Source organism: Formosa haliotis, from assembly GCF_001685485.1.
Lineage (GTDB): Bacteria > Bacteroidota > Bacteroidia > Flavobacteriales > Flavobacteriaceae > Formosa > Formosa haliotis.
Genome location: NZ_BDEL01000001.1, coordinates 2,657,640 through 2,888,325 on the forward strand (window position 1 = coordinate 2,657,640; position 230,686 = coordinate 2,888,325).

A 230,686-nucleotide genomic window follows, 5' to 3' on the forward strand; every position below is an offset into this window, starting at 1 on the left:
ACGCTGTAACGATGCCTGTTGCTCCTGTTTGACGGATATCGGACAAGCTAATGGCATCTTTGTCACCAAACCATCTGAGTGTTTTTATAAGCTTCATCTTTTATTTTTTAAACACCTGAAAACGAACTAAACCCACCATCTACAGGAATGATAGTCCCTGTTATAAAACTTGCAGCATCTGAACATAAAAACTGAACAATTCCGTTAAGCTCTGTAATATCTCCAAATCTCCCCATGGTAGTTCTAGCAATTACTTTTTTACTTCTTTCAGTATAAGAACCATCATCATTAATCAATACTTTACGGTTTTGATCACCAATAAAAAAACCTGGAGCGATAGCATTAACTCGAACTTTTTCTCCAAACTTTGTTCCCAATTCCATAGACATCCATTTGGTAAAAATATCAATACCACTTTTTGCTACAGAATAACCTGGCACTCGTGAAATAGCTGAGAGTGTTGCCATAGAAGATACATTTACAATACTACCACTCCCTTGTTTTGCCATAGCTTCACCAAAAACCAAACACGGATATACCGTACCATTCATATTTAATTGGGTTACTTTTTCAAAATCTTCAATTTTCATATCAAAAACCGTTTGTTCTTCTGTTAGCGTAGCTCCCGGTAAATTACCGCCTGCCGCATTGATCAAAATATTAATGCTTCCCCATTTGTCCAGAATTTTATCCCTAGTAAGCTTCATTTCTTCTACATCTAAAACATTAGATACAAAACCAATAGCTTCACCTCCCATTTTTTTAAGTTCTTCAACTCTATTCATGACATTCTCTTTACGAATATCTAAAACAACTACTTTTGAACCTGCTTCAATTAAACTTTTGGCAATACTTCCTCCGAGTACACCCCCTCCTCCTGTAACTACAGATACTTTTTCTGAAATGTCAAATACAGATTTTTTCATATACTTTAATTTATTAGATGCGTTTCCGCTTTTATATTCTTTTATTTATTAATCACAATAAGAGCTACTGAACTTCGCTCCAATTTCAAAGGAATTTGCATAAAAGAAGCTTTTTTCTTACTCAGTTCAAAGCTAGTTTCTAAACTAGTTTGACTTTTATTGATATAATAATTATTATTTTTAGAATCTATCATATATACTTTTGCATTTAAGTTTTCTCCAAATTGAGACACAGGGATATTTTTGATAGTAACAGTCACATCTTGATCTGCTTTCTGATAACGCCAATTATAATTCCAAACCAAAACAGTCATACCTTTATCCATTTTCTTTGCTGCTAAAACATGAACACCTAAGCCTTTATCATTGATTAAATCAGACTCCGCCTTAATTCTAGTGCCATAATCAGCAAACATTTTAGAAAGTACCAACATATTGCCATAAGGAGATGCCGTGGCATTTTCTAAATCTAATAGTTGAGACTTTTGCACCAAACTAGAATGGCTTATAACCCAATTGAACATAGCGTCAATACCACCTTCATAAAAATAATACGCCTTGGTTAATTGCGATGCCGGCCATAAGGTAACGGTTTCTGCCAAAGTCAATCCACTAGGCAAAGAAGACCCGCCAACAGCTCCAAACTCACTAATAAAAACAGGGATTTTAGGCAAACCTTTAGACTGCATTAAATTATCAATACGTTCTTTAGCCGTTAATACTTCTTTAGGGCGATCTGCCTCTGCATAATTATTAAAAGAGAAAAAATCTAGTCTTTTGGTAATATCGCTATCTGCTACGTAAGCATCCAAGAAAGTCTCTGCATAGTCTAACATATTTGGAACATTACTTGTAAAAGCACCGTTACTGATCAAAATAGGGCTATAGTTTTTCCCTGCATCTTCAGCCTCTTTTTTCAAAATAGCATTTGCAGAATTAAGCCCCTTATAATAATATTTATAAACGGGATAATACGTTACCATGGTTTCTTTATTCAAATCTGGCTCATTGCTTACTTGGATGTATTTAATTTTTGGAAACTTTCTTTTATAATGAAGCACTGTTTCTTTCACTAAATTAACATAATCATCACCCTCTGGCATGTTATATGAAGAAGAACTGGTATGACCACTTAATGCCACCAAAAGTGAATCGGAAGTTTTTGAATAAAATGCCAACGCTTCTTCAACTGGCACATTACTACCACTATATTTATAATTATAATTTATATTTCCGTTATTATAAACAAAACGCAATTGAACCCAAACCCTAGTGGTTTTTGTATCAAATTGCTTAAGCCATGTCTCTGATGCTACAGCAGGAATAGCACTCGTTGTTGAACTACCGTTGTATGCAGATAAATTCATTATCTCACCCAAGTTTGTATCAAAATCAACTTGTATTTCACTTGAAGGAACTTCGCCATCGGGAGTTTCCGTATCGGGTATTTCTTCTTCTGTCACTTCCGTTTCAGATTCGATGACAGAATCTGAATCACTACAGCTATACGCTAAAAATAATGTGATTACGAACAGGTATTTGATATATTTAGTCATTTGGTATTAAATATGAATTATGGGTGTATTATCGTTAAAATACTTTTATTTTCTAAATGATTAAGCACTGTATGCAGCTCATTTTAAAAATCCGGATGTACTTTTTCCTTTTTTACTTTATAAAAGCCCTTCTACAAATGGGCCTTACTCATTTACTTAATTACTCTATCACTAATTTAGACACTGCCGAACCATTAGATTGAGATGTTAATTTCACCATGTAAATACCACTTCCCATCTTAAAATCTTGCACATTAAGTTCCTTATTCCAAACCCCTGGCTGTACAATTTCTTTAAAACTTGAAACTCTAACTCCCAAAATATTAAATATAGACACATCCAACATATCTGCTGACTTAAATGTTCTGTTTAAAATAAATGATGATTTTGTTGGGTTAGGATATATAACCAATGGCAATTCAGTCTTTTTAATATCATCCACTCCCAATATATAATTAATTGTAATGGTAGCCGCCACCGCACCACCAGCCTCCTTGGTTGCCAATCGCACTAACTTTTCATTACCGCCCTCATCTATATTTTTTGCTTTAATGGCAAAGGAAATATCGGTACCACTAGCTGCTAAAACCTGATTAAAATAAGCCGTAACATCAACCATATATGAATTGGAATAATCATTCGGAGAAGTAACTGGAACAGAATTTATTGTCAATTCTGAAATAAAAGCACCGGTATCTGGTTTTGTATCATAAGTAACTACGCTTTCACTCCAAGCATTTGTTAACTTATGTATTTGCAGAATTTCTGTAGTTCCTGTGCTTGAAGGCAAATAGGTATGAAACTTTAAGGTCGCGCTTGTAACCGAACTTGGCAAACCTGAAATTACAGGAAATTTATAATAGGTTATCCTCGGAGCACTGGTTGCAGTATCTCTCACCCTAGCCTCAACATCAGCACCGTAATTGGTGCCAACAGAAGAGCCTTGGACATAGGTGTCCTCAGAAATATTGATAGTGGCCATGGTTTGAGCCATAACACGCTGATGTAACCCCACTAAAACAAGTAATGCTAAAGCCGTTTTCAATTTTAAAATGTATTTTTTTTTCATAATAAAGTGTTATAAAAGTTAATAGTTGGATTAAAAAGTAGTGATACCAATAAGTTTATAGCTCTAGCTATATTTTAATTTAATTTTATAAGCTCTAGTCCGCTTAAAGTGGTTTTTCCTGAAAGCGATACAAACTCAATTAGTATTTCATTATCGTTTACATCAATATCAAATGTTTTGTCTATTCCATAACAAAAACCCGCCTCTTCTACCAAATCTAGAGCCGCTATTATTTTCTTACCGTTTACAATTACATCAAAAACTCTATCACCGGCTTTTAGTTCTTCAGATTCCATAAAATGTAAGGTCAACCTATACGCACCATTTTTTGTTTTTATTTTATAGGATTTCAAACCTTCAAGCAATGAATAGAACAACGGATCATGTCTACCGCTTCGTAGGATATTTTTTCTATTAAGCAAAGTTTCTTTGCCTCCAATATACCCATACAATCCATTAAAGGGACTGTCTTCTAACCAAGCAATATTGGAAACATCATCATAATATTGCGCATTTGAACCTACATTGATAAACATATCTGGTTTTTGTTGATCTCCCTGCTTTTGCATTTCAATAGATACTGTATCTTCAATAATTTCCCCTTTTGCAGAACCGACTGCTTTTAAATAGTTTTGATCTTTATGTAAAACCACATTAAATTCCACTTTATGCAGGCTGCCTACATTTTTGCTACCTATCTTCTTTCCATTAGCATAAAGCGTAACTTTAGGCAAATTGGAGTAAATTGTAATTGTATATTCTTTAAAATCTGATGTTATGGCACGTACTGCCCAGTTCTTCTCTGCTATGTGTAGCATTGGCTTTGCTGACCAATTAGCTTGAAATAGATAATAAACGTCTTTTGGTTTACGGTCCCATGTTGCCATCCCTTTTTGATTTAGATGCGGCATTGAACCCCCAACATGGGGTTGTGAAAAATCAAATTGGTTCCAAATTGCTGATCCTGATATATAATCTCTATCTTCAATCTGTTCCAAATAAGATTCACAAAACATACGTTGGTATTGCCCAGTAAAATCAAATCGTTCCGGACGATCTGAATTTAAACGACTATCAGATCCGGCTCCGTACTCACTTATAAAAATAACTTGATCCGGTTTGCCCTCATGTTTCCTATCCATCGCGTTTCCAAAATCTGCAAACTTGCCGCCATACCAACCACTGTAAACATTATAGGAAGCAACTTGTGGAACATCCTCGATACCTACTTCATCATAATCGCTACCCATATGCATGGCAAGCGTCGTATATCTTGCCGGATCTTCTTCACGAATAGTAGCATCTAACATTTTGGCATATTCAGCAACCTTGTTGGTATAGATTGGATCATCTTGTTTAGAAATCCGAGCTTCATTATTACCCCAAAGAAATATTTCGTTCATGGAACCCCAAACCACTACCGATGGATGGTTATAATGCTGACGAATCATTTCTTTTAACATATGCTTCGAATTCTCCAAAAATTCAGGATGAATGGTCATGTAATTAACTAAAGGGACTTCTTCCCAAGCTAAAAGACCTAATTCATCTGCCGCTTTTAAGATTTCAGGGTCTTGTGGATAATGAGCAATTCTAATAAAGTTACAGCCCATATCTTTAATTAATTGCATATCTCTTCGATGCTCTGCATTTGAAAGCGCAGATCCTTTCCCTCTTTTGTCTTGATGCCTATTAGTTCCACGTAATTTCATGTGCTTCCCATTAAGAAAAAAACCTTTGTTTGGCTCAAAAGAAAACCACCTTAATCCTAAAGGATTTTCTATTTCATCTACTATTATTCCTTGTTCAGAAACGACGGATTTAACCGAATATAAATACGGTGAATCTGGACTCCATAAATTTGGATTATCAACTAAAATCTCATGCTTATAAGTAGATTTTTGTCCCGGCTCTAACTCAACCGTAGTCGAAACTTTTTTGACTTCTTTGTTGGCTGCATCATAGATAATAGATTTAACTTCTATATTTTGTGAGGTTATTTCTTCATTTACAACAGTACCATTAACAATAACTTTAGCGTACGCCGTTCCTACTTCTGGAGTTGTAATAAAAACACCTTTAGACCCATAGTTATCCATATCGAAATGCACTTCTCCCGTCTCAATTAGCCACACATCTCTATAAATCCCTCCGTAAAGCGCAAACCCTACGGATAATGGAGCTATATAAGAATCGTGCGCATTATTTACCATAATGGCTACCAATTGCTCTTCACTGGAGTTCAAGGCTTTAGTTATATCGAATGTAAAAGCTGTATAGCCACCTTTATGCTTTCCTACATGAATCCCATTTACAAAAACATCAGCGACTTGATTTACACCTTCAAAGTGAAGATATATTTTTTTAGAATCCCTGTTTTTTATACTGACATTAATTATTTTCCTATACCAAGAGACACCTCTTCTATAACTTTTTTTGGCATCGAAAGGGTCTTCGGCGTTCCACGTATGTGGCACATTTACTTTCTCCCAACTTTCGTCCTCCACTAATAATTCATTTTGTCCAAACGCAATCCCTTCATTCAAAAAAGACCACCCTTCGTTGATAGTTTGACTAGTTCTTACCACCTGCCCTTGAACTTTAATAGTGATTAAACAAATCAGAAGACTACTTAATAATATCTTGGATAATGTATTCATTAAAACTCTAAATTATATCAATTAATATGTGGCAAATTCATGCCTCCTAAAATAAAGAATGCTTCATTTTAATATCCCCTAGTTGATTTGTTTTAACCAAGGGAAATTTTATTTTTAGTAAAATTAGTTACCAACCTGGATTCTGCTCAGTGGGTCCTTCATTGGAATCAATAAAGTTTTGCGGTAATGGATAAAGAATATTTTTATCTTCAATTTCTGAGAACTTATTATACTTCTTCGTTCTACTTACCAATAAGCCAAATCTATTTAATGTATATCTTCTATGTTCTTCCGAAAATAATTCTCTAGCCCTTTCATCTAAAATATATTCTATAGTAACATCCGTCCCTGCAATTGGTGTTGCATGTGAACGTACTCTAACCGCATTAATATGTTGTGCTGCTTCATCTAATTTACCCAAATTAAACTCAGCTTCTGCTAGTAAAAGATAAGTTTCTGCTAATCTTAAATATGGCATATTATTATATTGACCAGAATTATCAACTCTCTCCAGATCAGGATAAGAATCCCATTTTTTTGTTCCAGGCCAGTATCGATCGTTACCTTCCCATTTTTCGTAAGTTGGAACTTTTGTATAAACCGTGTCTCCTCCTTCTTCTTTCAAATAATATTTACTGTACGCATACTCACTATATCGATCATCTTGATCTTCATACAGGTTTTCTACATATAATGTATGCATAGCTCTACCTAACCCTCGACCTCCATATTGACTAAAAGCCCATTTATCGTCTGTAGTAAGGTTATAAAACCTATTTACCCATGTTCTACGCATTGCAATTTCTGCTGTTCCGGTTAAATCGGCTGCATTTAAGAATGTCCATAGTGTTTCTGTATTCCCTTCTGAAGGTAAAGCATTTTTTTCACCAAATTGGTCCATAAAAGGAACACCTGGCTCCTTAATATTTTCACCATATCTTTCTGTAATTAATCTAAAATTAGGATTATTAATTACTGCTTCTGCTTTTTGTTCGGCCTTAATATTGTTATCTAGACCTCCCATTGTTAAGTACAATTCTGCTAAATAATGCTGAGCAACTGCACTACTCAGTATCAACGGATTACTATAATCATCTGGCAAATATTCTTCTGCGAAAAGCAAATCCGCTTCCATTGTAATTCTAATTTCATCAACAGGTGTTCTTTCCCAATATGTCCTGAATGTATCACCATCTATTTCTTCTAAACTTAATGGAACGTCTCCCCAAGTATTTGTAAGATGTCTATAAGCCCAAGCTCTTAACAATCGTGCTTGTGCTATAATTAAGTTTTTGTTTTCTAAATCCTCAATTTCATCACTTCCTTGCCAATCTATATCTCCTGAATTTGCTCTAGAAATCAAAGTATTGGCCCCGTTAACAACATCATACAACCAATTAAAAATAGAATTCATTGTAACATCCGCTGCATTTAAATTTGCACCATAAATATCAATTGCTCTTAAACTAGAATACGAATAATTCCCCCAGGCTACATCCGTCCCTGTTTTCCACATTAAGGAAGCCTCATGAGAATCTGATCCTCTTTGTGTTCGTTCTTGCCTTACCAAGTTATAAACAGCATTTAGACCTTGTTGCATACCATCTCTATTTACAAACAAAGTGTTTCCAAATAAAGTATCTTTAGGATCTTCCTCTAAAAAATTATCACTACAACCCGCAAACAATGTTACAAGTCCTAAAAAAAGTACAATTATTATTTTTATATTTTTCATAATTCAAATTTTATTTTATTAAAGACCTAATCTTATTCCAAAAAGGTATGTTCTAGCAAAAGGTCTATCTGTTTGACTATCTGACTCCGGATCAAGACCATTCCATTTAGTAACAGTAAAAAGGTTTTTTCCGTTTAAGAAAAATTCAAGATTATTTATTCCCATTTTACCTATAACATCTTGTGGTAATTTATATCCAAATGTTATATCTCTTAACCTTAAGAAACTAGCATCTTCATACCAACCTCCAGAAAGCGGGTTGGTAGAACGATCTGCATTTTCAGGAAAATCATTAGTTGGATTTGTAGGTGACCAATAATTAACATCATATACTTTTCTTCTAAGGTTAAAATCGTTTGTCGTTATTAAACTATTACGCTTTGTAACCCCCTTTACCCAATAAATAAAGAAGTCTAATGAAAAGTTTTTATAAGATAAATTGTTAGTAAGACCAATATTGAAATCTGGCTGAAGACTTCCAATAATAGTTCTATCTAACTCATTAATCTTTCCATCTCCATTTATATCTTTGTATTTCACATCTCCCGCTTGACCAGCTGCCCAATCACCTAAATCAACATCATCTACTTCATCCAATTGCCACACACCATCAACAACATATCCGTAATTAACATCGATTGGCTGACCGATAAACCATTTACTACCTATATCATCAATATAATCACCTTCATCGTTTTGCAGTCCAACATTTACAATTTCATTTAAATTTCTAGTAAATGCCATACGTGTCGTCCAATTAAAATTTTCGTTAGTAATGTTATTCGTTATCAAAGAAATCTCAAGTCCACTACCTTTTGTTTCTCCTATATTTTGAATAATTGATGTAGAACCATTAATTCCAGGGATACTTTTTGATAATAACAAATCTGTTGTTCTTGAGGCATAAGCATCTACAGAACCACTAATTCTTGAATTGAAAAGTCCAAAATCTAAACCGATATTTAATGAAGTTGTTGTTTCCCAACCTAAATCATTATTACCTAACCCCCCTGGACGGTATCCAATTAAATTGTTTCCATTGCCATCAATATAATCAGCTTTTATTAAACCCGCTAAAGTTCTATATGGACTAATTGCTTGATTTCCATTTTCTCCATAAGAAAGTCTTAGTTTAAGTTGATTTAAAACTATACTATTTCTCAAAAATGATTCTTTTGAAATATTCCAACCTAATGCTACGGATGGAAAAACACCATACTTATCATCTTCACCAAAAGCAGAATAACCGTCTCTTCTTATTGTTGCTGTAAATAAATACTTACTATCATAATTATAATTTAAACGCAACATTTGCGAAACGTTATTACGTTTACCATAACCTGCACTTGACACCAAGATTTCGGCATCATTAAACTGGTAATATGTTCTAATATCATTTGGAAATCCAGTACCTCTCACATATATGCTTTCATCCGTTCTTTCTTGAGCACTATATAATGCCGTTAGAAAAATACCATGCTTATCAAATGTCCTTTTGTAACTTAACACATTTTCAACCAACCAATCTTTCGTTTCTCCAACATCTTCACTTGCATAGCCATCAACCTCATAACCCGATTGCGTATTTATTCCTCTATATGTTTGTTCTTTTGTATTTCTTAAAGTATAACCTGTATTTAATTTATATGATAATCCTTCAATAAAAGGAAAATCAACTAACACAAAATTATTTGTTACTATTGAATTAGACTTATCAGCATTTTGATACAATGTATTCTCCATAGGATTCGAAAATCCAGTATCTTCTGGCCAAGGTAATTTAGAATAATTACCTTCTTCATCAAATGCTTTTGTTAATGGATTCATTTGAAACGCTTCAGAAAAACTTGCTGAAATACCACTTTTATCAGAGAATCCAACTAAAGTATTGGTCCCCACTTGCAGCCAGTCATTAACTTCTACTTGTAAATTTGCTCTAAAATTAACCCTAGAAAAATCATCATTTACAGCTACACCTTTCACGTCTTGAAAATTACCCGAAATAAAATAACTCATTTTCCCCGTTCCTCCAGATATAGACAAATTATGTTCTGCCCTAGAGCCGCTTCTTAGTGCCAAATCAATATAATCAACAGCCTCTCCACTAGCATAAACCTCTCTTTCCGTTTCTGTTAAATAATCTTCTCCAAAACGTTCAACTTTTCTTCTGTAAAATGTTTCCGCATCCATCATATTAGGTAAATCATAATGAATATCTGTACCATAATAAGTTGAATAATTCAATTGAGCTTTACCATCCTTATCCCCTTTTTTAGTGGTCAAAAGAATAACACCATTTGCACCCCTAGCACCATAAATAGCCGCAGAAGAAGCATCCTTTAAAACCTCAATGTTCGAAATATCATTTATATTAACTTCTGACAAGGTTCCATTAAATATCACCCCATCTAAAACTATTAATGGATCTGAACCTCCAGATATAGATCGTTTCCCTCTTATAGTAACATTATTACTAGCACCAGAAGCTGTATTTGAATTAATCGACACATTTACACCCGGCATAGCCCCTTGTATAGCCTGCTGAATATTAACCTGCGGACGCTCCTCTAATGTCTTAGCACTCAATGATGCAGTTGCTCCAGTTACATCCGATTTTTTCTGTGTTCCATAACCAACAACAACAACCTCGTCCAGGGTATTTGAATCAACCTCCAAAAGAACATCTACTTTAACTTGATTACCCACTGTAACTTTTTTAGGAATATATCCCACATAACTAAAGTTCAGCTCCGATTTATTCGAATCCACTGAAATCTCATAATTACCATCAAAATCCGCTACTGCTCCTCTATTTTCACCCACAACAACAACTGTAGCACCAGCTAGAGGAATACCATCGGTATCACTAACAATACCTGAAATAGTTTTTTGCGCCATTAATATCTGCCCGGTTAAGACAAAAAAGACGATCAATACATTTAGTTTTTTCATTTTTATAGTTTTAAACAATCGTTTGCGTTAACAAACATATAAAAAAATATTATATAAACAAATAAACGATACTAACAAAATAATATCAAAGACCTTATTAAAATCAATCGATTGTTTTATTTGAAATAAAACTTATTAAAAAATAACATAAAAAAGTAATCAAAATTCAACCAATGAATAAAAGATACCTATCTCTCATTACAACCAAAAAATTGAGTGATTTTTAAATAAGTTTAATATTTTAACTCAAACCAATGGCTAAAAGGAATATATATTGCTTTTTTTACTTAAACAAGCTTTAATAATCCTTCATATGTAAACCATCAACTTACAACATTAATTCATCAAAACTCAGAATTATTGCTAACTAAAAGCTTAAAGCGAATCTGAAACCAAATCTATAGTAAACCCCTATTAAACGACAGTCTATTAAGTACATTTACACTAAGTAAGTATTAATTTAATCCAAAAGTAGATTCCAATATTCCATGCTTTATATAAAGAAAATTATTATGGTGTAGTTGGTTATTTCAGTGTGACCATGCAACGCACTTCGGTCAAACAGTGCCATTTTAAGAGATCATTCAATAATATTTAAATTCAATAGGAATAGTCTTTTAGTTTTCATTTTCTCAAGGATTCTCGGGTAAGGTTTATTCTTTGCAATGAGTTCACGTTGCGATCTATTAAAGCATCGGCAATGGTACTTTCTCCAATACTATAATACCAAGTAAATAAGGTTTTTGTTAATTTTTGAAAGAGCCGATAGCAATGTCTATTTTCACCAAAAAGATCTTTAAAATCCATTTTCCCCCAAATCACCATAACTTAACGGCGCGTGGACTCTGTGCTGTTTTTATAGTGTTCAGATAGATAAACGTAAAATAAAAACAGCATAGGGCGCAACTAAGAATTTGATTTGAAACGTTTATAAGTGTAATTAATCTACCACAGCTAATCTTCTTATTCTGGTTAATTAAAGCTCCTTATTATTTTCCTTTGCTTTTTTAGCATCTCTATATTTTCGTTCTATAATTCTAGGTTTTTTCTTTGGAATTGCTTGTTCAAAAAGTGCTTCTAACATTGCTGCAGTTGGTTTTGTTTGATGTTTTTCTATATCCTTTATGATGGCAATAACACTATTAAAACGTTTCTTCATTACAGCTTCTAATGTTTGTATTCTAGGTCCTAAGTTTGCTTCTGGCGAAATGTTATTGTTTTCAAAAAACTCAAGCATACTTAGAAGTGTTTTAGATTGAGATTTTCCCTGGTGTTTACTAAATTTCACAAATTGTTTTGCTACAGATACTTTAATGCTCAGGCTTGCAAATTTTTCGTCTTTTAAATCTTTATCCATCTTTTTCCGTGAATTAATTAGCGTTCTTATTGGCCTGAGCTCATGTTTTCGTGAAAAACAAATCCGTTCTTGTTTAAATGTTTACTTTCGAAAGATATAAAGAACTGATTATTAGTATTTTGTGTTAAGTTGGGATTATATAACTCCGCGCCAGCGGGTTACCCTCTTGCTTCTCTATTTAGTTTTACAAAATATTAATATCTTTCACCTTGAATTAAATTAAGATTTCATTTTTAATCGGTCTATAGAAGCTTTTCTATTAAGAATAATTCAAATCCATTTTTACATTATATTTAATTAATTTCTAGTTTTATTTCATATTTAACAGCTAAAAAACTGAAAAGTTTTCTGTGTCGAAAAAACTAAAACTGGAAGAGAATCAAGCGAACTTAATGTGAATGCTGTAGGTTGAAATGGAGTTTGATCGCTTCCCGAGTTTTCTCGGGAATAAGCGGCCAAGTGAAATGGAAATCGGAAGCCTTGACATTGTGTTCAAGATTTTTAAAATGAAGCGCTTTTTCCGAAATGAAGCTTTTCACGAAATGCAGTGAGAATGTGCTGAAGGGTTATAAACCTGCCTTATTCAGTCTGCAAGAAATCACTTTTCTATCTCAATCTTATTTCCGTCCTCATCACATAACTCAAAGACATTTATTAGGGTTATTAAACTTTCATTCTTCGTACAAAGTTTATTTACTAACTCAGCTTGTGTAGAAAATATTCTAATTGGTTTAGAATCCAGTGATGTTATAAAATAATCGGCTATATCTAGGCCTTTTAATCTTTGATTGGCTGTTGCGTTGGCTTCCAGTAAATCTGATGTTTGAACATCGAAACCTAATAATCTTAACTCCTTTGCTTTATTTGTCCATTGGGTAAAAGGCGAACCATTTGGTCCTTCTCGGCCTAAATCGGGATATAAAATAATAGGCCGTTCTTTAAGTGGTTTAAGCTTTATAGCATTCAATCCCTTTAAGCTGCCAGTTGCCATCCAAAGGTATTTATCAAAAATTAAACTCATTATACAAGCTGTTTTTTCAGATTCTACAATAGCTATTATTTTATTTGAATTATTCAGCAAATGCAATCCAAATAAGCACTGATTTAAATTAAAGTGTTTTATAGTCTTTTGTTTTAATTCAATGGCATGCACCCAATTGATATACTTAGTTCTATGACCTTGTTTATCATAATTTATAATCTTACCGGCATGAATTTTCTGGAGATTATCTATCTGCCAAAATACGGTTCCAAAGTAGTTGTTTTGCGCCGTTCCAATGCAATATGTTTTGAGCATGTTAAATACCTTATGTTGTTCAAAATTTGAATATAAAAATTGAACAAAATTATTCTTATCAAAGTGATTTTGAGATTTTAAAATTGCTTCCTGATTATGAAAACTAGGTATAATATTGAACTTAATTTCAGGTTTTATAGTTGGTGTTTTTACATAAGAAACCGCGTCAATTTTCTTATCTGAAAAATATTGTTTTGGCGGATAATGGTATGCGCAATTTTGTTCACGATCACATCTTCCAACCTCTGAAGACAAATAATCTCCTGTGTCGTTATCTATATATTTCACAAATCTTTTCTTTCCACAATTGGGGCAAATGTGCTTAATCGACTTTTTATGTAAGGTATATTTGTACATCTCAACATTGCATTAACTTCATTTACTTCACAAACCATGTATAGCGTGGGGTTCCAAAACGTTTTCGTTTCATTAACGGTTCATTTTCACTTCATCTATAATAAATAACTAAGAGTCTGATTTACATTAACTTCATTAAAACTGCATATGGGGAAAGTTCTAAAGCCTTGAATAATAAGTCGTTGATTCTATTAATGAAGTAAATGAAGTTATTGTAGTTTATATAACTTTTTCATAATGGCCTCTAGTGTATTTCTTAAATAATTTCTGGTCTTTTAGATAGGTTTGAAACTGCCTTGAACTAACTCTTGGTTTACCGTTTATCTCTTTGCAGGCAATTTGTATGCCTTGAAGCGTAGTGAACTTTTCTGGAAGTTCTTCTAATATATCTTTTTGGAGCTGCGTTAAAGATTCGTAATAATTCTTTCTAGATGTTTCTTGCCTGACTTGGATAGCATTATGGTAGAAATAATCAAATAATTTTATGCTGTCTTGAACCGCTTTAAGTTCTACTTGTGTATTAGTACAACCTTCAATAACATGATGAATCAATTGTAAAATAAGAGCAAACCGAATAACGTATTGTTGTAATTTAATGTCTATGCTACGTTCGTAATCGAATAAATAATTTTCTGGTCTGTTGTTCTGCCAATTAAACAAATACGTTTTGGCCTTTGTTTCTATAGGAATGACTTCAGATTTAAATTCATCAATACACTTAAAGTCCAATAAACTTGAAATTATAGTGTGGTAATTATCAATATAAACGGCATCTACTTTATTTATATTCCATTTCAGGGTTATTTGCTTACTAGGATAAACAAACAAAAATCGATCTAAAAAACCATTGGTATGTCTCCCTCCTTTGGCGAATTCTTTAAGCACCGATATTTGAGTACTGCCTATAACACCAATAAAAGGATCGCTAATTCGTAAACTTTTCCCAGATGCACGATCTGTAGATATTTGTGTTCCGCTCCAAAGACTTAAATACGTCTCAACTTCTCCAGAATTATTGTAACGATTAAAATTTTTAATCCAACCGTGAAGTTCATCAACATACACATACATACCTTTTTTATTATTAGCATGACAGGTTATTAATGCCTCTGGAGTAAAATCACTAATTAATATTTTTTTTAAAATTGGTTTTTTAAGATGCTCTCTGTTCTCCACTTGCTCTAAACCATTTTGAATATATGCGTTTAATTCAGTTTCATAGGTTTTAAATGCTTCGTTCTCGTGTTTATGAATGGGTCTAAAACAAAAATTTAAGGCATGTGTTTTAGAATCTCCAGGTCGGCCAACAATTACAGTGAATAAATTAGCTTTTTCTTCCCAACCTTTTTTAACTTCAACTTTATATGTGTTCCCAATTGCTGCTGAAGCTGCAGATAAAATACCGGCTCCTAAATAATCCAGACAGAACTGATATTTGTTATGAGCTTCAAAAATAATTTCTTGTAAGGGCTTGGGAAATACGTCAACTGGAAACGGATTAGGATTGTGTCTATCATGTTTTAAATAGTCATTCTCAAGATCTATTAAATCGATAACTCTTGGAGTTTTCTTTATTAAATTTTTTCCGACATAAACACTTTGCTGTTCTTCCTTTACCATATCAAAAAATCATTTTCTATTTTTCAATAGTTCTTCATTAAATTTTTCCTCTAAAAACTCATCTGTTATATCAGGGGCACCTAACAACCAAGTGTCAATTTCTTCCTTATCAAAAAACTTTTGACGTATGTGAGGATTATTCCCCATAGGAATAAGCTTTAAATGTGTGAGCTTGTAAATCTTACTTTTAGATAAGCCCGTATAAACAGACAAATCATTGACATTTAGTACTTTTTTGTCGTGGGTAAGAATGTTTCTAATCGATTCTAATAATTCGATAACTTGTGATTCTGTTTCCATAAGTTTTCTTTTTAAATTCTAAATCAAATTAGAGGGAATACATATAATCAAATCAAACACAATGAAACTTTAACATATTTATTCTCATAATTATAGAGAATAATTAATAAAAAAGAGATTTTGCTAAGAATACAGAAATTAAAAAAGATGTGATTTTACATAACAACCTATCAAGTAATTATTTAACTTCAATAGTTCTCTAACGAGAGAATTAAAAAAGTTTGAAAAACTTAGGAGAAAAGAAAGACTACAATTTGTTGTACCTATGTTGTACCCACCGAAAACAAAAAAGCCTCTCGATTTCTCGAAAGGCTTGCCAGTATTGAAGTGGTCCCACCTGGGCTCGAACCAGGGACCACCTGATTATGAGTCAGGTGCTCTAACCAACTGAGCTATAGGACCTCAAAATTGGAGTGCAATATTACTATTATTTTTAATGTTCTGCAAACCTTTTTTTAATTACTTTATTTATTTTGTTAAGCTAGCATCTGTATCCCTGAGCTACTACTCTGTTTCTTAATTATTTTATAGTTTTACAATAAGAAGTAAATTTTATACCCAAAACTAAGATTATCTTTAAATATCCACTATTTTTGCAGTATGGAAAGTAACAGACAGAAAAAAATAGGCTCAGTTTTACAACGCGATTTAGTAGATGTATTACAAAATGCAGCAACCCAAGGTGGAATGCAAGGCATACTTATATCCGTTTCTAAAGTAAATGTTACTGTAGATTTGTCTATTGCTAAAGTTTATCTTAGTATTTTCCCAAACAACAAGGCCAAAGAATTATTAGAAGGTATTCGCTCGAACACTCCTTTAATTCGCCATGAATTAGCGCAACGTACTAAACACCAATTACGTCGTATGCCTAATTTAGAATTCTTTGTAGATGACTCTTTAGAGTATATAGACCAAATTGAGCAATCTTTAAAAGGAAAAGATAATCCTATTAAAAATCCAGACCTTTTAGGGAAACATAAAAAATCGTAAGTGAATTTTCCGCTGTACATTGCCAAACGGTATTTGCGCTCTAAAAGCAGCAACAATGCAATTAATTTTATAACTATAATTGCTGCCATTGGGGTTATTCTTGGGGCAGCTTCTTTATTTATTGTTCTTTCTGGTTTTGCTGGTTTAAAAGATTTTACTCTAAAATTTTCAACCATTATAGATCCCGATTTAAAAGCTATACCAGCTACGGGAAAATCGTTCGTACTCTCTGATAATCAATTAGAACAACTCAATGCTTTAGAGGGTGTTGCCTCCTACTCTAAAATTATTGAAGAGCGTGTTATTCTTGCTTTCGATGGTAAAAACTACCCTGCCTTTATTAAAGGAGTCGATGAGGCATACAGCCAGGTAAACGTTATCGATTCTGTGATAGTACAAGGAAGTTGGCTAGCTCAAAACACCAACCAAATGGTTGCGGGTTGGGGCGTATCTAATCATTTATCGCTTGGTGTTTTAGATTACGGAAAATCTGTTACCATATATGTTCCAAAACCTGGAACCGGACAAATTACCTCAACAAAAAATGCATTTAATGCCATACACTGTATTAATGTAGGTTTGTTTGACGTAAACGAAAATTTAAACGAGACTTATGTATATACGGCCTTTAATATGGCACAACAGCTTTTAAACTATAAAGACGATCAAATATCGGCAATTGAGTTTAAGCTAAACCCGAATGTTACTGAAGCTACAGTAAAACCACAACTGGAATCTATTTTAGGAGAACAGGTCCAAATAAAAAACCGGATTCAACTTAATGATACACTTTACAAAATGCTAAATACCGAAAATTTAGCCGTGTATCTCATTTTTACTTTAGTATTAATTATTGCTCTTTTTAATGTGATAGGTTCTATAGTCATGATGATTTTAGACAAGAAGAAAACCCTAAGCACACTTTATAAACTAGGAGCTTCGGTAAAGGACATTAGACGTATCTTTTTCTATCAAGGTAGCTTAATGTCTATTTTTGGAGGTATTATTGGTTTGGTAATTGGACTTTTGGTGGTCGCACTTCAAAAAACATTTTCATTAGTTATGATTACCCCTAGCCTACCATATCCGGTAGCCATAAACATTCCGAATATTATTGTGGTGCTAATCACCATTTCGGTATTAGGAGTTATCGCTTCAAAAATTGCTTCTGTTAGAATTTCAAAATCCTTAATAGAAACCATTTAAGATTATTTATTCTGAAAACTGATAATCAGAAAAATCTTTTAAAACCAAATCAAAAGCCTCAAAAACATCCTTGGATGCATCACTAGTCACCATTTTCTGGCGATACTCTTTAAAATGTGGAATGCCTTTAAAGTAATTGGTATAATGACGTCGGGTTTCAAAAACTCCTAAAATCTCCCCTTTCCAGTCGATAGCCATTTGCAGATGACGCCTAGCAGCATCTACACGCTCTTCTATAGTAATTGGACTAAGATGTTCTCCGGTTTCAAAAAAGTGTTTTACCTGTTTAAAAAACCACGGATTTCCAATACTTGCACGACCAATCATACACCCATCTAAACCAAACTCATCTCGCATTTTCATGGCGCGTTCTGGTGTATCAACATCGCCATTACCAAAAACAGGAATATGCATGCGAGGGTTATTTTTAACTTCGGCAATTGGCGCCCAATTGGCATCGCCCTTGTACATTTGTGCACGGGTACGCCCATGAATAGAAATAGCCTTACAACCTACATCTTGTAAACGTTCGGCAACTTCTAAAATACGAATAGAATCATGATCCCACCCTAAACGGGTTTTTACAGTAATTGGTAAATGTGTACGTTTTACCATAGCTTCGGTAAGACTTACCATTAAATCGATATCTTTTAAAATTCCGGCACCAGCGCCTTTAGACACCACTTTTTTAACCGGACATCCAAAATTAATATCGATAATATCGGGTTTAGACTCAGACACAATATCTACCGTTTGAAGCATACTATCTAAATTAGCTCCGAAAATTTGAATCCCTACAGGACGTTCCTTTTCGTAAATATCTAATTTCATGGTACTTTTAGCAGCATCGCGAATTAAACCTTCACTAGAAATAAATTCGGTATACACCACATCGGCGCCTTGTTCTTTACATAATGCACGAAATGGCGGATCGCTTACATCTTCCATTGGAGCTAACAGCAACGGAAAATCTGGAAGTTCTATAGTATCTATTTTAACCAAAGTCTATTTTTTTAAGAGTGCAAAAATACTGAAATTGATAGAACTTTATACTATTTGATTAATGTTTTGTATTTGAAGGGATTAAAAGGAAACCATTTAGTAACGTATAGAACAATGAATACGTTTGTAGTGATAATGTTCTAAAAACAACTAAACTGTTACGATGATTTTTTAGTCTTGTTATCATCTATAGTAATCTCAATTACTTTTAAGTCTTTCTCAGATATTTCGTTTAAAATAACAGGTTTTAAAGACATCACTTTATCTATAAACAACTCGGTGTTATACTCGGTGTATCCTACAAAACCAATCTCTAAATTATAAGTTCCAACTTCTAAATTATCTACGATAAAATTACCTTCGGAATCTGTTATGGTTCCAAAAATTTTTGATTTATCTTCCTTATCTTCTAAAATCACATTGGCGTAAGAAATTGGTGATTTATGATCGTCTAGAATCTTACCAGAAATTTTAATTTCTTGGGCTAAACAACAATAAGAACAAAATAAAAATAGAAAAGTTAGTTTTAAAGACATAAATAAATGAATAATGGTTCCTCAAAAATAACATAAATAATTTAAAGTCAATTCCTTTTTAAATCAAGTAATAGGATCTTTAATTATTTGCACCTTCAGAAGTTAATCGATCTCGTTCATTTAATTCCTTTTCTTCCTTCTCGTTAGTAGTAAGTTTGGTATTACCAAAATTGAAACGTAACCCAACACGTATCCACTGATTGTCGAAACGGCTGTAGTATTTATTATCCTGATTTAAATACTTGTTTTTTACTGTAAAATCGGTGGTTCTAAAAATATCGCTTGCTTTTAAGGATGCCACCCACTTGCCATTATTAAAACTTTTTTTAACACCTAAATCAACTTGTGTTCGCGATGAAATATCTGCAGAACCATTTATCATAGGAGACATATATAATACCGAAATTTCTGCATTCAAACTTTGGTCTTCTAAAAAGGTAAAAAAGTTCATGAAATTAGTATACAAGGCCCAAGTTTCGTTAGTTTCTGTTGTATTTCCACTCTCAATCGCTTTAAAGTATGAAGTTTCATGAAAAATAGAATTAATAAAATACACCGACCAAAAATCGGTTATGGGTTTATACGTCATAAAATCGAAACCATAGTCTATCGATTTTTCCAAATTAGTAGGTAAATATACAAGCTGGTTACTATTATTTTCTTGAATTACTAATTCTGATGTAGGATCACTTTCATAACGATAATACAACTCGAAAGTATAGGTGCCTTTTAAAGTATAAGACAAGGTGGTTAAGTGAGATATTGTAGGTTGTAAATTAGGGTTTCCTTGTAAATAGCTATAATCGTTAAAATAGTATTTAAACGGATTTAACGAAGCATACGTTGGGCGTTCTATTCGCTTTCCATAAGATAAGCCTAAACTGTGATTTTCGTTAAAATCGTGACCTATATTTACAGTAGGAAATAATTTAAAATAGTCGAATTTATTTTTCTGATTGGTGGTAGATATATCGCCCTCTGCATCTGTATACTCGCCTCGTAATCCTGCCGACAAACTCCATGTATCCCAAGATTTAGACAAATTTACATAAGCCGCATAATTCATTTCATTATAATTGAAAATACCACTATTGGTATCATCCTCAACAAAATCAAAATCTTCTTGGTAAAACTGCTCAACATCGCTATTGGAATCTATAACCGATATTTTTACTCCAGTTTCCAAAGCAATATCTTCGGCAATCGTCATATTATAGTCGGCCTGACCCGAGTAAATTAAGGTCCGTTGAAGCGATGTAGAATTAAACAGATTTTCTCTAGTAAATTCATTATTGCTATCAAAATATGTTGAATTTATATCCTGATATCTATCGTAATCATAATTGGTATGATGCAAGTTTACAGAAAAAGTATTCCCGGTTTCAGACGTATTTACATAATCTACATTAAACGCTAAATTAGTAGTCGTATCGTCGGTGTTATTTACAGACGTAAAAGACGAATCTATCGCTTCTGTTTTCATATTAGCCTCACGCTTCCAATATGGTGTCATGTTAGCATTTACCGACAACGATACCACATTGGCATCATTTATAGCATAATCTAAATTGGCAATGGCATTATGCGATTTCGATTTGGTATTTCTATCTATTTCATCTTCCCAACGCCCAACAATAGCATCGTTTTCAATAAAATTAACAGCTCCAGAATTATATCGATTTACTTTACTTTCTCCATACGAATAATTGGCAAAAACATTTAATTTATCAGTCTTATAAAAATGACTCATGCCAGCATTAAATCTCGGGTAAATACCTTGCGTATAATTTGCATAAACACTCCCATTATAGCCCGTAATTAAATTTTTACTCATTTTTATATTGATCACTGCAGCACCTTCGGCATCGTATTTTGCAGGCGGATTTGTAATCACTTCTACAGATTGTACATACGTGGCATTTGTACCCGATAACAATTGTTGTAAATCTTCGCCAGTTAAATACACCCGTTTATCATTTATTAAATAAATAATATTCGAACTGTTTTTAACACTAATTTCATCGTTCATAATTAAAATACCTGGTGTACTTTTTAGCACATCCATAACACTTCCTTCGGTTAAGGAGGTCTGTTCGATATTAAAAACTAACCGATCTGATTGTTTTTTTAAGGTTGGACGCTTTGCTGTAATATTAACCGCGTCTAAAGTTTCTAGTGCTTCCTGTAAAACAATAGGTTTTAAATTGGTATTATCCTGTAGTTGAATCGTTTCAGAATAACTCGCATACCCCATAAAACTAACTTGTAAATGGTAAGTTCCGGCATCTAAATGATTAAAAGTAAAATAGCCGTTTTCGTTAGAGGTTGTTCCTTTTATTTTAGAAGCATCTTCTGTATTTGTTATGAGGATATTAGCATAAGCCACAGGTAGATGTTGAATATCTTGAACATAGCCAGACACTTGCTTTTCTTGAGAAAAGCAAACTAAAGTGCATAGAAAAATAAGCCATGATAATTTGATATTCATAAGTAGACCTTAGGATTTACAAACATATAATATTTGAAATTAATACAATTGCGGTAAACCCACACACAGATCGAGAGATTTAACTTACAAAAACTACTGTTTAAAAAGTGAAATTGCTCACGTAAATCAACTATATTTGCAGATTAAAGCAAGGTATAGTTTTCTTTATGAAGAACATCAGAAATTTTTGCATTATTGCACACATCGATCACGGTAAAAGTACTTTAGCCGATCGTTTATTAGATTTTACAGGTTCGGTAACCGAACGTGAAAAACAAAATCAGTTATTAGATAACATGGATTTGGAGCGCGAACGTGGTATTACCATTAAATCGCACGCCATCCAAATGGATTATATATACAAAGGTGAGCCATTTGTTTTAAACCTTATTGACACTCCTGGCCACGTCGATTTCTCGTACGAGGTATCTCGATCTATTGCTGCTTGCGAAGGGGCGCTACTTATTGTAGATGCCGCTCAAAGTATACAGGCACAAACCATTTCTAATCTATATTTAGCTTTAGAAAATGACTTGGAGATTATTCCGGTGTTAAATAAAGTCGATTTGCCAAGTGCAAACCCTGAAGAAGTTACAGATGATATTGTTGAACTTTTAGGTTGCGACCCATCGGATGTTATCCATGCCAGCGGAAAAACAGGTTTTGGAGTTGAAGATATTTTAGCAGCTGTTATAGAACGTATCCCAGCGCCTAAAGGCGATCCAGATGCCCCATTACAAGCCTTAATTTTCGACTCGGTTTATAACACATTTAGAGGTATTGAGACCTATTTTAGAGTTTTTAACGGTGAAATTAAAAAGGGACAAAAAATTAAATTTGTCGCGACAGATAAAGAATATTACGCCGACGAAGTTGGAACTTTAAAACTCACACAAATTGCGAAGAAAAGCGTAAAAACGGGTGATGTTGGATACTTAATTACGGGGATTAAAACCGCTAAAGAAGTAAAAGTTGGAGATACCATTACCGATTTTGAAAAACCTACTACCAACATCGTTGAAGGTTTTGAAGATGTTAAACCTATGGTATTTGCCGGTATTTATCCTGTAGACACCGAAGATTACGAAGAGTTAAGAAACTCTATGGAGAAACTTCAACTTAACGATGCGTCTCTAGTATTTCAACCAGAAAGTTCGGCCGCTTTAGGTTTCGGATTTCGTTGTGGTTTCTTAGGTATGCTTCACATGGAAATTATTCAGGAACGTTTAGAACGTGAGTTTGATATGACGGTGATTACCACGGTACCAAACGTATCATATCATGCGTATACTAATAAAAATCCTAATGATGCTTTTATAGTAAATAACCCGTCAGATTTACCAGAACCGTCTACCGTAAACAGGGTTGAAGAACCTTATATTAAGGCTACAATTATTACAAAATCAGATTTTGTTGGAAACGTCATGTCGCTGTGTATCGAAAAACGAGGAATGATTATTAATCAATCCTATTTAACACCAGAACGTGTAGAATTAACCTTCGAAATGCCACTTGCCGAAATTGTATTCGATTTTTACGATCGTTTAAAAACCGTATCTAAAGGGTATGCCTCTTTCGATTATCATCCAATAGGCATGAAAACGTCGAAATTAGTACGCTTAGATATTTTATTAAATGCACAACCTGTCGACGCGCTTTCAGCTTTAATTCATGCCGACAACGCACAAACTATTGGTAAAAAAATGTGCGAAAAATTAAAAGAGTTAATTCCGCGTCAGCAATTCGATATTCCAATTCAAGCAGCTATTGGTGCTAAAATTATATCTAGAGAAACTATTAAAGCACTTCGTAAAGACGTAACAGCAAAGTGTTATGGAGGAGATATTTCTCGTAAACGTAAACTACTTGAAAAACAGAAAAAAGGTAAAAAACGTATGCGTCAAGTTGGGAATGTAGAAATACCTCAACAAGCATTTATGGCCGTTTTAAAATTAAACGACTAAAGCGATATCATTTTTTAAAAGAATACAAAAGACTGTCTGACAAGATGGTCTTTTTTTGTGGTCTAAAAATGAAATGCCTAGAAACAGGTTACAACATGGAAAATGCTAAATAAAATAGTTAATCCTTTTCGTTTTAAAGATTAATATCAAGTTAAAGCATTACAATAAATACAATGTAAATTATAAAACTTATCAAATTCGCTTAAAATTAAGCTAACATTTAGGGAATAATTATTCCAAATAACGATTTTTTTCATAATAGTTATATAATATTAATAGTGGTTTCAAATAATATTTTTAAGTTTATACTGAAATGCTATTTATTCATCATGACTATCACACACATAAGTGCCGAATGTTATCCAATTGCGAAAGTTGGAGGACTTGCCGATGTATTAGGCGCGCTACCTAAATATCAAAATGAACTAGGTGTTACAGCCCAGGTTGTTATGCCTTTTTATAATAATAAATTTACAAAATCGCATAATTTTAAACCCATTTACAACGATACGATTCAGTTAGATGAAACAGATTATGACTTCAGAATTTTAACACTAAAGGATAACACCTTAGGATTCGAAGTATTTTTTGTAGACGTACCCGAATTATTATACACCGATTTTGTTTATACCTCTGATGATACAGAGCGATTTTTAGCCTTCCAAATTGCGGCTTTAGATTGGATTGCACAAGACGATACTGTGCCCGATATAATCCATTGCCACGATCATCATACAGGATTAATTCCGTTTATGGTTCAGGAATCGTTTAAATACAACCGATTACGTAGAATTCCTGTAGCATTTACTATACATAATGCGCAATATCAAGGTTGGTTTTCGCACGATTTAGTGGGACTTATACCTGATTTTAAATTTAAACATGTTGGTTTATTAGATTGGAATCATGTTATAAACCCTTTAGCAGCAGCTATTAAATGTTCTTGGATTGTAACCACGGTTTCTCCTAGTTATATGGACGAATTAAAGCAAGATGCCAATGGTTTAGAATCTCTATTAAGCGACGAACATGCTAAATGTATTGGTATTTTAAATGGTATAGATACCGAAGTTTGGAATCCAGAAACCGATCCGTTAATTATAGATAATTACAATCAAGAAACTGTAGAATTTGGTAAACAGGCAAATAAAGCCTTTTTATGTAAGGAGTTTAATTTAGATATTAATAAACCCTTATTTGCTTTTATAGGACGATTAGTAGGACAAAAAGGAGCCGATTTATTTCCTGCAATTTTTACAGATGCCCTAATAAACAATGACATTTCGATACTGCTATTAGGTTCTGGTGAAAAACACACCGAAAACGAACTTAATATCCTTAAACATAAATTTAATACTAACAATTATAACGCCTTCATTGGTTACGACGAAAAACTGTCGCACATCATTTATGCAGGCGCAGATTTCCTTTTAATGCCATCGCGAGTAGAACCTTGTGGCTTAAACCAAATGTACGCTTTAAAATATGGTACAGTTCCTATAGTAAATAGTGTTGGTGGCTTAAAAGATACTGTAGAAGATATAGATTATGGCGGATTTGGAATTTGCCATAACGAAGTAAGCGTTGCAGAAGTTAGCCACGCCATAACGCGTGCTTCTGAATTTTATAATTCAGAAAAATTCAAACAAACTAGAACTGAAATCATGTCTATAGATCACTCTTGGCATGCTTCAGCACAATCCTATTTAAACGTCTATAATTCATTAAATCCTTTTCTATGATTAACAACAAAGTACTATCCATAATTTTAGGTGGTGGCCAAGGCTCAAGACTTTATCCTTTAACCGAAGACAGATCAAAACCAGCTGTCCCAATTGCAGGAAAATACAGATTAGTTGATATCCCAATTTCTAATTGTATTAACTCAGACATTAAACGCATGTATGTGTTAACACAATTTAATTCGGCATCGCTAAACCGACATATTAAAGATACCTATCACTTTAGTTTTTTTAGTTCTGCCTTTGTAAACGTATTAGCTGCAGAACAAACTATTTCTAACAGCAATTGGTTTCAAGGAACTGCAGATGCCGTTAGACAAAGTATGCATCACTTTTTAAGAAACGATTTTGAATATGCTTTAATTCTATCGGGAGATCAATTATACCAAATGGATTATAATGATTTAATTGAAAAGCACATTAAAAGTGAAGCTGATATTACCATCATGACCCTGCCTGTAAATGCTAAAGATGGTACATCGTTCGGGATTTTAAAAACCGATGAAAACAGTATGATTACCTCATTTATAGAAAAACCAAATTCTGAGTTAATTAAAGGTTGGGAATCTGAAGTTAGTGATGACATGAAACAAGAAGGCCGTCATTATTTAGCTTCTATGGGTATTTACGTATTTAACAAACAACTGTTAATCGATTTAATGAACGACCCGACTACCAACGATTTTGGAAAAGAAATTATACCACAATCTATTGGTAAACACAAAGTACTAAGTTATCCTTACGAAGGTTACTGGACAGATATAGGAAATATAGATTCATTCTTTGAAGCCAACTTAGGCTTGACAGACGATATTCCTCAATTCAATTTATACGATACCGAAAAACGTATTTATACCCGTGCCAGAATGCTACCAACATCTAAAATTGCTGGTACACAATTAGACAAGGCTGTAATTGCAGAAGGTTGTATTATTCATGCTTCGAAAATCGAACATTCGGTGATTGGTATTCGTGCACGTATAGGAAAAGATACTGTAATTACAAACAGTTACATTATGGGGTCTGATTATTATGAAACCTTAGAAGAAATAGACAAAAATCACATACAAATTCTAGTTGGTATTGGTGAACGCTGCCATATCAATAATGCGATAATCGATAAAAACTGTAAAATCGGAGACGATGTAACCATTAATGGTGGTACACATTTAGAAGATACAGAAACCGATCTTTACGTTATTAAAGATGGTATTGTAGTTGTTAAAAAAGGTGCTGTTATTCCTAGCGGATTTGTACTTTAATTCAACATATTAAAAATTTAGTGTCGCATGAGATAAATTTAGAGCGATTTACAACATATAACTATGACAAAAGTTAAACCTTTTAGCTTATTTACAGATTTTGATATTAATTTATTTAAATCCGGTAAACACTATAATTTATTCGAAAAATTTGGCTCGCATATAGTAACCTTCGAAGGCGAAGAAGGTACCTACTTTGCCGTTTGGGCTCCTAGTGCTAAATCGGTTTCTGTAATTGGAGATTTTAACTATTGGAATGCCGACGAACATCAGTTGTACGTACGTTGGGATTCAAGTGGTATTTGGGAAGGATTTATTCCTAATATTGGTAAAGGCTCTTTATACAAATATGCAATAACAAGTAATAATAACAATATTAAAACGGAGAAAGCCGATCCTTATGGGGTGTCTTGCGAGCATCCTCCAAAAACAGCTTCTATTGTTTGGGACGACTCAAATTATGAGTGGAAAGACAAGAACTGGATGTCCTACCGTAAAGATAAAAACGGATTAGACCGTCCGTATGCCGTTTACGAAGTCCATTTAGGTTCATGGATGCGAAATGTAGAAGAAGATCGCTTTTTAACCTATAAAGAGCTTTCTAAAACCTTAGTAGACTATGTAAAAGACTTAAATTTTACACATGTAGAATTTATGCCTATTATGGAATATCCTTACGATCCGTCGTGGGGATATCAAATTACAGGTTACTTTGCACCAACGTCTCGATTTGGTACACCTCAAGACTTTATGGGGCTTATCGATGCATTTCATGCCGCAGACATAGGCGTTATTTTAGATTGGGTTCCCTCCCATTTCCCTTCAGATGCTCATGGATTAGGAAATTTTGATGGCTCTAATTTATACGAACATCCAGACCCTAGAAAAGGTTATCACCAAGATTGGAAGAGTTTAATATTTAATTATGAACGTCCAGAAGTTCGTTCCTTTTTAATTAGTAATGCGGTTTACTGGCTAAAATATTATCATATAGATGCCCTGCGTGTCGATGCAGTCGCCTCTATTATTTATTTAGATTATTCTAGAGAAGATGGTGAGTGGGAACCAAATATATATGGTGGGAATGAAAATTTAGCAGCAATTTCATTTTTAAAAGAATGTAACGAAGCCATTTACACAATGTTCGACGGTGTGCAAACCATAGCCGAAGAATCTACTGCCTTTACTGGAGTAACTAATACTGTAGAACACGGCGGATTAGGTTTTGGAATGAAATGGATGATGGGTTGGATGCACGATACCTTAGATTATTTTAAGAAGGATCCTATTTACAGAAGTTATCACCAAAACGGTATAACCTTTAGTTTGGCCTATGCGTTTTCCGAGCATTTTATGCTTCCGCTATCTCATGACGAAGTAGTGTACGGTAAAAACTCAATTCTAGGAAGAATGCCTGGAGATGAATGGCAACGTTTTGCAAATTTAAGATTGCTTCTGGGCTATATGTACACACATCCTGGTACTAAATTACTGTTTATGGGTACCGAATTTGGACAATATAACGAATGGAATTTTCTAACCAGTTTAGATTGGAATTTGTTAGAGTTTCAACCTCATATTAACACCAAAAATTACTTAAAAACTTTAAATACCTTATACCAAAATACGCCTGCTTTATACGAAAAAGGGTTTAGCCAAGACGGGTTTGAATGGATAAATTACGACGATCATCAAAATGCTGTAATATCGTATATTAGAAAAGGACACGATGTAGAAAACGATCTTATTGTTGTATGTAATTTTACCCCCTTAAGTCATAAAAAATACGATATTGGTGTTCCAAGAGCTGGAAGTTTAATTGAAGTTTTTAACAGCGATAGTACAGAATTTGGTGGTAGTGGTGTGTTAAACTCTAAAGCCATAAAAACTAAAAAGAAAGCGTATAATAATAAACCTTATACAGCAACCGTTAAGGTTTCTCCACTAGCTATCTCTATTTTTAAATACAAATAACTAATTAATTCATAACTATTCAACCGTTTTAAAACTTAAAAAGTTCTCCCAATTTTTAATTTAAAGAAAAGCCTATCAACAGGAAACATTAAGAAGTTTATATGCTTTTCTAATTTTATAGGATATGATTACAAATACCGAATTAGAAAAAAAGGGTAATCAATACCCAGACAATATTGTTTCTTTCGAGAAAAAAATAGACACCCTACATTTTAAAACAGCTAATGGCGTAGGGTTACAGCTAACCGTAGTGCGAGATAGTGTTTTACGATTTAGATATGCTTCAGATTCTAATTTCGAAAATGACTTTTCGTATGCCATAACAAAGTTTGCGAGTACCGGATACAATCATTTAGACATTCAAGAAACGAGAGATAAATTCATTATTACAACATCAAAACTGATTTGTAAAATTTGTAAATCTAACCTAAAAGTTTCCATATATGATGCAGCAGACGAGACCTTAATAAGTCAAGATGAATTAGGTTATCACTGGGAAGAAAGTTATGAATATGGTGGTAACATCGTTAAAATGAGTAAAACCTCTAACGACGGCGAAAGTTATTATGGCCTTGGAGATAAATCTGAACATTTAAATTTAAAAGGGAAACGTTTTGAAAATTGGGTAACCGATTCTTACGCCTACGGCAAAAATACCGATCCTATATATAAAGCGATTCCGTTTTATACCGGACTTCATCACGGGAAATCTTATGGTATTTTCTTCGATAATACCTTTAGGTCGTATTTCGATTTCGCACATGAACGAAAAAATGTAACTAGTTTTTGGGCTCAAGGGGGAGAAATGAATTACTATTTTATTTACGGCCCAAAAATGACCGATGTCGTTGCCAATTACACCGATTTAACCGGAAAACCACATCAGCTTCCCGCGCTTTGGTCTTTAGGCTACCATCAGTGTAAATGGAGTTACTATCCAGAATCAAAAGTTAAAGAAGTCACTTCTAAATTTAGAGAATTAAATATTCCTTGCGATGCCATTTATTTAGATATCGATTATATGGAAGGCTTTCGCTGTTTTACGTGGAACAAAGAATACTTCCCCGATCCTAAAAGAATGGTGAAAGAACTAGCCGACGATGGGTTTAAAACTATCGTTATTATAGATCCGGGAATTAAAATAGACACCAATTACCATGTTTTTAATGAAGGTATAGAAAATGATTATTTCTGTAAACGTGCCGATGGTCCTTACATGAAAGGAAAAGTTTGGCCTGGAGAATGTTATTTCCCCGACTTTACCAATAAAGAAGTTAGAGAATGGTGGTCTGATTTATTTAAAGAATTGGTTGAAGACATAGGTGTAAAAGGCGTTTGGAACGATATGAACGAGCCTGCCGTTATGGAAGTGCCTAATAAAACCTTCCCAGACGATGTACGCCACGATTACGACGGTAACCGTTGTAGCCACAGAAAAGCGCATAATATTTACGGCATGCAAATGGCTAGAGCCACCTATCAAGGACTCAAAAAATTTGCGTATCCAAAACGTCCATTTGTAATTACACGTGCCGCCTATTCGGGCACACAACGATATACTTCTACATGGACAGGAGATAATGTGGCCACTTGGGAACATTTATGGATTGCCAATGTACAAGCACAACGTATGGCGCTTTCCGGATTTTCGTTTGTAGGCAGTGATATAGGAGGCTTTGCAGAACAACCCAATGGCGAATTATTTGCCCGTTGGATTCAGCTTGGCGTATTCCATCCCTTTTGTAGAACTCATTCTTCTGGCGATCATGGCGAGCAAGAACCTTGGATGTTTGGAGACGAAGTTACCGACATTGTAAGATCCTTTATAAATTTAAGATACGAGCTTCTGCCCTATTTATATACCGCGTTTTGGCAATATTTAGATGAAGGTACTCCCATATTAAAATCACTTTTTCTTTTCGATCAAGACGATATACAAACCCATTACAGAACAGACGAATTTATTTACGGAAACAACATTTTAGTGTGTCCTATTTTAGAACCCAATTCTAGAGGCCGACGTATGTACGTTCCAAGAGGAGATTGGTATAACTATTGGACAGAAGAATTGATTGAAGGTGGAAGAGAAATTTGGATAGATGCCGATTTACATACCATGCCAATATTTATTAAAGCAGGTACCTTAATCCCTAAATATCCTGTACAGCAATATGTGGGAGAAAAAAAATTCGATGAAATTACCTTAGAAGTGCGTTACAAATTAGGACAAGAACAATCGTTATTGTTTGACGATGCGCACGATGGTTACGATTACACCAAAGGGCGTTACAGTTTAAGTAAATTTAAGCTTACTGGTAAGGCCAACGAATTAATTATACAACAACATACCTCAGGCAAGTTTGTAACCCCTTATACGGGCTTTAAATTGAAATTAATAGGATTGCCTTTCGAGATTACTAAAATTGAAGTTGACAACGTTGAAATCGATTTTGAAGCCTTACACTTAACAGTAAGTAATAACGAATTGATAGTCGATAAAACGTTTACGGAGATTCATATTATGTAAATACATATAATTCAAAATAAACACATAAAAAACGCTCGTGAATAATCTTTACGAGCGTTTATATTCTTTTTAAAAGTAAAAAATTACATTTTCTCGACATCAATTGGTTTTCCTAAATACACCAATTTGTAACCAGCTTCAATAATATGTTTTTCTTTATTTAAGGAGGAGATAATTTCTAAAACGCCTTTATCATTCTTTATAAAAATTGGAATAATATCTGGGTCGTTAGCACTAATATTAATAAGATTTGTAAAATGTGCTTTATTTTTTATTTCAATTTCGTGAATTGCTGGATAATTACGTGTTACATCACTTAACGAGTTAAAATCATCGGTTTGCGAAAACAGGCCTTCTCTAGGAATCGTGTCTACATTACTCATCTCATCGGCAGTTAATAATCTAAACGATCCATTTTCTCCAAATTGTTTTCCAAACTTGTTAATGGCGTATTTATTAATGTCTGAACTGCCTGTTAAAGCCATAAGATACCCAACATCGTTTAATTCTATATTATCCATCAATGTATCAGAATAGATGTTTGTATTAATCGCTTCTAGACCCAATTCTTCACTCTTTTTAATATTAACTTGGTTACTATCAATTAAAACCACGTGGCGACCATTTTGTTCTAAATAATGTCCAATTAAGCGCGATAGCTTGGATGCTCCTACAATTAAAATACCTTCCGATTTCTTTAAAAATACACCTAGTAATTTCGCTATATAACGCGCCGTAGTAGCATTTAAAAGTACGGTGCCAAGAACAATCATAAATACTAAAGGAGTAATATATTCGGCATCTGCAACACCACTTTTCGCTAACTTTAATCCGAATAAAGACGCAATACCTGCAGCTACAATACCACGAGGTCCTACCCAACTTATAAATAATTTTTCGTTAAGTTTTAAAGACGAATTATAGGTACTTAAAAACACCGCTAACGGACGAATAACAAATACAACTATGGCAAATAAAACGGCTGTATTCCAATTGTAAATAAGCAATAAATCGCTCATGTTAATATTAGCAGCAAGTAAAATAAACAGTATCGAAATTAACAACACACTTAAAGATTCTTTAAAGTAAAGCAGTTCTTTTAAATATGGCGATTTAGAGTTTCCTAGCACCATCCCCATAACCACAACTGCTAAAAGTCCAGATTCGTGAGCAAACTGATCGGATAATACAAACACAGCTAATACAGATGCCAAAGCAAAGACATTTAATAAATAATGTGGTATCCATTTTTTGTTAATTATCGTGTTTAACGCATGGGCAAAGGTAAACCCGAAAGTAAATCCGAATAAAACAATTTTACCAAATTCTATAAAGGCACGTTTAGTAAATTCGCCACCAGCATCTACACTAATAAATTCGAAAACTAATACGGCTATTAAAGCCCCAATAGGATCTATTAAAATACCTTCCCATTTTAATACAGCCGAAACATCTTTAGGCAACGGAATATTTCTTAAAATTGGTGTAATTACAGTTGGCCCTGTAACAATAATTAAGGCAGAAAATAAAAACGAAATTTCCCAACTTAGGTAAAACGTGTAATGTGCTGCAATAGCTGCTCCAAAAAAGGTAACCGCAGAACCTAAAGTAATAAGTTTGGTTATAGAAGGTGCGACATTTTTAATTTCGCTTAATTTTAAGGTTAACCCTCCTTCAAATAAAATAATACTAATGGCTAGCGAGACAAAATAAAACAGACTTTCTCCTGGAAATAAGCCCTCTCTCCCATTCCAAATGGGTTCTATCCATTTAGAACCATCTTCCGAAAAGAATTCGGCGGCTATAGGACCAACTAATAATCCGATAAGGATTAAAGGTAATATGGCAGGTATTTTAAATTTCCAAGCCACCCATTGTGCTAATATTCCTAATATAATTATCCCGGCGAGTTCTAACATGCATTATTTATTTCAAAGGTGAATATATAAAAGTTTTGCATTATATGAAGCCGTACACCACGTTTTTATGTTAAAAAAGACCCAATAAAAAATAAGATTTCCAGAAAACTCTATTACTATTTTTAACTTTGTTCAGAAAAAATTTATAATCATGAATTTATATCCTATCGAAACTGGGAATTTTAAGTTAGATGGTGGTGCTATGTTTGGCGTTGTTCCTAAAACCATTTGGCAAAAAACAAACCCAGCAGATGCTAACAATTTAATAGATATTGCGGCGCGATCCCTTTTAATTGAAGACGGTAATAGGCTTATTTTAATAGATACAGGGATGGGAGATAAACAGTCTGATAAATTTTTTGGGTACTATTCGCTTTGGGGAAACCATTCTATAGACGCCTCACTTAAAAAATATGGCTTTCATCGCGACGATATTACCGATATCTTTTTAACGCATTTACATTTCGATCATTGTGGCGGAAGTATTCAGTGGAATAAAGATAGAACAGGTTATGAACCAGCTTTTAAAAATGCCCATTTTTGGAGCAATAAAGACCATTGGCAATGGGCTACTCAACCTAACAGAAGGGAAAAACCTTCCTTTTTAAAGGAAAATATACTCCCAATGGAGGAAAGTGGTCAGTTAAAATTTACAGATCTTCCTAAAGGGAATTTATTAGAAAATAGCGCTTTAGATTTCGATATTTTATTTGTAGACGGGCATACCGACAAACAAATGATTCCGCAAATTCAATATAAAGATAAAACCATAGTTTTTATGGCCGATTTATTACCCACCGTTGGGCACATTCCTTTGCCTTATGTGGTTGGTTACGATACCCGTCCATTAATAACACTTACCGAAAAAGAAAAGTTTTTAAATCAAGCAGCCGACAATAATTATTATTTATTTTTGGAGCACGATGCTCACAACGAAATAATTACCGTTCAACATACCGAAAAGAGTGTACGCTTAAAAGATATTTACACCTGCAAAGACATTTTTAATTAACACAAAATAACACATGAATTTTATTAAACCTATTTTATGCTCTGCCCTGTTGGCAACAGTACTAACTAGCTGCGGTGGAGGAGCTAAAGTACTTTCTACACCTATCGAAAACATAGATAGTTCACCGTTGAAAGTTTCTGAATTAACAGAAACACAACAACACACTTGGGGACACTTAGACCTAGTTTCTGATACCATTCCTGGAATGAGTGTAGAAAAAGCATACAATGAAATTATTATGAATAAACCAGGAAAAACAGTTATAGTAGCTGTAATAGATTCTGGTATAGATATAGAACATGAAGATTTAAATGGTGTTATTTGGACTAACGAAAAGGAAATTCCTAATAACGGAATAGATGACGATAAAAATGGATATGTAGACGATATTCACGGTTGGAATTTTTTAGGTGACACTTACCAAGAACAATTAGAATATGTTCGTTTATTAGCAAGCGGAGATACTTCTAATCCGGATTATGCTAGAGCAGAAAAAGAATACAATGAAGAATATACCAAGTATACCAATCTAAAAACACAATACGATAGAATTCTTCAACAATTAACTTATGCTGATAATCTAATCTCTAAAAAGTTAAACAAAACAAATTATACCTTAGCTGATTTAGAAACTATTAAGCCTGGTACAGACGAAGAGTTAACTACTGCAGTTACCGTTGGTAAATATATTTTAAGCCTTGGTTTTGATGATGTTGATGCCGCTAAGGCAGATTTAAAAGGAAGTGCAGAAAGTATCATTGAACGCTTAAACTACAACCTTAATAAAGACTTTAAAGGAAGAAAAACAGGAGATAACCCAGACGATTTAACAGACGTAGGTTACGGTAACGGAAACGTTTTACCTGTTGTAAAAGATGAGAGTCACGGTACCCACGTAGCTGGAATTATAGCAGCAGAACGTAACAATGGTATAGGTGTAAACGGAGTAGCGAACAACGTTCAAATCATGAGTTTAAGAGTTGTATCGAATGGCGATGAATATGATAAAGATGTTGCCTTAGGAATTCGTTATGCTGTAGATAATGGTGCGAAAATTATTAACGGTAGTTTTGGAAAATACTATTCGCCACACAGCGACTGGGTAAGAGATGCTATTGCCTATGCAAGCAAACACGATGTTTTAATTGTAATGGCTGCAGGAAATGAAGGATTAGATTTAGATAAAGATGACCATCATTATCCAACCGATAATATAGATAATGGAGAAGAACTAGTTGATAATTTCATATCTGTAGGTGCCTTAGCACCAGAATATGGACCAACAATGGTTGCCGATTATTCTAATTACGGAAAAATAAATGTTGATGTATTTGCTCCTGGATCTAAAATTTATTCAACAACTCCAGAAAACGAATACAAATCTTATGGTGGTACTTCTATGGCATCTCCTGCTGTAGCTGGTGTTGCTGCCTTAATTCGTTCTTATTATCCAAAATTAAGCGCTGCACAAGTAAAACAAGTTATTTTAGACTCTGGTTTACCGCTTAAAACTAAAGTTATTGTTGGTGGCGATCCATCAAACGAAAAGGATTTTAGTGAATTATCAAAATCAGGTAAAATAGTGAATGCTTATAATGCTTTAATTTTGGCATCACAAGTAAAATAAATTTATTCATTTTTAAAAAACCTCATCAACCACAATTTGATGAGGTTTTTTATTTAAATACACCAATACCCTATGAAACATATCTTTTACGCAATATTCGCACTATTATTAGTCTTTACATCTTGTAAATCTTCAGGAACAGTTACGACTAAAGGGCATTCAAAATCGCATGCTAGCACAGACCCTACCTATTGGCAACAACATGTAGATTACACCATGACTATAGATATGGATGTGGAATCTTATCAATATAAAGGGGTTCAAAAATTGGTATATACTAACAATTCTCCCGATGTATTAACCAGTGTTTACTACCATCTATTTTTAAATGCTTTTCAACCAGGAAGCGAAATGGATGCACGTTTACAAAGTATTGATGATCCGGATGGCAGAATGATGGCTAACGGAAAAAGTAGAATTTCAACCTTAAAACCAGACGAAATTGGTTATATAAAAGTGAATTCGCTTAAACAAAACGGAAAAACAATTCCTTACGAAACGGTAGGAACTATTTTAGAAGTAAAATTACAAAACCCTATTCAACCAGGAGAAAAAGTAACTTTCGATATGGATTACGACGCACAAATTCCGCTTCAAATTCGTCGCTCTGGTAGAAATAATAAAGAAGGTGTTGCCTTATCTATGACACAATGGTACCCAAAATTAGCAGAATACGATTTCGAAGGTTGGCATGCAGACCCTTACATAGGAAGAGAATTTCATGGTGTTTGGGGGAATTTTGATGTCACTATTAATATTGATAAAAGCTACACTGTTGGAGGAACAGGTTACCTACAAAATCCTAACGATATTGGTCATGGTTACGAAACAGGAACGGTTAAAGAACCTAAAGGCGACAAACTTTCTTGGCATTTTGTAGCACCAGAGGTACACGATTTTACCTGGGCTGCAGATCCAGATTATCTTCACGATACTATGCAAGTTCCTAATGGTCCGTTACTTCATTTTTTCTATAAAAACAATCCAAATATTATAGAAAACTGGAAAAAGTTTCAACCTAAAGCAGTGGAATTAATGCAATATTTTAGCTCAGAAATAGGGCAGTATCCATATAAACAATATTCAATAATTCAAGGTGGCGATGGTGGTATGGAATATGCCATGTGTACTTTAATTACTGGCGAACGTAAGTTTGGTAGTTTAGTAGGCGTAACAGCTCACGAGATGGCACATACTTGGTTTCAGTTTTTATTAGCTTCAAACGAATCTAAACATGAGTGGATGGACGAAGGGTTTACAAGTTATATTAGCGACCAAGCCATGAATGTTATTATGAACGAAAAGAGAGAAAATCCATCCGAAAATGCCTATAACGGGTACTATTATCTCGTAAAATCTGGTAAAGAGCAACCACAAACTACCCATTCAGATCGCTATGCTCATAACTTCTCATATAGCGTTGCAGCTTACAATAAAGGAGAAGTGTTTTTAGCACAATTAGGCTATATTATTGGACAGGAAAATTTAAAGAAAACCCTTAAAAAATACTTTGTAGATTTTTCATTTAAACATCCAAGACCTATAGATATCATTCGCTCGGCAGAAAAAGTATCTGGGCTGGAATTAGATTGGTATTTAACCGATTGGACGCAAACAACAAACACCATAGATTACGGCATAAAATCTGTTACTGCAGATGCGAACACTACAAAAGTAACTTTAGAACGTATAGGATTAATGCCAATGCCTTTAGATATTGAAGTAACTTATGCTAATGGTAGCAAAGAGCAATTCTATATTCCGTTACAAATGATGCGTGGCGAAAAGCCTGAAACAGCGCCAAGAACACTATTAAAAGATTGGGCTTGGGCGTATCCTACCTATACATTTACGATTAATAAATCTAAGAGTGAGATTAAAGAAATTATCATCGATCCTAAAGAATTAATGGCCGATATCGATAAAAACAATAACAGTTTTAATCAAAATTAAATTCAGCCTTTTTATAATTAATAACGCATGTTTATACATTTGTAAAAAACATGCGTTATTTTTATATAAATTAATAGATAAACTGTTTTTTGTTATCAGTCATAAATGTTTCTCTAAATTGAATCGAGAACTCAATAAATAAGCATATTTATGTGATTCTAGATAATGATTCGAAATAATAACTATATCACCTTACAAAAAACAGCTACAAATAAAACCAGTTCAATATGAATTTAAATTCTGCTTTATATACCGATTTATATCAACTTGCCATGGGGCAATCCTATTATTTAAAAGGGAAACACGAAGTAACAGCCACCTTCGATTACTTTTTTAGAAAAACACCTTTTGAAGGCGGTTACGTGTTGTTTTGCGGTTTAGAAGAAGCTTTAGATTGGTTAGAAAATATTGCCTTTTCCGATGAAGATATTGCGTATTTAGAAGCTCAAAATTTTGATTCAAATTATTTAAACTATTTAAAAAACTTTAAGTTTACCGGCCATATTCAGAGTATGGAAGAGGGCGAAATTATTTTTCCTTTTAGTCCAATTTTAACCGTTACAGGATCTATTATAGAATGCCAAATCATTGAAACTTTTATATTAAATTGTCTTAACTTTCAATCCTTAATAGCCACAAAAGCAAGTCGAATTCGGTTTATTTCTGGACAAGAAAAAAGTTTAGCAGAATTTGGTTTACGTCGGGCACAAGGATTTGCTGGTCTTCAAGCATCGCGTTCTGCATACATAGGCGGGTTTAATTATACATCGAATGTATTGGCTGGAAAATTATACGATATTCCGGTGTCTGGAACTATGGCACATGCTTTTATACAAAGTTACGACGACGAGCTTACAGCATTTAGAGATTTTGCCGAAACACGCCCTGTAAATTGTGTATTATTAGTAGATACTTACGATACCTTAAAAAGTGGTGTCCCAAATGCCATTACAGTGGCAAAAGAAATGGAATCTCGAGGCGAAAAATTGCTTGGTATTCGTTTAGATAGTGGCGATTTAGCGTACCTATCTAAAGCGGCAAGAAAACAATTAGATCATGCCGGATTACAATATGTAAAAATTGCAGCTTCCAATCAGTTAGACGAACATGTTATTAGAAGTTTAAAAGAGCAACAGGCCCAAATAGATATTTATGGTGTAGGAACAAATTTGGTTGTAGGTAAAGAAAATGCTGCCTTAGACGGTGTTTATAAACTGTGTAGTTTTAACGATACTCCGCGAATTAAAATCTCAGAAAATTTAAAAAAGATGAATTTTCCGGGTAAAAAGCAAGTGTATCGTTATATGAATGAAGATGGGCAGTATGTTGCAGATGCTATTACTTTAGATCATTTAGAGGCTCCAATATCAATGGCCAATCCGTTTGAAACCCATAAACGTATGCCTTTAGACTTTAAGTCTGTGCGTCCGCTTTTACATGATGTTATGATTGATGGCAAACGTGTACATACAAAAAAATCTACTGCCGAGTTGGTTAAAATTGCAGCAGAAAATCTTTCAAAATTACCTGCCGAACATAAGCGTTTTGCAAATCCGCATGTGTATAAGGTAGGATTAAGTCCTGAGTTAGAACAGTTAAGAGATCAATTAAAAAAAGATAAATTAAAGTCGTAATGAGAGCATTAATTCTTGTCGATATCCAAAACGATTTTTTACCGGGAGGCTCTCTAGCAGTAGAGCAGGGAGACGAAATTATTACGTTGGTAAATAGTATACAATCTAAATTCGATCTTGTTGTAGCATCGCAAGATTGGCATCCCGAAAATCATTCTAGTTTTGCTAGTAATCATAAAAATAAAGAAGTTTTCGAAGTGATTAAATTAAACGGTCAAGATCAAGTATTATGGCCAAATCACTGTGTTCAAGGCACAGATGGTGCAGCGTTTTCTTCAGCTTTAAACACCGATAATGTTGCTGCTATTTTTAGAAAAGGGATGCATAAAAAAGTAGATAGTTACAGTGCTTTTTTCGATAATAATAAAACCCAACACACGGGCCTAGAAGCCTATTTAAAAAGTATGCAGGTAACCGATGTTTATGTGTGTGGTTTAGCTGCCGACTATTGTGTATATTTCACCGCAAAAGATGCACAAAATTTAGGATTTAAAACCTATTATATTACAGATGCAACACGTTATATTTCTGAAGTAGTGTATAACACTGCGCTTTTAGATTTAAAACAATTAGGTGTTACAATATTAAACAGTGCAGACATTTAATTTATGAAGCAAACTTACGGTAAAACTGAAAAATTAAAGAGTAAAATACTTATTGAAAAACTCTTTACAGAAGGAAAATCAGTATCTGCATACCCCTTGCGTTTGGTGTACTTAAAAACCGAATTAAACACAGATGTTTCGCTACAAACAGGTGTGTCTGTAAGTAAACGAAATTTTAAGTTGGCTGTAGACAGAATCCGTATAAAACGCCTATTACGAGAAGCTTACCGACTAAATAAAAACACGTATTTTAACAACATATCATCGCAATATGCGTTTATGATTTTGTATTTTGGTAAAGACATACCAAACTATGAATTTGTAGACAAGAAAGTAAAAAGCTTATTCGAAAAATTTACTAAAATTGAAAATTTATAGATTTTTTCTATTTTAAATAGAGGTTAAAAAGTCCATTTATATATGAAGACATTACTAAAAAAGAAAATTCTTATTCCTGCTTTGGCTGCTGTTGTGTTTGTTTCTACCACAGCCTTTCAAAATGATTTTTTCGAAATTGCCAAGCAAATAGAAATTTTTACGACGCTTTATAAAGAACTAAACATGAATTATGTCGACGAAACAAATCCGGCAGATTTAATGGATACGGCCATAAAAAGCATGTTAAAAGATTTGGATCCGTATACCACCTTTATGAACGAACAAGATGTAGAAGCCGCTAGAATTAATAATACTGGCGATTATATAGGTATTGGAGCACGTGTAAAGACGCTTAAAGATAAGTTGGTTATTGTAGAACCTTATAAAGATTATCCTGCCGATAAAGCAGGTTTAAAAGCCGGAGACGAAATTATAAAAATAGGTACGGTAGATTTAAGTACGTTTAAAGATGAAAAAGGCGATTTACTTAAAGGCTCGCCAGGAACGCAAGTAGAGGTTACTTATATGCGTCAAGGCAAAACCCAAACAGCCACTATAAATAGGGCAGAAGTAGAGATCAATGCCGTTCCATATTTTTCTATGATTAATGATGAAACCGGGTATATTGTGTTAACTCAATTTAATAGTAAAGCCTCTTCGCAAACCGCGTATGCTGTTAAAGATTTAAAGGCACAAGGTGCAAAAAATATAATTTTAGATTTAAGAGATAATCCAGGTGGATTATTAAGCGAAGCGGTTAATACGGTTAATATTTTTGTTCCGAAAGGGCAATTGGTAGTAACTACAAAATCGAAAGTAGAAAAATACAATAAAACCTATTACACCCAAAAAGATGCTTTAGATGTAGAAATTCCGGTTGTAGTTTTAATAAATGGTAGAAGTGCTTCGGCTAGTGAAATTGTTGCAGGAACCTTACAAGATTTAGATCGAGCCGTAGTTATTGGTTCTAGAAGTTTTGGAAAAGGTTTAGTACAAAGACCAAAACAACTTACCTACGGTACGCAATTAAAATTAACGATTTCTAGATATTACACACCGTCTGGTCGCTGTATTCAAGCCCTAGATTATTGGCATCGCGATGAAAAAGGAGAAGCCGTAAGACTCACCAAAAAAGATTATCACGAATTTAAAACCAAAAATGGTAGACCTGTATTTGATGGGGGTGGTGTTTTACCAGATGAAACGCTAGAAATCACAAAAAATTCAGCCATTACAGATGCTATTCTAAAAAACGATTTTATTTTCGATTATGCTACAACGTATTACTACAAACACCAAAATATAAAAGACGTAGATAAATTTAAACTCACAGATACCGATTTTCAGGATTTCAAAAAATACTTAAAAAGTAAAGATTTTAAATTTGAAACCGAAACCGAAAAAGCCTTAACTAAAGCCTTAGAATTTGCTAAAAAAGAAGGTTTAGATGATAATATAGAAAAAGATTATAACACACTTATTAACAACCTAAACACCTCAAAAATAAAGGGTATAGACGAAAATAAAGCTGAATTATCGAGTTTATTAACAGACGAAATTGTAAAACGTTACGCCTACAGAGAAGGCTTATACGATTTTTATAAAACACATAATCCAGAAATAAAACGCGCTACAGAAATTTTAAGTAATTCTACAACCTATAGCGGTTTTTTAAACTAAAATAAAGTAGTAAAACTTATTGTGTTCTAAGCATGGCAATATGCGGAATGCCGTCTTCTAAATAAGGTTCAGAATTTTTTATAAACCCTAAGTTATTATAAAAGGGTTCTAAATGCTTTTGTGCCGAAATTTTAATAACATCTTCGTTAAACTGGTCGCTTACAGCTTGTATAGAAGCATTCATAATATCGTAGCCGTATTTATGTGTACGTTCGGTTTCCTTAACAATTACGCGACCAATACTGGCTTTCTCAAAATAATCACCTGCCCTAAAAATGCGGGTGTAAGCCACTAATTGATTGTTTTTAAATCCTAACACATGAAGTGCTTTATTATCTTTGCCATCAATATCTTGATAAATACAGTCTTGTTCTACAACAAAAACTTCACTTCTCAATTGTAATAAGGCGTATAGTTCGTGAATATTAAGTTCGCTAAAATATTTTATGGTAATGCTTATCATTTTTAATCTTGAACTATAGTTTCTTTAGGATCTTCTTTATTAAATTCAGGTTGAATATTAACATGATTTATATTGAATTTATCATGTAAAACCGTTTCAATCTGAAACAAAATATCATTAAACTGGGTTAAGGTAATATTCTCTTTAAAATCTAAATGTGCTTCTAAATGCAATTCATCATCATTTAAATTCCAAATGTGTACATGGTGTAATTTATTTACTTTAGGAATATTATGAACCGCTCTTACTACATCTCTTACATTAATATGAGAAGGTGTAAACAGCATTATCATTTTTGTAGAGGTTTTTAATAAATCGTAACCTACCCAAATTAAGTACAATCCAATTAAAAAAGTAAGCACACTGTCTACCCAAAATACCTGAAAATATTTCATAAGCAAACCGCCTATTAATACGGCTACACTGGCCATCATATCTGTAAATAAATGGAGGTATGCACTGCGCATATTCAAGTTAGAGTTAGAATCTTTTTTTAATAAAAGCACACTAAATCCGTTAGCTAAAATACCTAAAATAGACAACCAAATAACAAGGCTAGATTCTATAACCTGCGGATGACTAAAGCGTTTAAAGGCTTCAATCATTAATAGAATGGCTATTATAATTAGGGTAGAAGCATTTACAAATGCAGCAAGAATTTCTGCTCTTTTATACCCAAATGTTTTATCTATAGATGCTTTTTGTCGGGATAAACGATTTGCAATATAACTGACTATTAATGAAATAACATCGGTAAAATTATGTAACGCATCGCTTAATAAAGATAAACTTCCCGAAACCAAACCACCAATAGCCTGTGCTAAAGTTATTAGTATGTTTAACAAAATAGAAATAATTAAATTTCTACCTTTTAACTGATGGTGGTTATGGTTATGGGCATCTGTAGCTGACATTTAGCAGGAAACAGGAATTTTATTTATACGATTTTGGTGACGACCACCTTGAAATGCTGTGCTTAAAAACGCATCAACCATTTCTATAACTTGTTCTACAGCCGTAAAACGTGCAGGAATACTTAATATGTTAGCATCGTTATGTTCTCTTGCTAAAACCGTAATTTCTTTAGTCCAACATAAAGCAGAACGCACAGCTTGATGTTTATTTGCTGTCATATTAGCACCATTACCGCTTCCGCAGATAATAATACCAAAATCTACTACCTTATTTGTAACATCTGTTGCAACGGGATGTACAAAATCTGGGTAATCTACACTATCTGAAGAATCTGTACCATAGTTATTAACAATGTATCCCTTTGCTTCTAAATGTTTTACAACAGCAAATTTGTATTGCGTCCCTGCGTGATCATTTCCGATTGAAATTTTCATAATATGCTTTAGCTATTTTTAATTAAATAATAATGAGAATTGAGTTCGATTTTTAACCGATGTAAAGGTACAAAATGATGGTTAATAAACTACCTAAACTCCTAATAATTACATGGTTTAACTAAAGCATTAAATTGCGAATAATTACGTTAAATACACGATTTATAAACGTTTACGTAATAATTGTTTATAAAAACAGAATTAGTATTAATTAATTGTTAATATCTATTAGTTACTTTTTGAAAGATAAATTTTTAAATCTCGGATATTTTTACAACCAAACTTTAAAGCATTCCATCCAAATATTTAATTCCTTTTTTTTAGAAAAGTTTTTAGACCAAATTCAACGACTGTAAACACGAATTTTTAAATTAATTATTAAATATTTTCTGTAAATTTTAGTTATTAACAATTGTTAATAGCGTATTTAAAGCAGTTCAAAATAAAGCGTTTAAACCCCTAATAAGATGTTTACTTCATAACAATAGAATGTAAACTACGTAGAATCAAAATAAAATCTAAAAAAGTTATACCGCTATTAACAGACTATAATAACAACCATTTATTTTTTTAAATTTTAAAAGAAAACTATTTATATATGTATATATGTGGATAACTGTTTTTGTAAACTAAATTGAAATTGTACTTTTAAAAGGAAATAGTTAAACTTCTTAATAAAGAAACATTGGTTTAGTTTTTAAAATGTAGCTTTGTTACTATACAAATGAAGATTATGACAAGAAAGCGAAAAAAGAAAGCTTCAAAAGGAATTTCTAATCTCTCCAAAACGATTTTAAATATTCTAAGAAAGGAACGTAATAAAACCTTTAATTACAAACAAATAGCTGCAATACTGGATGTAAACGATGCCAGTAGCAGAAACCAAATTATAAAAACACTTCAAAAATTATTAGCTAATAAAGAAATTGAAGAAGTAGAACGCGGTAAATTTAAAGCGGTTGTTAACACCGAATACCATACCGGAATTTTAGATTTAACCTCTAAAGGAGCGGGTTATGTAATTTCTGATGATTTTGATGATGATATTTATATTGCTTCAAATAATATAAATAAAGCTCTTAACGGCGACGAAGTAGAACTCTACGTATACAAACGTCGTAAACAGGGTAAATTAGAAGGCGAAATTACAAGTATTATTAAACGTGCTAAAACAGAGTATGTTGGTGTTATTCAGGTGAGTAAAAATTATGCCTTTGTAGTGGTAGATGGCAATAAAATGTATAAAGATATTTTTGTGCCTTCTAATAAAATTGGTGATGCAGAAGATGGTGATAAAGTATTAGTAAGTCTTGAAGATTGGCCAGATAAAGCCGATTCGCCTAACGGAAAAGTACTTAAGGTTTTAGGAAAACCAGGCGAACACAATACAGAAATTCATTCTATTTTAGCCGAATATGGCTTGCCTTACGAGTTTCCGCACGAAGTAGAAGAGTTTGCAAATAATATAGATACTTCGATTACAGAAGATGAAATAAAAAAGCGTCGCGACATGCGAAAGGTGTTAACCTTTACTATCGATCCTAAAGATGCAAAGGATTTTGATGATGCTTTATCTTTTGAAGTTTTAGAAAATGGAAATTTCGAAATCGGAATTCATATTGCCGATGTGTCGCATTACGTACAACCCGGAACCGTTTTAGATGATGAAGCTTACGAACGTGCAACTTCGGTGTATTTAGTAGATAGGGTAGTACCTATGCTTCCAGAAATTTTATCGAATAATGCCTGTTCTTTACGCCCAAATGAGGAAAAATATACGTTCTCGGCAGTTTTCGAATTAAATAATAAATCCCAAGTTATTAACCAATGGTTTGGTAGAACCGTAACGTATAGCGATGCACGTTTTGCTTACGAAGAAGCTCAGGCTATTATAGAAAATAATGCTGGAGGTGATAAATCCGAAATTAATACTTTAATTCCGCAAGAGGTTTCTCTTTCTGGAAGTGCTTACAATACCACTCCAGAAATTGCCCAAGCTGTTTTAAAATTAGACGAATTGGCTAAAATTATGCGTTCTAAACGTATGCGTTCGGGTGCTATTTCTTTTGATAAAGTAGAAGTTAAATTCGAATTAGATAAAGATAGTAATCCAGTAGGTGTATTTTTTAAAACATCTAAAGATGCCAATAAATTAATTGAAGAATTTATGTTACTAGCAAACAAAAAAGTAGCAGAATTTGTTGGTAAAATGAAACCTGAAAAAACGTTTATTTATCGTGTTCATGACGAGCCAGACGAAAGTAAATTATACGCGCTTCAAAATATAGTTTCTAAATTTGGTTATAAATTAAATTTTAAAGATCGAAAAACAACTTCGGCTTCTTTAAATAGTTTATTAACCGATGTGGTTGGAAAAAAAGAACAAAATTTAGTCGATACTTTAGCGATTAGAACCATGAGTAAGGCCGAGTATACCACAGATAATATTGGTCACTATGGTTTGGCTTTCGACTATTATAGTCATTTTACTTCACCAATTCGTCGCTATCCAGATGTCATGGCACATCGTTTGTTACAAATGTATTTAGATGGCGAAAAATCTGCTAATGAAGCGATTTACGAAGAAAAATGTAAACATTCCAGTAATATGGAATATTTAGCCACCAAGGCCGAACGCGATTCTATAAAATACATGCAGATTCGTTTCATGCAAGATCATGAAGATGAAGAATTTGTGGGTGTAATTTCTGGAGTAACCGACTGGGGAATTTATGTAGAAATCATTTCTAATAAATGCGAAGGTATGGTTAGAACTCGCGATATTAAAGGCGATTATTACGAGTTCGATGAGAGTCAGTATGCCATAATTGGTCGCGAAACCAAAACCATGTATCAACTTGGAGATGAAGTGGTTGTTAAAGTAAAAGAAACCGATTTGGTTAAAAAACATCTCGATTTTAATTTAATTGGAAAATATAACGGATAAATTTTAAATAGTAAATTAAATAATGAAGTACCTAGTAGTGCTGTTTGTAATGCTAACTGCGTTAGGAATACAAGCTCAAAATGTAATAGAAAAACGGTTGGAGATTTTAAAGAACTTAAAGTTTACGATTTAATTCAGGTAGAATTAATAAAATCCGATCACGCTAAAGTCGAAATTTCTGGTAATAATGCAGATCAAGTAGAAACCATTAATAAAAATGGAACTTTAAAAATACGCATGGCCTTAAATAATATTTTTAACGGCGACCAAACAAAAGTAAAAGTATATTACAATACTATTGAAATTATCGACGTAAATGAAGGTTCTTCGGTAAGCTCAGACGATGTGATTGAACAATTCGAAATTCAATTAAAAGCTCAGGAAGGTGCCAAAATAAATGTTCCAGTAAAGGTATCTTTTGCAGTAATAAAATCTGTTACAGGAGGAGCTATTACCACTACAGGTACCGCTAAACACGAACAAATTACTATTTATACCGGTGGGATTTATAATGGTGAAAATTTAGAATCAGAAAATTCTAAAGTTACCATTCATGCAGCGGGAGAAGCACATATTCGATCTACTAAAGTTTTAGACATAACCATACGTGCCGGAGGCGATGTTTATGTATACGGAAATCCAGAAACTGTTAACGAAAATAAAGTATTAGGCGGAAGAATTTTAAGAGTGGAATAATTTCGCTTAAGTTTTACTAAATTTGCGTTAGAGTTCGCTTTATATGTTAGAAGATGTTTTAAGGGCAATCCCATTCGGAATATTGTTATCCTTTACTATTGGTCCAGTGTTTTTTGTTTTACTGGAAACTAGTGCTACAAAGGGTTTTAAAAGCGCTCTTATTTTTGATTTAGGCGTTATTCTTGCCGATGCTTTATTTATTATCATCGCCTTTTATAGTACCAGTAGGTTATTAGACAAAATAAAGGACGACCCTAATTTCTTTATTTTCGGTGGAGTTTTACTAGTTGTTTACGGCTTAATTTCATTTTTAAAAACTCAAAAATCTTTTAGAGATATTGTTCGCGAATATCATAGAGTAGAAATTCAAAAGAATTATGGAAAGTTATTTGTTAAAGGTTTTTTACTGAATTTTATAAATATAGGTGTGCTTTTAGGCTGGCTAAGTTTTATCGTTATTGGTAATTCTATGACGGAAAATGAGTTTGGAGTTCATGTATTTTTAGCCACAATTTTAGCCGTATATTTTATAGTAGATATTTTTAAAATTCTAGCTGCTAAAGCATTAAGGAATAAATTGACTCCGCGTATTATTTTTAAAACCAAAAAAATAGTAGCATTAGTAATTTTAGGTTTTGGTGTTTTATTATTGGTTCAAGGTTTTTTTCCGAAAGAAAAAGAGCTTATAAAGGATAAATTAGAACAATATAATCCGTTAGATTAAAGATTACATTCTCATCAACCTAAACCAAATTTTGGTTCTCACAAAGATCCTTTTCAGATGAATTTTTAAAACTCAGATTTGTAATTCGAGTTATCGAAGCACATACTACACTTGAGTTTTTAAGCCTGCACAACTGCGTTTCAAATTCTTTAATACAAGTTTATTGTCAATGCGAGTTATCGTATTCCTAATCTATTTATTTGAAGATTTTAGATTACAATACATGCACTGCAGCAGCTATTGTCTAATTCCTAATAACTTATTAAAACAAAAAAACCTCCAAGTAAACTTGAAGGTTTTGAAGAGGCGTCGAGCGGATTCGAACCGCTGTACAAGGTTTTGCAGACCTCTGCCTAGCCACTCGGCCACGACGCCGTTATTAACGGAATGCAAATGTAAAAAAAATTAAGTTTTTACACTACATACTTTTACTTTTTCTTTTCTCGGTCATTTTAATGGTAACCATCTCTACATCGCCACCTATTGGAGGGTTCAATTTACTCACACTTACCGTCGCTTTTTCTATGTGTAAATTCTCTTTTAATATCCTAACTAATATACGTTTAGCTACCGTTTCTAACAGGTACGACGGAATTTTCATCTCCTCTCTTACAATCCTATTTAGAAAAACATAATCCACTGTATCTTTAAGCTCATCAGACACTGCCGATGCTTGTAAATTGGCTTTAATTACTAAATCTACGCGGTAATCGCTTCCTATTTTAGTTTCTTCAGTTAAACAACCATGATTGGCGAAGATTCTAATGTTTTCTACTTTTATGGTTCCCATAAGCTTATAAATATTTGAATTTTGAGGGATTAAAACTTTCGATAAAATTAATCATTATCTCGTAGAATAATAGTAAGCAAGCGGATATTTCATTAATTTTGCACTTTATTTTTAATAGGTAGTTATAGCACTTATGTCTGAAGAAACAAAATCACTCAATTTTATTGAACATATTATAGAAAACGATTTAAAAAATGAAGTTACTCAAGATGAACTTCGTTTTCGTTTTCCACCAGAACCTAACGGATATTTACATATTGGTCATACCAAAGCTATTGGGATTAGTTTTGGATTAGGAGAGCGTTATAATGCGCCTGTTAATTTAAGATTCGATGATACTAATCCGGCTAAAGAAGAGCAGGAGTATGTAGATGCCATTAAAGAAGATGTATCTTGGTTAGGTTATACTTGGGATAAGGAAGTGTATTCTTCAGATTATTTTCAGCAATTACACGATTGGGCCGTACAACTTATAAAAGATGGAAAAGCGTATGTGGATTCGCAATCTTCTGAAGCTATGGCCGAACAAAAAGGAACTCCTACTCAACCTGGTATTGATGGACCTTATAGAAACAGAACGGTTGAAGAGAATTTAGATTTATTCAGCCGCATGAAAGCTGGAGAATTTAATGAAGGCGAACATGTTTTACGTGCTAAAATAGATATGGCACATGTAAATATGCTGATGCGCGATCCTATTATGTATCGTATTTTAAAGAAATCGCATCACCGTACAGGAGACGATTGGTGTATTTACCCTATGTACGATTGGACTCATGGCGAGAGCGATTATTTAGAGCAAGTATCACATTCTTTATGCTCGTTAGAATTTAAACCGCATAGAGAGCTTTACGATTGGTTTTTAGATCAACTGGTAGAAGCCGATAAAATCCGTCCAAAACAACGCGAATTTGCCCGTTTAAACCTAAGCTATACCATAATGAGTAAACGTAAGTTACTTAAATTGGTAGAAGATGGTGTGGTTTCCGGTTGGGACGATCCGCGTATGCCTACCATTTCTGGCTTACGTCGTCGTGGTTACACACCAGCAGCAATTAGAAAATTTGTTGAAACCGTTGGTGTTGCTAAACGTGATAACATGATAGATGTATCGCTTTTAGAATTTTGTATTCGCGAAGATTTAAATAAAACGGCGCCTCGAGTTATGGCTGTTTTAGATCCTATTAAACTAGTTATTTCTAATTATCCAGAAGATAAAGAAGAATGGTTAGAAGCCGAAAATAATCAGGAAGATGACAGTGCTGGATTTAGACAAGTACCTTTTTCGCGTGAATTATATATAGAACGCGATGATTTTAAGGAACAAGCAAATAGTAAATATTTCCGATTAAGTTTAGGAAAAGAAGTGCGTTTAAAAAATGCATATATCATAAAAGGGGAAAGTGTTGTAAAAGACGAAAACGGGAATATTACAGAAATTCATGCAACTTACGATCCCGATACTTTAAGTGGAAGCGGAACAGAAGCCAGCTTACGAAAAGTTAAAGGAACCTTACATTGGGTGTCTATTAAACATGCTGTAAAGGCAGAAGTTAGAGAATACGATAGGTTGTTTATGGATGAAACTCCAGATAGCCATCCGGATAAAGATTTTATGGAATTTATAAATCCTGATTCTTTAAAAATTATTACTGCTTTTGTTGAGCCAAGTTTAAAGGAAGCTAAAGTAGGAGAGCGTTTTCAGTTTCAACGTTTAGGCTATTTTAATGTAGATAAAGAATCGACTCCAGAGGCCTTAATTTTTAATAAAACGGTAGGACTACGCGATTCTTGGGTTAAAGAAAAGCCTAAAACAGAAGCAAATACAAATCAGAATAAACAAAAACAAAATCAGCCACAACGAAAAGCTATAGATGTTATTCAGCAATTAGGTAAAAAATATACCAATTTACCAGAAGCTAAACAAGAAAAAGTAAAGGCCGAAATTTTAGATTTAGCCAAGCAAGTGTCTTACGACGAATTAGAGCCTTTATTTGGCACTGCAGCTAAAAAAGTAGGAACACGTATCGCCGCGATGTTAACCTTGCGTGTATTGCTTGAAAATGGCTTAGAGCGTAATACAGCTATAAATGATTTTATAGAAAAAGGTTTAGAAGATGCAAATGCCTTATTAGTAGAGACTGCAAATACGATTTAAAGATTACTATTTTTATAATTTATAAACCCTTTTAACGCTGTTTTAAGGGTTTATTTTTTTTATAATGACTACATTTAAAGTAACTTATGAAAAATTAAAGATTATGAAGACACAAGCACAATTACTTAAAGAAATTTCGGAAGTGGTTTGGACGATGGAAAGTGATTACCCAGAAGTGTACCAGTATCTTGATGAAAACCCAATAACAATTCCAAATTTTGAAAACCCTAAAATTTCGACTAAAGAACTTGAAAATTATCTGGAAACTTTACATAATATCATAAATAAATATAAAGAAGAGAAGGGATTAACATAAAGGGGTATTCACAACATTACATCCTAAAATCATGTTCTACATTTTAAAAATATACAACTCGAAATCTCCTGCTATTCTATAAGAAAGCATAGAAAAAGTGTTTTAATCGTCTCCTTTTTTTAGATGAGCTTAAGTTCCAATACTCCGATTAAACTTCAATCTTAAACTTTATAACCTCTTCATATTAAATTTAGAGGTTATTTTTTCACTAATATTTTGCGTTGTTTTAGTTTTTACTACCTTGTTAGTACGAAATTGTTTTACTCATTTAAACGTATTCATGCATTTAAGAACGCTGATATTAATTATTATAAATAGCCTTATTTTTTTGGTTATTCTAATGCTTTCCATCACTTTTTACAATCAGTTTTCAAAGGTTCTAGACGATAGAATATTACTGCAATTGAATTCTATTAAAACCTTAAAACAGATTCAGGTTGAAAACTTAATTAATACCGAGTGGCAGTATTTTTTAAATGATGAAAGTCAAGAATCTCATCCAGATCTTTCACAATTTGATCTTCCCGAAGCTCTACTTCAAACTACAGGTATTTACGATTTTACTAGCTATAATAAAAATAAGCGTAGTGCCATTGGATTTGTTTTGCATCGCGATGGAAAAACAAGAGTAGCGCTAATGAATCATCAAAAGATTAAAAATATTTTATTAGAGCGTGCCGGAATGGGGGAGAGTGGAGAATCGTATTTGGTTGGCGAAGATTTTACAATGCGATCGCAATCTCGCTTTTATCCAGAAAAAATACCTGCTACTATTACGGTTAAAACAGAAGGTGTTTTAGACGGCTTTTTAGGACAAGATGGACGCGGTGTTTTTCAGGATTATCGTGGTGTAGAAGTTTTTAGTGTGTATAGTCTTATAAGCATTTCTAAATTAAAACTCGTTATTCTATCAGAAATAGATATTAGCGAGGTTATGGCACCCTTAAAACAATTAAAAATAAGGTTATTGGGACTCATTATTTTAATAATGATTATTGCTATTATATTATCTATTTTTCTCACAAACATTATTACCAAACCAATAAATAATATGCGTAGAAGCCTTAACGTTATGGCGGCAGGCGATTATAGTCAAATAAATAAAATAGATAAAAGTTCTTATGAAATAAATGAAATGTTTGAAGCTTTAGATTTATTAAAAAAATCGTTACAAGGGGCTGTAACATATTCTAAAGAACTAGGTAAAATGAATTTAAACACGCACTATACACCTAAAGGAGAAAATGATGTTTTAGGTAAAAGTCTTATAAAAATGCGTGATAAACTGATTGAGTTTAGAAACAAAGAAAATGTAAATAGAATACACACCAAACGGCAATTGGTAGATGGTCTGGAAAACGAAAGGCACCGGTTATCGCGGGAATTACACGATGGTATTGGGCCGTTATTAACATCGTTAAAGTTTTATGTAGAAAATAAAGTTGAAGATAAAACGAAGAAGCAGGACATGATTAAAATTATAGATGGAACGATTTCCGAAATTCGTTTAATGTCTAATGCCTTAATGCCTTCAACTTTAGAAGATTTCGGAATAGGTGTGGCTTTAACCACCTTTGTTAACAATATAAAAAACACCTCTGGAATTTCTATAGTTTTTGAAGATTTAACTTCCGAAAATGAAAGTAAAATCACTAAAAATCAAGCCATAAATCTATTCAGAATTGGTCAAGAATTGGTAAATAATGCTTTAAAACATGCCCAAGCTGAAACGATTAGAATTTCCTTATCGGAATTTGACGATTTTATTTCTTTATTTTATTTTGATGATGGCGTAGGATTCGATTTAAAACACGTAAAACTAGGCTCCGGAATTATTAATATTAAAGAGCGCGTAGAGATGTGTAATGGGCACATACAAATACACTCTAAACCAAGAAATACCACAGTAGAAATTGAATTACCTATAGAACATGAATAAAATAAAAGTTATTATAGCAGACGACCACGAATTGTTTAGAAACGGTTTAAAGGAACTACTAATAAAACACGACGATATAGAAGTTGCTGCCATGGTAGGAGATGGGGTTCAGTTTATGGAAACTATAGAAGCTATTACAGATGCCAATATTGTTTTACTGGATCTTACCATGCCAAATATGGATGGTTTTGAAGTTTTAAAACGATTAAAAGATAAGCATGCTTCTATAAAACCAATTGTAATATCTATGCATAATGATGGCAATTATATTGCAAAAAGTGCTAAAGCTGGGGCGTATGGATATTTATTAAAAAATACAGATGAGGAGGAGTTAATTCAGGTAATTAGAACAGTAAGTAGGGACAAAAAATACTTTAGTCCGAGTATTTCAGAAAAGATGATTAATTTTATGTCTGAACACAATGTAAGTGAAAACATTTTATCTAATAAGGAAAAGGAAGTTTTAGAGCTTATTTCTCAAGGACTTACCACCAAAGATATTGCGGCAAAATTGTTTGTGAGTACTCGTACAATTGAAACCCATCGCGCTAATATTTTAAAGAAACTTGAAGTAAAAAATACAGCCGAATTAATTAAAAAAGCAACCCAAATAAATTTAATTTAGTAAGAGCATCCGTATTTATACGGATAGAGATTACGTGGTTTTTGTGAACTGCAAACACATGATATCGAATGTAACTTTGTATAGAACAATTAAACATAGATATTATGAAACATATAACCTTAATTTTAGCTTTAGTACTAGCATCTACTACAGCAGCTTTTGCTCAAGACAGAAGTGAATTAAAAGGACCAGAATATAAAAATTACAAACCTTGGCAACATGAAACGACGCCGAAGTTAATTTATAATGTAACAGAAAAGGAACAGTTAAAAAGTCCTGATTATAAAAATCAGAAACCTTGGCAAGACACTACAGAAACTGCAGTTGTAGAAATTACTGTAGGATCTGAACGTTCTAAACTGAGAGGACCAGCTTATAAAAATTATAAGCCTTGGAACAATAAAAATCAGTAGTCTGTTATAATCTTACTATTTTTTTTTAAATACTTTATTAGTTAGAAAAGCCTTAAAACATTGTTTTAAGGCTTTTTTTTATGTAGTCAAGTATATCATGTAATTGTTATAATGACACAGCAGTGCCAGACGCTGTAACCATAAGCATGCCGCCATTTGGGCCAACAGTTTCGTAATCTAAATCGACGCCAACTATGGCATCTGCCCCTAAATGTTTGGCACGTTCTTCCATTTCTTTTAAAGCAGAATCTTTTGCTTCGCGTAAAACCGCTTCGTAAGAACTAGACCTTCCGCCAACAACATCACGAATTCCGGCGAAAAAGTCTTTTATAAAATTAGCCCCAATAATGGTTTCTCCAGTTACTAATCCTAAATAACCTGTTATTTTTTGAGTTTCTAATGTGGGTGTTGTTGAAATTATCATGCTGTATTTTTTTAATTTATTCTAATTCTTTATTCTTCTTTTTAGATTCTTTCATGGCTTCACCAATTTGATTACTAGCTACAAAACTAGCGACCATATCGTTTAACATATTACTTCCCGCTTGAGGAGAATTAGGTAATAATATTAAATTACTATTGGTTTCTTCTCCTAAAGATTGTAGCGTATCGTAGTGTTGTGTAACCACAATTAAAGCAGAAGCTTCTTGCGAATTAATACCAACACGATTTAAAACTTCTACAGATTCTTCTAAACCGCGAGCAATTTCACGACGTTGGTCGGCAATACCTTGTCCTTGTAAGCGCTTGCTTTCTGCTTCGGCTTTTGCTTTTTCAACAATAAGTATACGTTGTGCATCACCTTCAAACTGCGCGGCAATCTTTTCACGTTCGGAAGCATTAATACGGTTCATGGCCGCTTTAACCTGTGCGTCTGGATCAATATCTGTTACAAGAGTTTTAATAATGTCGTATCCATAATCTAACATAGCATCGTTAAGCTCTGTTTTTACGGCAATAGCAATATCATCTTTTTTAACAAATACATCGTCTAATTTCATTTTAGGAACTTCGGCACGAACCACATCAAAAACGTAAGATGTAATTTGATCGTGAGCGTAATCTAGTTTATAAAAGGCATCGTATACTTTTTCTTGAATTACTTTAAACTGTACAGAAATTTTTAATCGAACAAATACGTCGTCTAAGGTTTTTGTTTCAACAATAACATCTAATTGCTGAATTTTTAAACTCATGCGTCCTGCTACGCGATCAATAATAGGAATTTTAAATTGTAAACCAGAATGGCGAATACTTTGAAATTTTCCGAAGCGTTCTATAATGGCGGCAGACTGTTGTTTTACGGTAAAAAAGGATAGTATTAAAACTACTATCGCAAGAAAGATAAAAGGAAATAAAATGGGCATAGCGATGATTTTAAACAGTTAGTAAAATTTGTTATTAAATTTAATGTATTATTTTGATTCTGATAGCAATTCAACTCCAAAACTGAAATAAACTCCAAAATAGACTTTTAATTTTTGATTTAAATTGTCGGTTTAAAACAGGTTGTAAAATGACTTATTAAGATACGGAAAGTCTACATAAAAATTAAGAGAATTTTTAGGTCAATTTCAACTGTTTTTTTTCATAAAAACCGTGTTTAACAGCGTATTTCCTACGTTCGTAATAAATTCTAAATGCACATTTCTTGGATTAACTGCGTTAAAATTTTCATTCACCCTATAAAATTTTCAATTCAACGTTTTAAAGCCCGGTATCTCTGTGTTTAGCAACGATTTAAATATATTTGATTAGCTATTAATCAAATCTACAGTTATGATTCACAGAATTTTACATCTGCTGGGTTTTGTAATTTTATCGACTCAAATTACCTACTCTCAAACACCAAATGAAGTGATTGCTTCAGAATGGTTATATTCAAATTTTCAAAATTTACAATCGCAAAGAACCTACGAACTTCGAAAAGATTTTAATCAAAAAGGGTCTGCTGGAGAAACCATTCGTTATGGTCAATATGTTAATAATGTGCCAGTTTATAATGTAAGTGTTGCAGTTCATGTTTCTCCAAATAGCGAAGTTACTTATCATTCAGGATCGTTTAATAATACCATTTCTAAAATTAATACAGAACCTAATATAACATCAGATGAAGCCATTAATTTGGCCGCAAAAGCTTTAGGTATAGAAAAAACAATTACTCAAAAGGAATCGAAACTTTTTGTACACGAAATTGATGGAGCTACTAAATTGGTGTACCGCGTAACAACAAATTCTAAAACTTTAAATGGGTTTTGGGAAACCATTATAGATGCCAAAACATCGGAAATACTTAGTAAAAAAGATATTGCTCACTATCACCACGACCATGATTCTGGAGACGATTCAGATTTAAATGGAATGGATTTAATAGAGGCTAAAGGGAAAATTTTTAACCCGGATCCTTTATCATCTACAGGAGAAATTTATGGAGGTGCTTTTGTAGATAATAACGATAGTACCAATGAATATTTAGATAATGCCAGAACCGATGTGTCTTTTAAAATTTTAAATAGTGAGAATGGAATATTTAAATTAAAAGGAAAGTATTTAGAAATAAAAGAGATTCAGAACCCAGAAACGGGTTTGTTTGAGCAAGATTCACCAGATTTTTCTTTTACACGCGATCAAGATGGTTTTGAAGCTGTAAATGCTTATTATCATATCGATAGAAGCATGAGATATATTAATGAAACTTTAGGTATCCCATTAAAATCTATGTATCATGATGGTCTTATTTATTATGATCCGCATGCGTTTAACGGTTCTGATAATTCATCATATGGTGGAGGTATTTTAAAATTCGGAACAGGTGGGGTAGATGATGGTGAAGATGCCGATGTTATTATACACGAATTAGGTCATGGTATTCACGAATGGTTAATTAAAGGAGGAATCTCTCAAACCGAAGGACTAAGTGAAGGCTTTGGCGATTATTGGGCACAATCGTACAGCAGAGGTATAGAAGGTTCTAATAGTTCGCGATCTAGTAGTGCTTACCATAATATTTTTAAATGGGATGGACATAACGAATTTTGGGGTGGTCGTGTAACCAATTACGATGCGAAATACCCTGAAGGTTTAACTGGTAAAATTCATAAAGACGGACAAATTTTTGCAAGTACTTTAATGGAAGTTTGGGATTATTTAGGAAAAGTAACCACCGATAAAATTGTGTTAGAAGGTTTAGCAATGACAACCAATAGTTCTACGCAAGCAGATGCCATCGCAGCCATTAGGCAAGCAGCTATAGATATGAATTTAGGCTGTACAGATATAGAATTTATTACTACCGTTTTTAATGATAGAGGATACGGTTTAGATGCTTACGAGTGTAATAAATTAAGTGTAGATGAAAATGTTATTGCAAGAATACAATTGTACCCAAATCCAGCACAAACCACTATTGCGTTTAAAAATATTATAGATGAACATCGCATAACTATTTACAATATGATGGGGCAGAAAATATTAAGCAAAACCATTACACGCGCTAATAATGCGGTAAATGTTTCAACTTTATCTAAAGGGATGTATGTAGTGTCTTTCGAAAATTATACAAGTAATTTTAAATTTATTAAGCAATAAGATATTCAAATATATAGCACAAAAAAGAGACCGACTAAAAAGTTAAGTTTTCGTCAACCTGAACTTAATTCAGAATGAACGATTTTATACTTTTTAAACAGCCTCTTTTGGATTGTATTGGCTTGGAATCTAGGCTTTTATTTGAAAGGATTAAATACCAGTAGCCAGTTGTTCTATACGATTAATGGACTCTTGTTTACCAATCATATACATAATATCGAAAACATCTGGCCCTTGCAAAGCACCAACTAAAGCTAATCGTAGTGGCATCATTACTTTTCCAAAACCTATGTCTTTAGAAGTAATCCAAGCTTTAACCGTATTTTGAAGCGTTTCTGCAGTGAAATCTTCTATAGTGTTAATAAGAGTCGCTAATTCGCTTAAAAGCTCTCTAGTGTCGTCTTTTACAGCTTTTTTGTATGCTTTTTCATCGTAAGCCTTTGGCGCTTCAAAAAAGTAGCTGCTTAAATCCCATAAATCAGAAATAAACGTAGCGCGTTCTTTAATTAAATTCACGGCCATAGCTATGTAATTTACATCGATATCTTTTAATTCGTCGTGTTGCGCTTTAAAGGTTTCTGCAAGCTCGTCGTTATTTTGTTCTTGCATATAATGGTGATTAAACCATTTTATTTTATCGGGATCAAAACGTGCTCCAGCTTTATGTACGCGTTCTATATCGAAAGCTTCAACCAATTCGTCTAAACTAAATAATTCTTGTTCTGTTCCAGGATTCCATCCTAAAAAAGCTAGAAAATTAATTACAGCTTCTGCAAAATAGCCGTCTTCTTTATAACCACGAGAAACATCGTTAGTTTTTGGGTCAATCCATTCTAAAGGAAACACAGGAAATCCTAATTTATCGCCATCACGTTTGCTTAATTTTCCTTTTCCAGTAGGTTTTAAAATTAGTGGTAAATGTGCAAATTCAGGAGCATCCCATCCAAAAGCTTTATATAACTGATAGTGTAATGCTAAAGATGGCAACCATTCTTCACCACGAATAACATGCGAGATTTCCATTAAATGGTCGTCTACAATATTCGCTAAATGGTAAGTTGGCATCCCATCACTTTTAAATAATACCTTGTCATCTAAAATGTTGGTATCTATTTTTATATCGCCACGAACCATATCCTTTAAATGTAAGGTTTCGTCTTGAGGCGATTTAAATCGAACCACATAATCATCGCCTGCATCTAATTTTTGTTGTACTTCTTCTGCAGAAAGCGATAACGAATTGTTTAATTTTAAACGGTTATGCCAGTTGTAAATAAAGGTTTTTCCTTTTTCTTCATGATCTTTTCTGTGTGCGTCTAGAGCTTCGGCAGTATCAAAAGCATAATAAGCATTTCCAGAAGCAATTAAATCTTCGGCGTAGGCTTTATATAAATCTTTACGTTCGCTTTGTCTGTACGGACCAAATTTTTCATTTTTTCCTGGACCTTCATCAAACGGAATATGACACCAATTTAAGGCATCTATAATATAGTTTTCGGCACCTTCTACATATCTATTTTGATCGGTATCTTCAATACGTAGAACAAAAGTTCCGTTATGTTTTTTAGCAAATAAATAATTGAATAAAGCTGTACGAACACCACCTATATGAAGGGGTCCTGTTGGGCTTGGTGCAAATCGCACACGAACATTTTTAGTCATGTTTTTTTATTTAAGACCGCAAAGATACTGTGATATGTGTAAAGATGAAAGATTTAACCCTAGCAATAATTATTTTATAATTTTCATTTTAACATTAACTTACATTTTTACGCTATTACAGCTAAAATTATTATTGTAGATTAGTGGGTTAAATACACGATAGATTGGACAATTATAAAATTATTATTGAAAAATTAGAGGGCTTTATAAGGCGTTATTATACAAACGAACTTATTAAAGGTGCTATTTTGTTTTTTTCTATCGGACTTTTATATTTTTTGGTCACGCTTTTGGTGGAACATTTTTTATGGCTTAACCAAACAGCAAGAGCCATTTTATTTTGGCTTTTTATTGTAGTTGAAGCATTACTTTTTATAAAATTTATAGTCGTTCCGTTAAGTAAGTTGTTTAAACTTCAAAAAGGTATAGATTACGAAACGGCTTCAAAACTTATTGGAAATCATTTCTCTGAAGTAAACGATAAATTACTTAATGTACTTCAATTACATAACGATACTTCTAAATCGGAATTACTGCTAGCGAGTATCAATCAAAAGGCAGCAACTATTAGTCCGGTTCCTTTTAAATTAGCTATTAATTTTAAGCAAAATATCAAATATTTAAAATATGCTATAGTTCCAGTGGCTTTAATTTTATTTTTTGTATTATTAGGTAAAATAAACTGGTTTACAGATAGTTATAAGCGAGTTGTAGATTATAAAACAGCTTACGAACCGCCTGCACCTTTTCAGTTTTTTGTAGTTAATGAAACTTTGAATGGTGTAGAAAATAAGGATTTTAAGCTATTGGTAAATACGGCAGGTACTGTTATACCAGAACAAGCACAAATAACATTTAATAACGAGACTTATATTTTACAGGACAAGGGTTCTGGTGCATTTGAATATGTATTTAATAGTCCGAAATCTAATATTACATTTCAGTTGCATGCTAATGGAGTAACCTCTAAACCTTACGAATTAACTATTGTTGAGGTACCTACTTTATTAGGTTTCGATATGGTTTTAGAATATCCTAAATATATTCAAAAGAAAGATGAGGTTTTAAAAAGTACGGGAAATGCCATGGTTCCAGAAGGGACTAAAGTGACCTGGAAATTAAAAACCAAAGCTACTAATCGTGTACAGTTATTTTCAAAAGATACAATTAACTTCGAGAAGAAGGAGGGAGGTTTTGAAACTACGAAACAAATGCATTCCAATTTTGTTTATAGTTTAAGTACAAGTAATGATAAACTTGAAAATTACGAAAATTTAAGTTTTTCTATAGATGTTATAAAAGATGAATTTCCAGAATTGGTTGTGGATATGGTTCGAGACACAGTCGATTTGAAAACTATGTATTTTAAAGGAAAAATTAGCGACGATTACGGTTTGAATGGTTTAAACTTAGTGTATTTTGAAACGGATAATGAACAAGCTGTTCATAAAATTAGAATACCAATCGCTAAAACTAATGTCGATCAGTTTTTAACGGCCTTCCCTAATCAATTAGAGCTTCAAGAGGGAGTGTCCTACAGTTTATATTTTGAGGTTTTTGATAATGATGCTTTACATCATTTTAAACGGACTAAAAGTGAAATTTTTAATTATCGTGAACAAACGACTTCCGAAAAGCAAAACAATCAATTACAACAACAACAAAATACCATTCAAGATTTAAATAATTCTCTTGAAAAATTTGATGAGAATGAAAAGATTTTAGAAGATATTTCAAAAACTCAAAAATCTAAAAAGAGTTTAAATTTTAACGATAAAAAGAAATTAGATGATGCTTTAAAACGTCAATTGCAACAAGAAAAATTGATGAAAAATTTCAATAAATCGTTTCAAGAAAATCTAAAAGAATTTAATAAGGATCAAGATCAAATAGACCCACAACAAGAACAACTTCAAAAAAGGTTATCAGAAAATGAAGAACAACTTAAGGAAGATGAAAAGCTTTTAGAAGAATTAAAAAAGTTACAGGATAAAATTAGCAACGAGGATTTATCTAAAAAATTAGATGAGATTAGTAAGAAGAATAAAAATCAGAAACGTAGTTTAGAGCAATTAGTTGAGTTAACTAAACGGTTTTATGTGGCAAAAAAAATGGAAAAACTTCAGGAGGATTTAGATGTTTTGGGTGAAGAACAATTAAAACAACCCGAGAAATCTAAAGAAGAAAATACATCAGATAAGCAAGCCGAATTGAATAAAAAATTCAACGATATACAAAAAGAATTAGATGCTTTACAAAAGGATAACAAGGCATTAAAAAAACCTATGGATTTGCCTCGTAATGAAAAGTCTGAATCTGATGTAGATCAACTTCAAAAAGATGCAGAATCAGATTTAAGAGAACGTGAATCTGGTGAAAAAAGTCCTAGCGAACAACAGCAAAAGGTAATGGAAGCGAAACAAAATCAGAAACGTGCTGGTCAAAAAATGAAGGAAATGAGTAAAGCCATGCAGCAGTCTATGCAAATGCAAAGTGGTGAACAAATGGAGGAAGATGCAGAAATGCTTCGTCAGGTTTTAGATAACCTTTTGGTGTTTTCATTCGATGAAGAAGGACTCATGAATAATTTTAAAAGTATAGAGGTTAACCATAATAATTATGCTAATTATTTGCGTAAGCAACATGTGTTAAGGGAATATTTTGAACATGTTGATGATAGTTTATTTGCCTTGTCTTTACGTCAGCCTATGCTTTCGGAACAAGTGAATAAAGAAATTGGTAACATTTATTTTAATGTAGATAAATCTTTGGAAGAATTTTCTGAAAACCGATTATTTCAAGGAATTGCAGCACAGCAATATGCCTTTACTTCGGCTAATGTGCTTGCAGATTTATTAAGTAATATTCTAGATAATATGCAAGATCAATTGAATTCATCTTCTTCCGGTCAGGGTAGTGAAGGACAAAAATCTGGTGAAGGTGAGGGTCAACTTCAGGATATTATTATGAGTCAAGAAGAGTTAAATAAACAAATGCAGGAGCAGATGGGTGGCAAAGATTCTAAGCAAGGTAAAGATGGAAATTCCGTCAAACCCGGTGAATCTGGTTCTGACGGTGACAGTGGAGAAGGAGACAAAGGTTCTAAACAAGGCCCTAAAGGAAATAATAATGATGGACAGGATTCTCAGGAAGGATTAAATGGTGAGTTGTTTAGTATTTATCAAAAACAACAAGAACTGCGTAATCAATTAGAAGAGCGTCTTGCTAAGGAAGGACTTACCCCACAAGGCCAGAAATTATTACGGGATATGGAGCAGGTAGAAATGGACTTGCTAAATGATGGTTTTACGCAAAAAACTTTGGTAAAAATGTTGAATTTTGAACAGCAACTTTTAAAATTAAAAGATGCTACGTTTCAACAAGAACAGGAAAATAAACGGGAATCAAAATCTAATAACAGGGCATTTACAAACGATTCTAACGATAAGTTGCCAAATGCTAAACAATATTTTAATACTACTGAAATATTAAATAGACAAATCCTACCTTTGCAAAATAGTTTTAAACATAAAGTGCAACAGTATTTTAAGAATGAGTAATGGTATATTTTAATTACGAAACAGATTTTGAATTGGCTAATGAAACTAGTTTAGCTAATTGGATACATGCTACAATTCTTGAAGAGGGTTGTAAGGAAGGTGAAATTAATTATATTTTTTGTGATGATGATTATCTTCATAAATTGAATGTAGAGTTCTTAGATCATGATACTTTAACAGATGTGATTAGTTTTGATTACTCAGTCGGAAAAGAGCTACATGGAGATATTTACATATCTGTTGAGCGTGTTAAAGACAATGCTTCCGATTTTGGAACTGATTTTGTAGATGAATTAAATCGGGTTATTATTCATGGAGTTTTGCACTATTGTGGCTATAAAGATAAGTCGGATGAAGATGCTAAACAGATGAGAAGTAAGGAGGATTTTTATCTTTCTAAACTTAATTAGCACATTACTTATTTAAATTGTTCCACGTGGAACATTAATCAAATTAATTTAAAATTGAATTCAAATGTTCGATAAAGTTTACGATGTAATTGTTGTTGGAGCTGGTCATGCAGGAAGTGAAGCCGCTGCTGCTGCCGCAAATATGGGGAGTAGTACATTGTTAATTACAATGAATTTACAAAACATAGCTCAGATGTCTTGTAACCCTGCTATGGGAGGTATTGCTAAAGGGCAAATAGTTCGTGAAATTGACGCTTTAGGAGGATATAGTGGAATTGTTAGTGATACATCAGCGATCCAATTTAAGATGCTAAATAAATCTAAGGGACCTGCTATGTGGAGTCCGAGGGTGCAAAGTGATCGTATGCGTTTTGCGGAAGATTGGCGTATGATGTTAGAAGGTACTCCTAATTTAGATTTCTATCAAGATATGGTATCTGGTTTAATAATGGATGGGGATCAGGTTGCAGGGGTTAAAACTTCCCTTGGTATTGCTGTTCGAGGGAAATCTGTTGTATTAACTAATGGTACATTTTTAAATGGTTTAATTCATATTGGCGATAAGAATTTTGGTGGTGGTAGAGCAGGGGAAAGAGCTGCTACGGGTATAACAGAACAATTGGTAGATTTAGGATTTACTTCTGGAAGAATGAAGACAGGAACACCTCCTCGTGTTGACGGGCGATCTTTAGATTATTCTAAAATGGTAGAACAGCCTGGGGATGAAAAACCAGAAAAGTTTTCTTATTCTCCAATCACAAAACCATTAACAAATCAGCGGTCTTGTTATATGACATATACGAGTACGTTGGTGCATGATTTATTACGAGAAGGTTTTGATAGGAGTCCAATGTTTAATGGTCGAATTAAAAGTTTAGGACCTAGATATTGTCCATCCATCGAAGATAAAATTAATCGTTTTGCAGATAAAGATCGTCATCAATTGTTTATTGAACCGGAAGGTTGGAATACATGCGAAGTATATGTAAATGGTTTTTCTACGTCTTTACCAGAAGATGTGCAATTTAAAGCATTGCGATCTGTCGCTGGTTTTGAAAATGTAAAATTCTTTAGACCAGGTTATGCCATAGAATATGATTATTTTCCACCTACCCAATTGAAACATACTCTAGAAACTAAACTTGTAAATGGTTTATATTTTGCTGGTCAAATTAATGGAACTACAGGTTATGAAGAAGCCGCTTCTCAAGGATTAATGGCAGGTATAAATGCTAGTCTTAAAGTTCAGGAGCGTGATGAATTTATATTAAAACGTAATGAAGCTTATATAGGTGTTCTTATTGATGATTTAATTACTAAGGGCACAGAAGAACCGTATAGAATGTTTACATCTCGTGCTGAATATAGAACACTGTTGAGACAGGATAATGCTGATTTTAGGTTAACCCCTAAAGGTTTTGAAATAGGTTTAGCTTCAGTAGACCGATTAAAACGCATGGAATTAAAACAAAAAAAATCGGAATTGTTTGTTCAGTTTTTTAAAGATTTAAGTGTAAAACCAGAAGTTATTAATCCTATTTTAGAAAGTAAGGAATCGGCTGCTGTAAATCAATCAGGGAAATTATTTAAAGTATTTGCCCGTCCAAATATCGATATGGATGATGTGCGTAAGATTGACGAGGTAGAACAGTTTATAGCTGATCATGAGTTGGATCGTGAAATTATTGAACAAGCAGAAATTCAGGTTAAATATTCTGGGTATATAGAAAAGGAAAAACAAAATGCAGATAAATTAACTCGTCTAGAGGATATTAAAATTCCAACCAATTTTGATTATTCTAAGATCAAATCCATGAGTTTTGAAGCTCGTGAAAAACTAAAAAATATTCAACCCACGAGTATCTCACAAGCATCTAGAATTAGTGGTGTTTCACCAAACGATATTTCTGTTTTATTAGTTTATATGGGTCGATAATTTTATATGTTCCACGTGGAACATATAAAATTCAATCATAAAATTGTTTAAAAAAATCAAAAAAATTTAAAGTCTCTTTTTAATAAACGAAAGAGACTTTATTATTAAAGATCATGAATATAACCTCAAATAAAGTGAGTTTAAAGTGTAAAGATTATTCTGTTTCTGGAGCATATTTTGAATTAAAACATGACGACGATTTAGATATTTTAATTACTTCACCACAACCAAAATCGGAGGAACTTGGACAGTACTATAAAAGTGAAGATTATATTTCGCATACAGATGCGAAGCGAAATCTTTTTGAAAAATTATATCATACTGTAAAAGGCATTGCATTAAAACGAAAACTAAATTTGATAAATAGTTTTGATAACGAAACAAAATCTCTTTTAGATGTTGGATGTGGTACCGGAGATTTTTTACAAATAGCTAAGGCAAATGGTTGGAAAGTTTGCGGTATAGAACCAGACGAAGGAGCAAGACAATTAGCAATTAATAAAGTGGGAAACCACATAAAAGATGCGTCTACAATAAATACCTTACCAAATAATAGTTTTGATGTAATTACACTTTGGCATGTATTAGAACATTTGCCTAATTTAGATTTGCAAATAGAAACTTATAAACGACTTTTAAAACCTAAAGGAACCTTAATTATTGCGGTTCCAAATTTTAAAAGTTACGACGCAAATTATTATAAAGCGTATTGGGCCGCTTTTGATGTGCCTAGACATCTTTGGCATTTTTCTCAAACTGGAATTTCTAAAATTTTAGCTAAACAACAGTTTAAAATAAAAAATACCTTACCTATGCTTTTCGATGCGTTTTATGTTTGTCTGCTTTCCGAAAAATATAAAACAGGCCAAATGAATTTTGTAAAGGCTTTTCAAATCGGATTATTATCTAATCTAAAGGCAAAACGTTCTGGAGAGTACTCTTCATTGATTTATATAGTTAAAAATGAATAAAAACGCAAAATAAGCCGTTTTAAGAGGTTTTTATCTAATTAATCGAATGGTAAGGTCTGTAAATTTATTTAAGAGCTTAAATCTTTTCTATTAAAGCGATTTTTTATAATAAAAACTTATAACAAAACATTATCTCATAAATAATTACTATATATGGTTAATCGTATCATATTAAGATAAATATCTACTTAACTTTTCTATTTTTGTTTTCGAAAATTAAATTGATAACAAAATGAAAAAAATATCCTTATTAGTAATTTCATTAATTACTATGGCTTCTTGTCAGCAAACCCAAAAGATCGGATTTGTCGACAATTCTAAATTGGTAAATGAATATCAAGAAAAAATTGATGTGGAAGCCAAATACAAAGCTTTAATAGAGGCCTCTAATAAATCTACAGATAGTTTAGCGCAATTATTCCAAGCCGAATATCTAGAATTCCAGAATCAAGCAGCTACTATGGGGCAGGAGAAAGCTCAAGAGCGTTACCAAGAATTAGGGAGAAAGCAACAAGCTTTACAGCAGCAAATTCAAATGAAAGAACAACAAATTTCTGCGGATAGCCAAAAGGAAATTGATTCATTAATTTCAAAAGTAAGAAAATTCGTAAAAAATTATGGAAAATCAAATTCCTATGATTTTATCTTAGGAAGTAATGAAGCGGGAAGCGTCATGTATGGAAAAGAAGGTGACGATCTTACCGAAACACTTGTAAAAGCTTTAAACGATAGCTACAAAAAATAAATAATTATTACACCTAATAATTTTAAAGTCAAACATGGTTACACTGTGTTTGGCTTTTTTTTATGTCTAACATTTCGTGGATATCAATAGTTATATAGTTAAACAAATTCTGAGTAGCACGTCATTTTATTAGGTTTTTCGTTGATAAAACAATATTTAACAATGTAATGCGATATAAATTTAGTTGATTTGTAATACATTATAACCACAACCACATTATGAAACTTAAACTTAGCGTTTGCTTTATTTTATTAAGCACTCTATTTTATGCGCAAGAAAATTTTACGGTAAGCGGAACTGTAAAAGATTTTGCGAATGGAGAATCGGTTTTTGGAGCCTCGGTATATTTAGAAAACACAAGTACAGGAACCATTACCAATGCTTATGGATTTTATTCTATTTCTGCGCCCAAAGGAACCTATAAACTCGTGGTTTCGTATTTGGGTTATATAACTATTTCAAAAGACATTGAGCTTAATTCAAATCAAAATATATCTTTTGAATTAGAGGAAGATACCACCACTTTAGACGAGGTTGTTATTACCGCAGAAGAATCTGAAAAAGCGAATATAAGAGATCCACAAATGAGTGTTTCTGTAATTAAAAGTGCAACAATTAAAGCTATTCCTGCCGTTTTAGGAGAAGTCGATTTGGTTAAATCTATTCAAATGTTGCCTGGGGTTACCAATAATGGAGAGGGATCCAACGGATTTAATGTTAGGGGTGGAGCAACAGACCAAAACTTGGTGCTTTTAGACGAGGCTATCATTTTTAATGAGTCGCATTTATTCGGTTTTTTCTCGGTCTTTAATGCCGATGTGGTTAAAGATATTAAATTATATAAAGGTAATATTCCTGCCAATTATGGTGGTCGCGTGTCTTCAGTGCTCGATATTCGCCAGAAGGAAGGGAATAGTAAAAACTTCGATTTAAGTGGCGGAATTGGTCTTATTTCAAGTCGACTTGCAGCAGAGGCTCCGTTATTTAAAAACAAAGGGTCGTTTATTGTAGCTGGACGAACATCTTATGCACATTTATTTTTAAAGTTGGCCGACCAGGATAATACAGCTTATTTTTACGATTTAAACGCAAAAATTAACTACGAGATTAATCAAAATAACAGATTGTATTTATCGGGGTATTTCGGACGTGATATTTTAAATTTCGATGACGCCTTTAAAAATTCTTATGGAAATAGCACTTTTAATTTGCGATGGAATCATGTCTTTAACGATAAACTATTTTCTAATCTTTCCTTTATTTATGGCGATTATGATTATGGTTTAGAACTTAATTTTATAGGATTAGATTGGCGTTCTAGTATTAAAAATTTCAACTTTAAATACGATTTTAAATATTACCTAAATAACAATACAACCATCGATTTTGGTGCTAGCGCAATTACCTATAATTTTAATCCAGGAGAAGTAAAACCCACCGACGAAAATTCTGCCATTAATGAAGATATTTTAGATAAAAAACGTGCTGTAGAAAGCGGTTTATATGTAAATGCTGAACATAAGTTTTCCGAAAGACTAAATGTACAAGTAGGCTTACGTTTTAGTCTTTTTAATCGCTTAGGGGGTCAGCCAATGGCGACTTATTTAAACGATCAGCCGGTGGTTTATAATGAAGAATTAGGGATTTACGAAGAAGGTATTAAAACAGGAGAAATAGATTATGAAAGAGGTAAAACTATTGCTGATTTTTCAAACTTTGAGCCACGTTTAGGTTTGGCCTATCAGCTTTCTAATTCATCTTCAATAAAATTAGGATTTTCTAGAATTGCACAATATTTAAGCTTGCTTTCTAACACGAGCAACGCCACACCTCTAGATGTCTGGACACCTAGCGGAACCTATGTAAATCCGCAAATGGCCAATCAGTATTCGGCAGGCTATTTTAAAGAATTACAAAATGGTATGTTTTCTATAGAAACTGAAGTGTATTACAAAACAGTAGATAATAGGATTGATTATATAGACGGATCGAATTTAATTGCCAATAACAATATAGAAACTCAAATTTTAGAAGGAGAATCTAAAGCCTATGGTTTAGAAATTTTATTCAGAAAAAATAAAGGAAGATTCACAGGGTGGTTTGCCTACACCTTGTCAAAATCAGAACAAAGAACTCCGGGAGGCAAAGCTGGTGGACCGGGAATTAATAAGGGAGAATGGTATAATACACCATACGACAGAACTCACGATATTTCGGTAACAGGAACCTATAAAATGACAGATAAATGGAGTTTTAGTAGCAACTTTATTTTCCAAACTGGGCGCCCGGTTACCTATCCTGTAGGGCAATACGAGTATGAAGGCTTGTCTATTGCTAATTACGATAGCCGTAATGCCAACAGATTACCATCGTATAATAGGCTAGATATTGCTGCAACTTATAAACCAAATAATAAGCCAGATGCTCGTTGGAAAGGCGAGTGGGTTTTTAGTATTTACAATGTGTACGACAGAAAAAATGCAGCCTCAATTTCTTTCGGTCAGAATTTAGAAACAGGGGTTAATGAGGCTACCCGTACCGCAATTTTTGGTATCGTTCCTTCTGTAACGTATAATTTCAAATTTTAAATCATCATGAAAAAATATATTTACATCAGTTTAATTAGTGTTTTAAGCGTTTTTACAGCTTGTACAGACGTTATAGATGTCGATGTACCTACAGCAGATCCTAGGCTTGTTATAGAAGCTTCTATAGATTGGGAAAAAGGTACTTTAGGTCATGAGCAAACCATAAAGCTAAGCACAACAACGCCATATTTTGAAACCGATACACCTAATGCTGTTACCGGAGCTCAAGTTAGCGTTACGCGTTTAAGTAATAATCAAGTTTTTGAATTTAGCGATAATAACGACGGTACTTATACCACTACTGTTTTCGAGCCTGCATTAAATGAAGAATACACACTTAACGTAATTTATGAAAACGAAACCTTTACAGCTACAGAAACGCTGCGTCCAACAACCTCTTTTACTAATGTAAGCCAGTCGTTGGGAGGTGGATTTTTTCCGGATGAATTAGAAGTTAATGTATATTGGAATGATCCTGCCGATGAAACAAATTTCTATATTTTAAAGTTTTTACAACAAGGTGAAAGGTTTCCGAGATTAGTAGATATTTCTGATGAATTTTTAAATGGAAATGAAATTCATATTTTTTATGAAAAAAACGATACAGACGAAGGTTTTGAACCAGGAGATGTTGTAGATATTAATTTATACAATGTTTCCGAGCGGTATTACAATTACATTCAATTGCTAAACAGCCAATCGGGATCTGGAAATCCGTTTGCACCAACACCTGTAGAATTACGCGGAAATTGCATAAATATTACTAATGCAGATAACTATCCGTATGGATATTTTAGAGTGACACAAACCGATAAAGCAAGCTATACATTTGTTGAAGAATAACACTAGAAAATTGTGGTGTAAACCATGAAAATTACAGCATTAAATTTTTGAACTTAGGTCTGAAAATTTAGTGCTTTTTTTATACCGCAGGTTCAAAATTGAAAACATTATAACAGGTTGTTTTTAAAAGGAATAGGGGGTGAATTTATGAGTGGTATTTTTAAAAATAGCACAACTTTAAAAGTTTGTAAAAAAATGACATTTTAAACAAAATAATTAATTCTAGCAAGATCTTTTTTTAGGGTTTACAAACGCGGTATTTTAGTGTTGAAAAAGAAATACCGCAAACACAGATACTATAAAATATATGGTGATGTTTCTTGCCCCGTCGAAATCCTTGGCAATGCGTTGTCCGATTAAAAAGATTAAAAGAATTATACAAGATATTATAGCCCCTATTAAGGCATAATTCGAGGTGTTTTCAAAAATAATGTCATAAAGTCCAAGGCTACAAAAAACGGCAACTAAAGCTTCTAAAATTACAATAAATATTAAGGTTACAGGAATTAAAGGCGGAACAAAGGTGTTCTGAAAATGTGCTTTTAAAAAGGAGATGTTACCATTCCAGTCGCTTACCTTATCAATAAAACTCATTAAAAACGTAATGATTAAAAAGATAAGAACAAGGAGTTCTGCACTGTGATTTAAAGCCTGTTCCATGGTTTTTTAGCCTTGTTTTGCATGTAATAATCGGGTTAGTTTAATCGATAAATCGGTTAAAACTATTTTAGAATTTCCGTTACGTTCTATATGGTAAATGGCATCTTGAATTGCTTCGTAAATCTCTAAAATATTTCCGTTATGAATAAAAGGAGCAAATTTTTCAAGTTTAAAAGCTGTTTTGGGTTCCAAATATACCAAGTCGTCAGCACCATAATTTAGTAACATGGCTTGTCGGAAAAAATCCATACAAAAGTGTAAAAATTGCTTTTGGGTTTCACGGCCAGTTTTCGCAATTTCTTCACTCCAATTTATAATATCGTGAATGGCTGCTTTATTTCCTTTGGCTTTAAACGCACTACGAACCCAAAGCACAAACCAATCTTCAAACTGGGTGTCTTCAGAATCGTGATACACTAAATCGCAAGCTTTATTGTAATTCCCGTTCGCTTGATGTGCTATTTTGGTGGCTACAGATTCATTTAACTCGTAAGCTTTTACAAGTGCTGTTTTTATAACATCTTCGGCAAGTGCAGGGAAATGTAAAACCTGGCAACGCGATCTAATGGTATTAATAATGTTTTGCTCTTCCTCAGCAATTAATATAAAAACAGTTTTTTCTGGCGGTTCTTCTATTAACTTTAATAATTTATTAGCAGCAGAAACATTCATTTTTTCGGCCATCCAAATAATCATCACTTTATAACCTCCTTCATAGGCTTTTAAAGACAATGCCTTAACAATATCTTGGGCTTCGTCTACACCAATTTGTCCTTGTTTGTTTTCTACACCCAGCATTTTGTACCAGTCGAAAAGATTTCCGTAAGGTTGCTCTTTTAATAATTGGCGCCATTCGGTTAAAAAATGACTAGAAACTGGATGCGATTTTATACTTGATGTTGTGGTTACAGGAAAGGCAAAGTGTAAATCGGGATGCGAAAAGCTGTTAAATTTTAGGTTACAAGAGTCGTTTCCGGTGTTATTCTCTCCGGCGCTATTTTTACATAAAATATATTGCGCATAGGCAATAGCTAGGGGTAAAGTTCCAGAACCTTCTGGACCTACAAATAATTGAGCATGCGGAATACGACCATTATCGACACTTTGTGTTAAATGATTTTTAATATGATCTTGACCTAGAATATCTTTAAATAACATGTGGCAAAACTATATATTTTATGTGAATAAAGTAAGTTACAGCTTTTGTATAATTTGAAATTTTTAAAAAGCTAGAATTTCAGTTCTCAAGGTATTTTAAACGATGCACTATTTATGATGTTAACACTAGATATTTTAGTATCGTTTAGATTGGTGTAATACGAATCTAAATGCTAAAGGTTGAAAAGGTTCTAGAAATAAAAAGGCAGGTAAAGTTCGCTTCACCTGCCTTTTTATTTAAGAAGAAATAGTCAATTATTTTTTGATAACGCGTTTATTAATGCTTTTGTTATCTCCTATAAGTCTAAAAATATATAAACCTGTTTGCAATTGAGAAATGTCTATGGCATCGTTTACAATAGGTTGATTTTTAATTCTTCTTCCATTTAAATCATAAATAGATAGTGTATGATAATCTTTAGCTCCGCTAATGTTTACAGTATGGGTTGCTGGCGTAGGCCATAACAAAACCTGTTCTGGATTTAAAATATCATCATCTCCGGTAGATAAGGTTTTACTAGAAAATATTCTGAACTCTAATAAACTTACCCAAGTACCTGTGTAAGAACCAGCACCTGTAACCGTAATTTTAACATAGCGTCCTTCGGTATCTGGAAAAGTATCTACATTCGGATTTGTTTCTGTACTCGGTGTTGTGTTTGCCGATCTGTCTACAATCTCTGTATAGGTTCCGTCTTCTGTAGGGGAAACAGATATGGTGTATTGATAATCTCTATCGGTATAACATACCATTTCGGTTCTTCCAAGTGTATATACTTGGCCTAGATCTATAGTTGCAGTTTGTGGGTATCCGGAAACAGACCAACGTGTAGAAGTATTTCCATCTACCAAATTAGAAACCACATTTTCGCCATCGGCAACTCCGGTTCCTGTAATAGGTTTGTTTAAGGCTAAATTAGGACCTTCGGCAGCTTCTGCTACGTTTACCTTAGCAGTATCGGTGTAACCACCATCTTCAGTTGTAACCGTAATGGTTGCCGTACCATTGGCAAGACCAGTAACTAATCCGTTGGAATCTACGCTTGCTATTGCACTATCGCTACTACTATAGCTTACATTAATATTTGTAGCAAAAACAGGGCTTACTGTGGCCGTTAACTGCTGAGTATTCCCTACTAAAAGATCTACGGTTTTTGGTGAAACGCTTACACTTGTTACTTTTTCTTCGCTGTGTTGTACTGTAAAATCGTATACTAAAACTTCTCCGTAATTATTAGGATCGTTAGTATCATCGCCTTCTTCTTTAGCATTACTTTGAGTATAGTTTCCGACTTTAAAATACGATTGATCGTAATTTAAATCTAACACATAATCGTTATCGCCATCTTTTACTAAATAGGAAGACGCCTTTCCGTTATTATAAGCTTCTAAAAGCTTACCATCTTCAGAATAATAACAATAATGTTTATCGTCTTCTACTAGAAAAATAACTTCATGTACAGTACCTAAAGCATAATTTGTTTTTATGGTTAAATCGTCTCTTAGTTTTCCTCCATTAAAGGATAAAAATAGGTGAGAGTTTTCTAACCGCATTACCATAGAATCGTCTATGCCTTCTTCTTTATCGCCGTGAATTTGGGTGGCTACCAATTGAGGTTTGTTTATTGGTAAATGGGTAATGGCTTGTTTAACATAAATCATATGCGAACCTTCTGTAGTCCAATATATATCTACACTACCATCTTGCACGCGCTCTCTTAATTCTGAGCGTATATTACTAGAGTTCGGCGTAGTGTCATTGTCGCTTCGTATTGGTGTGCGAAACACAATAGCATCACCTGTATCATTTACATAGAAGTATTCATTATTAGGTTCTCCACATAAGGTTTTATCTTCTTCTCCGGTTGGATAGGTAATTTTCCATTGTTTACAATTCTCCATTAGGTCTGAGGGTACTTGTGCTATTGCTGGACCATTAAAACATAACACCATAACGCATAACACTAAAAAGTGAACACGGTTTTGTAATTTTTTTCTCATTTTTTAATTTTAGTTAAGTTTATTTTTCTGGGTTAAAATTGGTTTACCTGATTGGTTAACCAATTTTATTGGTGGCCGAAAGTTAGGAAAAATATATGAATTGCCATAATTTGAGTCCTAATTCATAGGTTTTTAAAACGAGTTTTAAAGGAAGTTGGTTATGGAATTTATCTTCACTTCTTTGTTGTTTTAAAGCAAAAAAAATATGAGAAGTGAAGTAATTAAGCTCGTTTAAAATTTGAAGGAAACGGGGGCAGTGGCCATAAAAAAAGTCAGGTAAAGAAAACATCTTCACCTGACTTAATTTTACTGTATAAATGGAATTATTTTTTTATAACCCGTTTACTAATTGTTTTGTTATTCCCAGAAATTCTGAACATATAAATACCAGAATTTAGATGAGAGATGTCTAGGGTTTCACTTTGAATCGCTTGATTAATTACAACCTTTCCTACCATATCGTAAACGGTTAAGGTATGGTAGTCTTTTGCGCTACTAATATTAATAGTATGCGTAGCAGGGTTTGGCCAAATAGATAAAGCTTGCTCTGGTGTAGTGCTACTTAAAATATCTTCTTCTTGAGAAAAAGCACGAGAAGTAGGGTTAGAAGCACTTGCGTATCCAAACACTCTAAGCTCTTCTATACTCACCCAATCTCCAGAATAACTAGCGGCTCCAGAAACTGTAATTCTAACATAACGCGCCTGGATATTAGAGAAGGCATCTGCAATAGGACTAGAGTTAGAACCTGAAGTTGTATTGCTAGATCTGTCTACCACTTGGGTAAAGTTGTTTCCATCTGTAGAAACTTCTATACTATATTGATAGGCACGATCGCTAAAGCAAATAACCTCTGTACTGTTTATGGTATATAAACCACCTAAATCTACAGTAGCCCAACTCGGGTAAAACTCTGCCGACCATCTTGAATCTGCGTCGCCATCAACTAAATTAGATCCTGGATTAGAAGATTGTTCACTTGAAAAAGAAACCGATTTTTCTAAAGCAACATTTGTAGACTCTGCAGGAACATCTGTAACTGTAATAGTGCTACTATCTGTGAACGATCCGTCTGCTGTAGTTACCGTAATGGTTGCCGTACCTTCTGCCACAGCAGTAACCAATCCATTTGCACTTACTGCAGCAATAAATATATTACTACTACTATAGCTTACGTCTTGGTTGCTAGCATTACTAGGACTAACAGTTGCAGAAAGTTGTTGAGTTTCTCCTGCTAATAAAGATATATTTGATGGGGTTAATGAAACCGATGTGACATCAATATTAGAAGGTTCTCCTTCTCCAGCAAACACTCTTAGCTCTAATAAACTTATCCAGCTTCCTGTATAAGACGCAGCACCTGTAACTGTAATTTTCACGAATCTGGCATCGATACTATCAAAAGTATCGCTAATAGGAGTCGATATCGTTCCTGCAGTAGTATTAGAAGTTCTGTTTACAACCTCGGTATAGTTTCCATTTTGTGTGTCAGATACCGAAATGCTGTATTGGTATGCACGATCGCTATAGCAAACGAGTTCTGTACTTCCTAGAGTTAATACTGTTCCTAAATCGATAGTTGCCGATTGTGGGTATCCAGATACCGACCATCTGCTGCTAGTATCTCCATCTACTAAATTAGCAACCACATTATCACCATCTGCAGAACCAGTTCCTGAAACAGATTTGTTTAGTGCTAAATTTGTGTCGTTAGAAGGCGCAACCACTGTAATAGCTACTGTATCTGTATAACCGCCATCATTTGTAGTTACAGTTATTGTAGCATTTCCTTCAGAAATTGCAGTAACTACACCACTTGAATTTACCGAAGCTACACTGCTATTACTACTGCTATAATTTACCGCTTTATCTGTGGCATTGCTTGGTGCAACTGTCGCATTTAGTTGTATAGACGCACCTAATCCTAAAGATTCTGAACTAGAAGAAAAGCTTACTCCCGTAGCATCAACAGGATCAGTTCCGCCACCTTCGCCATGAACAACAGCAAAATCGTAAACTAAAACTTCGCCATAATTATCTGGATCATCTGTAGCATCGCCTTCTTTTTCAGGATTACTTTGTGTATAGTTTCCAACTTTAAAGTAAGATTGGTCGTAATTTTTGTCCATAACATAATCGTTACCATCTGCTCTTACCAAGTATTGTGACGCATTACCACTATTATAAGCATTTAAAAGATTGCCATCTTCTGCATAGTAACAGTAGTGCTTACCATCTACAACTTTAAAGATTACTTCGTGAGGTGTTCCTAATTCATAATCTGTTTTAATGGTAACATCGCTTCTTAATTTTCCTCCGTTAAAGGATAAAAATAGATGCGAGTTTTCTAAACGCATTACCATGGAATCATCGATACCGTCTGCTTTATTTCCGTGAATTTGAGTGGCTACTAAATGAGACTTTACAATAGGTAAGTGGGTAATGGCTTGTTTTACATAAATCATATGAGTGCCTTCTGTGGTCCAATAAATATCAGAACTTCCAGTTTCTACACGTTCTCTAAGTTCGGAACGGATATAATCAGAATTAGGAGTAGAACCGTTGTTGCTTCTTATTGGAACACGGAATACGATGGCATCTCCATCGTCATTTACAAAGAAGAATTCGTTATTAGCTTCACCGCATAAGGTTTTATCTTCTTCACCAGTTGGATAAGTTATTTTCCATTGGTTGCAATTTTCCATTAAATCGGAAGGTACTTGTGCTTTTACTGTGTTAATACAACAGAACACAGTTAGGCATAACGCCAAAAAGCGTGTGGGAGTGTGTAAATAATTTTTCATTTTAAAGTTATTAGTTTGTAAAATAATTGTGGGTTAATTGAGGCCTCAATTAATTGGTTAACCAATTATTTATGTGCCCAAAGTAGAAAAAAGAAATTAAACAGCCTACTAGAAATCATGATTTTAGACGAACGGTTAAGCTAAAAAAAATGATTTTTCTGTAAATAAATGTTGCCTTTTTAACCCTAAAAAATCGGCCAGAATATCCGACTATTACTAGTCTAACTTCTGTTTAGATTACATAATTTGCAATCCATTGCATTTTTTAATTTTTATATAAAACTTTAACAGTTAAATTTTATAAGTTTCATTAGTTTTTTAACATTTAAATTGCCTTTATGTCGAAATTTTTCGGATTTAAACGATGATTTTTACTCGTAAAACCACATAAAAAAGTACTGTTTTTTGTTTTGAAAAGCTTTTTTATTGGTCCAATTCATGTAGTTAAAAGTATATATATTTTAATCTGTTGAGAAAACACTAAGTTTGTGGTATGAAATTATTTAAATTCTTTTTGGGCTTTAGTTTTTTGTTAAGCACGGTTAGCAATTGTGCTTCGCAAAAACTTGAAAAAGATGCACCTATTGCCATTAAAGAGGTGTATAAAAAACATTGGACTTCAGGGGTTAAAGGTGGCGGATCGGGAACAAATATTTTTGTGTCTTTAGTTAATCCTCTTCCTGCAGAACTAAGTTTAGATAGTATTTATTTCGATGGTTTTCAATTGGCTTTAAACCAAGATCAAAACAATTCGTTATTGTATGTTGGTCGTCACTTAGAAGATGCCAAAGACGATTACCTTATAAAAAATCCCTTAGTAGAAGAAAAAGAAGAACAAAAGACCACTATAAAAACGCCAAAATTTCAACTGAAACCGAACGAATGTGTTGTGAAGTATACAAAATTAGATAAGGTAAAGTATTTTAAATATGATGCTTTACAAACCAAAGCACGACCTTTAATGCCACAAGCAAAACCAAATAGGGAATAATTGACTTGTTTCCTTTTTTAGTTCTTCTGATTTCTATACTTTTAGCCTCCTATAATTAAACGATATTGAGCACCTTTCAACGCCTTTTTAAACAGACATTTATTTACGGTTTAGCTACGGTTTTGCCACGCATGCTTAATTTCTTTTTAATCCCGTTATATACATCGCCTGGAGTCTTAAATTCGGTGGCCGAATATGGTAAAGTAAGCGTTATTTTTGCTTGGTTTGTTATTTTCAATGTTATTTTGGCCTATGGTATGGAAACCGCTTTTTTTAGGTTTTTCAACAAAGAAAAAAATCAGGATGAAGTTATTGGCACGTCTACAATTTCGTTAGGAATTTCGTCGTTTGCATTCTTCGGAATTGCTTTACTTCTTCAAGATCAGATTGCTCTGCTTACAGATATAAAAGTAGAATACATTAAGCTTGTTATTTGGATTTTACTCCTCGATGCTTTGGTTATTTTACCCTTTGCCTGGTTACGCGCTACCGAAAAATCCATGACTTATGCCATTATTAAAATTATAAATGTATCGATAAGTTTAGGTTTGAATTTATTCTTCCTTTTATGGCTTCCAAAACTTGCTTTAAATCATACAGTGTTTGAAAGTTTGTATATTGAAAATTATCAAATCAATTATATATTTATTGCCAATGTTGTGGCTAGCGGCGTTACTTTGTTGTTGTTATTGTCGTTTTATTTAAAAGTAAAATATCAATTCAATGCCGACCTTTGGAAACGTATGATGCGTTACGCTTTTCCTGTGCTAATTGCCGGAATAGCCTTTTCTGTAAACGAAACGTTCGACCGTATTTTATTAGGTAAATTATTACCCGAAAATATAGCCGATACACAGATTGGTATGTATTCGGCGTGTTACAAATTAGCCTTGTTTATGACGCTTTTTGCGACGGCATATCGATTAGGAATAGAGCCTTTCTTTTTCAGTCATGCGAAAACTGAAAACCCACAAAAAAGTTATGCTAAAATTCTAGAATTCTTCGTGACTATTGGATCTTTAATTTTATTAGGTGTCATTGTATTTGCCGATATTTTAAAAGTTTTAATTATTAGAAGTGAAGCGTATTGGGAAGCCATGACCATAGTACCAATCATCCTTTTGGCGTATCTGTTTTTAGGAATGTATCACAATTTATCGGTATGGTATAAAATTACCGATCGCACGAAATTTGGGGCATATATTTCTGTTTTTGGGGCGGTGGTGACTTTAGTTCTTAATTTTTGGCTAATCCCAATAATCAGTTATAGAGGATCGGCTATTGCTACTTTAGCGGCTTACGGAAGTATGGTAGTCTTGTCGTATTACTTCGGAAGAAAATATTACCCCATTCCGTATAACATCAAAAAAATAAGTGCTTATATTTTTATTTCAGTATTGTTTTCAATCCTATCCTTTTACTTTTTTAGAGAAAATTATGTTGTTGGAATCGGATTACTTTTAGTATATATGCTGATAATTTATAAGTTTGAAAAAGACGAAATATTAAGTTTATTAAAAAGCTAATTATGACAGTAAAAATTATAAATAAATCGAATAACGCGTTACCGCATTACGAAACAGAAGCATCGGCAGGTATGGACCTTCGTGCGGTCACCGCAGAAGCCATCACCTTAAAACCTTTAGAGCGCACCATAGTAAAAACGGGATTATTTATAGAATTACCTGTTGGTTTCGAGGCTCAAGTTAGACCAAGAAGTGGCTTGGCGGCAAAACACGGGATTACCGTATTAAATGCTCCAGGAACTATAGATGCAGATTACAGAGGGGAAATTGGCGTAATTTTAGTTAATTTGTCTAATGAAGATTTCACGATAGAAAATGGCGAACGTATTGCACAATTGGTGTTTGCAAGACACGAACAGGCACAATTTGTAGAAGTGGAAACACTTTCGGAAACCGTTAGAGGAGCAGGCGGTTTCGGGAGTACAGGGAAAAAATAGTCCCACCCCAAACCTCCTAAAAGGAGGGCCTTAACATAGAAATAAAAACATAATTTAACCATAATAAAAATTCCCACTCCTAAGGAGAGGGTTAGTGAAAGGAATGAAAATTATTGTACCAATGGCCGGTCGCGGGTCGCGATTACGTCCACACACATTAACAGTACCAAAACCATTAATTCCAGTTGCTGGGCAACCTATTGTTCATCGTTTGGTAAAAGACATTGCAAAAGTAATAGACCAACCTATAGACGAGGTGGCCTTTATTTTAGGAGACCCTGCATTTTTTGGAGACGATGTGGTAGATAGTTTAACTAAATTGGCAAACGATTTAGGAGCAAAAGCGTCTATTTACCGCCAAGACAAACCATTAGGAACAGGACATGCTATTATGAGTGCTAAAGACTCATTATCTGGTCCTGCAGTTGTTGCTTATGCCGATACCTTAATTCGTGCCGATTTTAATTTAGATGAAGAGGCCGATGCTGTTATTTGGGTAAAGCAAGTCGACAAACCAGAGGCTTTTGGAGTTGTAAAACTTAACGAACGCGACGAAATTGTAGAACTAGTTGAAAAACCTGAAACTTTTGTCAGTGATTTAGCGGTGATTGGAATATACTATTTTAAAGATATCGCCGTTCTAAAAGACGAACTTCAGCATGTGTTAGATAATAACATTATTAATGGCGGAGAATACCAAATTAACGATGGTATTAAAGGCATGATGGCTAAAGGTAAAGTGTTTAAAACTGGACAAGTTGACGAGTGGATGGATTGTGGTAACAAGGCCGTTACTGTTGAAACGAATGCTAAAATGTTAGGATTTTTGCAAGAAGATGGCGAAGAGCAATTAGTAGATGCATCGGTAACGCTTAACAATTCTAAAATTATAGAACCGTGTTATATTGGTAAAAACGTGGTGTTAACAGATTCAACTGTGGGACCAAATGTATCGATAGGCGAGGCTTGCGTTTTAGAAAATTCGACCGTTAAAAATACTATAATAAGTACGCATTCAACTATTAAAAATGCTAATTTAGATGATGCGATGATTGGTAATTACGTAGAGTTCGATGGTCAGTTTAAAACCATCAGTATCGGTGATTATTCAGTCTTAAAATAAGATAAATACAACATGAGCATGAGACGTAATGCCATTATAAAATTTGGTTTTTGGGGACTGTTTTTAGTCTCCATGCTTACTCATGCTCAAGTTGATTTTAATGCCAAGCCAACCGATGATTTAGGCGAAGTAGACGATCAATTTCAAGAATTATTTTTTGAAGCACTTAAACAAAAAGGCATAGAAAACTATAACCGTGCTGTAGAAGGATTTCAAAAATGCATTGTTTTAAAGCCGGAAGAATCTGTGCTTTATTTTGAAATGGGTAAAAGCTATAACAAACTCAAAAATTTTGGTGCCGCAGAAGAAGCCTTAAAAAAAGCGGTAAAGTTAGTACCCTCTAACGAGTGGTATTTAGATGAACTTTACGATGTATATGCCCAGCAAAACGACTACGATAAGGCTATAAAAACAATCAAGCAGTTGGTTAAATATCATCCAGATTACAAAGAGGATTTAGCAACTTTATATGTAAGAACCAAAGATTACGACGAGGCGATTAAAGTTTTAGACGAATTGGATTTGGAATTTGGAATCTCTCAAAATCGCGATTTTTTAAGAAATCAGATTTATGATGCCACCGGACAAAAGAAAGAACAAATTGAAAAACTTGAAGAGCGTGTAGATAATAACCCCGATCAGGAATCTAATTACCTCGCTCTAATTTATCGCTATAGCGAAAGTGGAGATACCGAAAAAGCTTTCGAAACTGCGAAAAAATTGTTGGAAATAAATCCAGAATCACAACTCGTGCATTTGGCTTTATATAAGTTTTATTTAGACGATAATCAGCCTGAAAAGGCCATTGAGTCTATGAATATTGCCATGAAAAGTCCTCAAATTAAACCAGAAGCAAAGCTTTTAGTACTTTCAGATTTTGTAAAATTTGTTGGTGAAAATCCGCAGTACGAAGAAGATTTAGTTGAGGTTTCTGCTTTGGTTGGCGATTCTAACGATGCCAAAACACTAGTAGAACTTGCCCAGTATTATCTAGCTAAGGGCGAAAAAGAAAAGGCTATAAAATATTTTACAGAAGCGCTTAAGTTAGAAGGCGATAATTACAATATTACTAGAAACATTGTTGTGCTTCATATCGATTTAGAGCAATATGAATTGGCTCTTAAAAAAGCATCAGAAGCTTTAGTAAAATATCCGTCGCAACCCGAATTATATTTAATGGCAGGTTTGTCTTTAAATAAAACGAATCGTTATAAAGAGGCCATAGAGCAACTTAATATGGGGTTGGATTATGTTATAGATAATCCGAAACTAGAAAGCGATATATACTATCAAATCGCACAGTCTTACCTTGGTTTAAATCAACCAAAGGAGGCTAAACGCTTTTCAGATAAAGCAAATAATATAGAAATTCCAAAGTAATGAAACACCTACTTCGTATTGTATTTTTTACATTTTTAATACTAACTGTTGGATGTAAATCGGCTAAAACATTAACTGCTACCGAGTCTAATTTAAAATTAAATACCAAACAATTAATAAAAGAAAACACCCGACAAGCCGCTCATTTTAAAACACTTTCTTCAAAAGTAAAAGCGATATATTCTGAAGGGGAAAAATCGAAATCTGTATCTATAAATTTAAGAATCGAAAAAGATAAAACCATTTGGTTAAACGGTCCGTTTTCTGCGGCACGACTTTTAATTACACCCGATAAAGTGAGTTTTTATAATAAGTTAGATAACACATATTTTGAAGGCGATTATAAATTGTTAAGCGATTTTTTAGGTACCGATTTAGATTTCAATAAGGTTCAGAATCTACTTCTAGGAGAGGCGCTTTTTAATTTAAAAGATTCAAACTATGTGTCTTCTATATACGATGATGCTTATTTAGTACAACCGGCAGACCAAAGGCCCTTATTTGAATTGTTCTATATTATAAATCCTACCTATTTTAAAGTTGTATCTCAGCAACTTTCTCAACCAAAAGAGGAGCGCATTCTAGAAATAGATTACTTAAAATATCAAGAAGTAGATGCCCAGATAATTCCTGAGCAAATAAAAATTAATGCTGTTGAAGCTAGAAGCGAAACTATTATAGAATTGGAGTTCAAATCTGTATCTTTGAACGAAAAATTAAATTTCCCCTTTAAAATTCCGTCAGGTTTTGAACCTTTAGAACTTAAATGATTAAAACACAGTCCCCATATAAATTCATACTTATTTTTCTCTGCGTATTAAGCAGCGTTACTGTATTTTCTCAAAGTAAAAAGCAACAGGAGTTGGAAAATCGCCGACAAGAATTGCGAAAAGAAATTGAGCAGATTAACAGTATGTTGTTCAAAAATAAATCGAAAGAGAAGTCGCAATTATCATTAATTGAAGATATTAATCATAAAATTAATGTGCGTAGTAATTTAATTAAAGTTACCAATCAACAAGCCAATTTATTAACTCGGGAGATAGGGGTAAATCAGCGTAAAATTTCGCAACTACGAGATGATTTAGAAACTTTAAAAGCCGATTATGCCGAGATGATTGTACACTCTTATAAGAGTAGGAGCGAGCAAAGTAGAGTGATGTTTTTATTATCGTCTACCAACTTTAAACAAGCTTATAAGCGTTTGCAATACATTAAACAGTATACAAACTACCAAAAAGAACAAGGTGAATCCATAAAGCAAAAAACCGAAGATTTAAAAGTAGCAAATACGCAGTTATTAAAACAGAAGGAGGATAAGCAGAAATTAATTAAAGAAAATGCAGTTGCTCAGGCTCAGTTAGAATTGGAGCGCAAACAACAGCGTTCTTTAATGGCTTCTATACAAAAGGATTTAAAAACCTATTCGGCTCAAATAAAACAAAAACAACAAGAGGCCGATAGAATTGATCGTGAAATTGAAAAATTAATTCGCGAGGCTATTGCCGCATCAAATAAAAAGGCTGGTAAAAATGCAAAATCAAGTAGTGGTTTTACTTTAACTCCCGAGGCGAAAAATTTAGCAGCAAGTTTTGTGGCTAATAAAGGGAAACTGCCTTGGCCAGTGCAAAAAGGAGTCGTTAAACTGCGTTACGGAAATCAGCCACATCCTATTGTAAAAACAGCCACGATACATAGTAATGGTGTACGTATTGCTACAAGTCCTGGTGCAGAGGTACGTGCCGTTTTTAATGGGCAAGTGTATGCTATTATTGTTCAGAAAAAAGGAAATCCTACCGTTTTAATTCAGCATGGTAATTACTTTACAGCATATAAAAATTTAGAAAAAGTATATGTAAAGAAAGGCGATAAGGTTACTACTAACCAAGCTATTGGTCAAGTTTTTACCAATACGGCATCTGGAGATACAACATTAAGCTTTAGTATATTTAAAGAAAGTACGACTCAAGACCCGTCGTTGTGGCTGTATAAAATGTAACTGTTTTAAAACCTAATGAACTTCTTGTTAGGTTATAAAATAGATTTTAAGCAATAATATAGACAACGAAAAATAAAAACTTACAAAAAAGTTTTATTCTTTCTCTTTTAAAAATAATGCTCTTAATTCTGTAGCCTCGTGAGGTTTCATTTTTCCGGCTAAAACCAGACTTAATTGTTTGCGTCTTAAAGCGGCTTCGTAACGTTCTTTTTCAAGATCGGTTTCAGGAATAATTTGGGGAACAGGAACAGGGCGTCCAGTTTCTTCAACAGCGACAAAAGTGTATATGGCTTCATTAGCTTTTGTTTTAAGCCCAGATTCACGATCTTCTGTCCAAACATCTATATAAACCTCCATAGAGCTCTTAAAAGCTCTAGATACTTTCGCTTCTACAGTTACAACACTACCTAAAGGAATGGCTCGGTTAAATGCCACATGATTAACAGAAGCAGTAACAACTATACGTCTGGAGTGGCGACGTGCTGCAATACTGGCTGCACGATCCATACGTGCTAATAATTCGCCTCCAAATAAATTGTTTAAAGGGTTGGTTTCGCTTGGTAATACAAGGTCTGTTAACGTGGTTTTAGTAGCTTCTGCCGTTTTAGGTGTCATAGTTTGCTATTTGGTGTCAAAGGTACAAAGTGATGGATGACTTCCAAATTTTAAAATTGTTTTTCAGAAATAAAAAAAGCGCTATAAGATAATCTTATAAGCGCTTTATATCGTGTGAATATTGTGTTTTACTCTAAGTTTTTTACCAATAACCAAGCATCAGAATTATTATTTCTACGAATATCATGTAAAGCTTTTAAGGCCTCTTTTCTGTTCTCGTAACTATCGTAAACCACTTGGTGTAATCCGTATTTGTTTACGCCAATTTTTCTAGCATTAAAACCTTCGGCTTTTAAGTTTGCTATAATTTTGTCGCAATTTTCTTCTACTCGAAATGCGCCCGCAATGATATGATAATTTCCAACAGGTTTGGTCACTGTTAAACTTACTGCCGGTAGCGGATTCTCAATAACAAATGTTGCTTCCTGTATTTTGTGTTCTAACTGTGTGTTTGCAGTTTCTTGGGCAATTTGATTATGATTTTCGATTTGATTTACATAATATTTAGATCCCAAAAATCCGCTAATACCTAAGGCTACAACAGCAATAGCAGCATAACGTAAATATGGTCTAGATTTACGACGCTCTGGTGTAATGGTTAACGGAATTACTTTTTCTATAGATTCTACTTCACGCTTTAATTCTTCGCGCATGATAGCCGGTGAAACCACTTGGTTTAAACCAAAAGCATCTGTTAAATAGTTTAAATGATTTGAAGGTTCGAACGTGATTTTTCCTTCAGAATTTAAAGCTAATGCACCTATGTTATCTAATGAAATGTTTTCCTTTTCTACCAATTGAGATTTCATAGAAGCAACACGCTTCTTAATTTTCTCTAAGGCAATTTCAAAAGGAATTTTTTCAACATCGGCAATATAATGCGCTAAAAGACCATCGTTTTGCTGAATTTGCTCATTAAATGAAATGGCTTTTTTAGGCGGAAAAAATGTATTACTGTCTGCATTAATCTTAGCAGACACCCGTTGTGTTAAAAACGCTCCAAATTCTGGAACGATAACACACTCGTATCTATATAGTAAGTCGCTTATGTAAGTTTCTAATTGCATAATAACAAAGTTAATCAATTTTTTATCCGTACAAAGAGCCGACTTCACTTTTTATTAACAGCAAAGTAATTAGTTTCTTGTGTATTAAAAATCAATTGATTAATTTCAGAAAAAACATTCCAAATCTTAAGTTTTTAGATGAATTAAGGTTTTAAGTAATTATGAGTGAAGATGACATTTTATATGTTTTAGCTTTGCAACACGTATCGAATATTGGCGATGTTGGAGCTAAAAAATTAATAGCACATTGTGGCTCTGCTGAAGCTGTGTTTAAAGAGAAAAAGCATAAGTTGGCTAAAATAGATGGCATAGGTGCAGTCCGTTTACACGACCTTAAATTAGATTCGCATTTAAAGGCGGCAGCGATAGAGCTCGAGTTTATAAAAGCCAATGGTATTAGTTGCTTGTATTTTGAAGATGCTAATTACCCAGAAAAACTAAAACACTGTATAGATGGCCCTATTTTATTATTTCAGTCAGGTGCTGTAGACCTAAAAGAGCAACGAATTATTAGTGTTGTAGGTACTCGAAAAATTACAACTAGTGGTATTGCATTTTGCGAAAAGCTTATTGAAACTTTAAAACCGTTTAACCCTGTAATTGTTTCTGGATTTGCTTATGGCACAGATATTACGGCCCATAAAGCAGCCATAAAACATGGTTTACAAACCATCGGGTGTTTGGCGCATGGGCTAAATCAAATATATCCGAAAGTGCATAAAAAATATGTCGCTGAGGTTGAAAAACACGGCGGCTTCCTTACCGATTTTTGGAGTTCTTCGCATTTTGATAGAAATAACTTTTTAAGACGAAATCGTATTATTGCCGGATTAAGCTCGACGACTATAGTGGTAGAGTCGGCAGAACGGGGCGGAAGTCTAGTGACGGCAGATATAGCGAATTCTTATAATAGGGATGTGTTTGCTGTTCCGGGCAGACCTACAGATAGTTTAAGTGTGGGCTGTAATAATCTTATTAAACAGCAAAAGGCCCATTTAATTACTTCTCCCTTAGATGTAGCTTATATGTTAAATTGGGAGTTAGAAAGCGAACAAAAGGTGATTCAAAAACAACTGTTTGTCGAACTAGACGATGAAGAAACAATGATTTATAATTTTTTAAAATCGACAGACAAGCAATTGTTAGACAGTATCGCTATAGGGTGTAATTTGCCTATTTTTAAAACAGCTAGTGTGTTGTTGAACATGGAATTAAAAGGCGTAATTAGGCCTTTGCCAGGTAAATTATTCGAATTAATTTAAGCTGTTTACATATTTATTTTTAATACCCAGATGTCTTCAAAATAATCTAATCGCATTAATTCGCGTTGCTTTAAATACACCACATTAGGGTCTTGGCTCATTTCTAAATAAATGTAGTCCCAATTGTTAGCAGGGTTTTTATAAGACTTTGGTTTATGGCCTTTTTCTTGAAGAAATGTTTTCCAGTTTTTAGCATTTTTTTCAACAGAGAAGACATTGGTCACTAAATAATAACCTGGTTCTAGATTAGGAATAGCAATCGATTTTAAATTTTTAATCTTTACTAAATCTTCATCTTGTGGTAGGGCATAGGTGTCAATATCGACAGTCATATAGTAATCCTCATTTTTGTTCTCTAAATAAATCGGACTGATTTCGGTTTCAAAAGCGACAAAAAACAAATAAAAACGATCTGCTTTGGTTTTAAATTGAATGGTTAATTCTGAACTGTTATTAGAGAGTATATTGTTATTTTGGTTTGGGATGTTCATCTTCAATAAATCGAACCCTAAAGTATTCGTGCTATTAGGTGTCCGATCTTTGAAGTATAAATCATCAAGAGTAATGGTGCTGTTAAAAAAATTATCCTTGGCTCTTAAGTTGTTAAATAGCGGGACAAAGGTGTTTAAATGTTTGTCGTAAACGTTACAAACATCGGTTTTAAATTTTTGATCCCCTTCTAAAGCGCCTATAGATAAAGATGTTTTTATATCGCCTTTTTCATTGGTTTTAAAATTAGCAAAGGTAATGTCTACCGTTTTTTTGTCGACTTCTAAAAAACCATTGTACGTAGTGAAATATTTGGGTTTATCGTCGGGATTTTCATAAACCACATAAAGTAACCAGCCACCAGAACATCCGCCAGAAACATAGCCTTCGGTTGCTCTAATATTTGCAACAGTATAATTTCCGTTTACTACGGGTGTTTTTTGTAGTATTTCGGTAACATCATAATAGCACACGTAGGGTTTAGAATCGTTAAACGAGGAGTTTTGATAGCTGTCGTAAACCTTTAAACCTTTTAGTTCGGTATATGCGCCTTGTGGTGTTTTAAAAAGAATTTTATTGACGTCTTGAGACCGTTTGTCGTTACCTTTATAAATAATTTGATCGTTTAGAGTTCGCGTAACCCCTTTGTCGTATTTATAAATAGCACTCCAGTACAATGCGGCATAAGCAATTTTTTTGGTGTTTTCTGGAAGAGTTAAAACGGCTTGACTAGAGCTAAATGTCGATTTATCATCATCGACATCTATGTACTCCATTTTTATTTTATCGTTAAAAATTGTGTGATCGTCAAAAGGTTTTTTAGAATCTTTACTTACAATATTATTGCCTATTAAGGCTGAGTTTCCTTTAAGATATAATTGATTATTTACAGAAAATTTTAACCCTTCTTGTGAATATCCAATAAGAATATTCACAAAAAGGATAATAAATATTATAGGTTTATACTTAAGCATAGTTAGGGGAGGTTAATAATAAAACTAAAAGTAGAAGCTGATTATTGTGTAGGAATTAATATCCTACTTTTTCTCGAACTCTACTTAAGGTGTTATTTGCAACTAGTCTTGCTTTTTCTGCTCCTACGGCTAAGGCGCGATCTATCTCGTCGAGGTTATTCATAAAATAGCTAAAACGCTCCCGTTCTGTAGCAAATTTTTCAACGATAAGTTCAAACAAAGCTTGTTTTGCATGTCCGTACCCATAATTTCCTTTTTCGTAATTTGCTTTCATTTCGGCCTTCTGAGCATCTGTAGCTAATAAACTGTAGATTGCAAAACAATTACAACTACTCCAGTCTTTAGGATCTTCTAAGGGCGTGCTATCGGTTTGAATACTCATAACCTGTTTACGCAATTTTTTATCGTCTAAGAAAATATTTATAAAATTATCGTTACTCTTACTCATTTTAGAACCGTCTGTTCCAGGAATAAGCAAGCCATCTTCTTGTATTTTACCTACCGGAAGTACGAAGGTTTCTCCGCCCATTTTAGCATGAAAACGAGACGCAACATCACGAGTCATTTCTATATGTTGTAATTGATCTTTTCCTACTGGAATAATTTCGGCATCGTATAATAAAATATCTGCGGCCATTAGCATAGGATATGTAAACAAACCAGCGTTTACATCTTCTAATCGGTCGGCTTTATCTTTAAAACTATGTGCTAGAGTTAAACGTTGATACGGAAAGAAACAGCTTAAATACCAGCTTAACTCGGTGGTTTGTGGTATATCGCTTTGTCTGTAAAACACGACTTTATTAATATCTAAACCAAAGGCCAACCAAGTTGCTGCAACACTATATGTATTATGCCTAAGTGTTTCGGCATCTTTAATTTGGGTTAAAGAGTGCATGTCTGCAATAAATAAATACGATTCGTTTACCTCTTCTTTCGACATTTGTATTGCGGGAAGGATTGCTCCTAAAATGTTTCCTAAATGTGGTGTTCCTGTACTTTGAACTCCTGTTAAAATTCTTGCCATGATAATTATACTGATTGAAAGACAAAGGTACTTTTTTTACTAAAATAGCTCGGTACATTTATGTATTTTTGGCAAGCATGAACGTATTTAAATATATCTTTTGGGTGTTTTACAGAGTGTGGTTCTACATTTTGGTCGCTTTCCCTATTCTATTACTTTTGCCTGTATTGCTAATTTCTATTTTAAAGGAATCTTGGTATCCCTTCTTTTTTAAACTAGCAAGGATTTGGGCTAAATTCATTTTAATAGGTATGGGGTTTCGCTGGACGATTAAGCGCGAAGAAAAACCCGAAAAAGGTAAAAGCTATATGTTTATTGCCAATCACACGTCTATGACCGACATCATGTTAATGTTGGTGACTGTTAAAAATCCGTTTGTTTTTGTAGGTAAAAAGGAGTTGGCTAAAATTCCGTTATTCGGATTTTTCTATAAACGCACATGCATTTTAGTAGACAGAGATAGCTTAAAAAGCCGACATGCCGTGTTTGAACGTGCAGAAAAACGATTACAATCGGGGTTGAGTATTTGCATTTTTCCCGAAGGTGGTGTTTCGGATGATGAAAATATACTATTGGATCAGTTTAAAGATGGTGCTTTTCGTTTGGCGATTAATCATCAAATTCCTATTGTACCCATTACGTTTGCCGATAACAGGGAGCGGTTTTCATTTGATTTTTTAGTGGAAGCCCTGGTAAAATGAGGGTTTATATGCATAAATTTCTTTTAACAGAAGGACTCACGCTTAAAGATTTAAAAAACTTAAAAATTGAATCTCGAACTGTTATTTTAAATCAATTACAAGACTTCAAAAAAAAATGGGAAATACCTATGGCGAGGTAATTCCCATTCTACTATTTTAAAAAATAAAATAGTTATTAACCAACCTAAAATTTATAACTGAATCCTGTGTAAACCCCAATAATATAAGGTTTAAAGTTTCCAGAAGTGTTGTTAAATGCGTTTAGTTGATATTTAAAAGTAGGCTCTAAATTTAAATTAAAACGTTTCGAAAAATTGTAATCAAATCCAATTCCTAAATTCGTACTAAAGCTTACATCGTTAATATTTGTTGCCTCTCCTAAGTAAGTTCGGTTAGATTGTCCTTCAGAAAAAAGGCTGTTGTCTTCTAAATAAAAGTGCTAAATCCACCAATTAAATTAATGCCGAAACGTTTGTTTAAAAGGACATATTCAAGCTCTAATGGGACTTCAAAATAGCTTATGTTTTGGTTTATAGCGCTATTTTCGCTTGTTCTTAAAAGTGAACTATTTTCTATTTCTACCGCTTTATTGGCACTAATTAAGGTTAGGTTTTGAGATTGTGCCGTGGTAGCAATATGCTGTAATTGTGGGGAACTTCTTGAGTTTCCTCCTGTATTTTCAAATAAAAGTACATCGTTTGTATTAAAACTTAATTTTAGGTTGTTTACGCCCGATCTAATTTTTAATTTATTATTGATAGCATAACCCACACCAACGCCATAACTGGTATTAATCTCTCCAGATTTAGTGTTATTTGCAAACTGATCATCTATATGCGAACCGTTTCCAATACTACTGTAGTAAACAGGTGCAATATTAGGGTGAATATCCCATTTATTCGATTTTGGATCCACTTTAGGTGTCACTTTAGTTGCTGCAATGGCGGCTTCTATACTCAAAGTATCCATTATAGAACCACTAGTTAAGGTTTCTGATGGAGTTGTGTTTTCATTTGATGCAATTTGTGATGTCTTATTAATAACTTCAGAGTCATTAATTATAGGATGAGAAGCAGTGCTTTGCTCGATTTTATCTGTTGCAACCTGTTCTGCAATAATGTTATTTGTTGTTTTTTCTTCTGAAGGTATTCCTTTAGAGTTTGTGTTTGAAGCTATTGTTGACGTATTTGTTGTATACGTAGGCTGTGTACCTTGTGTTTTAGAAGGTGTTTCTTTTTTAGACTGATTTGCAATTTGAGTTGAACCTGTTTTTTTATGGCTTTCAACAGATTGTGTTTCTGTAGTATTTCGTGTTTCAGAATCAATTTTATCATCATCTGTATTAGAGACGATTGTAGACTCGGTATTCGACGGACTTACAATTGGAGTATCTACAATTATACCTGGAGTGTTGGAAGGTGATTTTGTATTAAAAACAAAATTACCTAAGGCTAGAAACAATAGTAAAAGCGCTGCCACACCAGAAGCACGCCACCAAATAGGAATAACGCGTTTTTGTTTTTGTTGCGCTTTTAATTTCGCCTCTATAGCACCCCAAACTTCTGGGTTTGGTGTTACATCAAGATCCTTTAAGCGTTCTTGAAATAAACGGTCTATGTTTTTTTTATCACTCATTAAACAGAATGTGATTCAAATGTTGTATTGTCTTTTTCTATTTTATCCTGAAGGATTATTCTAGCTCGTGCTAAATTCGATTTTGATGTCCCTACAGTTATGTCTAACATATCTGCAATGTCTTTGTGCGAATAGCCATCAAGTACATAGAGGTTAAAGACCAGCCGATATCTGTTAGGTAGTGTTTGAATTAGTCCTAAAAGATAATCTAACGAGATATCTTCATGGTCGTTAACTTCTATGGTATCATCAATAATATCTTCATTAATAATGTCAAAAATCCCTTTTTCACGATAGCGTTGTAAGGCGGTGTTTATGGTAATACGCTTTAGCCAACCTTCAAAAGAACCTTTGTTATTATATTGCGATATTTTGCTAAATATAGTCAAAAAGGCATCTTGCAGATTATCTTGGGCTTCTGCAGTATTACGAGAATACTTTAAGCATATAGAATACAGTTTGCTAGCAAATAGCGTGTATAACTGACTTTGTGCTTTTAAGTTGTTCCGTTTACATTTATGTATGAGTTGTTCTAAACTCAAAAGGGTTTCGTTTTGTTTGTAATTATTCTAAGTCTTTTGCAACCATGGTTTCATATTCTAAAAAGATATCATCTTCATCTGTCGTGTCATCGCTTCCACTCGCTACCCAGAATCTAATAATATGTGCTCCTTCGGTTATAGGAGTATATGCAAATCCAGCTTCAGAAAGCTCTTCATTTTCGTTATCTATACATTCACTTTCTATATCTACTGAATTAACTACAGCTACTGTTAAAATGGTAGTTTTAACCAAGTTGCCGTCTTCGTCTTCAATATCTTTGGTGCTTTCATCAAAATATAAATCGGCGAAATGATAACAATCTGAGGGTTTAATGTATTCTAAACTAATATCGTAAGCTTCACCCAGCTCCATTGTTTCTGGAACTATTGCCGACTCGGTTGGCAAAAATTCGTATTGTGTAGGGGTGAAATCTTCGTTATCATCGCAAGATGCTAAAGTTAATACTGCAACACATAATAAAAGTAATTTTTTCATGATAATAATTGTTTAATTTTGGTTATAAAGTTTAGTTATTTATTTTTCTGCTATAACTACAGGGTATTCTAAAAAGGTGTCTTCTCCATCTTCATCTTCACCATTCCAGAATTTAAAAAGATATGGGCCTGATGTTCGTGGAGCAAAATCAAAAGATACGTTCGACATATCGTCTATTTCTCCACATTCTGAATCTGTTGTATATGCTTTTCTTGTAATTACCGCAACAGTTCTTACTTCTGTTGTAATATCCTCATCATCTACATTTTCTGTTTCTTTGCTTCTATCGTAATAAAGTGTATCAAACGTGTAGCAAGCATTTGGTTTCATATACTCCATAGTAATTTCATAAACCTCTCCTACAACCATATCTTCAGGGACTACAGCTTCTTCTACAGGTAAAAATTCGTAAGAAAATTTGTTGTTATCATCATCTAAATCACATGACGCTAAGGTTAAAACTGCCACAAATAGTAAAAGTAATTTTTTCATGATTTTGTTTTTTTTAGTTTAATTATTAATTTTTTTCTGACACTTGTACAGGGTATTCTTCAAAAACATCTTTCCCGTCTTCGTCTCGGCCAACCCAGAATTTAAATATATATGGTCCTGCAACAATTGGTGTAAATTCTATGTTTGTTTGCGCCTCTTCATTTATGTCATCGCATTCTGAGTCTGATGTTACTACTGTTCTTGCAACAATAGCCAATGTTCTAATTTCTGTAATTATGGTTTCGCCGTCTACCACTTCTCTTAGTTTACTTTTTTCGTAGAAAAGTCTGTCGTAACTGTCGCATGTGGTTGGTAAAACGTAATCCATACTAATTAGGTAAGTTTCACCTATTATCATTTCCTCTTCAGGAATAGTAACTTCTTCTGTTGGTAAAAATTCGTAAGTATAACTTTCTGAATCATTTTCATGGCAAGAAACTAAGGTTAGTACAGCAACAAATAATAAAATTAATTTTTTCATGTGTTATAATAGTTGTTTTCTTTTTAGATGCAGATGTTTTAAAAAGGTTGCGTGTAAAAACAAAAAAATCCCGAAATATATCGGGATTTTTTTGTTGTGTATGATGTAATGTACTGTATTTTATTGTTTTATATCGAAATTAATACAGTAAAATAAATTACATTTATTCTTTCATGGCTTTAATAGCGTCTTTAATTTTAACTTCAAGTTCTTCAAACAATTCAGGATTGTCTTTAATAACTAGTTTTACAGCATCGCGACCTTGACCAAGTTTAGTGTCTTCATAGCTAAACCAAGAACCGCTTTTCTTTATAATATCAAGTTCTACAGCTAAATCTAAAATTTCACCAACTTTAGAAATTCCTTCGCCATACATAATATCAAATTCTGCTGTTTTAAATGGTGGTGCCACTTTGTTTTTAACCACTTTTACTTTGGTTTTATTACCCATTACATCGCCATTAGAATCTTTAATTTGGGTAGAACGACGAATGTCTAAACGAACAGAAGCGTAAAATTTTAAAGCATTTCCTCCAGTTGTTGTTTCTGGGTTACCAAACATAACGCCAATTTTTTCACGTAATTGGTTAATAAAAAACATGGTACAATTTGTTTTGCTAATAGTACCTGTAAGTTTACGAAGTGCTTGAGACATTAAACGGGCGTGTAATCCCATTTTAGAATCTCCCATTTCCCCTTCAATTTCACTTTTTGGAGTTAGGGCTGCTACCGAGTCCACTACAACAATATCTATAGCTCCAGAACGTACTAGGTTTTCTGCAATCTCTAAAGCTTGCTCTCCATGGTCTGGTTGCGATATAATTAAATTATCGATATCTACTCCTAATTTAGCGGCATAAAATCTATCGAAGGCGTGCTCTGCATCAATAAATGCAGCTATACCTCCTGCTTTTTGGGCCTCTGCAATAGCGTGTAATGTTAATGTTGTTTTACCAGAAGATTCTGGTCCGTATATTTCTATTACTCGTCCCTTTGGGTATCCGCCAATACCTAAAGCTAAATCTAAACCTAACGAGCCACTTGGTATCGATTCTATGTCTACCACAGCTTTATCGCTCATTTTCATTACGGTTCCTTTACCGTAAGTCTTGTCTAATTTATCTAAAGTGAGTTGTAGTGCCTTTAATTTTGCTTCTTTATCCTTGCTCATCGAATTGTGTTTTTTAACTGAAAATAAGAGCCGCTAAATTACTAAAATTCTTTGTTCATCTTATGATTTTATCACGCAACCTTTTTATTCTTTTTACATCTACTAAGAAAGAAAGCAGAATTTTGGCTTCTAATATTACAATCTATTTCTATAGATCGTAATATAAATGCCATTTTTTAAACGTTTTGTATTAATGAAATATTTGAAACAAACTTTATTAAACGAAACGTCTGGAGCAACAGTTATTATACTATTAAATAGTAATTGTAAAACAGACGGTGGTTAGCTCGATTATAATTTTTTAAAATTTAACGCCTTAAAAAATTAAATAACCGAGTTAGTCTATTAAAAGCACTCTGCATATAGCAAAGTGCTTTTTTTTGTTAATAATCAGGTGTTTTATCTAAAAACTGTACCTTTGCAAAACTATTTTTTAACCTTAAAACATTAGTATAGCATGCAACTGTACAATAAATTAAGTGCTAAAGAACGGGCAGAGCTAATCGAAAAAGCAGGAAAAGATCGATTAACACTGTCATTCTATCAGTACGCTAAAATTGAAAATCCTCAAACATTTAGAGACCAATTATTCATAGCTTGGAATGCTTTAGACGTTCTTGGCCGTATTTACGTGGCTCACGAAGGTATAAATGGGCAATTATCCTTACCCGCAGATCGTTTTAACGAATTCAAGACGCATTTAGATACCATTTCATTTTTAAAAGACATCCGATTAAATATTGCCGTAGAGCAAGATAATATGTCGTTTTTAAAGTTGAAAATTAAAGTTCGCGATAAAATTGTTGCCGATGGTTTAAACGATGATACGTTCGATGTTACCAATAAAGGTGTGCACGTAGATGCCGATCAATTCAATCAGTTAATAGAAGATGAAAACACCATTCTTGTAGATATGAGAAATCATTACGAGAGTGAAATTGGGCATTTTAAAAATGCCATCCGCCCAGATGTTGACACTTTTAGAGAGTCGTTACCTATAATAGAAGACGATTTAAAAGATTTTAAAGATGATAAAAAACTAGTAATGTATTGTACTGGCGGTATTCGATGCGAAAAAGCAAGTGCTTATTTTAAGCATAAAGGCTTTAAAAATGTATTTCAGTTAGAAGGCGGTATTATTGAATACACAAGGCAAATAAACGAGAATAAACTAGAGAATAAATTTATAGGGAAAAATTTTGTGTTCGATGAACGTAGATCAGAGCGTATAACAGACGATGTTATTGCCTGCTGCCATCAATGCGGAGAGCCTGCAGATACGCATGTTAACTGTGCAAATGATGCTTGCCACTTACTTTTTATTCAGTGCGAAAAGTGTAAAGCCGAAATGGACGGATGCTGCTCGACAAACTGTAAAGAAATTTACAGTTTACCTTACGAGGAACAAAAAGCATTACGAAAAGGACAAGGTAACAGTAACGATATCTTTAAAAAAGGACGTGCAGATCATTTACCTTATAAAAAAGATCTTCGAAATATTTTTGAAACCTTAAATACTAATTCTTCTAAACTTTAACGTCATGCAACATATAGAATTAATGGCCCCTGCGGGAAATTTTGAATCGCTACAGGCTGCATTAGACAATGGTGCAAACTCTGTGTATTTTGGTGTAGAACAACTTAATATGAGAGCCCGTGCAACGGTAAATTTTACTATAGACGATTTACCAGAAATAGCTAGACGTTGCGAAGCCAAGAATGTTAGAACCTATTTAACTTTAAATACCATTATTTACGATCACGATTTATCGATTGTAAAAACCCTTATAAAACAAGCTAAAGCCACTAAAATTACAGCAGTTATTGCTATGGATCAAGCTGTTATTGCTATGGCTAGAGAATTGGATATGGAAGTTCATATTTCTACCCAAGTTAATGTTACCAATATAGAAACGGTTAAGTTTTATGCCTTGTTTGCCGATACTATGGTGCTAAGCCGAGAGTTGAGTTTGCGTCAGGTTAAGAAAATTACCGATGCTATAGAGAAAGAACAAATTAAAGGGCCTAATGGCAATTTGGTTGAAATTGAAATTTTCGGTCACGGTGCCCTTTGTATGGCGGTTTCTGGTAAGTGTTATATGAGTTTACACGCTTATAATTCGTCCGCCAATCGTGGAGCTTGTAAGCAAAATTGCAGAAAAAAATATACGGTTGTAGATCAAGAAACAGGATTCGAAATGGAACTCGATAACGAGTACATTATGTCGCCTAAAGATTTATGTACTATCGATTTTTTAGATGAAATTGTCGATGCCGGAATAAAAGTTCTAAAAATTGAAGGCCGCGGGAGAGCACCAGAATATGTTGCTAAAGTTATAAAATGTTACCGCGATGCGATAGATAGTGTTGCCGATGGCACTTACGATAAAGCAAAGGTTATTACTTGGATGCAGGAGTTAGAAAAAGTATATAATCGCGGATTTTGGAGTGGCTATTATTTGGGTCAGAAACTTGGAGAATGGAGTAACGGATCTGGATCGCACGCTACGCAAAAGAAAGTGTACATAGGAAAAGGAACACATTTTTATCCGAAATCACAAATTGGAGAATTCAAAATTGAAGCTTTCGATGTCGCAGTAGGAGATACCATTTTAATTACAGGTCCAACTACCGGTGCTCAAGAAATGGAAGTAGAAGAATTTATGGTGAACGATATAAAATCCGATAAAGCAACCAAAGGGGATACTTTAACCATTCCGTTAAAATTTAGAGTACGACCATCGGATAAATTGTATAAAATTGTTGAAAATAAAGTAGAAGCCTAATGGTTATAATCACGCTACAACGCAATAAATGTATCGGTTGTAATTATTGTGTAGAAATGGCACCGCAACAATTCCAGATGTCTAAAAAAGACGGAAAAACGGTGCTACTTCACGGTCAAGATAAAAAAGGTTTTTTTACTTTAAAAAGTAACGATTACGCTATTTTAGAGCCGTGTGAAAATGCAGCAAAAGCCTGCCCGGTAAACATTATTAGTGTTAAAAATAATTAATTTATATGAACGTTTATAAACTGTTACAACTTAATAGAAAAATTAAAAGTCATAGAATTAAGTTTCTAGCGCTTTATGTGTTGCATACGTTTAATAAGCGTTATTTAGCGGTAAATTTAGATCCTGTTATGGCCTGTAATTTACGCTGTAAGATGTGTTATTTTACAGATAAAGATTATGTAAAAACTTTAAAAGGGCAGTTTAAAGAGGACGAGATTAATCAAGTAGCGAAAACTATTTTTAATCGGGCGTTAAAGCTTCAAATAGGTTGTGGTACAGAACCAACGTTATATAAAGATTTAGTTAAAATTGTAGAATTAGGTTAAGCGTATAATGTGCCCTATATTTCTATAACAACCAATGCAAATCTGTTAACCGAAGAAAAAATAATAGCACTTTTAGAAGCAGGACTTAATGAGTTTACTATTTCATTACATGGCGTAACACGAACGTCTTACGAAAATTTCATGAAAAAGGCGAGCTACGAAAAGTTTCAAAATGTGTTTCAGATTTTTGCAAAACTAAAGGCGACATACAATTTTAAAGTGCGAATTAATTATACCTTCAACAAAGATAATTTTTACGAGCTTAAAGATTTTTTCAAACATTTTAATGGCGATAGTTTCGATATGCTTCAAATTAGACCCATTCAGAAAATTGGAAATACAGAATATAACGATTTCGATTTGGATGCAATTCGTGACGATTATAAAGTTTTAATCCAAGATATTCGTAAATCTTGTGTGGCTCATAATATTACTTTGTTAGCACCAAATGCTATTCCGAAACAAGGAGAAGGGAATACGTCGAGTTTAATTTTCGACTATACGTTCTGTTATGTTTCTCCAGATAAATTTTGGAAAAATGATTTTCAGTGGAAAACCCAAAGTTTTAACGACTATTCAAAAGAAATTGGCTGAAGCAATACTTTGTTTTCTAATGCGTTTAAGTCAGAAGAAGAGCTGAAATCGTTATCAAATCGTTTAAATTACGAAGTAGAATTGAATTAAAATTTCTTTTTTTCAAGTCTTTAGAATAATCATATCTTTACAATCCAAAGTAAGTTAAGCCATAAGGCTTCTCTTTACAGGAATATGGTTCAATAATTGAAACATAGTTTTACTAATCGTCTTCTGTTAATCGTTGATTATCAGAATCTATATATACATAATTTATGGCTTGTGAAAGTTGTTCAACAGGAAAAGATGGCCAGCCTAAGGGTTGCAAAAGTAATGGAACATGCGGAACAGATAGTTGTAACAAACTAACCGTATTCGATTGGTTAGCCAATATGACGCTTCCTAATGGCGAAGCACCCTTTAATTGGGTAGAAGTTCGTTTTAAAAACGGGCGAAAAGAATATTATAAAAATACCGAAAAATTAACCCTGAGCATAGGCGATATTGTAGCGACACAAGCTGCAAATGGTCATGATATTGGTATGGTAACGCTTACTGGAGAATTAGTAAGAGTACAAATGAAACGTAAAAAAATCCCTCAAGACGGGGAGGTTTTAAAAATATATAGAAAAGCATCGCAGCGCGATATAGATATCTGGTCCGATGCACGCGACAAGGAAGAACCTATGAAGGTTAGAGCACGCCAGTTTGCTATCGATTTAAAACTTCAAATGAAGATTTCCGATATCGAATATCAGGGCGATGCAAGTAAAGCAACCTTTTACTACACAGCAGAAGAACGCGTAGATTTTAGAGAGTTAATTAAAGTTTTTGCGCGCGAATTTAGAACGCGTATTGAAATGAAACAAGTAGGTTTCCGTCAGGAAGCTTCACGTTTAGGAGGTATTGGGTCTTGTGGTCGTGAGTTGTGTTGTTCTACCTGGTTAACAGATTTTAGATCGGTAAGCACTTCTGCAGCACGTTATCAGCAATTATCACTAAATCCGCAAAAATTAGCAGGACAATGTGGTAAACTAAAATGCTGTTTAAACTACGAGTTAGACACTTATTTAGATGCGCTTAAAGACTTCCCTAAAACAGAGATCAAGTTAAAAACAGAGAAGGGGATTGCCGTTTGCCAAAAGACCGATATTTTTAAAGGTCATATGTGGTATGCTTACGAAGGTGAGTGGATGAACTGGCATAAAATTACTACAGAGCATGCCCGAGAAATTATTGCTTTAAACAAGAAAAATGAAGCCGTTGCAAGTTTAGAAGAGTATGCGGTAGAATTGTTAGTAGATAATAAAGTAGAGTTCGAGAACGTTGTAGGTCAAGATAGTTTAACACGTTTTGATACCCCAACAAAACCTAAACGTAGACGAAACAATAGAAATAATAAAAACAATAAACCTAAAGCAGAAGCTGGAGTACAAGAGGCGAGAAAGCCGGCTCAGAAAAGACAGCCTGCAAAAAAAAGAACTCCAAATAGAAACGCGAATGCTAATGCAAATCCTAAGGCTAAACCCAATCCGAATGCAAAGGATAATGCCGGAGAAGCTAAGCCAAAAAGCAGACCAAGTCGAAATAGAAATAAAAGAAAACCACAAAATAAACAGAACACGCAGCGTTCAAATCAAAAACCAAACCCGAACACCAATGCAAAGGAGTAGTGCGATTTTATTTTTATTAAGCTTGCTATTTGTTGTGTCATCGTGCGATTCTAATCAGGTGTTCGATGCGTATAAAACTGTACCCGGGGCTTGGAATAATCAGGATGTTGTTCAGTTTAACTTTACAGTTCCAGACACCACAAATACGTATAATTTATTCGTAAACATCAGGAATAATAGCGAGTACAAATACAGTAATTTATTTGTCATTGTCGACTTAGAATTTCCACACGGAAAGACTTTAACCGATACTTTAGAATATAAAATGGCGAAACCTAATGGCGAATTTTTAGGCGAAGGGTTTAGTAGTATCAAAGAAAATAAATTGTGGTATAAAGAAGGGTTCATATTAAATGAATCTGGTAATTATACCGTTAACATACAGCAAGCCATGAGGGAAAACGGCAAGGTAAATGGCGTAATTAACCTTGATGGCATTACCGATGTTGGCTTCAGAATAGAAAAACCATCAACACATTAATACTATGGCAAAAAAGAAACAACCCGTTAAAGCCCGAAGCTATTCTAAGTTTATCTTATGGTTTTGGGGACTTTTCTTTGCAGGCGTTCTTGCAGTTGTTTTGCTGTTTTTATCAGCTTCATTATTTGGTGATTTACCAGATCATACCATTTTAGAAAATCCTAAAACAAATTTAGCTACCGAAATTATTTCTTCTGATGGTAAAACTTTGGGTAAATTTTATTTTAACGATAACCGTACTCCTGTGGGGTATGAAGATTTGCCTAAAAATTTAGTCGATGCCTTAATAGCAACCGAAGATGCGCGTTTTTACGAGCATTCGGGTATTGATGGGCGTGGAACCTTAAGAGCCATTGTAAAAATGGGTAAAGGTGGTGGTGCTAGCACCATTTCGCAACAATTGGCGAAACAATTATTTCATGGAGAAGGATCTAAAAATATTGTTGAGCGTATTGGGCAAAAAGTAAAAGAATGGATTATTGCCATTCGTTTAGAGCGTCAATACACTAAAGAAGAAATTATAGCGCAGTATTTTAATATTTACGATTTTTTAAATAATGCCGATGGAATTAAAAGCGCGGCCAGCATCTATTTTGGTAAACAACCTAACGAGTTAGATTTGCAGGAATCTGCTATGCTTGTGGGGATGTTTAAAAACTCTGCTCTTTATAACCCAAGAACGAATCCTGAGGGTGTAAAAAACCGTAGAAATGTGGTCTTGGCACAAATGCAAAAGTACGGTTATATTACAGAGCGAGTTAAAGACTCTGTACAACGAACAGATTTAGCATTAAACTACACTCCAGAATCGCACCGTGAAGGAATTGCAACTTACTTTAGAGAGTATTTAAAGAGGTTTATGAAAGATTGGATAGATAAAAATCCAAAAGCAGATGGCACGAAATACAATTTGTACAGCGATGGATTAAAGGTGTATACAACAATCGATTCGCGTATGCAAAATTATGCCGAAGAAGCTGTGCAACGACACATGATAAAATTACAGGCAGAATTCGATCATCAAAACACACTAGAAAGAAATCCAACAACTCCATTTTTAGGATTAGAACAAGCCGAAATAGATGGCCTTATGAATCGTTCTATGCGTCAATCTGAGCGTTGGAGAAAAATGAAATACGATCTTAAAAAATCGAATGAAGAAATTGTAAAATCGTTTAAGAAGCCAATTCCAATGAGTATTTTTTCTTGGAAAGGCGAGATCGATACCATAATGACACCTATGGATTCTATGCGGTATTACAAGAAGTTTTTACATCCAGGTATGATGTCTATGGATCCCGAAACAGGTCATGTTAAAGCATGGGTAGGAGGAATGAACTACAGGCATTTTCAATACGATCACGTAAAACAAGGAAAACGTCAGGTCGGTTCTACCTTTAAACCATTTGTGTATGCTACGGCTATAGACCAGTTACATTTATCGCCTTGCGATGAGTTTCCAGACGTACCGTACTGTATAGAAAAAGGACGTTGGGGGAATTTAAAAGATTGGTGTCCTAGTAATTCTGGCGACACTTATGGAGGTTCAAGAACGCTTAAAAATGCCTTAGCCAATTCTGTAAACACGATTACGGCGCGTTTAATGGATAAGGTTGGGCCAGCGCATGTTATAGAAATGGCGCATAAATTAGGTGTAACTACACAAATTCCAGAAGTGCCTTCTATCGCACTCGGAACCGTAGATTTAAGTGTGTTCGAAATGGTTGCAGCCTATGCCACATTTGCCAATCAAGGTGTGTATACAGAACCCGTGATGGTTACGAGTATAGAAGATAAAAACAATACTATTTTATACCAGTTTACTCCAAAAACTAAAGATGTTTTAAGTGAAGAGGTGGCCTATGTAACCGTAAAACTTTTAGAAGGGGTTACAGAAGGCGGATCGGGAACACGTTTAAGAACGCAAGGTTACGAAAAGTGGCGTGCAGAATATCGTGAAATTATTACTGGCTATCCATACGAATTTAAAAATCCGATTGCTGGAAAAACGGGAACAACGCAAAACCAAAGTGATGGTTGGTTTATGGGTATGGTACCTAATCTTGTAACGGGAGTTTGGGTTGGAGCCGAAGATCGTGCTACGCATTTTAAAACCATTACTTATGGTCAAGGAGCGTCTATGGCGCTTCCTATTTGGGGGATGTATATGAAGAGTTGTTATGCCGATGAAGAATTAAATATTTCGACAGCAGATTTTAAAGCTCCAGAAGAATTAACGATTCGTGTTGACTGTTCTGAAGAGATAGAAACCGAAGATGGTACACCAAAAGAAGATGTGCCTAGTGATTTAGATTTTTAGATTTTAGTCTCAGAGTTTTTAGTTTTATCTTTTCATGAATTGCTCGTGAGCTTGAATTTGGTTCAGGTTCACATTTGAGTGCGTTTTTTAGTGTTCTCCAATCAGCTCATTACTACTTTAAAAACTTGCAATATTTCTTAATTCTTCCATGAATTACGGTTTTTCCGTAATTGAAAATTGAAAAATTTCATGTTTTCGACGAACTACATGATTCTGAGTTTTTTAAATTCTAATAATTATTATAAGTTTTCTATTTTTATAGAATTGTAAGTGAATTCTTTAATATAGGCTTCTGCTGTTAATCATGAAAAAAAACATAAGCACTTTTATTTTATCCTTTTGTTTCACAGCTCTAGTAGCCCAAAATCCGGTTACCGAAGTCACGTATAAAACGGTTTTAAACTTCGCTAATCTATCCGAAAGAATGACCGATAAATATTCTAAATCAGAATTAAATACCATTGCAGAAGCTCGTTCGGGTTACGATGCGTTTAACTATACACTCTTGTTTAATAACGAGGAGTCACTTTTTTGGTTAAACCCTTTAGAAGTTGGTATGGAGTCTGAAGGTGGAGATAACGATCTCATTGTATTGTATAATCGGGAAAAAGCCACTAAATATTATAGGAATTTAAATGAAAAAGTATGGTTAGAAAATTTTATGAGTTCTGGAGATGGCTTATTACTTATAAGCAATACAGATTAAACCGTGGAATGGGATATTACAACTGAAACTAAGAAGATAGGGGAATATACTTGCTATAAAGCGAATCTAACCACAGGGAAAGTTGCTTTAGGTTACAGTGAAACTTCGCCGGACATTTCGGTATGGTTTACACCAGAAATAGCCGTGTCCTTTGGGCCTAAGAGTTTTAGAGATTTACCTGGTTTAATTCTAGAAGCAAGTGTAGGCCCTAGAGCGTATTATGCAACCATTATAAAATTTAATGTAGATAAACCTATAAATAGGTTGTCTGAAGGTAAGCCAATAACCAGAGAAGCATTACGAGCTAATCGGGCCAAGTTTTAATGTTTTTAAATTTCCCTTAGCTCCTTGATAACCTACAAAACCTACCTATTTAGTTTTCTTCTTTTTTTTACTATAGCTACGGCTATGGCACAACAAAGTACTTTAAGTGGTACGGTAAAAGATAGTTTACAAATTCCTTTAGAGTATGCCAATATCTTGGCGGTGCCAGACTCCAGTTCTAGTAAGGTTAGGTTTTCTATTACAGATAAAACGGGTTTTTATAAGATAGATTTAGATCGAGGTATAACGTACTCTATTACAGTAAGCCATTTGGGGCATGTTCCTCAATATGCTCAAGTAACAACGGTAGATGTAAAATATGTACGAGACTTTAGCATGCCAGTTCAAACCAGTCAGTTAGATCAAGTAGATATCGCCTATACACCTCCAATATCTATAAAAAGCGATACTATAAGCTATAGAATTGATACCTTCGTAACAGGGGAAGAACGTAAATTACGTGATGTTTTAAAAAAATTACCAGGAGTAGAAGTAGATCGCGATGGCAATGTTACGGCCAATGGTAAACGGGTGTCTAAAGTACTTGTAGAAGATAAAACCTTTTTTACTGGCAACAGCAAGTTAGCGGTTAATAATATACCCGCCGATGCCATAGCTCGTGTAGATTTATTAGATAATTATACCGATGTTGCTATGCTTAAAAATTTACAGAATAGTGAAGTTTTGGCGATGAACATTAAATTGAAAGCAGATAAAAAACAATTTTGGTTTGGAGATCTCGAGGCAGGAGGTGGAATAAAAGATCGCTATGTGGTGCATCCTACCTTGTTTTATTACAGTCCAGAGTCTACATTTAACTTTATTGGCGATTTAAATAATACTGGAGTTAAAAGTTTTACGTTTAGAGATTATATCGATTTTGAAGGCGGGTATTCTAAATTAAAAAAGCAATCTGGTAGTTACAGTAAACTTTCTAATGATGCCTTTTCTAGATATTTGAAAAACGAAGACTATAAAGCGCATACCAATCAATTTGGTGCTCTAAATGTAAGGCGTTCCTTAAGTTCGGTAACAGATCTTACGGCTTATGTTATTGTAAATAATGCGACTTCAGAAACCGAAAGAAATACAACCAATGCGTATTTAGATAATGACACGCCTTTTACAGAATATCGCGTCAACACAAATCAGTTGCAAACATTTTCTACCCTTGGTAAAATCACCTTAGATTACGACCCTAGTTCTCAGGAAGATTTGGCGCTTTCAAGCTTGTTTAAATTGGCACATAGTTCTAATACAGGACAAATTAATACGAATAGTATTTATGATAGTAATACAATTAGATCGGAGTCAAGTTTAGATCAAGTGCATCTTAATTTAGATCTACGTTATACCAGAAAACTATCTAGCAGTCATACTGCAACTTTAGAAGCAGACTACAGTTTTCAAAACGATAAACCACTTACAGAGTGGCGTACAGATGAAGAAATTTTACAAGGGTTAATTCCGTTACAAACAGATTCTGTTTATAATATTCTTCAGACTAAAAAGATGAATATTCACACGGCTAATGCAGTTGTAAAAGATTATTGGGTTCTAAATAAAAACAATCATATTTATACCACCTTAGGGAGTCAGTTAGCGTTTAACGATTTATATACTAACGATAGTCAATTGTTAAGTAACGGAGGGCTAAATGATTTTCAAACTTCCGGATTTGGAAACGATTTTACCTATCAGTTTATCGATAATTTTATTGGGTTGGAGCATAAGTTTCAGTTAGGAAAAGCCACCTTTAAACCTGGAGTTTTTTATCATTTTTATTACTGGAATACAAGTCAATATAAGCAAGCAACAACACGACGTACTAATGTGCTCCTACCTCAATTTAATACCGAAATTAAATTTAGCAATGGGAGTAGTTTAGAGTTAGATTACAGTTTAAATGCTCAATTTCCAAATGTAGAACAATTGGCTAGTCGGTATGTGTTAACCAATTTTAATAGCGTCTTTAAAGGAAACGACCATTTAGGTCATGAGTTATACCATAGGGTTGGTTTAACGTTTTTAAAGTTTAGTGTTATAAAAGGACTAAATTATTATGTATCTGCATCGTATAATAAGAAAGAAAAACAATTTAAAAATGTAACGCAGTTAGAGGGTTTAGAAAGTGTGAATACCACCATACTTTTTGATAGGCCAGAAGATAGTTGGAATGTTTACGGAAACATCGCTAAACGTATAAAGCGACTGCAGTTTAAATTAGTTGGTCATTTTAATTATAGTAATTTTTATCAGTTGCTAAATGCCGAAATCAATAAAAACAGTTCTAGAACGATTATGGCTAAAGCTAGTTTGAGCACACATTTTACATCCTGGCCCAATATAGAAGTGGGGTATTCAAAAAATATAAGTTTGTATTAGGCCATAGGCAGACATACAACGTTTAATAGAGATGCCCTTTTTACGGCTCTAGAATATGATTTCTTAAAAGCTTTTATATTTAAATTCGATTACGAATTAGACACGTTTCAGAATAAAGATGAAGATGTTTATAATACCTTCGATAATGCCAATGCTTCTCTGTTTTATCAGAAAGAACATAGTCCTTGGGGTTTCGAAATAGCGGCTAGAAATATATTCAATACCACATTTAATCAGCAAAATTATTTTTCTAATTATTTAATTAGCGACACCAAAATCTACGTGCTGCCTAGGATGTTACTTTTTAAAGTGATTTATAAACTCTAATTACGTCATTTTAAATCTTCAAATTGGTTGTTGGCCTACTTACCACTTCTATACATTGATTAATTATTACAATATTTAAAAAAGGCCTTTTTATTTCGTATTTTTAGGTTGAAATAAAACGCATATCGTTATGATAAATAAAGAGGTTTCAGGTGTTACAGTGGCTTTAGAAGGTGTTTCAGACCAAATGACTTTTATGTTGGGTGGTTTTGGTTTGTGTGGGATACCAGAAAATGCAATTTCCGAACTCGTAAAACGCAATGTAAAGAGATTAACCTGTATTTCTAATAATGCTGGTGTAGACGATTTTGGTTTGGGTTTATTGCTTCAGAAAAAGCAAATCAAAAAAATGATATCATCCTATGTTGGCGAGAATGACGAATTTGAACGCCAAATGTTAAGTGGCGAATTAGATGTAGAGCTTATTCCGCAAGGAACTTTGGCAGAACGGTGTCGGGCAGCTCAGGCTGGATTTCCTGCTATTTATACACCTGCTGGTTACGGTACCGAGGTTGCTGAAGGGAAAGAAACCCGAGAATTCGATGGCAAAATGTATGTGTTAGAACATGCTTTTAAAGCCGATTTCGCTTTTGTAAAAGCATGGAAAGGAGACGTCGCGGGAAACCTTATTTTTAAAGGCACGGCCAGAAATTTTAATCCAGTTATGTGTGGCGCTGCAAAAATTACGGTCGCTGAGGTTGAAGAACTAGTACCTGCTGGAAGCCTAGACCCAAATCAAATTCATATACCAGGTATTTTCGTTCAGCGTATTTTTCAAGGTAAAGATTATGAAAAACGGATAGAGCAGAAAACTGTAAGATAATGTAATAATTCTGTGAATGTATCAATTTAGCAATGGGATAACTTTTAGATGCTAGAACGAAAACCAAATATCATTTTAGAAAAATCAATTGCTTTTGCACTGTTGGTTATTACCTATTGCGAGAAATTAGAAACTAACAAGAAATATGTTATTGCTAATCAGTTATTAAAATCGGGGACAAGTATCGGGGCTTCTATTCATGAAGCACAAAATGCAGAAAGTAAGGCAGATTTTATTCATAAACTAAAGATAGCGGCTAAGGAATTAGAAGAAACTAAGTATTGGATTATGTTGTATGAACACTCCGAAAATTATGAAAACCCAAAAGAATTAAAGGAGCGAGTTAATGAATTGGGATTGATATTATATAAAATTTTGAGTACAAGTTATAAAAGTAAGAAATAGCACTCTTTTCATGAGTGAGTATTAAAACATTGGAATATTAATTAATGGATATATTGATTAGGGTTCCAATAGTAAGTATTGATACATTATTACATTAATTAATTATTACATTAAGATTATGTTAGACAAAACAGGAATTGCAAAACGTATAGCACAGGAAGTTAAGGATGGATACTATGTGAATTTAGGTATAGGCATTCCAACTTTGGTGGCGAACTATGTGCGAGAGGATATAGAAGTAGAATTTCAGAGTGAGAATGGGGTGCTTGGCATGGGACCATTTCCTTTTGATGGGGAAGAAGATGCCGATATAATTAACGCCGGAAAACAAACCATCACCACTTTACCTGGAGCCAGTTTTTTTGATTCGGCAACCAGTTTTGGGATGATTCGTGGGAAGCATGTGGATTTAACCATTTTAGGAGCGATGGAGGTTGCGGAAAATGGTGATATTGCCAATTGGAAAATTCCGGGAAAAATGGTTAAAGGTATGGGCGGTGCCATGGATTTGGTAGCCAGTGCCGAAAATATAATTGTTGCCATGATGCATACCAATAAAGCTGGGGATTCAAAACTTTTAAAACGCTGCAGTTTACCGCTTACTGGCGTTGGTTGCGTAAAGAAAATTGTGACCAACTTGGCCGTATTAGAAGTGACAGCTAACGGATTTAAATTATTAGAACGTGCACCAGGAATATCTGTAGATGCTATTAAAAATGCAACCGAAGGGATTTTAATCGTCGAGGGGGAAATACCAGAAATGAAAGTTTAAATAATGCTGAATTTTTGGAGTAATAACTGTTAAATGTTAAAAAATTATGCATTTCATCGAATATATGTTGCTTTTTAACGATAAATGAAAAATAATTTACATCTTTATAATCCCCAGAAATACTAATACAAATAGATCCCAAATCTACCAAAAACTAATAGCTTATGAATGTAACGTCAAATCTACCTGAAGAACCTAACTATTCCGAAAGTAAGTTCTACGTGGTTTATGATAACACTGTAGAGTTTATTAAAAATTTAGTGTATTTAGTTAAAAAAGTATTCATGTTATAATCCTTTAGGTATAGCTTGAATTAATTTTTTAGTGTAATCCTGATGCGGGTTGTTATATACAATATCCGCATCGTTTTTTTCTACAATCTCCCCTTTATTCATCACAATTAATTGGTCCGACATATATTTTACAACGGCAAGGTCGTGAGAGATAAATATGTAAGTGAATCCAAAATTGTCTTTCAATTCATTTAACAGATTTAAAACTTGGGCTTGTACCGAAATATCTAGTGCCGAAACCGATTCGTCGCACACGATTAATTTGGGTTGAAGTGCAATGGTTCGTGCTATACCAATACGCTGACGTTGTCCGCCAGAAAATTCGTGCGGATACCGGTTAAAATAGACTTCAGATAAACCTACACGGTTTAAAATATCGATAGTTTTAGCACGACGCTCCTCCTTGTTTTTATATAATTTATGCACGGTCATCGGTTCCATAATAGCTTCGCCAACTGTTAATCTTGGGTTGAGAGAGGCGTAAGGATCCTGAAAAATGATTTGAATGTCTTTTCTAAGCGCTCTCATCGCTTTTTTAGAGAGATTAGTAATATCGGTCCCTTTATAAATAATCGTTCCTGCAGTGGCTTTATCGAGCTGTAAAATGGCGTTTCCTAAGGTCGATTTTCCGCAACCCGATTCCCCTACTAATCCTAAGGTTTCACCTTCGTAAATTTTAAAACTGACATTGTTTACGGCTTTAAAGGTTTCGGTTTTACCAAACCAACCCGATTTAGACATGTACTCCTTTTCTAAATTTTTAACTTCCAGTAAAGGTGGCTGACTGTACAATGCCTTGTGCGCCATTTTCCGATCTTCTGGTGTAATAATTATTTCAGAAAAACTTTGGGTTAAATAGTCGTCTATGGTAGGAAGTGTTTTTAAGCGGACGTCCAATGATGGCCGAGAATTAATTAAGGCTTTGGTATAATTATGTTTAGGATGATTAAAAATACTAGCTACATCGGCTTGTTCAACAATATCACCTTTGTACATGACGAGCACGCGATGGGCAATTTCAGAAATTAAAGCCAAATCGTGAGTAATAAAAATGATACTCATTTTGGTTTTAGCTTGAAGTTCCTTTAAAAGTGAAATAATTTCTTTTTGAACAGTAACATCTAAGGCCGTAGTGGGTTCGTCGGCAATTAAAATATCGGGTTCGCAGGCAATAGCCATAGCAATCATAACCCGCTGTTTTTGTCCGCCCGAAATTTCATGCGGATAGGCGTTATACACCCTTTCTGGTTGTGGTAATTTTACCTGTTCGAATAAGTCTAAGACCTTTTTTTTAATTTCAGATTTCGAGCTAGAGGTGTGTTGCATAAGAATTTCTTCTACTTGAACACCACAGCGCATAGACGGATTTAAAGAACTCATAGGTTCTTGAAAAATCATTGCTATGTTATTCCCTCGAATATTTTGAAATGTTTTTTGAGAAATTTGGGTGAGATCTAAATTATTAAAATGAATTGCGCCTGAAACTGTAGAAATCCCTTTGGGTAAAAGTCCCAAAATAGCTAGTGATGACACCGATTTTCCAGAGCCCGATTCTCCAACAATTCCTAAAATTTCGTTAGGATTAAGATGGTAGGAGATTCCGTGAATAACTTCGTTTCCGTTAAAAGCTACGTTTAAATTTTCTATGTGTAATACCGGAGTTTCAGTCATTTAAATATGAATAATTTCGTCGTCGTTTAAAATCTCATCACCACGTAGTCGTAAAAATATTTGAGCCACGGCTATAGTATCTTTTTCGCAATACACGATAATGCGATCTATTTCATTTTCTTCGTAATATACACGATACACTTCGCTACCGTCAATATCGACTTTTGGTGATGGAATTCCTAAAATATGAGTTAGCAATTTTAGAGAAGTGTAATTTTTATAATCCCCAAATTTCCATAATTCTAAGGTGTCTAAATGGGGAACTTCCCAAGGTTTTTTACCAAATAAATTTAGTTTCTCTGGTAGCGGAATATTGTGTATAATCATACGGCGTGCAATATACGGAAAGTCGAATTCTTTGCCGTTATGGGCGCATAAAACTTGTCGCGGGTGGTTGTAATGGGTTTCCAAAAGGTTTTTAAAATCTTTTAAAAGCACAGTTTCTTCACCATAGAACGATGTGGTTCTAAATTGTCTCGTTTCACCTTGCAATCTGAAATAGCCCACCGAGATACAAACAATTTTACCAAATTCGGCCCAAATGCCAGCGCGTTCGTAAAACTCTTCGGCAGAAACTTCATTTCGCTGGTATTTCGATTTTAAATCCCAAAGGTGTTGTTTGGTTTCGCTTAACTCAGAAAAATGCTGCGTTTCTGGAACCGTTTCTATATCTAGAAATAAGATGTCTTCAAGGTTGAGTTTATGAATCATGACCGTCAATTATCCGTGAATAAGAAAATTACATTTTAATTTTGTGATATCAAAACGTAAGCGTTTATTGATTTTAAGAAATTTTAAATGGTTGCTAAACGGAGCTTTATTCCGTTTATAATTTAAATCCCTCAATATGATTATTTATCTGAATTTTAGAGGTGATTTTTTCAAAACTTAATTTTGATTGGAAAAACTGTAAAGATTTTAATTTTAGTCTGAATTTTGTAAATAATTTATATTTTAAATACCATTTTAACTTCCGTCCGTTTAAATTCTTAGACATTCTCTTATATATTATTTTGTATAAATCTAATAAAGCAACAGAATAGAGAAATGGTATTAAAGCTATGGTTAGAATAAGAGGTAGAGCAAAAGCCTTTAGTGTATCTATATTGATAAAACTGAAGATGTTTTGATAAAGATTATACCCAATATAAATTATTACAATAAAACCGAAAATCAAATTAACATTAGAAGCAAATTTTTCTAATATCTTGTCGGGTTTAACAAAGGGAAGAATGTTTACTAGGGTTAGAAAAATCATTATAAATAATTCTATGGCAAGGTTGAAGGTATAGAAATTTGATAAAAATTCAACAATGATTATCCCTTTTAAACTTCTTTTTAATATTTCTTTAGCGAAATGATTCGAGTTTTTTAGTTCACTTATTTTCATAAATATTGGAAACCCCGCAAATATTAACCAAAACAAACTGTCTTTTAATAGTGATAAGTCCCAAAACTTAATAATTGTTAGAGCTAAAATGACCGACATGGAATAAACAATTATGCTTAAAAAGTAGTCGATAAGATTAGTAGTAAAAATAACAGTAAAAAGTTTCAAAAAATTTCTTCGCGATTCGCGACTTAATGATAATACCCAAATGAAAAAGAATAAAATGCAAATTCCAATGGCGATTTCTCTATTATTAAAAATATCAGTCAATTGATTTTGCATTGTTATTATATAATCGGACTACTATGAACCCCAAATTTAATTGAAATAAAAACTTTGAAATTCAAAAACGAGGCTGCGCTTAACCTTTCAATTAATTATTTTCCAACATATTATAGCCTTCTTCTATATAGGCAAAAATATCTTTCGTAAATGTAGCAACAACATCTTCTGGTCCTTTAGAATGGCCTAATCTTACAATAATAATATTGTCTTCGGGTTCTACAATAACATATTGGCCAAGATGCCCACGCATCATAAAAAAGTGCTTGTCATCAATAGTTTTTAACCACCAGCCATAGCCGTATTCTGGACTAGCATCAAAACGCGGAGTGATGGATTTTTTTACGAAAGCAGAGTCTAACAATTGTTGTCCATTCCATTTGCCATAGTCTTTGTATAATTTTCCAAAACGTGCAAAATCTCTAGCATTACTGGCTATACAACAATAGGCTTTTTCTAGTCCATGCGCATCGCTATCTAATTGCCAAAGCGCATCACTCTCGCAGCCCATAGGTTTCCAGAACTTTTCGCTTAAATAGCCAGACATGGTTTGCCCGGTTGCTTTGGTAAGGACCATACCTAATAATTGGGTGTTTCCGCTTAAATATTTATAGCTTTTTCCTGGTGCTTCAATCCCTTTCATGTTTAAAATAACCGGAGCGAGATTTTCATCGAAATACGCTCGTGTGGTTACCGAAAAAGGGGAGTAGTACGATTCATCCCAATCTAAACCAGAGGCCATAGACGATAAATCGCCAACGGTTAAACCTTCGGATAATCCTTTTTTAAATTCCGGATAAAAATCGCTTACCTTTTGGTCTAGGCTTTTAATTTTCCCTTCCATAATGGCTTTTCCTAACATGGCAGAAATGATGCTTTTAGCCATAGAAAATGAATTAGATTTCGAAGTTTCACCAAAACCATCATAATAGTTTTCGTACCAAATACTATCGTTTTTAATAATCATATAGGCAATCGTACCATTTGCCACATTCATACGCTCTAAACTGTCTGTAGGTTTGGCTGTATTATAATCTTTATGAATGGGCCAAGGTTGAGGTGTACTGTTTTCGATAGTGCGATTATCGAATTCTTTATAATCTTCTAAAAAAGCTGTTTTATGACCGGTACCATAGGTAATCCACGCCGCCTTTAAAATGTAATCGTAGCCCGAAATGTATAGGCCTAGAATAATAAGTCCGCATACAAGTATGATAAACTTGAGGAGTTTAAATAGATATTTCATTATTAGTAGTTTGTTGTGCTTAAATATAGAAAATTAAAATAAGGTTTCCTGTGTAAACGGGCTTTCATGCTGTAAAAGCCATTGTTTACGGTGTAAGCCACCAGCGTAACCTGTTAAGCTGCCATTGGTACCAATAACGCGGTGACAAGGCACCACAATCCAAAGTGGATTTTTACCATTGGCGTTGGCCACTGCACGAATAGCTTTTACATCGCCCAATTGTTTAGAAAGTTCTAAATAAGATACAGTTTTTCCGTAAGGGATATGGCAAAGGGCATCCCATACTTTTTTCTGAAAATCGGTACCTTTCGGATTTCGTTTTATACTGAAATGATTCCGAGACCCATCAAAATATTCTTGAAGTTGTTGCACACAATTTTGTAGCGACTCTGGAATAGTTCTACTAGGTTCTTCATCAGAATTTAATACCGTGATGGCCGAAATACCCTCTGAATTGCCTTCAATTTTAGTAAATCCTAATGGTGATGCTATAATGCAAGTATCCATTAATTTTCTTCGATATCCTCATTAATTAAGCCTAAACGTTTCGCTCTTGCTTCCCAACTTTTTCTAGCCAAAGCTTGAAGATTGGCTACATGGTCGCTTTCGTCCATAATTTCAAGACCTAAAAGAGTTTCAATAACATCTTCCATAGTAACAATACCACTTACAGAACCGTATTCGTCTACTACTAAAGCCATGTGGTTTTTGCTTTCTACAAGCTGTTCGAACAGGGTAGGAATGGCAATATTTCTATTTACAATGATTATATTACGTTTTAAATCTTTTAACGTTTTTTTGCCGTTTCCAAGGGCCATTTCTTTAAAAACTTCATCTTTTAAAACGAGCCCAGTAATGTTGTCTGGAGAATCGGTATACACCGGAATTCTAGAAAATCGGATATTAGAATTTGCCTTAAAAAACTCTTGAACAGAAGTTGTTTCATTAGCTGTTTTTATAACCGTTCTTGGCGTCATAATATCTTTGGCAAGAATATCTTTAAAGGTTAAAAGGTTTTTCAGAATTTTACTTTCAGATTCTTGAAATACGCCGTCTTTTTCTGCCATATCTGCCATAGCATGAAAATCTTCACGACTTAACACACTACCGTGCCCCTTGCCACCAATAAGTTTAGTGGTGAGTTGCAATAACCATAATAGTCCGGTCCATTTTAATGGAAAGATTAAAACCGTTAAAGCTTTAGAGGTGAAGTTGGCTAAGGTTTGCCAATACTTAGCACCAATAGTTTTTGGAATAATTTCTGAAACCACTAATATTAAAAAGGTCATGATTGCAGAAACTATTCCTACGGTATTTATTCCAAAAATTTCAAATTTATAGGGAAGTTTTTCCGCTTCTATACCCACCATCATGGCACCCAGGGTATGGGCAATCGTGTTTAGAGTTAAAATGGCAATTAAAGGCTGATCTACATCCTTTTTAAGATTTTCTAGCGTGGTAGCATAGTCCTTGCCTTCATTCTTTTTTACATTTATAAACGTTGGTGTCACGCTCAAAAAACAGCTTCTAGAATAGAACATAGAAACGAAAAGAATATTGAAATTGTTGCCCAAAAGATAAGTGCTCCCATATATTTAAATTGATTTAGTGCTAAGTTACGAAATCAATTTCACAACATCCTTAGCAAAATAGCTTGCAATTATATCTGCACCAGCTCTTTTTATAGCCGTAACTTGTTCCATCATAACAGCATCGTGGTCTAGCCACCCACGTTCTGCTGCAGCTTTAAGCATGGCATATTCGCCAGAAACTTGATATACGGCAACAGGAACATCGACTTCATTTTTAATATCTCGAACAATATCTAAATAACATAAACCTGGTTTTACCATAACAATATCGGCACCTTCGTCTATATCCATTTCGGTTTCGCGAATGGCTTCCAAGCGGTTAGCATAATCCATTTGGTAAGATTTTTTGTCTTTAGGAACATCAACCATATCTACGGGTGCAGAATCTAAAGCATCTCTAAACGGACCGTAAAATGCTGAAGCATATTTGGCGCTGTAAGACATGATACCTGTGTTAATAAAACCTTCGTCCTCTAGAAGTTCGCGCATTTCAAGAATACGACCATCCATCATGTCGCTAGGGGCTACAAAATCGGCTCCAGCTTGTGCGTGACTTAAAGCCATTTCGGCTAAAACAGCTGAGGATTCATCGTTTAAAATCATGCCGTTTTTTATTATACCATCGTGCCCGTAAGACGAGAACGGATCTAACGCCACATCGGTCATAACCAACATATCTGGACAAGCATTTTTTACAGTTTTAATGGCACGTTGCATTAAACCTTTCGGGTTTAAAGCTTCGGTACCTTTATTGTCTTTTAACTTGTCGTCTACTTTTACAAATAATAATACCGACTTTAAGCCTAAAGACCACAATTCTTTTACTTCAGCTTCAAGCAAGTCTAAACTTAAGCGGAAGTAGTTAGGCATAGACGGAATTTCTTCCTTAATGCCTTTGCCTTCAACAACAAAAAGCGGTACTAAAAATCGTTTGGAGATATGATGGTTTCGCGAACTAAAGACCTAATGGCTTCGTTGCTTCTTAATCGTCTGTTTCTTTTAAGTGGATACATGATTATGATTTTATATTTAATTTTTCGTTAAAATCTTCAGCAGTTTTTATAACCTTTTGAGGTGCTCTAAAGCGATAGCCTATAAAAACTTGCGAAAATGGTATGTTATCTGTGATATATAAATCACGTTTGCTACTATGATTTAAAATTAAGTAATTAAAATGAGCGCCGAAATAAAGATTTTCAAAATCGTAAGTTGCTGTGGCTTTAAAACTAAATTCGGTAAGTAAAGTTGTGAGATTTCCGCTGTTTGACGAGGCGTGATTTAATCCTACTCCGAGTGAAGCTCCAGCAGAAATAAATAAATTTTGATTGGGCACATAGTTGTAATAATAGGCTGGAGAAAAGGCCAAATCGAAGGACTTGAAATCTTTATCTATGGTGTTAAACTGAAGTTTATCTTCGGAATTTATATTGAATGTGGAATAAAAATAAGTTATGCTAGGAACGAAACTTCCTGCACTTTTTAATTGTTTTTCGTTCTGAGACGCAATAGCTCTATATGAAAAATTATCGTTTAAAATATAGGAGGTCGAGCCACCAATTTGAAAAGATTTCGTTTTGGGTAGATAGATATTATAATTGTCATTTTTCAGAAAAAAACCTTTTTCATTATATAATTTAATGGTTTGCATCCATCTCCTTTTATAAAACCCTCTTAGATTTAAAGCGTATAATTTGGAGTCCTCATTATTTTTATTGGCATTTAAAAAATTTGGTGCAAACGAGTAAGAAATGGTGAGCATCCTAAAAAACACACTGGCTCCAATTCGAGATTGTTTGTTTGCATTTAAGTTTAAAACTTGTTGCGAGTTATCGTCGTTCAACGAGAGAGAATTGGAAGTATTTACATAAAAAACGCGAGCCGTGATTCTGTTTTTATAAAATCTAACATATTCGTTTTCTTTATCGAAAAGAGAGTCTTTTTGGGTTTGTTTTTGAGCAAAGCAGGCATAGGTTGTTATAAAAAATAATAGGTAAAATGTCGTGCTTTTCAATATCATAGGGAGTGCTTTGGGGCTATTTTATTTTTTGAAATAGGGTTTTATTTAAGGTATAAATTTAGCATTAAAATCGTCTGCAGTTTTTACTATTTTTTTAGGAGCTTTAAAGCGATACCCTATAAACGCCTGAAAAAAAGGTATGTTGTCGCTTACATTTACGGTGTTTTCGGAATTGTAGTTTAGTACCAAATAGCTATAATATGCGCCAAGGTACAAATTATCGATATCGTAGGTTAAAGAGGTTCTTAAATTGAATTCTGTTAGAAGTGTTATTTCGCTAGTTGTACTGTCTTTGGCATAATGCATGCCTATACCTGCCGAAAATCCAGCAGAGATGAATAGGTTTCGGGTGGGTACAAAATTGTAATAATAAGCGGGTGCCAAAGCAATGTCGAAAGATTTAGAAGAATCGTCTATAGAATTGGAGGGGTCTCCTGTGTCCCAAAAAATGTCGTAATCTGTGTAATAATACAATATGCTAGGTATAAAACTTCCTACACTTTTTAATTGCTTTTCGTCTTGAGAAGCAATAGCCCTAAAAGAGAAGTTTTCGTTAAAGATATAAGAAGTAGATCCACCGACTTTTAACCATTTGGTTCTTGGGAGATATTCCTGGAAATCTTCATTTTCTACATAAAAGCCTTTTTCTTTGTAGATGTCTAGCGTTTGCATCCAATGCTTGCCAAAATACGTTCTAATATTTAAGTTAAAGAGTTTCGAGTCGTCGTTGTCCTTGTTTTTAGCTATAAAATCTGGAGCAAAGGAATACGATATATTAATAAATCTAAAAGCTACCGAGGCACCAATACGGTCTTGTTTGTTGGGTGTTAAATCAATGCTGAAATCGGTATCTCGATCGACTAAAGTTAACGAATTGGAGGTACTTACAAAAAACGCACGTGCTGTAATTCTGTTTTTATAGACATGAATGTATTCGTTAGACTCGTCGTAAATAATACTATCTTGTTCAACATTCGGTATGCTATCTTGCGCGTGGCAGAGATTAGCCATAACAGTTATTAAGATTACAGTAAGAAGCGTTTTTAAACCCATGACTTAGGTTTTTTTAAAACAGTTAATAAGTGCTCCTCTGGACTATTAGGTTCTATTTCGTGGTTATAAACCCATTGCACATGTGGTGGTAGGCTCATTAAAATACTCTCAATCCTTCCATTAGTTTTTAATCCGAATAAGGTGCCTTTGTCATGAACCAAATTGAATTCGACATAGCGTCCTCGACGAATTTCTTGCCAGTTTCGTTGGGCTTCGGTATAGGGTAAATTTTTTCTTTTTTCGACAATGGGTAAATAGCTTTCTAAAAAACTATTGCCCACTTCGGTCGTAAAATTATACCAATGCTCCATGCTCATATAGGTATTGGCTTTACAGTAATCGAAGAATAATCCGCCTATACCTCTGGCTTCATGCCTGTGAGCATTCCAAAAATAAGTGTCGCATTTTTCTTTATATAGGTCGTAAAAACTGTCGTTATGTTTATCGCAAGCGGTTTTACAAATAGTATGAAAATGTTTGGCATCCTCTTCAAAAAGATAGTAGGGTGTTAAATCTTGACCTCCACCAAACCATTGGTCTACAATATCTCCTTCTTGGTTATACATTTCAAAATAGCGCCAATTGGCATGTACGGTTGGTACCATAGGATTTTTTGGATGCAGCACTAAGCTGAGTCCGCAGGCAAAGAAATTGGCATCTTTAACTCCGAAATAGCTTTGCATACTTTCGGGCAGTTTTCCATGAACGGCAGAAATATTTACACCACCTTTTTCGAAAACAGCACCATTTTCTATTACTCGAGTACGACCACCACCACCTTCTGGGCGGTCCCAAAGATCTTCTTTAAAAGTTGCTTTTCCATCTACGGCTTCTAAAGCTGTAGTAATCTTATCTTGTAACTCTTGAATATATTGATAAAATTTATCCTTAATTGTATAGTTCATATAACTCCATATCTAAGGTTGGTGCGTTTGGTGGCGCATATTCGTTTTTTAATGTTTCTTTCCACACAAACCCACAGTTTGTAGCCACTTTTATACTACCTATATTACTTTTGTGCGATATAATTTGAAGTGTTTTAAGATGTAATTTTTCAAATGCTAAATACGCTAAATCTTCTATTGCAGACGAAATAATACCTTTGTTTTCGTGTTTTGCATCAACGCAGTAGGCAAACTCGCCTTGCTTTTTTTTCCAATTAATCTCTTTTAAAATCACTAGTCCCACGATAAAATTGGTGGTAATATCTTTTAATACAAATGTAAATTCAAAGCCCTGTTCTCGTTGTTTTTGCTGATATAGAATATAATCTTTCGAGGCTTCAATATTTAGATTTTTGGCAAGTATATTGGGTAAATAGGTAACAAATCGTTTTACATTATCCATCATGAATTTATGCAGATGTTCTGCATCATGTTCGCGAATGGGTTGAATGTAAAACGAATTGTTTTTCATACTATTTATATTCTTTAACAGCGTCTATAAAGGCTTTGGCATGATCTAATGGGATATTAGGTAATATGCCGTGTCCTAAATTTACGATGTATTTGTCTTTACCAAACTCATTAATCATTTGGTGGACCATTTTTTTAATTTCTGAAGGCGGTGATAATAAACGAGACGGATCAAAATTACCTTGAAGAGTAATATTTCCTCCTGTTAAATATCTTGCATTTTGCGGAGAACAGGTCCAGTCTACACCAAGGGCCGCAGCGTTACTTTTAGCCATATCGCCAAGGGCAAACCAACAGCCTTTCCCGAAAGCAATTACAGGAGCATCATCTTTAAGGGCTTCTATAATTTGATCGATGTATTGCCAAGAAAATTCTTTATAATCTGTTGGAGAAAGCATACCTCCCCAAGAATCGAAAATTTGAACGGCATCTACTCCGGCTTCAACTTTTGCTTTTAAATAGGCAATAGTTGTGTCGGTGATTTTTTGAAGCAATTGGTGAGCTGCTATTGGGTTTGTAAAACAAAATTCTTTGGCTTTATCGAAATTTTTACTGCCTTGACCTTGTACTACATAGCATAAAATAGTCCATGGAGAACCTGCGAAACCAATAAGTGGAATTTCATTTTTAAGTAATTCTTTTGTGGCTTTAATGGCTTGCATTACGTAATCTAATTCCACATTTACATCTGGAACAATAACGTTGTCTACACCTTTTTGATCGCGAACTGGATTTGGTAAATAAGGTCCGAAATTTGGTTTCATTTCCACTTCTATATTCATGGCTTGTGGAATTACCAAAATGTCGCTAAATAAAATAGCAGCGTCCATACCATAGCGTCTAATAGGTTGTACGGTAATTTCACTGGCTAATTCGGGAGTTCTACAACGCGTAAAAAAATCGTATTTTTCGCGAATAGCTATAAATTCTGGAAGGTATCTTCCGGCCTGACGCATCATCCAAACAGGAGGACGCTCTACCGTTTCACCTTTTAATGCTCTTAAGTATAAATCGTTTTTAATCATTATTTTTTTGAGTATTTAACTACGGTTTGTAGTACGTTTTCTATAGTGGGATTTGAGGGTGTATACGTTTGTTTTGAATAGGTTTTAACCGCTTCTTCGGTGGTTTTTCCTATGCAAAAAATGGCTTCATTAGTAATGGTATTTTCAGTAACATAGCTAGAAACACCACTTGGACTAAAAAACAAAATAGCGTCAAAAATACCTTCAATTTTTTTGGGGTTTGGAAGGGTGTTATACACCACAATTTCTTTTAATGGTACGTTGTGTTGGGCTAAAGTATCGGGTAAAATATCTTGTCTAATTTTTCCGCAGAAAAAAATAAAACTTTCATTCTTGTGGTATTTTACAATATAATTGGCCAAATCTGAGCCATATAATTTCATTTTAGATACATTTTGCCCGTGTTCTTCTAAAAAGGCCATGGTTTTTTCGCCAACACAAAAGCAATTGCGAATTACAACCTTATGTTCAATGACTGCTTTGGCTGCATTCTGACTTGTAATAATTGCATTTTCAACAATAATTTCAGAGTCGAATGGTACCGCTTCTATGGTTATAGCATTATATTCGGTTACTTGAATTTGTGCTTTAGTAAGTAACGCTTTCTGGTCTTTATTAAGCGTTTTGGTTGATAAGATAGATTTAATAGGCATTATTGATTGTGGTCACAAATTTTAGAAATATCATCATTGAGTCCGAAAACGACTAACACATCGCCCTCTTTTATAACGGTATTGGCAGACGGAATACCCACAACTTCTTTTATCGAGGTGGTGTTTCCTATAAGGTTTACTTTTTCGTTTTTCCGAACTATAGTAACAATGTTTAATTTGTATTTCGATCTGACTTCTAATTCTGAAATCGTTTTTCCAATAAACTCGACTGGGGTTTTAATTTCTGAAATAGAATATTTTTCGTCAATTTTAAAATGATCGATTAAATTTTTAAGATTTATTTTATTGGTAAGTTTTTGAGCGGCTTCCTGTTCTGGGTGCACAATAGATGTAATACCCATAGCTTGTAAAACGGTATCGTGAATTGGCGATAGCGAACGACTAATTACTTTTAAAGTGGTTGTTTTTTTTAGAATAGCCGTAGTAATAATTGCGGCCCCTTCGTTTTCTCCAATGGCTACAACAGCAATGTCTGTTTGTTTCATTGGCAAGGCTTGGTAGGCCAATTCGTTTGTAGAATCTAAACAAATACTATGAGCAATTTTGTCTTTTACAAGATTTACTTTCTCCATGTTTTTGTCTACACCTACAACTTCATTACCTGTTTCGGTAAGGTTTAAAGCTAGCGACATTCCGAAATTTCCGAGACCAAAAATGATGATTTTCATTTTAAATATATCTTAGTTTATTAAAATATTTTCTTGTGGATATTGGTAAAATTTTTGTTCTACTTGCCCCAACATACCGAAGAGCAAGTTTAAGAGTCCGATACGACCAACAAACATCACGGCTATTATAACGTATTTGCTTGGGTCGCTTAAAGTAGGGGTTAAATTTAAACTTAAACCTACGGTGCTATACGCTGAAAAACATTCGAAAGCGATGGCTAATAAATCTTTATCAGGTTCAAAAAACAACAATAATAATATGGCTGTACCTATGGTAATTAAAGAGATGCAAATAATAGAGAAGGCACGATTTACAGTGCTACTAGAAATTTCTCTTGTGTTTAATTCAATTCTTTTTTTACCTCTTGCCGTAGCCAAAATATTAAGGGTTGCTATTGCAAATGTACTGGTTTTTATACCACCTCCGGTCGATCCGGGAGATGCTCCAATCCACATCAGTAAAATTACAAATAATAATGATGGTGTGGCGACCTGGGTGTAATCTACTGTGTTAAATCCTGCCGTTCGGGGTGTAACCGATGAAAACATGGCTGTAGTTATTTTTCCATATGCCGAATCGTGGTCTTGTAAACTAAAGTTTGCTTCAGAAAAATAGAAGAAAATAAACCCTACAACTAATAAAATACTTGTGGTTACTATGGTGATTTTAGAGTTTAAAGTAAATACTCTTACGGTGGTTTTTAATTTGTTTTTCTTTCTGAACAAGTTTAAAAAACTACGTTTTAAATACGAGAAGGAATTGAAAATAAAACTATATCCTATACCTCCAATCACTATGAGTAGCATAAGTACCCATTGCAGCGAATAGTCGTATCGTAAGGTAGGCTCGTAAAAACTTGATGATGAAGTTGAAAATCCAGCATTACAAAATGCAGAAATGGAATGAAAAATAGAAAAGAAAATTTTATTGTCTATCGTACTAATCGTATCTATAGAAAGGTAAATTAATATAGCTCCAACCAATTCTAAAGCTAAGGTAAACCCAACAATTTGAGCGGTAATTTTAAACACATCTTGTAGGTTTTCTGTAGATGTATAATCTTTCATATACATACTTTCTCTATACGACGAGTTTTCTTTAAAGAAATAGGCAAAAAACGAAGTAAATGTTAGTATGCCCAAACCTCCAATCTGAATTAAAATAATAATCAAGGTTTGTCCTAGTTCTGTAAAATCTTTCCCCGTATCTAAAACTGCTAAACCTGTAACGCATATTGCACTTGTAGCAGTGAATAAGGCATCGATAAACGAAATGCCATTTACCGTTACCCTTGGAAGCATGAGTAACAAGGCGCCAATAAGTATTAAAATAAAAAAACTACCCACAAATAAAATAGCAGGGTTGAAGTAAATTTTATAAATGTATTTTATAAAAAAGGTAAGGCGTATTAACAGATAAAAAAACAGGCCCAGTTCAAAAACCACTTTAGGCCGCATAAGCTGTTCTACAGGTGGTAAATGCTGGTTTAAATAGTATATTGTAAATGCCGATACGAGCGTGGTGACTAATATACCTATGTTGAATTCGATGGTTTTTTTACCAGCAGGAATACTTTTGGCGTATTGGAAATACTTTATTAAATTAAATGTAATTAAAAGTAAAGTTATTGAAGAATAAATAAGAATTCTAAAAGGTTTATAGTCCTCGTTTATTGTGAATCCGAAATCGAAAATTAAAAAAAATAAAATGAGAATATCAGTAAAACGATATAGTTTTTGCAACGTTTTAAGCTTCATTATTTTTTGAGGTTTTTTATGAATTCATTTCTTTTTTAATTGAATTCATGAGTTCTTTTCCACCATTTTCAATGATTTCTAAAGCACAACGTTTTCCAAATTCTTTATAGTTTAAAAGAGATTCAGTTTTAGTTATACTTAGTTTTTTACTTCCGTCTAAGGCTAATAAAACACCAGTAAAAGTAATTGTATCATTAGTTATAGTTGCCATACCACCAATGGGTGCTGTACAACCTGCTTCTAATATACGTAAAAATTCACGTTCTACATGAGTGCAAATATCTGTAGGCGTGTGATTTAATTTTGAAACAGCTTCTGTAATGTCCTTGTCCTTGGCTAAGGTTACCACAACCATGGCACCTTGAGCCGGAGCAGGAATCATCCAATCTAACTCTATATATTGGTCTGGGAGTACATTTATGCGTTCTAAACCAGCTTTAGCAAAAATAGCTGCATCCCAATTATTAGTTTCTAATTTTTGGAGTCTTGTAATAACATTTCCTCTTAAATCTTCAACTTGGTGATTAGGGTATTTGTTAAGCCATTGCGCTTGTCGTCTAAGACTTCCGGTGGCTATTACTCCTTTCGTTTTTAAGAACTCTAAATTTTTGTAAACCAAAATATCGTTTACGTTGGCACGTTCTAAAACTGCTGTTTGTACTATACCCTTAGGAAGCGCAGTCGGAACATCTTTCATGGAATGCACAGCAATATCGACAGTGCCATTTAGCATGGCAACATCTAAAGTTTTTGTAAAAATTCCGGTTATACCTAATTCGTATAAAGGTTTATCTAAAACAATATCGCCGGTAGATTTAACTGCAATAATTTCTGTAGAAAAGCCTAAATCTTCAAGACGCTTTTGTACGGTGTGTGCTTGCCAAAGAGCTAGCTTACTGTCTCTTGTGCCAATGCGTATGGTTTTATGCATTTGATGATGTTTCTAGGTGAAACACTTTTTTAATGAGTTCTAAACTTTCGTTAGTAGAAAAATCTTCGTCCTTTAAATGATGCGCAAAGTGATTTGTTATTTTCTGAATAATGTTATTGCTTATCAGCTCTGCTTGTTCTTCGTTAAAATCAGTAATTTTTTTACGTTGAACATCTAATTCTGCAGATTTAAAGTCCAGTAATTTATTCTTTAAAGCTTTTATTGTAGGTGCAAATTTTCTAGTTTCTAACCAGTCGTTAAATTCTTTTTTAACGTCTTCAATTATGGTTTCGGCAACAGGAATATGTGCTTTTCTTCTTTCTAAAGTTTCATCGGTAATTTGAGATAAATGATCTAAATGTATTAACGACACACCTTCTAGTTCGGTAACATTTTCGTGTACATTCTTCGGAATCGATAAATCTAAAATTAAAAGTGGTTTTTTTGTCTGAATTAAATGCTTGTCTACAGTTGGGTTTTGAGCTCCTGTGGCGACTACTAGCACATCAGAATTATTTATTTCCTCCTGTAAATTAGCATAATCTTTAACCAAAAGATTGAATTTTCCAGCAACACGTTCTGCTTTATCTTTGGTTCTGTTTATTAAAGTAATGTGATCGTTTTTAGTGTGCTTTACTAAATTTTCACAGGTATTTCTTCCAATTTTACCAGTTCCGAACAGTAAAATATTTTTATTAGAAACCTCTGGCACATTATTTAATATGTAATGAACAGATGCAAAAGATACCGAAGTTGCACCCGAAGAAATCTCGGTTTCGGTTTTAATACGTTTACTCGCTTGGGTAACCATATTAATTAAGCGCTCTAAAAAGGTGTTAAGTAAGCCTAATTTTTTAGATAATCTTGCACTGGTTTTTAACTGACTTATAATTTCGAAATCTCCAAGAATTTGACTGTCTAGACCAGAACCCACACGAAACATATGCGAAACGGCTTCTTTGTTTTTATGTACGTAAGCTACTTTTTGAAACTCGTCTACAGTTCCTTTTGTGTTGTCGCACAACAATTTAATAAGTTGAAAAGGGTGTTCGGCATAACCATAAATTTCGGTTCTGTTGCAGGTAGAAGTTACTATTAAACTTTCAATACCGTTTTCTTTTGCTTGGTTAAGTAAATTTAGTTTAGCATCATTATCAAGACTAAAATGTCCTCTAATTTCTGCGTCTGCCTTCTTATAACTTAATCCGATAGCATAAAAATAAGTGCCTCTAGATCCGTGATTTTGATTCATTAACTTTAGTAGTTGGAAATTTTGAACAAATGTATAGTGCCTAAACTTAAAAAAATAACGCTCAAGGAACTTTTAGTGTCGTTTTAAGTTTTTTGGTTGGTTTTTTCAATCGAATATAATAAATATTATACATTTGTAGCAGTTATAGCGCTTTTGAAAATACTATTTTAGAATAATTCTAAATTAAAAAATTATATTAATTATGTTTGCAGAAGGAAAAAATAACGCTGTAGGTACTTTTAATGAGACCTTTATAGAGGAAGGTTTTTTAGTCTTAACCTATCAAAATGAGCGGTTAGAAGTAGAAACAGTAGAAAAGGAAATAGACAGTAGCTATATTCAATTTCATTTTTGTTTAAAGGGTTCCTCTACATTTAAATTCAATAAAGGGAGCTATGCATTACATATTAATGAAGAAAATTCTTTGCTACTTTATAACCCGCAACAAGATTTACCAATACATTTAGAGGTTAACCCTAATTCGTGGTTAATTACCTTACTAATTTCTATTAAAAAATTCCATGCCTTATTTTCTCAAGAAGCCGATTATATTTCATTTTTAAGTGACGATAATAAGGATAAGAAATATTATAAGGACGGAAAAATTTCGCCTTCTATGGCCATAGTTCTTACCCAAATAATGCATTTTAATTTAAACACATCTATTAAAAATCTTTATTATAAAGGTAAGGCTTACGAATTGTTGAGTTTGTATTTTAATAGAAGCGAAGATGCAAGTATAGAACATTGTCCGTTTTTAGTCGATGAAACCAATGTTATAAAAATACGAGCCGCTAAAGATATTATTATTTCGCGCATGGCAGAACCACCGTCGTTACAAGAATTGGCTGACGAAATTGATTTAAGTTTAAAGAAGCTAAAAGAAGGATTTAAGCAAATTTATGGCGATTCTGTCTACAGTTTTTTATTCGATTACAAGTTAGAAGAAGCTCGAAAACTACTAGAATCGGGTCAATTTAATGTCAATGAAGTGGGCCTAAAAGTAGGGTATAGTACGTCGAGTCATTTTATAGCTGCTTTTAAAAAGAAGTACGGAACGACTCCAAAAAAATATTTACAATCAATAAATTAGTAGACCATGAAATTTGTGTTGATTTTTGTTTTGGCTTGGTTAACAGGCGTTAATCCACCAACAGACGAAGTGCTTGTTTTCTCCAAAACTATGGGGTTTAGGCATGAATCCATCGAAATAGGAGTGAAGACTATACAAGACTTGGGAGAGCAGAATAATTTTAAAGTAACACATACCGAAGATTCTAAAGCTTTTACTACCGAAAATTTAAAAAACTACAAACTGGTTATATTTTTAAATACCACTGGCGATGTTTTAAACGATAAAGAACAAGCAGCGTTTAAGAGTTATATTAATAATGGAGGTAATTTTTTGGGAGTGCATGCAGCATCAGACACCGAATTTGATTGGCCTTGGTACGGGAAACTAGTTGGAGCCTATTTTGTGAGTCACCCGAAAGCTTGCGAGGCAGATGTAATTAAAGTCCACACCAATCACCCCGCAATAAATCATTTAAAAGAAGATTGGATTCGTTTTGATGAATGGTATAATTTTAAATCTATTAGTCCAGATATTAAACCGCTTTTAATGTTAGATGAAACCTCTTACCCAGGTGGAGAAAATGGCGATTACCATCCTATTGCTTGGTATCAAGAATACGATGGAGGTCGTTCTTTTTATACCGGATTAGGGCATACTAAAGAATCGTATACAGATCCTGATTTTATTGCGCATTTGTGGGGTGGCATACAATATTGTTTAAAGCGATAATTTTGTTATATTTAATACTATTATAACTTATTTATTATGACGTATTTATCTCCAGAAATAGAAGCGTGGTCCAAACGAAATGATGAAAAATCGTTGGTAAGACCAGGTGTGTCTTGCGGCATCTTTCAAGATTGTAGTTCTAACGAAGAACCTAAAGTTAAAAATAATCAGCAAAACAATAAAGCTGACAAAACGTTGTAGTTTCTTTAGATCTATGACGCGTATTGTGATCAATTCGATTTAATTATTGATAAGATAATACTATGGTTATATCGTGGTATGATCGCAATTTCTATTGTACTTTTGTATTATGAAAAAAGGAATTTTACTTGTTAATTTAGGGTCTCCAGACAGCCCTACTCCAAAAGATGTAAAAACATATCTAGGCGAATTTTTAATGGACGAGCGGGTTATAGATATACCGTTAGTTGCCAGAACTGCCCTAGTAAAAGGAATTATTTTAAAAACAAGACCTAAGGCTTCTGCAGCTGCCTATAAGAAAATTTGGTGGGACGAGGGTTCACCATTAATAGTCATTTCAGAACGGCTTAAAAAGAAGGTGCAAGACAAAGTAGATTATCCTGTTGCATTGGCTATGCGTTACGGAAGCATGACCATAAAGAAAGGTATTCAGGAGTTGGTTGATCAAGGTGTAGATGAGGTGTTTTTAATTCCACTATATCCGCAGTTTGCTATGGCTACTACCGAAACCATTTTGGTCTTGGCCGAAGAATTACGAGCCGAACACTTTCCGAATATAAAAATTGAACATTTACCAGCATTTTATAACAAACCCGATTATATCGCGGTATTATCTGATGCGATTAAAAATAGTTTAGAAGATAAACAGTTAGATCATATTCTGTTTTCTTATCATGGTATCCCGGAACGTCATATTAAAAAAAGCGATGTCACACAGTCGCATTGTAAATTAGACGGCTCATGCTGTGTAACTCCTTCTAAAGCACACGAATTTTGTTATAAACATCAGTGTTTAGAAGTTACTAGGCTTGTAGCAGAACGTCTTGGTCTAGAAGCCGGAACCTATTCTACCTCCTTTCAATCACGTTTAGGATTCGACCCGTGGTTGTTGCCTTATACCGACAGAACTATTGAGCGATTAGGCTTGGAAGGTATCAAAAATATGGCCATTGTTACACCGGCATTTGTTAGCGATTGTTTAGAAACTTTAGAGGAAATTGCTATGGAAGGGAAAGAGCTTTTTCACGAAGTTGGTGGTAAAGAATTTACTACAGTACCTTGTTTAAACGACGACGAACCTTGGGCAGCATTGCTGGCAAAATGGATAAAGGCTTGGGCAGATAAATCGGTTAGTGTTTAAAACTATATGAAAGAAAAGGTATCGGTAGATTTAGGAACAGAATCCATAAGCAAACTTTTAATTAAGCAAGCTGTACCTGCGTCTATTGGGATTTTGGTTATGTCTCTTAACGTTCTTGTCGATACCATTTTTGTGGGAAATTGGATAGGGTCTATTGCTATTGCAGCGATAAATGTAGTGCTACCAGTTTCCTTTTTTATTGCCGCTCTGGGTATGGCAATAGGGATTGGAGGGTCTTCTATTATTTCGCGTGCTTTAGGTGCCAATAATAAAGAAAAGGCTAGAGCTACTTTTGGAAACCAGATTACCCTTACCATTCTTTTTACTACCGTTTTGGCCGGATTAGGATTGTATTTTGAGGACAGTATAATTCAATCTTTTGGAGGAAAAGGGGAGATTTTCGAACCCGCAAAAATTTATTATACCATCGTACTTTATGGTGTTCCTTTTTTAGGACTTTGTATGATGGGAAATAACGTTATTCGCGCCGAGGGGAAACCCAAATTCGCCATGTATGCCATGATGATTCCATCCATTGGGAATCTTATTTTCGATTATATTTTTATAAATATTTTAGATTGGGGCATGATGGGAGCTGCGTGGGCAACCTCTGGCTCGTATATGTTATGTCTTATTTATGTGGTTTGGTATTTCTTCTCAGATCATTCCGATTTAAAAATAGATTGGTCTTATTTACGACTTAAATGGAATGTTATTTCCGAAATTGGCTCGCTTGGTTTTGTTACTTTGGCACGTCAGGCTGTGGTAAGCGTTACCTATTTATTTATGAATAATATTCTATTCGATTTAGGCGGAGAAGTCTCTGTGACGGCCTATGCCATTGTAGGCCGAATGTTAATGTTTGCCTTGTTTCCTGTGTTTGGTATAACACAAGGATTTTTACCAATAGCAGGGTATAACTATGGTGCAAAACAATACGACCGCGTTCGAGAATCAATAAATATTGCTGTAAAATACGCTGCTATTTTAGCGACTATAGTCTTTATATTACTTATGGTTTTTCCAGAAGCCATAACAAAAATGTTTACTCAAGATCCAGAAGTTTTAAAAGAAACACCTTCGGCCATGCGATGGGTTTTTGCAGCAACCCCAATTATTGCATTGCAATTAATTGGAGCGGCCTATTTTCAGGCCATAGGGAAAGCAAAACCGGCCTTATTGTTAACCTTAACCCGGCAAGGATTTTTCTTTATTCCGTTAATTTTAATTCTACCTAAGTTTTATGGAGAATTAGGAGTGTGGATGTCATTTCCAATTTCCGATGTGCTTTCAACTATAGTTACTGGATATTTTTTAAATAAAGAAATTAAATCAGATTTAATCAAAAAAGTGCAATTGCAACTTAACCCATAGTTATGGAATATTACAATTATATAAAATCCCTTCATCTTATTTTTGTTATTACCTGGTTTGCAGGCTTATTTTACATTCCAAGATTATTTGTTTATCAAATAGAAGCCTTTCATAAACCTTCTCCAGATAAAGAAATTTTAGGCGAGCAGTTAAAATTAATGGCAAAACGGTTGTGGTATATTATAACTTGGCCGTCGGCTATTTTGGCCACTATTTTTGCAATTTGGTTACTTATTCTTATGCCGTATTGGTTAGAAGAACCATGGATGCACGTGAAACTGTTTTTTGTGTTATTACTAATTGTTTACCATTTAAAAACACATCAGTTTTTTAAACAATTGCAACGCGACGATGTAAGAAAGACTTCTGGTTTTATGAGACTTTGGAATGAAGGGGCTACATTTATTCTCTTTGCTGTGGTATTTTTGGTTATCTTGAAAAGTAGTTTAAACTGGATCTTTGGTGTAGTTGGTATTTTTGTGCTTGGTATACTGATTATGATTGGTTTTAAAGTCTATAAACGTATAAGAGCTAAAAATCCAAATGCTTAAAATTAATGGCTTGATTCTTGTTAAGTATTGGAACAGGATTTAAAACATGAAACTTAAAAAAATCTCTTTACGGCTTCGCATATTTGTCGCAATGCTTTTTGTTGTGCTATTGGCTTCAATATTAATTGTTGGCGTGGCTATCTATCAGTATGGGGAAGAGGCAGTCGACTATCATCAACAACGTCTAGAACGTAAGGAGAAGAATATTAAATCGCATCTTAATTTTGTTATTAAGCAAACATCTTACGAGGTAAAGACCGAAAAAATTCCTCTTATTTTAAAGGAAAAGATTTACGAGATTGCTAATATTCATAATTTAAAAATTAATATTTACGATTTAGATGGCGCTATTTTAACCTCTTCTCGAGCAGGTTTTGCACAAGATTCCTTAGCACAATGTATTCATGCCGATATTTTAAATACACTAGCCAATACGGCTCAGCATACCTATGTAGAACAGCGTAGTGAAAACAATAAGTTATATCAATCGTCCTATTCGTATATTACCGATCAAAAATTTAAGCCTTTAGCAATATTAAACTTACCTTATCTTGAAGATGATGATTTTTTAGCTAAAGAGTTAGACGAGTTTTTAGAGCGTATTAGTTATGCGTATTTATTTATGTTGATTTTAGCTTCGGCTATAGCATTCTTTCTAGCGAATTATATTACGAAATCTATTAAAACGATAAGCGATAAAATTAACTCTACAAGTTTAGAAACCGTTAATAAACGTATAGATGTAGAAGATGCTAGTGAGGAAATAACAACGCTGGTAGAATCGTACAATAGTATGATCGATCAATTGGAAGAAAGCGCCAAAAAACTAGCTAGAAGTGAGCGAGAACAAGCTTGGCGTGAAATGGCGAAACAAGTCGCTCACGAGATTAAAAATCCGTTGACTCCAATGCGATTAACCGTTCAGAATTTTCAGCGTAAGTTTAGTCCAGACGATCCAAATATTAATCAAAAAGTAGAGGAGTATTCCGAAACTTTAATTCAGCAAATAGATACCATGAGTGCTATAGCATCGGCGTTTTCTAATTTTGCTAATATGCCAGCACAGCAGAATGAAACGCTAAATGTGGTAAATACGGTTAGGCTTGCTTTAGATATTTTTAACAAAGATTATATCGTATTTCTTGCCGAACGTGAAGAAATCATTACTACTTTTGATAAAACACAACTTATTAGAATTGTAACGAATTTGGTTAAAAACGCCATTCAGGCCATTCCAGATGATCGGATTCCAAAAATTGTAGTACATGTTTCATTACATGACAGTGAGGTGCAAATTACAGTTTCAGATAATGGTGTGGGGATAGAGGAAGGGAATGAAACTAAAATTTTCGAGCCTAAATTTACTACAAAATCCGGAGGTACTGGACTTGGTTTGGCTATGGTTAAGAATATTGTAGAATCTTATAATGGCCATATTACTTTTAAAACGCAACAACAAAAAGGGACTACATTTATTGTAACCTTTCCTAAAACATAAATTATGGATTTTAATACTATTATTTCTGAATTTAAAAATGGAATTACAACCATTACCATTAATAGACCTACGAAACTTAATGCTTTAAATAAGGAAACTATTAAGGAATTACATTATGCTTTTAAAGCGGCAGACACCGATAGTAAAACACGTGTTATTTTGGTAACAGGAAGTGGTGAAAAGGCTTTTGTTGCAGGAGCAGATATTAGTGAGTTTTCTAGTTTTGATGTAAAAGAAGGATTAAAATTAGCGGCTAAGGGGCATAAAACCCTTTTCGATTTTGTTGAAAATTTATCTACACCAGTTATTGCGGCTGTAAATGGTTTTGCTTTAGGAGGAGGCCTAGAATTAGCTATGGCTTGTCATTTTAGAGTTGCTAGTACAAATGCTAAAATGGGATTGCCAGAAGTGTCTTTAGGGGTTATTCCTGGTTACGGTGGGACGCAGCGTTTACCTCAATTGGTAGGAAAAGGTCGTGCCATGGAAATGATAATGACTGCCGGAATGATTACTGCGGATCAAGCTCTAGATTACGGCTTAGTTAACCATGTGGTTACCCAAGAGGAGTTAATACCGTTTTGCGAGGGTATAGCTAAAAAAATAATGAATAACTCGCCAAAAGCCATTGGTGAAGCTATAAAATCTATTAACGCCGGATTTAAGTCGGGGGTAAATGGATATAAAAAGGAAATAAAAGGTTTCGGGAAATGTTTTGGAACCGAAGATTTTACCGAAGGCACAACAGCCTTTTTGGAAAAACGTAAAGCAAATTTTACTGGAAATTAAATAAAAAAAAGAGTGGGTTTTATGCCCACTCTTTTCGTTTAGTTTTTAATTAAGTTTAGATGCTAAAGTATTCTACATAATTTCTGCCGTTAGCTTTAACTACCACTTTGTAATTACCGCCACGCGTCTTAGAAAGACTGTAAATACGCTCAATCTTTGCAGTGTCGGTGAAATTTTCAGTGTGAATTAAATCGTAGCCAGCACTGTCTCGGCTTCCGTCGTAATAAATATTAACTTCTACATCTTCTTTGTCTAAATCTAATTTAGAAAAGTATAAATGATTGTTGTTAACACGTACTACAGGTTTAAAAATAATTTTCTCATTTAATTTGTCGAACTTTACTTCGTTGAAAGTCACTTTAAAAGGAATTATTTTAATTTGAAAATCTTTTTCATGTTCAAAATAATACTTCCCGTTTGGTAAAGCTGTTAAATCAAATTTATTCGCAAAAATACCCGATTTCTCAATGGTCTTTTTGTAAAGGATCATGCCGTTAACGTCTTTAATAAAGAGTTGCTGTCCTGCTTTTACATTTCCAAGTGTTAACGTAATTTCCATATCCATTCTTTCTTTGTTTTCTAATGAAAGTGGATTGGCAAAACTTGTTGCGATGCTAGTAACCATAACTAACATGCAAATACTGTGTGTGATTACTTTTTTCATAATTCAAATTTTTTATCGATTAACTTATTCAAAGATAGAGGGTTACAGGGGAGTTGAAAACATCTATATTGGCTATTTTATGTTCTATATTAACCGTTAAATTATCGTTACGAAATTGTAAGGTTAAAATAGCATATATTTAGGTTAATTTTTTGGTGTTCTACAAAATGACTTTTTTGTGGAAATTTTTCAGTATTTAACCAACAAAAGGGAAGCTTTTAGGCATTTGTCTAACTTTTTTTATTGAGAGCAGAATAGCGGTTAGGTGTAAAGCCAATGAAACTATATTAAGCTTTGAAAAAATAAAGCATAAAAAAAAGAGTGAACTATGGAAGGTTCACTCTTTTGTGTGGGATTGAAATCTATTTTTAGATCTTGATGTATTCAACATATTCATTATCGTTAGAAATTGTTACAATTTTATAGTTACCAGCATGATTTTTTGATAAACTAAACACACGCTCTACTTTCGTAGTATCTTCTATAGTTTCAGTGTGTAATAATTTGTAATAATTTCCTTTGTCTTCTTCAAAGTAGATTCTAACTTCTACATCATCTCTGTTTAATTCTAATTTAGAAAAATAGATGTTGTTGTCTTTAACACGAACAACTGGCTTGTAGATTGTCTTTACATTAGCTTCATCGAAAGTTACATCTCCAAAATGTACCTTAAAAGGTATAATTTTAACTTGATATGCTTTTTCGTGTTCAAAATAATACGTTCCGTTTGGTAAATCTGTAAAGTCGAATTTATGACTTGTGCTATTTCCTGTTTTTTCAAACTCCTTTTTATATAGTACAAAACCGTGTTCATCTTTAACAGATAATAGCTGTCCTTCTTTTACGTTGTCTAATGTTAATGTAATCTCCTTGTTTTTTCCTTCGTCATAACTAAATGAAGGTGTGAAATTTGATGCGATACTAGTAATCGTTACTAGTAGGCAAATACTGAGTGTCATTACTTTTTTCATAATTCAAATGTTTTATAGATTAACATATGACAAATATAGGATGGTAAACACAGTCTAAAAACAAGGATATTGGCTACTTTATGTTCTATATTAACCGTTAAATTATAGTTATCAAATTATGAAGTTAATATAGCATAGATTCGGGTTAATTCTTGATAGTTTACTGATAATGAGGTGAAAAGAGTTGACTTGCTAGTTTGTGTATACACTCGCTTTTAGCTGATAGATAATTATCTTGTTAGGATTTATATGAGTTAAGCTGAGAAGCTTCATGGTATTGTTGAATGGTATTTGCCTTTTAGATTTAGTAAAAATATGGCACAAAAAAAGAGTGAACTTTGGAAGGTTCACTCTTTTGATTCGGGGTGTTTAAATCTATTTTTAGATCTTAATGTATTCAATATATTCTTTGTCGTTAGAAACTGTTACAATTTTATAGTTACCAGTATGCTTTTTTGATAAACTAAATACACGCTCTGCTTTAAGAGCATCAGAAATAGTTTCAGTGTGTACTAATTTGTAATGATTTCCTTGGTCTTCTTCAAAGTAAATTCTAACTTCTACATCCTCTTTATTTAATTCTAACTTAGAAAAATAAATGTTGTTGTCTTTAACACGAACAACAGGCTTATAGATTGTCTTTACATTGGCTTCATCGAAAGTTACATCTCCAAAGTGTACTTTAAAAGGAATAACTTTAGTTTGATACGCTTTTTCGTGTTCAAAATAATACGTTCCGTTTGGTAGATCTGTAAAATCAAATTTATGACTTGCATTGTTGTCTGTTTTTTCAAACGCCTTTTTATATAGTACAAAACCATCTATGTCTTTAACAGATAAAACCTGTCCTTCTTTTACATCGTTCAATGTTAACGTAATTTCTTTGTTCTTCCCTTCATCAAAACTAAATGACAAATTAGAGCTAAAACTTGATGCGATACTAGTAATCGTTGCTAGTAGGCAAATACTGAGTGTCATTATTTTTTTCATAATTCAAATATTTTATGGATTAACATGTGACAAATATAGAGCGGTAAACACAGTCTAAAAACAAGGATATTGGCTACTTTATGTTCTATTTTAACAGGCAGATTACATATGTTAACAGGCTGGGTTAAAATAGTATAGAAGTGGGTTAATTTTAGAAATATGTTGAATTTTAGCTATTGAAAAATAAATTAGGTTTTACTGCTACTTAGGTTTTAAGAGCATAAATTCTAACGAATTATTCTAGTAGTTTAGATTGTATAATAAATGAATTGAGGTAATTAACTTGTCACCTATTTTTTGGGAGGAAGGATGTTTATACAACTAGGCTGTTTCATTTATAAAAGCAATCATAATAGTTGTTACGTATTTAAGGGAATCTGGCAGTTGGCTACTTGCCCAAGGATGCGAAGCTTCAAAAACGTGATTGGCGCCTTCTATAATTTCCAACTTACTTTCCTGATTCCATTTATGAAGTTGCTGTGCTTCTTCTAATAAAACACTAGTGTCGGCATTACCGTGAATAATAAGATAAGGAATCTGTAAATTCGAAACCGCTCGTTTTATTGTTAAGCGCTCTTCATTCGCTTTAAAATTTTCGAAAAATTGATAGTAATGAGGCATTTGTTGTTTGGTGCGCCCATTTTCAACATACATAACGCCATCGTTTTTCCATTGTTCTAAAGCTGCAGCTGTTGCCATACGTTTTCCGAAATCGGAAACTCCAGCCAGACTAATTACTTTGCTAATACGGTTATCTTCTTCGGCTTTTATGGTAACTATACCTCCGCCACGGCTATGGCCAATTAAAGTAATAGCATTGTTGTTTGCTTCGGGTTTAAATTCTGAGTTGGAAGAGATCCAATCTATAACAGACTTTAGGTCGTCTAGTTCTTTGGTGTAATTATTTTGTCCGAAAGCTTCTAAATCGTGGAAATCTATAGGTTGTTCTGGCGTACCGCCATTATGAGAGAAATTAAATTTAATCAAGAAAAATCCTGCTTGGGCAAAAGCTTGAGCCATTAAATCCCAAGCGCCCCAATCTTTAAAACCTTTGTACCCATGACAGAAAATAACTATGGGTTTGGGGGTGCTGTTTTCTAAGTAGAATACATCGGTTAAAATAGGTTTGTTGTGTATTCCAGGAAGCAGTAGGTTTTTAATGGTTTTCATAAGTTGTTTTCTTTCGGCCTGTTAATAATTATAAAGTTAAAAACTTTAAATGGCTTTTAAGATTTTCGCTAGAAAAAAGGCAAAAAAAAGAGTGGGATAACCAGTCCCACTCTTACAAACAAACTAACTAATTGACATAGTTTAAACTAACTATTCATTTAAAATTAAAACTATATTTTGAAATACTCAACGTAGTCTCTTCCGTCGGCATTTATTATTACTTTGTAGCTTCCAGCACGTTTTTGAGATAAACCGTAAATACGTTTTACATTTGTAGTGTCTGTAATTTCATCAGAGTGAATTAATTGGAATTCTGAATCATTAGAAGCGTAATAGATGTTTACGTTTACTTTTTCTTTGTTTAAATCTAATTTATTAACGTAAACATTGTTATCCTTAAAGTTTACAACTGGTTTGAAAACGCTAACTTCTTTTTGCTTGTTAAAAGTTACTTCTCCTTTAGCTACTGTAAAAGGAATAACTTTAATTTCGTATCCTTTTTCATGCTCAAAAGAATATTCACCATTAGGTAAAGCTGTTAAATCAAATTTGTTGTTGTAAAATCCAGTTGAAGCAATTTTAGTGTTGTATAAAATAGTTCCGTAATTATCTTTAATTGATAATTTTTGTCCTTCTTTTACATTATTTAAGGTTAAGGTAATTTCTTTCTTTTTTCCTCCATCAAAATTAGTTGAGGCTGTGTTAGCGTAAGTTGCCATTCCAGTTACCATTGCTAACATGTAAATACTAAGTGTTATTACTTTTTTCATAATATTAAATTTTATAACTTAATTACATGGCAAAGATATGGCAGATCTAGATGTTAGAAAACATCGATATTGGCTACTTTATGTGCTATATTAACTGTGAAATAATTGTTAAGCTTTTGTGTTGTTAAAATACCACATCTTATGGTTAATTTTACACATACTATACCGTATACATTTTGTACTTTTGTTTTATATAAGAAATAATTCTAATGAAGTTAAAGCCTACATATAAGAAAGTAACTCCAAGTTTTGGAAGTTCTTTGGTGGTTAGACAGCACACGCAGGAAGCTCTAAAAAGCTCAGCGTTTTGGCATTTCCATCCAGAGTTAGAATTGGTATACGTAAATAAAGGGCAGGGAAAAAGACATATTGGTAATCACCTATCTTATTTTAACAACAGTCAACTTATATTAATAGGTTCTAATTTACCACATAATGGGTTTGTAGATCGTCTTACTACGCGTGGGTTAGAAACCATCGTGCAGTTTATGCCAAACTTTCTAGGAGATACGTTTTTAAAGCTACCAGAAATGGAACGTATAGCCATGTTGTTTGAGCGCGCTAAAAAAGGTGTGCTATTTAAACCTGAAACCAAAGTTGTTGTGGGGCCTAAAATAGAAGCCTTAATGGAAGTGCAAGGCTTTAACCGTGTTATTAAGCTATTAGAGATTTTACACGACTTAGCTTTGTCTGAGCATTATAGTCTATTAAATGTAGACGGTGTTGCTTTTGAAACAGAACCACAAGATAGTGCCAAGGTTGATGTTATTTTTAGATATATAAATACCCACTTTCAACGCCATATCAGTTTAGAGGAAATTGCCGATCAAGCAAATATGACGGTTCCTGCATTTTGCAGATTTTTAAAAAGGCAACGGGTAAAACATTTACCAAGTTAGTAAATGAATATCGTGTGGTGCATGCTACCAAACTTTTGCAAGAAAGTGAAATGAGTATTACCGATATTTGTTTCGCATGCGGGTTTAATAACTTTTCGCATTTTAATAAATTCTTCAACGAAATTACAGGAACAAGTGCTTCAAAATATAGAAGCGAAATGACTCGTATTATTCAATAAAATAAACTGGTGTTTTATACCTATATATAATAGATCTATTTTTCACCGTTCCATTCGGCATAAAACTGATCTAAAAAGAGTGTCATAAATTCGTGGCGTTGTATAGCTATCTTTTTGCCTGTTTCGGTATTCATCTTATCTTTTAATAATAAAAGCTTTTCATAAAAATGATTAATGGTAGGGGCGGTAGAGTTTTTATATTCTTCCTTAGTCATATTTAAGTTTGGTGCAATGTCTGGATTGTAAATTGCACGGTTTTTAAAACCACCATAATTAAAGGTACGTGCAATTCCTATAGCACCAATAGCATCTAATCGGTCTGCATCTTGTACAACTTGTAATTCGGGAGAAGAAAATGTCGCTTTAAAATTCCCACCTTTATACGATATGTTTTTAATGATATTAATCACATGATTAATAGTGTCTTCATCAACATCTATATCTTTCAAAAATGCTGAAGCTATTTTTGGACCCAAGGTTTCATCGCCGTCATGAAATTTACTATCAGCAATATCGTGCAGTAAGGCTCCCAATTCTACAATAAATAAATCGACAGGTTCTGTTTTAGCTATTAGTTTAGCGTTTTTATAAACACGTTCTATATGAAACCAATCATGCCCGCCTTCGGCATCTTCTAATTGTTGTTTAACAAAATTAATGGTCGTTTGTATTTGAAGATCTTTAGTCATGCCATAAAAGTAAAAATTCCTAACTGTGGTAGAAAGGAATTTTTAGTTTAAAATATGTTGTATTTTACAATTTAGCAGGTTCTACCCATTTAAATTGGAACGAGTTTTCAGGAACTTTCATGCGTTCTGCAATCCTAGTCATTCGCGAAGGAAGTTTTATAAGATAGTCTCTTGCTTTCTCTGCTTCGTCGGTTAAACCTGTTATTTTTTCAATTTCCCAACGTTTTAATAATTTCTCAAGAATATTTATATAGTCCATAGAGGTGTAAACGCCTATACGCTGTGCGGTATTCGAAAACTCTTCGAAAGCAGAACCTATAGAGCCTCCAGATTCTCTTAAAAAGTGGGCAGGCATGGTAATTTTTTGTTTCATCATATAATGAAAAGCCATCATCATTTGGCTAGGGTCTACGGCAAAAATACGCTCTACAAATTCACTATAAGCATTGTGGTGTCTCATTTCATCTCCTGAAATAATTCTACACATTTTACTTAGTTGTTTGTTCCCGCGCTCTTTAGCTAATTTGGCCACACGGTTATGCGAAATGTAAGTTGCCAATTCCTGGAAACTGGTGTAAACAAAGTTTTTATAAGGGTCGCGATCGGTTCCAATATCAAAACCATCGGCAATTAAATGCTGTGTAGTTTTTTCAATTTCGCGCATATTTACACGCCCAGAAAGGTATAAATATTTGTTTAACACATCGCCATGTCTGTTTTCTTCACCCGTCCAATGGCGCACCCATTTAGACCAGCCATTACGTTCTATTTGTCCTACGCCTTCTACATCCATAAGCCAAGATTCGTAAGTTGGTAAGGCTTCTTCGGTAATCATATCGCCAACTAAAACCACCCAAAAATCGTATGGTAAGTCTTTTGCTAACTCTCGTATCTCTTTAACCTCCTCGAAAAAATTTGGACCTTCAGAATCTGGTAAAAAATCTGTTGGTTGCCATATGGTTTCTATCGGGATTAAATATTTTTCTATTAAAGTGTCTACATCTTTTTCTAAAAACTGCATCACCTCTAACCTTACATTTTTTAATGACATAATGTTAAGTTTTATTGGTTTATACTCTGTGTTACAGTATGCTCTATTTGGTCAATTAAAGTGTCTGTATTTCCAGTAAAGGTAGATAAATTTATGGGTTTATGCGCGGTTAATGTAATATGTGCGCCTAATCCCATAGGAAATTTCCCGTATTTTAACGTTTTCCATGAGTTATTTATAGTTAGTGGCACTATAGTAGCTGTTGGGATATTTTTTATTAAGGTTTGCAAACCACGACGTTGAAACGGTTTTGGCACGCCATCTTTACTGCGTGTTCCTTCAGGAAAAATTACTGCAGCATATTTTTTTTCGTTTATAAATTTCGAGAATTCGTTTATCGCTTTTATAGATTGTCTTGGGTTCTTTCTATCTATTAAAGCAGATCCGCCATGGCGTAAATTATACGACACACTTGGTATACCTTTTCCTAATTCAATTTTACTAATAAATTTAGGGTGGTAAGGTCTCATATACCAAAGAATAGGCGATATATCGTACATACTTTGGTGATTAGACACGATAATTAAAGGTTTATCTTTCGGGATTTCGTCATCGAAATGATTCGTAAACGTGAACCTGGTTCCTAAAATATTTAAACATCGCAACAGCACAAATTGCAGAGCGTTTACACTGCGTTGTAGCGCATTATAGCCAAAAACGCGATGGCTTATCCATAAAATAGGATGAAATATAACTATGGATAATAAAAAAGCAAGAGCATATAATACAGTTAAAGGATACGCTAATAGTTTCATTATTGGTCTTTTGGTAATTTAGATTTCGCGCTAAAATAAGATATAAAAAAACCACGCCAAAAGCGTGGTTTATATTTTTCTATAAAAATAACTTAACAAACTTGGTTAAAAGCATCTTTAAGATTGTCGGCAATCATTTCTGCAGGACGTCCTTCAATGTGGTGACGCTCTAACATGTGTACCAATTCACCATCCTTAAATAAGGCAATACAAGGTGAACTAGGAGGAAAAGGAATCATATAACTTCTCGCTTTATCAACTGCTTCTTTATCTACACCTGCAAACACCGTTACCAAATGGTCGGGGTGTTTTTCGTTTTGTATACTCATGCTTGCGCCCGGACGTGCATTTGCTGCAGCACAACCACAAACCGAATTAACAACTACTAAAGTTGTTCCTTGCTTTGCTAAGGCCGCATCTACAGCTTCGGCGGTATGTAATTCTTCAAAACCAACTTTGGTTAAGTCTTCGCGCATTGGTTTTACTAATTCTGCTGGATACATATTTTAAATTTTATGTTTAACAAATAAAGTGCAAATATACATAATTAAAACAGAAGAGGTCGCTACTTTAACGAAACCTAAAATTACTTTAAATTCTTAAATTTTTGGGCGTTACCTTGCTTGGGCAAGGTCGGGCTATTCGCTATATCTTTTTGTTTTAAAAGTAAACAAAAAGGATGCCGCTACTATCCCTAATGCAAATGTTAACCAAAATCATATAAAGCCTAACACTTAAAACTACAAGTAGTATATTTGCAGAAATAAAAATTGAACTATGAGTATTTCAAAATGGTTAGGCGCCACTTTAGGATGGTCGTTTGGAGGCCCAATAGGTGCTATTTTAGGATTTGCCTTAGGAAGTTTAGTCGATGGCTTTTCTAATGGCGGTATTAAAGTTAACCAAGGTAATTTCGGTGCACCAACTCAAAGCCGAACCAGATCGGGCGATTTCGAAGTTAGTTTATTAATACTAGCAGCGGTTGTAATTAAAGCCGATGGGAGTAGCGATAAACGCGAGTTAGATTATGTACGTGCCCAATTTGTTGGAATGTACGGCAAAGAGCGTGCTAACCATGCTTTTAAACTATTCAAGTCTATTAGTCAGCAAAACAATATTCCAGTTCGCGATGTGTGTTTGCAAATAAAACAAATGATGGATCACCCATCGCGTTTGCAATTACTACATTTTTTATTTGGTATCGCTAAAGCCGATGGTAATGTGAGTACGGCCGAAGTAAATGTTATTCATACCATTTCAAATTATTTGGGCATCCGTTCTTTAGATTTCGAAAGTATTAAAGCCATGTTCTATAACAGTAGCGATAATGCTTATAAAATTCTCGAAATAGATAAATCGGCCACTACCGAGGAGATTAAAAAAGCCTACCGTAACATGGCGAAAAAATATCACCCAGATAAAGTTATTCATTTAGGTCCTGAACATCAAAAAGGAGCCGAAGAAAAATTCCGTCAAGTTCAAGAAGCTTACGATCAGCTTCAAAAAGAACGCGGATTTTAATTGAGCCTATATCGCAGTCCTAAAAATATACGTCGGCCTTGGTTAGGCGCGTATACATAAGAAGGGTCGAACGTTAAGGCGTACGGGTTGTCTGGTGTTGCAATTACATTGCCATCATTATCAAACTCTACATCTTTATCAAAAGGGTCGTTTGCCCTGGCTATAATAAACGGATTGCCTTTGTTTGGGGTCCAGTTTAATAGGTTTTTAATGCCGCCATAAAGTTCGAAATTAGAAAAAGCATAGGTTGCTTGTATGTTTTGTATGCTCCACACGGGCGAATACGGTTCTCTTGGATCTAAGTCGCCTAAAAGCGGCAAGCGCATGGGGCCATATATATTTCCGGTATAATCGATAGCGATTTTAGGATTGTAAAATGTATACGATATGCTCCAGGTTCCAGAAAAATTTTCGGTTAAAATTTGATCTTGAGTTATGCCGGCTTCTGTCTTGCTCACATCTTGATAAGTGGCACCTAGCATCACTTTTAGGCCATTGGTAAACATCATGTCTATATTTGCAGAAACACCAGTAGTAACAGCATAGCCATCTAAATTGTCGTAAATAATCTGGTTCGGATTCGTGTCGTAGTCGGGTAAAATTACATTTGTAAAATACGTGTACCAAGCAGAGGCATCAACTGTAATTATTTGATGCTGTTTGGTGTAAAATGTTTTTAAATAATTTAGGTTAATGTTGTAAGAGCGTTCGGGTTTTAACTCATTTTCAATAATTACATCACGAGATCCTGTAAGGGCGGCGTGCTCTTCGGTAAAGAGGTTTACTACACGAAACCCTGTTCCTGCATTAATCCTGAAAATAGATTCAGAATCCGATTTAAATCGATACGCTACCCGAGGCGTAAAAATAATACCATGGCGGGAATCGTAATCTAAGCGCGACCCAAGTAAAAGGGTGTTATTGTTGTTTATTGTTATGTTGTCTTGAATAAAAAGCGAAGGGATTACTACTTCGTCTGCCTGTCTTGTTGCAGGTGTGTTGTCGTCGTAATAGGTGTACTTTGTGGCTGCACCAAAAAGTAAGTCGTGTGTATTTAAGGTTTTGTACCAAGTAAGTTGCGAAAAGCCTATGCGTTGCTGCGCTAAATAGGGTACATCGCCATACACCGAATTTTGGTCATGATTGGTATAAGAAAACTGGAGGACAATGTTTTCCGAAACGGGTAACTCATAATTTCCAAGTAATTCAAAACGTTTTGTGTAAATGCTTTCCCCGTACACCTCGTTTCCGCCACGGTAACTTGGGTTCCATTGCATTTCGCCTCCCCAACGATCTTCGTAAAAAGCGCGTCCTGCAAGGCTAAACGCTTTGTTGCTTGATCTTTTAAAATTCCATTTCTGAAATAATGAAACCCGATTTTGTAACGTAACATCGGTAAAATTGTCGTTATTATTATCTATAGGATTGTTGTAATTATAATAATTTACACCTAAAAGCATGGCTGTCTTTTCTCCAATATTAGCCTTATAACCAAGGTCTACATTTAATTCTCCCCAAGACGTAAGAAAAGCATCGGCAGAAAATTTAGAAGTATTTTCTGCCGATTTTGTGATTACATTTATCAGGCCACCAACAGCTTCGCTACCGTAAAGAGACGAGGCAGGGCCTTTAATAATTTCTATTTGTTCAATTAAAGCATTCGGTATACCAGATAAACCGTAAACGGTGGAAAGTCCGCTTACAATGGGCATGCCGTCTATTAATACTAGGGTGTAGGGGCCCTCTAAACCATTTATGTGTATATCTCCGGTGTTGCAGACATTACAATTAAGCTGGGGGCGTACACCATTTACATTTTGTAAAGCATCAAAAATATTGGGGGTAGGATTTTTTTTAAGAAATGCTGGCGAATACACTTCTACCGGCACTGGACTATCTTTTCTGGACACGGGTTTTAAGGTGCCAGAAACTACAATTTCATCTAAAGATTCGTTTTCATTTAAATCAAATAGAACAGAAATAGAAGGTTTGTTGAGGTTTATAGTTTGCCGTTTTGTTTTAAATCCGGTAAAAGAAGCAACAATGGTGTGTGTTCCGTATGGAATATTTTCAATTTTAAACTGTCCGTCTTCATTTGTTGTAGTGCCTATAGATGTGTTTTCTAAATATACATTAACATAGGCTAGAGGGGCGCCTTCCGATGTTATATGCCCTAAAACAGCTCCGTTTTCTTGTGCATATACCGATACTATGGAACATAAAAATAGAAGTAAAGTTTGTTTCATGAAAATATTATTTTTCACAAAGGTAAACTAATTTTTAGACAAGACTAAAAATATATTTGTATTCAAGTAAAAAGTGTATCTTTGTGATAAATACGAATTTAGTGGTTACATTATCTGAAGAAAATTATTTAAAAGCCATTTACCATTTAGGTAAACAAGGTTCGGTTGCGGTAAGTACCAATGCTATTGCAGAAAAAATTGAGTCGAAAGCATCTTCTGTTACCGATATGGTTAAAAAATTAGCCGAGAAAAATTTGGCCAACTATGTAAAATACCAAGGGGTTACTTTAACCGAAAAGGGTCGGTTGGTAGCAGCATTAGTGGTGAGAAAACATCGGCTTTGGGAAGTGTTTTTAGTAGAGAAATTAAATTTTTCTTGGGACGAAGTGCACGAGGTTGCAGAGCAATTAGAGCATATAAAATCTTTAAAATTGGTTAACGAACTTGACGCTTTTTTAGATTTTCCGTCTCACGATCCCCATGGCGATCCTATTCCAGATAAAAATGGAAATTATGCGCCTATAAAAAGTGTCAATATTTTAGAATTAAAAACTGGAGATGTTGGTGTTTTGGCCTTAGTAAAAGATTCGTCTGATGTATTTTTAAAATATTTAAACAAAAACAAATTAGCACTCGGCGATAGAATTAAAATTCTAGATTTCGAACCTTTCGACAAGTCGTTGACTATAGAAACGTCAAGTCAAAAAATGATAATTTCTAACGAAGTTGCTAAAAATTTATATTTAAGCTTATAACTATGGAAACGTACAGCCCACTATGGTCACTCATTATATTTTTTATAGTTGTTGCTCTTCTATTAGCTTTATTTAGGCCAAGCAAAGGATGGTATTGGATTATTAGAAAAGCGTTTAAAAGCAACGAGAAAGTTATTACCGAAGATATTTTAAAACAGCTTTATCATTTTGAGCAATCAGATAATAAAGTGGATATGAAAACTTTAGTTCAGCTATTAGATTTTAGTAACCACAGTATTGTTGAAGCTGTAAAAAAAATGACGATTAATGATTTAATTTATTCAGAATCTGATGTTTTAAAATTAACAGAAGCAGGTCGCGATTATGCCCTTCGTATTGTTCGTGTTCACCGTTTATGGGAACGTTATTTGGCCGATAAAACCGGTATTCACAAAACAGAATGGCACGACAGGGCAGAGTCTATGGAGCATCGTTTAAGTCATGATGATGCCGAACAGTTATCGGCGCGTTTAGGGCATCCAAAATTCGATCCGCATGGCGATCCTATTCCAACAAAAACAGGTAAAATGGCACCTGTTCAGGGTGTAGAATTGCCTCTTTTACCGGTTGGCTCTGTGGGTAAGATTACACATATTGAAGATGAGCCAGAAGTTATTTATAAGCAAATTTTAGCCGAAAACATTCATATGGGTTCTGTGCTTAAAGTGATAGAAAATAATGCCACTAGAATAGTATTCCGGTCGGAAGGCGAAGAGTTTAAGTTAGCACCTATTGTTGCTGCAAATTTAACTGTAGCACTTATAGAAAAGGAAGTGGTTGTAGAAGATAATATAGCGCGATTGTCCAGTTTAAAAGCAGATGAAACCGCTAAAATTATCGGAATTTCTAGAGAAAGTCGAGGAGAAAGCAGGCGCCGATTATTAGATCTCGGATTTGTAAAAGGCTCAGATGTTAGTATCGATCTTTTAAATCCGTTAGGCGATCCTAATGCGTTTTTAATCAAAGGAACGTCTATTGCTTTGCGAAAAGATCAAGCCTCAAAAATCTTAATTAAAAAGGATTAAACTATGGAAACAAAAGTAAAAAGTGCTTGCGAAACGTGTGCACAGTTTAATAAAGATGGTTTAAAAAAATTGGGTATTCATACCGATGATTTCGATTTTGTGGTGGCTTTGGCTGGAAATCCGAATACTGGAAAAAGTACGGTGTTTAATGCCTTAACGGGTTTAAGACAGCATACCGGAAACTGGCCAGGAAAGACCGTAACACGAGCAGAAGGGGGTTTTGAATATAATAGTAACACCTATAAATTGGTCGATTTACCGGGCACCTATTCGCTACTGTCGACTTCTGAAGATGAAGAAGCTGCACGCGATTTTATTCTTTTCGGAAAACCAGATGTTACCGTTATTGTTGCAGATGCCAATCGGTTAGAGCGCAATTTAAATTTAGTACTTCAAATTCTTGAAATTACAGATAAAGCTGTGTTATGCTTAAACCTAATGGATGAAGCAAAACGAAATAAAGTAGAGATTGATGTAAGAACATTGTCGCGCGATTTAGGCATTCCTGTAGTGCCTGCAAGTGCAAGGTTTAATCAAGGTATCCCCGAGTTAATTCAGACTATAAGTGAAATTGCTAGTGGAGCTATAGTGTGTAAACCTCACAGGATTAAAAATGTGCCAAAAAACATAGAAAAGGCAGTTAAAACGTTAACTGCAGAAATAGAAAAGGAGTTTCCTAATATCCCAAATAGTCGCTGGATTGCATTTAGATTATTAGAAGGTGATACTCAAATTATAAATGCATTAAAAACAGGAGAGTTTCTTTAAATTTTCAAGCCCATGAAAGAAAGCAATATAGACCATATCATCGAATTATCTAACGAGTTACGTTGGCAAATTGGCGATGAATTTCACGATAACCTTACCGAAAGTATTTATGCTGATGCTGCCGATATAGTTAAGGATTCAGTGAAAACGGAAGATGGAGAAAAGCGATTTCGTTTAGATTCTAAAATAGATAAAATAGTAACGAGTAAAACCTGGGGATTTCCTATCATGTTTTTAATTTTAGGAACCGTATTATGGCTTACTATTGTAGGTGCAAACTACCCCTCGTCGTTATTAGCAAATGTCTTGTTAGATACCGTTCATCCGATTTTAAAAAGTGGTGCAGAAAGTATTAATATGCCATGGTGGCTTGCCGGCTTTTTAATAGACGGCGTGTATTTGGCCGTGGCTTGGGTAATTGCCGTAATGCTACCGCCCATGGCTATATTTTTCCCGATGTTCACCTTATTAGAAGATTTTGGGTACTTACCTAGAGTGGCGTTTAATTTAGATTCGTTATTTAATAAATCTGGAGCTCATGGTAAACAGGCTCTAACCATGAGTATGGGGTTTGGTTGTAATGCTGCAGGGGTTGTTGCAACGCGTATTATAGATAGTCCGAGAGAGCGATTAATAGCTATAATTACAAATAATTTTTCATTGTGTAACGGACGCTGGCCAACCCAAATTTTAATTGCAACAATTTTTATTGGTGCCGTGGTACCAAAATCGTTGTCTAGTTTTGCATCGTTATTAGCGGTGATAGGTATTGCTGTTTTAGGAATGGCTTTTATGTTTGGTGTGTCGTGGGCACTATCTAAAACCGTCTTAAAAGGGGAGGTTTCAACATTTAATTTAGAGTTGCCTCCGTATAGACCACCGCGTTTTTGGAAAACCATTTACACCTCGTTAATAGATAGAACGTTAATTGTATTGTGGCGTGCTATTGTATTTGCGGCACCTGCAGGAGCTGTCATTTGGTTAATTTCTAATCTTCATATTGGAGATGAAACTATTGCTGCTTGGCTAATTAATGGTATGGATGGTTTTGGTTTTCTGTTAGGTTTAAACGGTGTTATTTTATTAGCCTATATCGTGGCTATTCCAGCAAACGAAATAGTTATTCCTACCATTTTAATGCTAACCGTAATGGTTACGGGAATTGGTGGCGGAGCTGGTGCAGGAGTGATGTTCGAGTTAGATTCTATAAATGCTACAGGGGATATTTTAAAAGCAGGAGGGTGGACTTTATTAACCGCAATTAATTTGATGCTTTTTAGTTTGTTACACAATCCTTGTAGTACCACGATTTACACCATTTATAAAGAAACAAATAGTGTAAAATGGACAACAGTAGCCTCTGTTATGCCGGTAATTTTAGGTTTTATTGTAACCTTTTTGGTAGCTCAGATTTGGAGATTAATATTTTAATTTTTTGAGATTGTTTGACTCTTTAAGCAATCTCAAAATTTAGTTTTATTTTGTCTTTACTGATCAGGATTGTGGAGGATAATCACTTATAAATTAATTGGTTTTTTACAGACGATTTCCCAAAATATCTGAGACTGTTTGTTTTCAACATGTTTTGTGGGTTCACTGATTTCTTTAGTTTTCATTAAGCCAAAATCTTTAAACGCTTCGGTGATTGAGTCTTCATTATAAAAGAATAACGCAACACCATGTTTAGTTAAATAGAGGTCTTTATCTAAAAGTTTACCTTTTCCGTAAGACCTATCAGAAGTTGAAATAGCTACAAAAACCATGTATCCGCCGGGTTTAAGCTGGTTAAAACAGTCTGAAATAAGTTTAGCGCGATCTTTTTGGTTGAGTAGATGAATTAAAGCATAACAAAAAATACCATCGTATTGTATCGTATCAAATGGCATTTCGGTTACAGAACCATGATAAATTTTGATGTCTTTATCAAACTGCTTAGTCGCGATGTTAATGGCGGTTTTAGAAATTTCGATACCCGTAACGTTAAAGCCATTTTCGGAAAAAATCTTTGCATTCCTGCCGTATCCAAAACCGGGTATGAGAATGTTTTTAAAGCCTTTCTTCTGGAAAAAATCTAAAGTGGTTACGGCAACATCTGCAGGTTCGTATCCCCACATACTTTGCTTGTCTTTAAAGTTTGACTCCCAAAATTCGGCCATAAGTTTCTTTTTAAAAAAGGGAAATACTTCAGAATTAAAATACATCTAGAATCTAAAGTAGCTTCAATTTCTATTCATGTTCGAATTAAGAACAACCACAGCCATCGCCATCTGATCCGCACCCTTTTTTTGATTTGCCTTTTTTTACAAAAAACTTTTTATAAAGAAAATACAAGGCAAAACCTAAGGTTGCAAATGTGAGTATGTTTTGAATGAAGGTGTTCATAATTATTTTGTCGTGAAGCCTTTAGTGCCCTTACTTTTAAATTAAAACTTGATAAGCAATTAAGGCCGAAACATAGGCTAAACCAGTCATAAACACCAACTGAAGTGTTGGCCATTTCCAGCTATTAGTTTCTCGTTTAACAATAGCAAGCGTACTCATACATTGCATGGCAAAAGCATAAAATAATAAGAGCGAAATTCCGGATGCAAAATTAAATAACGGACCTCCTAAAATAGGATTTACCTCGCCAGCCATTCTGTTTTTAATAGTTTCTTCTTGATCGCTACCAACACTATAAATGGTAGCCAATGTGCCCACAAACACTTCGCGAGCAGCAAATGAACTCACTATAGCAATTCCTATTTTCCAGTCGTAGCCTAAAGGTCTAATTACAGGTTCTATAGCACGTCCGGCAATACCAATATAAGAATGTTCTAATTTATAAGAATCTATTTTATGATCTAAATCTTCTTGATTTAAGTTTTGCGAGGCATACTCTTTAGTAATTATGTTTTCGGCATCGTTAAAATTTTGTCCGGGACCATAAGATGCCAAGAACCATAGAATAATAGAAATGGCTAGGATGATTTTTCCGGCACCAAACACAAACGATTTTGTTTTCTCTAAAACGGTTAACCCTACATTTTTTAATAGTGGTAGCTTGTAGTTAGGCATTTCGACCACAAAGAATGTTTTACTCTTCAGTTTCATAACTCTATCAAGAATATAGGCTGCACAAATTGCGGTTCCAAATCCTAATAAATAAAGTAGCATTAAAGTTAGTGCTTGATAGCTAAACCCTATAAAGCTTCCTTTAGGAATTACTAAACTAATTATAATTAAATATACGGGTAGTCTTGCAGAACAGGTAGTAAACGGCGTAACTAATATGGTAATTAAGCGCTCTTTCCAGCTTTCAATATTTCTTGTAGCCATAATTGCAGGAATAGCACATGCTGTTCCAGAAATTAATGGAACTACACTTTTTCCGCTTAAACCAAAACGTCGCATAATGCGATCCATTAAAAAGACCACACGACTCATATATCCGCTTTCCTCTAAAATGGAAATAAATAAAAATAGAAAGGCAATTTGCGGAATAAAAATAACAATTCCGCCAAGTCCGGGAATAATACCTTCGGCTAATAAATTGGTAAAAGCACCGGCAGGGAGTTCGGTTTTAACCCATTCGCCCATAGCTGCAAACGAGGAATCAATAAAATCCATTGGGGCACTAGACCAATCGTAAATCGCTTGGAATATAAGAAGTAAAATAGCAATAAAAATAACGTAACCCCATACTTTATGGGTTAGTACGCGGTCTAGTTTAGACCTTAAATCTTTTGCTTTGCTAGGATCTATTTTTTGTCCCTTTTTAAGGGTGTTATTTATAAATTGATAGCGTTTTATGGTCTCTTTTTGTTGTAACCGCTTTAAATCTGTTTTGCTTTTTGTTTTAAAATCGGTAACCGCTTCAAATTCATTCCGGTCTATTTTTCCAAAATTTACATCTTGGGTAATTACCAACCAAAGCTTATAGAGTAGTTGATTTGGGAATGCTTTTTCTAAGCGTTCAAAATAAGCACTATCTATTTCAGAATAATTTAAACACGGTGTGGTAGACTGCTCGCGGTAATTTGCAATTAGTTCTTTTATTTTATCGATCCCCTCGTTTTTACGTGTGCTCACTACTGCTATTTTAGTTTGCAGTTGCGATTCTAGATACGGGATATCTAATGTAATACCACGGTGACTCATGCGGTCTGCCATGTTAATTACCAAAATGGTTGGAATTTCTAGATCCTTTATTTGGGTAAAAAGTAGTAAATTTCGCTTTAGGTTTTCTACATCGCTAACCACAATAGCAATATCGGGGAAATCTTTATCGTTTTTATTGAGTAGTAATTCTATAACCACATTTTCGTCAAGCGAAGATGCATTTAAACTGTAGGTTCCCGGCAAATCAATAATATGGGCTTTTACACCACGTGGTAGTTTGCAAATCCCTTCCTTTTTTTCAACGGTGATTCCTGGATAATTTCCAACTTTTTGATGTAATCCCGTTAGGGCATTAAATACCGAAGTTTTTCCTGTGTTCGGGTTTCCTATTAAAGCAACATTAATTTGTTTACTCATGCGATAATTTTTCAATTAAAATATGGCTTGCGGTTTCTATCCTAATTGCTAAATGCGATCCATTAATATTTAAATAAATGGGGTCTTTAAACGGTGCAATTTGTACGAGTTCGACCTGATTGCCAGGAAGGCAACCCATTTCTAATAGTTTTAAAGGAATTTTTTCAGATGAAACGTCTGTTATTACAGCTGTTTCTCCGCGTTTAAGATGTGCTAAAGTTGTCTGCAAACTTATTTAGATTGATTTTAAAGAAGCAAAAGTAAGCTAAAAACTGATGCTAAAAAAATTGTAGCATCAAAACTACTTTTTATACTCTCTTTTTAAGACTTCTATATCTTTTAATAACTGTTTTATGGCTTCAGGGTCTGTACCATCGTAAAATCCGCGAATTTGTTTTTTCTTATCGATTAGCATAAAATTTTCGGTATGTATCATATCGAATTCATCACCATCTCCAACCGTTTTTACGGCTAAATAACTTTTTCTGGCTAAGTCGTAAATTTGTTTTTTATCGCCAGTAACTAAATTCCATTTGTTATCTATCACCCCTTTCTTTAAGGTATATTTTTTTAATTGCGGGACCGAATCTATTTCTGGAGTTACCGTATGCGACAATAGCATAACCTCGTCATCGTTTAAAGTTTCATTCTGAATTTTTACCATATGATCTGTCATGATTGGACAAATAGTTTGGCAGGTTGTAAAAAAGAAATCAGCTACATAAATTTTATCCTTATAATCGTTTTGCGTAATGGTTTTTCCATTTTGATTAATAAGACTGAAATCGGCAATTTTATGATATTTCCTTACATCAAATAAGGTGCTGTCTACTAATTCTTGCTCCACTTGTGCCGGTTGGTAAATTGGTAATGGTTTTTCTACATTTAAAATATTGTAAATAATACTTATAATGATAATTGAAATGATAGCAAATACAATGGCGAAATTTTTGTAGGCTTTAAAAAATGATAACATGCTGCAGTATAAATCTTGAGTTTCGCAAAAATACACGGAAAATTGTGTTTTACTATCCCATTTTTGTAATAAATACATGTTAAAAAAGTAGGACTAGCACGGTTTATATTTTTTTACGACTTTAAAAAATGTATTTTTGCCGGTTAAAATATAACTGTATAAACTACATGGAGTTTCTAATTAAGATTTCTCAATTTCTATTAAGCCTTTCCCTACTTATTGTATTGCACGAACTTGGGCATTTTATTCCTGCAAAACTATTTAAAACACGGGTAGAAAAATTCTATTTATTCTTCGATGTTAAATTTTCTTTGTTTAAAAAGAAAATAGGAGAAACCGTTTACGGTATTGGGTGGTTACCTTTAGGAGGTTACGTGAAAATTGCCGGGATGATTGACGAAAGTATGGATAAGGAGCAAATGGCCTTACCACCACAACCTTGGGAGTTTAGAAGTAAACCCGCTTGGCAACGTTTAATTATTATGCTTGGTGGTGTAACCGTAAACTTTATTTTGGCAGCCGTTATTTATATGGTCATGGCATTTGCTTATGGCGATACAGATGTTGATGCGCATAGCCTTAAAGGAGGTTATTGGATAGAAAACAAGTTGCTACAAGATATTGGGTTTAAAACAGGAGATGATATTATTGCGGTTAATGGTACTAAAATAAATACCTATTCTGAGTTAAGACAATCTATAATTGAAGGAGATAACTATACCATAGTTCGCGATGGTAAAGAACAGAAAATTGAAATGCCCGAAGATTTCTTAGGTCAACTTTCTAGCATGCCAAAAGATGAACACGGATTTTTTGAATTGCGAATTCCGTTCATGGTTGCAGCAGTTTCCGATTCTTCATTGAATAAAGGTGTAGATTTAAAAGAAGGCGATATTTTGAAGGCTATAAATAATAAGCCTGTTCCTTATTTCGATCTTTATAAAGATACCTTATTACCGCTTAAAAATCAGACTGTAGATGTTACTGTACAACGTGGCGATGACACATTTGTTAGAGCACTTCAGGTAGACGAGAATGGTAAGTTGGGCATCTATCCAGGAACAAACCTTAAACGCTTTGCAGATTTAGGATATTTCACCATTATTAACAAAGAGTATACCTTTGGTGAAAGTATTGGAGTAGGAGCTACGAAATTTAAGGATCAAGTCGCATCTTATTGGGGGCAATTAGGAAAGATTTTCAATCCAAGCACTGGAGCGTACAAGGGTGTAGGCGGATTTAAAGCTATTTTTGATATTTTCCCTGCTACATGGAGTTGGCCAGATTTCTGGCAACTTACAGCCTTTTTATCGATTATGTTAGGAGTGCTTAATTTATTACCTATTCCTGCTTTAGATGGAGGACATGTTATGTTCTTACTATATGAAATTATCTCTGGACGTAAGCCAAGCGATAAATTTTTAGAGAATGCACAGATGGTTGGGTTCTTCTTGCTTATAGCATTAGTGCTGTTTGCCAATGGAAACGACATCTTTAAAGCCCTGTTTAAATAAAAAATAAAAAAAAAGTTTAAAAAAGTTTGGAGTGTTTCATCTAAAGATATATATTTGCACTCGCAAAAGCAAAACACTCCTCCTTAGCTCAGTTGGTTAGAGCATCTGACTGTTAATCAGAGGGTCCTTGGTTCGAGCCCAAGAGGGGGAGCAAGCTAGCAGAAAGCCTTTCAGAAATGAGAGGCTTTTTTTATGCTTTATCCTTTGCTATTACTGGGATTGTGGATCAAGTCTAAAAGTTGTGGGATTTATATATTACGCATAAATAGATGCTAGTCTAAATAAGAAAAAATCTATATTTCTGACACCTCTAAATTGTGCTCTAAAAGCTTTTATTTTAGCATTGAAAGATTCAGCCGATGCGTTTGTACTTCTGTTATCGAAATAATTTAGTATATTTTTGTAATGAATAGACATGGTTCTTGCTATTGTATTAAAGCTTTTAAACTCCGCTTTTCTTACTTTTTCATCCCATTTCGCTAGTCTAATTAATGCAGATGTTTTATCTTTTGAATTATTAAATATCCATGATAAGTTCTGACATAGATTATATGCCTTTTCTAAATCTGGATATCTCTGAAATAGAACTTCCGCTCTTTGAGATTGATTTTTAGTCCATTTTGAACTTGATTTGTATAGTAAATATCTGCTTCTAGCGAGTAACTGTTTGAGTGTATCTCCATTTTTAAGGAGTTCAGGGGTAAACTTCAGGGATTTACTTCTTGCTTTTTCTATAGCATCGTTTTCTAGGTCTATAGCATCCCATCTATGCTTAATTCTAATCTCTTGTAATGCATCTAGTGCTAATTTTTGAACATGGAAACGATCTATAACCAATGTCGCATTGGGGAATGATTTCTTAACTATCAGTCCCATATTTCCAGCCATATCTAAAGTTACTTCCTTAACCTTACTTCTTTGTTTTAGAGGGATTTTGCGTAGTATATTAATAACCGTTTCAGCTTTGGTTCCTTTTACCATTGCTATTATAGCTCCTGTCTTTCCTTTTGCGGATTTATTTGTTATTATGGTATATAAATCACCATTGGAGAAAGCTGTTTCGTCCAATGAAAGGTAACCCCCGATGTTTTGAGGAAATAACATCCAATTTCTTGCATGCGACTTTTGATCCCAAGATTTAAAGTCACTTAAATAATCTTTATATTGTCTTTGCATACTTCTAGGGTTTACTCCATAGAATTTAGCGACCAGAGTTGTGCAAGAAGCATTATTACTAATAGAGTTCTTTTAAAAAAGCAGCAAATTCACTAGTCATTCTAGTGCCTTTTGCTACTAATTTCCAATCCCTTGTAACCACTTTATTAGTGTCTTGATTAATCCATCTTCGTCTAGTGATATGTAAGAAAACATTCTTACCTCTTATGGGGAAATCCTGAATACTAGCTTCTGGAAAAAAACCTTTAGAGTGTAGTTTTTCATCTTTATGATCCAATGGTGCATTGTTTAGTTCTGTGAAATAAAAATGAATTTCTTCAGCTTTAACCTCATGCTTAGTTAAGTCAAAATAGGTTACTAAAACTTCTGGAAGTAATAAATTAGCAATTGATAATAGAGTGTCTGAGGACATGTATTTCTTTTATTCAAAGGTCTTCCAATTTTTTGTACTCCACAACTTTTTGTGTTGAGCCGGGATTGTCCTGTGTTTAAAGCGAAGTTGGAAATTCTACTAAAACGACAACTTGTCAAGTTTATTGGTGAAATTAGGTATCCCTACAGGTATTCCATTTTACCTTCTGGGTATCCCATTTTCATCTGAATTCTAAATGCTTGTGTTAAATGAGTAATTTCTTTTAGTTAATGTGTTAAATAATTTTTGGTTAATATAGTAGTTGCTTTTTCCTATTTTAACTTTGGTTAATAAACCATGGTTTGTAAGTGCATTCAAATAGCTACTAGCAGTATTTCTATGAACGCCTAACTCCCTTTGAAGAAAATCTATTTTTGTGTAGGGATGCTTGAATAAGATGTTTATTAGATCATGACTATAAAAACTAAATTCAGACCGAATTTCCTTTTTATAGTCATCCATTAGAATTTTTATTTTATTTACCACTTTAATGGTTTCAAGTGCTGTTATTTCAATGCCTTTTAACATCCATATAATCCATTCCTCCCAAGAGTTTTTAGTTCTTACTTCCTGTAATAACCTATAATAATCATTCTTATTTCTAATGATATAACTACTTAAGTATAAAACAGGAATATCTAATAATTTTTGTTGTACCAAATACAACATATTTATAATCCTTCCTGTTCTCCCATTACCATCATAAAAAGGGTGAATGCTTTCAAACTGGTAATGTATAATGGGCATCTTTATTAAGCCATCTATATCATGAAATTCTGGGCTATTTATATAAATTTCTAAATTCTCTAATAAGGATTTTATTTCGTTATAATTTTGAGGTGGAGTAAATATTACTTCATCAGTTCTTGGGTTTTTCAAAACAGTGCCAGGAACTTTTCTTAGTGGGTGATTAGGAGCTATTTTTTTTTGAATTTTAATAATATCATTGGTAGTTAGAATTCCTTTTTCATTAATTATATTATAACCTAGTTTGAGAGCATCCGCATAATTTTTAGCCTCTTTAGCGGCTATAGAAGTGACTTTTTCATCAACAGCAGCTTGATACAGTTCATCATCTGTAGTTACTATATTTTCTACTTCATTACTGTCTTTAGCTTCTTGAAGAGAAAGTGTATCTATCAATATTTGAGAATTTGGAATTTTCTTGACTTCGCCTTTAAGTTCTCCTAGAGCTCTACTAGCTTTAGTTAAGACTTTTAAAATAGCTATAGATTCACAATCTATCTTAGGAGGCAAGGGGTTTATAGTTATCTCTGACATCTTTTTAATCTTATGCACAATTCTGTGTGTTATATTGTTTATGTTTCACTAACATGCACAGTAAATTACGAATTTTTGTGCATGAAATAGATAATGTGCACAAATTTTTTTGTTTTTTTATTTATAACCGTGTTATTGAAGGAGGTATTAGTAATGCTACTAAAACGACAACTTGCCAAGTTTTTTTGTGAAAAAAGGGAGAAAAAAAGGTACCCAAAAATCTAAAAAAGATACCCACTTTTTAATCTGAATTGTATACCAATTGTTTAACTCAAATAATCAATTGAAAATGAGACAAGAAACCATACTCATTTATTCTATTGCTGTTAAAAGCAAATAATTGGCCGGATTTTGTATCTAAAATTAATATGTTTACGGAAGTGAAAAGTTTTAAATTCTAAAGGTTGAAGTTGCATGAAATGAAATCAGATCGAATTCATATTAAAAATAAAATTGGCGAGGTTTCTACTTTAAAAATAGAACCTTTCGATACGACGAAGCGCTATTCTAAACCGCATAAGCACAATAAATATATTGAGATAGTGTATTTGTCTGAAGGTTCTGGAACGCATACTATAGACTCTAAAGTATATACCATTCAGCCCCCAGTATTTTATTTTGTAAAAAGAGGAGAAGTGCACCATTGGGCAATAGACAGTATGCCTAAAGGATTTGTAATTATTTTTAAAGATGCCTTTATCGAGGAAACTTCAGACAAGCAAATCAATAATTTACTAATTCAGATAACAAAGTTAAATCATTTAAAAGTCGATGAGCCATTTGTTATAGAGCAACTTTTTGAATTATTATGTTTAGAGCAAAAAACGACAAAAAATAAAGATGTCACAGAGGGTTTACTAAAGGCTTTGTTTACTAAAATTGTAGTGGGGTGCAAACTATTTAAATCTGAACTTCCGAAAAACAAGGTCGATGAATTAGTGCTACTTTTAAACAACAAACCACAGAACAGCGTATCGTTTTACGCCGAGCAATTACACATTTCTCCCCAACATTTAAACAGCCTGTGTCAATCGCAATTACAAAAATCAGCTTCAGAGGTCATAGCCATTTATGTAAATAAGGAGGCTAAACGTTTATTGTTATACACTAATTTAAACATCACCGAAATAGCACATCAACTTCAATTTAACGATGTGTCTCACTTTGTAAAATACTTCAAAAAAAGTAATCAAATTACACCGTTAAACTATAGAAAAATAGGCTTGCAGTAAACACCATAACTTTTTCATATATACCGTAGGGTAGATCATTTATATTTTACATTTGAAATGTATTAATTATAAGTTTTTTTAATGAAATTGAAATGTTTTGAACTCTTGTGCTTTGCTGTATTTTTTACACCAGCTCTTTCGGCTCAAATAATTGGAAATGTAGTCGATTCTAAAGATAAAGTTGGTATCGACTTTGCAACTGTAGCCTTGTATCAATTGCCAGATAGTACTTTGGTGTCTGGAACTGTAAGTAGTGAATTGGGTAAGTTTTCCTTAAAAAATATAAAACGTGGTACCTATTATTTAGAAGCGTCATTTGTCGGTTATCAGCATACTAAAACCGAATCTTTCGTAATCTCTAAGTCTGGCGAATTAAAAAATTTAGGGCAGGTATTAATCGATCCAAGTGCAGAAATGCTTAACGAAGTGGTTGTAGCAGGAACTACAAATGCTGTCATGAATAAAGCCGATAGACAGGTGTTTGCAGCTAAGAATTTTCAAAATGCCATTGGCGGAACAGGAGTAGATGTTTTAAGTAATGTCCCATCTATAGTCGTAAATGGAGAAGGCGAAATTGCCTTAAGAGGAAGTGTAAACTTTGTGTTGCTTTTAAACGGAAAGCCTATCCAGAGCAATGCTACTCAAATTTTAATGAATCTGCCAGCCAATGCAATAGAGCGGGTAGAGGTCATTACAGCACCTTCGGCTAAATACGACCCAGAGGGTAAAGCCGGAATTATTAACGTGGTTACCAAAAAAGGAGCTTTAAACGGAGCCTTTACACAAGTTAATGTCAAGTTAGGCGCACCAAGTATAGAGCACTACAATAACGACGAATACGCACAGCGCTATGGGGCCGATGTAACTTATAATTTAAGACAAGATAAGTGGAATTTTTCTTTGGGAGGAAGTTATCAGCGTAACGATATCGCTGGAAGGCGAGAAGGCGATGTGTATACCATTATAAACGATACCTTAACACGATTCCCCTCAGATGGAGAACGTAGTTTCGATGAAATTAATTATTCAGGTCGATTTACTGTCGATTTTTTTCCAGATGAACAGAACAACTACTCCTTGGGAGTGTATGCGGGTAAACAATCTAAAGATAGACGTGCCACCATTTTGTATTACGATAATCACGCCATCACACCTGCCGATGGCGACGATATAACAGACCGCATCTATACGTTTCAGTATTTAAACGATAATTTACGAATACGAAGAAGTGATTTTTTTGTTGCAAGTTTCGATTACGATCATACTTTTAAAAATAAATCAAATCTATCTACTTCTATTTTATATGAATATACTATGTTGGGCGGACCAACAACGAACGAAAATTTGAGTTGGCCAGATACTTCCGAAATTCTTCAAGAAGAGTATAATACAAACGACAATCCGTTAAATGGAATTCGAGCACAAGTCGATTACGAAATGAAACCTTTAGATTTCGGAACGCTGGCTATGGGGTATCAATTTCGGAACTTAGATCATAAAGGTGATTTTGTTTACGAACGAAAAAATTTAGATACCGGCGAATTTGAATTGGTGCCAGAATTTTCGAGCACAGTAGATTTAAAACGACAAATAAATTCGGGATATGTGCAACTGGATCATACCTCAGATAAATTAGACTATAGTGTTGGTGTGCGTTTAGAAAGTATGGATCGGGAATTGTATTTACAAGATAAAGTTGGCGTTGTAGACACCACATACTATTACGATTATATCAAATTATTTCCGTCGGCTTCTGTGCAATATAAATTAAATGAGAATTTAAAACTGAAAGCGGCCTATAGCAAGCGTGTAGAGCGTACAACATCGTTTAAGATGAACCCATTTCCAGAACGTGAACATTCTGAAACCTTAGAGCAAGGCGATCCAACGTTAAAACCAGAATTTATAGATTTGGTTGAGGTTGGAATAGTAAAGGATTTTGAACAAGGAAATTCTATATATGCAACGGGGTATTATCGTTATGTAAAGAATTTGGTAAACCGCGTAAATACTGTGTATAACGATACTATTTTAAACCGAATTTATTCGAATGTGGGTACAGGAACCTCCTTTGGAATAGAATTAGGATCTGAAGTAAAATTCTCTAAAAAGTGGCGAAATGTGTTAGGTGCAAATTTATATGGATATACTATTGATGGGGAGTACGACGGTAATACAATTGATACGAGTAGTTTTGTATACGCTTTAAATGCAAACTCAACCTATACATTTAATCCTACAACATCTTTGCAATTTACGTTTAATTATTTATCGAAACGCGTTACAGCTCAAGGTGAAGATTCTGCCTTTTACTCTCCTAATTTAGCCTTTAAAAAAACGTTTTTAGATAATAAATTAGTGGCTACTTTGCAATGGCAAAATATAGATTTAGGTTTGTTGTATACCAACGAACAGCGCATAACTACCGAAGTTCCCGGGTCGTTTTATACCACCACTAATTATGTTTATGAGGTAGATATGGTATTTTTAAATCTTACCTATTCTTTTAACAACAGGAAAAACGAATCAAAATTCATAGAAAGTGAATTTGGAAAACGTGAATTTTAATACACTCACAAAATAAATAAAAGCGGCTGTCTAAAAAGTATTAGAACCCGTCATTCTGAGTTTATTTCAGAATCTCATCACATAGATAATTAAATATGTGAGAATCTGAATTATCGTGCCCGTCGTAAGACAGGAGTTCAGGTTGACGAAAACTAAACGTTTTAGAAGCCGCTTTCAAGTTAAAGCTATCCTACTAGGGGACTAATTCCAACCGCCTCCAAGCGCTTGATACATATTTATTCTAGCTAACATTTGCTCTTTTTTAGTTTCTACCAATTCAATTCTAGAATCTAAAGCTTCACGTTGTGTAAGCAAAACTTCAATATATTCTGCTCTAGCCGATTGAAAGAGACGCATAGAAATATCTATAGACTCGGTAAGTTTATTTACTTGATCTTGTTTTAAATTGTAACTCGATTTTAAATTATCGATATTAGACAGTTCGTTGGCTACTTCAATATAGGCGCTTAAAATTGTTTTTTCATACTCGAACACGGCTTGCAACTGTTTGTCGGTTGCGTTGTAATATTCCGCTTTAATGGCATTTTTATTAATTAAAGGTCCAATAGCATCTCCAACCAATCCGTATAAAAGGGATTCTGGCGTGGTAAATAGATATTTTAAGTCGAATGCTTCTAAACCAACTCCAGCATGAATACCAATAGATGGATAAAAGTTAGCACGAGCTACTTTTACATCTAATTTTGCGGCTGCTAATTCGTATTCGGCCTGACGAATGTCTGGACGATTTTGAAGTAATTGCGATGGAATTCCGGTGTAAATAGTATCGATTTCTTTTTCAATGAAATGCTCAGAATCTCTGGCAATATGTTTTGGTTTAGAACCAATTAAGAAATTGATTTCATTTTCGGTTTCTACAATTTGTTGCTGCACCTCGAATTTATGACTCTGGTTTTTTAGCATTTCGGCTTCAAATCTTCGAACGGCTAATTCGGTAACTCGTGCTGCTTGCTTTTGTAATCTAACCATTTTAAGAGCTTGCTGCTGAATGTCTAAATTCTGATCGATAATTTCCATCTGATTGTCTAAAGCAACTAATTCGTAATAGGCATCAGCAATTTCCGAAACCAAATGAGTCACCATAAAATGCTTCCCTTCAACACTCGATAAATACTCAAAAACAGCAGCTTTTTTAGAGTTTCGTAATTTTTTCCAAATATCGAGTTCCCAAGTGGCCGAAAGTCCTACCCCAAAATTTGGTAAAGGTTCAGGAAATTCTTTGCCGTCTTTTATATCTAAGTTGTGTTCTACAGCACCATTTCTAGTGTACTCTCCAACTTTTTCAACTTCTGCACCACCATACATACTAACAAAAGGTAAATATTCTCCCTTTCTGGCTTTTATCTCGTTTTGAGACATGTCTACTTGTTGCAAAATAATATTCAGCTCTTGATTATTAACCAAAGCCGAATCAATTAAGGTTTGCAAGTAAGGGTCCGAGAAAAATTCTTTCCACTGTAACTGCGCCGTGTTTATAGTATCGGTAGTTTGTGTTTTAAAAGCCTCTGGAACGGTGGTATTTGCTTCTCTTACATCTTTTGTTGGTGCACAAGAATAGCATACCATGGCCGTAATTACGACCATAATGCCCAGTTTTTTGTGCGTTATTATGTTCCTAACTATCTTGTTCATCTTCATTTTTTTTGGTTAATTTTTTTAGAAGTTTTGTTATTTTCTGAAGTTTAGCTTCGGTTCTATTTTCACTTTCAGAGGTACGCATAAGCTCTTCAGAAATCGGTTCAAAATGTTCGTCTTTAATTAAACTTCTACCATCGGCCATGTTACCAAAAATGTAATAGAGTCCTGGGATAACTAAAACTCCAAAAATGGTTCCTATTAACATGCCTCCAAGTGCCGAACCACCAATAGTTTTATTTCCAATAGCACCGGCACCATTGGCGATAACTAAAGGAATTAATCCAGCAATAAATGCAAAAGAGGTCATTAAAATTGGTCTGAAACGGGCCTTAGAACCTTCAATAGCTGCTTCTAAAATACTTGCGCCCTGATTGCGTTTCTGCACCGCAAACTCTACAATTAAAACGGCATTTTTACCGAGTAGTCCCACCAGCATGATAACTCCAATTTGAGCGTAAACATCGTTAGATAATCCCATGAGTTTTAATAGGGCAAACGAGCCGAATACCCCAACAGGAAGCGAAAGTATTACCGCAAAAGGCAATAAGAAACTTTCGTATTGGGCAGCTAAAACGAAATACACAAAGATTAATACCACTGCAAAGATTAATATAGATTCGCTTCCGCGATTGGCTTCGTCGTAAGACAAACCTTCCCATGCAATATCGTAGCCTCTTGGTAAGGATACCTCGGCTACTTCTTTTATGGCTTGTATAGCATCACCAGTAGTATAACCAGGGGCAGGAAGCCCTTTAATAGCTGCCGAGTTGTATAAGTTATATCGTGTAATTTCGTTAGGACCTAAATGTTTTTCTAAAGACATAAATGCAGAATAGGGTACCATTTCGCCTTCTTCATTTTTAACGTAAAGTTTGTCTAAATCTGTAGGAAGCGCTCTATATTCTGGTGCCGCTTGTGTGTAGACCTTAAAGAAACGACCAAATCTAATAAACCCTTGTTCGTAGGTACTACCTATTAAAATGTTTAGGTTTTCCATAGCCTTACCAATGCTAACACCTTTTTGCATGGCAATCTTATTATTTATTTTTATTTCGTACTGCGGATAGTTGGCAGAGAAAAAAGTAAATAAACCAGAGAGTTCTTTACGTTTGGATAGGTTCTCCATAAATTCGTTATTGATTTTCTCGAAACCTTGATAATCGGTTGAATTTGTTTTGTCTAATAGACGTAAAGAAAATCCTCCAGAAGATCCAAAACCAGGTACTGCAGGTGGTTCAAAATATTCAATTACAGCTCCTAAATCTTTGGTTTCTTCTTCTAACTCTTCCATGATTTCATGCACAGAATGTTCACGCTCGCCCCAAGATTTAAGGTTGATTAAACAGGTTCCTGCATTAGACCCACGCCCTTCGGTCATGATTTCGTAACCAGCTAAAGAGGATACAGATTCTACGCCTTCTGTTTCTTCGCAAATTTTTTGAAGTTTTCTAGCCACTTCATTGGTGCGCTCTAGTGTAGCTCCTGGAGGGGTTTGTATGATAGCGTAAATCATACCTTGGTCTTCATTCGGAATAAATCCTGCTGGTAGTGTTTTATTGGTTATAAATATACCTACACAGAAGGCGATTAATATACCAAAAGTGATCACTCTACGGTTTACAATTACATTTAATACACTAACATATTTACCTGTAAGCTTTTCAAATCCTCTGTTAAACCAATCGATAAATTTGTCTATAAATGATTTTTTTCGTGCTTTACCATGGTTGTTTTTTAACATCATGGCACAAAGCACAGGTGTTAAAGTAAGTGCAACTATGGCCGAAATTACTATGGCACCAGCCATGGTAATAGAGAATTGTCGGTAGAAAACTCCCACAGGTCCGGTCATAAACGAAATAGGAATAAATACAGATACCATAACCAATGTAATTGCGATAATGGCACCACCAATTTCGCCTAAAACAGCATGCGATGCTTTGTAAGGAGAGAGATGTTCTTCTTCCATTTTAACATGCACAGCTTCAACGACGACAATGGCATTATCAACCACAATACCTATGGCTAAAACCAAGGCAAATAGCGTAATCATATTGATGGATAATCCGAAAATTTGCATCACAAAAAAGGTTCCAACCAAAGACACCGGCACGGCAATAATTGGAATTAAGGTAGAGCGCCAATCGCCTAAAAACAGGAATACTACTATGGCCACTAAGATAAAGGCATCGCGCAGTGTGTGTAATACTTGTTCTATAGAAGCGTCTAGGAAGTTTGAAACATCGTAACTAATTTTATAATGAATTCCAGGAGGGAGTTCTTCTTTTAGTTCTTTTAATTTTTCTTTAACGGCATCAATCACATCACTACCATTACTACCAAGTGTTTGTTTTAATACGATAGAAGCAGAAGGTTTTCCATCTAAATTAGAATAGATATCAAAAAACTCACTTCCAAGCTCAACATCGGCGACATCTTTTAAATGTATAGACTCACCTTCGCTAGTCGATTTTAAGATAATATCTTTGTATTGCTCGGGTTCGTTATACCTGTTTTGGTAGGTTAACACATATTCTAAAGATTGTGCTGTTTTTCCGGAGCTTTGCCCCAAACGTCCTGGCCTAGCAATAATACTTTGCTCGTCCATAGCTTCTAAAATTTCTTCGGCAGAAATATTATAAGCTCGCATACGGTCTGGTTTTAACCACACACGCATAGCATACTTTCTACTACCTAAAATTTGAGCACTTGCAATACCGTTAATACGTTGTATTTCGGGAATAATTTTGGTATACGCATAGTTGTATAAAAACTTTTCGTCGTTCTTCTTTTGGTCGCCAAATAAGTTTACATACATAAGCATACTAGGCTGAACGGGTGTAATAACAACACCTTCACGTTGTACCAATTCTGGGAGTAAAGGCATTACTTGATCGACTCTGGTTTTTACCATAACAACCGCCTGATTGGGGTCGGTTCCAGGTTCAAAAATTACACGAAGCGTTCCTTCTCCAGCACTAGTGGCATCAGAAGCAATATAGCGCATTCCTTGCACCCCGTTAATGGCGGTTTCTATAGGAATAAGGGTCGAGTTCACTAATACATCTGCACTTGCTCCTGGATACGCGATAAATACGTTAACCGTTGTTGGTGCAATTTGCGGGAATTGTGAAATGGGTAATTGCTTAATGGCAAGCATACCCGTAAATACGATTATTACCGATATGACTATGGCCAATACCGGTCTTTTTATAAATTTACTAAACATCTGTTTTTAAGATTAAAGGGTTACTCTGCGTATAAGTCTAAGTGTGCTAAAACCTGATTAGGTTCTAAATACTTGCAGTGTATTTTTTCTTTATCTTTTACCATACGGATGCCTTCTAGTAAAATTTTATCATTTTCAGAAAGTCCTTTTTCTACAACAAATAAGTGAGGAAGCTCTGCTCCAACCGTAATTTCGCGTTGGCTAACCACGTTGTCTTTGTCGACTACAAACACATATTTTTTATCTAAAATCTCGAAGGTGGCTTTCTGCGGAATAATAATTGCACCTTGAAATGGTACTTCCATAAGGATACTTCCGGTTTCACCATGTCTTAAAATACCATCGGGATTTGGAAATGTAGCTCTAAAAGCAATATTTCCTGTTTCGTTATCGAATTCACCTTGAATGGTTTCAACAACACCATTTTGATTAAAACGCTTATTATTTGCCATTAACAGTCCCACGTCTTGTTTTTGGTCTTTGTTGTTGCTAATAATGTAATCTAAATATTCAGATTCTGGCACATTAAAATAGACCCACATTTTACTATTGTCCGATAAGGTAGTGAGCAGTTCTCCTTCGTCTAAAAGACTACCTTCACGTGCATGCAGATGGTCCATAATACCATCAAAAGGAGCTCTTATATCTGTAAAACCTAAATGCGTTTGGGCCAAGGCAACCTCAGCTTTTGCCTTGTCGTAATTGGCCTTTGCCATGGCGAGTTCGTTAGCAGAAACAACATCGCCATCTGCTAATAATTGGGTGTTTTCAAGCTCAATTTCTGCAACCTTAGATTCTGCAGCCGCTTTTTGTAAATCTGCCTTGTAAATATTAGGCATGATTTGGAACATTTTTTGTCCCTTCTTTACATGTTGTCCTTCATCAACAAATATTTTTTGCAAATAACCGCGTTCTAAAGCTCTTAATTCGATATGTCGAATCGAGTGAATTTGGGCAACATAATCTTTTGTAATCGATGTGTCTTTTTTTATAGGGTTAGTAACTAGGTATTTAGTGTCTTCGTGTTTCTTTTCTTTTTTAGCATCACAGCTGGTTGCGTAGCACAGCAATACACATATGCAGGCTATCAAGGGGAAATTCCTCATAGGTAATAGATTAAATTTTTTTTAGAATAGATTACAGGGGTATAAAGCCCTAAATATTAGGGTTCCCTCTGTTTTTATAACATACTTTTATGTGATATAATAGGATTTGCCACAGAATATGTGGACTGAAATTGTATGGTATTAAATTCTAAAAACTTGGAATTTTACATGTAACCGTAGTAGGGAAACTGTGGTATTAGACTGAAATCTATATACATCGTTTTGATGTTGTACCGCTAAAAATTGTAATTGCTGTGCATTTTTTAAAGCAGCTGCAGACAGGCTATTGTTTAGAAAGTTATCTGAAGTTACAGCTTCGTTTTCTAAATTTTCATTGTTAATAAGCTCTTCTATAAAGCTAGCCTTATGCTCGGTACTAGAATGCGATGAAATAACAGAGCCAAAGGATAATAACGTGGACTTAAAATCTGGATTAGTCTGCCTAGACTCTTCTTGTGAGGCATTTTCAATAGTACACGAATCTAGATTTGCGTATAAGGTTGCAAACCCACTTAAAACTAATGTACTTAATAAGAATAAATAATTTTTGAAAAATCTCATACGTGAACAAAACTATAGGATTTCAATATTACACGCAAAAAAAATATTTTAAAATCATTAAAATTTTTGTCTATACTTTGTTAAAGTATTGGTGTTCAGGGTAAAATGATAAACAATTGTTATGGTTTACACTATAAGATTGAAGAATTAATTGCTTGTGAAATGCTTTTTTAGTAAGAAAACACTTCTTATTTAAGCATTAGTAAAGCACAAAACGTTGCTAGTTAGGCCATTTGAAAGTCTGGTATTAGAGAATTTATTTGGCTCTTCTTTTTGCTTTCCAAATAAAAAGGTTTTAATTCTGACCAAAAAAAATAAAACTTGCTTAAATGAAGCTGAGTTTGTTAAACGATTTATTTAAAATAGTTTCATCGTTTACGGCTAACCATGAATTTAAAATTGTGGCATAAATAGATCTAAAATCTACGGTATATTTTAGGTCTCCATTACTATCTAAATCTACTAAATTGGGAGATTCATTATAAAACCCAGGTGTTTTCAAGTTTTTTCCAATTAAAAAAACGTTATTGGCGGCACCGTGATCTGTACCTTGTCCAGCGTTTTGTTTTAGGCGGCGGCCAAATTCAGAAAAAGTTAAAATAAGCGTGTCCTTAAACGTATCGTTTGCCTCTAAATCTTTTACAAATGTTTCTATAGAACTGGCGTACATGTCTAACAATTTGCTTTGTCGGTTTATTTGTCCTGCATGGGTGTCAAAGCCGCCCATAGCCACATAGTATACACTACTACTAAGATTAGAATTTATAAATTCGGCGGTTGTTTTTAGTTGCTTTGCAAAGGGATTGTTAGGGTAATCTTGCTTGCTTTTATATGTTTTAGAAGTCTCGAAAATATATTTAGCCGAGGATTGTGCTTCTATCATAGTTTGATATAAATAGCCTAAATTATGTTCGCTTAAATGCGCATCGCTTTGGGTGTTAAGTACTTTTTTAAAATATGCTGTTTGCATATTTCGGTTTAAAATCGCTGGATTTTTTGTAGCAATACCGTTAAGCGTCTCTCCTTTTAAAATTAAGGATAAACTATCGTCTATTTCAATGCCGCCATAAGGTTTCTTAACATATTCATCTAAATAACGGCCAAGCCAACCTGAGCTTAAAAATTCATTCGATGCACTTGCCGTTTGCCAAATATCTGTCGATCTAAAATGAGACCGGTTAGGGTTAGGATATCCTACATTATTAATTACAGTTAAATATCCTTTATCGTATAACTGTTTTAGGGGACCTAAATTTTTATGGAAACCAAGATCGGAGGTTGCTTTGATGAGGTCCTGATTTTGTAGGCTTATCTCTGGTCTGTTTTGGTAGTAAATATCATTTGTAAAAGGGACAATAGTGTTCAACCCATCATTACCTCCAGCTAACTGGATAACTACCAGTTTTTTATGACTTAAAGTTGTGCTATTCACCTTCTGAAAAGCACTAATAAAACTAGGTACAAAAAATAAACTACTCGCTAATGAGCTCTGTTTCAAAAAATCGCGTCGTTTCATAATCTATAATTTAGCACAGTTGATATTCTGGAATAGACATAAGTTGGATGCAATAATTTTTTTGATCTTCGAATTTTAAACGAGATAAAAGGGCATCTGTATCGGGGTCTATTTTAGCAATAATTAAGGTGTTTTTTAAATCTTGTTGCGAAACATTTATATATTCTTTTTCAAAAACAGCCCAATGTATAGTTGTTTTAATAAAACGCTGTTTATTGTTTTTTGAAGCGTAATACGCCTCAAAATCGTCTTCTAAAGTGCCTTTTTCATCCACATTAATTACTGCATTATTTAAAAGTATGGCGGGTAATTTTAGGCGCAACATAAGAGTGTTGCTATCTATCCAATTTTTATCCCCTTTCCACCCCGCAACATTGGGTGGGTATAATAAAACTTGCCCCATAACTTTTTGTAAGTATAGGAGTTGTTTCTTTTTTTGAAATGTAATTGGCACCGTTTTTTGTATGCCTATTAAAAGTTCTATAGGTGATTTTATTTTCGACCCTATGTTTTTTTGGTCGTAAAACCAGTCGGAATTAAAGAGATAAAACATCAAAGCTTTGATATCGTAATTTTTGTAAAATTGATTTGTTAAAGCTTCAATATGTTGGGCATCGGGCTCTGGATTTACAAAATATCTGTAAATTTTATCGCAAATGAATCGAGCACATTGCTTTTGTTGTAAGATGATATCGATAATGTCGTCGCCATTAAAAATTCCGGTTTGGCCAAAAAATGTTTTTTCACCAAAATCATGTTGTTTTTTTCGCAGATGAAACGTCCCATCGCGTTTAAAAGACCAACCTGTAAAGGCGCGCGCAGCCGCTTTAATGTCGGCTTCAGAATAATTTCCAACGCCTAAAGTAAATAACTCCATGAGTTCTCTCGCAAAATTCTCGTTAGGACTTGCCTTTACGTTTTGTCTGTTATTTAAGTATTTGCTCATAGAAGCTTCGCGAGCCATGGCTTTTACAAATTCGCCAAAATTACCTAAGGCAAATCGCCTAAGCATATTGTTATACCGTTGCATATGGTATATAGCATTGTCGCGACACACAAAAACATTGGCCCAAAATAGGGTCATTTTTTCTGCAAGAATGGCATCTGAACTTGTAAGTCTGTCAATCCATAGTGCATTAAACTCAACTGTTTTTTCACGACTTGATTTCTGAAGTTCTTTTTGTTTGGCCTTGTCTTCTTCCGTTTCGGGTTTTTTAAAACCTGAATTGAAATAGGATTCAAAACCTGAAAGGTCAATTTCTAGGGGTTCTACATTTCTTGAAGCTTCAAAAAGGTTAGAAATGATTGTTGTTTTAGATTGTTTTCTAAGTTGTTCAAGCGTAGTGTAGTCTAAGCCAAATCCTGCTCTAAAATATAAATGCTGAATGTGTTTGGTTTTCATCGCTTAGTTTGTTTAATCTCTTAGACTAAAAAAGAATATCTTGGTTTAAGATAACAACATTTTTTATGATAGAATTACACAGATTTACAACTTCTAAAGCACACATTTGGAACTTGAAATATTGAATTATAGTTGGTAGGCTTGGGGTTTTGTTGGTCTAATAAAGTTAAAAACGTATGGCCCCAAATGAGATTCGAAGCCATATATAAAGATTTTAATTATTGTTATTTAATACCTCCAAAAGCAGCAAAACACATGTTTTTATGAAGAATTTCAACGGCTTTAAATCCAACATTTTTCATAAGATTTAGTTGATAATTTAAAGATCTGGGTGAATCTTCCTTAGAAATATAGGCTAAAACTTTGTCGCGATATTCCTTGTTTTGCAGCGCTTCAAGATAATCGCCATAGCGTTCCCAAGTATATTCCGTTAAGGCTTCGGTATCTTGAGTAATCAAATCGGAAATCATTAAACAGCCTCCTGGTTTTAAGAGTTTGTATAGTTTTGTAAATGTGGTTTCCCAATCGTTATCATCTCTTAAATGATGTAAAACGGCTCCCGCCAATATAATATCGAACTGATTTTCTTCAAGGTTTATTTCCCGAATATCGCCTTGTATACATTTAAAAGTTACGTTAGATTCTTCGGTTAGGCGTTCCTTGGCTTTATCTAGCATAGGTTTACTTAAATCGACAAGAGTACAGTTTAAGTTTGGCGATTTTGAAAGCATTTTTAAGGTGTAATTTCCTGCTCCACAACCCACGTCGAGTAGGTGAGTAGCCTGTGGTACAATGCGCTTCGCCGATTCTGTAATGAGTTCTAAAGAAATATTGGCATCTATGGTTGTTAATTGTCCAGTATCAAGATCTGAAAAACGTTCAACATCATTATCAAATCGTTCTTTAATTTCTTCAACAGTAGATTTCTTCATATACGAAATGTTTTAAAAGTAAAAGTACGCGGTTTGCACGATAAATTATTTCTCTATGCATTAAAAAAGTAACGTTATCTGATAAAAAAAAACTCCAAAGCATTCGAACTTTGGAGTCAGTTTTCTAAATATAAATTGAGTCTATGCAATTTATTTTGCAACAATAAGTCTGTCGTTAAAATATAGTTTTGTGCTGTCGTTTTTATGAGAAAGAATGGCTTGTTTAAGCGCTTCAAAATCTGCAGTAGACATTTCTAAAGTATGTGCAGAGAAAAATTTATTTAATAGCGAATAATTATTGTCTTCCACATCATACTCCACCGACATGATATGAACTTGATCTCCTGCTTTATATTGTTTTCCGTCAATTTCTACATCACCGGTAGGTTCCCATAATATATCGGCATCGTGGTGATTAGCATCTTTAAAATTAATTGAAAGTCCTGGGTAATCTACATTTATTGGTTTCATAAAAAAAGGTTTAAATTATTGAAATATGCGTTTTAAATATACAATAAAACTTTGATAAAATGAAGAATTTGTTTTTCGTTTAACTAGACTTATTTATTAAAAATCTGAGTTTTCTATAAATTAAAAAGGCTGCCTAAAACATTCAATATGTTTTAAACAGCCTTTTTGTTTAATAAGTAGGTAACAGTAGAAATTAAAAGGTTAGTGCTATTTTTCCACGAATAAAAAATGGTGTTCCTGGTGTAAAGTGAATTTCTTCTACAGGAGCAGGTTCATTAAACAATCTACTTTCTGTAGCAAATTGAGTTTCGTTCCATTCGGTGTTAAAAAGATTTTCAATAATGATGCTGTAGGTCCAGTTTTTCCAAGCATAGTTTATGTTGAAATCTGTTACAAAATAACCTTCGGCAATAATGGAATCGTCTTCGTTAGCTGGTCTGTCATCTACATATCTGTAATTTATTCCTCCAGAAAAGCGGCCTAAATTATCTACAAACAGTCCCCCTGATGAGGTGAAATCTGGAGCTAACGGAATGTAGTTTTCGCCATCCGGATCGTCTATGCTTCTGCCGTGAGAATAATTCGCATCGGCAGAAAGATAAAGCCAATCTAGAGCTTGGTAACGTACTCCAAAATCTGCACCTAAACGCTGTGTTCTTCCGCTGGGTTCTACTATGGCTGCATCTCCAACATAGACAAATTCTTGTTCTAAAAATAAATACCATAAACTAGCATTTAATACCAAACGCTCCGTAGGTTTTAAAATGGTTCCTAAGTCGGCACCATAAGCAGCAGGAAGTATAGATTCTGCGTTATTGGCTATAACAACCCTAGTGTCGTTAGAGTGGAACCCTACACCTGCTTTTAAAAATAATTGTACGTTTTTGTTAACGGAATATAAAGTATTCATTTTTGGACTAACACGTATTTTGGTTTCACTTAAATCGCTGTAAGTTTCCGAAAGTTGATCTTGATATTGAAACTTAAAATAATCAATCCTTGCCGATGGATTAAACGTCCATTTTCCGGTTTTAAATTCGGTATTTAAAAAAGCATAGGTATTTACTTCGTCCACATCGCCCAGAGCTTTGTAATCTAAAATGGTTTTTCTGTTTAGGGTGTGAGATAATTCTACATCATCAACATTATCATATCTAAATCCAATTCCGGCTTCGTACTTAAATATCGTTTTGTCGCCTAATTCTATATTTCTTTGTTCGTAAACTGTATTAGCTCCTGTAGTTAATCTGTTTTCAAACTGTCTAATTTGGTCGCCATTAATAGGTTCGTCTAAATAGAATGTGAAATTAGAAAACAATTCAAAATTGTATTGCGAAATAAAGGCGGTTGTTTTTAAAGATTGATTCTCGTCTATGGCTTTAATATGATTTACCAAAAGGTTTGTTCTACTTGTTTCTCCTCCTTCGGTATCGTCTATAGCACCAAATCGATCAATGCTTCCATCGTCTACAGCACGCTGCGGAATTTGGCCAGAAGCATCCCATTTACTTTGAAAATAAGAGGCTGTAACGTTTAATTCTTGATTGCCAGCTAATTTATAATTGTAACGCCCAAGTATATTAAAGCGGTTAAAATTTTGAGGAGAGTCGAAAGGACCATCGGTTAGCGATAATTCTGATGCAATATAAGCACTGCTATTTTCTGTGTCTAAAACATTAAACATCCCCATGAGACGGTTGGTGTTAAATTGCCCAGCTTCTAACGAAACATAATTATTATCGATTGTTTTTTTTAGGCCTAAATTTACATACCCAGCAGTAGCAAAATTTCCTTTATCTGCAAAGTATGGACCTTTCCCAAAGTTGATGTTTTCAATAGTTTCGGGAATTACAAAATGCAAATCGGAGTACCCTTGGCCGTGAGCGTGCGATACCATGTTTACAGGTAGCCCGTCTACTGTAAGATTAATATCTGTACCATGATCGATATCAAATCCTCTTAAAAATATTTGTTCGGCTTTTCCGCCACCGGCATGTTGTCCGATAATTAAGCCAGGCACTTTTCTTAAAATTTCTTGAGAAGATTTTACAGGACTTGCCTGAATATCTACATCTACAAACTTACTTAATACATCGACATCGGCTAATAGCATAACTTGATCTAAAGAAATGTTTGCCGAGTATATGATTATAGACATGGGCTCGTCTAAATCTGATTGTGATACACGAATTGTTTTTGGTTTGTAGCCTAAACGAGAAATGTAAAGCGTGTCGTTTACTTGTGTTTTGTTCAGGGTAAATGCTCCTGTTGGCGAGCTGTGCGTGTGTATTTCGGTGGTTTTATTATAAATACTTACATCCTCGATAGGTTTGTTTTCAGAGGTTGTAATTTTTCCTGAGATGTGTTGTGCGCAAATTAAATTCGTGAGTAGTAATACGCATACGGTTAAAATATTTTTCATCTATTTCATAATTTGGTTATCCTTTGTTTATTGTGGTAAACAAGATGTTACTATTTGGTTGTAGTCCATGTAGAAGCTTTTGCAAAAAGCAAAGCAGTCTGTTTTAGACCGTTCACGTGTACTTACGCAAATAGTTTAAAGAGGGTTTTATTTTGACTGAATTATATTATGAAATATACTTTGGAGGGGGAGAAATCATTACAAGATAAAATTCGTAACAAGACGGAATAGCATACCAAGATTGTTTTGAAATGCTTGTGAATGAATCTGTTTTGTAATGGTATTTTGAAGTTAGAAGATGTTTGTCTATGTCGGATTTAAACAGTGATTTTTGGTGCTCTTGTTGTTCTTCAGACGCTGAGAGAATGCCATCTAAAACGACAAGAACCCTATGAGAATAATTGGGTACAATTTTCCCTGTTGCAGTATGCGAATGGTTTGCTAGGGGTGGTGCTTCAGTAGTCGTTAAATGCCCTAAAATATTATTAGTATGAACAATGGTACTAGGTGCAGAATGCTGTTCGTTTATAATAAGTTTGTCTTCAATATAATGTGCCGCAATATGAAGCAGATTGAATACGGTATGTTTTAAAGGAGCTGCCAAGTAACAGGTTGCCAAAACAACTATGAAACATCTAAAAATAATAAGTTTGTAATGAAGCTTTGCTCTCAAAAATTGATATAGTTGAAAGGCTAAAATACAGTTATTTTAAATATTAGCGTTCTTATTTTCTTTTGATTTAAAAGGATATTGTCTGTGGCGTGCAAATCTATTTGTAATATAGGCTGTTACCAGTAAAATTAGGACGCCAATACCCACGGGATTTATTACATATAAAAAGCCTAAATCTTTAATTTGGTGGCTGCCAATAACTGCAATTAAGGCCGTGGCACCTCCAGGAGGATGCATGGTTTTTGTGATTTGCATACCTACAATAGCAGAGGAAACAGCTAGGGCACATGCTAGCCAGCTTAAATTAGAATACGGAATAAGTTTTGCGACACATACGCCAATAAGAGCACTTAAAATATGACCACCCACCAGATTTCTAGGTTGTGACAAAGGGCTATTGGTTTCGCCATAAATAAGTACTGCCGAGGCGCCAAACGAACCAATTAAAAAAGTGTTGTCTAATGAAGACAAAGATAAACTTTGCAGACCGCCAATTAATGCAATGCCAACAAAGGCTCCTATAAACGACCATAAGTGGTCTATAGGATTTAATACCGTTTGTTTTAAGACAATCAGTTTTGCTTTTTGGTAGGTTTTGCGCTGGTTTAATTTACGTTCCATATAATTTGGTTTTAGTGGAGAATGTAAACGTTAGTTTGTTTTAAACAGAAAAATTGAGAATGTAGAATAAAGAGATTATAGAAACAAATCCCCAAAGCGTTGCAGCAAAGACCATAGGCTTCCAACCTGTGGTTTTTAAATCGGATACAGACATAGTAGTGCCAACTAAAAATAAAGTGACTACTAATAAATGTTTAGATATTCCAACAAAAGTCGTTGTGATTACTTCGGGAAGTATATGAGAACTATTTATTAGAATGGCTGTAATAAACAACAGTATAAAAAACGGGAATTTAATTTTTTGCCGACTATTTTTAAACAAAAACATAGATACTACAGACATAGGAATTATCCATAAGGTTCTCGATAATTTTACTGTAGTTGCTATGTGTAAAGCTTCTTCTCCATAATTTAAGGCAGCTCCAACCACCGAGCTTGTATCGTGAATAGCTACGGCACACCATAACCCAAATTGATGTTGGTTTAACCCCAAAAGGTGTCCGAAAAACGGAAATAAAATTAAAGCTAAGGCGTTTAAAAAGAAAACAACCCCTAAGGCCATGGTAATGGTTTTTGTATCGGCTTTTATAATTGGAGAAATTGCTGCAATGGCACTACCGCCGCAAATAGAAGTTCCCGATGTTATAAGGTGTCCAAGCGATTTGTCTAAATGTAAATACCGCGATAGCACTAGACCGAAACTTACAGTTAAGAATACGCAAAATAAAGTAAGACCAAAACTTGAAATACTAGTTTGTAAAGTTTCAACAATAGCCATTCCAAATCCTAAGCCAACCACAGCAACTTTTAAAAGTACATTTATACTCTTCTGACTTTGTTGTAAAAACGGATGTTTAAAAAATAGGGTAAATATAAACCCCAAACCTAGCGCTACTGGGCTAGAAAGTAATCCTGCTAAAGCCAATGCAATAACTCCGAAAAAGTAAATTTTTGCTAAGTGCGTTTTCATAGGTTTCAAATTTGAAACAAAGATACAACGACACTATAATTAAAGTGAAATGAAAAAAGTTATACGTAATAACTTTTAGTTATGATTAAGTTTAATGAGTTTCTCGAAAAAATCTTTTGTTTTCGACTGAAAACCTTGTCGTGAAACAAAATAAAACCAACGCTCGAAATTAAAATTCTGAATATCGATAACTTTAAGTTTGTTATTTAGCAAATCGTCGCTTACAGAATGGATAGAGAGCAGGGCATAACTTTTAGAGTGGTACAAATAATTTTTTATGGCAATTGTGCTATGAAGTGTTACGTTCGAGTTTAACTGCTTAATGCCATATTCATTTAATTTTTTATAGATAATTTCTCGTGTTCCAGAACCATGTTCGCGCTCTACCATAGGTAGGTTTTTTAAATCTTCTAGCTGTAAAACACCTGTTTTAAATTTCGGGTTATTTGCATGAGTTACTAATACAATTTCATCTTTAATAAACTTTTCGTATTGTAATTGTTTGTTATGGCTGCTACCTTCAATAATTCCGAAATCTAATTGTAAGCTCGTAATTAAATGTTCAATATGCTCGGTGTTTCCACTAATTAATTGAATGGTTGTGTTAGGCGTGTTTTTTTCAGACTTTGCTAAAATTTGAGGAAGAATAAAATCGGCTAAAGTTGTACTTGCTCCAAATTTTATGTGTTTTTGTTCGTCTTGATCTAAGGTTAAAAAATGATTGTCTAAATCGGCATGAAGCGCTAGTATTTTCTCTACATAATCTAAGAAGTCTAGTCCATCGGGAGTAAGTTCTATGTTATTTCCTAAACGGGTAAAAAAGGTTTTTTTATAAGTATCCTCTAAAGTGCGAATGGTTTTAGAAACTGCGGGTTGCGATAAGTTTAAAATTTCGGCAGACTTAGTAAAGCTTAGGTTTAATGCAACTTCTTTAAATATTTTAAATTTAACTTTCATAGGCTATTATAGACGGAACAATTTAGTAATTCTTAATCACTTTAGATCAAAAAAAATCGGTTTGAAATGTATTCAAACCGATTTTTAATATATGAGATATGCTTGTATTACATCGTTTCAAGCGTATCGAAACTTGAAATGTTTGAAGCTTTAATCACCTCGTCGTAATTTGTAGTGTCTACACCATTTATATAATCTGCAGGTACAACTACAACTCTAAATAGTTGGTTTTGTGTCCATTCGTTTCCTAGTAAATTTAAATCGAAAGTAGCATCTAGGAAAATCATGAAATCGGTATCGGTAAAATCGTAGTTATACGTTAAAACACCTTCATCAAAGATTTGATGTTGTGGTACAAGTCTCCAAATTTCTGTACCGTTATCTGTTTCCCAAGAGATGTATACCAGTACCACGTCTGATGGTACAATATTAAATCCATACGTTTGCGTTACAGAGTAATTGTTCGCTGCATTAAAGTCAACTTCAATCTCGAAAGCAGGAGCAACTTCGCCGTCAATTCCAGGAGGCCCTGGAGGTCCTTGGTCTCCTTCACAGGCAGTAAATACTAGGGCTAAACAGAATAATGCTATAATATGTTTCATAGTTTTTTAATTTTAAAAGTGAAAATTATCGTTATTTTTTAAATAAAAATAAGATTATTTAATGGAAGCAACAACTTTTTATGATTTATGGCTTGTAATGGTTTTTATTAAATTTTTTGTTTTGCTTTTAAATTTGTCAACATTTCGGTAGTAATATCATCTAAAGAAAACTTATGGTTCCAACCCCAATCTTCGCGAGCATGGCTATCGTCTATGCTTTGTGGCCAACTGTCTGCAATGGCTTGTCTAAAATCTGGATTATAGGTGATTTTAAATTCGGGTAGGTGTTTTTTTATAGATTTTACCACATCGTTTGGTGTAAAACTAACAGCCGATAAGTTGTAAGACGATCTAATCTTAATAGATTCTGAAGGAGCTGCCATAATAGATACTGTAGCTTCAATAGCATCGTCCATATACATCATGGGTAGGGCTGTATTTTCAGATAGAAAACAGTCGTAATGCCCCTCTTCAAGTGCTTTATGGTAAATGTCTACGGCATAATCTGTGGTGCCACCACCAGGTAAAGTTTTCCAGCTAATAATGCCAGGATAGCGAATACTTCTTACATCTACGCCGTATTTATTATAATAATATTCGCACCAGCGTTCGCCAACTTGTTTTGTAATGCCATATACTGTTGAAGGCTCCATAATAGTATATTGTGGGGTGTTTTGTTTTGGAGTTGTCTGACCAAAAACGGCAATACTAGAAGGCCAAAATATTTTTTTTATTACACCGGCTTTGGCTAAATCTAAAACATGAAAAAGCGATTCGGTATTTAAATCCCAGGCTTTTAAAGGGAATTTTTCGCCTGTAGCACTTAACATAGCAGCCATTAAATATACCGTGTTTATTTTGTATTTTTCTACACAAATTTTCATGGCCGTAGCATCTTTGGCATCAAGAATTTCGAAAATACCAGAATTGACTATTTCTGAATTATTATAACTAATATCACTAGCAATTACATTTGTATCACCATATATTTGTCTTAATCTGAATGTTAATTCTGAACCAATTTGTCCGCAGGCACCAACTATTAAGATTTTAGGAGTCATTTAGATGTATTTTTAAATAGTCTTCAAAAATATAAAGATTTTATGGATCAAATTAAATTTTTGATAAAAATTAGATTAAAATTCATACACCTTATATATTTGTTTCACAACAATGAACTTAAAATGAAAAGATTTAGTGTTATACTGATTTGTTTGAGTCTATGGGCTTGTAACTCCTCAGATAAAAAGGAAGTCGAGCCAATCGAAGAGGAAGTCTCTCCCTATGTATTAAAAGATGATATTTCTAAATTGAAATATGTAGAGTATGGTTTAGATGAAAAAGCTAAAGTAGATACTGAAACTTGGGATAAATTTGCAGAATTGTCAGGCGTAATTTCTCAGTTAAAAGCGGGAGATGTATCCTATTTTCAAGGAGACTCTAAAACCATTTTATTATTAATGAAAGAGGTAAAGGAATCTATGCCAGAAAAAATAACATCGCCATCTATTGCAGCCCGATTTTTGACTTTAGAAACGAAAATGCTTAAATTACAGAGTCTTTTAAGTTTACGAAATATTCCAGAAGATGACCAATTGCAGGCTATAAAAGAAATATTGGTAGCTTATTCTAATTTAAATTTACAGATAAATAAAAAATACGAGAAGGACGCCCAAAAGATTAATAAACCATGAATCGAATAAAATTTATAATGTGTTGTTTTATTTTCATGCTGATACCTGTTTGTGTATTAAATGCACAAACATTACATTCTGAAAATATTCAGCAGGATTCAACCATTAAAACTGCAATTAGCAAAAGTTTAGATGCTTGGCATAAGGCGGCTTCCGAAGCGAATTTTAATGCTTATTTTAACTTAATGACATGCGATGCTGTATTTGTAGGGACTGATGCTTCCGAACATTGGGATATCCAAGCTTTTAAAGCCTACAGTAAGCCACATTTCGATGCAGGGAAAGCTTGGAGTTTTACGGCACTAGAACGTCATATTTATGTTTCTGAACCTAGTAAACTAGCCTGGTTCGATGAATTATTAAAAACGCAAATGGGTGTTTGTAGAGGTTCTGGAGTAATGGAATATGTAAAAGGTACCTGGAAAATTGCACACTATGTGCTTTCGGCAACCATACCAAACCCAGATATGAAAGCGGTTACAACATTAAAAGCCACTGCAGATTCTAATATAGAAAAATCGTTTAAACAATAATTTTGGTTAGCTTTAAACCTAATTAATCAATTCTAGAAATTCTTCATGAAATATTTTGTCTCAGTTTGCATAATACTTTTTTTATCGGTGGTTGTTCATGCACAACAAGCAAAACCGATTAACGATTCTATTTCTAAATCTGAGATTAAAAAGGATAGGAAAATTAAAACGGTTATTATTCCAACCATAACTTATAATAATAGCTTTGGGACCATTTTTGGTGTAATGGCCTCTGGGTTTTATAAGACGAAGAAAAACGATTCGATTTCTCCTTTATCTAAAACAACTTTTGTTGCAAACTATTCAACTAATAAAACATGGTATGCCGTTTTACCTAGTAAATTTTATTTTAATGAAGACAGACATCGGGCTACAGTGGTGTTAGGAGTTGGGTCTGTTAATTTTCAAACTTATGTAGATTGGGGTGACTTTTTAGGCGATTTACCTCAAGGTATCTTTAATTTACCAGAGGGCGGAGAGTTTGTCGATTATAATAACGCGATGCAATTTGCTATGGTAGAGTTTATGACCGAAACTTACAAAAAGCTTTATGTTGGGGCACGGGTGCTTTATTCTCATAATATTACGACTTTTGATGTACCATTAAAACAGGATGAAGAACTTAGTCAGTTAGGTGTTGGGGTGTCTTCCGTATATGATACTCGTGATGATCAAATGCGACCACTAAAAGGAATGAATGTTAAGTTTAACACCATGACCTTTTTACAAAGTTTAGGAAGCACGAACGACTATACTAACATAAATTTTGAATTCAATAAATATTATCCGCTACAAGAACGTAATACCATTTTATTAAGGACTTACGGTCAAGTTGCTGTTGGAGATGTGCCTTTTGCTGGACAAAATGTGGTGGGAAGAGATGATTTAAGAGGGTATTCGAATGGTAAATACAGAGCCGACCAGGTATACGATATACAAACAGCATACAGACATTCGTTTGCTAATAAATGGGGGTATGTTGCATTTGCAGGTGTTGCCACCGCAATTAATGGTGCTAGTGATATTAGTTTAGATAATACATTGCCAGCCGTTGGAGCGGGAATACGTTATATGGCTATTCCTAAAGCTAAAATTAATATAGGCGTAGATGCAGCCATTGGTCGTGATGATTGGGGTGTGTATTTTAGAATTGGTGAGGCGTTTACCCGATAAATTTGTATTTGATAGAATCTCCTTAAGATGTAATTTGTAGTTGCGTCAAAAAATTGCTTTGACTTAAAAAAATGCTTAGGTTAACTGATTATAATTCAGTAACTTTAAATTTAAACTTAAATTTTTTTATTATGGGCATTAAGAGTTTTCAAGGCGCGAGGAAGCAGCAGCAGAAAGAAGTAGAACATATTCCAGTTCGGGTAAGTGATTATATGAGTCGAGAGCTTATAACGTTTAAAGCCGACCAAATGGTAGAAGACGTTATTCATAAGCTAATCGCTCATAAAATATCTGGTGGACCTGTTGTAAATGAGAATTACGAATTAATTGGAATTATTTCTGAAGGAGATTGTTTAAAAGATATTAGTGATAGCAGATATTACAACATGCCAATGGAGCAGCATAGGGTCGAAGCACGTATGATTAAAGATGTGGAAACTATTGACGGTAACATGAATATTTTTGATGCTGCCAATAAATTTTTAGAATCTAAAAGACGTCGTTTTCCTATCGTACAAGATGGTAAACTAGTTGGGCAAATTAGCCAGAAGGACGTTTTAATTGCGGCCTTAAAGTTAAAAGGACACAATTGGAAATAAGGTAATCATTAAGGATTAATCATTCCGTTTTACTAAAGCATAAAAATCACCTTCTAAAGGCAAATAGCCCTGATTATATACAAAGTAGTATGTAGTTCCTGCCTTTGTTGTGTAAATGCTAGTAAATAAATTAAAATCGAACCCTAAATTAATTAACTTTAGTTTAGTGGTTTTTGTTTTTTGGTCCGGATTTAAACGTTCTAAAATCCGCCAATTTCTACGTAAAGTATTGTTTGTATTCCGTATTAAGTTTTTAGTGTCCTTATTTATCTTATTGTTATATGCATTTCTGCAATAATCGTTACAAAATTTTTTGTCCGATCGTCCGATAATTTTTTCACCACATTCTAAACACGTTTTATCCATAATTAACTTTTAGAAAATTTTAGAAACACCTACAGAAAGCACCCAAGAATCGTAAGCATTAAAACGTATATCGTAACCAATACCAGCTCCAAATTCAAATTCTTTAGGCATTTCTACACTGTATTCTACTTCGGCCCGAACAAGAAAAAGATTTTCTTCTTTTGCAAATTCTTCACCGGCACCAAGCATATATGTAAAATGTTTACCTGGTTTGTAGCATAACATTAAGGCTGGAGCAATAGGGACTTCACGCTCGTAAACATCTGTTTCTCCATTGTCTTCTTCTCTAATAATTTTTAAAGTTTCAGGTACTATATCTGTGTGTACACCAAGAGCCCAATGTCTGTTAAACCAATAATTGTAATTTAAACTAAACATAGCGGCAGTCACCCATTTTTTGCCTTCGCTATTGGGACCTTGACTAATGTGTGAATGACCAAGTAAAATGCCTATTTGATGGTGATTAAAATGCTCTTCAGATTCTGTTTCGGTTTCAATTTCCGATTCTTGTGCGTTACTAGTATAAACACCTAAAAGAATAAATGTAAAGCAAAATATTATGTTTTTCATCGTGGTTTGGTTTTCAATAAAGTTAATTAAATATTACATATGTCGTTTAATATTCAGTTTAATTTTTGAATAAGAGTGGTTTTATATAATCGTTTGCAAACGACTACAACCGGTTATAATCGAATCTAAATAATTAAATACCGATTGTTTTTAAAACAGATGTTCACCTTTGTAAGGTCTTAAATACTAAGGCATGTATTAACTGTTTAACATTAAAATATAACATTATGAGCACACTTAGAAACAAAGTACAGTTGATTGGAAACTTAGGGAACGATCCAGAAATCATTAATTTAGAATCGGGTAGTACACTAGCCAAATTTTCTATAGCTACTAACGAAAGTTATAAAAATAAAGCTGGCGAAAAAGTTACAGATACGCAATGGCATAATATTGTGGCTTGGGGACCAACGGCTAAATTGGTAGAAAATTATTTAACTAAAGGAAAGGAAGTTGCTATTGATGGTAAATTAACTTCTAGAAGTTATGAAACTAAAGAAGGCGAAAAACGCTTTGTTACAGAAGTGGTCTGTAACGAGATTGTTATGCTGGGGAAATAATATATAGAAACCGTATGGGGTACATAGGGTTAAGAATATACACAAAGAGGATAATCTGGAAAGATTATTCTCTTTTATTTTTTAATTAAGATGAACATTATTTTTTTTCCTTTTTGTCTCGATAAATATTGAACAACATAAAAATGGTGAACAGTATAAGAATAGGTAGAATAATTACAAGATCTATTCTAATAACAGCATCTTCTTGCTTCTTTGCCCAATTTATCACTAAGATTTCCCAAATAATGAAAGCAATCCAGCAGAGCCCTAATATTATTTTTGAAGTTTTTTTGCGCATGTGTTAATTTAAATTTTCTATTCAACCTTATTCATTTAGCTTTTATATACCACGAATAATTCTAAGTAGAATTTCATTTAAAAGCTGGCGTTACGAATTAACAAATAAAACCAATATAATTAAAGAAATACAGCATTTTATTCATTAAAATCAATTTATTTTTTAGTTTATTTTAAAATTACACAAATTTTATAAAACTATGATAGGCTTTCAATTATCCTTTAGTATTTTTATGAAAAATAAAGAAGTAAGAGAACGATGTCAGTACAACCAAAATTAACCAGATTTAATCAAAATGTATTATCTAAGTATCAGATATACAATAGTATTTTTATGACACTTCCGTTTGATTCCATCACGAAGACGGGTGTGTTGTTACCACTTTTTCATGAAACATGTAAAAAAGGTTTCCAGAATGGGGATAATCCTTCAACAATTGTTGAAACATTTTTTGAAAAATATCAAGCACGACGCTCAGATGAAAGTCAAATCAATTTATTATTCAGATTTATTCAATACATAGAACGACAAGTGGTATTATTTGATGCCATTGAAGATGCCGCTTTTCCTGTGGTAAATAACATGGAAGGTATTGGTACGCTTAGAAGTTTAAAAGAAATTGCTAGTTCTGAAAATAAAACCGAACTCTTAAAAAAGTATCTAGAAGAATTTAAAGTGCGTATTGTACTTACAGCGCATCCTACACAATTCTATCCAGGTTCTGTTTTAGGAATTATCACCGATTTAACGAAAGCAATTCAGGAAAACAATTTGCTATTAATAAACGATTTACTAGCGCAGCTTGGTAAAACACCATTTTTTAAACATAAAAAACCGACGCCATACGATGAGGCCATCAGTTTAATATGGTATCTAGAAAATGTATTTTATTATTCTTTCGGGTCGATTTACGATTATATTCAGCAAAATATTTTCAACAATAAAGAGATAGATAACGATATTCTTAATATTGGTTTTTGGCCAGGAGGAGATCGCGATGGTAACCCTTTTGTAACTCCAGAAATTACTTTAAAAGTAGCTGGTAGATTAAAGCAAACCGTATTAAAAAATTATTATAGAGATGCACGTCGATTAAGACGTAGGCTTACGTTTAAAGGTGTAGAAGAGCGTATCGTAGATTTAGAAAATAAGTTGTATGCGCACATGATAGATCCTAAAAACGATTCAATTATTACCTCAACAGAACTAAAATCTGAGTTACAAGGGATTATTGATACTTTAGAAGAAAAGCACCAATCACTTTACGTTACCGAGGTGAAAAGTTTTATGAATAAAGTGAAATTATTCGGATTCCATTTTGCAAGCTTAGATATCAGGCAAGATAGCCGTGCGCACGATAAAGTATTTACAGATATGGTAGATACGGTAATCGCTTCGGGAAGTGATATTTTTCCTAAAGATTACAATCAATTATCACAGCAGGAGCAGGTCGCTATACTTTCTAAAATTGAAGGAAAAATAGATATGTCGCTATTCCAAGACGAGGATGTTTTAAAAACATTAAACACCATGTTGGCGATAAAAGAAATTCAAGATCATAATGGGGAGCGCGCTGCAAACCGTTATATTATTAGTAATAACCAGACCACTTTAAATGTCATGCAGTTATTTGCTATGTTAAAGCTCGTGGCTTTTCAAGACAAATTAACTGTAGATATCGGACCATTATTTGAAACCATTACCGATTTAGAGAATGCACATTTAGTAATGGAGGAATTATATACAAATCCTGCATATAGCGCACACTTAAAATCGAGAGGAAACAGACAAACCATTATGTTAGGATTCTCGGATGGTACTAAAGATGGTGGATACTTAATGGCAAACTGGGCTATTTTTAAAGCTAAAGAACGTCTTACAGAAATTTCTAGAAAGTACGATGTAACGGTATTATTCTTTGACGGACGTGGAGGACCTCCTGCACGTGGTGGTGGAAAAACACATCAGTTTTATGCCTCTTTAGGTCCAACAATCGAGGATAAAGAAGTACAACTTACTATTCAAGGACAAACCATTAGTTCTAATTTCGGAACTTTAGATTCGTCGCAATACAATTTAGAGCAGTTAATTAGTTCGGGTATTTACAACCGTCTTAACGATACTAATGCGGCTATGTCTGATGAAAATACTGCGGTTATGACAGATTTGTCTCAGATTAGCTATAAAACCTATGTAGACTTTAAAAATCACCCAATGTTTGTGCCGTATTTAGAGCGTATGAGTACTTTAAAATACTACGCTAAAACAAATATAGGTAGTCGCCCGTCTAAGCGTGGAAAAGGTGACGGATTGGTTTTTGAAGATTTAAGAGCAATTCCTTTTGTGGGGTCGTGGAGTCAGTTAAAACAAAACGTTCCTGGATTCTTCGGGGTAGGAACAGCATTAAAGAAATATGAAGATGCAGGTGAATTTGATAAAGTACAAGCGCTTTATACTTCGTCTAGCTTCTTTAAAACCTTGATTGAGAACAGTATGATGTCTTTATCGAAATCCTTTTTCGATTTAACGAAATACATGGCCGATGATGCTGAATTTGGTGAATTCTGGAAAATTATTCATGCAGAATATGAAACCACAAAACGTATGTTATTAAAGTTAACAGGTTACAAAGAATTGATGGAGGAAGAACCAGCAGGTAAGGCTTCTATCGACATAAGAGAATCTATTGTACTACCTTTATTAACAATACAGCAATTCGCTTTAAGAAAAATTCAAGAGTTAGAGAAAGCTGAAGTAAGAGATGAAGAGCAAATTAAAATTTACGAGAGCTTAGTAACTCGTTCTTTATTCGGAAATATTAATGCGAGTAGAAACTCGGCTTAAGCCTCTGAATATTATAAAATGAAAAAGAGGTCGTCTAAAAACCAATTAGGCGACCTTTTATTTTTTGAACATTTTGGGTTTAATCAGGATTTTCTTTTTTACTTAGTAATTCGAGTCTAGTTAAAAATAGGCACTGTGATTTTATATGGCTAAACTCACTTTTTTAAGGTTATGTGCCATTGCAATAAGTCCTATTTCGGTAATTACTTTATCAAGTCCTCTTAACATAAACCTTTTGAAGTTCATATTGTGTTTAATATTACCAAAAACAGCTTCAACATCCCAGCAACGCTGTTTTCTATGAGCAACTCCTTCTGGGCTTAATAATTTTTGTTTGGCTTTTGCTTTGAGTCTAACCAATTTGTGATTCCTCTCTATAATGCGGTTGTATTTTGATTGATGACAGAGACTCCGGAGCTGGCATCCGAAGCAATTCTTAGCCTGATATCTATCGATTTTTTGTTCATATCCTGTAGCTGTTTGTCTTATGTAGCTACCAATATTTTCCATAGGTTGTCCCATAGGACAGTAATACGTATCTGTATTATGGTTATAAAAAAGTTTATCTGCTGCAAATGGATTTTTAGTCTTACCTCGTTTCTCATCTAACTGTTCTTTATGGAAGTAATTGTACTTAACAAAAGCTTCGATATTCTGATCTTCCAGATAGGTGTAATTTTCATCACTACCATAACCTGCATCTGCTGTTAAGGCTTGTGGAGCTTTGCCATATCCCTTAATAAAATCTTCTGTATGCTCTATAAGTGTGGTGGTATCTGCCGTAGTTTGTGCAAGGGTGTAATTGGTAATAAACTGATTGTTGGTAGATGCTTGCAAATTATATCCTGGTTTGAGCTGTCCATTTAGCATATGGTCTTCTTTCATTTTCATAAAAGTAGCATCAGGATCTGTCTTGCTCATTGAGTTGCGACTCCCCATGTGCTGCTGGTAGGTATTATATTTTGCTATATTCCCAGGCCAGTTCTTTTTGGCATAGTTAAGCTTTTGCTTCACTTTTTTATCAATCTCTTTTCCTTGGAGTGCTTGATTAATTTTATCTATGGTTTGGGAGACTTGCTCAGGATTTATCGCTTTAAAATTATCTGGCTCGTTAGGCTTTTGTTCTTCTTCTGCATATACCGTCTCTACATAACGCCATAGTTCTTTGAGTTGTTTTTCAATACGTGAGCGTGAGGTTTTAATGCTTTTGCCCCATACAAAAGTATAGCGATTAGCATTGGCTTCTATTTTGGTGCCATCAACATAAATATCTTTTAAACTCAAGTAACCTTCCTTAGCAAGGAGAATAACAACTTGATTAAATATCTTTTTAAAATTCCCTTTGAGTTTTCCTGAACGAAAATTACTGATGGTATTATGATCGGGTTGGATACAACCACTAAGCCACATAAAATGAACGTTTTCTCCCAAGGCTTGTTCTATTTTGCGAGAAGAATATAAATTACGAAGATAGGCGTAGATTAAAATTTTGAGTAAATCTCTTGGGTGATAGCTAGAAGTACCACCTCCTTTATAGGTGTTTTCTATAGAACGAATGTCTATCTGATTTAAAATACTATTTACAATACGCACAGGGTGATGTTCTGGAACAAAATCATCATAACTCGGAGGAAGAAGACTCAATTGTGTCTGACTATTGGTCTTCCATACAATGTTGCTTTTCATACTTTTAAAATACGAAAAACTGAACTTTTGATAAAATCTAAACCAAAAAAAAGAGGCTGCCTTTTTAGACAACCTCTTTTTTTATGCAACTTTTTGAAGTAGATCGAAACAAGGGCATTTGCCACAGCGCTTCTTTTCAGACTTCATATATTTTTCGCAACACTTGGTTTTACATTTGGCTGAAACCTGAATTCCTGCATTTAATAATACCTTTTTTGCTTTTTTAAGCTCTTTTTTCTTAGCTTTTTTCTCCTTCTTTTTGCCCAAAACTAATCTATGTTAGAGGTTTAGGCTCCAAAAATAATTATTTTTACTTAATCTAAATAAGGTTAAATGTTAAATTTTACATCGGATTTTCTGAAGCCGCTGTAGTAATTGTAATTTTATCGATATCTCTATCAAATAAGTACAATCCACCTTTATCATCACCAATTAAATTAATTTTATCTAATATGGTTCTGGCCATGGCTTCTTCCTCGATTTGTTCAGAGACATACCATTGTAAAAAGTTGTGGGTTGCATAGTCACGTTCTTCTAAAGAGATATGTACGAGATCGTTAATACTTTCGCTTACAAATACTTCGTGCTTAAATAACATTTCAAACATTTCTTTAAACGATTTAAAGGTAACGTTTGGTGCTTTTAGTTCAGAAATATGGGCATGCCCGCCACGTTCGTTTACAAATTTCACTAATTTTAGCATATGTTCGCGCTCTTCGTCAGATTGCTTATACATGAAATTAGAAATTCCTTCTAGTCCTTTTACTTCAGCCCAACAAGCCATGGCTAAGTAAATTTGCGATGATTCTGCTTCTATTCGTATTTGCTTGTTTAAAGCTCCTTCTATAACTTTTGATAACATAATTCTATTGTTTATTACCAAAGTTATAGATAAAACTGTTCAGTTTTAAATTAAAAGTCTTAAGATTTTAATTTTTTACGCATTCTAAATAAGGAGATATTTTTAGTGTAAAAGGTTACTCGAATTCCGAAAAGCAGAATTAAACCTCCAATCATCATTTGTAGTGTAATGGTTTCATTTAAAAAGATCCACGCTAAAATTGATGCCAAAATAGCCTGTCCTAGTAAACTTACAGAGACTCTTGTGGCACGCATATGTTTGGTGGCATAACTAATAAGTAACCAGGCGAGAAGCTGACAAACAAGCCCTTGAATAACTAACACAAACCACCCCATATTAGAAAAGCCAGAAAAAGGCTCTTTCATGATGGCGCTTAAAATTCCCAATGCAATAGCAGAAGAAACTACGCTTATCGTCATAAAGGTTAAAACATCGGTTTCTTCTAGAACAAACTTACTGGTTAACATATAAACGGCGTATAACATACCAGAGAGGATCGCGAAAAAGAAAGCCAGATTAAAATCGAGATTGATAAAAAAATTGAATCCCACTAACATGACCATCCCAAATAAAGCGATAACAGTCCCAATCCAAAAATTGCGTAATGGTTTATCTTTTAAAAACAGAAAGGCTCCTATACCAACCCAAACAGGCGATAAATTGGTTAGTAGCGTAGCTTGTGTGGCCGAAGATTCTTGAATGGCAATATTCCAAACGCCTACATCTAATCCGAAAACCACACCACAAAGCGAGGCTAACATAAAAATTTTTGTAGAGGGCATTTTAAACTGTTTTGTGATTAAAACATAAGGTAATATTACTGCCGAAGCAATAGCCATTCTGTAAAACGCAGATATTAATCCAGGCGTTAAACTAAGGCGTACCAATACCGGAAATATTGAAATACAAAGTATTCCAACTATTAAAGCAATCCTAGGCTTTGTCATTATAATGTGCAATTAAAAAGTCGGCAAAACTAAAGTTTTGTTTTAAATAGAATTGATAGCGAGTATGCTAAATATGATGAAATATTATCCATATTTAGATTTCAGAAATAAAAACGTGGTAATGTGGTATAGTAGATTGCAAACCGACACCTTTTAAAAAACAAAGTTTTGTTATTGTTTAGAAAAAAAGTTCTTGAGCCAAACGGTATGTATTTGCATGTGCGTCTATTATGGTTTTTATCTCCGGAGTGTATCCGCCACCCATACTGCACATAACTGGGATTGCATGAAGTTTACAAGTTTCTAAAACATATCGATCTCGAGCTTTACAACCATGAATAGTTAAGCCTAATTTTCCTAACTTATCAGATGCAATAACATCGACTCCAGATAAATAAAATATAAAGTCGGGTTTCTGTTCGTCTATTAAATGTGGTAAGGTTTGTTTTAAGATGTTTAAATAAGTAGAATCTGTGGTGGCGTTATCTAATTCGATATCTAAATCGCTTTGTTCTTTTTTAAATGGATAGTTGTTTTTACCATGCATAGAAAAAGTGAAAATACGCGATTCATTTTTAAATATTTCTGCAGTCCCATTACCCTGATGCACATCTAAATCTACAATTAAAATGCGTTGCGCTTTATTTTGTAGTACTAATTGTTTGGCTGCTATAGCTTGATCGTTTAGCAAACAAAAGGCCTCGCCATGAGTGGAGTAGGCATGATGTGTTCCTCCTGCTATATTCATTGCAATACCATGTTTTATGGCATAATCGCAGGCTTTTAGGGTGCCATCTGCAATAATAATTTCGCGCTGTATCAATTGCCGGCTTAAAGGAAATCCCGTTTTTCTTGCAGCACGCTGATTTAAGGTTAAATTTAATAAATCGTAAAAATATGCTGCGTCATGAACCTCTAATATGGGTTTATGATTTACAAGTAACTCGGGTTCGAAAAAATTATCTTCGGTACAAGTGCCTTCATGCAATAATTGCTGCGGAAGCAAATCATATTTTTCCATAGGAAACCGATGTCCCTTAGGAAGCGGATGATTGTAAATGGGGTGATAGGCAATCTTCAGCATATTATTTATGCAACTTTAATTGTATACGCTTTCGCGGAACATCAACTTCGAGCACTTTTACAATAATTTGTTCATGTAAGTTTACGTGTTCGGTAACATCTTTCACAAAACTATCCGATAAATTAGACACGTGAATCAAGCCACTTTCTTTGATGCCTACATCTACAAAACAACCGAAATTGGTAATATTATTAACAATTCCAGGCAGCAATTGCCCTTCACGTAAATCGTTAATGGTTTTTATATTTTGATTAAAAGTAAATACTTTGGCTTGCTCTCGAATATCTAAACCTGGCTTTTCAAGTTCTTTAATAATATCTTCAAGCGTAAGCAAACCTACATTTTCCGTACAGTACTGTTTTAAATTTATTTTTTGAAGTAGTGATGAATTCCCTATTAAATCCTGAACCGATTTCCCTAAATCTTTCGCCATTTTATTAACGATGGAATAACTTTCCGGATGTACTGAAGAATCATCTAAAGGATTTTTAGCGCCTTTAATTCTTAAAAAAGCAGCACCTTGCTCAAAAGCTTTTCCGCCTAAACGCGGTACTTTTTTAATATCATTTCTAGATGTAAATACCCCATTTTCATTTCTATGGTTAAAAATATTTTCGGCCAATTTAGGTCCAATTCCCGAAACATAACTCAACAGTGATTTGCTCGCCGTATTAATGTTTACACCAACCGCATTCACACAATTTTCAACCACCACATCCAATTGCTTTTGAAGCTTAGCCTGATCGACATCGTGTTGATACTGCCCAACGCCAATAGATTTGGCATCAATTTTAACCAATTCGGCTAGAGGATCTTGTAAGCGTCTACCAATAGATACCGAACCACGCACCGTAACATCGTAATTTGGGAATTCTTCACGGGCAATTTTAGATGCCGAATAAATACTGGCGCCTGCCTCGCTTACCACAAATACCTGAACATCGTTTTTAAAATGCACTTTTCTAATTAAAGCTTCGGTTTCTCGTGATGCCGTGCCGTTTCCAATCGCGATAGCTTCAATTTTATAAGCATCGGCTAAAGAACTTATCTTTTTCATAGCCCCCACACTATCACTTTTTGGCGGATGTGGATAAATGGTTTCGTTATATTTTAACTGCCCTTGCGCATCTAAGCAAACCACTTTGCAGCCTGTTCTAAAACCCGGATCTATGCCCATAATGCGTTTTTCTCCTAAAGGCGATCCCAACAACAACTGTTTTAAGTTTTTTGCAAAGACGCTAATGGCAGATTCGTCGGCTTTATCTTTAGCAATTTGAAGCGCTTCATTAACCAACGATGGCAGCAATAAGCGTTTATAACTATCTTTTATAGCCAGTTCGATATGTTCTGCGCAAGCGTTTCTAGAACGTATTATTTTTTGTTCAATTTTATCTAAAGCGCGGTCATCATCAATCGAAATTTTAACGCGAATAAAACCTTCTTTTTCTGCTCTTAAAATGGCTAAAAAACGATGCGAAGGCATGCGACTTAAGCTTTCTTCCCAATCGAAATAATCTCTGAATTTTTGAGCATTTTCATCATCGGCTTTTGTTTTTATCACTTTCGTGGAAATCATAGCAAAACGCTCCAACTGGTGACGGATGTTATTTCGAATCTCACTACGCTCGTTAATCCATTCGGCAATAATATGTCTCGCACCTTCTAAAGCCTCGTCCACCGAAGTGATGTCGCCTTTTACATATTTATAAGCTATAGATTCTACATCATTAGCATTTTGCGACATGATAATCTTTGCTAAGGGCTCTAAACCTTGTTGTCTGGCTTTTTCGGCTTTTGTTTTTCGGCTTTTTTTATAAGGCAGATACAAATCTTCAAGCGCAGTTAAGTCCTGGGTTTTCTCAATTTTTTGTTCTAATTCAGGCGTTAAAACATCTTGATCTTCCAAAGCTTTTAAAATAGCTTTTTTTCGCTTTTCTAAGGCTTCAAATTGCTCTTTGAATTTTACAATTTCACCAATTTGAACTTCATCTAAATTACCTGTTCGTTCTTTTCGGTAACGTGAAATAAACGGAATGGTACAGTCTTCATTTAAGAGGGCTAAAGTGTTTTTTACCCCCGATTCTGGAAGTTGAGTTTGGGAAATGATATAGTGTAAAATACTCATATTTAAATTTTGAAAAGGACTGTAAATATAACGATGTTCGGTAGAAAAATATGGTCTTAATTTGTAGAAATAAAAAGACCTCTCAAATATAAACTTGAGAGGTCTTTGCAATCTGATTTAGGGCAAAAAAGACTAGTTTACAAAGTAATCTACTTCAAATTTTGCCATAGTGGCCATACGACCTTTATTTAAGTTTAAAACTCCGTTTACAACCGAATAATTGTCTGCAACTTCTAAAACTTTCATAAATTCATTTTCAACTTCCATATTTGGGCACGCCATCATGGTGTGCATCATTTTAGAAAATGTTATTCTATTGCCTTCCAAAAGCTCATACTCACCACCAAATCCATTACAACTTGTGTTTCCACTAACACGATGATCTTCGGTACCCAGTATTAAATAAGGTTGTTTAGAAACGTTTTCTATGGTTTTTCCGTTAAGTTGAACCAGTTTCCAGGGTGTATCTTTTAAGGTCTCGGCATTTTGTTGTTTTAAAATGTACTTATCGGCTAAATCTCCCGTGATTTTCTTCCCATTTAAATCTAAATGTGTTAGGGTATGTTCCCCGACAAAATAAGCTTGCGATGTTCCGTTCGATTTTAAAGTTACCGTATTGCCTAGGTTATTCCATGTAAACGAACCGGTTTCGGTGTTCACATCTGTCGATTTCCCTAAATACTGCGTTTTTTTAGTAAAGGTTAAATCCTTATTTAAGGTAATTACGGTTTTAAGGCCTTCGCAATCTGCACATGGTGTAGTGCCTACGTAGGTTCCATTCCAATCTAAACTTGTCATACTATTATCTCCATTAACAGGTGTAGAGGTAGAAGCTTCTTTGTTGCTTTTACAACTTGCAATTAAAATGGCAATCATTAAAAATGGTAATGCTTTTTTTATCATAATATTTTAGTTTAGACATTAATTTATATTGAAAAAATTCTAACTAATTTGTAATCCGTTAGTCACTCCTTTTTCGTCTGGATTTACAAAAACAAGTTTCCCTTCGGCAGTTTCGGTCATTAAAATCATTCCTTCACTTTCTACACCGCGTAGTGCTCTTGGCGCTAAATTAACCAATACCGTTACACGTTTTCCTATAACCTCTTCTGGGGTAAAACTTTCTGCAATTCCAGAAACAATGGTGCGTACATCGATACCTGTATCGACTTTTAAAACCAATAATTTTTTTGCTTTAGGCATTTTCTCTGCTTCTAAAATCGTGCCAACTCGAAGGTCTAATTTAGAGAAGTCGTCGAAAGTAATGGTATCTTTTTGAGGTTCAGCAACTTTGTTGGCGGCTTCATTTGCTTTTTTACTCGCAATTAATTTATCTAATTGGTTTTGGATGGTTTCATCTTCAATTTTTGAAAACAATAACTCTGCCATTCCAATGTGATGATTTGCTGGAAGTAAAATATCGCTAGTTGAAATACTGCTCCAACTATTTTCATCTGAAAGGTTTAAAATTCCTTTTAATTTAGAAGAAGTAAATGGTAAAAATGGTTCGCAAAGTGTTGCTAATCCTGAAGCGATTTGAAGCGCAACAAACATAATCGTTTGCGTACGAGCTTCGTCTACTTTTATCATTTTCCATGGCTCTTCGTCGGCTAAATATTTGTTTCCTAGTCGGGCTAAATTCATTAATTCCTGACTTGCCTCGCGAAATCTGTAACGCTCGATAGAACTTGAAATTACGGCAGGATATGCTTTTAAAGCGGCCAATGTTTCTTCGTCTATTTGAGAATAATCACCTGGTGTAGGCACATTACCGTTATAATATTTATTTGTTAAGACCACCACGCGATTAATAAAGTTTCCGAAAATGGCAACCAATTCATTATTATTTCTCGCCTGGAAATCTTTCCAAGTAAAGTCGTTATCTTTAGTTTCAGGAGCATTTGCTGTTAAGGCATAACGCAATACATCCTGCTGATTTGGAAACTCCTCTAGATATTCAGGTAACCAAACGGCCCAATTTTTAGACGTGGATAATTTGTTGCCTTCTAAATTTAAAAACTCGTTTGCTGGTACGTTTTCTGGTAAAATATAAGACCCTTCGGCTCTTAGCATGGCAGGAAAAATAATACAGTGAAAAACGATATTGTCTTTACCTATAAAATGAATTAAAGTGGTGTCTTTATCTTTCCAATACGGTTCCCAATCTTTACCTTCTCGAGCTGCCCATTCTTTGGTAGACGAGATGTAGCCAATAGGAGCATCGAACCACACATACAATACTTTTCCATCGGCACCTTCTACAGGCACAGGAATTCCCCAATCTAAATCTCTAGTTACGGCACGTGGACGTAAACCATCGTCGATCCAAGATTTTACTTGGCCGTAAACATTAGGTTTCCAATCTTTTTTATGTCCTTTTAAAATCCATTCTTTTAAAAAATCTTCATGCTTGTCTAAAGGTAAAAACCAGTGTTTTGTTTGTTTTAATGTGGGTACATTTCCTGTAATGGCAGATTTTGGATTTATTAAATCTGTAGCATTTAAACTGCTTCCACATTTTTCACACTGATCGCCATAGGCTTCTTCGTAACCACATTTCGGACAGGTTCCTACAACAAATCGATCGGCTAAAAACTGATTAGCTTCTTCGTCGTATAACTGCTCTGTAGTCTCTTCAGTAAATTCACCTTTATTATACAACGTGGTAAAAAACTCAGACGCGGTATCGTGATGAATTTTTGCAGAGGTACGTGAATAATTATCGAAGGATACACCAAAATCTTCAAAAGATGTTTTTATAATGGCATGATATTTATCTACTATATCTTGAGGGGTAACCCCTTCTTTTTTCGCTTTAATCGTAATTGGAACGCCATGTTCGTCGCTTCCGCAAATAAAAAGAACATCGTTTCCTGTTAAACGTAAATAACGTGCGTAAATATCGGCAGGAACATAAACACCTGCTAAATGCCCGATATGTATAGGGCCGTTGGTGTAAGGTAACGCTGCAGTAATGGTATATCTTTTAGACATGTGTGATTTCTGTTTTAAAGCCACAAAAGTACGCAATTCATTAACCATTTAGAAAAAAAATGTACTTTTACAAAAAGCACATTTTATGTCCTTAAACAAAGTATTTTTAGCCCTAATTTTTAGTGTTTTCAGTTTTAAAATTTGTCCTCTCATGGCCCAACAATCTATTGGACCTACATTTGTAGATGCCCAGAAATCGTATATAAAACCTCCCTATTTAAAAGTTGGCGATACCGTAGCCATAGTAGCACCTTCGGGGGTGTTAAAAAATAAAGAAGGTGAAGTTAATCGTGCCAAGGCACTGCTTAAAAGTTGGGGCCTACATGCCGTGGTAGGGAAACATGTGTTTACACAACATGGCCATTTTGCCGGTAGTGATAAACAACGCGCAGCCGATTTTCAGGAGGCTTTAGATGATCCTAAAGTCAAAGCCATTTGGTGTGCGAGAGGTGGGTACGGCACGGTAAGAATGATGGATTTGCTCGATTACACTAAGTTTAAAGCCCAGCCGAAATGGGTGATAGGCTATTCCGATATTACCGGACTTCATAACCAAATTCATAATTTAGGCTATCAGTCACTACACGCTATGATGTGTAGTAGTTTGCCACAAAATCTAGATGATATCCCAGAAACCATATCAAGTTTTAAAGATGCCATTTTTGGAACGCCATTAAGTTATAATCTTGCAGGATCGTCGTACAATAAAACTGGGACTGTAATCGCACCCCTAACTGGAGGAAATTTAACATTATTGCATACCATGTTGGGCTCGGAAACCAGTATAGATACTGCTGGCGAGATTTTATTTATTGAAGAAATTGGCGAATATGCTTATCATATCGATAGGATGTTGCAAAGTTTAAAACGCGCTGGATATTTTGAACAGTGTAAAGGAATTCTCGTTGGCGATATGAGCAAGGTGAGAAAAAACACCACAAATTTTGGTAGAACTATTGATGAAATTATTTTAGATGTTGTTGCCGAATATGATTTCCCCGTCGCTTTTAATATGCCTGCCGGACACGAAAAAGATAACCGCGCCATGTATTTGGGAAGGATGGTTGAGCTGAAAGTGACTAAGGATGGTAGTATATTAAGGTTTTTAGACTAGCCTGATTAAAATATAATTTATTCAAGAGATAAAAAAAATCATTTCTTTGTTTTTGTAAAACTCTGATTTTTAGCTTGTAAGTTTGTATATTGGTATAGTGTTTATGAAAATTAGTTGTTTTAGAATGAAGAAAATTGTTCTGCTTTTGGGTTCTGGAGTATCATCAAGGATTATATATAATGGTTTAAAGGATGAGTTTAAGATTGAAGCAGTAATTATTGAAAAAAGATTTTCTGTAAACAAGTTTATTAAAAGACGGATTAAAAAGTATGGCTATTGGACTGTTTTTGGTCAATTATTATTTCAAGTTTTTGGATTCCGAGTGTTAAGATATTTCTCAAGGAGTCGTATTAATCACATTAAGGATTCTTTTGGCCTTTGTGATGATTCTATTGTAGCTGAAAACCTATACAATATAGAATCAGTGAATTCAGAGGAGTGTTTGCGTATTTTAAATAAGATAAATCCTGATATTATAGTTGTTAATGGAACAAGAATTATTTCCAATAAAATTTTACGAGGTATAAATTCTACTATAATAAATATGCACACAGGAATTACTCCAAAATATAGAGGTATTTTTTGTGGTTATTGGGCATTAGTTAATAAGGATGATTATAATTTCGGTGTAACCGTTCATCTTATAGATAAGGGTATTGATACAGGGGGAATTTTGAATCAAGGTCATGTAGACATTAGTGTGAAGGATAATTTTTCTACCTATATGTATCTTCAGTTCGCAGAAGGTATTGTTCAACTAAAAAAAACCATTAATGAAATTCTTGAAACCACAAATACTATAAAAAAAGGATCTGGTGAAAGTAAGTTATGGTCACATCCTACCCTTTGGGAATATTTATATCACAGATGGGTTAATGGTGTGAAATGATTTTGTTTAATTGCTGAATTAGGTAACTATTTAAAAGAATTTTATTTGAAACCTATAAAACACAAAGCTTCCTAAAGCATATAATAGCACATCTATCCAATCTGCGGTGTATCGCGGGTTCGATTTTGGTAGTATCCACTCAAAGTAGAGGGCGTAAAAAAGAGTTAAAACAAGGATAGAGCGCCATGGTAAATACACGTTTTTGTTGCTTTTAATTATACGAACACCTAGTAAGCAAAAACTTAAAACTATAGGCATGCATAAAGCGTCATTCACATAAAAATAAATCCAATTGGGGAGCGGAAGCTTTATAATTTGTGCAGCATAAATTAAAAGCGCCACAGCTATACAGCATAAGAGTAGGGGCTGTTTAATAATTTCATGCTGCCAGAAAGGTGAATAACCAAGCGAAGAAGGCACCAATAGCCATAACCACAACACCTATAGATTTTAAAACTTTTGTAAAAACACGTATAACTAAAAATTTGTTTGCTTCACCAGATTCTATGAAGGAAGGCGTCGATTTTTTCTCCTGTTCTCTGCGTAATCGACGGTTTTTTTCGTCTTGTTTAAAGGCTAATTCGCGCCTTTTTTTATATGATAGTAGGGTGCCACAGTTCGAACAATGGTCGGCATTGGTGTTGAATAAACCACAATTCGGACATTTTATTTGAACAGTACCACCCATATCCTTATTTCGTTTAATATCTTTTATCTAATTTCATTTTGATTGCGTTGTAATTTAAAAAATGAATTCAGATATTTTTAACGTAAATGCAATTTATAAGGTTTCTTTTAACCATTTAAAAAATTCATGTTGCCAAACCAATGCATTCTGTGGTTGAAGCACCCAGTGATTTTCCTCAGGTAAATACAATAATTTACTTTTAATACCTCGTAATTGTGCCGCTTGGAAAGCTGCTAAACCTTGCTCGATTGGTACACGATAATCTTTTCCACCTTGGATAATTAAAATAGGAGTATCCCATTTATCTACGTGGTTAACAGGGTTAAATTCATTAAAGGCTTTTTGAGCTATGGTGTTCGATTTATCCCAATAATTGCCACCAAAATCATGGTTTGTGAAAAAGATTTCTTCTGTAGTTCCAGCCATGGTTCGGGTATCGAAAACCCCATCGTGGGCAATAAGCGTTTTAAAGCGTTTGTTGTGTATACCGGCTAAATATAACACCGAATATCCGCCGTAACTTGCACCAATTGCACCTAAGCGGTTATTATCTACATACGGTTCTTTAGCAACATCATCTATAGCAGAAAGGTAATCATCCATAACTTGTCCGCCCCAATCTTTACTAATCGCTTCGTTCCATTCTACACCATGACCAGGCATTCCTCTTCGGTTTGGAGCAACAATAATGTAGCCCTGCGATGCCATTAATTGGAAATTCCATCGGTAAGAATAAAACTGAGATAATGGCGATTGTGGTCCGCCTTGCGCATATAATAAGGTCGGATATTTCTTATTCGGATCGAAGTTAGGTGGTAATATCACCCAAACTAACATTTTTTTATTGTCGGTAGTCGTTACATAGCGTTTTTCTACTTTAGGTAAATCTAAACCACTATAAAATGCATTGTTTACTGATGATAATTGCTTAAACGATTTGTCTTTCAACTGAAACGAATAAATCTCACTCGCATGATTCATATCACCTCGTGTAACAATTAGCGTGTTGTTAACTTCAGCAACAATTCCACGAATATCAAATTCACCCTTAGATAATTGTTCTACTACAGGAGCCATTCGTTTTTTACCTGGATAATTCACACTAAATAACTGAATTGTACCATCTGTAGCTGCGGTAAAGTAAAGTTTAGTACCGTCGTTACTCCATTTAAAACTGTTTACCGTGCCGTCCCATTGCTGAGTTAGATTTTGTTTGATGCCATTTTCTAAAACAATAAGGTCGTTTTTATCGCTTTCGTAACCATCGGTTTTCATTTGCAACCAAGCTAAAGCCCCTGTCTTAGCGAATGCTGGATTTGTGTCGTACCCCTTGTTGCCTTCCGTAATGTTAGTCGTGGTTTTAGTAGCAATATCGTATTTGTAAATATCGGTATTGGTACTCGTTGCGTAGGCCGTTCCTTTTAATTTTTTACTAACGTAGTAAATACTTTTACTGTCTGGCGACCAAATATAATCTTCGTCGCCTCCAAACGGACGTTGTGGCGAGTAATACGGTTCGTTAGGCATAATGTCTGTTGCGGTCTCATCATCGGCATTTACGTCTTTGTAAAATACATGCTCGTAAGAGCCGTCGCTCCAAGCATCCCAATGGCGGTTATCTAACTCTGTAAACACATAAGCATCTGCTTTATCTAAATTTTTATATAAATCTGTAGCTTTTATATCTTGTATGTGCACCGCTTTATGAAACAGTTTTAAAGTGCCATCTGGCGATATGTTTTTATCTGCAACTAAAGCATCATCCTTCTCAATTTTAACAGCTGTACCTCCAGCGGTAGGTATTTTAAAATAGGTAGTATCGAAGTTATTATTTTCAATATTTGGGATTTTCACACTATAAAAAATGTGTGAAGCATCGTTAGACATTCCCATTACACTAATGCGTTTTACGCTCCAAAGCAATTCGGGATTCATCACTTTTTGGGCGCTTGCTAAATTACTGGTAATCAATACGGTTAAAATTAAGATTAGTTTTTTCATTTTTAGGATATTAAAGATGCCAAATATACGGTTTTACTAGGGTTTCATTTATTAAAGTTTTTATAAAGTATAGGGTTTCTCGCGAATTTACTCGGTTTATTTAGAGCTTTATTACAGCATTTCTGAATTATATTTTTAAGAGATAAATTATTAACTTGTAGGGAATATGTATTCTACAATTTAAATCATGGCACAACATAACGATTTAGGTAAAGAAGGTGAGGGGATTGCGATGAATTTTCTTCTGAAAAATGGATATCAAATTTTAGAGCAAAATTACAGATACCAAAAAGCTGAAGTAGATATTTTGGCTAGAAAAGATGAGATCTTAGCCGTTGTTGAGGTAAAAACACGATCGACTTCAGAGTTTGGAAATCCACAAGATTTTGTAAAGCCAAAGCAAATTCAGCGCTTAGTGACTGCCGTAGATGCCTATGTTTTAGCTCATAATTTAGATGTAGAGGTGCGTTTTGATATTATTGCACTTATAAAAACCGCTAAAGGATTTGAAATAGAACATTTAGAAGACGCATTTTATTATTTTTAAATTCGCTTAAAACAATACTTAATAAGATATGAAGATTGTAATATTAGATGGATACACGCTAAATCCAGGAGATTTAAGTTGGGATGCTTTAAAAGCCATTGCCGATATAGTTATTTACGACCGGATTGCTGTAGACACCAATTCTATAATTGAAGCCATAGGCGACGCCGAAGCAGTTTTAACAAATAAAGTTCCATTGTCGGCAGAAGTATTATCACAGTTACCTCAGTTAAAATATATTGGTGTAACTGCGACGGGTTATAATATCATCGATATAGAAGCTGCCAAAAAGCAAGGTGTGGTGGTAACCAATGTACCGGCTTATAGCACCAAATCGGTGGCACAATTTACCATGGCATTGCTGTTAGAACTTTGTCACCATGTAGGCGATCATAATCGTGCTGTTAAAGAAGGGCAATGGGAGCATTCGGAAGATTTTAGTTTCTGGAATTCACCTTTAATTGAATTGGAAGGAAAAACCATGGGACTCATTGGTTTTGGTCAAATAGGTCAAGCCACAGCGGCTTTAGCCCAGGCATTTGGCATGCAAGTTTTGGTTTATAATAGAACCGTTTATAAGGAGTTTGAAACCGATACCTTAACTTTTGTTGAATTAGATACTTTATTAGCTGAAGCAGATGTAATTAGTTTACATTGTCCCTTAACAAAAGATACCGAAGGACTTATAAATTCGGAAACTATCGCTAAAATGAAAGCTGAGGTATTTTTAATAAACACCTCTAGAGGCGGCTTAGTTGTTGAAGCCGATTTAGCCGAGGCTTTAAATTCTGATAAGATTGCAGCTGCCGCAGTAGATGTGGTTTCTCAAGAACCCATCACTTCAGACAACCCCTTGTTGAAAGCAAAAAACTGTATAATTACACCTCATATTGCTTGGGCACCTATAGAAGCACGCTCCCGATGTATGCAGATTGCCGTGTCTAATTTTGAATCGTTTTTAAATGATAAACCTCAGCATGTAGTTTGAAGGACACTCACTAAGTTAGAAGCCTAAATCTAGAGCCAAAGCTAAGATGAATGTGAACCGAGGGTTTTTCAATGTTTTAAAATCGGGATGATTAAGAATAATAACTAATTTAAGCCTTAGTGAGCGGTAATATTTAATTGCTGCCGACGAATTAATAAAAACTCAATGATTATGAAATATTATACGAAAGCACAATCAGCTTCTAAGAATATCGCATCAATTAAAATAAAGGAATCAGACATTGGCTTCGGAATTACCCCAGAGTCGGCAGATCTTTTACCAAATCCAGCCGAATTATTTTTAGGATCATTTTCGGCTTGTATACTAAAAAATGTGGAGCGTTTTTCTGCTATTATGAATTTTGAATATTCGAAAGCTGAAATAATAGTTAATGCTAGCCGGTTAGAGAAACCTCCCAGAATGGAGGACATAAACTATGAATTAACCATTTATAGTAAAGACGATAATTTAAATATTAACTTACTTAAAAAGAATATCGAAAAATTTGGGACTATATTTAATACGGTAAAATCTTCTTGTTCTATTACTGGAGAGATAAAAAAAGCGTCAGAATGAAAAATGTAATTACCCTTTGGCTGTTAGCCTTGGTTTTGAGTTGTAATTCTTATAAAAAGGAAAATCAAAGCGAAGCTACAAATCAAAACCCCGAAACCAATAAAATTAATGGCAGTGTTAAACCTGAAATTCAATCGCCAGAACCTATAATTTATCTAGCAGATAATCTAGACGAGAAAGACAAGTTAGGCTATTGTATCGATACCATGAGCAAAGGTTTTAACGATACGTTACATGTACATTCCTGCAAACCAAATGGTGAAGATGTGTTATTTTATTACGATGAAGACACTCAGCAAATTTGTTCGGCGACCTATCCAGGCTACTGTGCAGCTATGCTTGGTGGACCAAAAATTGGATTGACTATAAGTCTGGTTAAAAGCGACCCGGAATCTTCCAATCAAAAATTTGTTTACACTAAGGAAACGGGAGAATTTAGCCCCAAAGAAGAACCTAGTCTTTGTCTTGCGGCGGGAAGTGAAAGCAGCAATGCAGGACCTTATATGTCGAGATCTTTAACGTTGCAGTCTCGAAAGACCACAGATAAAAGCCTAAAATCGTGGGTGATTAAAGGCTCAAAATAAGGTCTAACTAGAAGGTGTTCTTATGCTTTGGAAGTTTTGTAGTTAGTGGTGTAAAGTTTAGCAACTTAATATATAGATTTTTTGGGCCCGAGTAGATATTTGTTCTGTTGCCTATGCTTGGTCACTTATAGTAGCACGCTCCCGATGTATGCAGATTGCCGTGTCTAATTTTGAATCGTTTTTAAATTAAACCGCAGCATGAAGTTGGGTAGTATGGGTGTATAAATTAAGGCGATCTGGTTAATCCTTGCGACTTGAAAAGCTATAAAACTGAAAAATAAAATAACAAAAGACACCTTGAATGTGAGTTCAAGGTGTCTTTTGGTTTGCATTAATTAAAGGACAGGTGTTTAAAAATTAAAGTTTCGTATCTAAAAACGCCTTTAATTTTTCTACATCGTCTGGTTTAGCGATAATTTTTTTGTTTTTGTCCAGTACAAAGAACGACGGTGTACCTGAAACTCCATAAGCAATAGGAATTGGGTTATCCCATTTACCGTGACCATAAATTTGTGTAAACTCGGTGTAGTTTTTAATGGTATTTTCCCAATTAGGGCGTTCATCTTCTAGACCAATAGCAAGTACCTGAATATTCGGTTTGTCTTTTAAATAGGCTTTTAAAACAGGTAATTCTGCCAAACAATGCGAGCAAGTACTGCTCCAAAACGTAACAATATAAAAATCTTTTCCACTCAACTGGCTAAGCTTTGTGCTACCCACTTTAGAGGGCCAAGAAAAGTCTGGAGCCGTTGCGCCAATAGCTGTATTTTGAAATGCTTTCATATCTGTAATTAGCATTTCGTCTTTTACGGGGTCTAATAATTTTTGAAGATATTTTGATGCAATATAATTGGCAACCTCCTCGTTTTGGCGTTCTTTAAACTGTGTCCATAATACTTCTAAAATCGATTTCTGTATAACTTTTTCTTTTGAAGTAACTCGAACCACATCGTCTATATTATTTTTATACGAAGTGTTTTTGTCGTCTTTATCTACAAAAATAAAAACGTAACTCATAGCAGAGTCCATTAAAAAACTGGAATTTTGTAATACCGGATCGCTAAAATTAATTGGTTTAAAATAATGTTTTTTAAAGTTGTTGAAATAGGTTGGAGCATCTTCAAAGGTTGTAGGGATGTATGGTTTTTCTGCAACAATAAAATGATTCGCAATCATACCTTTGGATTCCTTTTCTGCTTGATCTTGAACAGCAGTTAGTTCTGCTATACAGTCCATATATTCCGATTCATCTTGATTGGGTTGTCCGTAGAATGAATTGATTTTCGATTTTATAGCGAACATGTCACTTTTGTATTTGTTTAGAATCTGATTTTCTTTAGAGGTTAGAAAAGAAACTCCTTTTTGTTGATCGTAATTGAAAACAACATCTTCATTATTATAAATAAAATTGAAGTTATATTGTTCTTGTGGTAAGGCATAAACAATACGATACATACCCGGTTTTAAAGTAGCGTCTAGATCGAGTTCGAATTGACCATTTACTATATCAGCATTACTGATGTATTCATTGTTCGACGGATTTAATTTGTACAAAATGGCAGCTTTGTAACTCGCTGCGGGTGTAAAGGTTCCTGAAATTTTATGCTGAGCCAACATGAGCGTTGGAAGTATAAATAAGGCGAATAATATCTTTTTCATAATTTTAATTTGATATAGGTTGAAGCGCTAATAAGGCTTGTTTTACTGTTTTTATATGATCGAAAGTTAAGAGTAATCGAAGGCCTGCACGTGTTTGTTTTTCTTTCATTTTACATGCTTTAGGATGGGATTGAACAAATTTTAAAACCTTGGTAAAGCTTTCGCTTTGGTAAAACGAACTTTGCTGATCGCTTACAAAATAGCCCACCATTTTACCTTGTTTCATCACGATTTTTTCTAAACCAATATGTATGGCAAGCCACTTAACACGTACACTGTTTAGTAAATCTACAACTTGCGTTGGCAATTCACCAAATCTATCTATTAATTCTTTTTCGAAGGTAATTAACTCAGCTTCCGTTTTTAAATTATTTAGTTGGGTGTATAGGTTTAAACGTTCGGCAATGTTATTTACATAGTCGTCTGGGAATAACAATTCAAAGTCGGTGTCTATAGAAATGTCTTTAACATATTCTTTTGGTTTATCATCATCCGGATATAAATCTTTAAATTCGTTTTCCTTTAATTCTTCAATGGCTTCGCTCAAAATTTTCTGATACGTATCGAAACCAATATCATTTATAAAACCGCTTTGTTCGCCTCCTAATAAATCGCCAGCCCCTCGAATTTCTAAATCTTTCATGGCAATATTAAAGCCGCTTCCTAGTTCTGTAAATTGTTCTAATGCGGTAATTCGTTTTCTAGCATCTTCTGTCATTGCAGAATATTCTGGTGTTATAAAATAACAGAAGGCTTTTTTGTTACTTCGTCCTACACGACCTCGCATTTGGTGCAAATCGCTGAGTCCAAAATTATTCGCATTATTAATAAAAATGGTGTTGGCATTAGGGACATCTAAACCACTTTCTACTATGGTTGTACTTACTAAGACGTCGAATTCACCATTCATAAAAGACAACATTAATGCTTCTAATTTTTTACCTTCCATTTGGCCGTGACCAATGCCAACTTTTGCATCGGGAACTAGGCGCTGAATTAAACCAGCAACTTCTTTAATATTTTCAATACGATTATGAATGAAATAAATTTGTCCGCCACGCTGAATTTCGTAACTCACGGCATCGCGAATGGTTTCTTCTTCAAAACGAATAACGTGACTTTCTATAGGGTATCTATTGGGTGGAGGTGTGGTGATTACCGATAAATCTCGGGCCGCCATTAAACTAAACTGAAGTGTTCTAGGAATTGGTGTGGCGGTTAAGGTTAACACATCCACATTTTCTTTGAGTGTTTTAAGTTTCTCTTTAACGGCTACTCCAAATTTTTGTTCTTCATCGACAATTAATAATCCTAAATCTTTAAACACTACACTTTTATTAACCAGTTGGTGTGTCCCGATAATAATATCGACATGCCCTTTTTCTAAACGTTCTAAAGTATCTCGTTTTTCTTTAGCCGATCTAAATCGGTTTACATAATCTACCGTAACAGGAAAATCTTTTAAACGCTCGCTAAAAGTTTTATGGTGTTGGTAGGCTAAAATGGTTGTGGGTACTAAAACAGCCACTTGTTTACCATTATCTACAGCTTTAAAAGCGGCACGAATGGCGACTTCCGTTTTTCCGAAACCAACATCACCACAAACTAAACGATCCATGGGGCGCTCGCTTTCCATATCCGATTTAATGTCTGCTGTCGAGGTGCTTTGGTCTGGAGTGTCTTCGTAAATAAAAGAAGCCTCTAACTCGTGTTGCAAATAGCTATCTGGATTGTATTGATAACCTTTCTCTAGCTTACGTTTGGCGTAAAGCTGAATTAAATTAAAGGCAATTTCTTTAACCCGAGTTTTTGTTTTTTGTTTTAAAACCTTCCAAGCGTTACTTCCTAGTTTATGGACTTTAGGTGGTTTGCCGTCCTTCCCGTTAAACTTTGTTATTTTATGAAGCGCATGTATGCTTAAATACAAAATATCTCGCTCGCCATAAATTAGTTTTATAGCTTCTTGTTTTTTGCCTTCAACATCAATTTTTTGAAGTCCGCCAAAACGGCCTACACCATGGTCTATATGGGTAACGTAATCGCCAATTTCTAAATTTGTAAGCTCCTTTAAGGTTATGGCTTGCTTTTTTGCATAGCCGTTTTTAAGACTGAACTTATGGTAACGTTCAAAGATTTGATGATCGGTATAACACAACACTTTATTGTCGTGATCTATAAACCCTTGATTTAAAGACAGGACTAAGGTTTGGTACGATACGCCTTGCTCTATATCTTTAAAAATATCGTGAAAACGTTTGGCCTGCTGCTCGCTTACACAAGCAATATAATTGGTAAATCCTTTATTGTGATTGCTGTTTAAATCTTCAATTAAAAGATCGAATTGTTTATTGAATGAGGGTTGCGGTGTGGTGTGGTAAACAATAGTTTCGTCTGTGTCTTTATGGAAATAATATCCGCTACCAAACTCTACAACCGTGAATTTTAAAAGTTGTTTTTTTAGTAATTCCGAATTACAAAACAACTCGTTTGGAGTATGGTGTTTAATTTCAGAATTAAGGGTTTTAAAAGCATCTTCTGCTTTGCCAAATAGCACATCGCTTCCAGAAAAAAGCAACTGACTGTTTTTAGAAAACACCACTGTTTTACTTGCGATATATTCTAGAAAACTTTCTCGACTTTCATCTAAAAATTTATTTTCAACATTAGGAATAATGCTAATTTTCTTGATTTGCTCGGTAGAGAGTTGGGTTTCTACATCGAAGGTTCTTATGCTATCTACATCATCTCCAAAAAATTCTATACGATAAGGTTCGTCGTGCGAAAAAGAAAAGACATCTACAATTCCCCCACGAACAGAAAATTCGCCAGGTTCTGTAACAAAATCTACACGTTTAAACTTGTATTCGAACAACATTTCGTTTACAAATTCTATCGATAAATTGTCGTTTATGGCAATTTTTAAGGTGTTGCGTTCTAGCTCTTTCTTGGTAACAACTTTTTCAAATAGGGCATCGGTATAGGTAACAATTATGGCTGGTTTTTTACGCGAATTTATACGGTTTAAAACCTCGGCACGTAAGAGTACGTTGGCGTTATCGGTTTCCTCTATTTGGTATGGTCTACGGTAACTTCCAGGGTAGAAAAGAACATCTTTTGTGTTTAATAGTTGTTCTAAATCGTTTAAATGGTAGGCCGCTTCTTCCTTATCGTTAAAAATAAGAAGAAAAGGTTTTTCGGCATACTTAAAAACTTCGGCAACAACTAGAGAAAATGACGACCCTACAAGCCCTTTAACAACGGTTTTGTTTTCGTTTATGGCAATAGCATTTTGCAAATTTTGCGTTTGCAAAGTTTGTGCAAATGTTTGCAAGAGATTGTTTTTACTCAAGACAATTTATTTTGTGCAAATATAATGTATGTGAAAAGAAAAAATGTTAACGATTTATGAATTTAAAGTGCTTAAATATTTTGAATTTTATTAAATTTAGCCTCAAAAATTGATGATATTTAAACATGTTAGGCATGTGTCGTTAATTTTATTAGATATTTTAAAAAGTAAAACATATGTCTTATTCAAAATTATTTGATAGCGGATTTACAGAGCGTAATAAAGATCATTTTGCGGCTATTGTTCGTGTAGCTATGGATGATGGTATAATTTCTAATGATGAAAAAGCATTCTTAGATCGATTGGCTAGAAATTTACACATACATGATAACGATTACGAGCAAATTTTAAAGGATTATAAATCGCACCCTATAAATCCACCAGTAGATTATACTAGACGATTAGAGCGTTTATACGATTTGGCGCGTATGGTCGCTGTAGATCATATTAAAGGAGATCACGAGGAAATACTAATTCGTAAAATTGGTATAGGTCTAGGGTTTTCTCCAGAAAATGTAAAGTATATTGTAGATAAAGCTTTAACACTGGTAACAGATGGTGTTGATTTAGACACCTTTATTGAAGAAATAAAATTAATGAACAGATAATAAAGTCTGTTTTTACGATATAAAAAAAGCGATCATATTGAATGATCGCTTTTTTTTATGGGCTTTAATTACTTTGCGTTACGCATAAATTCTTCAGCTTTTTCAACCATGTGTTTACTTCCACAAATAAAAGGAACACGTTCGTGTAATTCTGTAGGTTTTATATCCATTATACGATTAAAACCATCGCTAGCTTTTCCGTTAGCTTGTTCGGCCAAGAATGCCATTGGGTTACATTCGTAAAGTAAACGTAATTTTCCTTTTTCGTTTTTAGAACTTTTAGGGTATAAATAAATTCCTCCTTTAATCATGTTTCTATGGAAATCTGATACTAACGATCCAATGTATCTAGAAGTATAAGGTCTGTCGCCTTCATCTTTTTGGCAATACTTAATGTAGTCTTTTATACCTTGAGGGAAATGAATATAGTTTCCTTCGTTACACGAGTAAATATTTCCATCTACAGGAAAAGACATGTCTGGATGCGACAAGTAAAATGTTCCAATAGCAGGGTTTAACGTAAAACCGTTAACACCGGCACCAGTAGTATACACTAACATAGTAGAAGTACCGTAAACAATATATCCGGCAGCAACTTGTTGGTTACCTTCTTGCAAGAAATCGTCTATAGTAACAGGAGTTCCAATAGGAGTAACACGTCTGTAAACAGAAAAAATAGTTCCTACAGATACGTTTACATCGATATTAGAAGAGCCATCTAAAGGGTCTATTAATACCACATATTTATTCTGGTTATTAGAATCTAAACTGTTAATTGAAATAAAATCGTCTTCCTCTTCACTAGCAATTCCACAAACAATATTTCTATTGGTTAAGGTTTGAATAAAGGTGTCGTTAGCATACACATCTAGTTTTTGCTGATCTTCACCTTGTATATTTACATCGCCGGCTAATCCTATAATATCTACTAATCCCGCTTTATTTACTTCGTAGTTTACAACCTTTGCGGCTAAACGGATGGAGTTAAGTAATCGTGTTAATTCACCTGTGGTGTATTTAAAAGCGTGTTGGTGTTCGATAATAAATTCACCTAATGTTTTGTTCTTTTTTGACATTGTATGAGTAGCGTTTGTTTGTGCAAATATCGTGTTTTTTGTTAAATTACAACGTTTGAGTTAAAATTATAATCCACACATTTTACATATATTTGAAGTCTTAAAAAAATATTATGAATTTTAAAATTAGACCGGCAAAAATTGAAGATATGTCGGCAGTATTGCAATTAATTAATGAATTAGCAATTTTTGAAAAAGAGCCAAATGCGGTAGAAGTCACTTTAAGCGATTTAGAACGTGATGGATTTGGAGAACAACCTTTATTTAAGTGTTTTGTAGCCGAAGTTGAGGGCGAAGTAAAAGGTATTGCATTGGTGTATAATAGGTATTCTACATGGAAAGGACCTATAATTCATTTAGAAGATTTAATTGTAAACAAAGATTTTAGAGGAACAGGAATGGGTACAGCTTTGCTTAACGAAGTTGTGAAATATGGCCATAGTCGTGGAGCCAAACGTATTAATTGGGAAGTTATAGATTGGAACCAGCCAGCCATTGCTTTTTACGAAAGTAAAGGGGCTACCGTATTACGCGACTGGGATGTGGTGCAATTAAATGAAGCGGCTATAAAATCTTATATCGATAAGCTGTAACATGAAAGTATTTAAATTTGGAGGCGCTTCTGTAAAAGATGCTGCTAGTGTTAAAAATCTTGCACAGATTTTAAAACACTATGCAGACAAAAACACAGTGGTTATCGTGTCTGCAATGGGAAAAATGACGAATGCTTTTGAAGGCCTTATAGATAATTATCTTAATAACAGTTCAGATTTAGAAGCCTCTATAATGGCTATCCAGCAGTATCACCATACGATAGCTTCAGACCTTTTTTCAGATTTAAATCATCCAATTTTTAAAGCCATACAAACACATTTTGACGCTTTAACTTCTATTTTAAACACTAACGATTCTACCGATTTCGATTTTGTTTACGATCAAATTATTGGTTTCGGCGAATTGCTGTCTACTACCATTGTAAGTGCCTATTTAAACGATTTTGGTGTAGAAAACAAATGGTTAGATGTCCGCGATTTTATAAAAACCGATTCCAATTATAGGCGAGCCACAGTAGATTGGGAAGTCACCACTCGTTTAATAGAACCCTTGCAGAGCGTCTCCTCGATGGTAGTTACCCAGGGATTTTTAGGAAGTCATACAAAACATACCACCACTTTAGGGCGAGAAGGTAGCGATTACAGTGCTGCGATTTTTGCATATGGTTTACACGCAGAAAGTGTAACGATCTGGAAAGATGTGCCCGGGGTTTTAAATGCCGACCCTAGACATTTTCTAGAAGCTCAACTTTTAGAACAATTGTCTTATCGCGAAGCTATAGAGCTAGCTTTTTACGGTGCCAGTGTTATTCATCCTAAAACGCTGCAACCTTTGCAACAAAAAGGAATTCCGTTATTTGTAAAATCATTTTTAAATCCGGAAGCAAAAGGCACTAAAGTACAAGCAGAAAATGGCAATACACCTCAGATTCCGTGTTATATAGTTAAGAAAAATCAACTATTAATTGGTTTAACTTCTTTAGATTTTTCATACATTGTAGAAGAGAATATCAGCGATATTTTTAATATTTTACATCTTTTTAAAATGAAAGTTGATCTTATTCAGAATTCAGCCATTAGTTTTTCTGTATGTGTAGAAGATGGTTTTCATAACATAGAACAGGTTGTAAAACATTTTCAAATTAAATATAAAGTAACACTAGTTAAAAACGTTTCACTTTATACCGTTAGGCATTATAATGCCGAAGCCATTGCTTTAATTGAAAAAAATAAAGATATTTTACTAAAACAACGCACTCAAGATACGGTTCAAATAGTAACTATTTAAACAATTCACTACATTTGCTGCATGGCTAAAAAGATAGAAAAAGGATTAGTAACTCCAAAGGAGATAGCAAAAGCTATTAAGGCCGATAAATTCGGGTTTTTTGGGACTTTTGCCGGATGGGGATTGATGAAACTCCTTAGAATTTCTAGATTAAATAAAATTTATTTACGGAATAAACATTTATCTAATGTTGAGTTTCTGGACAGTATATTAGACGAATTTAAAGTTAAGTTCGAAATCCCTGAAGAAGATTTAAAGCGCTTGCCAAAAGACGGAGCGTTTATAACAGTTTCTAATCATCCGTTAGGAGGGATTGATGGTATTTTATTATTAAAATTAATGCTAGAACAGCGCCCCGATTATAAAATTATGGCGAATTTCTTGTTACACCGTATCGAGCCCTTGAAGCCATTTGTTATGCCTGTTAACCCGTTTGAAGACAGGAAAGACATACAGTCTAGTGTTGCTGGTTTTAAAAATGCTTTGTCGCATTTACGCGACGGTCATCCGTTGGGTGTATTTCCTGCAGGTGAAGTCTCTACCTACCGCGAAGGGAAATTGGTAGTAGATCGCCCTTGGGAAGCCGCGGCTTTAAAATTGGTAAAACGTGCCGAAGTACCTGTAGTGCCAATTTATTTTCACGCTAAAAATAGTAAGTTGTTTTACGAACTTTCTAAAATGAGCGATACCTTAAGAACGGCAAAATTACCTTCGGAATTACTTAACCAAAAACGTCGTATAATTAAAGTGCGTATTGGAAAAGCAATTACGGTTTCAGACCAAAAGGAGCATGCCACTTTACCTGAATTTTCGGAATTTTTAAGACGAAAAACCTATATGTTAGCCAATGCTTTCGAGGAAAAGTCTAAAATTCTAGACAGTTTAACGTCTACTTTAAATTTAAAGTCTACAAAGCCTCCAGCACGTATTGTAACTCCGGTAGATTCTATTTTAATGAATGAAGAGGTCGATCATTTACGAACTTCAGATTGTCGTTTGCTACAAAGTAAGAATTACGAGGTGTTTTTGGCATCAGCAAAAGAAATACCTAATATCCTTCGTGAAATTGGTCGTTTGCGTGAAATAACATTTCGTGAAGTTGGCGAAGGGACTAACGAATCTATAGATTTAGATAAGTTTGATAGTTACTATCACCATATGTTTCTTTGGGATGACGAGCAGAAAGTAATTGCGGGGGCCTATAGAATGGGACTTGGTTCCGAAATTTATAAAAAGTTTGGAATAGACGGATTTTATCTTCAAGATTTATTCCGATTCGAGCCTGAATTACATAAAATGATGAGCGAATCTATAGAAATGGGTCGCGCATTTATAATTAAAGAATTTCAATTAAAACCGATGCCGTTGTTTTTACTTTGGCGAGGAATTGTGCACACCACATTAAGATACCCAGAGCATAAATATTTAATAGGCGGGGTAAGTATTAGTAATCAGTTTTCTAATTTTTCGAAATCCTTGATGATCGAATTTATGAAATCGCACTATTACGATCCATATGTGGCGCAATATGTGCATCCTAAAAAAGAGTTTAAGGTTAAACTAAAAGATGCAGATAAGGATTTTGTTTTCGATTCTACGGAAGCCGATTTAAATAAATTCGATAAAATTATTGATGAGGTAGAACCAGGAAATTTAAGATTACCAGTACTCCTTAAAAAGTATATTAAACAGAATGCAAGGTTAGTGGCCTTTAATGTGGACCCCTTATTTAATAATGCCGTAGATGGTTTGATGTATATAAAAATAGCCGACTTACCAGAAAGTACGGTACGCCCTGTTATGGAAGAGTTTCAAGAAGAATTGGAACGCAGATTCTCGGGGAATGGAGGCGAACCACCACAGCATACCTAAAATTTTAATACAAGATAATCTAAGAATGATGTTTGCTTAAAATCTTGATTTTTTTTAAAAGCATTTAAATAAACATCATTTTTGGGTTTTATAGCTTGCTTTAGCGAGAGCAAACCTTCTGTGATTTTGATTTCTGAAATGAAACCCCATATCGTTCTGCTATATTTAAATTAAGCTTTAACCATATTTTGGTAACCCCATTTTTTTGTTTGTAGGGAGCTTCAAGATTACGACTTAAAAATCATAACCGATCAAAAACATGCATAACCTATTTAAACGGTATGCTCGTGGTTCTCTAAATGCGTTAATATTCCTCGCGATATCGTTCCTAAGTCTTATTAACTTTAAGTTTCTTTGACTAGTTATTTAAAAAGGAATCTGCTCCAGGTCTAATTGCTAGCAAACACTAAACTTATATTAAACTCTACTCACGTCTGCTAATTTAATATCATTTTTGCAAGCTTATAAGATCCTTGTAGCGGTTTATTAATAAAATAAATATGAAAAAGACACTCAAAATTATAGGTATTGTAATCGGATTGCTTTTGGTTTTTCTTATTGCTGCTCCTTTTCTATTTGAAGACAAAATATTAAACATTGTAAAGCAGACTATTAACAAAAATATCGATGCAGAATTCGATTTTGCCGATGCCGATATTAGTTTTATTCGTAGTTTTCCAGAACTTAGCGTAGCCGTTAACGATATGCATATTGTTAATACAGGCGCATTTTCTGGGCAAACGTTAGTATCAGCCAAAGCCGCCAATATTACAGTACCTCTAAATCAGCTTTTTAAGGATGAAGGTGAGCCATATACAGTAAATGCATTTAGTATTGATGGTGCCGTTTTAAATATACTTGTAGATAAAAATGGCAATGTGAATTACGACATCGCTAAAAAAGGTGAGGTCGAAGCTCCAAAGCAAAACAATACCGAAACATCAGAGATAGCGCTTTCAATTCAACATTACGAAATCACAAATACACAAATTAAATACCTTGACGAACAAGGCGGTATTCATGTGGAACTAAACGATTTTAACCATTCGGGAACTGGTGATTTGTCGGCAATCGTTTCAGAATTAGACACCAAAACAAGTGGGAAATTATCGTTAGATATGGGAGGTACGAATTATTTAAAAAATACTCCTATTAAATTAGACGCTAAACTAGGTGTAGATTTAGAGCAAAATACATATACATTTCTAGAAAATACAGCTTTAATTAATCAGTTAGAATTGGTTTTTGATGGGGTTGTAAAAGTTAATGAGGGCAGTCAGGATATCAATCTTACATTTAAAACGCCCTCGACAGATTTTAAAAACTTTTTAGCCCTAATTCCGGAAGCATACTCTAAAGAAATTGATCAGGTGCAAACCACAGGGGATTTTGCGGTTGATGGTCAGATAAACGGAACGCTAGATGAAACACATATACCTAAGTTCAATATTGGCATAACCTCAAACAATGCATCTTTTAAATATCCAGATTTGCCAGAATCGGTATCTCAAATAACAATCGATACAAAAATTGCTAACAATACTGGGGTGAAAGAAGATACTTATGTTAATATTAATGCCCTTAGTTTTAAAATAGCACAAGATGTGTTTAATGCCAATGCGAGTATCAAGGAGTTAATGGGTAATCCATTGGTGAATGCCAATTTAAAAGGACGCATAAATTTAAGTAAACTATCGCAAGCTTACCCATTTTCGGTAGAGCAGCAATTACAAGGGATTTTAGATGCCGATATTCATACGGCTTTCGATATGAAATCTGTAGAAGAGGGCAGGTATCAAGATACAAGAAACAAGGGATCTTTAAAATTAAGCAATTTCGAAATTAATTCTGAAGAACAGATTCATCCTATTCAAATTTCTAAAGCAGATTTAAGTTTTAATAGCGAAGATGTTGGTTTGAATGCTTTTGAAGCCAAAACGGGTAGTACCGATTTGTCGGCTACCGGAACAATTAAAAATGTATTGGGTTATATGTTTAACAACGAGGTTTTAAAAGGTGATTTTAAGCTGAATTCCAAAACTTTTGCAGTTAATGATTTTATGACGAAAGCTATTTCAGACGATAATTCCGAAGCAAAAACAGATACCCCAAGAGACCTTGAGACAGAAAAATCTAAGCAAGCTACAGGTGCAGAACATATTAAAATTCCCGCTTTTTTAGATGCAACTATTGTAGCCAATGCACAACAGGTTATTTACGACGATTTAATCTTAGAGCAAGCATCCGGAATCTTAGTTATTAAGGATGAAACGGTAAAGATTTCAAATTTTAAATCGAATATTTTTGATGGCCAGATTGGTTTAGATGGGATGGTCGCTACAAAGTCGGAGACTCCAACATTTAATTTTAAATTGAATATGAATCAACTTGATATGGCTAAGTCTTTTAAAGGATTAGACATGTTAAAAGCAATAGCCCCAATAGCGCAAGCGTTTCAGGGTGTTTTAAATTCTAAATTCGAATTTAATGGCGATTTAAATTCAGATTTTACTCCAAATTTAAATACCATTTCGGGTACTGCTTTGGCCGAAGTTTTGGTCAATGATGTTACTCCAGAAGAAAACCAGGTGCTTTCTAGCTTAGTAGATCGCTTAACGTTTTTAAATTTTAAAGAAGGCGAAACCAAAACCATAAAAACTACCTTAAGTTTTAGCGATGGTCAGGTTCATGTACCACCGTTTAACCTTAAATTCGACGATATTGCCGTTCAGGTTTCTGGGCGTCACGGATTTGACCAGTCTATAGATTATCGAGCAACTTTTGATGTGCCTGCAAAATATTTAGGAAAAGAGGCCCAAAAGCTGTTGACTAAGTTAGACGATACCGAAGCTCAAAATATAACCGTACCGGTAACCGCCGATATTGGTGGGCGAGTGAATAGCCCGTCGATTTCTACAGATTTAAATGCTACTGTCTCTGCATTATCTAATAAAATAGTAGACATGCAAAAAGATAAATTACTTAACGAAGGTGCAAATAAAGTTACCGAGGCTTTAAATAGTTTCTTAAAAGGTAGTGATGAAAAAGATGGTGATAAAACCACGGATTCCAATAAATCTAAAGATTCCGTGAGCCAAGATCGTATAAAAAAGGCAGCCGATAATTTATTAAATGGCCTGTTTAAATCGCGTAAAGAATCAGAGTAAGAAAAGGAGTTAAATATTTAAAAAGCCTTCAAAAAATTAATTCTGAAGGCCTTTTTTGCTATTAGATTGAAGAAAACCATTCTTGAAATTTATCTCCTACTGCGAATACGGGTTTCATGTTTCCGCCAAGGGCATTAACTAAACTTATAATCCACAATACAAAAGCGAAAATTCCAATTAACCATCCTATAAGTGGGATAAAGCTTAATAGTCCCATAATTCCTATTCCTAATGTTTGTCTTATATAAAAAGAAGAATAGGGTGTTTTATTTTGATTGCTTAATATTAATGCAATTACAAATCCAATAATGGTTAAATGCGCAATAATGGCTACGTTTTTACCATCGGTTAAAATATGTTTGGCATCTTCTGCAAATTCGTTTGCTGCTTTTTTACTTTCTTGGGCAAAGTCTGAAGCTTTTCCTTTGGCGTCTTCAAAAGACTTTTTTGCGTCTTCAGAAAACTCATCGGCTTTCTTTTTGGATTCTTCTGAAAAATGATTTGCTTTTTCTTTTGTCTCGTTAGAATACTCATCGAATTTCTTTTTAGTTTTTTCAGAGAATTCAGAAGCCTCCTTTTTTAAATCTTCAACATCTTTTTTAATTTCATTTTCAACCTCTTCGACTTTCTTTTTAGTGTCGGCAGCAAATTCGTTTGCTGCTTTTTTGCTATCATCGGAAAGTTTGTCAAACTCTTTTTTTACTTTATCTGCTGTTTCCGAAGCCTCTTTTTTAAGTTCTGAGGCCTCATTTTTTAGGTCGTTTTCTAATTTTTTACCTTCGGCTTTCGACTTTGCAATAAAGTCTTCGGCCTTAGCTTTTGCGTTGTTAATTGATTTTTTACTATCGTTAGAGAGCTCATCAAAGGCCTTTGTAGCTTCATCATTTAACTCTGAAGCTTCATTTTTAAGGTCGTTTACACCCTCCTTTATATCGTTTTTAAATTCTGAAGCTTTTACTTCAGCATCGTCAATAATTTCTCGCGTGTCTTCGGTGAATGCATTTGCCTCTTTGTTAATTTCATTTTTAGCATCATCTAACTTATCATCTAGATTTTTATTTTTATCGGCCATAAGACGGTTGGTTTTAAAGGGTTAGTGAAATAAAGGTAATAAAAAAATTAAATTGAATTACAAAAAAGCAGCATCTATAGGTTCCCAAAGTTCAATCTTATTGCCTTCGGGGTCTAGAATCCAGCCGAATTTACCATATTCGTATTCTTCTAATTCGCCAACAACAGTCACGCCTTCCTCTTTTAAAACGGCTAGTAATTCAACTAAATTTTCTACCCTAAAATTCATCATAAAAGGTTTATCGCTAGGGTCGAAATAGTTGGTAGATTCTTTAAAAGGCGACCATTGGGTAGAGCAATTATTACCGGTTTTGTCTTTCCACCAAAAGGTGCAGCCGTAATCGTCTACGGGCAGTCCTAAATGTTTGCCGTACCACGCTTTGGTAGCTTCTGGGTTTTTGGTTTTAAAAAAAATGCCGCCTAGTCCTGTTACACGTTTTTTCATGGTATACATTTATTTTTTAATCGTTTTCTCGTAGGTGTCTATCCACTGATTAACTTTTATTTTTGAAACAAGCTGGCCAATAAGCTCAAAGGGGATGTCCTCCGGTTTTTTAAATCGGATACAGCTTTTTCCCATATCGAGTTTGTATTTAGAGTGTTTAGGGTATTCTGTTTTAAACCATTGAAGTAGTGCTTCGTCTGCGTAAATACCCATGTGGTATAAAGCAATAAAGTTTTTTTGTGATGCTATGTTTATAAATGGTAAGGGTAATTTTGGGTCGCAATGATACCCGTTAGGATATAGCTTATGCGGTACGACATAGCCAATCATACCATAGTTCATGGTTTCTTGAAACCCCTCGGGAATATGTTGTAAAATAACTTGCCTTAATGCCTTAACGGGTTCTTTGCGGTTTTCAGGAAGTTGGCTAATGTACTCTTCTGGAGTGTCGGCATCGTAAGTCATATAGCTAAAGGTTAGTTTAGCCTAAAGTTACGCAAATTTTTCTTTTATTTTGGCGACAATGGTTTGGGCCAATTTCTCTTTGCTTTCTATAGTCCAACCCGCTACATGTGGGGTTAATAATACCTGTTCTGACTGAATTAAATATTGAAAGGCTTCGGGCATTTCGACTGCACTCGAGGTGGTATTTTTTCTGAATAAGTTCTCGAACGACGATTTTTCATATTCCAAAACATCTAAACCGGCACCTAAAATTTGTCCCGATTTTAGAGCCGAGACTAAATCTGCTGTAACTACACTTTTGCCTCTTGCGGTGTTTAAAAACCAAAAGGGTTTTTTAAACTTATTAATAAAGTCGCTGTTAATCATGTTTAGGGTAAGTGGGGTTTGTGGTGTATGTAAACTTACCACATCGACGCTGTTTTGAAAGTCTTCTAAAGATACTTGTTTGGCATTTTCGTTGCCTACACCGTCTTTAATATCGTAACATAATACGTCTACATCGAAACCGCGAAGCTTTTTAGCAAAGGCATTCCCCATGTTTCCGTAACCAATTATCCCAACAGTTTTTCCGTCTAGTTCCAGTCCGCGATTGTCTTCGCGCAACCATTTTCCTTCGCGTACTTCGCGATCGGCTTTATTGAGTTTATTGAATAAAGAGAGTAGCATGCCTAAGGTATGTTCGCCAACGGCATTGCGGTTGCCTTCTGGAGCAGAGATGAGGTAGATGCCTTTAGATTCTGCATACTCGCAATCTATATTTTCTAGACCAGCGCCTACACGCCCAATAAATTTTAAATTGGTAGCAGCATCTAGAAATTGTTTGTCTATTGTGAATCTACTTCGGATGATGATGCCTTGATATTGATGTATTTTAGCTTCAATTTCTGATTTTGAGGATGTAAAATCGTCGTGATTGGTGAATCCTAAATCTGATAATTGATTTTTTAAAAGAGGGTGATTGCTGTCTAGGTGTAGGATGTTCATAAGTTTGAATAATGATTGTCAAAGTTACGAACTTTTGCGTTAAGGATTGAGCGATTTGTTTGAGCTCTTGTTGGGCATAATGCCCAACAAAGCGAGTCGCGAAAGCCTGCCCGATAGGGAACGCCCAAATTAAAACCCTAGGATAAATTTTGCGATAAGGAAGTAAATTAATATTCCGAAAACATCGTTGCTTGTGGTGATGAAGGGTCCGGTTGCAACAGCAGGGTCTATACCACGTTTATCTAGGAAAATAGGGATAAAAGTACCAATTAAGGCCGCCATTACGATTACCGAAATTAGAGCAATACATATGGTTGCAGATACTAAATATGAGGTTTGAAATATAAAATGACTAATAATTAATACGATGGCTGCTATGGCAACACCGTTAACTAAAGCGAGGATAAACTCTTTAAGAAGCCGTTTAAAAATTTCGCCTTTTACGGTGTCGTTGGCTAGACCTTGAACCACAATGGCAGAGGATTGTACCCCCACGTTACCAGCGGTTGCTTGCACCAAAGGAATAAAGATTAGGAGTTTAGGAAATTCGGTCATGGCATAACTAAAACCGTTTATAATACTTGCAGCACCCAGACCGCCAAACATACCAATAAGTAGCCAAGGCAAACGGGCTTTTGTAAGTTTCCAGATGCTATCGTCGGCTTCTACATCGCGTGTAATACCGGCCGCTAACTGGTAATCTTTTTCGGCTTCTTCGCGAATAACATCTACGATATCGTCGATGGTTATACGGCCTAAAAGGGTTTTATTTTTGTCGACTACAGGTATGGCCTCTAGGTCGTATTTTTGCATAATTTTTGCGACCTCTTCAATATCTTCATCGACATAAACATAGTCTACTTTAGGAATGTAAATATCTGAAATATGGTCGCGTGTAGGCGCAATTAATAAGTCTTTAAGCGATAACCTACCAATTAGTTTGTTGTCGTTATCTACCACGTAAATGGAATGTACGCGGGTAACGTCTTCGGCTTGGGCACGCATTTCTTTCACACAACGGGTAATGCGCCAATTTTCGTTAACCTTAACCAATTCTTTCGCCATAAGTCCACCTGCAACTCTGTCGTCGTAACGCAATAAGTCTTTAATGTCTTGGGCGTGTTCTTGATCTTCGATTTGAGAAATTACATGCTGTTGACGATCTTGAGGGAGTTCGGAAATAATGTCGGCAGCATCATCAGTGTCAAGCTCTTCAATTTCTTCGGCAATTTCTTTTGCAGATAGGGTGGCAAGGATTTTTTCACGCGTATCCTCGTCAAGTTCCATTAAAACATCGGAGGTTTTTTCGCTGTCGAGAAGTTTTATAACATAGGTGGCGTGGTCTATGTCTGTTTCTTCTAAAATTTCGGCAATATCAGCGTGGTGGAAATCATTTAAAAGGGCTAAGATATTGGTGTCATCTTTAGCTTCAATTAATTGTTCCACGTTTTCTATAAGCTCGTCGCTTATTTTAAACTGAATATTGTCGTCGTTTTCTTCCACTAAGGTTGTGTTTTAAGGTCGTTTTCTATACGTTGTGTTAGCTCTATAAATTGAGCAACCGAAAGTTGTTCTGGACGTTGGCCAAAGATACTATCTTCTCTTAAATTATCGGACAAATTGAATGTTTTTAAACTGTTACGAAGTGTTTTTCGTCGTTGTTGAAAGGCTGCTTTTACCACTTTAAATAACATGTCTTCGTTACAAGGCAGGGTGTAATTTGTTTTGCGGGTTAAACGCAGTACCCCAGAATCTACTTTAGGTGGCGGATTAAACACTTGCGGTGGAACGGTAAATAAATACTCGGCATCGTAGAAGGCTTGAGTTAACACCGATAAGATACCATAGGTTTTACTGCCTTCTTTTTCGCAAATACGCTGAGCGACTTCTTTTTGAAACATGCCCGAAAATTCCGGAATTTGATCGCGAAGTTCTAAGGTTTTAAAAACAATTTGTGTTGAAATATTATATGGGTAATTGCCAATTACAGCAAAGGACTCGCCTTTAAAAATCTCATTTATATCGTATTTTAAGAAATCTTTTTCAATAACTCTATCGGCTAAATTTAGGTAGTTTGCTTTTAGGTAATCTACAGATTCACTATCAATTTCTATAACATAGGTTTTTGTTGGCTTGTCAAGCAAATATTTAGTTAGAACACCCATACCTGGACCAATTTCTAAGACATTTTTATAGCCTTGAAACGATAATGAATTTGCAATTTGTTCTGCAATATTTTCATCGTTTAGAAAGTGCTGACCTAAATGTTTTTTTGCTTTTACCGTCATAATAATTAGTCTTTTTTAACTGTATAAATATCGACAACTTCGAGTTCTGTTCTAAAAGCTAATACATTTTCGCCAAATTTTCTTAAAGCTTCATTTCGTAATACATCAGCAAATCGAGTATAATAGCGATCTAAGTCTTCACGTGTTTTTGCACGATATTGTACAGAGTATGTTTGGCCTCCCATTTCTTCTTCAACAAGGACCCGCGTTAATTTGGCTTCGTAAAAGGTACCAACAGATAACACCTGCGGGATATGTACGTGTTTCATCCAGGTTAACCAATCCTCGAGGACGGCATCGCTTACATTTGAGGTTACATTATAAATATACATTGCATTTATATTTTATTGCAAATAACAACATTGCTTGGGCATTGGCAAAACGAATTGTTGTTTTTTGGTAAGTTAGTTCTAATTTCTAAGAATTTTACGCTAAGTGCGAATTAGTAAATTACTAAAAGGTTAAAATTTTATCGAATTTTAAAATGGTGAGGAAGGCTTTAAAAGCGTTTAGAGAACAATAATAATTCTTTTTTGTCGGGAAAAGGCGTTACCTTTTTTTGATAGCTTAAACCTAATTTTTCGAGTAATTTAATAGAATTGGAATTCTCTGGAGAAACGATAGCTATCACCTCTTTTAAATGGAATGTGTTTTCGGCTAGCTTTAAAATTTCTGTCGCCGATTCAAACCCGAAACCTTTACCTTCAAACTCTGGAAGCAGCGCAAAGCCAATATCTACACCATCGAGTTCTTCTCGTTTTATTAACCCGCAAACACCTATCGGGATTAGATTTTCAGATTTTAAAAGTAATTTATAAAATCCAAATCCGTTTTCGCGATAGCTTTTTAGATGTGTATTTTTTATTGCACGTTCTGCATGATGTAATGTTTTAACATTGCGGTCGCCTATATATGCCAACCAATGTGGGGTGTTCATTAATTCCAGAATAAATTGGGCATCGGCAATAGTTATAGCTTCAATAACTAAACGCTCTGTAGTGGCTATGGACATAAGTTATTGATTTAAATTATCGCCACGTAAGGTTCTATACTGTTTTCTGGCTTCAACAAAATAGATGCTATCGGCAAAATTAAAGATGATATATTCGTACAGCGGTTGCGCTTTTTCGGGCTGATTTAGCACATGATTATACAATTCTGCTAAGGCGAAATACGCATCGTCTGCCAGCAAGCCTTTTTTGTGATTTGAAATTAGTAACTGATAATTGTTTTCGGCTTTACTGTATTCTTTTTGGTTTTCAAATAATTGGGCTTGTTTGTAAAGCGCTTGTTCTGCGATGGGTTCTGTGCTGTGCAGATCTAGTATGGTTTGTAAACTAGAAATAGCCTCTATAGGTTTATTTTGGTAAGCCAATAAATCGGCTTTAGCATAAAGTTTTAAGGCTGTTTGTGTAGAGTCCTCATATTTATTATCAGAAATCAGAAGTTTTAAATCTAAAGCATCGTTGGCAATAAGTTGCGATGTAGATTGTTTTAAAATATTTAATTGCGATTCTGCCCACTTAAAATCGCCTTTATAATAACTTGTTCTTGCTACTCTAAACCGTGCTTCTTGCGAAATGGTACTATTTTTTAAATTGCGTTGTATTTGAGTGTAGTATATAAGGGCTTCGTTAAATTTTTCTTGAAGCACTAAAATATCTGCGAGTTCTAATTTTATTTCGGCAACTTGAGTATCGTTTAAATTTTGTTCTAACGACTGTTTTAAAAAATCCTCGGCTGTTTTAGGTTGATGCAGATTAAAGGCTAAAAAATGACCATAGGCTATTTGAAGCTTTAAGGTTTGCGAGTGTGCGCCGTAAATTTCGAATAGTTTTAAATATTCCGACTGAATGTTTTTATATTCTTTTTCTGAAGCTAATTTAGTTTTGAATTGAAGCAGATTATAATGCGCATCTAACACCGTTTTGGTGTCTTGCGAGGTGTCTATAATATAGTTATAAATGCTGGTCGCCGTTTCATAATCTTTCTCATGGGTGGCAATAGAAGCCAATTCTTCCATACGGGTTAAACTTTCTGGTCTTCTGTTGTAAATCGCTTTTTCTTGCTGAAATGCTTTAGGGAATTCTTTTTGCTGAATAAATAACCAGCTTAATAATTCGTTCCAAATTAAATCTGGATTTTGTTGGATTTTTCTCAGTAGTGTTTTTCTTAGTAAAATATTGTTGTCGTTACTCGGGTTTTCGTTTAAGAAATCGCCAAAGGCCCGTTTTAAATCGTTGCTATAAATTGGATTTTTTTCTAAGAAATCGACATAGCTAACAAACATTTTTTCAATATCGCCTTGCTCGCCATAAATTTGAGCTAATTGCATGCTAAAGTCTAATTTTTCGTTTAAACTCGTCGCTTTTTCATACGCTCGAATGGCGTAATCTAACAAGGAATGGTTTTGAAAATGTCGCGCTACAGAATATACATAATTCGGGTTTGTGTTTATGCTTTCTATGGCTTTTTCGTAATAAGAGTTCGCTTGGGCTATATTGTTTTGTAACTGAAAATTATATCCCAATTCTACATAAAAGGCAGGAAACTGCATTTTGGTTAAAGCGGTTTCTAAAACCAATTGTGCCTCGTCGTATTTCTGTAATTGCTGCTGTGTTTCAACTAAAGCGTAGGTGTAATTAACGTTTGTTGGTGTTTTTTCGTGTAACTTTTGGTAAGAGATTAAAGCTTTTTCAAAATCGCCATTTTTAAAATATTCTTTGGCAAGAAGATCCTCTTGCGAGAATCCGCAAAGCGTAAAAAGGAAGCAACAAAAAAATATAAATCTCATAGTATTTAGCTTCTTGTAAAGATAGGAAAGGCGTAGTAACCTACGAAAAATACAGACATAAAAAATGCCTGATAAATCAGGCATTCATACCAACCAAAATAAAAGTGCTATTAATCTACTGTCAATCTAAGTATGATTCAATTACTTTGTTGGGTTTCTTGTAAATATATTTTAATTGCGACTCACGGTTAAAATCTCGCGATTTTCCGAAGTCCATATTTCAATCTCTGTTGTTAAAACTTTACTTGCAATAATTATAAGCACTACAAGCAAAATCAGGCGTGTTAGATTTTTCAAAGTCGTAGGTTCTTAAATTTGGTAATACGAAATTCAAAAGAAATATTTAGACTACAAAATTTTAAGCCAAATAATCGACAAACGACCGTTTTATTTAGCATTTAAACGACTATAATATGGTTTTGCCGTACTATTTTGTAGGGCAAATAGTATTTTGGTAGGATTAGTCTATAATTGAAAAACCTGTGTAAGGCACTAAAACTTCAGGAATAACAATACCTTTGTCTGTCTGGTAATTTTCTAAAATTCCAGCCAAAACTCTAGGTAAGGCTAATGCGCTTCCGTTTAAGGTATGTGCCAATTCGTTTTTACCCTCTTTGTTTTTAAAACGTAATTTTAAGCGGTTCGCTTGGAAAGTTTCAAAATTAGATACCGATGAAATTTCTAACCAACGATCTTGAGCTGTAGAAAATACTTCAAAATCGAACGTTAATGCCGATGTAAATCCTAAATCGCCACCACATAATCTTAAAATCCTGTATGGCAGTTTTAAATCTTCAAGAATAGTTTTTACATGAGCCACCATACTGTCTAAAGCTTTATAAGAATTATCTGGATGTTCTACACGTAAAATCTCAACCTTATCAAATTGGTGTAATCTATTTAAACCTCTTACGTGCGCTCCATAACTTCCAGCTTCACGTCTAAAACAAGGGGTGTAACCTGTAATTCCAATAGGTAATTCGCTTTCATTTAAAACCACATCTCTAAAAATGTTGGTTCCTGGTACTTCTGCGGTCGGGATTAAATATAAATTATCTGCCGTTACGTGGTACATTTGCCCTTCTTTATCTGGCAACTGTCCGGTACCAAAACCAGAAGCTTCGTTTACCAAGTGTGGTAACTGATATTCTGTATATCCAGCAGCTGTATTTTTATCTAAAAAGTAAGCAATTAAGGCACGTTGTAAGCGAGCTCCTTTTCCTTTGTAAACCGGAAATCCAGCGCCTGCAATTTTGTTACCCAATTCAAAATCTATAATGTCGTATTTTTTGGCTAATTCCCAGTGAGGCATAGCGCCGTCATAAAGGGTAGGGATGTCTCCAGCTCTAAAAACCTCTTCATTATCATCTTCGGTGTTTCCTGCAGGAACGGTATCGTTTGGTACATTCGGAATTTTGAAAAGTAACTGACTTAAAGCTTCTGTTTTTTCATTTAAAGTATCAGATAATTCTTTAGATAATTCCTTTAAATTCCCGCTTTTTTCCTTTAATATGTTAGCCTTTTGTGTTTCTCCGCTTTTAAATAAGCTACCAATTTCTTTCGATAAGGCATTTGCCTCGGCCAAGGTATTATCCAATTGAGCCTGTGTGCTTCTACGCGCTTCATCAAGGTCAAGAACTTCAGAAATCATGTCGGTTGCATCAATATTTCGCTTTGCTAAATTTGCAATTACACGATCTTTATGGTCTCTTATAAAAGGTATTTGTAACATGTTTAGTTATAATTTGGGCGTTTCTTGTTTGCAACAAGACCAGGCTTTCCGCTGTATCTTTTTTACTGTGTTTTAAGTTGAACTTAGTTATAAATCGCAAGTTGCGAACTTTATAGTAATCTGGCTTAAAATCGAAAAGTAAAAAAGGATGCCGCTGCAATCCTTAACGCAGGGTGAAACTTACTTACCGGCAAAAGTAATAAGATTTTAGGTTGAAAGAAATAAAATGTAAACCTATTTTGATGGTAATATCCAATCGCTATGTTTCCAAGGAGACCACTTTACTTGTGCTAGATCTACTTCGGGGTTTATAAGTGTTTTTGCGGGCTTACCATTTACACGAACACGGGCTTTAACATACACCGATATGGAATCGCCTTTGGCAGCATATTCAGATTTTAAACGCTGTGCAAATTGCCACATCACATCGGGTTTGCTTGATGCCAAGCGTATTTGTTTGGGTGTTAAATAATCTTTTAAGTTTACTTTTTTGAGGTGTTTTGGGTGTGATTTTTAATGGTATAGGTGGTGTATCCGCTTTTCGAGCGTAGCATCATTCGCCACGATAATCTATGGCCTTCTTCTGTCCAAAGCACATTGTCTTTAAAAAAATGATGCCGGATGGGTAATAATAATTGTACTATAAAATAAACACACATAACACTTAACATGGCTGTTTTGTATGTCGGTACAATAACTTCGGCCGCATCATAAAACGGTTTTTTTGTTTTTAAAAAGATATTATGAATGGTCTTTGGTTCGAAAAAGAACAAGGTAAGCGCTAAAGATAAATACGGGAAAATACCGATATGGAATATAAAGGAGTTAAATAAATGGAAAAAAATAGATGCCATAAACGCCCATTTGCGGGTGCGTTTTATTAGTAACAACGGGACAATAAAACCATCGAATATTATACCGCCATAGGCTAAAAAGTAATGCACTGCTTTTTGTTGTAGCAGTTCGCCCACAATATAGTAATTCGCCTTACTTTTCATTAAAAGGGTGATTACGGTAGTATCGAGCCAATCTGGGTAAAGTTTAGCAATAGCCCCATAGGTGTATACAATAAACATTTGCACGATAAATACCAAACTACACCAACGCGGCATAGAAATCGCTTTTAGTTTTGGGTTTAATTTAGCATCTACAGAACAATAAGTGTTTGCAGGTTGTATGGCCATTAATGCACTTAAAAGGACCAATAAATAATAATGGTTATTATAGGATGCTTTTTGCATAAAATAGGAGCCCGCCCAAAGCAAGGTAAAAGCAATGGTGCTCCAACGGTATTTGTAACCTACCATAATAAACAGGCCTAAAAGTCCCATTACACCGTAATAGAAATACATACCATTTCCAGGAAGCGGTTGTAACCATTCTAAACCAATAAACGAAAAGGTAAAATCGGGATCGATTAATGTACGCTTAATCCAGCCGGTAAAAATAGCACCAACGGTTTCTAAAAAACATAAAAGTCCGAAAAGAATCCGGAAGACTATTAAAGCCGAATTGTCTATGTG

Annotated in this window: 191 protein-coding genes, 3 tRNA genes and 6 pseudogenes (2 of these 200 only partly in view); 87 read left to right on the forward strand and 113 right to left on the reverse strand. The window is 34.2% G+C overall.

All coding sequences use genetic code 11. From position 1 onward, the window contains the following. From uxuA to A9D35_RS11045, 12 genes are all read right to left on the reverse strand, one after another. Positions 1–97, reverse strand: the beginning of a protein-coding gene (uxuA, locus tag A9D35_RS10985) for a mannonate dehydratase (RefSeq protein WP_066222932.1). The gene continues 1,121 nt to the left of window position 1, outside the view; only the first 97 of its 1,218 coding nucleotides appear in the window; its start codon is at positions 95–97; the stop codon falls past the left edge of the window. A gap of 10 nt (positions 98–107) precedes the next feature. Further along, the gene (locus tag A9D35_RS10990) at positions 108–926 is read right to left on the reverse strand and encodes an SDR family oxidoreductase (RefSeq protein ID WP_066222937.1); all 819 of its coding nucleotides are present in this window, start codon (positions 924–926) and stop codon (positions 108–110) included. 41 nt (positions 927–967) lie between these two features. After that, positions 968–2,389, reverse strand: a complete 1,422-nt coding sequence (locus tag A9D35_RS10995) for a hypothetical protein (RefSeq protein WP_141675519.1) — start codon at positions 2,387–2,389, stop codon at positions 968–970. Between the two features lie 253 nt (positions 2,390–2,642). Then, positions 2,643–3,551, reverse strand: coding sequence for a CBM96 family carbohydrate-binding protein (locus A9D35_RS11000; RefSeq protein WP_066222942.1), 909 nt, complete (start codon positions 3,549–3,551; stop codon positions 2,643–2,645). 74 nt (positions 3,552–3,625) lie between these two features. Next, positions 3,626–6,139, reverse strand: coding sequence for a glycoside hydrolase family 2 TIM barrel-domain containing protein (locus tag A9D35_RS11005; RefSeq protein ID WP_066222944.1), 2,514 nt, complete (start codon positions 6,137–6,139; stop codon positions 3,626–3,628). Between the two features lie 199 nt (positions 6,140–6,338). Further along, positions 6,339–7,946 carry a RagB/SusD family nutrient uptake outer membrane protein gene (locus A9D35_RS11010; protein ID WP_066222947.1) on the reverse strand — a complete coding sequence of 536 codons (1,608 nt, stop codon included), beginning with the start codon at positions 7,944–7,946 and terminating at the stop codon, positions 6,339–6,341. An 18-nt stretch (positions 7,947–7,964) separates the two neighbouring features. Continuing rightward, complete coding sequence (locus A9D35_RS11015) at positions 7,965–10,844, reverse strand: SusC/RagA family TonB-linked outer membrane protein (protein ID WP_159427055.1); 2,880 nt, start codon at positions 10,842–10,844, stop codon at positions 7,965–7,967. Between the two features lie 1,030 nt (positions 10,845–11,874). Continuing rightward, positions 11,875–12,255 carry a BfmA/BtgA family mobilization protein gene (locus A9D35_RS11025; protein ID WP_066222956.1) on the reverse strand — a complete coding sequence of 127 codons (381 nt, stop codon included), beginning with the start codon at positions 12,253–12,255 and terminating at the stop codon, positions 11,875–11,877. 598 nt (positions 12,256–12,853) lie between these two features. Then, complete coding sequence (locus tag A9D35_RS11030) at positions 12,854–13,909, reverse strand: DUF6371 domain-containing protein (RefSeq protein WP_066222959.1); 1,056 nt, start codon at positions 13,907–13,909, stop codon at positions 12,854–12,856. Positions 13,910–14,128: 219 nt separating this feature from the next. Beyond that, positions 14,129–15,529 (reverse strand): DUF3987 domain-containing protein, encoded by a 1,401-nt coding sequence (locus A9D35_RS11035; protein WP_066222964.1) that lies wholly within the window; start codon positions 15,527–15,529, stop codon positions 14,129–14,131. A 9-nt stretch (positions 15,530–15,538) separates the two neighbouring features. Beyond that, complete coding sequence (locus A9D35_RS11040; RefSeq protein WP_066222967.1) at positions 15,539–15,829, reverse strand: helix-turn-helix transcriptional regulator; 291 nt, start codon at positions 15,827–15,829, stop codon at positions 15,539–15,541. Positions 15,830–16,157: 328 nt separating this feature from the next. After that, positions 16,158–16,231, reverse strand: a tRNA-Ile gene (locus A9D35_RS11045). 198 nt (positions 16,232–16,429) lie between these two features. Between A9D35_RS11045 and rbfA the strand changes: the two genes are divergently transcribed. Beyond that, positions 16,430–16,822, forward strand: coding sequence for a 30S ribosome-binding factor RbfA (gene rbfA / locus A9D35_RS11050; protein ID WP_066222971.1), 393 nt, complete (start codon positions 16,430–16,432; stop codon positions 16,820–16,822). Beyond that, positions 16,823–18,028 carry an ABC transporter permease gene (locus A9D35_RS11055; RefSeq protein WP_066222973.1) on the forward strand — a complete coding sequence of 402 codons (1,206 nt, stop codon included), beginning with the start codon at positions 16,823–16,825 and terminating at the stop codon, positions 18,026–18,028. Positions 18,029–18,034: 6 nt separating this feature from the next. Here the strand turns inward: A9D35_RS11055 and dusB are convergent, their stop codons facing one another. The 3 genes from dusB to A9D35_RS11070 form a co-directional block, all read right to left on the reverse strand. Next, positions 18,035–19,030: a tRNA dihydrouridine synthase DusB gene (dusB, locus tag A9D35_RS11060; protein WP_066222975.1), complete on the reverse strand. Its 996-nt coding sequence runs from the start codon at positions 19,028–19,030 to the stop codon at positions 18,035–18,037. 158 nt (positions 19,031–19,188) lie between these two features. Next, on the reverse strand, positions 19,189–19,566 hold the full coding sequence (locus A9D35_RS11065) for a carboxypeptidase-like regulatory domain-containing protein (RefSeq protein WP_066222978.1): 378 nt from the start codon (positions 19,564–19,566) through the stop codon (positions 19,189–19,191). 79 nt (positions 19,567–19,645) lie between these two features. Further along, entirely contained in the window at positions 19,646–22,054 is a 2,409-nt protein-coding gene (locus A9D35_RS11070; RefSeq protein ID WP_066222980.1) for a TonB-dependent receptor domain-containing protein, read from the reverse strand. A 167-nt stretch (positions 22,055–22,221) separates the two neighbouring features. Here A9D35_RS11070 and lepA point away from each other — a divergent pair, with 167 nt between their 5' ends. From lepA to A9D35_RS11095, 5 genes are all read left to right on the forward strand, one after another. After that, positions 22,222–24,018, forward strand: a complete 1,797-nt coding sequence (gene lepA / locus A9D35_RS11075) for a translation elongation factor 4 (protein ID WP_066222982.1) — start codon at positions 22,222–22,224, stop codon at positions 24,016–24,018. Positions 24,019–24,347: 329 nt separating this feature from the next. Further along, positions 24,348–25,760, forward strand: a complete 1,413-nt coding sequence (locus A9D35_RS11080) for a glycogen synthase (protein ID WP_066222985.1) — start codon at positions 24,348–24,350, stop codon at positions 25,758–25,760. After that, positions 25,757–27,022, forward strand: a complete 1,266-nt coding sequence (locus tag A9D35_RS11085) for a glucose-1-phosphate adenylyltransferase (RefSeq protein WP_066222988.1) — start codon at positions 25,757–25,759, stop codon at positions 27,020–27,022. Before A9D35_RS11080 ends, A9D35_RS11085 begins: the two co-directional genes overlap by 4 nt. A 63-nt stretch (positions 27,023–27,085) precedes the next feature. Next, positions 27,086–28,996, forward strand: a complete 1,911-nt coding sequence (glgB, locus tag A9D35_RS11090; RefSeq protein WP_066222991.1) for a 1,4-alpha-glucan branching protein GlgB — start codon at positions 27,086–27,088, stop codon at positions 28,994–28,996. Between the two features lie 124 nt (positions 28,997–29,120). Then, the gene (locus A9D35_RS11095; RefSeq protein ID WP_066222994.1) at positions 29,121–31,523 is read left to right on the forward strand and encodes a glycoside hydrolase family 31 protein; all 2,403 of its coding nucleotides are present in this window, start codon (positions 29,121–29,123) and stop codon (positions 31,521–31,523) included. Positions 31,524–31,606: 83 nt separating this feature from the next. Here A9D35_RS11095 and A9D35_RS11100 read toward each other — a convergent pair whose 3' ends face one another. Further along, entirely contained in the window at positions 31,607–33,442 is a 1,836-nt protein-coding gene (locus A9D35_RS11100; RefSeq protein ID WP_066222996.1) for a cation:proton antiporter, read from the reverse strand. 151 nt (positions 33,443–33,593) lie between these two features. Between A9D35_RS11100 and A9D35_RS11105 the strand changes: the two genes are divergently transcribed. From A9D35_RS11105 to A9D35_RS11135, 7 genes are all read left to right on the forward strand, one after another. Next, positions 33,594–34,454, forward strand: coding sequence for an MBL fold metallo-hydrolase (locus tag A9D35_RS11105; protein WP_066222998.1), 861 nt, complete (start codon positions 33,594–33,596; stop codon positions 34,452–34,454). A gap of 13 nt (positions 34,455–34,467) precedes the next feature. Continuing rightward, positions 34,468–36,081, forward strand: coding sequence for a S8 family peptidase (locus A9D35_RS11110; protein WP_066223000.1), 1,614 nt, complete (start codon positions 34,468–34,470; stop codon positions 36,079–36,081). Between the two features lie 72 nt (positions 36,082–36,153). Continuing rightward, positions 36,154–38,034: a M1 family metallopeptidase gene (locus A9D35_RS11115; RefSeq protein ID WP_066223003.1), complete on the forward strand. Its 1,881-nt coding sequence runs from the start codon at positions 36,154–36,156 to the stop codon at positions 38,032–38,034. Between the two features lie 227 nt (positions 38,035–38,261). Further along, the gene (locus tag A9D35_RS11120; RefSeq protein ID WP_066223006.1) at positions 38,262–39,668 is read left to right on the forward strand and encodes a nicotinate phosphoribosyltransferase; all 1,407 of its coding nucleotides are present in this window, start codon (positions 38,262–38,264) and stop codon (positions 39,666–39,668) included. Next, positions 39,668–40,273 (forward strand): bifunctional nicotinamidase/pyrazinamidase, encoded by a 606-nt coding sequence (gene pncA / locus A9D35_RS11125; RefSeq protein ID WP_066223009.1) that lies wholly within the window; start codon positions 39,668–39,670, stop codon positions 40,271–40,273. Before A9D35_RS11120 ends, pncA begins: the two co-directional genes overlap by 1 nt. 3 nt (positions 40,274–40,276) lie before the next feature. Further along, a complete protein-coding gene (gene rnpA / locus A9D35_RS11130) occupies positions 40,277–40,651 on the forward strand; it encodes a ribonuclease P protein component (RefSeq protein WP_066223011.1) in 375 nt (124 codons plus the stop codon). A gap of 42 nt (positions 40,652–40,693) precedes the next feature. Continuing rightward, positions 40,694–42,331 carry a S41 family peptidase gene (locus tag A9D35_RS11135; protein ID WP_066223015.1) on the forward strand — a complete coding sequence of 546 codons (1,638 nt, stop codon included), beginning with the start codon at positions 40,694–40,696 and terminating at the stop codon, positions 42,329–42,331. 16 nt (positions 42,332–42,347) lie between these two features. Here A9D35_RS11135 and A9D35_RS11140 read toward each other — a convergent pair whose 3' ends face one another. Genes A9D35_RS11140 through A9D35_RS11150 form a run of 3 tightly spaced genes read right to left on the reverse strand, consistent with a single transcriptional unit; the run spans position 42,348 to position 44,143 of the window. Next, the gene (locus tag A9D35_RS11140; RefSeq protein ID WP_066223018.1) at positions 42,348–42,794 is read right to left on the reverse strand and encodes a GNAT family N-acetyltransferase; all 447 of its coding nucleotides are present in this window, start codon (positions 42,792–42,794) and stop codon (positions 42,348–42,350) included. A 2-nt stretch (positions 42,795–42,796) separates the two neighbouring features. Beyond that, positions 42,797–43,708: a cation diffusion facilitator family transporter gene (locus A9D35_RS11145; RefSeq protein WP_066223021.1), complete on the reverse strand. Its 912-nt coding sequence runs from the start codon at positions 43,706–43,708 to the stop codon at positions 42,797–42,799. Further along, the gene (locus A9D35_RS11150; protein WP_066223025.1) at positions 43,709–44,143 is read right to left on the reverse strand and encodes an RpiB/LacA/LacB family sugar-phosphate isomerase; all 435 of its coding nucleotides are present in this window, start codon (positions 44,141–44,143) and stop codon (positions 43,709–43,711) included. A 733-nt stretch (positions 44,144–44,876) separates the two neighbouring features. On the opposite strand from A9D35_RS11150, the gene rnr reads away from it, so the two are divergent. The 3 genes from rnr (at position 44,877) to A9D35_RS11165 (ending at position 48,510) form a co-directional block, all read left to right on the forward strand. Next, the gene (rnr, locus tag A9D35_RS11155; RefSeq protein ID WP_066223027.1) at positions 44,877–47,090 is read left to right on the forward strand and encodes a ribonuclease R; all 2,214 of its coding nucleotides are present in this window, start codon (positions 44,877–44,879) and stop codon (positions 47,088–47,090) included. Between the two features lie 147 nt (positions 47,091–47,237). Then, complete coding sequence (locus A9D35_RS11160; RefSeq protein ID WP_235817969.1) at positions 47,238–47,786, forward strand: GIN domain-containing protein; 549 nt, start codon at positions 47,238–47,240, stop codon at positions 47,784–47,786. 43 nt (positions 47,787–47,829) lie between these two features. Next, on the forward strand, positions 47,830–48,510 hold the full coding sequence (locus tag A9D35_RS11165) for a LysE family translocator (RefSeq protein WP_066223030.1): 681 nt from the start codon (positions 47,830–47,832) through the stop codon (positions 48,508–48,510). Between the two features lie 304 nt (positions 48,511–48,814). Here the strand turns inward: A9D35_RS11165 and A9D35_RS11170 are convergent. Continuing rightward, a tRNA-Cys gene (locus A9D35_RS11170) sits at positions 48,815–48,885 on the reverse strand. A 43-nt stretch (positions 48,886–48,928) separates the two neighbouring features. Then, positions 48,929–49,300, reverse strand: a complete 372-nt coding sequence (gene folB, locus A9D35_RS11175; RefSeq protein ID WP_066223035.1) for a dihydroneopterin aldolase — start codon at positions 49,298–49,300, stop codon at positions 48,929–48,931. A gap of 133 nt (positions 49,301–49,433) precedes the next feature. Between folB and A9D35_RS11180 the strand changes: the two genes are divergently transcribed. The 5 genes from A9D35_RS11180 (at position 49,434) to A9D35_RS11200 (ending at position 54,751) form a co-directional block, all read left to right on the forward strand. Next, entirely contained in the window at positions 49,434–51,458 is a 2,025-nt protein-coding gene (locus A9D35_RS11180) for a glutamine--tRNA ligase/YqeY domain fusion protein (protein WP_066223038.1), read from the forward strand. Positions 51,459–51,561: 103 nt separating this feature from the next. Continuing rightward, positions 51,562–51,774 carry a hypothetical protein gene (locus tag A9D35_RS11185; RefSeq protein WP_066223041.1) on the forward strand — a complete coding sequence of 71 codons (213 nt, stop codon included), beginning with the start codon at positions 51,562–51,564 and terminating at the stop codon, positions 51,772–51,774. A gap of 280 nt (positions 51,775–52,054) precedes the next feature. Then, on the forward strand, positions 52,055–53,713 hold the full coding sequence (locus A9D35_RS11190; protein ID WP_066223044.1) for a sensor histidine kinase: 1,659 nt from the start codon (positions 52,055–52,057) through the stop codon (positions 53,711–53,713). Further along, positions 53,706–54,338, forward strand: coding sequence for a response regulator (locus tag A9D35_RS11195; RefSeq protein WP_066223046.1), 633 nt, complete (start codon positions 53,706–53,708; stop codon positions 54,336–54,338). The genes A9D35_RS11190 and A9D35_RS11195 overlap by 8 nt, the downstream gene beginning before the upstream one ends. A gap of 104 nt (positions 54,339–54,442) precedes the next feature. Further along, positions 54,443–54,751 (forward strand): hypothetical protein, encoded by a 309-nt coding sequence (locus tag A9D35_RS11200; protein WP_066223048.1) that lies wholly within the window; start codon positions 54,443–54,445, stop codon positions 54,749–54,751. Positions 54,752–54,857: 106 nt separating this feature from the next. On the opposite strand, the gene A9D35_RS11205 is transcribed toward A9D35_RS11200, so the two are convergent. Beyond that, entirely contained in the window at positions 54,858–55,175 is a 318-nt protein-coding gene (locus A9D35_RS11205) for a heavy metal-binding domain-containing protein (RefSeq protein WP_066223051.1), read from the reverse strand. Positions 55,176–55,191: 16 nt separating this feature from the next. Then, a complete protein-coding gene (locus tag A9D35_RS11210; protein ID WP_066223054.1) occupies positions 55,192–56,118 on the reverse strand; it encodes an SPFH domain-containing protein in 927 nt (308 codons plus the stop codon). 412 nt (positions 56,119–56,530) lie between these two features. Between A9D35_RS11210 and A9D35_RS11215 the strand changes: the two genes are divergently transcribed. Then, positions 56,531–58,339 carry a T9SS type A sorting domain-containing protein gene (locus A9D35_RS11215; protein ID WP_066223058.1) on the forward strand — a complete coding sequence of 603 codons (1,809 nt, stop codon included), beginning with the start codon at positions 56,531–56,533 and terminating at the stop codon, positions 58,337–58,339. 150 nt (positions 58,340–58,489) lie between these two features. Here A9D35_RS11215 and gltX read toward each other — a convergent pair whose 3' ends face one another. Beyond that, positions 58,490–60,001, reverse strand: coding sequence for a glutamate--tRNA ligase (gltX, locus tag A9D35_RS11220; RefSeq protein WP_066223061.1), 1,512 nt, complete (start codon positions 59,999–60,001; stop codon positions 58,490–58,492). A 164-nt stretch (positions 60,002–60,165) separates the two neighbouring features. Between gltX and A9D35_RS11225 the strand changes: the two genes are divergently transcribed. The 7 genes from A9D35_RS11225 (at position 60,166) to A9D35_RS11255 (ending at position 71,054) form a co-directional block, all read left to right on the forward strand. Then, the gene (locus A9D35_RS11225) at positions 60,166–63,561 is read left to right on the forward strand and encodes a hypothetical protein (RefSeq protein ID WP_066223064.1); all 3,396 of its coding nucleotides are present in this window, start codon (positions 60,166–60,168) and stop codon (positions 63,559–63,561) included. Further along, complete coding sequence (gene ybeY / locus A9D35_RS11230; RefSeq protein WP_066223066.1) at positions 63,561–63,971, forward strand: rRNA maturation RNase YbeY; 411 nt, start codon at positions 63,561–63,563, stop codon at positions 63,969–63,971. The genes A9D35_RS11225 and ybeY overlap by 1 nt, the downstream gene beginning before the upstream one ends. A 64-nt stretch (positions 63,972–64,035) precedes the next feature. Further along, positions 64,036–65,907, forward strand: a complete 1,872-nt coding sequence (gene mnmG / locus A9D35_RS11235) for a tRNA uridine-5-carboxymethylaminomethyl(34) synthesis enzyme MnmG (RefSeq protein WP_066223071.1) — start codon at positions 64,036–64,038, stop codon at positions 65,905–65,907. Between the two features lie 113 nt (positions 65,908–66,020). Further along, on the forward strand, positions 66,021–66,878 hold the full coding sequence (locus A9D35_RS11240) for a class I SAM-dependent methyltransferase (protein ID WP_066223073.1): 858 nt from the start codon (positions 66,021–66,023) through the stop codon (positions 66,876–66,878). Between the two features lie 232 nt (positions 66,879–67,110). Further along, a complete protein-coding gene (locus A9D35_RS11245; protein WP_066223075.1) occupies positions 67,111–67,623 on the forward strand; it encodes an OmpH/Skp family outer membrane protein in 513 nt (170 codons plus the stop codon). 218 nt (positions 67,624–67,841) lie between these two features. Further along, the gene (locus tag A9D35_RS11250; protein WP_066223077.1) at positions 67,842–70,211 is read left to right on the forward strand and encodes a TonB-dependent receptor; all 2,370 of its coding nucleotides are present in this window, start codon (positions 67,842–67,844) and stop codon (positions 70,209–70,211) included. A 6-nt stretch (positions 70,212–70,217) separates the two neighbouring features. After that, complete coding sequence (locus A9D35_RS11255) at positions 70,218–71,054, forward strand: DUF4249 domain-containing protein (RefSeq protein WP_066223078.1); 837 nt, start codon at positions 70,218–70,220, stop codon at positions 71,052–71,054. A gap of 261 nt (positions 71,055–71,315) precedes the next feature. Here the strand turns inward: A9D35_RS11255 and A9D35_RS11260 are convergent, their stop codons facing one another. The 4 genes from A9D35_RS11260 to A9D35_RS19560 form a co-directional block, all read right to left on the reverse strand. After that, positions 71,316–71,714: a DoxX family protein gene (locus A9D35_RS11260; protein WP_066223081.1), complete on the reverse strand. Its 399-nt coding sequence runs from the start codon at positions 71,712–71,714 to the stop codon at positions 71,316–71,318. Between the two features lie 6 nt (positions 71,715–71,720). Next, complete coding sequence (locus A9D35_RS11265; RefSeq protein WP_066223084.1) at positions 71,721–72,872, reverse strand: DNA polymerase III subunit; 1,152 nt, start codon at positions 72,870–72,872, stop codon at positions 71,721–71,723. A gap of 255 nt (positions 72,873–73,127) precedes the next feature. Then, positions 73,128–74,873 (reverse strand): polysaccharide lyase family 7 protein, encoded by a 1,746-nt coding sequence (locus tag A9D35_RS19555; RefSeq protein WP_066223086.1) that lies wholly within the window; start codon positions 74,871–74,873, stop codon positions 73,128–73,130. A 323-nt stretch (positions 74,874–75,196) separates the two neighbouring features. After that, the gene (locus A9D35_RS19560) at positions 75,197–77,677 is read right to left on the reverse strand and encodes an Ig-like domain-containing protein (protein WP_083191682.1); all 2,481 of its coding nucleotides are present in this window, start codon (positions 77,675–77,677) and stop codon (positions 75,197–75,199) included. Between the two features lie 493 nt (positions 77,678–78,170). On the opposite strand from A9D35_RS19560, the gene A9D35_RS11280 reads away from it, so the two are divergent. The 7 genes from A9D35_RS11280 (at position 78,171) to A9D35_RS11310 (ending at position 85,133) form a co-directional block, all read left to right on the forward strand. Continuing rightward, complete coding sequence (locus tag A9D35_RS11280) at positions 78,171–78,668, forward strand: hypothetical protein (protein ID WP_066223092.1); 498 nt, start codon at positions 78,171–78,173, stop codon at positions 78,666–78,668. Between the two features lie 65 nt (positions 78,669–78,733). Then, the gene (locus A9D35_RS11285) at positions 78,734–80,194 is read left to right on the forward strand and encodes a lipopolysaccharide biosynthesis protein (RefSeq protein ID WP_066223097.1); all 1,461 of its coding nucleotides are present in this window, start codon (positions 78,734–78,736) and stop codon (positions 80,192–80,194) included. A gap of 2 nt (positions 80,195–80,196) precedes the next feature. After that, positions 80,197–80,631, forward strand: coding sequence for a dUTP diphosphatase (dut, locus tag A9D35_RS11290; RefSeq protein WP_066223099.1), 435 nt, complete (start codon positions 80,197–80,199; stop codon positions 80,629–80,631). 103 nt (positions 80,632–80,734) lie between these two features. Beyond that, positions 80,735–81,754, forward strand: coding sequence for a sugar phosphate nucleotidyltransferase (locus tag A9D35_RS11295; RefSeq protein WP_066223102.1), 1,020 nt, complete (start codon positions 80,735–80,737; stop codon positions 81,752–81,754). A gap of 18 nt (positions 81,755–81,772) precedes the next feature. Beyond that, on the forward strand, positions 81,773–83,134 hold the full coding sequence (locus A9D35_RS11300) for a tetratricopeptide repeat protein (protein WP_066223104.1): 1,362 nt from the start codon (positions 81,773–81,775) through the stop codon (positions 83,132–83,134). Then, entirely contained in the window at positions 83,134–83,904 is a 771-nt protein-coding gene (gene lolB1, locus A9D35_RS11305) for a lipoprotein insertase outer membrane protein LolB1 (protein WP_066223107.1), read from the forward strand. Before A9D35_RS11300 ends, lolB1 begins: the two co-directional genes overlap by 1 nt. Positions 83,905–83,996: 92 nt before the next feature. Continuing rightward, entirely contained in the window at positions 83,997–85,133 is a 1,137-nt protein-coding gene (locus tag A9D35_RS11310; RefSeq protein ID WP_369692167.1) for a murein hydrolase activator EnvC family protein, read from the forward strand. 93 nt (positions 85,134–85,226) lie between these two features. On the opposite strand, the gene A9D35_RS11315 is transcribed toward A9D35_RS11310, so the two are convergent. Beyond that, positions 85,227–85,748 carry an acyl-CoA thioesterase gene (locus A9D35_RS11315; RefSeq protein WP_066223111.1) on the reverse strand — a complete coding sequence of 174 codons (522 nt, stop codon included), beginning with the start codon at positions 85,746–85,748 and terminating at the stop codon, positions 85,227–85,229. A 128-nt stretch (positions 85,749–85,876) separates the two neighbouring features. Continuing rightward, positions 85,877–86,815, reverse strand: a complete 939-nt coding sequence (locus A9D35_RS11320) for an HU domain-containing protein (RefSeq protein ID WP_066223114.1) — start codon at positions 86,813–86,815, stop codon at positions 85,877–85,879. 161 nt (positions 86,816–86,976) lie between these two features. Here A9D35_RS11320 and dprA point away from each other — a divergent pair, with 161 nt between their 5' ends. After that, positions 86,977–88,077: a DNA-processing protein DprA gene (gene dprA / locus A9D35_RS11325; RefSeq protein WP_066223116.1), complete on the forward strand. Its 1,101-nt coding sequence runs from the start codon at positions 86,977–86,979 to the stop codon at positions 88,075–88,077. 5 nt (positions 88,078–88,082) lie between these two features. Here the strand turns inward: dprA and A9D35_RS11330 are convergent, their stop codons facing one another. Both A9D35_RS11330 and trpS read right to left on the reverse strand, forming a co-directional pair. Next, positions 88,083–89,540, reverse strand: a complete 1,458-nt coding sequence (locus A9D35_RS11330; protein ID WP_066223118.1) for a hypothetical protein — start codon at positions 89,538–89,540, stop codon at positions 88,083–88,085. 55 nt (positions 89,541–89,595) lie between these two features. Then, positions 89,596–90,567 carry a tryptophan--tRNA ligase gene (gene trpS / locus A9D35_RS11335; RefSeq protein ID WP_066223120.1) on the reverse strand — a complete coding sequence of 324 codons (972 nt, stop codon included), beginning with the start codon at positions 90,565–90,567 and terminating at the stop codon, positions 89,596–89,598. Positions 90,568–90,644: 77 nt separating this feature from the next. Here trpS and A9D35_RS11340 point away from each other — a divergent pair. Further along, positions 90,645–91,408: pseudogene (locus A9D35_RS11340) on the forward strand (lysophospholipid acyltransferase family protein). A gap of 286 nt (positions 91,409–91,694) precedes the next feature. Here A9D35_RS11340 and A9D35_RS11345 read toward each other — a convergent pair. The 6 genes from A9D35_RS11345 to recA form a co-directional block, all read right to left on the reverse strand. Next, positions 91,695–92,903, reverse strand: coding sequence for a hypothetical protein (locus A9D35_RS11345; protein WP_066223122.1), 1,209 nt, complete (start codon positions 92,901–92,903; stop codon positions 91,695–91,697). After that, entirely contained in the window at positions 92,903–93,445 is a 543-nt protein-coding gene (locus A9D35_RS11350) for an RNA polymerase sigma factor (RefSeq protein ID WP_066223124.1), read from the reverse strand. The genes A9D35_RS11345 and A9D35_RS11350 overlap by 1 nt, the downstream gene beginning before the upstream one ends. 22 nt (positions 93,446–93,467) lie before the next feature. After that, a complete protein-coding gene (locus A9D35_RS11355) occupies positions 93,468–93,941 on the reverse strand; it encodes a hypothetical protein (RefSeq protein WP_066223126.1) in 474 nt (157 codons plus the stop codon). A 39-nt stretch (positions 93,942–93,980) separates the two neighbouring features. Next, positions 93,981–94,433: a membrane lipoprotein lipid attachment site-containing protein gene (locus A9D35_RS11360; RefSeq protein WP_066223128.1), complete on the reverse strand. Its 453-nt coding sequence runs from the start codon at positions 94,431–94,433 to the stop codon at positions 93,981–93,983. Between the two features lie 25 nt (positions 94,434–94,458). After that, a complete protein-coding gene (locus tag A9D35_RS11365; RefSeq protein WP_066223130.1) occupies positions 94,459–94,914 on the reverse strand; it encodes a hypothetical protein in 456 nt (151 codons plus the stop codon). Between the two features lie 163 nt (positions 94,915–95,077). Then, positions 95,078–96,085, reverse strand: coding sequence for a recombinase RecA (recA, locus tag A9D35_RS11370; RefSeq protein ID WP_066223132.1), 1,008 nt, complete (start codon positions 96,083–96,085; stop codon positions 95,078–95,080). Positions 96,086–96,542: 457 nt separating this feature from the next. On the opposite strand from recA, the gene trhO reads away from it, so the two are divergent. The 14 genes from trhO to A9D35_RS11435 all read left to right on the forward strand — a co-directional run bounded on the left by trhO (position 96,543) and on the right by A9D35_RS11435 (position 110,216). Further along, complete coding sequence (trhO, locus tag A9D35_RS11375; RefSeq protein ID WP_066223134.1) at positions 96,543–97,622, forward strand: oxygen-dependent tRNA uridine(34) hydroxylase TrhO; 1,080 nt, start codon at positions 96,543–96,545, stop codon at positions 97,620–97,622. A 4-nt stretch (positions 97,623–97,626) separates the two neighbouring features. Continuing rightward, positions 97,627–98,871: a peptidase U32 family protein gene (locus A9D35_RS11380; RefSeq protein ID WP_066223136.1), complete on the forward strand. Its 1,245-nt coding sequence runs from the start codon at positions 97,627–97,629 to the stop codon at positions 98,869–98,871. Next, entirely contained in the window at positions 98,871–99,101 is a 231-nt protein-coding gene (locus tag A9D35_RS11385) for a ferredoxin (protein WP_066223138.1), read from the forward strand. Before A9D35_RS11380 ends, A9D35_RS11385 begins: the two co-directional genes overlap by 1 nt. Before the next feature lie 5 nt (positions 99,102–99,106). Then, positions 99,107–99,427, forward strand: a complete 321-nt coding sequence (locus A9D35_RS19240; RefSeq protein ID WP_235817890.1) for a hypothetical protein — start codon at positions 99,107–99,109, stop codon at positions 99,425–99,427. A gap of 9 nt (positions 99,428–99,436) precedes the next feature. Next, positions 99,437–100,021 (forward strand): hypothetical protein, encoded by a 585-nt coding sequence (locus A9D35_RS19245; RefSeq protein WP_235817891.1) that lies wholly within the window; start codon positions 99,437–99,439, stop codon positions 100,019–100,021. A gap of 254 nt (positions 100,022–100,275) precedes the next feature. Beyond that, a complete protein-coding gene (locus A9D35_RS11395; RefSeq protein ID WP_066223141.1) occupies positions 100,276–101,673 on the forward strand; it encodes a PSP1 domain-containing protein in 1,398 nt (465 codons plus the stop codon). Next, positions 101,660–102,154, forward strand: a complete 495-nt coding sequence (locus A9D35_RS11400) for a gliding motility lipoprotein GldH (RefSeq protein ID WP_066223143.1) — start codon at positions 101,660–101,662, stop codon at positions 102,152–102,154. Before A9D35_RS11395 ends, A9D35_RS11400 begins: the two co-directional genes overlap by 14 nt. A 4-nt stretch (positions 102,155–102,158) precedes the next feature. Continuing rightward, on the forward strand, positions 102,159–104,474 hold the full coding sequence (locus tag A9D35_RS11405) for a penicillin-binding protein 1A (RefSeq protein WP_066223145.1): 2,316 nt from the start codon (positions 102,159–102,161) through the stop codon (positions 104,472–104,474). A 304-nt stretch (positions 104,475–104,778) separates the two neighbouring features. Beyond that, the gene (locus A9D35_RS11410) at positions 104,779–105,180 is read left to right on the forward strand and encodes a hypothetical protein (RefSeq protein WP_066223146.1); all 402 of its coding nucleotides are present in this window, start codon (positions 104,779–104,781) and stop codon (positions 105,178–105,180) included. A 3-nt stretch (positions 105,181–105,183) separates the two neighbouring features. Beyond that, entirely contained in the window at positions 105,184–105,504 is a 321-nt protein-coding gene (locus tag A9D35_RS11415) for a GLPGLI family protein (RefSeq protein WP_066223148.1), read from the forward strand. An 84-nt stretch (positions 105,505–105,588) separates the two neighbouring features. Next, a complete protein-coding gene (locus tag A9D35_RS11420; RefSeq protein ID WP_141675522.1) occupies positions 105,589–107,889 on the forward strand; it encodes a TonB-dependent receptor in 2,301 nt (766 codons plus the stop codon). A 457-nt stretch (positions 107,890–108,346) separates the two neighbouring features. Then, positions 108,347–109,039, forward strand: coding sequence for a CoA transferase subunit A (locus tag A9D35_RS11425; protein ID WP_066223149.1), 693 nt, complete (start codon positions 108,347–108,349; stop codon positions 109,037–109,039). A gap of 48 nt (positions 109,040–109,087) precedes the next feature. Continuing rightward, a complete protein-coding gene (locus tag A9D35_RS11430; RefSeq protein ID WP_066223150.1) occupies positions 109,088–109,444 on the forward strand; it encodes a four helix bundle protein in 357 nt (118 codons plus the stop codon). Positions 109,445–109,562: 118 nt separating this feature from the next. After that, positions 109,563–110,216, forward strand: coding sequence for a 3-oxoacid CoA-transferase subunit B (locus A9D35_RS11435; protein WP_066223152.1), 654 nt, complete (start codon positions 109,563–109,565; stop codon positions 110,214–110,216). Between the two features lie 287 nt (positions 110,217–110,503). Here A9D35_RS11435 and A9D35_RS11440 read toward each other — a convergent pair whose 3' ends face one another. The 17 genes and pseudogenes from A9D35_RS11440 to hemA form a co-directional block, all read right to left on the reverse strand. Further along, positions 110,504–112,180: an ABC transporter ATP-binding protein gene (locus A9D35_RS11440; protein WP_066223154.1), complete on the reverse strand. Its 1,677-nt coding sequence runs from the start codon at positions 112,178–112,180 to the stop codon at positions 110,504–110,506. Further along, positions 112,181–112,891 carry a 3'-5' exonuclease gene (locus A9D35_RS11445; protein ID WP_066223157.1) on the reverse strand — a complete coding sequence of 237 codons (711 nt, stop codon included), beginning with the start codon at positions 112,889–112,891 and terminating at the stop codon, positions 112,181–112,183. Between the two features lie 115 nt (positions 112,892–113,006). Further along, positions 113,007–113,852 (reverse strand): hypothetical protein, encoded by an 846-nt coding sequence (locus A9D35_RS11450; protein ID WP_066223159.1) that lies wholly within the window; start codon positions 113,850–113,852, stop codon positions 113,007–113,009. A gap of 91 nt (positions 113,853–113,943) precedes the next feature. Next, positions 113,944–115,098: a serine hydrolase domain-containing protein gene (locus A9D35_RS11455; protein ID WP_066223161.1), complete on the reverse strand. Its 1,155-nt coding sequence runs from the start codon at positions 115,096–115,098 to the stop codon at positions 113,944–113,946. A gap of 33 nt (positions 115,099–115,131) precedes the next feature. After that, the gene (locus tag A9D35_RS11460) at positions 115,132–115,605 is read right to left on the reverse strand and encodes a methylated-DNA--[protein]-cysteine S-methyltransferase (protein ID WP_066223163.1); all 474 of its coding nucleotides are present in this window, start codon (positions 115,603–115,605) and stop codon (positions 115,132–115,134) included. Beyond that, a pseudogene (locus tag A9D35_RS11465) lies at positions 115,605–116,689 on the reverse strand (CNNM domain-containing protein). Before A9D35_RS11465 ends, A9D35_RS11460 begins: the two are co-directional and overlap by 1 nt. A gap of 25 nt (positions 116,690–116,714) precedes the next feature. After that, positions 116,715–117,703, reverse strand: a pseudogene (gene hemB, locus A9D35_RS11470) (porphobilinogen synthase). A gap of 2 nt (positions 117,704–117,705) precedes the next feature. After that, on the reverse strand, positions 117,706–118,707 hold the full coding sequence (locus A9D35_RS11475) for a DUF4421 family protein (protein WP_066223165.1): 1,002 nt from the start codon (positions 118,705–118,707) through the stop codon (positions 117,706–117,708). Between the two features lie 45 nt (positions 118,708–118,752). Next, positions 118,753–119,760, reverse strand: coding sequence for a DUF4421 domain-containing protein (locus A9D35_RS11480; RefSeq protein ID WP_066223166.1), 1,008 nt, complete (start codon positions 119,758–119,760; stop codon positions 118,753–118,755). Next, entirely contained in the window at positions 119,751–120,653 is a 903-nt protein-coding gene (gene hemF / locus A9D35_RS11485) for an oxygen-dependent coproporphyrinogen oxidase (protein ID WP_066226026.1), read from the reverse strand. The genes A9D35_RS11480 and hemF overlap by 10 nt, the downstream gene beginning before the upstream one ends. Then, complete coding sequence (locus tag A9D35_RS11490; protein WP_066223168.1) at positions 120,649–121,176, reverse strand: GNAT family N-acetyltransferase; 528 nt, start codon at positions 121,174–121,176, stop codon at positions 120,649–120,651. The genes hemF and A9D35_RS11490 overlap by 5 nt, the downstream gene beginning before the upstream one ends. Before the next feature lies 1 nt (position 121,177). Next, positions 121,178–122,200, reverse strand: a complete 1,023-nt coding sequence (gene hemE, locus A9D35_RS11495; protein ID WP_066223169.1) for a uroporphyrinogen decarboxylase — start codon at positions 122,198–122,200, stop codon at positions 121,178–121,180. Continuing rightward, complete coding sequence (locus A9D35_RS11500) at positions 122,200–122,853, reverse strand: uroporphyrinogen-III synthase (RefSeq protein WP_083191684.1); 654 nt, start codon at positions 122,851–122,853, stop codon at positions 122,200–122,202. The genes hemE and A9D35_RS11500 overlap by 1 nt, the downstream gene beginning before the upstream one ends. Next, positions 122,853–123,542, reverse strand: coding sequence for a potassium channel family protein (locus tag A9D35_RS11505; RefSeq protein WP_066223170.1), 690 nt, complete (start codon positions 123,540–123,542; stop codon positions 122,853–122,855). Before A9D35_RS11505 ends, A9D35_RS11500 begins: the two co-directional genes overlap by 1 nt. Before the next feature lie 12 nt (positions 123,543–123,554). Continuing rightward, positions 123,555–125,300 carry a TrkH family potassium uptake protein gene (locus tag A9D35_RS11510; RefSeq protein WP_066223172.1) on the reverse strand — a complete coding sequence of 582 codons (1,746 nt, stop codon included), beginning with the start codon at positions 125,298–125,300 and terminating at the stop codon, positions 123,555–123,557. 16 nt (positions 125,301–125,316) lie between these two features. After that, positions 125,317–126,231, reverse strand: a complete 915-nt coding sequence (gene hemC / locus A9D35_RS11515; protein WP_066223174.1) for a hydroxymethylbilane synthase — start codon at positions 126,229–126,231, stop codon at positions 125,317–125,319. Then, a complete protein-coding gene (gene hemA, locus A9D35_RS11520; protein ID WP_066223176.1) occupies positions 126,224–127,483 on the reverse strand; it encodes a glutamyl-tRNA reductase in 1,260 nt (419 codons plus the stop codon). Before hemA ends, hemC begins: the two co-directional genes overlap by 8 nt. 202 nt (positions 127,484–127,685) lie before the next feature. Here hemA and A9D35_RS11525 point away from each other — a divergent pair, with 202 nt between their 5' ends. The 8 genes from A9D35_RS11525 to A9D35_RS11555 all read left to right on the forward strand — a co-directional run bounded on the left by A9D35_RS11525 (position 127,686) and on the right by A9D35_RS11555 (position 134,838). Then, entirely contained in the window at positions 127,686–128,576 is an 891-nt protein-coding gene (locus A9D35_RS11525) for a helix-turn-helix transcriptional regulator (RefSeq protein WP_066223178.1), read from the forward strand. 6 nt (positions 128,577–128,582) lie between these two features. After that, on the forward strand, positions 128,583–129,287 hold the full coding sequence (locus tag A9D35_RS11530; protein WP_066223180.1) for a ThuA domain-containing protein: 705 nt from the start codon (positions 128,583–128,585) through the stop codon (positions 129,285–129,287). Positions 129,288–129,323: 36 nt separating this feature from the next. Then, entirely contained in the window at positions 129,324–129,488 is a 165-nt protein-coding gene (locus tag A9D35_RS18775; protein ID WP_162841020.1) for a hypothetical protein, read from the forward strand. A gap of 109 nt (positions 129,489–129,597) precedes the next feature. Beyond that, entirely contained in the window at positions 129,598–130,629 is a 1,032-nt protein-coding gene (gene hemH / locus A9D35_RS11535; RefSeq protein ID WP_066223182.1) for a ferrochelatase, read from the forward strand. Between the two features lie 6 nt (positions 130,630–130,635). Next, positions 130,636–132,003, forward strand: coding sequence for an MATE family efflux transporter (locus A9D35_RS11540; protein WP_066223184.1), 1,368 nt, complete (start codon positions 130,636–130,638; stop codon positions 132,001–132,003). Positions 132,004–132,005: 2 nt separating this feature from the next. Then, positions 132,006–132,554, forward strand: coding sequence for a CopD family protein (locus A9D35_RS11545; RefSeq protein ID WP_066223186.1), 549 nt, complete (start codon positions 132,006–132,008; stop codon positions 132,552–132,554). Positions 132,555–132,600: 46 nt separating this feature from the next. Beyond that, the gene (locus A9D35_RS11550) at positions 132,601–134,052 is read left to right on the forward strand and encodes a sensor histidine kinase (RefSeq protein WP_083191685.1); all 1,452 of its coding nucleotides are present in this window, start codon (positions 132,601–132,603) and stop codon (positions 134,050–134,052) included. 3 nt (positions 134,053–134,055) lie between these two features. Next, positions 134,056–134,838, forward strand: a complete 783-nt coding sequence (locus tag A9D35_RS11555) for an enoyl-CoA hydratase/isomerase family protein (RefSeq protein WP_066223189.1) — start codon at positions 134,056–134,058, stop codon at positions 134,836–134,838. Positions 134,839–134,893: 55 nt separating this feature from the next. On the opposite strand, the gene A9D35_RS11560 is transcribed toward A9D35_RS11555, so the two are convergent. From A9D35_RS11560 to A9D35_RS11580, 5 genes are all read right to left on the reverse strand, one after another. Beyond that, positions 134,894–135,502: a hypothetical protein gene (locus A9D35_RS11560; RefSeq protein WP_066223193.1), complete on the reverse strand. Its 609-nt coding sequence runs from the start codon at positions 135,500–135,502 to the stop codon at positions 134,894–134,896. 368 nt (positions 135,503–135,870) lie between these two features. Continuing rightward, a complete protein-coding gene (locus A9D35_RS11565; protein WP_066223195.1) occupies positions 135,871–136,473 on the reverse strand; it encodes a hypothetical protein in 603 nt (200 codons plus the stop codon). Between the two features lie 381 nt (positions 136,474–136,854). Further along, positions 136,855–137,463, reverse strand: coding sequence for a hypothetical protein (locus tag A9D35_RS11570; protein ID WP_066223198.1), 609 nt, complete (start codon positions 137,461–137,463; stop codon positions 136,855–136,857). 321 nt (positions 137,464–137,784) lie between these two features. Next, positions 137,785–138,633 carry an alpha/beta hydrolase family protein gene (locus A9D35_RS11575; RefSeq protein ID WP_066223200.1) on the reverse strand — a complete coding sequence of 283 codons (849 nt, stop codon included), beginning with the start codon at positions 138,631–138,633 and terminating at the stop codon, positions 137,785–137,787. 170 nt (positions 138,634–138,803) lie between these two features. Continuing rightward, the gene (locus tag A9D35_RS11580) at positions 138,804–139,403 is read right to left on the reverse strand and encodes a hypothetical protein (RefSeq protein WP_066223205.1); all 600 of its coding nucleotides are present in this window, start codon (positions 139,401–139,403) and stop codon (positions 138,804–138,806) included. A gap of 209 nt (positions 139,404–139,612) precedes the next feature. Here A9D35_RS11580 and A9D35_RS11585 point away from each other — a divergent pair. Next, a pseudogene (locus A9D35_RS11585) lies at positions 139,613–140,481 on the forward strand (AraC family transcriptional regulator). 35 nt (positions 140,482–140,516) lie between these two features. On the opposite strand, the gene A9D35_RS11590 reads toward A9D35_RS11585, so the two are convergent. From A9D35_RS11590 to A9D35_RS11605, 4 genes are all read right to left on the reverse strand, one after another. After that, on the reverse strand, positions 140,517–141,170 hold the full coding sequence (locus A9D35_RS11590; RefSeq protein ID WP_066223207.1) for an HD domain-containing protein: 654 nt from the start codon (positions 141,168–141,170) through the stop codon (positions 140,517–140,519). A 64-nt stretch (positions 141,171–141,234) separates the two neighbouring features. Beyond that, the gene (locus A9D35_RS11595; protein WP_066223209.1) at positions 141,235–142,221 is read right to left on the reverse strand and encodes an acyl-ACP desaturase; all 987 of its coding nucleotides are present in this window, start codon (positions 142,219–142,221) and stop codon (positions 141,235–141,237) included. Positions 142,222–142,232: 11 nt separating this feature from the next. After that, a complete protein-coding gene (locus A9D35_RS11600; RefSeq protein WP_066223211.1) occupies positions 142,233–142,979 on the reverse strand; it encodes a lysophospholipid acyltransferase family protein in 747 nt (248 codons plus the stop codon). Positions 142,980–143,068: 89 nt separating this feature from the next. After that, the gene (locus tag A9D35_RS11605; RefSeq protein WP_066223213.1) at positions 143,069–143,479 is read right to left on the reverse strand and encodes a BrxA/BrxB family bacilliredoxin; all 411 of its coding nucleotides are present in this window, start codon (positions 143,477–143,479) and stop codon (positions 143,069–143,071) included. Between the two features lie 274 nt (positions 143,480–143,753). Here A9D35_RS11605 and A9D35_RS11610 point away from each other — a divergent pair, with 274 nt between their 5' ends. Then, positions 143,754–144,497 carry a TerB family tellurite resistance protein gene (locus A9D35_RS11610; protein ID WP_066223215.1) on the forward strand — a complete coding sequence of 248 codons (744 nt, stop codon included), beginning with the start codon at positions 143,754–143,756 and terminating at the stop codon, positions 144,495–144,497. Here A9D35_RS11610 and A9D35_RS11615 read toward each other — a convergent pair. Then, entirely contained in the window at positions 144,494–146,743 is a 2,250-nt protein-coding gene (locus A9D35_RS11615; protein ID WP_066223216.1) for a TonB-dependent receptor, read from the reverse strand. The two genes, A9D35_RS11610 and A9D35_RS11615, sit on opposite strands and share 4 nt — an antisense overlap. 83 nt (positions 146,744–146,826) lie before the next feature. On the opposite strand from A9D35_RS11615, the gene A9D35_RS11620 reads away from it, so the two are divergent. The 3 genes and pseudogenes from A9D35_RS11620 (at position 146,827) to feoB (A9D35_RS18920) (ending at position 150,722) form a co-directional block, all read left to right on the forward strand. Then, a complete protein-coding gene (locus A9D35_RS11620; RefSeq protein WP_235817892.1) occupies positions 146,827–147,498 on the forward strand; it encodes a metal-dependent transcriptional regulator in 672 nt (223 codons plus the stop codon). A 2-nt stretch (positions 147,499–147,500) separates the two neighbouring features. Further along, entirely contained in the window at positions 147,501–148,523 is a 1,023-nt protein-coding gene (locus tag A9D35_RS11625) for a metal-dependent transcriptional regulator (protein WP_083191686.1), read from the forward strand. 3 nt (positions 148,524–148,526) lie between these two features. Continuing rightward, positions 148,527–150,722 (forward strand): annotated as a pseudogene (feoB, locus tag A9D35_RS18920) (ferrous iron transport protein B). Positions 150,723–150,808: 86 nt separating this feature from the next. On the opposite strand, the gene A9D35_RS11640 reads toward feoB (A9D35_RS18920), so the two are convergent. The 4 genes from A9D35_RS11640 to A9D35_RS11655 all read right to left on the reverse strand — a co-directional run bounded on the left by A9D35_RS11640 (position 150,809) and on the right by A9D35_RS11655 (position 154,785). Next, complete coding sequence (locus A9D35_RS11640) at positions 150,809–151,447, reverse strand: class I SAM-dependent methyltransferase (RefSeq protein ID WP_066223222.1); 639 nt, start codon at positions 151,445–151,447, stop codon at positions 150,809–150,811. 262 nt (positions 151,448–151,709) lie between these two features. Next, the gene (gene feoB / locus A9D35_RS11645) at positions 151,710–153,809 is read right to left on the reverse strand and encodes a ferrous iron transport protein B (protein ID WP_066223224.1); all 2,100 of its coding nucleotides are present in this window, start codon (positions 153,807–153,809) and stop codon (positions 151,710–151,712) included. Further along, on the reverse strand, positions 153,802–154,038 hold the full coding sequence (locus A9D35_RS11650) for a FeoA family protein (RefSeq protein ID WP_066223226.1): 237 nt from the start codon (positions 154,036–154,038) through the stop codon (positions 153,802–153,804). Before A9D35_RS11650 ends, feoB (A9D35_RS11645) begins: the two co-directional genes overlap by 8 nt. Positions 154,039–154,110: 72 nt before the next feature. After that, positions 154,111–154,785 (reverse strand): SCO family protein, encoded by a 675-nt coding sequence (locus A9D35_RS11655; RefSeq protein ID WP_066226037.1) that lies wholly within the window; start codon positions 154,783–154,785, stop codon positions 154,111–154,113. A gap of 167 nt (positions 154,786–154,952) precedes the next feature. Between A9D35_RS11655 and rseP the strand changes: the two genes are divergently transcribed. Further along, the gene (rseP, locus tag A9D35_RS11660) at positions 154,953–156,299 is read left to right on the forward strand and encodes an RIP metalloprotease RseP (RefSeq protein ID WP_066223228.1); all 1,347 of its coding nucleotides are present in this window, start codon (positions 154,953–154,955) and stop codon (positions 156,297–156,299) included. A 77-nt stretch (positions 156,300–156,376) separates the two neighbouring features. Then, positions 156,377–156,450, forward strand: a tRNA-Asn gene (locus A9D35_RS11665). A gap of 104 nt (positions 156,451–156,554) precedes the next feature. On the opposite strand, the gene A9D35_RS11670 is transcribed toward A9D35_RS11665, so the two are convergent. The 3 genes from A9D35_RS11670 to A9D35_RS11680 all read right to left on the reverse strand — a co-directional run bounded on the left by A9D35_RS11670 (position 156,555) and on the right by A9D35_RS11680 (position 159,168). After that, a complete protein-coding gene (locus A9D35_RS11670) occupies positions 156,555–157,475 on the reverse strand; it encodes an ISAon1 family transposase (protein WP_218017731.1) in 921 nt (306 codons plus the stop codon). 58 nt (positions 157,476–157,533) lie between these two features. Further along, positions 157,534–157,887: an ISAon1 family transposase N-terminal region protein gene (locus A9D35_RS11675; protein ID WP_066220852.1), complete on the reverse strand. Its 354-nt coding sequence runs from the start codon at positions 157,885–157,887 to the stop codon at positions 157,534–157,536. Positions 157,888–158,079: 192 nt separating this feature from the next. Next, the gene (locus A9D35_RS11680; RefSeq protein ID WP_066223229.1) at positions 158,080–159,168 is read right to left on the reverse strand and encodes a Fic family protein; all 1,089 of its coding nucleotides are present in this window, start codon (positions 159,166–159,168) and stop codon (positions 158,080–158,082) included. Between the two features lie 419 nt (positions 159,169–159,587). On the opposite strand from A9D35_RS11680, the gene A9D35_RS11685 reads away from it, so the two are divergent. Together A9D35_RS11685 and A9D35_RS11690 are read left to right on the forward strand one after the other, a co-directional pair. Continuing rightward, entirely contained in the window at positions 159,588–160,400 is an 813-nt protein-coding gene (locus A9D35_RS11685; protein WP_066223231.1) for an AraC family transcriptional regulator, read from the forward strand. An 81-nt stretch (positions 160,401–160,481) separates the two neighbouring features. After that, positions 160,482–162,968, forward strand: coding sequence for a TonB-dependent receptor (locus tag A9D35_RS11690; RefSeq protein WP_066223235.1), 2,487 nt, complete (start codon positions 160,482–160,484; stop codon positions 162,966–162,968). A 201-nt stretch (positions 162,969–163,169) separates the two neighbouring features. On the opposite strand, the gene A9D35_RS11695 is transcribed toward A9D35_RS11690, so the two are convergent. From A9D35_RS11695 to A9D35_RS11765, 15 genes are all read right to left on the reverse strand, one after another. Further along, positions 163,170–164,573: a TolC family protein gene (locus A9D35_RS11695; RefSeq protein WP_235817893.1), complete on the reverse strand. Its 1,404-nt coding sequence runs from the start codon at positions 164,571–164,573 to the stop codon at positions 163,170–163,172. Positions 164,574–164,604: 31 nt separating this feature from the next. Continuing rightward, entirely contained in the window at positions 164,605–167,856 is a 3,252-nt protein-coding gene (locus A9D35_RS11700; protein ID WP_066223240.1) for an efflux RND transporter permease subunit, read from the reverse strand. Positions 167,857–167,876: 20 nt separating this feature from the next. Continuing rightward, complete coding sequence (locus A9D35_RS11705) at positions 167,877–168,962, reverse strand: efflux RND transporter periplasmic adaptor subunit (protein ID WP_066223242.1); 1,086 nt, start codon at positions 168,960–168,962, stop codon at positions 167,877–167,879. 141 nt (positions 168,963–169,103) lie between these two features. Next, positions 169,104–169,523, reverse strand: a complete 420-nt coding sequence (locus tag A9D35_RS11710) for a hypothetical protein (RefSeq protein WP_066223243.1) — start codon at positions 169,521–169,523, stop codon at positions 169,104–169,106. A 325-nt stretch (positions 169,524–169,848) separates the two neighbouring features. Continuing rightward, the gene (locus A9D35_RS11715; protein ID WP_066223244.1) at positions 169,849–171,039 is read right to left on the reverse strand and encodes a DUF1501 domain-containing protein; all 1,191 of its coding nucleotides are present in this window, start codon (positions 171,037–171,039) and stop codon (positions 169,849–169,851) included. A 10-nt stretch (positions 171,040–171,049) separates the two neighbouring features. Further along, on the reverse strand, positions 171,050–172,441 hold the full coding sequence (locus tag A9D35_RS11720) for a DUF1800 domain-containing protein (protein WP_066223246.1): 1,392 nt from the start codon (positions 172,439–172,441) through the stop codon (positions 171,050–171,052). Positions 172,442–172,665: 224 nt separating this feature from the next. After that, complete coding sequence (locus tag A9D35_RS11725) at positions 172,666–173,373, reverse strand: class I SAM-dependent methyltransferase (RefSeq protein WP_066223249.1); 708 nt, start codon at positions 173,371–173,373, stop codon at positions 172,666–172,668. 150 nt (positions 173,374–173,523) lie between these two features. Further along, entirely contained in the window at positions 173,524–173,844 is a 321-nt protein-coding gene (locus A9D35_RS11730) for a hypothetical protein (protein WP_066223251.1), read from the reverse strand. 193 nt (positions 173,845–174,037) lie between these two features. Further along, positions 174,038–176,266, reverse strand: coding sequence for a TonB-dependent receptor (locus A9D35_RS11735; RefSeq protein WP_066223253.1), 2,229 nt, complete (start codon positions 176,264–176,266; stop codon positions 174,038–174,040). 166 nt (positions 176,267–176,432) lie between these two features. Next, entirely contained in the window at positions 176,433–176,885 is a 453-nt protein-coding gene (locus tag A9D35_RS11740) for a hypothetical protein (RefSeq protein WP_141675524.1), read from the reverse strand. Between the two features lie 90 nt (positions 176,886–176,975). Next, positions 176,976–177,560, reverse strand: coding sequence for an HPP family protein (locus A9D35_RS11745; protein WP_066223257.1), 585 nt, complete (start codon positions 177,558–177,560; stop codon positions 176,976–176,978). 40 nt (positions 177,561–177,600) lie between these two features. Then, the gene (locus tag A9D35_RS11750; protein ID WP_066223260.1) at positions 177,601–178,530 is read right to left on the reverse strand and encodes a YeiH family protein; all 930 of its coding nucleotides are present in this window, start codon (positions 178,528–178,530) and stop codon (positions 177,601–177,603) included. Positions 178,531–178,605: 75 nt separating this feature from the next. Then, the gene (locus tag A9D35_RS11755) at positions 178,606–179,487 is read right to left on the reverse strand and encodes a LysR family transcriptional regulator (RefSeq protein WP_066223262.1); all 882 of its coding nucleotides are present in this window, start codon (positions 179,485–179,487) and stop codon (positions 178,606–178,608) included. 107 nt (positions 179,488–179,594) lie between these two features. Then, on the reverse strand, positions 179,595–180,089 hold the full coding sequence (locus A9D35_RS11760) for a hypothetical protein (RefSeq protein WP_066223264.1): 495 nt from the start codon (positions 180,087–180,089) through the stop codon (positions 179,595–179,597). A gap of 107 nt (positions 180,090–180,196) precedes the next feature. Then, a complete protein-coding gene (locus A9D35_RS11765; protein ID WP_066223266.1) occupies positions 180,197–181,150 on the reverse strand; it encodes an NAD-dependent epimerase/dehydratase family protein in 954 nt (317 codons plus the stop codon). A gap of 123 nt (positions 181,151–181,273) precedes the next feature. Between A9D35_RS11765 and A9D35_RS11770 the strand changes: the two genes are divergently transcribed. The 4 genes from A9D35_RS11770 (at position 181,274) to A9D35_RS11785 (ending at position 184,088) form a co-directional block, all read left to right on the forward strand. Continuing rightward, the gene (locus A9D35_RS11770) at positions 181,274–181,783 is read left to right on the forward strand and encodes a hypothetical protein (protein WP_141675525.1); all 510 of its coding nucleotides are present in this window, start codon (positions 181,274–181,276) and stop codon (positions 181,781–181,783) included. After that, on the forward strand, positions 181,780–182,316 hold the full coding sequence (locus A9D35_RS11775; RefSeq protein WP_235817894.1) for a nuclear transport factor 2 family protein: 537 nt from the start codon (positions 181,780–181,782) through the stop codon (positions 182,314–182,316). The genes A9D35_RS11770 and A9D35_RS11775 overlap by 4 nt, the downstream gene beginning before the upstream one ends. A 45-nt stretch (positions 182,317–182,361) precedes the next feature. After that, complete coding sequence (locus tag A9D35_RS11780) at positions 182,362–183,489, forward strand: BamA/TamA family outer membrane protein (RefSeq protein ID WP_066223272.1); 1,128 nt, start codon at positions 182,362–182,364, stop codon at positions 183,487–183,489. Between the two features lie 131 nt (positions 183,490–183,620). Beyond that, positions 183,621–184,088: a CBS domain-containing protein gene (locus A9D35_RS11785; RefSeq protein ID WP_066226041.1), complete on the forward strand. Its 468-nt coding sequence runs from the start codon at positions 183,621–183,623 to the stop codon at positions 184,086–184,088. A 15-nt stretch (positions 184,089–184,103) separates the two neighbouring features. On the opposite strand, the gene A9D35_RS11790 is transcribed toward A9D35_RS11785, so the two are convergent. Both A9D35_RS11790 and A9D35_RS11795 read right to left on the reverse strand, forming a co-directional pair. Continuing rightward, positions 184,104–184,454 (reverse strand): hypothetical protein, encoded by a 351-nt coding sequence (locus A9D35_RS11790; RefSeq protein WP_066223274.1) that lies wholly within the window; start codon positions 184,452–184,454, stop codon positions 184,104–184,106. A gap of 9 nt (positions 184,455–184,463) precedes the next feature. Then, positions 184,464–185,024, reverse strand: a complete 561-nt coding sequence (locus A9D35_RS11795) for a hypothetical protein (RefSeq protein ID WP_066223276.1) — start codon at positions 185,022–185,024, stop codon at positions 184,464–184,466. A gap of 227 nt (positions 185,025–185,251) precedes the next feature. On the opposite strand from A9D35_RS11795, the gene A9D35_RS11800 reads away from it, so the two are divergent. Continuing rightward, positions 185,252–185,584 (forward strand): single-stranded DNA-binding protein, encoded by a 333-nt coding sequence (locus A9D35_RS11800; RefSeq protein ID WP_066223277.1) that lies wholly within the window; start codon positions 185,252–185,254, stop codon positions 185,582–185,584. 556 nt (positions 185,585–186,140) lie between these two features. Beyond that, positions 186,141–188,726 (forward strand): phosphoenolpyruvate carboxylase, encoded by a 2,586-nt coding sequence (locus A9D35_RS11810; RefSeq protein ID WP_066223281.1) that lies wholly within the window; start codon positions 186,141–186,143, stop codon positions 188,724–188,726. A 141-nt stretch (positions 188,727–188,867) separates the two neighbouring features. On the opposite strand, the gene A9D35_RS11815 is transcribed toward A9D35_RS11810, so the two are convergent. From A9D35_RS11815 to metG, 8 genes are all read right to left on the reverse strand, one after another. Further along, a complete protein-coding gene (locus tag A9D35_RS11815; protein ID WP_066217549.1) occupies positions 188,868–190,412 on the reverse strand; it encodes an IS1182 family transposase in 1,545 nt (514 codons plus the stop codon). 81 nt (positions 190,413–190,493) lie between these two features. After that, positions 190,494–190,679: a hypothetical protein gene (locus A9D35_RS11820; RefSeq protein WP_066223283.1), complete on the reverse strand. Its 186-nt coding sequence runs from the start codon at positions 190,677–190,679 to the stop codon at positions 190,494–190,496. Between the two features lie 76 nt (positions 190,680–190,755). Next, positions 190,756–191,274, reverse strand: a complete 519-nt coding sequence (locus A9D35_RS11825) for a ferritin (protein ID WP_066223284.1) — start codon at positions 191,272–191,274, stop codon at positions 190,756–190,758. Between the two features lie 59 nt (positions 191,275–191,333). Beyond that, positions 191,334–192,221 (reverse strand): DMT family transporter, encoded by an 888-nt coding sequence (locus tag A9D35_RS11830; RefSeq protein ID WP_066223286.1) that lies wholly within the window; start codon positions 192,219–192,221, stop codon positions 191,334–191,336. A gap of 178 nt (positions 192,222–192,399) precedes the next feature. Next, positions 192,400–193,305: a histone deacetylase family protein gene (locus A9D35_RS11835; RefSeq protein ID WP_066223288.1), complete on the reverse strand. Its 906-nt coding sequence runs from the start codon at positions 193,303–193,305 to the stop codon at positions 192,400–192,402. A gap of 1 nt (position 193,306) precedes the next feature. Then, the gene (locus A9D35_RS11840; RefSeq protein ID WP_066223290.1) at positions 193,307–195,430 is read right to left on the reverse strand and encodes a Tex family protein; all 2,124 of its coding nucleotides are present in this window, start codon (positions 195,428–195,430) and stop codon (positions 193,307–193,309) included. 132 nt (positions 195,431–195,562) lie between these two features. Next, positions 195,563–196,333, reverse strand: a complete 771-nt coding sequence (locus tag A9D35_RS11845) for a copper resistance protein NlpE N-terminal domain-containing protein (protein WP_066223292.1) — start codon at positions 196,331–196,333, stop codon at positions 195,563–195,565. Positions 196,334–196,372: 39 nt separating this feature from the next. Next, entirely contained in the window at positions 196,373–198,472 is a 2,100-nt protein-coding gene (gene metG, locus A9D35_RS11850) for a methionine--tRNA ligase (RefSeq protein ID WP_141675526.1), read from the reverse strand. 103 nt (positions 198,473–198,575) lie between these two features. Between metG and A9D35_RS11855 the strand changes: the two genes are divergently transcribed. Continuing rightward, entirely contained in the window at positions 198,576–199,538 is a 963-nt protein-coding gene (locus tag A9D35_RS11855; RefSeq protein ID WP_066223294.1) for a S66 peptidase family protein, read from the forward strand. A 124-nt stretch (positions 199,539–199,662) separates the two neighbouring features. After that, entirely contained in the window at positions 199,663–200,427 is a 765-nt protein-coding gene (locus A9D35_RS11860) for a formyl transferase (RefSeq protein ID WP_066223296.1), read from the forward strand. Between the two features lie 379 nt (positions 200,428–200,806). Here A9D35_RS11860 and A9D35_RS11865 read toward each other — a convergent pair whose 3' ends face one another. Together A9D35_RS11865 and A9D35_RS11870 are read right to left on the reverse strand one after the other, a co-directional pair. Beyond that, a complete protein-coding gene (locus A9D35_RS11865; protein ID WP_066223298.1) occupies positions 200,807–201,115 on the reverse strand; it encodes a hypothetical protein in 309 nt (102 codons plus the stop codon). A 93-nt stretch (positions 201,116–201,208) separates the two neighbouring features. After that, on the reverse strand, positions 201,209–203,116 hold the full coding sequence (locus A9D35_RS11870; protein ID WP_066223300.1) for a S9 family peptidase: 1,908 nt from the start codon (positions 203,114–203,116) through the stop codon (positions 201,209–201,211). Positions 203,117–203,303: 187 nt separating this feature from the next. On the opposite strand from A9D35_RS11870, the gene A9D35_RS11875 reads away from it, so the two are divergent. From A9D35_RS11875 to A9D35_RS11890, 4 genes are all read left to right on the forward strand, one after another. Further along, positions 203,304–203,663, forward strand: coding sequence for a YraN family protein (locus A9D35_RS11875; RefSeq protein WP_066223302.1), 360 nt, complete (start codon positions 203,304–203,306; stop codon positions 203,661–203,663). Between the two features lie 28 nt (positions 203,664–203,691). After that, entirely contained in the window at positions 203,692–204,651 is a 960-nt protein-coding gene (locus A9D35_RS11880) for a D-2-hydroxyacid dehydrogenase (RefSeq protein WP_066223304.1), read from the forward strand. Between the two features lie 171 nt (positions 204,652–204,822). After that, positions 204,823–205,227 carry an OsmC family protein gene (locus tag A9D35_RS11885; protein WP_066223306.1) on the forward strand — a complete coding sequence of 135 codons (405 nt, stop codon included), beginning with the start codon at positions 204,823–204,825 and terminating at the stop codon, positions 205,225–205,227. Beyond that, positions 205,224–205,811: a ricin-type beta-trefoil lectin domain protein gene (locus tag A9D35_RS11890; RefSeq protein ID WP_066223308.1), complete on the forward strand. Its 588-nt coding sequence runs from the start codon at positions 205,224–205,226 to the stop codon at positions 205,809–205,811. Before A9D35_RS11885 ends, A9D35_RS11890 begins: the two co-directional genes overlap by 4 nt. Positions 205,812–206,168: 357 nt before the next feature. On the opposite strand, the gene A9D35_RS11895 is transcribed toward A9D35_RS11890, so the two are convergent. Next, the gene (locus A9D35_RS11895) at positions 206,169–207,470 is read right to left on the reverse strand and encodes a TlpA family protein disulfide reductase (RefSeq protein WP_066223310.1); all 1,302 of its coding nucleotides are present in this window, start codon (positions 207,468–207,470) and stop codon (positions 206,169–206,171) included. A gap of 4 nt (positions 207,471–207,474) precedes the next feature. Next, entirely contained in the window at positions 207,475–210,801 is a 3,327-nt protein-coding gene (mfd, locus tag A9D35_RS11900; RefSeq protein WP_439951242.1) for a transcription-repair coupling factor, read from the reverse strand. A gap of 194 nt (positions 210,802–210,995) precedes the next feature. Here mfd and A9D35_RS11905 point away from each other — a divergent pair, with 194 nt between their 5' ends. Then, the gene (locus tag A9D35_RS11905; protein WP_066223315.1) at positions 210,996–211,427 is read left to right on the forward strand and encodes a tellurite resistance TerB family protein; all 432 of its coding nucleotides are present in this window, start codon (positions 210,996–210,998) and stop codon (positions 211,425–211,427) included. 68 nt (positions 211,428–211,495) lie between these two features. On the opposite strand, the gene fbp is transcribed toward A9D35_RS11905, so the two are convergent. Further along, on the reverse strand, positions 211,496–212,503 hold the full coding sequence (gene fbp, locus A9D35_RS11910; RefSeq protein WP_066223317.1) for a class 1 fructose-bisphosphatase: 1,008 nt from the start codon (positions 212,501–212,503) through the stop codon (positions 211,496–211,498). Between the two features lie 113 nt (positions 212,504–212,616). Between fbp and A9D35_RS11915 the strand changes: the two genes are divergently transcribed. The 4 genes from A9D35_RS11915 to A9D35_RS11930 all read left to right on the forward strand — a co-directional run bounded on the left by A9D35_RS11915 (position 212,617) and on the right by A9D35_RS11930 (position 219,384). Continuing rightward, the gene (locus A9D35_RS11915; RefSeq protein WP_066223319.1) at positions 212,617–213,096 is read left to right on the forward strand and encodes a GNAT family N-acetyltransferase; all 480 of its coding nucleotides are present in this window, start codon (positions 212,617–212,619) and stop codon (positions 213,094–213,096) included. A gap of 1 nt (position 213,097) precedes the next feature. Beyond that, positions 213,098–214,345, forward strand: a complete 1,248-nt coding sequence (locus tag A9D35_RS11920; RefSeq protein WP_066223320.1) for an aspartate kinase — start codon at positions 213,098–213,100, stop codon at positions 214,343–214,345. A 21-nt stretch (positions 214,346–214,366) separates the two neighbouring features. Then, a complete protein-coding gene (locus A9D35_RS11925) occupies positions 214,367–216,217 on the forward strand; it encodes a GNAT family N-acyltransferase (protein ID WP_066223322.1) in 1,851 nt (616 codons plus the stop codon). Positions 216,218–216,717: 500 nt separating this feature from the next. Beyond that, positions 216,718–219,384: an AsmA family protein gene (locus tag A9D35_RS11930; protein WP_066223324.1), complete on the forward strand. Its 2,667-nt coding sequence runs from the start codon at positions 216,718–216,720 to the stop codon at positions 219,382–219,384. Positions 219,385–219,445: 61 nt separating this feature from the next. Here A9D35_RS11930 and A9D35_RS19250 read toward each other — a convergent pair whose 3' ends face one another. From A9D35_RS19250 to A9D35_RS11985, 11 genes and pseudogenes are all read right to left on the reverse strand, one after another. Beyond that, positions 219,446–220,456, reverse strand: coding sequence for a DUF4870 domain-containing protein (locus A9D35_RS19250; protein WP_235817895.1), 1,011 nt, complete (start codon positions 220,454–220,456; stop codon positions 219,446–219,448). A gap of 57 nt (positions 220,457–220,513) precedes the next feature. Further along, the gene (locus A9D35_RS11940; protein ID WP_066226050.1) at positions 220,514–220,900 is read right to left on the reverse strand and encodes a VOC family protein; all 387 of its coding nucleotides are present in this window, start codon (positions 220,898–220,900) and stop codon (positions 220,514–220,516) included. A gap of 9 nt (positions 220,901–220,909) precedes the next feature. Further along, the gene (locus A9D35_RS11945; protein WP_066223326.1) at positions 220,910–221,365 is read right to left on the reverse strand and encodes a DUF1801 domain-containing protein; all 456 of its coding nucleotides are present in this window, start codon (positions 221,363–221,365) and stop codon (positions 220,910–220,912) included. Between the two features lie 27 nt (positions 221,366–221,392). Next, positions 221,393–222,349 (reverse strand): 2-hydroxyacid dehydrogenase, encoded by a 957-nt coding sequence (locus A9D35_RS11950; RefSeq protein ID WP_066223327.1) that lies wholly within the window; start codon positions 222,347–222,349, stop codon positions 221,393–221,395. Between the two features lie 129 nt (positions 222,350–222,478). Next, the gene (mgtE, locus tag A9D35_RS11955; protein ID WP_083191689.1) at positions 222,479–223,852 is read right to left on the reverse strand and encodes a magnesium transporter; all 1,374 of its coding nucleotides are present in this window, start codon (positions 223,850–223,852) and stop codon (positions 222,479–222,481) included. Continuing rightward, positions 223,852–224,637, reverse strand: a complete 786-nt coding sequence (rsmA, locus tag A9D35_RS11960; protein ID WP_066223330.1) for a 16S rRNA (adenine(1518)-N(6)/adenine(1519)-N(6))-dimethyltransferase RsmA — start codon at positions 224,635–224,637, stop codon at positions 223,852–223,854. The genes mgtE and rsmA overlap by 1 nt, the downstream gene beginning before the upstream one ends. A gap of 5 nt (positions 224,638–224,642) precedes the next feature. Continuing rightward, complete coding sequence (locus A9D35_RS11965; RefSeq protein WP_066223332.1) at positions 224,643–224,969, reverse strand: DUF4286 family protein; 327 nt, start codon at positions 224,967–224,969, stop codon at positions 224,643–224,645. Between the two features lie 167 nt (positions 224,970–225,136). Next, positions 225,137–225,649, reverse strand: a complete 513-nt coding sequence (locus A9D35_RS11970; protein WP_066223334.1) for a GNAT family N-acetyltransferase — start codon at positions 225,647–225,649, stop codon at positions 225,137–225,139. Positions 225,650–225,652: 3 nt separating this feature from the next. Beyond that, positions 225,653–227,431: a tetratricopeptide repeat protein gene (locus A9D35_RS11975; RefSeq protein ID WP_066223336.1), complete on the reverse strand. Its 1,779-nt coding sequence runs from the start codon at positions 227,429–227,431 to the stop codon at positions 225,653–225,655. Between the two features lie 460 nt (positions 227,432–227,891). Next, the gene (gene serS, locus A9D35_RS11980) at positions 227,892–229,163 is read right to left on the reverse strand and encodes a serine--tRNA ligase (protein ID WP_066223338.1); all 1,272 of its coding nucleotides are present in this window, start codon (positions 229,161–229,163) and stop codon (positions 227,892–227,894) included. A gap of 234 nt (positions 229,164–229,397) precedes the next feature. Continuing rightward, positions 229,398–230,686: pseudogene (locus tag A9D35_RS11985) on the reverse strand (HTTM domain-containing protein); it runs 24 nt beyond the window's last position.

What these genes read in the sequence shown, in the direction of transcription:
- A9D35_RS11695 (WP_235817893.1), bottom strand. Translation starts at nt 164,573, where the DNA reads ATGGTCGTAATTACGGCCATGGTATGCTATTCTTGTGCACCAACAAAA.
- fbp (WP_066223317.1), bottom strand. Translation starts at nt 212,503, where the DNA reads ATGTCAAAAAAGAACAAAACATTAGGTGAATTTATTATCGAACACCAA.
- A9D35_RS11135 (WP_066223015.1), top strand. Translation starts at nt 40,694, where the DNA reads ATGAAGACATTACTAAAAAAGAAAATTCTTATTCCTGCTTTGGCTGCT.
- A9D35_RS11950 (WP_066223327.1), bottom strand. Translation starts at nt 222,349, where the DNA reads ATGAACATCCTACACCTAGACAGCAATCACCCTCTTTTAAAAAATCAA.
- A9D35_RS11095 (WP_066222994.1), top strand. Translation starts at nt 29,121, where the DNA reads ATGATTACAAATACCGAATTAGAAAAAAAGGGTAATCAATACCCAGAC.
- A9D35_RS11320 (WP_066223114.1), bottom strand. Translation starts at nt 86,815, where the DNA reads ATGCAATTAGAAACTTACATAAGCGACTTACTATATAGATACGAGTGT.
- A9D35_RS11925 (WP_066223322.1), top strand. Translation starts at nt 214,367, where the DNA reads ATGGCTAAAAAGATAGAAAAAGGATTAGTAACTCCAAAGGAGATAGCA.
- A9D35_RS11735 (WP_066223253.1), bottom strand. Translation starts at nt 176,266, where the DNA reads ATGAAAAATATTTTAACCGTATGCGTATTACTACTCACGAATTTAATT.
- A9D35_RS11580 (WP_066223205.1), bottom strand. Translation starts at nt 139,403, where the DNA reads ATGAAAAAAGTAATAACACTTAGTATTTACATGTTAGCAATGGTAACT.
- A9D35_RS11240 (WP_066223073.1), top strand. Translation starts at nt 66,021, where the DNA reads ATGAATATAACCTCAAATAAAGTGAGTTTAAAGTGTAAAGATTATTCT.
- ybeY (WP_066223066.1), top strand. Translation starts at nt 63,561, where the DNA reads ATGGTATATTTTAATTACGAAACAGATTTTGAATTGGCTAATGAAACT.
- A9D35_RS11385 (WP_066223138.1), top strand. Translation starts at nt 98,871, where the DNA reads ATGGTTATAATCACGCTACAACGCAATAAATGTATCGGTTGTAATTAT.
- A9D35_RS11245 (WP_066223075.1), top strand. Translation starts at nt 67,111, where the DNA reads ATGAAAAAAATATCCTTATTAGTAATTTCATTAATTACTATGGCTTCT.
- A9D35_RS11540 (WP_066223184.1), top strand. Translation starts at nt 130,636, where the DNA reads ATGAAAGAAAAGGTATCGGTAGATTTAGGAACAGAATCCATAAGCAAA.
- A9D35_RS11615 (WP_066223216.1), bottom strand. Translation starts at nt 146,743, where the DNA reads ATGAAACAAACTTTACTTCTATTTTTATGTTCCATAGTATCGGTATAT.
- A9D35_RS11400 (WP_066223143.1), top strand. Translation starts at nt 101,660, where the DNA reads ATGCAAAGGAGTAGTGCGATTTTATTTTTATTAAGCTTGCTATTTGTT.
- A9D35_RS11015 (WP_159427055.1), bottom strand. Translation starts at nt 10,844, where the DNA reads ATGGCGCAAAAAACTATTTCAGGTATTGTTAGTGATACCGATGGTATT.
- A9D35_RS11750 (WP_066223260.1), bottom strand. Translation starts at nt 178,530, where the DNA reads ATGAAAACGCACTTAGCAAAAATTTACTTTTTCGGAGTTATTGCATTG.
- A9D35_RS11875 (WP_066223302.1), top strand. Translation starts at nt 203,304, where the DNA reads ATGGCACAACATAACGATTTAGGTAAAGAAGGTGAGGGGATTGCGATG.
- A9D35_RS11965 (WP_066223332.1), bottom strand. Translation starts at nt 224,969, where the DNA reads ATGTATATTTATAATGTAACCTCAAATGTAAGCGATGCCGTCCTCGAG.
- A9D35_RS11610 (WP_066223215.1), top strand. Translation starts at nt 143,754, where the DNA reads ATGAGTATTTCAAAATGGTTAGGCGCCACTTTAGGATGGTCGTTTGGA.
- metG (WP_141675526.1), bottom strand. Translation starts at nt 198,472, where the DNA reads ATGGTTAATGAATTGCGTACTTTTGTGGCTTTAAAACAGAAATCACAC.
- A9D35_RS11920 (WP_066223320.1), top strand. Translation starts at nt 213,098, where the DNA reads ATGAAAGTATTTAAATTTGGAGGCGCTTCTGTAAAAGATGCTGCTAGT.
- A9D35_RS11755 (WP_066223262.1), bottom strand. Translation starts at nt 179,487, where the DNA reads ATGAAAGTTAAATTTAAAATATTTAAAGAAGTTGCATTAAACCTAAGC.
- A9D35_RS11500 (WP_083191684.1), bottom strand. Translation starts at nt 122,853, where the DNA reads ATGCCTATTAAATCTATCTTATCAACCAAAACGCTTAATAAAGACCAG.
- A9D35_RS11430 (WP_066223150.1), top strand. Translation starts at nt 109,088, where the DNA reads ATGCTAGAACGAAAACCAAATATCATTTTAGAAAAATCAATTGCTTTT.
- A9D35_RS11420 (WP_141675522.1), top strand. Translation starts at nt 105,589, where the DNA reads ATGGCACAACAAAGTACTTTAAGTGGTACGGTAAAAGATAGTTTACAA.
- A9D35_RS11785 (WP_066226041.1), top strand. Translation starts at nt 183,621, where the DNA reads ATGGGCATTAAGAGTTTTCAAGGCGCGAGGAAGCAGCAGCAGAAAGAA.
- A9D35_RS11800 (WP_066223277.1), top strand. Translation starts at nt 185,252, where the DNA reads ATGAGCACACTTAGAAACAAAGTACAGTTGATTGGAAACTTAGGGAAC.
- trpS (WP_066223120.1), bottom strand. Translation starts at nt 90,567, where the DNA reads ATGGCAAGAATTTTAACAGGAGTTCAAAGTACAGGAACACCACATTTA.
- A9D35_RS11295 (WP_066223102.1), top strand. Translation starts at nt 80,735, where the DNA reads ATGAAAATTATTGTACCAATGGCCGGTCGCGGGTCGCGATTACGTCCA.
- A9D35_RS11670 (WP_218017731.1), bottom strand. Translation starts at nt 157,475, where the DNA reads ATGCAAAGACAATATAAAGATTATTTAAGTGACTTTAAATCTTGGGAT.
- A9D35_RS19250 (WP_235817895.1), bottom strand. Translation starts at nt 220,456, where the DNA reads ATGGCCGATAAAAATAAAAATCTAGATGATAAGTTAGATGATGCTAAA.
- gltX (WP_066223061.1), bottom strand. Translation starts at nt 60,001, where the DNA reads ATGACTAAAAATGTTCGTGTGCGATTTGCACCAAGCCCAACAGGACCC.
- A9D35_RS11440 (WP_066223154.1), bottom strand. Translation starts at nt 112,180, where the DNA reads ATGACTGAAACTCCGGTATTACACATAGAAAATTTAAACGTAGCTTTT.
- folB (WP_066223035.1), bottom strand. Translation starts at nt 49,300, where the DNA reads ATGGGAACCATAAAAGTAGAAAACATTAGAATCTTCGCCAATCATGGT.
- A9D35_RS11000 (WP_066222942.1), bottom strand. Translation starts at nt 3,551, where the DNA reads ATGAAAAAAAAATACATTTTAAAATTGAAAACGGCTTTAGCATTACTT.
- pncA (WP_066223009.1), top strand. Translation starts at nt 39,668, where the DNA reads ATGAGAGCATTAATTCTTGTCGATATCCAAAACGATTTTTTACCGGGA.
- A9D35_RS11265 (WP_066223084.1), bottom strand. Translation starts at nt 72,872, where the DNA reads ATGTTATTTAAAGATATTCTAGGTCAAGATCATATTAAAAATCATTTA.
- A9D35_RS11200 (WP_066223048.1), top strand. Translation starts at nt 54,443, where the DNA reads ATGAAACATATAACCTTAATTTTAGCTTTAGTACTAGCATCTACTACA.
- A9D35_RS11445 (WP_066223157.1), bottom strand. Translation starts at nt 112,891, where the DNA reads ATGATTCATAAACTCAACCTTGAAGACATCTTATTTCTAGATATAGAA.
- A9D35_RS11030 (WP_066222959.1), bottom strand. Translation starts at nt 13,909, where the DNA reads ATGTACAAATATACCTTACATAAAAAGTCGATTAAGCACATTTGCCCC.
- A9D35_RS11260 (WP_066223081.1), bottom strand. Translation starts at nt 71,714, where the DNA reads ATGGAACAGGCTTTAAATCACAGTGCAGAACTCCTTGTTCTTATCTTT.
- serS (WP_066223338.1), bottom strand. Translation starts at nt 229,163, where the DNA reads ATGTTACAAATACCTTTTATAAGAGACCATAAAGATCGTGTAATTGCA.
- A9D35_RS11705 (WP_066223242.1), bottom strand. Translation starts at nt 168,962, where the DNA reads ATGAGGAATTTCCCCTTGATAGCCTGCATATGTGTATTGCTGTGCTAC.
- A9D35_RS11570 (WP_066223198.1), bottom strand. Translation starts at nt 137,463, where the DNA reads ATGAAAAAAATAATGACACTCAGTATTTGCCTACTAGCAACGATTACT.
- A9D35_RS11560 (WP_066223193.1), bottom strand. Translation starts at nt 135,502, where the DNA reads ATGAAAAAAGTAATCACACACAGTATTTGCATGTTAGTTATGGTTACT.
- A9D35_RS11845 (WP_066223292.1), bottom strand. Translation starts at nt 196,333, where the DNA reads ATGATAAAAAAAGCATTACCATTTTTAATGATTGCCATTTTAATTGCA.
- A9D35_RS11770 (WP_141675525.1), top strand. Translation starts at nt 181,274, where the DNA reads ATGAAAAGATTTAGTGTTATACTGATTTGTTTGAGTCTATGGGCTTGT.
- A9D35_RS11895 (WP_066223310.1), bottom strand. Translation starts at nt 207,470, where the DNA reads ATGAAAAAGATATTATTCGCCTTATTTATACTTCCAACGCTCATGTTG.
- A9D35_RS11855 (WP_066223294.1), top strand. Translation starts at nt 198,576, where the DNA reads ATGGCCCAACAATCTATTGGACCTACATTTGTAGATGCCCAGAAATCG.
- A9D35_RS11745 (WP_066223257.1), bottom strand. Translation starts at nt 177,560, where the DNA reads ATGGAACGTAAATTAAACCAGCGCAAAACCTACCAAAAAGCAAAACTG.
- glgB (WP_066222991.1), top strand. Translation starts at nt 27,086, where the DNA reads ATGACAAAAGTTAAACCTTTTAGCTTATTTACAGATTTTGATATTAAT.
- feoB (WP_066223224.1), bottom strand. Translation starts at nt 153,809, where the DNA reads ATGAGTAAACAAATTAATGTTGCTTTAATAGGAAACCCGAACACAGGA.
- A9D35_RS11330 (WP_066223118.1), bottom strand. Translation starts at nt 89,540, where the DNA reads ATGCTTAAGTATAAACCTATAATATTTATTATCCTTTTTGTGAATATT.
- hemC (WP_066223174.1), bottom strand. Translation starts at nt 126,231, where the DNA reads ATGCATAAAACCATACGCATTGGCACAAGAGACAGTAAGCTAGCTCTT.
- hemA (WP_066223176.1), bottom strand. Translation starts at nt 127,483, where the DNA reads ATGAATCAAAATCACGGATCTAGAGGCACTTATTTTTATGCTATCGGA.
- A9D35_RS11940 (WP_066226050.1), bottom strand. Translation starts at nt 220,900, where the DNA reads ATGAAAAAACGTGTAACAGGACTAGGCGGCATTTTTTTTAAAACCAAA.
- A9D35_RS11880 (WP_066223304.1), top strand. Translation starts at nt 203,692, where the DNA reads ATGAAGATTGTAATATTAGATGGATACACGCTAAATCCAGGAGATTTA.
- recA (WP_066223132.1), bottom strand. Translation starts at nt 96,085, where the DNA reads ATGAGCAAGGATAAAGAAGCAAAATTAAAGGCACTACAACTCACTTTA.
- lepA (WP_066222982.1), top strand. Translation starts at nt 22,222, where the DNA reads ATGAAGAACATCAGAAATTTTTGCATTATTGCACACATCGATCACGGT.
- A9D35_RS11085 (WP_066222988.1), top strand. Translation starts at nt 25,757, where the DNA reads ATGATTAACAACAAAGTACTATCCATAATTTTAGGTGGTGGCCAAGGC.
- A9D35_RS11525 (WP_066223178.1), top strand. Translation starts at nt 127,686, where the DNA reads ATGTTTGCAGAAGGAAAAAATAACGCTGTAGGTACTTTTAATGAGACC.
- A9D35_RS11105 (WP_066222998.1), top strand. Translation starts at nt 33,594, where the DNA reads ATGAATTTATATCCTATCGAAACTGGGAATTTTAAGTTAGATGGTGGT.
- A9D35_RS11190 (WP_066223044.1), top strand. Translation starts at nt 52,055, where the DNA reads ATGCATTTAAGAACGCTGATATTAATTATTATAAATAGCCTTATTTTT.
- A9D35_RS11825 (WP_066223284.1), bottom strand. Translation starts at nt 191,274, where the DNA reads ATGTTATCAAAAGTTATAGAAGGAGCTTTAAACAAGCAAATACGAATA.
- A9D35_RS11915 (WP_066223319.1), top strand. Translation starts at nt 212,617, where the DNA reads ATGAATTTTAAAATTAGACCGGCAAAAATTGAAGATATGTCGGCAGTA.
- hemH (WP_066223182.1), top strand. Translation starts at nt 129,598, where the DNA reads ATGAAAAAAGGAATTTTACTTGTTAATTTAGGGTCTCCAGACAGCCCT.
- A9D35_RS11530 (WP_066223180.1), top strand. Translation starts at nt 128,583, where the DNA reads ATGAAATTTGTGTTGATTTTTGTTTTGGCTTGGTTAACAGGCGTTAAT.
- A9D35_RS11115 (WP_066223003.1), top strand. Translation starts at nt 36,154, where the DNA reads ATGAAACATATCTTTTACGCAATATTCGCACTATTATTAGTCTTTACA.
- A9D35_RS11815 (WP_066217549.1), bottom strand. Translation starts at nt 190,412, where the DNA reads ATGAAAAGCAACATTGTATGGAAGACCAATAGTCAGACACAATTGAGT.
- hemE (WP_066223169.1), bottom strand. Translation starts at nt 122,200, where the DNA reads ATGATTAAAAACGATTTATACTTAAGAGCATTAAAAGGTGAAACGGTA.
- A9D35_RS11835 (WP_066223288.1), bottom strand. Translation starts at nt 193,305, where the DNA reads ATGCTGAAGATTGCCTATCACCCCATTTACAATCATCCGCTTCCTAAG.
- A9D35_RS18775 (WP_162841020.1), top strand. Translation starts at nt 129,324, where the DNA reads ATGACGTATTTATCTCCAGAAATAGAAGCGTGGTCCAAACGAAATGAT.
- A9D35_RS11410 (WP_066223146.1), top strand. Translation starts at nt 104,779, where the DNA reads ATGAAAAAAAACATAAGCACTTTTATTTTATCCTTTTGTTTCACAGCT.
- A9D35_RS10990 (WP_066222937.1), bottom strand. Translation starts at nt 926, where the DNA reads ATGAAAAAATCTGTATTTGACATTTCAGAAAAAGTATCTGTAGTTACA.
- A9D35_RS11625 (WP_083191686.1), top strand. Translation starts at nt 147,501, where the DNA reads ATGGAAACGTACAGCCCACTATGGTCACTCATTATATTTTTTATAGTT.
- A9D35_RS11780 (WP_066223272.1), top strand. Translation starts at nt 182,362, where the DNA reads ATGAAATATTTTGTCTCAGTTTGCATAATACTTTTTTTATCGGTGGTT.
- A9D35_RS11215 (WP_066223058.1), top strand. Translation starts at nt 56,531, where the DNA reads ATGATTCACAGAATTTTACATCTGCTGGGTTTTGTAATTTTATCGACT.
- A9D35_RS11035 (WP_066222964.1), bottom strand. Translation starts at nt 15,529, where the DNA reads ATGGTAAAGGAAGAACAGCAAAGTGTTTATGTCGGAAAAAATTTAATA.
- A9D35_RS11165 (WP_066223030.1), top strand. Translation starts at nt 47,830, where the DNA reads ATGTTAGAAGATGTTTTAAGGGCAATCCCATTCGGAATATTGTTATCC.
- A9D35_RS11250 (WP_066223077.1), top strand. Translation starts at nt 67,842, where the DNA reads ATGAAACTTAAACTTAGCGTTTGCTTTATTTTATTAAGCACTCTATTT.
- A9D35_RS11810 (WP_066223281.1), top strand. Translation starts at nt 186,141, where the DNA reads ATGTCAGTACAACCAAAATTAACCAGATTTAATCAAAATGTATTATCT.
- A9D35_RS11120 (WP_066223006.1), top strand. Translation starts at nt 38,262, where the DNA reads ATGAATTTAAATTCTGCTTTATATACCGATTTATATCAACTTGCCATG.
- rsmA (WP_066223330.1), bottom strand. Translation starts at nt 224,637, where the DNA reads ATGACGGTAAAAGCAAAAAAACATTTAGGTCAGCACTTTCTAAACGAT.
- A9D35_RS11065 (WP_066222978.1), bottom strand. Translation starts at nt 19,566, where the DNA reads ATGTCTTTAAAACTAACTTTTCTATTTTTATTTTGTTCTTATTGTTGT.
- A9D35_RS11945 (WP_066223326.1), bottom strand. Translation starts at nt 221,365, where the DNA reads ATGACTTACGATGCCGACACTCCAGAAGAGTACATTAGCCAACTTCCT.
- A9D35_RS11655 (WP_066226037.1), bottom strand. Translation starts at nt 154,785, where the DNA reads ATGTTATCATTTTTTAAAGCCTACAAAAATTTCGCCATTGTATTTGCT.
- rnpA (WP_066223011.1), top strand. Translation starts at nt 40,277, where the DNA reads ATGAAGCAAACTTACGGTAAAACTGAAAAATTAAAGAGTAAAATACTT.
- A9D35_RS11775 (WP_235817894.1), top strand. Translation starts at nt 181,780, where the DNA reads ATGAATCGAATAAAATTTATAATGTGTTGTTTTATTTTCATGCTGATA.
- A9D35_RS11100 (WP_066222996.1), bottom strand. Translation starts at nt 33,442, where the DNA reads ATGTTAGAACTCGCCGGGATAATTATATTAGGAATATTAGCACAATGG.
- A9D35_RS11140 (WP_066223018.1), bottom strand. Translation starts at nt 42,794, where the DNA reads ATGATAAGCATTACCATAAAATATTTTAGCGAACTTAATATTCACGAA.
- A9D35_RS11930 (WP_066223324.1), top strand. Translation starts at nt 216,718, where the DNA reads ATGAAAAAGACACTCAAAATTATAGGTATTGTAATCGGATTGCTTTTG.
- A9D35_RS11365 (WP_066223130.1), bottom strand. Translation starts at nt 94,914, where the DNA reads ATGAAAAAATTAATTTTATTATTTGTTGCTGTACTAACCTTAGTTTCT.
- A9D35_RS11725 (WP_066223249.1), bottom strand. Translation starts at nt 173,373, where the DNA reads ATGAAGAAATCTACTGTTGAAGAAATTAAAGAACGATTTGATAATGAT.
- rseP (WP_066223228.1), top strand. Translation starts at nt 154,953, where the DNA reads ATGGAGTTTCTAATTAAGATTTCTCAATTTCTATTAAGCCTTTCCCTA.
- A9D35_RS19555 (WP_066223086.1), bottom strand. Translation starts at nt 74,873, where the DNA reads ATGAGAAAAAAATTACAAAACCGTGTTCACTTTTTAGTGTTATGCGTT.
- A9D35_RS11180 (WP_066223038.1), top strand. Translation starts at nt 49,434, where the DNA reads ATGTCTGAAGAAACAAAATCACTCAATTTTATTGAACATATTATAGAA.
- A9D35_RS11405 (WP_066223145.1), top strand. Translation starts at nt 102,159, where the DNA reads ATGGCAAAAAAGAAACAACCCGTTAAAGCCCGAAGCTATTCTAAGTTT.
- A9D35_RS11760 (WP_066223264.1), bottom strand. Translation starts at nt 180,089, where the DNA reads ATGAAACATATTATAGCATTATTCTGTTTAGCCCTAGTATTTACTGCC.
- A9D35_RS11475 (WP_066223165.1), bottom strand. Translation starts at nt 118,707, where the DNA reads ATGATATTGAAAAGCACGACATTTTACCTATTATTTTTTATAACAACC.
- A9D35_RS11435 (WP_066223152.1), top strand. Translation starts at nt 109,563, where the DNA reads ATGTTAGACAAAACAGGAATTGCAAAACGTATAGCACAGGAAGTTAAG.
- A9D35_RS11640 (WP_066223222.1), bottom strand. Translation starts at nt 151,447, where the DNA reads ATGGCCGAATTTTGGGAGTCAAACTTTAAAGACAAGCAAAGTATGTGG.
- A9D35_RS11790 (WP_066223274.1), bottom strand. Translation starts at nt 184,454, where the DNA reads ATGGATAAAACGTGTTTAGAATGTGGTGAAAAAATTATCGGACGATCG.
- A9D35_RS11905 (WP_066223315.1), top strand. Translation starts at nt 210,996, where the DNA reads ATGTCTTATTCAAAATTATTTGATAGCGGATTTACAGAGCGTAATAAA.
- A9D35_RS11460 (WP_066223163.1), bottom strand. Translation starts at nt 115,605, where the DNA reads ATGGATACTTGCATTATAGCATCACCATTAGGATTTACTAAAATTGAA.
- dprA (WP_066223116.1), top strand. Translation starts at nt 86,977, where the DNA reads ATGAGTGAAGATGACATTTTATATGTTTTAGCTTTGCAACACGTATCG.
- A9D35_RS11150 (WP_066223025.1), bottom strand. Translation starts at nt 44,143, where the DNA reads ATGAAAATTTCAATCGGAAATGATCACGCAGGGACGCAATACAAATTT.
- A9D35_RS11595 (WP_066223209.1), bottom strand. Translation starts at nt 142,221, where the DNA reads ATGTCATTAAAAAATGTAAGGTTAGAGGTGATGCAGTTTTTAGAAAAA.
- A9D35_RS11545 (WP_066223186.1), top strand. Translation starts at nt 132,006, where the DNA reads ATGGAATATTACAATTATATAAAATCCCTTCATCTTATTTTTGTTATT.
- A9D35_RS11255 (WP_066223078.1), top strand. Translation starts at nt 70,218, where the DNA reads ATGAAAAAATATATTTACATCAGTTTAATTAGTGTTTTAAGCGTTTTT.
- A9D35_RS11010 (WP_066222947.1), bottom strand. Translation starts at nt 7,946, where the DNA reads ATGAAAAATATAAAAATAATAATTGTACTTTTTTTAGGACTTGTAACA.
- mnmG (WP_066223071.1), top strand. Translation starts at nt 64,036, where the DNA reads ATGTTCGATAAAGTTTACGATGTAATTGTTGTTGGAGCTGGTCATGCA.
- A9D35_RS11710 (WP_066223243.1), bottom strand. Translation starts at nt 169,523, where the DNA reads ATGAGATTTTTCAAAAATTATTTATTCTTATTAAGTACATTAGTTTTA.
- A9D35_RS11300 (WP_066223104.1), top strand. Translation starts at nt 81,773, where the DNA reads ATGAGACGTAATGCCATTATAAAATTTGGTTTTTGGGGACTGTTTTTA.
- trhO (WP_066223134.1), top strand. Translation starts at nt 96,543, where the DNA reads ATGCAACTGTACAATAAATTAAGTGCTAAAGAACGGGCAGAGCTAATC.
- A9D35_RS11765 (WP_066223266.1), bottom strand. Translation starts at nt 181,150, where the DNA reads ATGACTCCTAAAATCTTAATAGTTGGTGCCTGCGGACAAATTGGTTCA.
- A9D35_RS11355 (WP_066223126.1), bottom strand. Translation starts at nt 93,941, where the DNA reads ATGAAAAAATTACTTTTATTATGTGTTGCAGTATTAACTTTAGCATCT.
- A9D35_RS11565 (WP_066223195.1), bottom strand. Translation starts at nt 136,473, where the DNA reads ATGAAAAAAGTAATGACACTCAGTATTTGCCTACTAGTAACGATTACT.
- A9D35_RS11040 (WP_066222967.1), bottom strand. Translation starts at nt 15,829, where the DNA reads ATGGAAACAGAATCACAAGTTATCGAATTATTAGAATCGATTAGAAAC.
- A9D35_RS11795 (WP_066223276.1), bottom strand. Translation starts at nt 185,024, where the DNA reads ATGAAAAACATAATATTTTGCTTTACATTTATTCTTTTAGGTGTTTAT.
- A9D35_RS11505 (WP_066223170.1), bottom strand. Translation starts at nt 123,542, where the DNA reads ATGAAAATCATCATTTTTGGTCTCGGAAATTTCGGAATGTCGCTAGCT.
- A9D35_RS11490 (WP_066223168.1), bottom strand. Translation starts at nt 121,176, where the DNA reads ATGAAAAACAATTCGTTTTACATTCAACCCATTCGCGAACATGATGCA.
- A9D35_RS11700 (WP_066223240.1), bottom strand. Translation starts at nt 167,856, where the DNA reads ATGTTTAGTAAATTTATAAAAAGACCGGTATTGGCCATAGTCATATCG.
- A9D35_RS11110 (WP_066223000.1), top strand. Translation starts at nt 34,468, where the DNA reads ATGAATTTTATTAAACCTATTTTATGCTCTGCCCTGTTGGCAACAGTA.
- A9D35_RS11070 (WP_066222980.1), bottom strand. Translation starts at nt 22,054, where the DNA reads ATGAATATCAAATTATCATGGCTTATTTTTCTATGCACTTTAGTTTGC.
- A9D35_RS11510 (WP_066223172.1), bottom strand. Translation starts at nt 125,300, where the DNA reads ATGAAGCTTAAAACGTTGCAAAAACTATATCGTTTTACTGATATTCTC.
- A9D35_RS11685 (WP_066223231.1), top strand. Translation starts at nt 159,588, where the DNA reads ATGAAATCAGATCGAATTCATATTAAAAATAAAATTGGCGAGGTTTCT.
- A9D35_RS11830 (WP_066223286.1), bottom strand. Translation starts at nt 192,221, where the DNA reads ATGACAAAGCCTAGGATTGCTTTAATAGTTGGAATACTTTGTATTTCA.
- A9D35_RS11025 (WP_066222956.1), bottom strand. Translation starts at nt 12,255, where the DNA reads ATGGATAAAGATTTAAAAGACGAAAAATTTGCAAGCCTGAGCATTAAA.
- A9D35_RS11675 (WP_066220852.1), bottom strand. Translation starts at nt 157,887, where the DNA reads ATGTCCTCAGACACTCTATTATCAATTGCTAATTTATTACTTCCAGAA.
- A9D35_RS11975 (WP_066223336.1), bottom strand. Translation starts at nt 227,431, where the DNA reads ATGAGATTTATATTTTTTTGTTGCTTCCTTTTTACGCTTTGCGGATTC.
- A9D35_RS11280 (WP_066223092.1), top strand. Translation starts at nt 78,171, where the DNA reads ATGAAATTATTTAAATTCTTTTTGGGCTTTAGTTTTTTGTTAAGCACG.
- A9D35_RS11885 (WP_066223306.1), top strand. Translation starts at nt 204,823, where the DNA reads ATGAAATATTATACGAAAGCACAATCAGCTTCTAAGAATATCGCATCA.
- A9D35_RS11555 (WP_066223189.1), top strand. Translation starts at nt 134,056, where the DNA reads ATGGATTTTAATACTATTATTTCTGAATTTAAAAATGGAATTACAACC.
- A9D35_RS19240 (WP_235817890.1), top strand. Translation starts at nt 99,107, where the DNA reads ATGAACGTTTATAAACTGTTACAACTTAATAGAAAAATTAAAAGTCAT.
- A9D35_RS11890 (WP_066223308.1), top strand. Translation starts at nt 205,224, where the DNA reads ATGAAAAATGTAATTACCCTTTGGCTGTTAGCCTTGGTTTTGAGTTGT.
- A9D35_RS11455 (WP_066223161.1), bottom strand. Translation starts at nt 115,098, where the DNA reads ATGAAATATCTATTTAAACTCCTCAAGTTTATCATACTTGTATGCGGA.
- A9D35_RS11480 (WP_066223166.1), bottom strand. Translation starts at nt 119,760, where the DNA reads ATGGGTTTAAAAACGCTTCTTACTGTAATCTTAATAACTGTTATGGCT.
- A9D35_RS11605 (WP_066223213.1), bottom strand. Translation starts at nt 143,479, where the DNA reads ATGTATCCAGCAGAATTAGTAAAACCAATGCGCGAAGACTTAACCAAA.
- A9D35_RS11205 (WP_066223051.1), bottom strand. Translation starts at nt 55,175, where the DNA reads ATGATAATTTCAACAACACCCACATTAGAAACTCAAAAAATAACAGGT.
- A9D35_RS11425 (WP_066223149.1), top strand. Translation starts at nt 108,347, where the DNA reads ATGATAAATAAAGAGGTTTCAGGTGTTACAGTGGCTTTAGAAGGTGTT.
- A9D35_RS11315 (WP_066223111.1), bottom strand. Translation starts at nt 85,748, where the DNA reads ATGACACCTAAAACGGCAGAAGCTACTAAAACCACGTTAACAGACCTT.
- A9D35_RS11195 (WP_066223046.1), top strand. Translation starts at nt 53,706, where the DNA reads ATGAATAAAATAAAAGTTATTATAGCAGACGACCACGAATTGTTTAGA.
- A9D35_RS11860 (WP_066223296.1), top strand. Translation starts at nt 199,663, where the DNA reads ATGAAGAAAATTGTTCTGCTTTTGGGTTCTGGAGTATCATCAAGGATT.
- A9D35_RS11185 (WP_066223041.1), top strand. Translation starts at nt 51,562, where the DNA reads ATGAAGACACAAGCACAATTACTTAAAGAAATTTCGGAAGTGGTTTGG.
- A9D35_RS11690 (WP_066223235.1), top strand. Translation starts at nt 160,482, where the DNA reads ATGAAATTGAAATGTTTTGAACTCTTGTGCTTTGCTGTATTTTTTACA.
- A9D35_RS11970 (WP_066223334.1), bottom strand. Translation starts at nt 225,649, where the DNA reads ATGTCCATAGCCACTACAGAGCGTTTAGTTATTGAAGCTATAACTATT.
- A9D35_RS11715 (WP_066223244.1), bottom strand. Translation starts at nt 171,039, where the DNA reads ATGAAACGACGCGATTTTTTGAAACAGAGCTCATTAGCGAGTAGTTTA.
- A9D35_RS11730 (WP_066223251.1), bottom strand. Translation starts at nt 173,844, where the DNA reads ATGAAACCAATAAATGTAGATTACCCAGGACTTTCAATTAATTTTAAA.
- A9D35_RS11380 (WP_066223136.1), top strand. Translation starts at nt 97,627, where the DNA reads ATGCAACATATAGAATTAATGGCCCCTGCGGGAAATTTTGAATCGCTA.
- A9D35_RS11550 (WP_083191685.1), top strand. Translation starts at nt 132,601, where the DNA reads ATGAAACTTAAAAAAATCTCTTTACGGCTTCGCATATTTGTCGCAATG.
- A9D35_RS11450 (WP_066223159.1), bottom strand. Translation starts at nt 113,852, where the DNA reads ATGCAAAATCAATTGACTGATATTTTTAATAATAGAGAAATCGCCATT.
- A9D35_RS11840 (WP_066223290.1), bottom strand. Translation starts at nt 195,430, where the DNA reads ATGAGTATTTTACACTATATCATTTCCCAAACTCAACTTCCAGAATCG.
- dut (WP_066223099.1), top strand. Translation starts at nt 80,197, where the DNA reads ATGACAGTAAAAATTATAAATAAATCGAATAACGCGTTACCGCATTAC.
- rbfA (WP_066222971.1), top strand. Translation starts at nt 16,430, where the DNA reads ATGGAAAGTAACAGACAGAAAAAAATAGGCTCAGTTTTACAACGCGAT.
- A9D35_RS11870 (WP_066223300.1), bottom strand. Translation starts at nt 203,116, where the DNA reads ATGAAAAAACTAATCTTAATTTTAACCGTATTGATTACCAGTAATTTA.
- A9D35_RS11720 (WP_066223246.1), bottom strand. Translation starts at nt 172,441, where the DNA reads ATGAAAACCAAACACATTCAGCATTTATATTTTAGAGCAGGATTTGGC.
- A9D35_RS11360 (WP_066223128.1), bottom strand. Translation starts at nt 94,433, where the DNA reads ATGAAAAAATTACTTTTACTATTTGTGGCAGTTTTAACCTTAGCGTCA.
- A9D35_RS19560 (WP_083191682.1), bottom strand. Translation starts at nt 77,677, where the DNA reads ATGAAAAATTATTTACACACTCCCACACGCTTTTTGGCGTTATGCCTA.
- A9D35_RS11080 (WP_066222985.1), top strand. Translation starts at nt 24,348, where the DNA reads ATGACTATCACACACATAAGTGCCGAATGTTATCCAATTGCGAAAGTT.
- A9D35_RS11145 (WP_066223021.1), bottom strand. Translation starts at nt 43,708, where the DNA reads ATGTCAGCTACAGATGCCCATAACCATAACCACCATCAGTTAAAAGGT.
- lolB1 (WP_066223107.1), top strand. Translation starts at nt 83,134, where the DNA reads ATGAAACACCTACTTCGTATTGTATTTTTTACATTTTTAATACTAACT.
- A9D35_RS11395 (WP_066223141.1), top strand. Translation starts at nt 100,276, where the DNA reads ATGGCTTGTGAAAGTTGTTCAACAGGAAAAGATGGCCAGCCTAAGGGT.
- A9D35_RS11345 (WP_066223122.1), bottom strand. Translation starts at nt 92,903, where the DNA reads ATGAGTGATAAAAAAAACATAGACCGTTTATTTCAAGAACGCTTAAAG.
- A9D35_RS11590 (WP_066223207.1), bottom strand. Translation starts at nt 141,170, where the DNA reads ATGACTAAAGATCTTCAAATACAAACGACCATTAATTTTGTTAAACAA.
- A9D35_RS11575 (WP_066223200.1), bottom strand. Translation starts at nt 138,633, where the DNA reads ATGAAAACCATTAAAAACCTACTGCTTCCTGGAATACACAACAAACCT.
- A9D35_RS11865 (WP_066223298.1), bottom strand. Translation starts at nt 201,115, where the DNA reads ATGGGTGGTACTGTTCAAATAAAATGTCCGAATTGTGGTTTATTCAAC.
- rnr (WP_066223027.1), top strand. Translation starts at nt 44,877, where the DNA reads ATGACAAGAAAGCGAAAAAAGAAAGCTTCAAAAGGAATTTCTAATCTC.
- A9D35_RS11680 (WP_066223229.1), bottom strand. Translation starts at nt 159,168, where the DNA reads ATGTCAGAGATAACTATAAACCCCTTGCCTCCTAAGATAGATTGTGAA.
- A9D35_RS11210 (WP_066223054.1), bottom strand. Translation starts at nt 56,118, where the DNA reads ATGCCCATTTTATTTCCTTTTATCTTTCTTGCGATAGTAGTTTTAATA.